This is a genomic window from Mesorhizobium sp. M0848, assembly GCF_040319805.1.
GTDB lineage: Bacteria > Pseudomonadota > Alphaproteobacteria > Rhizobiales > Rhizobiaceae > Mesorhizobium.
This window is the reverse complement of the sequence record NZ_JAMYOM010000001.1, coordinates 1-221259: the sequence shown is the minus strand read 5'-3', so window position 1 is coordinate 221259 and position 221259 is coordinate 1. Positions and strand designations below refer to the sequence as shown.

Below are 221259 nucleotides of genomic sequence, written 5' to 3'. Positions count from 1 at the left end.
GGACATCGCCAAGGAGAGCCTGCCCGACACCTTCTTCCTCGACTATTCCGGTCAATCGCGGCAGGAAAAAGAACAGGGCAACACCATCCTGATCGCTTTCGCGGCCGCCGTGGTCGTCATCTATCTGGTGCTGGCGGCGCAGTTTGAAAGCTTCCGCGACCCGCTGATCATCATGATGGCGGTGCCGCTGTCGATCTTCGGCGCGATCGTGCCGCTCAATCTGGGCCTCGGGACGCTCAACATCTACACGCAGGTCGGCCTGATCACACTGATCGGTCTGATAACTAAGCACGGCATCCTGCTGGTCGAGTTCGCCAACCAGCAGCGTGAAAAACATGGCATGCGGCGGCGCGACGCCATCATCGCCTCGGCCAAGGTGCGCCTGCGGCCGATCCTGATGACGACAGCGGCGATGGCGCTCGGCGTGGTGCCGCTGATCACGTCCAGCGGCGCTGGTGCCGCGGCCCGCTATTCGATGGGCCTGGTCATCTTCACCGGCATCCTGGTCGGAACCCTGTTCACGCTCTTCGTCGTGCCCATGTTCTACACCTTCATCGCCAGCAAGGATCTGCCTCATTTGGCGGAGAAGCCGGACCCCAAGCTGATGCCGGCACTGCCGAGCTAGGGCGGTCGAGGGAGTCCCGCCCGGAAATGTGCAGGACAAATCGATGGAAGCAAAAGAAAAGAGGCCGGGAATCTCCCGGCCTCTTTCTTTTGGCTGGGCTCGATACCCGGTTCGAGCTGTGCTCGATACCGCAGCGTTTTCCAGCGGGAGCCTCGAGGCGCGACAGCATGCTGACACGCCACCGTTTCCAGCCTGCTACTTGACGATGACGATGCTGGTGTTGGTCGCCCCGAAGGTTTCGACGAGCTGGTAGAAATCAGCGGCGTTGTCGGGGTGCAGCCGCACGCAGCCATGCGACGCCGGCTGGCCGAGGCGCTTGATCGCATAGGTCGCGTGCACCGCATAGCCGCCGCTGAAGAAGACCGAGTGCGGCATCGGGGCGTTGTCGTATTTCTTCGAGTACCACATTTCATGCATGCGGGTCGGCTTGAACGAGCCGGTCGGCGTCACATGGGCCCGGTCGCCGGTGGAGACTTTCCAGGCGAAGGTCGGCCGGCCGTCGACGGAGACTTCCATGATCTGCTGCGAAAGCGAAACGCGCGCCACGATCTTGTTGGCGGCGTGCGCCGCACCCGAGCCAGCGCCGAGCAGCAGTGCTGCACCAGTCAAGGCAGCGGCGGTGATGTTGATGAGCTTGGCGGAAATGGCGGTATGCATGATGAAGTCCCCTCTCTCTCTGCCGGTTAGGCCGGCTCCAATTCGATGGCCGCTTATCCCAACCTCATGTTTCGAGGAGATTTCGCAAAATGCTCACTTCTGTTTCGAATCTGTTTCCACTGGTTAACAAACGCCTCCTTCTAAGCCTGGCTAGAACAGGCTCGGCAGGCCCGCCCAGCCAAGACCAAGAGTCGGGAACATGAGTATCCGCCCCCAAACGAAAGTGCGAATCGGCGTCATGTGAAAGAACAGCCGTCGGCATCGAAACCAACTTGCAACAAAGCGCGGCTCCTAGCGGCATGATCCGGATACGGGCCGCGAGCAAAGTTGACGCAACGAAAACAGCCGGTAACGAACATGGGAACGAAATCGAACGCGCTGTCCTGGCTTCTCAGGATCAGCATCGCGGCAGCGGTCATCGGCGGCGTCGGCACGGTTGCCGGCACCCCGCTGACAAGCCTCGGCGCGATGACATCAGGCGAGATTTCGACGCTGCATGCCGCACTGTTTTTCGCCACGGTCTGGATTGTTTCCAGCCTGCGCATCGCCCGGCTCAAGGCCCTCTGGCGGGTCGGCCTTAGGCTGACGGGTTTGCGCGGCGCCTCCGGCAACTTGCTGCCGAGAGGACCGAAGGCCCGCGCCGCGACGGGGGGCTCCGTGGGCGGCGCGGGCACTTCGGGGGTATCCTGAAGCGACCCGCAACAGGTTCATTTCTAGGGAATTGGCATTTTTGGGGAACTGCGACGATGAAAACGAAATTCGCTGCTTCGGTGCTGTCCGCACTGCTTTACGCCCAAGGCCTGCTCGGCTTTGCCGGTCTTGCCACCATGCTTCTCAGGGACCGCGCCCATGCAAGCGAACTCACCATGGGCAGTGACATGCCGGTGGGGCCATCGCTTCTGCTGGTACGCTGAGTATCAGGAGCATCGGGCCCAGAGATGGAAAATCCGATGCCCGAAAAAAGGGATTGCGCCAGTACCCGGCAGTCAGTCGGCGAATTGCCGCGGCGGATCGAACCGATAGCCGGCTCCACGTATTGTGGTGATGGTGTCGGTGTCGAGCTTGCGGCGCAGCCGCACGATGCGCGAATCGATCGAACGATCGAAGGCGTCGGCGTTTTCGGCCGGTGCCGCGGCGATGATGTCGTCACGCGTCAGCACCTTGCGCGGACTGGCCAGGAACAACCTGAGCAGCGCCACCTGGCCGGGCGAAAGCTGTTCCTCGGAGCCGGAGCGATGCATGACCATGGCCGATCTCAGATCGACGGTCGCGTTCTCCAGCACGATCAGTTCCTGGGTGCCCCTGCCGCGACGCGAAAGCAGGCCGCCGACACGGGCGGCCAGTTCACGGACATTGAGCGGGCTCTCGACGACGTCGGCCGCACCAAGCTCCAGCGCCAGCACCTTGTCGACAAGATCGGCCGGCCGGCAGATGAGGATAAAATCCGGTCCGCCCTCGCCGCCTCCTCCTTGGCCGCCATAACGTCTGAGCAGGTCCCGCCCCTCCGCCTGGCTGAGGCTGTCGCCGACGACGACGACGTCGATGCCCTTTCCCGACAGCAGCGATTCGGCCTCCCAGGGCTGACGTGCCTGATGCACATCGTGGCCGCGCCGCTCGAGATGGTCGGCGAGTTCGGTCGCCACCACTTCGGCTACCGAAACGAGCGCAATAACGGATCGTGCGGCCATCTTTTCCAACCGTTCCCTGGCAACCCGGATATGAGTGCTGGACATGATGTTTATACCCAATCTACTTTCCACTGAAAGTGGGAGCGAAAGCATCGTGCGGGCAAGAATTGTCATCGTCGAGGATGAGCCCGACCTCAGGGACGCGGTCGCAGAATATCTTGGCGCATCCGGCTATGACGTGGCCACCGCTGAAAGTGCTGCCGCGGCGCGCAGCCTCGTTGAAACGCAATCGTTTCATCTCGCCATTCTCGACATCGCCATGCCCGGCGAGGACGGCCTCTCGCTCGGCCGCTGGCTGCGTTCGAAACTGCCGATCGGCATCATCTATGCGACCGCGGCCGGCACCGCGCTCGACCGCATCGTCGGGCTGGAACTCGGTGCCGACGACTACATCGTCAAGCCCTACGAATTGCGCGAAGTGCTGGCCAGGGTGCGCAGCGTGTTGCGCCGGGTTCCCCAGCCGAAGGAGCTCCAGGACAACAAGGCCGGGACGGATCGCCGTTCCGTTGCCTTCGGCCCCTTTCAGGCCGATCTCGACGGCAGACTGCTCACCGGCGCCAATGGCGCGGTGATCGACATGGCCAAGAGCGAGTTCGACGTGCTGGAGATTTTCCTCACCCGCGCCAACCGGCTGCTGACGCGCGCCGCTATCTCCGAGGCGATCGGTTTCACTGAAGATCCGGAATCGTCACGCGCGGTCGACATTCGCATCATGCGGCTACGCAAAAAGATCGAGGCCGATCCCGCCAATCCGAAATTCCTGCGCACGGTGCGCGGCGAGGGCTATATCTTCTCGCTGCCGGCCGGCGACGGGAACTGAGCTCCGAGCCAGAAGGATTCGGTTGCTCGCCAGCCGAAATTGGCACGACTCCGAATTGGCGCGACTCCGGAATGACGGCACAAGATGATCGCTGAAGCAGCAAGCACCGATATGCAAGGGTTCAGGCAGGGCGCGGCGATGGCGGCCGTGCGCGTCGTTCGCCGGCTTCGCGAGGCCGGCGACTGGCAGCGCGAGATGGACGGCATACTGGAAACGCTCTGCCGGGCCATGGATTGCCAGCGCGGGATCCTGTTTCGCTTGCGCGAACTGTCCGGCCAGGGCTTCGCCCAATCCGTCGCCGCCTATTGGATCGACCCTCTTTTTGGCGGCGAACTGGCATCGCCGACCGTCATCATGCAATCGATCGTCAATTCGGACCCGCTGCTGGAGCGGCTGGCCGAGGACGAACGGCAAGGCAAGATCTTCGCCGGCCATACGCGCGACCTCGAAGGCTTCCTGAGGACCGATTTCGAGAAGCAGGACATTAAATCGTTCCTCTCGGTGTCGGTCTTCGCGCATGGCCATCTCTGGGGCACGCTGGCGGTCAATGACTGCGTCAGCGAGCGTGCATGGACCGACGAGGAAGAGGCGACGCTGCACATCATCGCCCTGGCTATCGGCGACGCCATCGAGCGCTCGCCCTCCGACGCCCACGCCAGCGAGGTCATTCGCCGCACCATGCTGCAGGCCTCGCTCGACGCCATCGTCGTCATCGACGAGACCGGCTCGATCATCGAATTCAATCCGGCCGCCGAGAAGATGTTCGGCTTCCAGCGCAGCGACATCCTCGGCAAGGACCTGCTCGATACGATCGTGCCTATCTACTACCGCAAGGGCTATGCTTCGGGGGCCGAATACATGTCCGGCCGCGGCGCGCCGATGGTCGGCCAACGGCTCGAGACGGTGACCCAGAATGCCGCCGGCGAAGTGTTCCCGATCGAGCTGACGGCGACCGAGATGCGGGTTGCCGACCGCCGCCTGATCTTCGGCTCCATCCGCGACCTGCGCGACAAATTGCGCGCCGAGGAGGAGATCGGCCGGCAGCGCGAGAAGCTGCACCAGAACGAGAAGATGGCGGCGATGGGTTCGTTGCTGGCCGGCGTCTCGCACGAGCTCAACAATCCCCTGGCAGTGGTTGTGGCGCAATCGACGCTGCTGCACGAATTCGCTTCCGATCCGCAGACCAAGGTGCGCGCCGAGAAGGTGCGCGCCGCGGCCGAGCGCTGCGGCCGGATCGTCAAGAGCTTCCTGTCGATGGTCCGCCTCCATCCGGCGGCACAGGCCGAGACCGACCTCAACCAAGTGATCCGGTCGGCACTCGAAGTGACCGCTTATGGTGCGCGCTCAAGCGGCATCGTCATCGACACCGATTTCGCCGCCGGCCCGCTGCTGGCCATGGCCGACGCCGACCACGTGACGCAGGTGGCGGCCAATTTCCTCATCAACAGCCAGCACGCCTTGGCCGGCATTGCCGGCGACCGGCTGATCAAGGTGCGGACGTTCCGCAGCGACCGCGGTCATCCCTGCTTCTCGGTCGAGGACAATGGGCCCGGCGTGCCGGAAGCGATCCGCGGCCGCATCTTCGAATCCTATTTCACCACCAAACCGGTCGGTGTCGGCACCGGCATCGGCCTGTCGATCTCGAAATCGATCATCGAGCGGCACAATGGCAATGTCTGGTTCGAGGAAGTGCTCCCGAGAGGCGCGCGCTTCGTCGTCCAGCTGCCGGCCATCGTGGCCGGCCTCGCCACCGCCGGCGAGAACCAGCCGCGATCGAGCGGCCTGCGCCATGCCTTGATCATCGACGACGAGCCGGATGTCGCCGGCTCGCTCTCCGACATTCTCGAACTGATGGGCATCAAGTCACGGATCGTTCCTGTCTGGGAAACGGGCGCCGCCACTTTGAGCGGCCACATGCCGCCGGACATCGTCTTTTCGGACCTGCGCATGCCCGGCGTTAGCGGCATATCGATCTATCGCGAGTTGCTCACCGAAAAGCCTGATCTGGCACGGCGTTTCGTGCTGGTCACAGGCGACCTGATCGGTGCGAAAGCCGAAATCGAGGCGCTGCCGGCACAGCAGCGGCCGCAGATCCTGGAAAAGCCGTTCAGCACTTTGGATGTGCGCAGTGTGCTGTCCGCCATTGCCGAACAGGCGGCCCTGAAAGGATAAAAAAAGGCCCCGGGGGCGGGGGCCGAAGAAGAGCGCGCTGGAGGGAGCGCTCGGGGAGTCCAGAGCATGATCCCAAAGCGGGAACGGTTTCGGATCATGCTTCGACAAATCAGAAAATATTCGGCGCATCGGCCAAGGGTGCGGCATTGGCGATCATGCGGATGGCGCGGCTCTTGTGTGTTCCGGACTGTTCGGCGATGGCGCGCAGGCAATCGATACTCTCGGCACCCCATGCCTGGCCCTTGCAGGCGAAGTCGGTCACCGGCACCGGCAGACGCGCGGTCCTGGTCGTCGTCTGCGCGCCGTCGATGAGATTGGACGGCGGATTCAACGAAGCGAAGGCCGGCCCGATTGTCGGCGTGAACGCCATGCCGACGAAGGCGCAAGCAGCCAGCACCATGAACATCGCCATGGGGTGGTCGCTGGCCCGCTGGCGCAGCGCCAGTTTCGGACGGCGGTCATTGCGCTCTGGAGCCTGAAAGCGGCTCTCGCCGCGGATCGTCTGGATTTTCGCATGCATTGCGTTCCCCTTCGCTGAGTTTCTTTTGGCGGTGAAATGAACTTATCCGCACTTTGTAACGGCGATGAGGTGGCGAAGGACTGGCACTGTAACGAATTCGAAACAGCATTTCGGGCGAAGTCGGGCAAAATCGGGCATGGCTTCGACGGCGCTCGGGCTCGAGGCGCAACCTGACCGATCTTGCCAAACAGTTTTTCGAAAGACCAGGCTCAGGCCGGAGCTTGAAGCTCGGCAATGATCTTGTGCGCGGCGATACGCCCGGCAATGATAGCGCCCTCGACATACCCCGGAAACGACGGCGAGAGTTCTGAACAGGCGAGATACACCGGGGGTGCGCCGGCAAGGATCGTTCGCTCGGCATCTCTTGCTGTCACGTCGACAACAAGATCGCTGTACGCGCCGCCGCTCCAGCGATCTCCTACCCAGTCACGCAAACTAAAATCGATGACGTCGCCGGCACTCGGGCCAAGGGCTGCCTCCAACCGGCCGGTCACCTCCGCACGCAGTTCCGGCTCGCCGAGGTCGCGCCAGCGCAGCGCGAGCGGCCCGCCGACGAACACGACGAGCGCGGCATGCTCCACATCCTTGCCGGCGTCGCAGGCAAACAGTCCCGGCGGATCGAGCCACATCACCATGCCGTTCAAATCCCCCCCGCGCCAAAACGGTTTGGCATAGCGCACCAGGATCTTGATAGCCGCGCCGCTTTTCCAGGCTCCGAGCGCCCGCCCCAGTCCGGCTGGCAAGGCGGGGGCAAAGGCGAGCTCCGTCACCGTCGCCGGCGGGACGGCAACCAGAACCGTGCACGCCTCGATGGCACCTCCGGCCGAAACGACAAGAACACCTTGCGAACTGTGCTCGATGCGCGTGACCGGCTCATTGAGCCGCAGCCGATCGCCAAGGTCGCGGGCCAGATCGTCGGCCAGCGAATGCATGGTTTCACGCACGAAATATTGCAGCTCTGGCACCTCGTTGGTGACGCGTCGGTCATTGTCGATCAGATACCAGAGAGGAATCTGATCCAGCGCCATGCACCAGAGACCTTCGATCATCGAACGGAAGACGGCCCTGGCATCGGCCGAATCGCGCTGGCGGGCAAGCCAGTCGGCAACGGTCAGCCCGGCAATCGAGACATCGTCCGGATCGATCCCGTTCATGCGCTCGCGGATTGCCATTGCCGCGTCATAGATCCGCTCTGCTCGTTGTACGGACATCGTCGGCTGGGTGATGAAATCGCCATCGACGTAGGTTTCAACCAGCGTCTTGCCGCGCGCCTCGATCAGCGCCATCAATTCCGGCATGTCCTCGCACAGGAACTGGCCGCCACTATCGATCCGTTCGCCAAGTCCGTTCAGTCGGGACTCGACGCGTCCGCCCACGCGGTCGCGTGCTTCGAGCAGGATGAAATCGATGTCGGCCTTCTGCATCTCGAGCGCCGCCGACAGGCCCGTGAAACCCGCACCGACGATGACGACATCGGTTCGCTCGAATTCCCCGCCCTCATCCGTGAAGGTCTTCAGCATCCACCCAATCGCATCCGGCTTCCACAGACGAAGTATGTCCTTGTCGACATATGCCGGCGGGCCGCACACGCCATGCCGCAGGCTTGTCTCTAACCTATCGTTTTCTCGAGCATATTGAGCCAGTTGCGATAGGCGATTTTTTCGATCAGTGCGCGGCCGAAACCGCGTGCCGCCAATGCATCGATCAGCTTCGGCAGGCCGGCGACATCGCCGATGACGGCCGGGATCATGGCGCCGTCGAAATCGGAGCCAAGACCAACGCCGTCCTCACCCAGCGCCTGCAGCAGCGAATCGATATGCCGCACCATGATGTCGAGACTTGTGTCGGCATTCATGCGACCGTCCTCGCGCAGGAAGCCGGTTGCGAAGTTCAGCCCGACCATGCCGCCGGTTTCGCGGATCGCGCCGAGTTGCCAGTCGGTCAAGTTGCGCGAATGGCCGCAGATCGCGTGCACGTTGGAATGGGTCGCGACCAGCGGCGCATCGCTGAGCGCCGCGACATCGCGAAAGCCCTTCTCGTTGAGATGCGAGAGATCGATCATGATCTTCAACTGGTTGCAGGCCTTGACCAGCGCCTTGCCGGCATCGGTCAGGCCGGGTCCGGTGTCGGGCGAGGACGGGAAGCGGAACGGCACGCCGTGGCCGAAGGCGTTCGGACGGCTCCAGACGATGCCGAGCGAGCGCAGGCCGGCTTCATGCAGCACGTCGAGCATGGTGAGCTCGGGATCGATCGCCTCGACCCCTTCGATGTGGAACACCGCTGCGATCGAACCTTGCGCCATGGCATTGCGCACATCGCCGGCGCTACGGCAGACGGTGAGCGCTCCGGCCCGTTCCAGCCTGAACAGGATCGAGGCCATGGCGATCGTCGAGGTCAGCGCCTCATTGCGCGGAACCTCGGGCGGCAGCGGTTCGGCGACGCTCGGCGCCAGGGGCACGGCGCCGCGCCCGGATTTCTCGACAGGCGGCGGAAAGATGGCGAACATGCCCCCGGCGAAGCCGCCGGCTTTCGCGCGTGGCAGGTCGATATGGCCGCCCGATTTCCCCTCGATGAACAGTTTTTCGACGTCCGTGTCTTTCGACTGATAGAGTCTGAGCAACGTGTCGTTGTGGCCGTCGAAGACGGGAACGAGATCGGTTTCGGTCATTGGGGGATCATTCGGTTCGTTTGTCGGCGCGGCGGCTAGGATATATCCTATCTACTTAGGCAGGATGCGCCACCCGCGCAAATGCCAAAGCCGCCCCGGCAGGATGGCAGCCGCTTGCCGCGCCGTTTCCAAGCAACGAAATCCCTACCGCTTCAGCACGTCGGCCCATTCCTGATGGCGGCGGAACTGGGCGTTGGCGAACGGGCAGAGCGGGATGATCTTCTTGCCTGCCGCACGCGCATCCTCGACGGCGCGGGTGACGAGCCGAAGCCCGGCACCCTGGCCGCGAAAGACGTCCGGCACTTCGGTGTGGTCGATGATGATCTGGTGCTCACCGATCTTGGTGAAGGTCATCTCGGCCTCGGCGCCATCGGGTCCACGCAGGACATAGCGGCCCTTGGAACCGCGATCCTCAAGTTCGATCTCAGGCAGTTGTTCAGGCATCGCTATGCTCCTTGGGCAGCATCGGCAAAGAACCGCCGTGCCGCCTCGATCTCGTTTGGCCGCACCTCGTGCCCGCCATCGTGCCATTCCACTGTGACATCGGCGCCGTCGGCACGCAAATAGGCCTCGAGCCGCGTGGTCAGGTTCGGCGGACAGATCGGGTCGCGCTTGCCGGCGGTCATCAGGATATGGCGGCCGGCGAGGCTGCCCTTGACCTGCGGCTCGAACGGGATCAGCGGATGCATCAGCACCGACGCGTCGAACAGCGCTGGAATCGCGAACACCACGGAGGCCAGGACATTGGCGCCGTTGGAATAGCCGAGACCCAGCACGGATGACGGCTTCGCTGCTTCGACATGGGCCTTGACGAAGCCCGCCATCTTATCCGTCGCCCGCGCCAGATCGTCCATATCGTAGACGCCCTCGCCGGTGCGGCGAAAGAAGCGCGCGGCACCCTGTTCCAACACATCACCGCGCGGCGAGATGATGGTTGCCTGGGGCGCGAGATCGCGCCCCAGCGACAGAAACTGGTTCTCATCGCCTCCAGTGCCATGGAAGACGAACAGCAATGGGCCGCCCGGCGAACCGGGCAGCAGCTTGTGGATGTAAGCGTCCTTACTCATGACCTCAGCCTTCCAGTCTCGGCAGATTCTGTTCAAGATAGGGCCGCAGGTGCTGGTGCTGTGTCGGCAGCTTCAGCGCTTCGCCCAGATGAGCGGTATCCTCGTCGCGATCGAAACCCGGCTCGTTGGTGGCGACTTCGAACAGCACGCCACCCGGTGTGCGGAAGTAGATCGCCCAGAAGTAGTCGCGATCGATCACCGGCGTCACCCCATAGCCGGTGTCCATCAACGCCTTGCGCACCTCGAGCTGCCTGGCGCGGTTCTCGACCGCGAAGGCGACGTGATGGACGGAGCCGGCACCGAGATCGGCGAAGGCCGTGCTCGGCAACGATTCGATGTCGATAATATCGGCGCCGTTGCCGTTCTTCACCGCCAGCCGCCTGAGATTGCCGGACTTGTCGACTTCCTCATAGCCCATGAACTTCAGCAGCTCCTCAGTGGCGCCGCCATCCTTCAGCCTGAGCGATACCGAATGGAAACCGCGGATCGCCTGGTCGACCGGAACACCGCCTTTCGCCCAGGGCGCTCTGCCGTCGCCCTTGCCCTCGACCAGCGCGAAGCCGTCACCATCCGGTCCGGCAAAAGCCAGGCGCTTCTCGCCGAAGGTCTCTTCGCGCGAGAGGCCGGTGACGCCCTCATCGGCAAAACGTTTTTCCCAATAGGCAAGCGTGCCTTCCGGCACCGAGTAGACGGTGGTTCCGACTTCGCCGACGCCATGCCGGCCCTTGCCGATGTCGGGGAAAGGGAAATAGGTCATCACCGAACCCGGCGTGCCGGTCTCATTGCCATAATAGAGATGATAGACGTCGGGCGCGTCGAAATTGACAGTCTTCTTGACCCGGCGCTGGCCGAGTTTCCTGGTGAAGAAATCGTTGTTCTGGCGGGCATCCCTGGCCATCGACGTGACGTGATGCAGGCCCTTGATCTGGTCGAGCATTGTCTTGCTCCTTCCCTTGGTACTTGTGCGGCCCTCGCCGCTGTCCATGCCAATATGAGGACCAGAGCAGTTTACGCAAAGGCGGCAAACACAGAATGGACTGTGTCGCAAAAGTGAACGATGGAACAGAGTTCGTTCACCAATTGGCTCGCAGAGTCGGGCTTGCGCCGTGGCCAGAATTCGTTTCCATGAACGGCATTCGACATTCCGGGACAAAGGTATCGTGAGTGACTGGAAAAGCCAGGCGGCCCAACATTCTCCTGATCACATGCGATCAGTGGCGTGGCGATTGTCTGTCCGCAGCCGGTCATCCGGTCGTGCAGACGCCGAATGCCGACGCTTTGGCCGCGGAGGGTGTGCTGTTCAAGCGGCACTATGGCGGCGCGGCGCCCTGCTCGCCCGCCCGCGCCTGCCTCTACACCGGTCTCTACCAGATGAACAACCGCGTCTGCCGCAACGGCACGCCGCTCGACGCCCGCCACGGCAACATCGCGCTCTCGGCTCGCGCTCTGGGCTATGATCCGACGCTGTTCGGCTACACCGACGTCTCGCTCGATCCGCGCCTGCTGGCCCCGGGCGATCCGCGGCTGCAAAGCTATGAAGGCGTGCTGCCCGGCTTTACGGTGCGCCAGTTGCTGCCGGAGCACCAGAAGCAATGGCTATCCTGGCTGGAGCTGCAAGGTGTCGACGCCAGCGCCGGGTCCCCCGACATCCACCGTCCGCTGGCCGACGGCGTGGCCGGGACCACCATCAGCAACGCGCCGCCCGTCTACTGCGGGCAACAAACCCCGGCGGCCTTCCTGACCGGCGAATTCACGCGTTGGCTTGGCGAACAGGAGCACGCCACGCCGTGGTTCGCGCATCTTTCCTTCATCAGCCCGCACCCGCCCTTCATTGTGCCGGAGCCCTACAATACAATGTACGATCCGGCTGACGGCGCGGCCTTCCGGCGCGCGGCAAGCTGGCAAGAAGAGGCGGGAAACCATCCCTACCTTGCCTATGATCTCGGCCGGCAGAAACAGATAAAATTCCGCCCAGACGCCAGAGGCAAGGTGCTCGACTGGAGCGAAGACGATTTTCGCCGCATCCGCGCGATCTATTACGGCATGATTTCCGAGGTCGACGCGCAGCTCGGTCGCGTCTGGCAAGCGGTTAAGGCCGCAGGCGCGTGGGACGACACCATCATCCTTCTGACCTCGGACCATGCCGAGATGATGGGCGACCATTTCATGCTGGGCAAGGGCGGCTATTTCGACGGCAGCTATCACATTCCGCTGATCATTCGCGATCCGCGCCACGGCAAGGCGGCCGGCGGCAGTGTCGACAGCTTCACCGAAGCGGTCGACATTTTGCCGACGCTTCTCGACCTGCTCGGCGAAAAGCCCGCGCCGCATCTCGACGGCGCCTCGCTGAAGCCGTTCCTGAGCGGAGAAACCCCTGCGGCGTGGCGCGATGCCGCGCATTGGGAGTTTGACTTCCGCTCGATTGCCGCGGGCGAGGCCGAAAACCATTTCGGCATCGCCGCACGCCAATGCAACCTCGCCGTTATCCGCACGGAAAATTTCAAGTATGTGCATTTCGGCGGCAACCTGCCGCCGCTGCTGTTCGATCTGGAAAACGATCCGGGCGAGCTGGACAATCTCGCGGCTGACCCCAGTCATCTCACCGTGCGCCTGGAATTCGCCGAACGGCTGCTCGCCTGGCGGGCCGAACATCTCGACCAGTCGTTGGCACTGGCCGAATTGACCGAGAACGGCCTAGTCGGCCATGCCGCTGGCCTGCCACCTGGCCACACATAAATAAAGCCCGCGCTGTTGCCAGCGCGGGCTTCATTTGGCTGAACAGAATTACCTTACGATCATGCGCTGCTGATCGCGCTGTTCGGCATAGCTGCCCTTGTCATAGGCGGTTTGAGCCTCGAGCTGTTCCTTGGTGAAGGTCGTGTACAGGTATTTGTTGCCGTCCTTGTCGGTCATGAATTTGAGATTATCCATGCCGACCGCGACTTCCTTCTCGCCAATGCCGAGGAAGCCGCCGACGTCGACGATCACCGCGTCGGCCTTCTTGTCGGGCGCAAGCACGACATCGCCGATCTCGCCGACCCTGGCGTCGTTGGCGCCGTAGACAGTCGTGCCCTTCAGGTCATCGGCACGAATCTCGCCGACCGGCATCTCGGTCAACGTCGACTTGTCGATGGCGGCAGTCTGTGTCTGGTCGGGAGCCGAGGCGTCAGGGGTCGTCGCTGCCGGAGCTTCGGCGGTCTTGTCTGCCGGAGCGACAGCAGGAGCCGTGGTGTCAGAGGGTACAGCTGCCGGAGCGGTGGCCGCAGGCTCATTGGAAGCCGTCGTTGCCGGCGCCGGATCATAGGCCTTGCGGTCGAAATCCGGCTGCGCCTGCAGCTCTTCCTTGGTGGTCTGGGCGACCAGCCAGCGGTCGCCATTCTTCTCGGCCCACTGCGCCTTGGAGAAGTCATAGGTGACGTTCTTGGCGCCGAGACCAAGGAAACCACCAACGCCGATGACAAGGGCCTCGGCCTTGCCTTCCCTGGTCAGCACGATGTCGTTGACGTCGCCGATATTCTGCGCGTCGTCGCCGGTGCCGTTATAGACATTTTCACCGATGATGTTGGTGGCAAGGTTACCATCCGCGCGCTTCACCGGTTCCGCCGGTGCGGCGTTCATGTCGGCCGGCTTTTGTGCCGTATCCGTCGTAGCGGGTGCCGTCGGTGCTGTCGCGTCGGTCGATGCGGCAGGCGCCGGGGTCGGCGCGTAGGGCTTGCTGTCGAATTCTGCCTGTGCCGTCAGCTCGTCCTTGGTCGTCTGGGCTACCAGCCAGCGGTCGCCATTCTTTTCGGCCCACTGCAGCTTACCGTAGTCGAAGGCGACGCTCTTGGCGCCGACGCCCAGAAAACCGCCGACGTCGATGACAACGGATTTCGCCTGCCCATCCTTGTCGAAGACGACGTCGCTGACCTTGCCGATGTTCTCGGCGTCATCGCCGGTGCCGTTGTAGACGGACTCACCGATGATGTTGGTGACGATGCTGCCCTCTGCGCGGACCGTCGCGACGCTTGACTCCTGAACGGCTGGACTCTGCGCCGGCGCTGGGGTCGTCGCACTCTGCGCATGAGCTGCGGTGGCGATCAGCGTTGCGAGTGCGGTGGTGGCTAAAAGATTGCGGATCATGATAGTCTCTCCTCGTGCCTGATCTCATGCGCCGCGTGTTCGTTGGAAAATCGGACGCGGCATCTACAGGTTCACAACGTTGTGACCAGTCTGTTGTTCCGACAAAACCGCTGTCGTCGGGGAAACGAAACCACAGAAATGATCGCGCCGCCGGGCAGCCACCCCGTGGCAAGGGAACCTTTCCGTCGCCGCCGCGTTTCAGCCATAGGCTGGGTGTCCGGCCGCTTTTGGCTGACACGGTGGAGCGGGGCATGAAATTCGCAGCGGTGCTGAACCGGGATGGCGGCACTTTGCGTACCACCGACCTCGCCGCTTTCTCCGACAGGATGCATCAGACGCTGGAGACGGCCGGTCACTCGCTCAGCATCGAGATCGTCGCCGGCAAGGACGTGGTGGAAACGCTCGACAGCGCGGCTTCGCGTCGCTCGGTCGATATCGTGCTGGCGGGTGGCGGCGACGGGACTATTTCCGCCGCAGCCGCCCGGCTGATGGGCACGAAGAAGGCGCTTGCCATATTGCCGGCCGGCACCATGAACCTGTTCGCACGCGGACTGGGCATCCCGCAGTCGCTCGACGGCGCGCTGAAATCCTTCGCCGACGGCGAAATCATAGCGGTCGACGTGGCGACGGCCAATGGCCAGCCTTTCGTGCACCAGTTCTCGATCGGCATGCATGCGAAGATGGTGCAACTGCGCCAGAAGATGGAATTCGGTTCGCGGTGGGGAAAGATCCGCGCCTCGGCCAAGGCGGCTTGGGCGACGATCAACAATCCACCTGCGATGAATGTGACGCTCAGCATCGGCGATGCCGAAATGGCGGCACGCATCACCGGCATCGGCATCACCAACAATTTGTTCGGTGAAGGCCATTTGCCCTACGCCGACAATCCGGCGGGCGGCGTGCTTGGCGTCTACGTTACGGTGGCGAAGCAGCGCGCCGAGCTGGTCAAGTTCTTCTTCAACATGGCGCGCGGCAAATGGCGCGACAACGAACATGTCGAAATTCACCAGACGAACAGAACGGTGCTGAAAATCCATTCGAGCAGCCGCAAGTTTCGCGCCGTCATGGACGGCGAATTGGTCAGACTTGACCGTGAAACGGTAATCGAAATCCAGCCTGGTGCGCTGAATGTACTGGTGCCGGCTAGCGCGGCTCAATCGAGAGCCGCCTGATGCGGTGCGTTGCGACGAACAAACCGGCTTTAACCAGCAGGAGCCTGCTCGGTGGTGTTCGGCGGTGTGGGGACGTGCTGTTCGTCGCTGGTTGGCGCCTTGATCAACACACCATAGATCTCGGCAATGCCCCACGCGGCAAACACCAAAAGCAATGCGGCGATCAGGATTCGAAATCCATGCCAGCCCCATCGCCCCTGCCGCGCCTTGTTTTCTGGAATGATCTTGGCCATGCTCGATCCCTGTCTCATACTGCACCAACTGGCGCGCTCGGCAAATCATGGTCGGGTAACGGTTCCTCGCTAGGATGGTTCCGGAAATGCGCCCTGGCCTTGCACCAGCGCAAGCATGGGGCGGCGAAGACCGGGACGAGGCAATTAGGGTGACTGGCAAGACGCAAACAACACCCGATCTGCCGGCCGAAGTTGCGCGCGCAGTCAAGGATGTTGACCGGCTCGCTGTGCTGCACGGGTTGGAGATGCTGGATACGGCGCCCGACCCCGATTTCGACCGGGTCAGCAGCCTTGCCGCGGCGGTGATGCAGGCGCCGATGGCCCTGGTCACACTCGTCGACCTCGAACGGCAGTGGTTCAAATCCTGCTTCGGCCTGGACGAGACCGAAACGGCGGCCGACGTCTCGTTTTGCGCCCATGCGATTTCCGCCGGCGACGAGCCCATGGTGGTCGTGGATGCAACGACGGACCCCCGTTTCAAGACCAACCGGCTGGTCACCGGAAAACATCATGTCCGCTTCTATGCCGGCGCGCCGATGATCGTGGCAGGTGCCCGCATCGGTACTCTGTGCGTGCTCGACCGCGAGCCGCATGGTTTTCCATCCCGCGCCGAGCTCGACCAGTTGAAGGCGCTCGCCAGCCTCGCCGCCAGCCTGTTCACCCTCAAGGATGCAACCCGCAGCGGCGCGATCGCCGAGGCCGCACTGGTGCGCGAGGAAAAACGACGCGCCATCGCACTCGATGCGGCGTCGCTCGCCAGTTGGGCATGGGACATCCGCACCGACATCATCGAATGCGACACATTGATGTCGGAGCTGTTCAGCCTGCCCCGCTCCAACCGGCTGCGCGCACGTGACATCCTCGCCGCCATCGATCCGCGTGACGTCTACCAGACCGAAACCCGCTTTCGCGACGCCCTGACCGGCAGCGACGACTATTTCGGCGAATACCGGGTGAAGGGCTTTCATCCGCCGCGCTGGCTCGCCACGCGCGGCCGTGTGATCGAGCGTGACGGCGACGGCAAGCCGACGTTGATCTTCGGCGTCAACTACGACATCTCCGAGCGCAAGCTCGGCGACGAACGGCAACGGCTGCTGCTGCGTGAGCTCAACCATCGCGTCAAGAACACTTTGGCGACCGTCCAGGCGCTGGCAACCCAGACCGTGCGCCACGCCCACCAGCCAAGCCAGTTCCTCGAGGCCTTCGGCGCCAGGCTTCAGGCCTTGGGCATCGCCCACAATCTGTTGTCGGACCGCGAGTGGCGTGGCATCGGCATCAGTGAACTCGTCCAAATCGAGGTCAAACCTTTCGAAACGGCCGAGCAGCCGCGCATGACGATCTCCGGCGACGACCTGCTGCTGTCGCCCGACCAGGCCATCGGGCTTGGCCTGATCCTGCATGAACTCGCCAGCAACGCGCTGAAATATGGCTCGCTGTCGGTGCCGTCAGGCAGGGTCGACCTCGGCTGGAGGACGCAAGGCAGGAGGGATGCCCGGCGTCTTGTGCTGACCTGGCGCGAAAGCGGCGGCCCGCAAGTCGCTCCGCCGGATCGGCACGGCTTCGGCTCGATCCTCATTCGCCGCAGCCTGGCCAAGGTCATTTCCAGCGAAGTGACCCATGAATTCCGGCCGGAAGGCGTGTTTGCCGAAATATCGATGCCCCTCGAAGAGCTGTCGAAGTGACCTCCCAACAGCTCTACTTCCGCTCGCTCTCATCCGGATCGTCGGATTTCACGTTCTCGCGGTAGATGGCGTAGGCCGCGAGTGCCACGGCCGGCCCCAGAATGACGCCGAGACCGCCTTTTCCCTTAAGCAGGCTCGGCAGCACGGCGAGTGCGGCGGTGATGCCGATCGCCTTCATGTCGGCATTGCGGCGCCGCGCCCGGCGCCGGGCGCGCGAGCCTGCCGATATCCGGTAGACCAGCAGGACAACCCCGGCAAGCACCAGAAAACCGACGCCGAACCCCAGTGCCGCGGCAAGCGGCCCATAGCGCATCGCCGTCCAGATATAGGCGGCCCCGACAAGAAAGCCGAGACCGCAAAGTGCGGCGGCCATGGCGATCACATAGACGATTGCCGCCGTGCGCGCCCGGTATATGGCGGCCACGGTCTCCCCCGAGGCGAGACCCGAGATCAGGGTTGCCAGCATTCCCATCCGAAGCGCGACTAGCGACGCGCGATGAGCGCGAAAAGGAAGCCGACGCCGGCGGCGATCGCCAGTGACGTCACCGGCTTTTCGCGTACACTTGCCATCATCTGCGCTTCGATGTCCTTGGCATTGCTGCGCAGGCTATCAAAGGCTGCTTCGCCCTGCGCACGCAACTGCTCGACCCCTTCCGTGGCTGCGCGGCGCGCGGTGCCGTAACCATGCTCGCCGGTCTTGGCCAGTTGTTTGGTGAGCTTGTCGATGTCGGCCTTCAACTGCCTGATGTCGGCTTCCAGGTCCGCATTTGCACGGGCGTCGTTTGCGGTCTTTCCTGCGGCAGTGGCCATGGCTTAACTCCTTGTGATTGCTTGGTTTCAAACGCGCTGCCCGCCTCAAGGTTCCGGCATTGGGGACAAAGTAGCCGAAAACGCATCGGCGCGCACCCGGTCCGTCGGCTCCCGCAAAAGACGCTTCCTCAGATTAATGGCCGGCGCGCTTCACCCAGCCCTTCCCAGCCGGCGAGCCGCTTGAGGCCTTCATTGTCGGAGACCACGCAGCCGCCGTCGCGCCAGACGATCAGCTTGCGATCCATCAGCTTGCGGATCGTCTTGTTGGTGTGAACCAGCGACAGGCCGAGCGTATCGGCAATGTGCTGCTGCGTGATCGGTATCTGGACAGTTTGGCTGCCATTCAGTCCAACGACCTTGGCGCGGCTGCCGATGAAGGCGATGAGATAGGCAGCGCGCTCGATCGCACTGCGGCGCCCGAGGCTGAGCAGGTTCTCGTCCAGCATCCGCTCTTCACGCGATGCGATCCAGGTGATGTCATAGGCCAGCCCGGGATGATTGCGGTACAGCTCATGCAGATATTCGCGCTCGAAAACACACAGCAGCATCGGCGACAGTGCCTCCACGGAATGCTGCATCTCGCCCATCACACTGCCTTGCAGGCCGATCAGATCGCCGGGCATGAGATAGTTGAGGATTTGGCGGCGGCCGTCCCGCAACAACTTGTAGCGAAACGCCCAGCCGGAGAGCACGGTGTAGAGATGGGCGCTATGGCTTCCCTCCACCAGCACCGTGCCACCCTTTTCGACTGCGAGTTCGCCCTTCTTGAATTTGCTGATGAAGGCCAGTTCCTGTTTTTCGAAATCGCGGAAAATCGGCAACGGCCGCAATGGGCAGTTCTCGCAAGGATATTGGCTATTGTTCTGGACTGACATTTCGACCCCCTTCGAAAGCCCGCTCTTGGAGGAGCGCGTTTCCCGTTGCAAGGATTGAGATTCCGCCCGCTTGCCACATGTCTTTTTTAAATGACAGCAAGCGAATTAGCGATCATGACTCCGGCGTTTCAAGGAGTCTTTGCCTGTGCCCACATTGCTTGACGGATTGCGGATTCTGGTCCTGGAGGACGAATTTCTGATCGCCATGGATGTCGAGCAGCTTTGCCGCGACCATGGCGCCGATGAGGTGGTGATCGCCCGTGACCTGACCGAGGTCGATGGCCGCGAGGTCGCCACGCGATTCGATGCAGCCATTGTCGACTTGATGCTGGGCGGTGTCTCGACGATCGATTTCGCCTCCGGCCTGCGCGCGGCAGGCATACCTTTCGTGTTTGCGTCGGGCTATTCGGATGCAGAGGAGATCAAGGCATCGTTTCCGGGCGTCAGGCTGATCGGCAAACCCTATTCGGGTGAAGACCTCGTGCAAGCGGTCGCCGCGGCCTGCGGACGCGCTTGAGACACGATCGCGGTCAGCTTGCCGGCGAGCTCGTTACCTGGGCCGAAATTGCGTCCGGACCATACTCGTCCTCGCCTGATATTTTCAGGATCTCCTGCAAGCGCGTACGGGCTCGGCTGACGCGGCTCTTGATCGTCCCCACCGCGCAACCGCAGATCTCGGCGGCCTCCTCGTAGGAGAAACCAGACGCGCCGATGAGGATGATGGCTTCGCGTTGGTCCTCCGGCAATTGTTCCAGCGCCCCACGAAAATCCTTCAGGTCAAGCTGGCCGTGCTGAGCCGGATGAACGGCAAGCCTGGCCGTCATGATACCGTCGCTGTCCTGCACTTCGCGCCCGCGCTTGCGCATCTGCGAATAGAACTCGTTGCGCAGGATGGTGAAAAGCCAGGCCTTGAGGTTGGTGCCGGGCTGGAAGCTCTCATGCTTGTCCCAAGCCTTGACGAGCGTTTCCTGGACGAGGTCGTCGGCTTTATCGGCATTTTGAGTCAGCGACACGGCGAACGCGCGCAGACTTGGGATTGCCCCAAGCAGATCGGTCTTGAAGCCTTGGGAGACCGCGGCCATGCCTCAGTCCTTCTTCTGTGCGGGTTCAGCCTGTTCCAGCTGGCTAAGCAACTGGGAAAAGCGATCCGGCACATCGTCGGAGACCAGCGCGTCGTAATATTGTTTGAGTTTGCGTCCGATTTCGGAGTTCGGTCCAAGAGCATCACCAGAACCGTTCCGGCGCCTGCTCTCGGCGCCAGCCAGAATATCTTTCGTCATATCCTTCATTTTGCCCTTGTATTCCCAGCGCTCAAGCCGCTCTTATCATACTCAACACAACGCAAGCGGCGCCCTCGTCTGGTTGCCCATCCCGACCACAAACGCCACTCCCCGGCTTTTGTTCCGTCGAGGCGGAACTTTTTCAAAAAATCCGCGTTAACGTCAGGGCTTGCAGTCAGCTTGACCTATGCAATCACGTCATTCTGAGGGAGACGTCTTACCATGAGCTTATCCGCCACCATCGCACCACATCTGCCCTTCCTGCGCCGCTTCTCGCGGGCTGTTTCCGGGTCGCAAGAGAGTGGTGATGCGCTGGTAGCCGCGATGCTCGAGGCCATCATCGCCGATATCGAGATATTTCCCGAAGCATCGAGCGACCGCATCGCGCTGTACAAGGTTTTCGCCAAGCTGTTCACATCCGTCGCCATCCGCGTCCCGCAGGAGCAGGCGCAATCGGCGTGGGAACAGCGCACCGCCGCCAATCTGAATGCGATCGCGCCGCGGCCTCGTCAGGCCTTTCTGCTCGTGGCTGTCGAAGGCTTCAGCGAGGACGAAGCGGCTGAGATCCTCGACGTCGGCGACCAGGAGTTTTCAGAGCTGCTTGCCCAGGCGAGCAACGAGATATCCCGTCAGGTGGCAACCGACGTTCTGATCATCGAGGATGAACCACTGATCGCCATGGATATCGAAGAAATGGTAGAGAGCCTCGGGCACCGCGTCGTTGGAACGGCGCGCACCCATGCCGAGGCAGTGATGATGTTCGGCAAGACACGGCCGAAGATGGTGCTGGCCGACATCCAGCTTGCCGACGGCAGTTCCGGCATCGAGGCCGTGAACGAGATCCTGTCATCGACGTCGGTGCCGGTCATCTTCATCACCGCCTTCCCCGAGCGCCTCTTGACTGGCGAACGGCCGGAACCGGCCTTTCTGGTCACCAAGCCGTTCAATCCCGACATGGTCAAGGCGCTGATCAGCCAGGCACTGTTCTTTGACCGCCAGGCGAAAGCCGCCGCATAGTCGTGAATTGGGGAAGTGGTAATCGTGCCGCCTGATGCACGCGGGCGGCGACGGTGAAATTCCTGCGCGCTTCCTGCTTGAACGATTTGCAAGCTCGGTCTTTTTCGGCAAAGGGTGGGAACAAACCGCAGCCACCCACGTTTTTATCGCACCATTCGAAGGAGATGCATCATGCTTTACTGGGCGCTCGTATTTCTCGTCGTTGCGATCATCGCCGGCGCGCTTGGTTTCGGCGGCATCGCCGGTACATCTGCCGGCATAGCGCAGATATTGTTTTTCATCTTCCTCGCTTTCCTGGTCATTTCGCTTCTTGCGGGCCTGTTCAAACGGGCTTCATAACAACGAACGGCCGAACACTGGAAGCCGCACCCCTCAAACGGTTTCCAGCCACCGCCGGGCGGTGTCCTAAAGGACGCCGTCCGGCGGACCGTTTTTTGGCGGCGGGTTCGGGAAACCTGTTTGGAACCCATTCACCGGTGAGCCGTTCAGCCTGAATTGGGTGGACAGTTTGGCCGATGGGTTCCAGGACCGGAAACAGGAAGGACGACGTGCAAAGCGATGAAGTCATCGCCCTCCATCCTGCCGAAAGCGGCATGCAGCTCGGCCGCGCCCTTCTTCACGCGTTGCACAATGCCGGCATTTCCGTTCTCTACCAGGATCGCGAGATGAAAACCGTATGGGCGCGCAACATGCGTGCGCCCTGGGTTTCGGACACCACCGACAGCATCGGTATTCTGCCGGAGGCGCAGGCCGACCGCATCGGCGCGGCCAAGCGCGACGTCATTGCATCCGGCAACCCCCAACGTCTCGAGATCAGCGTTCCCGTCGAGGATGGCAGCCGCTGGTTTGAGGTCTGGATCGATGCCGACCACGGCGACGGCGGCACGGTGCAAGGCGTCGTCACCACAATGGTCGAGACGACCGAGCAAAAGCGCCGCGAGCAGACCCTGACGACGCTGTTGCGGGAGGTAAGCCATCGCTCCAAAAACCTGCTGGCGATCATCCAGAGCATAGCCACCCAGACCGGTCGCTACTCCGACAGCATCGGCGATTTCCTGACACGCTTTCGCGGCCGGCTGCAATCGCTGGCTTCGTCCCAAGATCTCGTGACCTCTTCCAACTGGCGGGGTGCAGCACTTCGCGAACTCGTATCGGGCCAGGTGGGCCGCTACGGCGGCGATCCGGTTCGCAGCCTGAGATTTCAGGGGGCAAACCCCTATCTCAATCCCAACGCTGCCCTGCATATCGGCCTTGCGATGCATGAACTCGCCGTCAATTCGGTGAGCTATGGCGCCCTGTCGCGGCCCGATGGATTCGTCGATGTTACAGCTAACCTGACCGCCGCCGACACGGGAACCTCCCTGTCCCTGACATGGGCCGAGGCAATCGGAGCCAGTGATGTTAGGCGTAGCGAGAAGCGCTTCGGCAGCGTCGCACTCGAACGGGTCGTGCCGACGTCGCTGAACGGAACGGCGACGCTCGAAATCGCGGCTGGCCGTCTCGAGTACCGCCTTGTCGTTCCGCACGGCAATTTCGAGACGGATTGAGCGACCCGAGCTTCCTTAACCAGCTGTTCACCATAAAAGCAGATGCTGTTTTTCCCAGATACCGCTGGAACTTGTTGCATCACCGAACATTTCCGCAGCAGGATTGCAGCATGGTGCGGGAGGAATGCCTTGACGGTTGCCGACATGAACAGACTGGAGCAGGCCGCCCGGATTTCCATGGGCGAGTTTGAGGACTCCGAGGCATCCGCGCCACCGCTGGCCCCTGTTCCCAATGGGGCCTTGCGCCTTGTCGCGCTGGGCCTGCTGGCCGTGATCGCGGTGGTCGCCCTGTACCAATTGGTCTGAGGCCAGCTCGTTTCGGCCGGTGACAGAATCGATTGTCGCCCTCTTACTTCCCTGCCCGGCCCAGCGAGCCAGGAACTTTGGCGAATGTAGACCGTTACTATGGCGAGAGGACTTCCCGCCATGGAACATATCGCTGCATTGCTGCTGGTCATCGGTTGCTCGAACACCATGGCCGACTGCCGTGAACTCCAGGTGCCCAGAAGCGTTTTCGCGAGCGCCGAGCAATGCTTGGCCGAACGCCCGTTCGCCTTGGGCGACGTGCAAGGGCAGGCTGACAACATCGTCGCCAAATGCCTTGCCGTCGATCCGGCGCTTGAAGACGACTATGATAAGATCGTCTGGAATGTGCGCGCCGATGGTACGCTTGACGCGTCTTTGGCAATTTCCAGCCTCGTAATGGCGTCGAACGCGGCACGCCCAGAAAAAGACTATCTTCACCAACAATAGATTGCAGCAGCAAAGGCCGTCATTTCATGCTAAATGGCAGCTGGAGCTTTACCAAGTGAGGACAAAAAGTGAGGAGTGACTCTATGCGGAAGATGATTATTGCACTGGTTGCGGTGGTTGCCGTCAGCGGCTGCACCTCGACCGAGCAGGACGTGGTTGGCGGCGGCTTGATCGGCGCCGGTGTCGGCGGCTTGGTCGGCGGCGGCAAGGGCGCGCTGATCGGCGCGGCCGTTGGTGCCGGTTCCGGCCTGCTGGTGCGCAACCTGCGCAACGGCTATTGTCAATATCGCGATCATCGCGGCCGGATCTACACGGCTCGCTGCAACTAATTCGGCGATAATCGAAACGTGGATCCGGAGGCCGGTCCGCTGGCCTTCGGATTTTTCATGTCTGGACGCTTGATCCTTTTCGGGTGAAGGTCGCGCTCAGTTGGCGAGTGGAATTTTGATTTCAACGTTCAGCCCATTGGCCTGGTAATCGCGTTTGATCGTACCGCGCAGCTCCCGCGTCACGTTGAGATCGATCAGCTTGGTGCCGAATCCGGTCTTGGCTGGCGCTTCGAGTTTCGTCTGCCCGTTTTCGCGCCAATTGAGAGCCAGCGTCCTGTCGCGCCCGCGCCCTTCGACCGACCAGTCCACTTTCAGCGCGCCGACGGAATTGCCGGCTTCGCCGTATTTCAGCGCATTCGTCGCCAGTTCGTGGAAGGTCAGGCCGAGCGCTTGCGTCGTGGTTTCGTCGAGCAGCACCTGCGGCCCTGACAGCAGCCCCTCGGGCAGCTCCTTGCCGAACACCTGGCCGAGTTCGATGCGCAGGAGATCGCCAAGATCGGCCTTCTGCCAGCGCGAGCGCGTCAGCATGTCCTGGGACGCCGCCATCGCCTGCAGCCTGGCCGAGAAGGATGCGGAAAACTCGTTGACGTCGGTAGCCCGCGATGCCGTCTGGCGCGCGATAGCCAGCACCCTGGTGATCGAATTCTTGATGCGATGCTTCATCTCCTGCAGCATCAGGTCTTTTTCGATCAGGCTCTTTTCCGTCGTTTCGTGCAACCGCGACGCTGCCTCATAGGCCCGCTCCTGATAGCGCGCCACCAGCGCGATGGCGCCCGCCAACAACAGGCCGAACAGCCCCAGCATCACCGGAATGGCGCGCGACGACGGCTGCGAGAAGGCGCTTGTCGGCCGGAACAGGACAGTCCATGGCCGTCCGGCGACGATGATCTTTCGGGTGACCAGCAGCCTGTCGCCGAAAGTCGACGCCGGCGGCGTCTCCGACCGGAACAGCAGATTATCGCCGTTCACGGCACCATCGCCATCATAGATTTCGGTGTTGACCGGCAGCAGCGGCGACCGGCTGAGCGCGGTCTGGAACAGATCGCGAGCCCGAAAGGCCGCATAGAGAAAACCGGCCGTCGAGGATCTCGAAGCATTGATGACGTCGGGAGCGGTTTCGACATTGAGCCGCACGAAAACGAAGAAGCCGGTGAACGTCTGCGCGGCGCCCGTGTCCTGGCCCAGCTGCACCAACCCGCTGGCGTGCTGCTGGTCGTCGGACATCGTCTTTTCGATCGCCACACGCCGCACCGGTTCGCTGAACATGTCGTAGCCGATGCCGGCTTGGTTGGATGGATCCAGCGGTTCGAACAGCACGATAGGGGTACGCCAGGATTGCGTGGTATCCGGGTAGATTGGATGACTGACGCCATAATCGTGCAGCATATCGCGTTCGACCGTCGCCTCGTCGCCCGCCTTTGCCAGCCTGAGGAAACCGATGCCGCGCAAGCCGGCGAAATTCTTGTCGACATCGAGCGCGTTGAAGAACGCCTTGAACTCATTGCGAGAAATATCGCCATTGCGGGCGTCGAACAGGGCCTGCGTCGAGCGCAGCAGCGACAGATGCAGGTCGATGCGGCTCTCGATCCGGTTGAGCGCATCGTCGGCAGTCGCCTCGAACTTGATGCGCGCGGCTTCCTGCGTGGCGAAATAAGCAAAACCTGCCATCACCATGCTGATCAGCGCGACGGCGATAAAGGCGATGATCGGAAAAAGCTTCTTCAACGGATCGTGCGGTCCCTGAGCGATGTCGGACCTTTATGGGCAAGTCGCCGTGCCAACACAATGCCAAGGCCAAGCCATCCTTACGGCTGGCATATCACGTGTCCGGCAACCGCGATCTGGCTCGATCTCAGGCCGCTATCTTCAGCGCGCCCGGTCCGGGAATGGCGCCCGGCGGGCATTTGCCCAGAATGATCATCCCCAGCACCTCGTCCTGGGTGACATCAGTGGTGCGGGCGGTGCCGACGACCTGGCCATTCTTCATGACGCAGACCCGGTCGGCAAGCTCGAACACATCGTGGATGTCGTGGCTGATCAGGAAGATGCCGATGCCGTCGGACTTGAGCTGCTTGACCAGTTCGCCGACCTGCGCCGTTTCCTGCGGACCAAGCGCCGCCGTCGGCTCGTCCATGATCAGGATGCGCGCATTGAACAGGATTGCACGCGCGATCGCCACCGATTGCCGCTGGCCGCCCGACAGCTTGATCACCGGCTCCTTGAAGCGCTGGAAGCGGGGATTGAGCCGACCCATCACCTTGCGCGCCTCGGCCTCCATGGCAACGTCGTCGAGCGTGCCCCAGGCGGTCATCAGCTCCCGGCCGAGGAACAGATTGGCGGCGGCGTCGACATTGTCGGCCAATGCCAGCGTCTGGTAGATCGTCTCGATGCCGTATTTCTTGGCGTCGCGTGGATTGGAGATCGATGCCTCCTCGCCGTTGACGAAGATCTGGCCCGAATCGCGTTTGTAGGCGCCGGACAGGATCTTGATCAATGTCGACTTGCCGGCGCCATTGTGGCCGAGCAACGCCACGACCTCGCCGGGGAAAAGATCGATCGAGGCGTCGTCGACGGCGCGGATGCCGCCAAACGCGATCGAGATGTTCCTCATGTCGATCAGCGCGGTGGCTGCAGGAGCAGTCTTGTCAGTCATGGCATGCCCTCCTAGACGCGCTTGCGATAGACGGTGTCGAGCCACACGGCGATGACCAGTACGGCCCCGACGACGATGCTCTGCAGCGGCGAGTCGACGCCGAGCAGCACCATGCCGGACTGCAGCGACTGCATCAGCAGGGCGCCGAGCATGGCGCCGATGATCGTTCCCGATCCGCCGGCAAGCGACGTGCCGCCGATCACGGCGGCTGCAATGACGAGCAGCTCGTCGAGCGTTCCAAGCACGTTGGTGGCCGAGTTCTGCCGGGCCGAGGAGATCGCCGCGGCGATCGTGGCCAGCACGCCCATGATCATGAACACCTTCATGGTGATCCAGCGCGTGTTGATGCCGGCGAGATTGGCCGCCTCGGGATTGCCGCCGATGGCGAAGACATAGCGGCCGAAACGGGTGCGGTTGGTGATGAAGGTCATGACCAGCCCGACGGCGACCGCCATCAGCACCGGTATGGCGATACCGTGGGCGATGAACAGGCCGCCTTCGGGAACGGTGATGTTGTTGGCGGCCGCATATCTGTTCACGATGCCGATCGGCCAGGGATAGGAATTGGCGAGCCAGACCGCGCCCATGATGGCGCCGCAGGTGACGACTCCGAGCAGCGTCTCGGCCCAGATCGGACGTAGCGGAAACCGGAAACGCTTGCGCTGTACCCGCCCGTTGAACAGCCCAAACACCACGGCGAGGCAGGCGACAATCCCGACGACCCAGCTCCAGGTCGCGCCGATCGATCCCGCCGGCCCGCCGCCCATCAGCTGAAAAGTGGCGTCAAGCGGCGCCACGGTCTGGCCTGACGTGACCCACCAGGCCGCACCGCGCCAGACCAGCAGGCCACCCAGCGTCACGATAAAGGCGGGCACTTCGAGATAGGCGATGACGAAGCCTTGAAAGGCGCCGATCAGCAGGCCGAGCGCCAGGCCGATGACCAGCGCCAGGACCCAGATCCACGGATTGCCGAGTTCGAGCCCGACAAAGCGCACCAGGAAATGCACCTGGGCAAATCCCATTACCATGCCGATCAGGCCCTCGGCGGAACCGACCGACAGGTCGATGTTGCGCATGACGATGACCAGCACCATGCCGCAGGCCATGATGGCAACTGCGGATGTCTGCACCGACAGGTTCCACAGATTGCGCGGCGTGAGAAAGGTGCGGCTGTCGAAATCGAGCGGGTTGACGCCCAGGCGCAGGCTGGAAATGACATGCAGCCCAATCCAGATGACCAGCAGCGCACCGATCATGCCGAGCATGCGGGTGTCGATCTCGGTCGCCTTCAGGAACCGGGCGACGGCCCCGAGTTCCGACGCGCGCGCCGTATCGGCCTGTGGGTTGGACGTCGTATCGGTCATAATTTCCTCCCACCGACTGGCCGTCTGACGCGCATGCCGGAGCCCAGCCTAGAAGCTATCCGCATGATGCGGAAACACAAAAGTTTTTGAGAAAACGCCGCGGCTTTTGGGCCGCGGCGTTCAGATATTTCGAAATGGTCCGGATCAGTTACATGCCGCGACGGTGCCGGCGGCAACGCCCGTGCAGACTTCTTCCTTCTTGATCCAGCCAGCGTCGATGACGAGGTTGAGATTGTCCTTGGTGATGGCAATCGGGGTCAGGAACAGCGACTTGACGGTGTTGCCGCCCGGCGTCGTGAAGTTCTTGGCGCCGGCAATGTCGCCGGTCTTCTTGCCGTCTGCGAGCTGCGAAGCGATCTCGGCGGCGGTCTTGCCGAGCTCACGCGCGTCCTTCCACACCGAAACGGTCTGCGTGCCGAGCGCGATACGGTTCAGCGCGGCGTGGTCGCCGTCCTGACCCGAGACCGGCACAGTGCCGGCAAGGCCCTGCGCCGTCAGCGCCGCGACGACGCCACCGGCGGTGCCGTCATTGGCCGCGACCACCGCGTCGACCTTGTTGTCGTTGGCGGTCAGGAACTGTTCCATGTTCTTCTGGGCGTTGGCGGGCAGCCAGCCATCCGTGTAGGCTTCGCCGACATTCTTGATCTTGCCGCTGTCGATGGCTTCCTTGAGCACTTCCATCGAGCCCGAGAACAGGAAGTCGGCATTGGGATCGGCACCGGAGCCCTTGATGAAGACGTAGTTGCCTTCCGGCTTGACCTTGAACACTTCGCGGGCCTGCATGCGGCCGACTTCCTTGTTGTCGAAGGTCAGATAGAAGACGTCCTTGTTTTCGATCAACCGGTCATAGCCGACGACCGGGATGCCTTCGTCCAGCGCTTTCTGCACCGCAGGGCCGATGGCCGAGGCGTCCTGCGCCAGGATGATCAGCGAATTGGCGCCCTGCGAAATCAGGCTTTCGACATCGGTGAGCTGCTTGCCGGGATTGGACTGTGCATCGGCGGAGATGTACTTGTCGCCGGCGGCCTCGATCGCCGTCTTCATGGCGGCCTCGTCGGTCTTCCAACGCTCTTCCTGGAAATTGGACCATGAAACGCCGACGACCTTGTCCTTCGCCTGCGCGACCGACGCGAGTGTCAGCGACATGGCGGCACCCGCCAGGATGGCGGCCGTGAATCTTTTCATATTATCCTCCCTGCGCCGCGTATGGCGCGACCAAACTGACCCGAGGGCCGGCACAGAGGCTCTATTTTTTCGAGCCTCGAAAAAATACTGGGCCAACGCCCGAACGCTGTCAACATCGATTCTGATGGATTTTGATGTCATTTCGAGTTTTTTTCGAGTCTCGGAATAAATAAATGACAGGGCGTGCAGCTTCTGCCAGTATTTATCCGCGTCACCGACAGCGTTCCAGGGCAGGAAGAACCGCGGCGACCGGGAGGATTGAAAAAGCATGTCGGTCGGAATCCGCCACGACGATCTGCGCCGCCGCAACCGCGCCATGGTGATCGCGGCGGTGCGCCGCGCCGGACATCCGTCGCGAACCGAGATTGCCGCGACCACAAGCCTCAGCCATTCGACCATCTCGGCGATTTCCTCCGACTTGATCGTCGAAGGCATCCTGACCGAAAGCAAGCCGAGCGAGGCCGGCTCGCTCAAACGCGGCCGGCCGCAGGTCGGCCTCAGTCTCAATCCGGAAGCGGCCGCGGTAATGACCGTAGTGCTGTCGCTGAACTTCCTCTCCGTCGCCGTCATCGACTATGCCGGCCAGGTAGTATCCGAGGAACAGCGCCGGCTGGACACGCTGACGATGTCGCGCGAGTCGCTGATCGGTGAATGCGCGGCAATCGTGCGCCGCCGCCTGGCAGATCCCGACCTGGACGTGCGCAGCATCGCCCGCATCGCACTGGCCATCCAGGGCATCACCGACACCCGTGCCCGCGCCATGCTGTGGTCGCCGATCACGCCGCACACCGACATCGCCTTCGCTGACATATTCGAAGACGAGTTCGGCATCCCCGCCATAATGGAGAATGACTGCAACATGATGGCGGTGGCGCTGCGCTGGCGCGACCCCGATCGTTACCGCGACGATTTCATCGCTATCCTTTTGTCGCACGGCATCGGCATGGGACTGGTGCTGAAGGGCGAATTGTTCACCGGCACCCATTCTTCGGGCGGCGAATTCGGCCACATAATCCATCGGCCGAACGGCGCGCTCTGCCGCTGCGGACGGCGCGGCTGCGTCGAAGCCTATGCGGGCAATTACGCCATCTGGCGCAACGCCAGGCAGATGGGCGAGGATGCAGAACCCGTCGCCGATGTCAGCGACGCCGACATGCGCGCGCTGGCGACCGCGGCCCGTGAAAGGGATGGACCCGAACGGGAAGCCTATCGCAAGGCCGGCGAAGCGCTCGGCTACGGTCTCGGCAGCCTGTTCGCGCTGATCGATCCGGCGCCCGTCGCCATGGTCGGCGTCAGCGCCGCCGCCTTCGACCTGATAGAGCCGGCACTGCGCGAGGCGATTGCCCAGACCGCCGGCGGCCAGCACTCAAAATCGATTTCCTTCGACACAGAGCCGAACGAACTGCCGCTGATCCGCGAAGGCTGCGCCATGCGGGCGCTGATCTTCGTCGATCAGGAGATTTTTGCGCCGGGCGTGCAGGCGAGAGGGAGCGCCGGAAAGAGCGTGGCGTGAGGACCAGGGTCAAAATTGCGCGGTCCGCAACATCTACCGCTCCGTGAAAGCGCGCGCGAAGGAATCGCGCATCGGACGTACGAGATACTCGAAGAAAGTCCGTTCGCCGGTGCTGATGAACGCTTCTACCGGCATTCCAGGGTAAAGCTGCTCCGCTTTTACGCCGGGCGGCAAGTCGGTGGCAATCTTCAGCTTGGCGCGGAAATAGGGTTCATGCGTAGCCTGATCGATGAGCCGATCTGCGGAAACCTGTGTCACCATGGCTGAAATCTCAGGGGTGAGCCGCATGTTCAACGCTGATAGTCGCAGTTTTGCCGGCTGGCCGACACGAACCTGGTCAATGTCTTTCGGCGGCAGCCGTGCATCGACGATCAAGCCCGATGCCGTAGGCAGAATCTCCATGATCTTCTCGCCGGGGGCAATCACGCTGCCCCTGGAATTGTAGGTGGACGATACCACGATGCCCGCCGCCGGCGCCTTGATCGTCGTCCGCCGCAGCACTGCCTCGGATGCCCGCATCTGTTCGTCAATGTCAGCCAGCGAAGAACGTACCTCGTCGAGCTTCGTCAGGGCTTCCTCCACGCGTTGCGTGGTCAGGCGCTCTATCTGCTCCTGCGCTTCGACGATCTGGGTGTTGGCCGATGCAAGATTTGCCTCCAGCGCCCCTGCCTGCCCGACGAGATCTGCCTCGCTACGCAAAAGCTGCGAATATTCGGTGCGATTGGTGAGGCCCTTGTCCAAAAGGCTGGTCTTGATGCCCAGTTCTTTCTTCACGACTTCGGCCTGTTGCTGAATGGCCTGTTTCTGGGCCTGCAACCCGACAACAGACTGGCGATGCATGGCAACCCGTTGCCTGAGGATCGATTGTTCGGATCGAAATCGGGCGAGCCTGGCGTTGAATTCCTTCCGCTGTTCCTGAACCAGGACCTCGAAATTGTGCTGGAACGGTGCTGGCGCAGCCTCTGTGATTGGCGCAAGCCGATCCAACCCGTCGCGTTCCGCCTCCAGCCGCGAGGCGCTGGCCTTCAACGCGATCGACTGTCTCGTCAGCCGGTTGAGTTCGGCTTGCGCGGCTGTTCGATCCAGCAGGATCAGTTCCTGGGCCTGTTGCACGCGATCACCCTCATGGACGAGCAACTCTTGGATGATGCCGCCCTCGGGATGCTGGATGAGGATGTTCCCGCCTGTCGCCGAGATTTTGCCTTGCGTGATGACCGCGCCGGACAACGGTGCACTGACCGCCCAATAGCCAAAGCAACCCACCAATATCGCCATTGCCGCGTATCCGGTGACTGCCACCCGGCGAATGTCGGTGCGTGCTGTGCCTTCCCGGACGAGGCTCTGTGCTGTCATCTTCTACGATCCAAAGCGGACACTATGAGGGGTGCCGCGGTTCGTCGTTGCAAAAGACCCTGTCACCGCCATGCTGCGCTGTGGGGCAAGGCCGATGCCGGCGATCGGCTGCCGCATCACGTCGGCGCTTGGACCGAAGGCTTCGATCACTCCGCTGCGTAGAAGCATCACGCGGTCGCAGGCTGCGGCGACCGAAGGGCGGTGCGTTATCACGATTGTCGTAACGCCCGCCGCTTTCGCGGCGGCAAGCACTTCTTCGAGCGCGGCTTCGCCGCTGCCGTCGAGATGGGTACTGGGCTCATCCAGAACGAGAACATGCGGATTGCCGTAAAAAGCGCGCGCCAGCCCGATCCTTTGGCGTTCGCCGCCCGACAGTATTCTGTCCGACGAACCTATTCTGGTCTGATAGCCGTCTCGCTGCTCCAGTATCAGCTCATGCGCCCGGGCATTCTTTGCTGCCTCGACGATCGAGGCGTCATTCGCATCGGGTTCAAAGCGGGCGACATTTTCCGCGATCGATCCGGGAAAGAGCTCCACCTCCTGAGCGAGATATCCGATATGCCGGCCAAGCTGCTTCTCGTCCCAGGTTCTGAGATCGGCGCCATCAATCCTGACGCAGCCGCTGGTTGCCTGAATCGCACCGACAAGCAATCTTGCCAGGGTGGACTTGCCGGCTCCGCTCGGACCTATTATCGCCACCGCTTCGCCTGCGCCGATGCGGAAGTTCAGTCTTTTGATGATGGGTTCGGTGCCTGGCGTGGCGTTCGGCGCGACAAAGATGAGGCCCTGCACGACAATTTCGCCGGACGGGTCCGGCAAGGTCAGTTTTTGCGCATGTGCCGGATGGGCGGAAAGCGCCTTGTCCAAACGCTTCCACGATCGTCTGGCGTCGACGATCTGCCGCCATGACCCGATCAGTTGGTCGAGCGGCTGCAGCGCACGGGACGACACCAGGGAAGACGCGAAGATCATGCCGGCCGTCATCTTCCCTTGCAGCACGAGCCATGCTCCGACACCCAGTATTGCCAGCTGAAGCATCATGCGTACGGCTCGCGACGTTCCACTGAAAATCGCGTTGGCCATCGACGAACGGTCATGCAGGACTAGCGCCTCCGCCACGTGCCTTCCCCACACTCGCGCGGCGTTTTGGATCATGCCCATGGCGCGCAGCGTCTCTGCATTCCGGGCAAAGGCCTGCTCCGACAGGCTGGCAACAGCCGAGCGTTCCGCCGACAAGGCATCATTCCTGCCGATGGCAAACTGATTTGCCACGACCATCGCAAGCAACAGCCCAGATCCCGCCAGCGTAAGCCAGAACAGCATAGGGTGGATGAGGTACAGCAGGGCGAGGAAGAACGGAGCAAACGGCAGGTCGAACAAGACCGCCGCGCCGCGTGACCTGATGAAGGCGCATACCGAGGCAAGGTCGCGCAGTGGAGACAGGGCCGCTCCCGCAGCGTACTTAGCCTCCAGCGAGACGGCGAATGTCCTCGCGCCCAGTCTGTTGTCGACAATGGCTGCAACGCGCTGCGTGTAAACGGAGCGGACCGCATCAAGGAGACCGAGAAAGGCGAGTGCGAGAACCGCGATAGCAGAGAGGTAAAGAAGCGTCTCGACGCTGGAGGAAGGCAGGACGCGGTCATAGACCTGCAAGAGATAAAGGGGGATCACCAATAGCAGGATGTTGATGAGGAACGAAAAAACGCCGACATCGGCGAGGGCGCGCCTCAAGACTGCCCGCAGATCAGACCGTGCAATCATTCCCGCGCTCCTAACGGCTCATGGCCCCAACATTAGGGCGTCGCTTAGACCGAATGGTCGCCGGCGATGTCCAAGGGGTGGTGCTGCAGGTCGTCCAGCGTATAGGCGCGGATGTAGTCGATCTTCATCTCCGCTGGCGTAGCCAGATGGTCAGGAGGCTGGCCGGCAATGCCGCCCACCGCGAGATTGGCCAGCATATACATGGGATCGTGCATGTCGGCCGGCGTCGCTGCTTGAGCGACCTTTACACCATCATAGGTCCAGACAAGCTCATCCTTCGTCCAGAGTAGGCCATAGGTGTGGAAACCGTCGGTATCCGCAACGTTCACCGTTGACGAAACCTTCGTGTGCGCTCCCGTCTCATTGGAATGCGCCGTCATGTAGAGCGTGTTCGGGTCCTGGCCACGCGTTTCGACAACGTCCAGCTCCGGCGGCCACGAGCCGTCCTCCGGAAGCAGCCAGAACGCCGGCCAGGCTCCGGCTGTTTCAGGGAGATCCGCCCGCATTTCGAAATAGCCGTAGGTTTGCGAGAAGGTGTCGTGGGTCGTCAGGATCCCCGAGGTGTATTCGTAGTTGTTGATCAGAGGCTTGATGTCCTCCGGCGCCTGCGCGGCGGTGATGGTGAGGACGCCGTTCTCAACGCTGAACGGATGGACCGAACTCGTCGGGCCATAATTGGCGTCGATATACCACTGCAACTCACCATTGCTGCTCAACGTGCTGCCGTTCGGCGCTCCCCACCAGAAATTGGAATTCCAGGTGCCGTCCTGCCCGTCCCGAAGGCTCAGCGTGTTGAAATCGTCGGAGAAGGACAGCGTCATTGCGGACTTGTCGATCGGAAGTTCGAACTGGGTGGGCTGCAACTTGTCGATGGTCGTATTCTTGAACACCAGGATCTCGTCGGATCCGAGGTTCAGCATCACGTTCGATTCCACCTGGACCATCTGTGAACGGACGGCATCGAACGAAGTGAAGTCGTAACCGTCAAGGCGGACCGCATCGGTCGCACCGAAATCGAAGATAAGATCACTTCCATTACCTTTGGAAATGGCGAAAGTATCGGCGCCATCACCGCCGATCAGGACATCATTTCCCTTGCCGCCATCCAGCGTCTGGTGACCCGACCCGCCCTTGATGATGTTGTCCAACGCATTTCCGAACGCAAATCGATTGGCGCCGGTAACGACGAGGTTCTCGAAATTGTCGGGGAGCTTGTAGCTCATCCATGTGTCGATCGTGTCGATCCCTGCCCCAGGATCCTCGACCACCTTATTGTTGGTGGAATAGAGATGATAGTAGTCGTCGCCGGCGCCACCGTAGATCGTGACATTGACGCCGGTATCTCCCCAGAAGGAGTCGTTGCCGGAGGTGCCATGCAGTTCCGGTCCAGACCCGGTGGCCGAGAACCAATGAGTGGAAGCGCCGGTGTAGGCAAGAGGGATGCCCTTGGCGTTTAAGACCGTGCTCATCAGAAATCCTTCCTCATGGTGTCCGACCTGGTCAAAGGTCCGGCGACCGCTTCCAAGCAACGCTGCAAAGAACGAGATCGTTCCACGGAATCGTCATTAGATCCGAGATCGCATTGAACAATCGACGGACAAGCGATGAATAAAGAGGAGAGGACTCGCAATAATTTGAAGTAAATTTATTAAAATTGTATATTTCTGCAGAATGCGCGTCATTCGACGAACGTATATCTAAATTAACTCAAATGCATTCTTGCGTGGCTTTCTGGTTGGAGTCTGCGGGAAAGATGGCGACCTATCAAGTAATTCGCCGTGCCTCTTGGCCAGCCGGGGCCCAATAGAGAGTTTGGGAGATCGAGGGACGCGAGAAGCTGCCTGTCGCTTTGGCCCAAATGCAGTCATTCGAAACCTGATGAGGATGACCGCTCCTGGCGTCACGTGCTCGCTCCCCATTGATGAGACGAGTGCAACATTCCACCGGCTGTTGGCGACCGCGTGCTAATCGAGTTTTCCCGATCTATCGGGACGAAACAGCACCTAGTCTTCCCTGATCGCGTAGCCCGCCCCGCGGATCGTGCGGATGACGTCCGGCATCCGGCCATTGTTGACCGCCTTGCGCAGCCGGCCGACATGCACGTCGACCGTGCGCTCGTCGATGTAGATCGTTTCGCCCCAGACATTGTCGAGCAGCTGGCTGCGCGAGAACACGCGGCCTGGATGGCGCATCATGAATTCGAGCAGGCGGAACTCGGTCGGCCCGAGCCGGATCTCGCTCTTCTTGCGATAGACCCGGTGCGACTCGCGATCGAGCACGATGTCGCCGACCTTTAGCACGCTGGACAGCACTTCCGGCTTGGCCCGGCGCAGCAGCGCCTTGACCCTGGCCATGAACTCCGGCGTCGAGAAGGGCTTGACCAGATAGTCGTCGGCGCCGGTCGACAGGCCGCGCACGCGGTCGCTTTCCTCGCCTCGCGCGGTCAGCATGATGATCGGCAGCCGCTCGGTCTCGGGACGCATTCGCAGGCGCCGGCAGAGTTCGATACCGGAAACCGCAGGCACCATCCAGTCGAGCACCAGAAGATCGGGAACGTTCTCCTGCAGCCGGATTTCGGCCTCGTCGCCGCGCGTCACCACCTCGACCTGGTAACCTTCGGATTCAAGATTGTAGCGGAGCAGCACGCCTAGCGGCTCCTCATCCTCCACCACCATGATGCGTGGTGCGATCATCGGCTGGTCACCCCTGTTATGCCGCTGGCGCGGACATTGCCGTCTCGTCCTGCTTCGGACGATTGGCTGGCAGCTGCGTGCCGGTCAAAACATAGTAGGCATTTTCGGCGATGTTGGTCACGTGGTCGCCGATCCGCTCGAGGTTCTTGGCGCAGAACAACAGGTGCGTGCACGCCGTGATGTTGCGGGGATCTTCCATCATGTAGGTCAGCAGCTCACGGAACACCGAGGTGTATTTGACGTCGATGCGTTCGTCATTGTTTCTGAGCGTGGCAAGCGCTGCCGGGTCGGCGGCGGCATACTCGTCGACGACCCCCTGCACCTGGATCAGCACCAGTTGCGCCATCGCGTCGATCGAATGCGAAAGGTCGTGCGGCGTGACACTCAGCCCGACAGTGCCGACGCGCTTGGCGATGTTCTTGGCAAGGTCGCCGATGCGCTCAAGGTCGCCGGCCATGCGGATCGAACCGACCACCGCACGCAGATCGTTGGCCATTGGCTGGCGCTTGGCGATCAGCGTGATGGCGCGATCGTCCAGCTCGCGCTGGCGTGCATCCATGATGGCATCATCGGAAACCACGCGCTGCGCCAGCGCATTGTCCGAATTGAGCAAAGCCCTGGTCGAGCCACTGACCATCGAGCAGGCGAGATCGCCCATGTCGCGGATCAGCTGGCTGATCTGCTCCAGATCCTCATCGAAAGATGCGACGGTATGTTCACCCATGATCTTCGTCCCTCGTATGCCTGAGCTCAGCCGAACCGGCCGGTGATGTAGTCCTGGGTGCGTTTGTCGTCGGGGGTGGTGAACATCTTGTCGGTGGCGCCCTCCTCGACCAGATAGCCTAGATGGAACATCGCGGTGCGCTGCGACACGCGTGCTGCCTGCTGCATCGAATGGGTGACGATGACGATGGTATAGTTCTGACGCAGTTCGTCGATCAGTTCCTCGACGCGAGCAGTGGCGATCGGGTCGAGCGCCGAACACGGTTCGTCCATCAGGATCACCTCGGGTGACACGGCGATGGCGCGTGCAATGCACAGACGCTGCTGCTGGCCACCGGAAAGACCCGTGCCAGGTTCTTGCAAACGGTCCTTGACCTCGTTCCAGATCGCCGCCTTCTTCAGGCTCGACTCTACGATCTGATCCATGTCGGCCTTGCGCTTGGCCAATCCGTGGATGCGCGGACCATAGGCAACGTTCTCGTAGATCGATTTGGGGAACGGATTGGGTTTCTGGAACACCATGCCGACGCGCGCCCTGAGTTCGACGACATCGATGTTCTTGTCGTAGATGTCTTCTTCGTCGAGCGTTATCTTGCCGGTTACCCGTGCTGAATCGATGGTGTCGTTCATGCGGTTGAGGCAGCGCAGGAAGGTGGACTTGCCGCAGCCGGAGGGGCCGATCAGCGCCGTCACCTGGTTCAGGCGGACGTCGAGATCGACGTCGAACAGCGCCTGCTTCTCGCCATAGAACACGCCGACCTTGTCGCCGCGCATTTTGATTACTTCGTTCGACTTCATCTTGTCGCCCACTGCGTTTTCAAGGGACTGTTCGGTCATGATGTTCATACCAAGATGCCTTTTTTCTACCAGCGCCGCTCGAACCGACGCCGAAGCACGATCGCGGTGATGTTCATGGCCATGAGGAAGACGAGCAGGATGATGATGGCGCCCGACATGCGCTCGACGAAGGCGCGTTCGGCCTCGTTCGCCCACATATAGATCTGCACCGGCAGCGCGGTGGCCGGATCGAAAGGCGTCGTCGGTGGATCGGCGACGAAGGCGACCATGCCGATCAGCAGCAGAGGCGCGGTTTCGCCGAGCGCACGCGCCAGACCGATGATGGTGCCGGTGAGGATGCCGGGCGCGGCAAGCGGCAGGATGTGCTGGAACACCATCTGCATCTTGGAGGCGCCAAGACCGAGAGCCGCCGAGCGGATCGACGGCGGCACCGCGGCAAGTGCGGCGCGCGTGGCGATGATGATCGTCGGCAGCGTCATCAGTGTCAGCACCAGGCCGCCGACGAAAGCGGCGGAGCGCGGCATGCCCAGGAAATTGATGAACACCGCGAGGCCGAGCAAGCCGAAGACGATTGACGGCACCGCGGCCAGATTGTTGATGTTGACCTCGATAAGGTCGGTGAAACGGTTCTTCTTGGCGAACTCCTCCAGATAGATGGAGGCGGCGACGCCGATCGGCAGCGCCAGGAGCAACACGATCACCATCATATAGAACGAGCCGATGATCGCCACGCCCATGCCCGAGGTTTCCGGGCGGCTGGAGGCGCCGTAGGTGAACAGGCCGCTGTTGAAGTGCTCGGCCATCGCGCCCTCGGCCTTGAGCTTGTTCATCCAGGTGATCTGCTGGTCCGAGACCTTGCGTCGCGCTTCCTTGATGCTGAGGTCGATCTGACCCTTGAAAGCCGAGTCGAGATTGGCGGCGGCGAGGATGTTGACGTCGCGCGTCGTGCCGATCACGGACGGATCGGCGGCAACGATGTCGCGCAACTGGACGCGGGCGCCTTCCGACAGGAAGCCCTTGAGCTGCTTGATCGCCGGCTTGTCGTCGGGATTGATGCCGAGCTTGGCCACCAGCGCGTTTTCGGCGAGCTTGGGATAATTCGCCTTGATCAGAACGCTCGGATCGGTTGCGCGCTTGCCGGAAGGATCGATCACCTTCTCGTCGAACGAGATCGGCAGTGATACCGTCGTCTGCCAGAAGGCGGTGTAGCCTTTCGAGACGATGGTGATCAGCATGATTGCCAGGAACGCCAGGCCTACGGAAATCGCCACGACGCCATAGATGCGGAATCGGCGCTCGGCAGCGTAACGGGCCTTCAGGCCGATGTCGCGGCGCGGATGGGCCGCCGCCCTGACCATCGTATCCATGGAAATGTCGGTCATTCGTACTGCTCCCGATATTTGCGCACGATGTAGAGCGCGACGATGTTCATCACCAACGTCAGCGCGAACAGCGTCAGGCCGAGCGCGAAGGCGACCAGCGTCTGCGGCGAATTGAACTCGAGGTCGCCGGTGAGCTGGTTGACGATCTTGACGGTGATGGTCGTCATCGCCTCGAACGGGTTGATGGTGAGGTTAGCGGCGACGCCCGCCGCCAGCACGACAATCATCGTTTCGCCGATGGCGCGCGAGGCAGTCAGCAGGATGGCGCCGACGATGCCGGGCAGTGCAGCCGGCAGGATCACCCGCTTGATCGTCTCGGAGCGGGTCGCGCCGAGGCCAAGCGACCCGTCGCGCATGGCGCGCGGCACCGCGGTTATGATGTCGTCCGAAAGAGAGGACACGACCGGGATCAGCATGACGCCCATGACCAGGCCGGCGGTGAAGATGCTCTGGCCCTGGATGAAGGGCGAACCGCCGGTCAGTGCCGCGGACAGATCGCGCAGGAATGGCCCAAGCGTGACGACGGCGAAGATGCCATAGACGATGGTCGGTATGCCGGCCAGCAGTTCAAGCGCCGGCTTGACCACCGAGCGCACCCTGGGCGTTGCATATTCGGCCATGTAGACAGCCGACATCAGCCCCACCGGCACCGCAACCAGCAGTGCGACGGCGGCGATGTAGAGCGTGCCCGCAAGAAGCGGGATCAGGCCGAACTGGCCCTGGCTGCCGCCCGAACCGGCAGCGGAAAAACGCGGATCCCAGACGGTGCCGAAGAAGAACCTCATCGGCGAGACGCTTTCGAAGAAGGTGATCGTCTGGAACAGCATCGAAAGCACGATGCCGATGGTGGTCAGGATAGCGATGGTGGAGGCGGCAAGCAGCCCCCACAGCATCAGCCTCTCGACATTGTTGCGTGCCCTGGCGCGCGGCTCGATCTGCCTGAGCGCATAGAAGGCGCCGGCGATCGAGGAAACGAGAATGACAATGGCGCCGAACAGGCCGAGCCGGTCCTGGACCTTGTTCGCCTCGACGGCGATCGGGATCATGTAATCCTGCGTGTCGCTCGCCAGTGCCACACCCTTGGCGGCGAGGAGCGGCTGCAGCTCGGCAAAGCTGGCAGGCATTGCGGCCAGTGTGCCTGCATCGAGTTTGCGCAGGCCCCTGGCGAGGCTCTTTACCAGGCTGACATCCAGTGCCTCACTGGCAACCTTGCTGTCGACGGTGCGCTCGGGCAAGGCAGCGTGAATGTGTCGGTCCAGATAGATGGAAGACCCGACGGTCCAGACGGCAAGCAGCAAAAGAGCAGGCAGAACGGCGAGCAGGAAGGCCCACCAGCCATGATAGTGGGCGCGCGAATGCGGCTTGACCTTGCCATTGTCCTGGGCCGCGGCACGTTGCCGGCCGATGAAAAAGGCAACCAGGCCGACGGCAACGACGATGGCCAGTACGAGCAAGGACGACATGGACCCACCCCAAGAGAAATTCTTACGCAGCCGCCATTGCGGCCTGCGATGAAACCGGGGCGCGGGATTGGCCCGCACCCCGGTGCGGCAGCTGATTACATCGACTTTCCGGCGGCGAAAGCGTCACGCTGGGCCTGACGCTCGGCATCCGGAGCAGCAACGAGGCCGTATTCGGCGAGCGGGCTTTCCGGGCCAACCATCTGGTCGTCAAGGAAGAACTCGACATATTCCTTGAGGCCGGGAACGACGCCCAGATGCGCCTTCTTGACGTAGAAGAACAGCGGGCGCGAGACGGGATACTTGCCGCTGGCGATCGTCTCGGTCGAAGGCACGATGCCTTCCACGGTGGCGACCTTCAGCTTGTCGGCATTGTTTTCATAGAAGGCGAGGCCAAACACGCCGACGCCGGTCTTGTTGGAGTCGATGCGGGCGAGCGTCTCGGTATAGTCGCCATCGATGTCGACGGCCTTGCCGTCCTTGCGGATGGCGATGCAGGTTTTGCCGATTTCCTTGTCGTCGGCAATGCCGGCAGCCTTGAGAGCAGCCTTGTCACAGCCGGCATCGAGGAGCTTGGTCTCGAACACTTCGCGCGTGCCGTGCTTTTCGCCCGGAATGTAGGCGGCGATGTCCCAGTCGGGCAGCTTCGGATTGACCTGGCTCCACTTGGTGTTCGGATTGTCGACCAGCTTGCCGTCGACGACCAGCTTGGCCGCGAGCGCCTTGTAGATGTCGGCGGGAACCAGCGCCCAATCCGGGCCCTTGATGTCGGTGGCGAAGACGATGCCGTCATAGCCGATCCGGACTTCCTGGACTTCTTTCACGCCGGCGTCGGCGCAGGACTTGAGTTCGTCCGCCTTGATCGGACGCGACGAGTTGGCGATGTCGATTGTGTCTTCGCCGACGCCCTTGCAGAATTCCTTGATGCCCGCGCCGCTGCCGCCGGATTCGACGACCGGGGTCTTGAAGTTGGTGAATGTTTCGCCGAACTGCTCGGCGACAATCTTGGCATAAGGTAACACGGTCGATGACCCGGCGACCTGGATCTGGTCGCGCGCAGCGGCGAAGCCGGACGTCGCGGCGAGCGCAAGCGCAGCGGCCGACGCCGTATAGAGGAATTTCTTCATGTGGCCTGCTCCTGTTCGGAAGATGGTCTCTCGGCGCTCGTCAGTCGGCACCCGCTGAGGCCAATAGCCTTCGATTATAACAGTCGCATGACAGTTTGATGTCACCCCGGTAACGCGTCATCGGGATGAGCAGAATGCCGCCTGGCCGGCACTCCCGACGCAGCCCGGCTTTGTCACCGGAATCAGGGACTTGCTCGATTCGGTCGAGGCTGGCCGGCGATTTGGAGATCAGCCGGCCTTTATGAAGAAAAGCCGGACGGGAGCGCGTTGCTCTCAGCCAGACGGTGTCGTGGCCGGGCCATCGCCGAAAACAGGTCCGTTGGGGTAGGTTGACGCTGTCTCATGCCGGCGGTCGCTGCTCCCGCCCGTAACTGGGAAGAGCGGAATTCGTATGTCGCCATTGTCTCGGCTGGATGCCGCCTTTCATATGGTGCGATCGCACCATAGTCTTGGCCGCTGACAGGGGCGCGAATCTTCGCCGTATTCCCGGCACTCGGGCAGAGCCGGCCTTATCCGGCGTTGCGCTGCGCCTGCCGGCTGGCGCCGACCCAGCGCTCGACCTTCTCGAGCAACGCCCGGGGACTGATCGGCTTGGGCAGATAGTCGTCCATGCCTGCCTCCAGGCAGCGCTCGCGGTCGCCCTTCAGCGCATGCGCGGTGACGCCGACGATCGGCACATGCGTGCCGGTTTCTTCCTCCAGCCGGCGAATGGCGGCGGTTGCTTCGAGACCGTTCATCTCCGGCATGGAGACATCCATCAGGATCATGCACGGGTTGAGCCGGCCAAAGGCGTCGAGCGCCTTGCGGCCATTGCCGACGATCTCGAAACCATAACCGGTCTCGCCGAGGATCTGGGTGAACACCATCTGGTTCACCTCATTGTCCTCGGCCACCAGGATATCCAGCCTGTCGCCGCCAGCCGCCACCGGTGGCCGGGGGCGAATCGAAGGCGGCTGCAGCAGCGCCCGCTGTTCGGACGGTGCCGAGGGCTGCGGCCGCGCAACATTGCCTGGAGTGGCGTCGGCCGCGAGCGGCTGCGTGTCGCCAGTATTGTGGCGATGCCGCTGGATGGTGGCGACCAGCGTTTCCAGCAGCACCGAAGAGCGCGCCGGCTTGATCAGCTGGGCATCGATGCCGAGATCGCGATAGCTGGTGTTGGCGAGCGACTGGTCGACCGAGGTCAGCATGATGATCGGCGTGCCGGCAAGACCGGCGGTGTTGCGCACGATCCGCGCCATTTCGGCGCCGCTCATTTCAGGCATCTGGTAGTCGAGCACGACGCAGTCGACCGGCACGCCATAGGCCGCGGCGGCGATCAGCACCTTGAGGCCTTCGGCGCCGCTTTCGGCCGCGCAGGAATCGAACGTCCACGATGTCATCTGTTCGGTCAGGATGGCCCGATTGACGGCATTGTCGTCGACGATCAGCACACGCGCACCGGTCACGTCGATCGGCATGATGCGCTGTCCGTTCTGCTGTCCGGCCCTCGGCAGCGTCACCGAGAACCAGAAAGTCGAGCCCTTGCCTTCCGCACTTTCGACCCCGATATCGCCGCCCATCAGCTCGACGAGCCGCGAGGTGATGGCGAGGCCGAGACCGGTCCCCTCGTGTCGCCTCGTCGAAGAGGTGTCGACCTGGCTGAATTTCTCGAACACCAGTTTCAGTTTTTCCTCGGGGATACCGATACCGGTATCGGTGACCGAGATCGTCAGCTTCGTTCCGGTTGGAACGCTCTCGCCGGTGACGTCGACCAGCACATGGCCTTCATCGGTGAATTTCACCGCGTTGCCGAGCAGGTTGGTGACGATCTGCCTGATACGGCCGACATCGCCGACGAACAGGCTCTCGAGCCGAGGCTCGACACGAACGATCAGCTCGAGATCCTTCTCCTTGGCCCGTGTGGACACCAGCGTCGCCACGTCCTCGATCGCCTCGGCCAGATTGAAGGGCGCCGGATCGAGCACCAGCTGACCGGCATCGATCTTGGAGAAGTCCAGGATGTCGTTGATGATGGTGAGCAGCGCATTGCCCGATTTCACGATGATGTCGGTAAACGTCTTCTGCTTCGGGTCGAGGTCCGATTTGGCCAGCAGTTCGGCCATGCCGAGCACGCCGTTCATCGGCGTGCGGATCTCGTGGCTCATATTGGCGAGGAATTCCGACTTGGCGCGGTCGGCGAGCACGGCGCGCTGACGCGCCTCGCGCAGTTCGGCCTCTCGCATCTTCAGCTCGGTTATGTCGGTGGTCGAGCCGATCAAATAGAGCGAGCCATCGGAGGCGATCATCGCGCCCTTGCGGGCGAATTGATGCCTGACGCTGCCGTCGGCCAACGTCACCGTCTCTTCGACCTCCTGGGTTTCGCCGGTGCGCAGCACGGCGAGGTCGCCATTGACGAAAGCCTCGCCATCCGGCCCGAAAATCTCGATGTCGGTCTTGCCGATAGCCTCTTCCTTGCGGAAGCCCGTGAGATCGCACCAGCCCTTGTTGACATAGAACTGCCGGAGATCGGAGCGCTTGGCGTAGATCGATACCGGCACGTTGTCGATCAGGCTGCGGAACACCTCGTTCTCGCGCATGCTTTCTTCCAGCGCACGCTCGCGCGCCTTGACGTCGGTGATGTCGGTGCTCGAACCGACCAGATGCACCGACCCGTCCAGCGTCACCAGGCGGCTCTTGCGCGTCATCAACTGCCGAACCGTACCGTCGCGATGGGTGACGGGTTCCTCGACCTCCTTGACGGCGCCCGTCACGACGACTTGCGTGTCGTCATGGCTGTAGCCATCGGCGTCCTGCGCACCGAACAACTGCCGGTCGGTGCGGCCGATGACATCCTCCTTGGCCAAGCCGGTGATCGCGCACCAGGCCTTGTTGACGAATTCGATGCTCAGGTCCTGCGCCTTGATGAAGGCGGCCACCGGCAACTCGTCCATCACGTGCCGGAACAGGTCGATCTGGCGCATCGAATCGCGCAATGCCGCCTCGCGGCTCTTGATCTCGGAGATGTCGACGCGAACACCGATGAAGGTGCCATCATCGGTCCGCATGTCGTAGACCTGGTACCAGCGGCCGTCGGGGTTATGACGCTCGTAGCAGGAATTGGGCAAGCGGTAGCGGGCGAGGATCGCATCCAGCCAGCGGTCATGGTCGCTGTCGTAGAGCTGGTCGACTTGTGGATCGCCGCTGTTGCGGAAATAGCCGTTCGCATGGCCCAGAACGAGTGCCTCGCGGAATGTGCAGCCGGGCTGCCATGCCGGCTTCAAGGCCGGCAGCGTATCCTGGATCTTGCGGTTGGCGAACACGAACCTGTCGTCGCTATCGTAGATGATCACGGCGGCCGGCAAGGATTCCAGAACGCTGGCGAGATGCTTGCGCGCATCCTGCGCCTCGGTCTCGCGGCGCTTCATGTCGGAAATGTCGAACAGGAAGCCGGCAACATAGTCGCGGCCGCTGGCCATGCCGACGCGGCTCTTCCTCACGATGCGCGATCGGCTGGCGCCATCGACCTCGAAATTCTCTTCCACTTCGTACGGCCGCCCGGTCGCAAGGACCTCACCTTCGCTCTGCTCGAAAAGCGCGACAGCGTTCGCCGGGAGGAAATCGCCGCCGGGCTTGCCGAGCATGGCTTGCGGCGTCTGGCCAAACAGAGCGGCGAACGCCTCGTTGACGAAGACGAAGCGCAGATGGTCGTCCTTGACGAAGATCGGATCCTTGACGGCGTTGATCACCGCCTCCGCCAGCCGCGCCTTCTCCAGCGCGTCGGCAAGTTCGGCCTCCCGGTCCTTCATGTCGGTGACGTCGACATAGGAGATCAGCCGCTTGCCGCCGGCCAGCGGCGCCATCGACGAGATCAGGGTGCGGCCGTCATTGCGCGGGAACTGCCGCGAGGCGGCGATCCCGGCCCTGATTTCCGCCTCGCGCTCTGCCACATGCCGCTGCCATGATGCATCGTCGGCACCAAACGGATCGATGTCGCGGCTGGCGTCCATCAGATCGCGGAAGCTGCAGCCGATCTCGGCGCGCCGGGCGTCGATCTGCCAGAAATCATAGAAAGCACGGTTGATGATCTCCGCGCGCATATTGGCGTCGAGGACGAGGACACCGATCGGCATCTGGTCGACCATGGTGCGGAGACTGGCGAAGGTCTCTGCGATCTTGGCATTGGCGCTTTTGATCTCCGCATCGCGCTGCTTGATCTCGGTAACCTCATAATAGGTCAGCAGCCGCCTGCCCCCGGACAACGCCGTCACCGAGAACATCATCGTCCTGCCGTTGGCATGGACAAATTCGCGCGGCGCGACGGATCCGGCGCGAATCTCGTCGAGGCGGGTGGCGAGGTAGCGCTGCCATTGCTGTTCGTCGATGTCGCCATAGATGCCGCTGCGGCGGTTGAGCTCCATCAACAGGCTGAACGGAGCGCCGACGCTAACAGCGCCGTCCGGAATCCTCGAGAGGTCGCGATAGGCCTTGTTGATGATCAGCGTGTCGAGCCTGGCATCGAGAAGCACGACGCCCATATGCATGGCGTCCATGGTCCGCTCGAGGTCGGCCAGATGCTGGTCGGGCTCGCCGTAGGCCGATGGTCCCGGCCCCGGATCTTTGAAGGCGCCCGCCAGTGCCGTGACGTTGCGGCCGATGCCGCGATAACCGGCAAATCTTCCTTCGTCGTCGAACTTCGGAAAGCCTGACGTCAAGACCCAGCGACAGTCGGCGTTGCCACCCTTGAGTTCGTAGACGAAGTCGCGAAAAGGCCGGTGCGCCTGCAGATCCTCCAGATGCGCGGCGCCACTGCGATCGCCGTTAAGGACCTGGTTGAGGAAGTCGAAGCGGAACCGGCCGAGCACGTTTGCCGGATCGGTGCCAGTGGCTGCCTGGTAGTTTTGCGAAAGCCAGGAGAAGCGCAGTTCGGCGTCGGTCTCCCAGATCCAGTCGGAACCGGCTTCAACGAGTTGGCGAAGCGCATCGTTCGAATCCATGCAAGAGGCGGACGATGATGCATCATCGCCATGCGCAGTGGATCTGCGAGGCTCGCGCTTGCCGCGCGCGCCGATTGTTTCGTTCGCTTCCGCCATGCCGTCCCCACCCCGAAAACCAAGGCCGAACCCTCCTCCGCGGTTCGTCGGCGGAATGTGCCCGAGAAGCATTAAGGATCCGCTAACCTTAACGGTTGGTTAGACAGGATTGGGCGGCAGGGTCTGCTTCATCCGCCCGGTTGTCGGCAGGGTCGAACCCGCTATATAAGCAACGGCAGGGGTATTGCTGATGCTTGGACGGATTGTGCCTTTTTTTCATGGGGCTGGCGCTGCTTTTCGGCGGCGGTTGCTCTCGCAGTTATGACGGCACGGTCGTCATCCCGAGACCGCTCGATGTCCGGCGCATCTGGGATCGGCCGCCACCGAATGTCGACTACGGCCAATCCGAGGTCGAAAACGGCGCTTTTCCGGTGGCGCCGCAGCCACCCCGGCGTTTTTCCGAGCGCAAGGTCAGCCATGCCGCACCGAGACGGCACCAGACGAGGTTGCCTGCGTCGGCGTCCCTATCGGCGCCGGCGAAGCCGCTGACCTGCAGGAACGTCAGCGAGCCCGGCAAGAGAGCTCGCATGGTCTGTGATTAGATTGGAGCGGGTCTCTAAAAGCGGGATTCGATCAAACAAAACGCGATCCGCGGATAGCTCGGTTACCCGGCCTTCACAGGGAAGCAGCGCCTTTTTTCGGCTCCTTCGCTCCGAGCTTGTCGAGTGCAAGACGAACCTGACGCAGATCTTCCTGCCAACCGTCATCGTCGTCCATTGGACCCTCCGAGGCAGCCCGCTGCAACCCACGCGCCTCGGATTCGATCTCGCGCAGTTCGGCGATTTTCTGTTCGGTGGTCAGCGAGTCGTCCTCGACGATCTCCAGCACCCGCATTTCCCTGAACGTAGCCACGGCGTTCCTCCCGGCTGATGTCGATCACAACGCCGTGAGTGCCCCTCTGTTCCAGAGGGATCGCGCAACCGCATCGCAGCACGCACGCCGCCACCGGTGATCGCCGATCGGGGAAGACCGGCGATCATTCGGCCGGGAAAAATGCCGGGCCGACCACGCGCACCGGCCGCTCGCCGGCCTCGATCGAAAGGTGCTGGGCCGCACCTGGGGCTTCGGCATCGATCCCGGCGACGGCCGCAACCGTGCCGAGATCCGGCTTCGCCGTCGGCAGCGGAATAATGGCGTTGCGCATGTTGGCGGGCGTCACAGTCCTGGCTCGCAGTTCGGTGACCCGCTGGTAGTAGCGCTTGACGTCGCATGCCTTGAAATTCGCATCATCGCGATATCTGAAGGCTGCCGGCAGCTCGGTATAGGGTTTGCGCGTGTCGAGCGCGGTCATCTGGTCGGTTTCGAGGCTGGCGTCGCTCAACGTGTAGAGGTCGACGCTGGGGTCATCGCAGATGTAACGGCATTGATCGACCGTCTCCTTAAGATCGCCGCTGGCGGCGAATTGCGACTTTGGCGCCGGGAAGAAATACCCGTCCGACAGACGCACGCAAAACAGCATCGCATTGCCGGCGAACGTGGTGCTCGCCGATTGGGTGCTGGGCGCGGCGCGGACAGGCCGTTGCTTTGCCGAAGGCGCACAGCCAAGCGCGACGAGGCGCGCCTGCAGGCCCGCTGTGTCGCGGCCCGAATTCCCAGCGGCAGCGATCCGGCGCTGCACATCCGAGCGGCTCCTGGCGAGATCGGCGCAGGCGTTGAAGAGACCACCAAGCGAACTTTTCGCCGTGCACTGGCGCTGTCTCTCGATAGTCTGGATGGCTGCAAGTTGCCGGCGCAACTGGGCAAGCTCCGGGCTCGCCCCGCCGCTGCGGCCAGCCGAAAGCAACTGGCTTCTGATCGCGCCGCAGCTGTCCGCGTAGGACGAAAGCGTACCGAACAAAACTGCCGCCAGCGAAATAAATGCGATCACCATGGAAGGCCAGAAACGGATCATCGGGACAACTTGGTCCTTGTTGCGGAGAACCTGGAATCTAGAGCCCATGACTTCAGCAAGCTTCAGCTACATGAGTAATTTCTAATAATCTAAAGAGTTTCAACCTGAAGGACCTATTGTCTATTGTACTACGTCACCTCATGTAAATTCGATATTACATTTTTATTTCAAGATTGAGACGAACCTCGAAAGAAAGCGCAAGCCTGACCATGGCCGAGGATTTGCAACGCAACGGACCGAGATCAATGCGCCATTATCGCCATGCGTTCGAAACCTTTGCCGGGCCTTCCGCGTTGAAGGACCAAAGGGAGATTGCGGATGTCGATCCACTTCACCGTCTCGGACCTGACAAGAAACCTGTTTCACTCGCTGGGGCTGGACCAGCGCGCGCCAAGGCCACTCAATCCCGAGCAGAGCCTGTTGCTGGAATGCTATCTGGCCGGCCAGGTTCCTGAATCAGCCTGGAGCGACTACGTCTTCGAGACGCCCGATCTTGCCCGGTATGCCGAGGCAAGGCGCAGTCACCACTGAGCGGCAGCGCCTATTTTGGAGAAGCGAATTGCAATGTGAACACGTTGCCGGCGATCCCTTGCGCCAGCTTCGCTGAGAAGGTCAGGGGCAGACAATTCTGCAAGGCGGTTGTTGCGGCGTCGACAAACAATTTCTTCGCCTTGGCATCGCCTTGATGGCTGTCGGCCTCGGTGGGCCGATTAGCGTGCCGTCCCGCTTGAAGCTGAAGCTCAAGGTGACGCTGGCGGTTCCGGCATCCGCCGGCGGTGTCCAGCATGCCTGAATGGCGGTGCCGACATCGTTCATTGTGTTCAGTTCAGCCGCATTTGAAGGATGAACAGCACTCGCCAGCATCACACCCACAACCGCAACCCGCTTCGCAACGCTTTTCATCGCCAGCCCTCATTTCGCGCCTGACCGACCATCCATGCCGGACTGCCGAAATGGATGGTAGGGCCAACGCCGGCGATGACAATATCTCTCCGCAAAAGTTGACGCCAGAAAAGCGACAGCGGCCGAGGCTTGCGTGGCCTGATCGCTGCTCGATCGCGCCCGGCGATAGAGCAATTCCAGGAAAAGTGTGAAACGGTTTTCCCGGGGAAAGCGCATGGCGCTTCCCTTGGGAATTGCGTTGAACAAAGAGACCGCGTGCGAAAGCAAAAAGGCCGGCATTGCGCCGACCTTTCCCATCGCTACGACGTTCTGCGCCAGTACATCCGTGGTCGCGGGCCGAAAGCGAATTGCCCCGCAGTAGACAGGGCTTTGGTTAACGCATCCTTAACCTCAGGCCTTGGCCTGCGACTTCACATGCGCGATATAGCCGCGCACGTCGCCGGCCGGCTCGCTATAGGCCTTGCCGAGCGTCTTCTCGATCGCCGCCACATAGTCCTTCGCCCATCGGGGCAGGGAATAGTCGACGACGGCCAGGAATTCGAGCGTCGCCGCCAGCCGGATATCGGCGATCGAAGGATGCTTGCCGCCGATGAACGGCTTGCCGTCCCTGAAGAAGCTGTGGAAGACCTCCAGCGGCTCGGCGATCGCGGCCATCGCCGCCTTCTGGGCCTCCGACTTCCTGTCGGGGTGCGCGTCGCTGTGGCCGACCTCGCCGGCATAATGAGGGAAGCCGAGCGCCGGATAGGTGGCGCGCGCCACATAGGGGTAGAGCGTACCGATCAGGTAGAACATGGCACTGTCGACCATCGCCCGCTTGGCCGGCGCCTTCGGATAGAATTTCTCCAGCCCGTGCTTGTTGGCGAGATACTGCATGATGGCGCAGCTTTCCCACAACACGCCTCTGGGGAGGCCCTTGTCCTCGATCATCGGTGTCAAATGGGCGGGATTTCGCGCCATGAACTCCGGCGAACGGGTGTGGCCCCAGGCATCGGTCTCGGCATGGTCGAAACCGGCCGCGCGCGCAAACACCCGCACGGTCATGTTGTTGACGCTGGGCTTCAGCATGCTGAGCTTCAGCGCCGGCTTCTTGGCCGGCTTGGCCTTGGCCCTGGGCGCGGCTTTTGCCGTCGCCTTGGCGGCCGCCTTGGCTTTTGGCTTTGCCGCAGCTTTCGCCGCCGGCTTGGCGGCAGCTTTGGCCGCGGATTTCCCGGCAGTCTTCGTCGCTGTCTTGGCCATCTTATTCCTCCCTCTGGTCTGTTCAGTATGGGTTCTTCGCTGCCCGGTCCTCCGACAAGGTTGCGCGGGAACGCTCGACAAGCGCCTGGATCGCATCGGCGAGATGCACTTCGGCGATGTTGTAGTCGCCGCGCACGACCCGCAGCCTGTGCGCTTCCATCAGCACATCGGCATGGGTGAAGCCCGCTGGCGGTTCGAAGCGGTAGGACGCCAACTCGACCAGCAGGCCGAGCGGATCCTCGAAATAGATCGAATCCATGAAACCGCGATCCTTCACGCCGCTGTGCTTGATGCCGCGCTCGTCAAGCCGGGCGACCGCCTGCAGGAAGGTGACGCGCGACACCGAAAAGGCAATGTGGTGGACACAGCCCGGATCGGTCGGCGTGCGCCGCTTCTCTGGTGTGCGGCTCTCGTCGGTGAAGATGGTGACCAGCCGGCCGTCGCCAGGATCGAAATAGAGGTGGCTTTCCCTCGGCTTGTCGAGATTGGGCTGTTCGAAGATGAACGGCATGCCGAGCACGCCTTCCCAGAAATCGATAGAGGTCTGGCGCCCGGCGCCGACCAGCGTGATGTGATGGACGCCCTGCGATTGCAGCTTCTGCATTGGCCTTCCTCCCCACGGCATCAACTGGCCGTCCGGGCAGCGCGGCGTTCTGCGCGCCGCTGGAGCCGTATCTCAGGATCCGTGACGTGATGCTAATGCAAACAGCCTCGCGGCGCCAGAAGCGACGACGCGGCGACGCAACGGGAAAAAGCCGACTGATTGAGAGCGCCGTCCGCACTCCCGATGCCCGACATCGGAAGCACGTACGCGCTACGCTCTTGGAGGCTGAGATCGACGAATCCGGCCAGTGGCGACCGAATTGATGTACCGACTTACGAGCCGCTGCTGTTGACCGTAGTGCCGACGTTCGTGAATATCCCGTTGAGCGAATTGCCAAGCGCCCCGGCGCCGGTGATGATTGCCAGCGCGATAAGAGCCGCGATCAAGCCATACTCGATCGCGGTCGCGCCAGGCTCGTCCCAAGCGAAACGATAGGCTATTTTCTGCATCTCAACCTCCTGCGGATACTAAAGCGACAACTAATATATCGCCGTGAGCTGCGGGGCGTTAAGGTTCTCGGTTTCGGGTCCGTTAACATTTGCCAGACGACTGAAATGAAGGCCGGAGTGGTTGGTGCCACTGGGATCTTCAAGATTGCGGCTACCTGTGCAGAGCGGGTTTTCCGAACGCCGCAGTATCGACGGTCGCCGACTTCAGAAACGAAATCGACGGCATCCTGTAATTTGTCGGAAAACTTGGTACGCCCAAGGGGAATCGAACCCCTGTTCCCGCCGTGAGAGGGCGGTGTCCTGACCGCTAGACGATGGGCGCGTTCAAGAACCGGCGATATAGGCTGAGCGCTGGGAAAAAGCAACTGGGGTTAGGCCGCTTTCCCTTGCCGAGGAAAAGCCGGCCGTCAGCCTATCGTTTCGGCTCGATCAGATCCCAGAGATTGCCATGCAGATCGGCGAAAACAGCCACCGTGCCATAGGGCTCGAAGCGCGGTGCTTCGCGGAATTCGACGCCCTTCTCCAGCATCGCCGCGTGGTCGCGGGCGAAGTCGTCGGTTTCCAGGAACAGGAAGACACGCCCGCCGGTCTGGTTGCCGATGCTTTTGCTCTGTGCCTCGTCGGAAGCCTCGGCCAGAAGCAGCCTGGCGCCCTGCCCGCTGGCCGGCGCCACTGTGACCCAGCGCTTGCCGCCGCCGAGATCGACATTTTCGACGAGCAGGAACCCCAGCCTCTCGACATACCAGGCGATCGCCTCGTCATAGTTGGCGACGACCAGGGCGACCGTGGCGACGCGACGATGCTCGGCGAACCCGCTCATCCCTGAGGCTTGCTCATTGGCCTGCTGCCGTTCATCGTTGCAGCTCGGTCACTTGTTGCGGATCGCAAAGCGGCTGATCAGGCGTCGCTCCGTGATGTCGTAGACGAAGATCGTGCGGCTGCCGTCGGCAAGCTCGGCGTCGATCGAGACCCGATTGCCGGACAGCGACTGGCTGACCACCTTGGCCCCGACCGGCAGCACGATGTCGCCGCTGACCGGTTCGCCTGCGGGTGTCTGGATATCGCCGGCCAGCGGCGGGTTCGCCGGCGGTGCATTGCGCGCTTTGTAGACAAGGGCGCCGATCACCACCATAAGGGCGAGGAACAGCAGGCCTAGATTGATCCCGACGAAGCGGACGAGTTTCCTGCGCACCTTTTCGACCTCGGGGTCGAGCGGCTTTTCCTGGTCTTCCTCGGCAATTGGGGTGGCCATGACAAACAATCCGGAACGGTTTTTCAATGAGCGCTCATAGCGAAGAGGCCCCTGAATTGATAGAGCACCAATTCATGCAGCCCACTGTGCTGGTGGCGGGCGCGGATGCGGCCGGCCTGCGCCTCGATCAGTGGCTTGCGGCGAGCCTCGGTCCGGACATGTCGCGCAGCCGCGTGCAGATGCTGATCAGGCAGGGCGCGGTCTCGGTCGACGGCAAGCCGATCGACGAGACCAAGCGCAAGATGACGCCGGGCGAAAGCGTGTCGGTTACCATGCCGGAGCCGGAGCCGGCGGAGCCGCAGGGCGAGAACATCGCACTCCATGTGCTCTATGAGGACGAAGAGCTGATCGTCATCAACAAGCCGGCCGGGCTTGTCGTTCATCCCGGTGCCGGCAACTGGACCGGCACGCTGGTCAACGCGCTGATCCATCATTGCGGCGACAGTCTTTCAGGTATCGGCGGCGTGCGCCGGCCAGGCATCGTCCACCGCCTCGACAAGGAGACCAGCGGCGTCATGGTCGTCGCCAAGACCGACCGCGCCCACAAGTCGCTGTCCGAAGCCTTCGCCGATCACGGCCTGACCGGCGATCTCGAACGTGCCTATCTGGCGCTGGTCTGGGGGATACCGCAGAGGCCGGCCGGAAGGGTCGACGCGCCGCTCGGCCGCGCCGCCGACCGGGTGCGCCGTGCCGTGGTGCCGGAAGGACGCGACGACGCCCGCCATGCGGTCACCCACTTCGCCGTGCAGGAGCGTTTCGGCGAGAGCCAAAAGGAGTTCGCCACGGCCAGCTTGGTCGAATGCCGGCTGGAGACCGGCCGCACCCACCAGATCCGGGTCCACATGGCACATATCGGCCATCCGGTGATCGGCGACCCCGATTATGGCCAGGCCTTCCGCACCAAGGGCAACCGGCTGCCCGAACCCTTGAAAAGTCAGGTCAAGGCATTTCCCCGGCAAGCTTTGCATGCCTGGCTCCTTGCATTTCGCCACCCCACTACCCATCTAACGATGAGGTTCGAGGCGCCGTTACCGAGGGGCATGGAGGAACTCGTCAGCGGCTTCCGCAAGCTCTGAACTCGCCATCAAAAAACCTGACTGACATTGTTCACTTCATCGTGACACACTGTTTCGTGTTGAACAAATGCCTGTCTTTTCTGGTTTTGTTCCTGTATAAGATCTGATGTCGCGGGCGAGCCTTTTGGTGCTCGCGTCACATGCCCGCCGCGTTTCGGGGGCATCACTCCAATCGAGAGGGGGCGCTATCATGGCCCAGTCACTACCCAGCATTGTTTCCGGCGAAGGCGGCCTCAGCCGCTACCTGGAAGAAATCCGCCGCTTTCCCATGCTGCAGCCGCAGGAAGAGTACATGCTCGCCAAGCGTTACGCCGAGCATGAAGACACCTCCGCTGCGCACAAGCTCGTCACCAGCCACCTCAGACTCGTCGCCAAGATCGCCATGGGCTATCGCGGCTATGGCCTGCCGATTGGTGAAGTGATCTCGGAAGGCAATGTCGGCCTGATGCAGGCCGTCAAGAAATTCGAACCCGAGCGTGGCTTCCGCCTCGCGACCTATGCCATGTGGTGGATCAAGGCCTCGATCCAGGAGTACATCCTGCGCTCGTGGAGCCTGGTCAAGATGGGCACGACCGCCAATCAGAAGCGCCTGTTCTTCAACCTGCGCAAGGTGAAGGGCAAGATCCAGGCGCTGGACGACGGCGACTTGAAGCCCGACCAGATCGCCGAGATCGCCACCAGGCTGAACGTTTCCGAAGCCGAGGTGGTGTCGATGAACCGCCGCCTGTCGGGCGACGCCTCGCTCAATGCCCCGATCCGGGCGAGCGAAGGTGAGTCCGGCGAGTGGCAGGACTGGCTGGTCGACGACCACGAAAGCCAGGAAGAGATGCTGATCGAGCAGGACGAGCTGGAAAACCGGCGCGGCATGCTGTCGGGCGCTCTTGCCGTGCTTAACGAGCGCGAGCGGCGCATCTTCGAGGCCCGTCGCCTCGCCGAGGAGCCGCTGACGCTGGAAGAGCTGTCGTCCGAGTTCGACATCAGCCGCGAGCGCGTGCGCCAGATCGAGGTGCGCGCCTTCGAGAAGGTGCAGGATGCGGTCAAGGCCGCCGCCAAGCGCCAGATCCAGGCGCTGCGCACCATCGAGGCACAGCCGGCGGCGTAAGGTTAGCTTCGGTTACAAAAATCAAAGCGGCGTCAGGAAACTGGCGCCGCCTTTTTTGTAGCGGACTGCAATGGTGGTTGGCGAAAGCGAAGGCGACATCCGATCTCCCCCCTTGCGGGGGAGATGTCCGGCAGGACAGAGGGGGGTGTGAAGGATCGCTACTTTCGGCGTCAGTCACCCAACCGAAAGACTAAAGGCACAACCACAATTAGCTGACAGGTTGGCGGGACAGCACCCCCTCTGCCCTGCCGGGCATCTCCCCCGCAAGGGGGAGATTGGCAACTTCGCCAACAGCCCCTCAAAGCCCATCCAGCGGAAACTTCAGGTACCGCCGGCCATTGGCTTCGGGTTCGGGCAGCCTTCCGCCATTCATGTTGACCTGCAGCGCATGCAGGATCAGCCTTGGCATCGGCAGCATCCTGTCGCGCGCCTCGCGCAGGGCGATAAACTCGACCTCGCTGCGGGCAGCGGCGAGATGGATGTTGGTCGCCTTCTGTATGGCGACCGTGCTCTCCCACAAAGGCTCGCGGCCGCCGGCCTGATAGTCATGGCCGACGAACACCCGCGTCTCGTCCGGCAACGCCAGAATGTCCTGGATCGAGCGCCAGAGCCGCGCGGCACTGCCGCCGGGAAAGTCCGTCCTCGCTGTGCCGCTGTCGGGCATGAACAGCGTGTCGTGGACGAAGGCGGCATCGCCGATCACATAGGTGACCGAGGCCAGCGTATGGCCAGGCGAGAACAGCACCTTGACCGGAAGCGTGCCGACCTTGAAGGTTTCGCCTTCACCAAACAGCCTGTCCCACTGCGAACCGTCGGCGGGAAAATCCGGCCAGTTGTAGATCGCTTTCCACAAATTCTGAACGTCGACGACCCTGTCGCCGATCGCCGTCGGCGCGCCGGTCTTCTCCCTCAGATAGTGTGCCGCCGAGAAATGGTCGGCGTGCGGGTGCGTGTCGAGGATCCATTCGACGCTCAGTCCCTGCTCGCTGATGAAGTCGAGCAGGACATCGGCATTCGTCGTTGCCGTAGCACCGGATTTCTCGTCGAAATCAAGGATCGGATCGATGATGGCGCATCGCTTCGCCGCCTGGTCGGCGACGACATACTGGATGGCCCCGGTCGGCTTGTCATAGAAGCCGCTGACCTGCGGCTTGGCCAAAGCTACGTCCAATTCCGGCTTCCCCAAGTCTCGGTCGCCAGGAATGATTTGCTCTGACGACACCCGAGAGGAGCATGGTTGTCCGCTCGGGCGCGGCAGTCAAGTATCACTTGGCTCGCAAGGGCGGGAAGGCCAAAGATCGCTCCGAAGCGCCTGGGATCAGGCCGATGGCTGCTTGGTCTTCCGCAGATAGGGCAAAATGGTCTCGTAGGCGCCGAAGCGCTTGATCGCGTCTTCGTTGGAGACAGCAGCGGTGATGATGACGTCCTCGCCCTGCTTCCAATTCGCCGGTGTCGCCACCTGGTGCTTGGCGGTAAGCTGCATGGAATCGACCGCGCGCAGGATCTCGTCGAAGTTGCGGCCCGTGGTCATCGGGTAGGTCAGCACCAGCTTGATCTTCTTGTCCGGTCCGATGACATAGACCGAGCGCACCGTGGCATTGTCGGCCGGCGTGCGGCCTTCCGACGTCTCGCCGGCACCGCCCGGCAGCATGTCGTAGAGCTTGGCGACCTTGAGGTCCTTGTCGCCGATCAGCGGGTAGTTCACCGAATGACCGGTCGCCGTCTTGATGTCGTCCTGCCACTTGCCGTGGCTTTCGACCGGATCGACCGAAATGCCGAGGATCTTGACGTTGCGCTTCTTGAACTCGCCTTCGAGCCCGGCCATCGTGCCAAGCTCGGTCGTGCAAACCGGCGTGAAATTCTTGGGGTGACTGAACAGGATCGCCCATCCGTCACCGATCCAGTCGTGGAATTTGATCGTCCCTTGCGTGGTCTCGGCGGTAAAATCCGGCGCAATGTCGTTGATACGAAGGCTCATGGCAAATCTCCCCTACAACAGATTCCGTCGGGAGCGAGGGCCACGGCAAACCATGCCGCCATCAAGGCATCCACGCTCCGGCGTCGCCGCATCTTAGCGCAAAAATCGTGACCGCGAGATAATATGAAACTCTTGTCGGCGGCAGAGCGAGCATTTTCATGCTGCCGGTCAAGCCAAAAGCACAGGAAAGCCTTTTGGTTGAGCGAAGTGCCGCGCCGCTTCAGGTCTTGTTGACCGCGAGCGTCGCCGTCAGATCTTCCATGCGCTGCGCCAGCGCGCCAAGCGCGTTGGTCAGCACGCTGTCGTTCTTGTCGGCCTTGGTCAGCGCATCGTCGCGCGTCTTGCGCAAGGTCAGCACTTCGCTTTCCATGCCCTTGACGCGTTTCTGCAGCTCCGAGAGTTCGTCCATCACCATGATGCCGGCCATCACGGTCAGCCGCTGGTCGCCGATCTCGCCAAAGGAATCCTTCAGATGCGAGACATAGCGGTCGAAACGTTCGGCAAGGTCGATCAGATGGTCTTCCTGACCTTCGTCGCAGGCCATCCGATACTGTTTGCCGTCGATGGAAACCGTGACTTGAGCCATGAGCTGTCCAGCCCCCTACCTGTCCAACACAGCGCGGATGGTTTCCATGGCGGTCACCAGCCGTCGCGAGACTTCCTTGTTGGCATCTTCCAGCCGTTCGGCGCGCGCTTCGGAATTATCGAGTTCCTGCGCCAGCCGCGAGCGGTCGGCATTCATCCGCTGCACCTCGGCCTCGGCTTCGGAGTAGTCGCGTTCATGCTCGAGCTTGGCCGCGACGGCGTTTTCCAGCCCCTCGATGGCCTTGCCCAGCCTCGCGATGACTTCCTTGAGTGTGGCTTCCCCGGTCATGGCCTTCGTCCTGTGCCCTGCCCATCACCGAATCGTTCACGTTCAGAACGCGTTATCCCTGAAACATTAGGCACCGGGTGAAGGCAACGTCAACAAAGCTCTCGCGACTGTCCCCCGCTAACGCTAATGTAGGTCCGCCGCCGGCATCACAAGACCGGCAAATGTGCACCCGATTTGTTGACTAAAAGCCCGCGCCTGCTATGTGTCGCGCACCCTTTTCAAGGGCTCTCCCAAGCCCCCAAACCCCCACTTCTGGAGGAACCATGACGTCGCGTGAACAACATGACCGGATGGCCAATGCGATCCGCTTTCTCTCCATGGACGCCGTCGAGAAGGCAAATTCCGGCCATCCAGGCCTGCCCATGGGCTGCGCCGATATCGCTACGGTGCTGTTCACGCGCTTCCTGAAATATGATCCCAAGGCCCCGCACTGGGCCGACCGCGACCGTTTCATCCTGTCGGCCGGCCATGGCTCAATGCTGCTCTATTCGCTGCTGCATCTGACCGGCTACGAAGACATGACCCTCGACCAGATCAAGCACTTCCGTCAGTTGGGCTCGAAGACCGCCGGCCATCCCGAATATGGCCATGCCGCCGGCATAGAGACGACGACGGGCCCGCTCGGCCAGGGTCTCGCCAATTCGGTCGGCTTCGCGCTCGGCGAGCGCATCATGAACGCCGCCTTCGGCAACGATCTCGTCGATCATTACACCTATGTGCTGGCCGGCGACGGCTGCCTGATGGAAGGTGTTTCCCAGGAAGCCATCGCGCTTGCCGGCCATCTCAAGCTCAACAAGCTGATCGTCTTCTGGGACAACAACGACATCTCGATCGACGGCCCGGTCTCGCTGTCCGACAACACCGATCAGGTCGCCCGCTTCCGGGCCTCCGGCTGGAATGCCAGCCACATCGACGGCACCGATCCGGAAGCCATCGCTTATGCCATCGAAGCTGCCCGCCATTCCGACAAGCCGACGATGATCGCCTGCAAGACGACCATCGGCTTCGGCGCGCCAACGAAGGCTGGCACCAACAAGGCGCACGGCTCCCCCCTGGGCGCCGACGAAATCGCCGGCGCGCGCAAGTTCTTCAACTGGGATTCGCCGCCCTTCGAGATTCCAGCCGACATCCTCGACGCCTGGCGCACCGCCGGCAAGGCCGGCGTCAAGGCGCGTACAGACTGGGAAGGCCGCCTGGCCAAGGCCGATGCCAAGCTGAAGGCCGAGTTCGAGCGCCGCATCAGCGGCAAGCTGCCGTCCAATTTCGACGCCGTCATCGCTGATTACAAGAAGAAGCTGTCGGCCGACAAGCCGAAGGTCGCCACCCGCAAGTCTTCCGAGATGGCGCTGGAAGTCATCAACGGCGCCGTGCCCGAGACCATCGGCGGCTCCGCCGACCTGACCGGCTCCAACAACACCAAGACCAGCCAGACCAAGAACATCACGTCGGACGACTATGGCCAGCGCTATGTCCACTACGGCATCCGCGAGCATGGCATGGCGGCTGCGATCAACGGCCTGACGCTGCATGGCGGCCTCATCGCCTATGGCGGCACCTTCATGTGCTTCTCCGACTATGCCCGGCCGTCGATGCGGCTGGCCTCACTGATGGGCATCCGCTCCATCTTCGTCATGACCCATGATTCCATCGGTCTGGGCGAAGACGGCCCGACCCACCAGCCGGTCGAGCATCTGGCCGCATTGCGCGCCATTCCCAACCACAATGTCTTCCGCCCGGCCGACGCGGTCGAAACCGCTGAATGCTGGCAGATCGCCCTCGAGTCGGAAAAGACGCCGTCGACGCTGGCGCTGACACGCCAGAACCTGCCGACGGTACGCAACGAATTCGTTGCTGAGAATCTCAGCAGCCAGGGCGCCTACGAGCTGGCAGCCGCCAGCGGTGAAGCGGCGGTGACGATCTTCGCCACCGGCTCCGAGGTCGAGATCGCGCTCGGCGCCCGCGACCTGCTGGAAAAGCACGGCCATCCCACCCGCGTCGTCTCGGTGCCCTGCTTCGAACTGTTCGACCAGCAGAGCGACGACTACCGCAAGAAAACGATCGGCAACGCGCCAATCAAGATGGCGATCGAAGCCGGCATCCGCCAGGGCTGGGATCATCTGATCGGCTCCGACGGCATCTTCGTCGGCATGACCGGCTTTGGCGCCTCAGGCACCATTGAGCAGCTCTATCCGCATTTCGGCATCACCGCCGAAGCCGCGGCCAAGGCGGCGGAAACCCGCCTGCATGCCAAGTAGGTTCAAGGTTCGGCGAAATCGCGTAAGGCGGCCTCGCCGGGCTGGACCAACTTAATCGATTTAAATCCACGTCGCTGCGGCTGGATTCTTTCCGCTTCCGCCGCTATGAAACTGCGGACCCATCGTCTGCCCTCCAACTCCCAGGGAGAGAATAATGACCGTCAGAGTTGCCATCAACGGATTCGGCCGCATCGGCCGCAACATCCTGCGCGCCATCCATGAATCCGGCCGCAAGGATATCGACGTCGTCGCCGTCAACGACCTCGGCCCGGTCGAGACCAACGCGCATCTCTTGCGCTACGACAGCGTGCATGGCCGCTTCCCGCATGAAGTCTCGGTTTCCGGCGACCAGATCACCGTCGGCAAGGAGACGTTCAAGGTCACCGCGATCAAGGATCCGACGCAGCTGCCGTGGAAGGAACTGGGCATCGACATCGCGCTCGAATGCACCGGCATCTTCACCGCCCGCGACAAGGCAGCCGCACACCTGACCGCCGGCGCCAAGCGCGTCATCGTTTCGGCCCCGGCCGAAGGCGCCGACCTCACCGTGGTCTACGGCATCAACCACGACCAGTTGACGAAGGACCATATCGTCATCTCGAATGCCTCTTGCACCACCAACTGCCTGGCGCCGCTGGCAGCCGTGCTGCACGAGACGGTCGGCATCGAAAAGGGCATGATGACGACGATCCATTCCTACACCGGCGACCAGCCGACGCTGGACACCATGCACAAGGATCTCTACCGCGCCCGCGCCGCTGCCCTGTCGCAGATCCCGACCTCGACCGGTGCCGCCAAGGCGATCGGACTGGTGCTGCCCGACCTCAAGGGCAAGCTCGACGGCATCTCGATCCGCGTGCCGACCCCGAACGTCTCGGTCGTCGATTTCAAGTTCATCGCCAAGCGGTCGACCACGGTGCAGGAGATCAACGAAGCGGTGATCGCCGCCTCCAACGGCAAGCTCAAGGGCATTCTCGGAGTCACCCATCACCCGAACGTGTCGATCGACTTCAACCACGATCCGCGCTCCTCGATCATGGCGCTCGACCAGACCAAGGTGATGGACGGCAACTTCGTGTCGGTGCTGTCCTGGTACGACAATGAATGGGGTTTCTCCAACCGCATGGGCGACACATCGGTCGCCTTCGGCAAGACCATCGCCTGATCACAAAACTCTCTTTTCGAGACTTGGAACGCCCGGCTTTGCCCGGGCGTTTTTCATGAGCGCAGCTTGCGCCTTTCCAAATTGTGTCCTGGACGCCAAAACATCCAAAAATCAGCGGCATAGGCCAAAAAGCCACCCTGCCGCCTTGCACTGGTCACGTCTTCGCCCCACTCTCTCGCAAAGCAGGAGACAGACGAATTTGAGGGGCTGATTTCAGGATGGAGCATGCGATCTATCTCGTCACGCTGGTCGGCACAGCGCTTGTCGTCGCCGCCGCGTTTTCGAGCCTGATCGCCTTCCGCTTCGGCGCCCCTCTTCTGCTCCTGTTTCTCTGCATTGGCCTCGCCACCGGCACTGATGGTCTCGGCATCCAGTTCGACAACGCCCGCATCGCTTATTTTGCCGGCTCACTGGCGCTGGCGGTCATCCTGTTCGATTCCGGTTTCGGCACGCCGCTCAACGCCTTGCGGCAGGCAGCCGGCCCGGCGTTGTCGCTGGCGACCTTCGGCGTAATTCTGACCACCGGCCTGTTCGGCGCCGCCGCCCATTATCTGCTCGATCTCACCTGGCTGGAATCCTTCCTGCTCGGGGCTGCCGTCGCCTCCACAGATGCGGCGGCCGTGTTCTTCCTGTTGCGAGCCGGCGAGATCAATCTGCGCGAACGCGTGCGCTCGACGCTGGAGGTGGAATCCGGCACCAACGACCCGATCGCCATCTTCCTGACCATTACGCTGGTAGAGATCATCGCCGCCCACGCCAACCCCGAGACCAATGTTCTGGTCACCAGCCTGTTTCTCGGCTTCCTCCTCAATATGGGCCTCGGTGCAATCGTAGGCGTGCTGGGCGGTCTCGCCATCGTGCGCCTCGTCGACCGGCTCAATCTCGACCACGGCCTGCTGCCGATCTTCGTGCTGACCTTGTCGCTGATGGTGTTTGCAGCAGCCGGCGCCATTGGCGGCTCAGGCTTCCTGGCGGTGTATATCGCCGGCCTTATCGCCGGCAATTCCGACATCCGAGCCGTCACCATCCTCAAGCGTTTCCAGGACGGCATGTCGTGGCTGGCGCAGATCATCATGTTCCTCATCCTCGGCCTGTTCGCGACGCCGTCGCAGTTTCCGGCGATCATGGTGCCGGCGGTGCTGCTCGGCCTATTCCTGATGTTCGTGGCGCGGCCAGTCGCCGTCTGGCTCTGCCTGATCCCGTTCCGTCTGCCGCGCCCCGAAGTCGCCTTCATCTCGTGGGTCGGCCTGCGCGGCGCGGTGTCGATCCTGCTCGCCATCACCCCGCTGCTCGGCGGGCTGGAAAACGGCCGTGTCATCTTCAACAGCGCCTTCATCATCGTGCTCGTGTCGCTGGTCATCCAGGGCTGGACGGTCGGACCGCTGGCGCGCCGCCTCGGCCTGATCGTACCGGCACGGCTCGGACCGCTGGACAAGGTCGAGCTGGAACTGCCGGGCTCGGCCCATCACGAGCTTCTCGCCTATCGCGTCGCACACGGCAGCCCGGTGGCGCGCGGCGAGCGCATCCCGCGCTGGGCACGGCCCTCGCTGGTGCTGCGCGACGGCCGCTCGATGCGCTTCCAGGACATGGGCCGGCTCGCCGCCGGCGACCAGGTCTATATTTTCGTGCCGGACCGCTATCCGCGCCTGCTCGACAAGCTGTTCGCGAGCCGTGCCGTGGTCGATCCCGAGGATGCCGATTTCTTCGGTGCCTTCGCGGTCGACCCCGCGCGCTCCGCCGCTGAACTGGAAGCGGCCTATACGCCGGGCCTGACCGAAGCGGAGCAAAAGCTCACCGTTGGCGCGCTGGTCACGGCGCGGCTCGGCGGCCATGCCGAATATGCCGACCGCGTCCTGCTCGGCCCGATAGAACTGATCGTCCGCGACGTCGACGACAAGGGCAAGATCATAGGCCTCGGTCTGTCTTTCGAGCCGACCGCGCCGGTGGCGCGGGTGCCGGTCTTCCTCAGCGCCGGCGAAATCGGCGACCGTCTTTCCGCCTTCATCCGCAACTGGCGCAAGCCGACCGAGACGCAGGAGACCGAGGCGCGGGCGGACGAAAAGCCGGCCCCGGAGCCGGCGCCGGAAAAGGCAGCAACCGAAAGCTGACAAAACCGCTATTGAGCGCTGCCATTCATCCGCCCTGCCGGCGCAAGATCGTACCCAGTTCAAAATTTCGGTTCGAGCGCGCCCTAAGCCTTGCATCGTCACCGATGCGGGGTATGGTCCCCCGGTTTTTCGCGAAAGGAACCCGCATGGCCGCCTTCAAGACACTCGACGATATCGGCAACATCAGCGGCAAGCGCGTGCTGGTGCGCGTCGACCTCAACGTGCCTGTCACTGAGGGCAAAGTCACCGATGCCACCCGCATCGAACGCATCGCACCGACTGTCGCCGAGCTATCGGCCAAGGGCGCCAAGGTCATCCTGCTCGCCCATTTCGGCCGGCCCAAGGATGGCCCCTCGCCCGAATTCTCGCTGGAGCCTATCGCCAGGGCGACAGCCGACGTGCTCGGCCGTCCCGTCGGTTTCGCCTCGGATTGCGTCGGCGACACGGCCGGAAGCGCTGTCGCCGCCATGAACAAGGGCGACGTGCTGCTGCTCGAAAACACCCGCTTCTACAAGGCCGAGGAGAAGAACGAGCCGGCCTTCACGGAAAAACTCGCCGCCAATGGCGATATCTTCGTCAACGACGCCTTCTCGGCCGCGCACCGCGCGCATTCTTCGACGGAGGGGCTGGCGCATCTGTTGCCGGCTTTTGCCGGCCGCACCATGCAAGCCGAGCTTGAGGCGCTGGAGAAGGGCTTGGGAAAACCGGTTCGTCCGGTCGTCGCCATTGTCGGCGGCGCCAAGGTCTCGACCAAGATCGATCTGTTGATGAACCTGGTGAAGAAGGTTGATGCCCTCGTCATCGGTGGCGGGATGGCCAACACCTTTCTTGCCGCGCGTGGCACCAATGTCGGCAAATCGCTGTGCGAGCATGATCTCGCCGCGACCGCCAAGCAGATCATGATCGAGGCGGCCGAGGCCGGCTGCGCCATCATCCTGCCGGTCGACGGCGTCGTCGCCAGGGAGTTCAAGGCGGGCGCGGCCTGCGAGACCGTCGCTATATCGGATGTGCCGGCCGACGGCATGATCCTCGATGTCGGCGCCAAAACCGTGACGGCCATCGGCGAATGGATCGACCGCGCCGCGACACTGGTCTGGAACGGCCCGCTCGGCGCCTTCGAGATCGCGCCCTTCGATCATGCGACGGTGGCAGCTGCCAAGCACGCGGCGTCGCGCACCAAGGCCGGCAAGCTGGTCTCGGTCGCCGGCGGTGGCGATACGGTGGCGGCGCTCAACCATGCCGGCGTCGCCGACGACTTCACCTATGTCTCGACCGCCGGCGGCGCTTTCCTGGAATGGATGGAAGGCAAGCCGCTGCCCGGCGTCGACGTCTTGAAGCGCTGAGGCTCCGAGGCGATCAACACTCGGAGAGCGAACAAGGCCGCCCGAGGCTTTCAATCGATTCGAGCTTTCCGATGCCATTCCTTTGGCGGTAGACTTCCGTTAAGCGCGGAACAACCGTTCAGGAGAAGCCACAATGAGCGAACGTCTCGAAGACATTGCCGCCGCAATCGTCGCCGATGGCAAGGGCCTGCTGGCCGCCGACGAAAGTTCCGGCACCATCAAGAAGCGCTTCGACGTCATTGGCGTCGAATCGACCGCCGACAGCCGCCGCGATTACCGCGAGATGATGTTCCGCACCAGGGAGGCAATGACCCGCTACATCTCCGGCGTCATCCTCTATGACGAGACGATCCGCCAGAAGGCCGCCGACGGCACGCCGCTGGTCGACATCATCAAGGCGGCCGGCGCCATCCCCGGCATCAAGGTCGATGCAGGCGCCAAGCCGCTGGCCAGGTTTCCCGGCGACACCATCACCGAAGGCCTCGATGGCCTGCGCGAGCGCCTTGCCGACTACTACAAGCTCGGCGCCCGCTTCGCCAAATGGCGCGCGGTGATCGACATCGATGTCGCCAAAGGCGTGCCTTCGGGGACCTCGATCGGCTCCAACGCCCATGCGCTCGCCCGCTATGCCGCTCTTTGCCAGGAAGCCGGCATCGTGCCGATCGTCGAACCGGAGGTGCTGATGGATGGCGCCCACGACATCGACACATGCTACGAGATCTCGAAAGCAACGCTGATCAAACTTTATGACGAACTCTACGCGGCGCGCGTCGTGCTGGAAGGTACTATCCTGAAACCGAACATGGTGCTGGCCGGCAGGAAATCAGGCAAGGTGAGTGGCCCTGAAGAAGTCGCGGAAAAGACTATAAAGCTGTTCCGCGAAACCGTACCGGCAGCCGTGCCGGGCATCGCCTTCCTGTCCGGCGGCCAGGAGGACGAGGAGGCGACCGCCAACCTCAACGCCATCAACGCCATCGGGCCGCACCCGTGGAAGCTGACCTTCTCCTATGGTCGCGCGCTGCAGGCCGCGCCACAGAAAGCCTGGAGCGGCAAGGCCTCGAACGTCGCCGCCGGTCAGGCCGCCTTCACCCATCGAGCCCACATGAACCATCTGGCAGCGCTCGGAAAATGGAAGGCGAGCCTGGAACAGGCCGCCTGACCACAGTCCTTTCTTCCTCCTTCGAACCCGGGCCGATGCGCCCGGGTTTTTTGTTTGTGACTTGCCGAGCTTGGGGCGGAGCCTCTCCGTCCTTATTTCCTCTCGGGCGATGTCGGGTTGTGCTCATCCCGAACGTCCTTGGAATGACACTTCAGGGAGCGGTTCATGCATCGAAACAAGGTCGTTTCGCGCGAAGACTGGTTCCAGGCGCACAAGGCGCATCTGGAGCGCGAGAAGGAACTGACGCGGCTCCGCGAGCGGATCGCGGCTGAGCGACGTGAATTGCCCTGGCTGAAGATCCGGAAGGACTATGTCTTCGAGACCGGGCAAGGGCCGAAGAGACTGGCCGACCTGTTTGCCGGCAGCAGCCAGCTGATCGTCTATCACTTCATGTTCGGGCCGGGCTGCGTCAATCATTGCGAGGGCTGCTCATTCCTTGCCGACCATATCGACGGCGCCAATCAGCATCTGCGGCATCACGACGTGTCGCTGGTCGTGGTTTCGCGCGCTCCACTGGCGGAACTTCTGCCTTACAAGCAGCGCATGGGCTGGAAGTTCGATTGGGTGTCGTCCTATGCCTCGGATTTCAACTTCGACATGCAGGTCTCCTTCACCGACAAGCAGATCGCCGCCGGCGACACCACCTACAATTTCGAAACCCGTCCACGGACATCGAAGGAGCTTCCCGGCACCAGCGTTTTCTACCGGGACGAGACCGGCGACATCTTCCTCACCTTCATGTCGCGCGCCCGCGGCGGCGAGGCGCAGATCGGCGCCTACGACTATCTCGACATGACGCCGAAGGGCCGCAACGAGAACGGCCCCTATCACGGACTGATGGATTGGGTGCGGCTGCACGATGAATATCAGGGCAAGCAAGCGGGGCAGGCGAGTTGCTGCGATTGAAGAGCGTTCCCGTCGACCAAAACATGCGCTAAGGCTGCCGCTGATCGTTTTACGGTACTGCTATGCGCTTCCCGGCCCTACTCACCTGGCTCGCCTTCCCGGTCTATATTTGGCAAGGCCTCGGCGTGCGACGCCGCACCACGCGCATGCTGCCGGCGCAAGGGCCGGTCATGCACGAAATACCAGGCAAGGCGCCGGCGATCTCGCTTCTGGTGCTGGGCGATTCCTCCGCCGCGTCGGTCGGCATCGGCAATTCGGAAGACGGGCTTGCCGCGCAACTCGCCGTGCTGATTTCACAAAGCACAGGCCGCGCCGTGCGCTGGCGGGCGGCCGGCTTCAATTCGGCAACGTCGGGCCAGATCCGCGACCATGTCCTGCCCAATCTGTCGGCCGATCCGTGGACGCATATCGTGCTGGCCATCGGCACCAACGACGCCAAGAATTTTCACTCCGTGCCGCGCTTCAAGAAGGAGTTCGGTGGCCTGCTCTACGGCCTGCGCGCCAAATGGCCGGAAGCACGCGTGGTATGGTCGCCGGTGCTGGAGTTCACCCGGGCGCCGGCCATGCCGCCGCTGCTCGGAAAAATTCTTGAGATTCGCGCCACCGACATGAACCGGATGGGCGAACGCCTTTGCCTGGAGCGCGGCGCGGTGCCGGCGCCGCGCCTGCCGATCACCAATCCGGAAGCCGGCTTTGCCTCGGACGGCTTTCACGCCTCGGAAGCAGGCTACCGGGCTTGGGCCGAGCATCTGGTTGGCCCGGTGCTTGGCAATGGGGCACCGACGACAAGTGCCGTCCTACGTCAAATGCCCGAGCACGGCCGCCAGTGAAATCGCGGCCATGGCGAGCAGTGCCAGCTTCCAGAAATCGCCGCGTCGCTTGAGGCCTGGCCAGCCGAGCGGCTTGATCAGTTGAATGACCATGAAACCGACGATGACAAGGGCGAGGAATTTCGTCATGCCGCCTTTGACCAGCAACGCGCCCGGCTGTCAAAGCACGTCGTTCATTGCCTGAGAAAGAACGACGCCGCGATCCTAGGTCGGAACGCGGCGCCCGTCTGCAACTGGGAAAACGATCTACTTCAGCGGCTTGAGGCCAGCCTCGATCGAAGCCCGCTTCGGTTCGAGGAATGGCGGCAAGGCGAGGCTTTCCCCCAGTGTTTCCAGCGGCTCGTCGGCGGTGAACCCCGGCCCGTCGGTTGCGATCTCGAACAGGATGCCATTCGGCTCGCGGAAGTAGAGCGAACGGAAATAATAGCGCTCGACCTCGCCGCTCGACGGCAGCCGGAACTCGGCCAGCCGCGCCGTCCATTGATGCAGCGTCTCCTGGTCCGGCGCCCTGAAGGCGACATGGTGAACCGCACCCGCGCCTTGCCGCGCCGGCGCCAGTCCCGGCTGCACCAGGACATGCAACTCCGCCGCCGGCCCGCCCTCTCCCATTTCGAAGACGTGAACCTGCCCCTCCGGCGAGACATAGTCGCGCGCCTTGCGCATGTTCATCACTTTGGTCACCACCGCTTCGGTGTTGGTGATGTCGGGAACGCTGATGACGATCGGCCCGAGCCCGCGTATCTGGTGCTCGGCCGGTACCGGGCTTTGCGCCCAGGGATGGCTGTCGCCCTTGCCGCCATCGCTGACCAGGCGCAGACGCTGGCCCTCGGGATCTTCGAAGTCCAACGACGCATAACCGCCGATGTCGGCGACCTCACCTGTTGCCAGTCCTTCATCGGTCAAGTGTTGCTTCCACCAGGCAAGGCTCTCCTGGCTGCCGACCCTGAGGCTGGTCCGCACGATGGCGTGCGTGCCGCGCCGCTCACGGCCGACCGGCCAGTCGAAGAAGGTAAGGTCGGTGCCCGGCGTCGCTTCGCCGTCGGCATAGAAGAGGTGGTAGGCCGAGGTGTCGTCCTGGTTTACGGTCTTCTTGACCAGCCGCAGACCCAGCACCTTGGTGTAGAAATGAAGATTGCCAGGCGCATTGGCGGTGATGGCGGTCAGATGGTGGATACCTGTCAGTTGCAAGCTCATCGTCGTCTCCCTGCTGTTGGGGAAGAATTTTCTCCCTTCATATCAGACCTGCGGTCACCTCGCTGAAGGCCTCGTATTCCGACAGTCCGTCGCCGGACGCTGAACAGCGGCGCCGAAAACAACGTCGTCGCCATGAACAATCGGACGTCGCAAACCTGCCTTGAGGCACCCCTCGATGCGGCGAGAAGCGATGCCTTGCCTGCGGCGCGCACACCGGCCGCAACTATTGTCTCGCGCCCTGACATCCTCCTGACAGACTGCTGTCAGGAGGGGTATGCGATAGTGCCTCTACACAGAGAGAGGAGACTTAGCCATGAACGGTTACACCATTCTGCGCGGCATGCAGCACTATGTCGGCAAGATCCGGACGATGCGCAACGAGATCCGCACCCAGCGGTTCATGAACTCGCTGCCGGCGGACATTCGCAAGGATATCGGCTGGCCCGACATGTACGCGGACCGTGGCCCTCGCGGCAATTGAAGCCAATTTTTCGACCCGGCGATTGGATGTGGGCGCGTCAACGCCCAGATAACAAGCAGGGCAACAGGTCGACACGCGGAGCGCGCTTATGCCCGAACAAAAGACAATCGGTTTCCTTTTTATCGAAGGCTTCGCTGACTGGGAGTATGGGCTGCTGGCGGCCTCGGCGGTTGAATGGTTCGGCGCCCGTGCCGTGTCGCTGACGCCTGATGGCAAGCAGGTGACGGGCATTGGCGGCTTTCGGCTGATCCCTGATCGCGCAACAGGCGCCGGCGAGAATGCCGATCTCGATGCCATTGCCGTCATTGGTTCCGACCAGTGGACGGGCAAGGCACCGCCTGATGTAGGCGACCTGCTTGCCGCCATTGCATCGCGCGGCGGCGTGGTCGGCGGCATCTGCGCCGGCACGCTGGCGCTGGCCCGAGCCGGCCTTTTCGAGAAGGCCAGGCATACCAGCAATGGCCGCGAGTGGATCAAGGGTCATGAAGCCGGTTATGCCGGTGCCGAGAACTACGAGGATGTGCCGCATGCCGTGGCCGACGGCAACATCGTTTCCGCACCGGGCTCGGCACCAGGCACCTTCGCACTCGCCTTTCTGAAGGCGCTCTACCCCGAAAAAGGCAGCGATCTCGCACAGATGCGGATGCTGTTCGCCAAGGAGTATGCTGAAGCCTCCTGACAGTATGCTGTCAGGAGGGGCGTGCAATGGTGCCAGCTTCGGACACCGCGCATTGGCGTCAAAGGACGATCGATGAAGAGTTGGAACGACAGACTGAGCACACCAGGCATCAACGGCGTGAGGCCGACGCCGCGCACGATGGCCGATGTCGTCGAAGGCCAGCCTATGCTGGTGCCGACGGCGCGCCAGGTGGATGATTTCATCCGCTCGATTCCCGAAGGCGTCGAGATGGATGTGCGTGCGCTGCGTACAGCACTTGCCATCGAGCATGGCGCCGAAGTGACATGCCCGGTCACCATAGGCTATCATCTGCGCACTGTTGCCGAAGCCGCCAACGAGGACCTCCAGCGCGGTATGACGCTGAGTGACGTGGCACCGTTCTGGCGCGTGCTCGATGCGAAAACACCGACGACGAAGAAACTGTCCTTCGGCGCGGAGTTCGTCGCCGCGCAGCGCAAGCGCGAAGGGCTGAAGCCATGATACATGCCGCCCAAAAGTGTTCTGCGGTTTTGGGATAGCGGCATGCGCGAAAACACGATGCATGCCACCCAGAGGTGGACCGGTTTCGGGCGACATGCATAGAGACAACGCCGAGGGACCATACGATGCGCCGCGCCGACAGGCTCTTCCAGATCGTGCAGCATCTGCGCGGTGGCCGACTGGTCACTGCCCAGAAGCTCGGCACGTGGCTCGAAGTTTCCGAGCGAACCATCTATCGCGACATTGCCGATTTGCAGTCGACCGGAGTGCCGATCGACGGCGAGGCCGGCGTTGGCTATATGATGAGGGAGGGTTTCGACCTTCCGCCGCTGATGTTCACGCGTGACGAGATCGTCGCGCTGGTCGCCGGCGCCCGCATGGTGCGCGCCTTTGGCGGTGCCGCCATGGCGAGGGCCGCCGACGAGGCGCTGGTCAAGATCGGCGCCGTATTGCCCGATGCCGAGAAAGACCGCATCGCCCGCACTGAGATCCACACACCGATGTGGGTGGTCAGCGACGCTGCTCGCGAGGCGATTGACCTGATCGAGCGCGCGGTCGAAAAACGGCAGGTGCTGACCATCGACTATTCCGACGAGGCCGGCCGCGGCACCGCCCGCGATATCCGCCCGCTCGGCCTGTGGTTTTGGGGCAAGGTGTGGACGCTGGTCGCCTGGTGCGAGATGCGCGACGATTTTCGCGCCTTCCGCATCGATCGCATCGCCTCCGTGGTCATCGCTGGCCGCATCTTCAAGCCCGAGCGCGGCAAGCAGCTTGCCGACTTCTACCGCGCGGTGGAGCGCAGCGAAGATTATGGCATGGCGCCGGATCGCGCGGCGCGCAGCTGAGTTGTTGACCCAATAAAAAGCCCGCTCGAAGCGGGCTTTTATTAGAATGTCAGACAACCTCACTCGTCGTCGTCATTGTCCGTGTTCTTCGACTTCAAGGCCGAAAGCTTGGCGAACACGGCGTTGGCGTCGAGTTCGGCATCCTCGTCCTTGGGCTTCTCGGGAGCCGGCACCAGCCGCTCGGTCAAGGCCGCCGGCAGCAGCGTGTCGCCGACCGGCTGCGCCTGTTCGCGGCCGCGCGAGGCGCGATTGACTTCCATGTCGAGGTCGATCTGCGAGGCGAGGCCCAACGTGACAGGATCCATCGGCTGCAGATTGGCCGAATTCCAGTGCTTGCGCTCACGGATCTGTTCGATCGTCGACTTGGTGGTGCCGACGAGGCGCGAGATCTGCGCGTCCTTGAGCTCGGGATGGTTGCGCACCAGCCACAGAATCGCGTTCGGCCGGTCCTGGCGCTTCGACAGCGGCGTGTAGCGCGGCCCCTTGCGCTTGGATTCGGGCACCCGGACCTTGGGGTCCGAAAGCTTCAGGCGCTGGTTCGGGTCCTTCTCGGCACGGGCGATCTCGTCGCGGGTCAGCTGTCCGGTCATGATCGGGTCCATGCCCTTGATGCCTTGCGCCGATTCACCGTCGGCGATTGCCTTGACCTCGAGCGGGTGCAGCCCGCAGAACTGCGCGATCTGCTCGAAGGAAAGTGCGGTATTGTCGACCAGCCAGACAGCGGTCGCCTTGGGCATCAGCAGCGTATTGGCCATTTTACAAATCCTTCTCGTTCGCCCGCGTTCCCGCGCGGGCGGTGGTTTAGAGCCACCAAAATGGGAAATTCGCGGTCTGTATAACCGCTCTCGGGTCGTTTCGCAACGTTTTTGGAGCCAAGACCGCACCGCGTGCGCTGCGCGCTCCCAAGACCGTCAGATCGCCCGGAGCGCGGCCGTCCCTTGTTCGACGGATGGCGCAAAAAATCGCGCGTCGGCTTTCCGGCCTGTCGGTATCGGCCCGACAGCTCCACCTTACCCGAGGTCGAATGCCTCGAAACGGTAGCGGCCCAGTTGTCATCCAGGTTCAGTAGAACGGCGAATATGGCTCCAGCCCCGCTCGCGTGAAGATGGAAATGGGGTGATCAATTCGCGCGACAACGCCGGCCCCCAAGTTGATGCCCGTTCCGTCGCAAACACTAAAGATTTTCGACCGCGTTCCGATCAGCACATGGACCGGTTTTCCTGCCTGGACGGGGTATGTACTGTTGTGAATGAAAAGGACCCCGCTCGCTTGTAGCGTGTCGTGCGCATTGCCGTTGCTGCTCGAAATTTCGACGTAGTCGCGACCTGCGAATGAATTGTTCGTCCAGATGCCGACAACCCCTTCCACCGAGAGCCAACCATTCGCCCAGCCGTCCGCATCGCGCGGATGGTATTGTCTGAACAGGCGATAGGTTACGCGGTCCGATAGCCAGAAAACCGTTACGTAGCCGTCCATGTCCGGCACATAGGTGAACCAGATGCCGGTCTCGCTCGTGGCGCGCAGGCCATCAGAATCGTATGGGTCCAGATTGTTGGCACTGACGAAATCCATAGAGAGCGGTACCGGATCGGTCACGGCATGATCGTAGAGTTGGGTGAGCGTCCACCGTCCATTGTAGTTGAACCACTTGTCGAAGTAGGTTTCTCGATCGACCCCGCAGAGGCGCGGCTGGCGGCCTCCCTTGCGCAAGGGCGGCCGTTGAAGGTCAACCTCAGATTGCTGTCGAGCGCATGCGGTTGATGGCCCCAAAAAGACAAAACCCGCCGGACGGGGTCCAGCGGGCTCGGAACCGGCGACGGCAAAACCGTCAGCTCCGGCTCTTGCTTCTACGGCAAGGTCCGCTCCTTAGAGCAATTCCGGGAAAAGCGTGAAACGGTTTTCCGTCCGGAGTCGCATCGGCAGGAGCTAGAGCGGTTCAGCGTTTCCGTGAAACGGTGAGCCACCCTACAGCGAACCATGCTCGAATTCAGATGGCCCTGCGGGCGATCTTTTCGATGTCGGCGCGGTTGATGCCGAGATCGCTGAGTTGACGTGCGTTGAGACGGTTCAGTTCGCGGACGGTCTCGGTGTACATACGCCAGTTACGGAAAGCGCGGATCGGGTTCATGGTAGTCCTCCAAAATGATGTTCGTTTCGATGGTGCTCAAATAGGCGTCATCGATGAGGACTTGAATGGCTGATTTTGCATAGCAATGATGCAAATGCTGCATTGCAGCATTAAGCTTCTGTTCATCTTGTAGGCAGCCACGGGCGCGGACCTCGCTCGGCCGGCCTGCAGGCCGGCCGAGTATCGATACGGCCTAGCCGACGTCGAGCACGATCTTGCCGATATGTTCGCCGTCTTCCATCCGCTCATGCGCCCGCCATGCTTCGCTGAGCGGGAAGATCATGTCCATGACAGGAGCAACCTTGCGCGTGCCGAGCAACGGCCACACCTGCGCTTCCAGCGCCGCCGCGATCGCCGCCTTGAACTCGACGGTGCGTGGCCTCAGCGTCGACCCGGTGTGGGTAAGCCGCTTGACCATGATCTTCGAAAAATCCGCGCTTGCGACAGCACCGGCCTGCACGGCGATCTGGACGATCCGGCCCTCAACCGCAGCAGCCTCGTAGTTGCGCCCCACATAGTCGCCGCCGACCATGTCGAGGATGACATTGGCGCCCTTGCCCCCCGTCGCCTCCTTGACTGCGGCGACGAAATCCTCCTCGCGATAGTTGATCGCCCGGTCTGCGCCGAGCTTCAGGCAGGCGTCGCATTTCTCCTTGCTGCCCGCGGTGGTGATGACATAGGCGCCAAAGGCCGAGGCAAGCTGGATTGCTGTCGTGCCGATGCCGGACGAGCCGCCATGGACGAGCAGCGTCTCGCCTTTCTTGAGGGCGCCACGCTCGAACACATTGTGCCAGACGGTGAAGTAATTCTCCGGCACTGCCGCGGCTTCGGTATGGGTGAAGCCGGCGGGCAACGGCAGCACGCTGCCGGCATGGACCTTGACATATTCGGCATAGCCGCCGCCGGGCGTCAGTGCACAGACGCGGTCGCCAATGCGCCAGCGTGATATGTCGTCGCCAAGGGCCGCCACTTCACCCGACGCCTCGAGGCCCGGCAGGTCGGATGCGCCGGGTGGTGGCGGATAGGCGCCTTTGCGCTGCTGGACGTCGGGCCGGTTGACGCCGGCGGCATGCACCTTGATCAGGATCTCGCCGGGCCCGGGCTGCGGCACGTCGCGTGTTTCCGGCTTCAGCACCCGAGGGCCACCCGGCTCCGAGATCGCGATGGCCGTCATCCTTGCCGGAATTTTCTGTCCGCTCGCCATGAGATTTCCCGTCTTTCCTCGCCGTTATCCGATCGGCTGTTTGCATCGACGCCCCTGCCCTATGTATGCTGATTGCCAAATCAGGCAAATGGCCAATCTGGTCTTGGCGGAGGAGGAGCGACGATGGCGATCTTCGACGACGAACCCAAGAAGAAGGCGCGCCCGCACGAGATCGGGCAGGACCTGTCACTGCTTTCCGTCAGCGACTTGACCGAGCGGATCGGCATCCTGCGCGACGAAATCGCCCGCCTGGAAGCCGAACTCAAGGCCAAGGACACCACCAAATCCGCGGCCGAAGCACTGTTCCGCCGCGGATAGCCGCGCGGGCGCAAAGCCCGCCGCCGAAAAGCCCGAATGCGACTGTCTTCAGACCCAGCGTCCCCGCCAAACCTGAGCCGGATCAAACAATGTTCGCAACCTACAGACCGATCCTCTCGCTGCTTCGCGGCACCGCTTTCCTGCTGGCGGCATCTGGATTGCATGGGCTGCTCTTGCCCCTGCGCGGTCAACTGGAAGGTTTCTCGACCGCATCGCTCGGCCTGATGGGCACGGCGTGGGCCGGCGGCTTCGTCACTGGCTGCTTCTTCGCACCGCGCATCGTGCGCCGCGCAGGCCACGTGCGCGCATTTGGCGCCTTTGCCGCATCCGGCGCCATCGTGGCGCTGCTCACCGGGTTGATCATCAACGAATATGTCTGGATCCTGCTGCGCGCCTTCACAGGCTTCACCATGGCCGGTGCCTTCATGGTCATCGAAAGCTGGCTGAACGAGAAGGCCACCAACGAGAACCGCGGGACCGTCTTCGGCCTCTACATGATGGTCACTTATGCCTCGATCATGGGCGGGCAGATGATCGTCGCCGGCGGCGACGTGAAATCGGCGTCGCTGTTCATGATCACCGGCATCCTGTTTTGCCTGTCGCTCATTCCGACCGCGGTCTCGAGCGCCTCCCACCCCAAGCCGCTGCAGGATGTCTCGCTCGACGTCAAAGGCCTTTATGCCAATTCGCCGGTTTCGGCGGTCGCCTGCGTGTTGATCGGCATCGCCAACGGGGCCTGGGGCACGCTTGGCGCGGTCTACGGCGCCCGTATCGGCATCTCCACGGCCGAGATCGCCCTGATGATGAGCCTTGTGGTCGTTGCCGGTGCCGCCATGCAGCTTCCCGCCGGGCGCATGTCCGACAAGACCGACCGGCGTTTCGTGCTGGCGGGCGCTGCTTTCGGCGCGGCCTTGTTCGCGCTCCTGATCTTCCTGTTCGAGCCACGCTCCGGCGTCTTCGTCATCGTCTTCACCGCAGCCTATGGCGCCTTCGCCTACACGCTCTATTCGATCGCCGTGGCGCATGCCAACGACCACGCGCGCTCGGAGGATTTCGTCAAGGTGTCGGGCGGCCTGCTGCTGCTCTACGGCTTCGGCACGATGATCGGACCCTTGCTGGCCGCCGCCCTGATGGGCTGGATGCGCCCGGAAGGCCTGTTCCTGGCGACCGCCTTCGCGCATCTTTGCCTGGCGGGCTATACGCTGCTGCGCATCAGCCGCCGCGCTCCGGTGCCGATCGGCGATCGTGACGCCTTCAAGACGCAGCCGGCCGACCGTTCGGTGACACCGGAAGCATTGCGGCTTGATCCCAGAAGAAAAGCAGAAGCAGACGGTTGAGATTCGAAAGGCTTTGCCGCACTAATACAGGCATGATGTTTTCCGACGCCTTCATGGCGATTGCCGATCCCAACCGGCGCCATCTTCTGGAAGAACTTCGCCGCGGCCCGAAAACCGTCACCGAACTGGCCGCCGGCTTGCCGGTGTCGCGCCCAGCCGTTTCGCAGCATCTGAAAGTGCTGCTCGATGCCGGCCTGGTCCACGCCAAGCCGGAAGGAACAAGGCGCGTCTATACGGTGAGCGGCACCGGCTTCCTCAAACTCAACATCTGGCTCGATCAGTTCTGGGAAGCCTGAGCTTCTCAGTGTCATTGCCAGCGGCTCGGTCAGTTGACCGACCGTATCGGCGAGCGTCTGGGGCGAGATCGTGCAGCATCCCGATCAGCCATTATTGTAGGGGAAGAACTTGAAGTAGGGCTGCGCCTCCTCGATCACCCGGGCGAAAGCCGGCCGGTGCACCAGCCGGTCGTGATAGCGCTTCACGGCCGGGTATTTGTCGCCGAACGGCTCGACCTTGTTGGCATAGAACAGCGCCGGGGACGCCGCGCAATCGGCCATGGTGAAGGTGTCGCCCATCGCCCAGATCTTCGACTGCATGTCTTGTTCGATGATGGCGTAGGAATTGCGCAACTGGTCGCGGGCCTGCTCGACGCCGAACGGGTCGGTCTTGTCCTGTGGCCGCAACCGGTCGCCGACGATCTTCTGCATCGGCTCCTGCACATAAAAATCATAGAAGCGATCGGCCTGGCGGACGGCCAGCGCCAAGTCGATGTCGGCGGGAACGAGGTCGATCGGCCCCGGATAATGCGCGGCCAGATATTCGACAACGATGGTCGATTCCAGCACCGTGCGGTCGCGCGCATCGTCGCGCAGCGCCGGCATCTTGCCGGCCGGCGAAATCTTCAGGAAGGCCCCGCGCGATTCAGCATCGCCAAGATCGACGATGACTGGCGTGAACGGCGTCACGTTCTCATACAGCGCGATCAACGGCTTCCAGCAGAAAGAGGCCAACGGATGGAAATGAAGCGTCAGGGACATTTTTTGCTTATCTGTTTCGTGGTTCATCGATGGCCGGTGCCGTGCTGCTCATCAAGGGTCAGACACTGCGGCAAGCATGGCCCGTCAAGGCCCGCTTGCCGCTTCAAGCGACATGGGCCTGGGCGACGATGCCTGCGACAATCACCTCCCAGTCGTCCGGGTGCAGCTCGTGGCCGCCGCCTCCGAACCGGAGAATTTTCGCGCCGGTGACCGCCTCGGCCAGCGCCTCGCCATGTTCGACCGGAAAGATCGGATCAGCCGTGCCATGGATGACCAGCAGCGGCGCCGCGATCTCGTGCAGGCGGCCCTTCCAGGCGTCGCCGCCCTTGAGCATGAAATGGTTGGTCGCGCTCAGGAAGCCGCCGGAGCGGTCGTGATCCTGCTCGACAAAGGCACGCATCCGGGCCTCGTCGAATGGATGTGCGATGCTGGCGATCGCCCGCGCATCCCTGACGGTGAAATCGATCACCTGGCCACGGTCCGACCAATCGACTTTGGCGCCCTCGGCCGAATGCTCGATATAGGCATCGCTCGTCTGCGGAAGGTGCGAAGTGTCGGTTCCCACGGGCGAGCTGCTGATGACGGTCAGCGATGCGACACGGGACGGGTGTTTCAACGCCACAAGCTGCGCGATCATGCCGCCCATCGACATGCCGACGACATTCGCCTTGCCGATGCCGTGGTCGTCGAGAACGCGCATTGCATCGTCGGCCATATCATCGAACGTGTAGGGCGGCTCTCCCGGCTTGTATTTGGTCGAACGGCCGGTGTCGCGATTGTCATAGCGGATCACGAACAGGTCGGCACCGGCCAGTTTCCGGCAGAACGCCTCCGGCCACCACAGCATCGAAGCCATCGCTCCCATGATCAGCAACAGCGGCGGGTTCGCCGGATCGCCAAAGGTTTCGGATATGATTTCGGGGCGTTCGGTCGTCGTCACGGTGCGGCCTCCTCTCCTGCAATACCGATTGCATTCTGCAATCGGTTGCACGATAATAAAACCGATACGATAATGCAACCGGTTTTGGAGAAAAATCTCATGAGCATGGATCGCCGGTCCGGGTGTCCGATCAGCCTGTCGCTGGAAGTCTTCGGCGATCGCTGGAGCCTGATCATCCTTCGCGACATGATCTTCGGCGGCAGGCGTCATTTTCGCGAGCTGCTCAACGGATCGATGGAAGGCATCGCCTCCAACATCCTCGCCGACCGGCTGAAGCGGCTGATGGAGCTGGGCATGCTGACCAAAGCCGACGACCCCTCGCACAAGCAGAAGGCGATCTACAGCCTGACCGAAATGGCGATCACGCTGGTGCCGATCCTGGCCCATCTCGGCGCCTGGGGCCGCGTCTGGCTGCCGGTCAGCGAAGAACTGTCGATCCGCGCCGAACTTCTGGAAAAGGGCGGACAGCCGATGTGGGACAAATTCATGGACGAGTTGCGCCATGAACATCTCGGCATGCCGCTCGATACTGCAGCGGGTCCTTCTGTCCGCGCGACCTTGCAGGCCGCCTATGAGGCCGTGGTTGCCAGCAAGGCCCCCGCCGCCAGCACAGCCGCGTAATTAACTTATTTTCCCGTTTTGGGGCCGACTCTGCTAGAAGAGGCGGAAAATCACAATTTACGGGATTGGATAAGGTCTTGGTTGAAAACTCTCGGGATGCTGCCCGCGCGCGCGCCGACCTGCGTTTCAAGAAGCAGGAAGAGGCGGCAACCGTCCGCCAGAAGGCGATGGCCGAATACGTCGCCGAGAGCGACGCCCGCCAGGCCAAGACCAACAAGCTGCGGGCGCTGCGTCTCGCCAAGGAAGCCGAAGACCTAGCCAATGCGCCGGCGGCACCCGCCAAGAAGCCGGCCCGCGCCAAGAAAAAATAGCAGCCACCCCTTGAGCCATAAGCGCTAATGCCTGTCCTGATGGTATCGGTGAAAGCTGCTTCCATCCCGCCCCTTCACGCGAAGCAATTTCAACCGAAACGGGGATGTTATCTCGCCCGTCGACGGTCGATGATCGACGCGTTTTCAAACAGGAGACTGCCATGACCGCACTGCCGCTCGAAAAAGCCAGGCAAATCATCGATGCCGCCTTTGCCAAGGGCGCCGATCTCAAGCTCAAGCCGCTCGGCGTTTCGGTGCTTGATGCCGGCGGGCATCTGGTCGCCTTCCAGCGCCAGGACGGCGCCTCGTTCCTGCGCCCGCAAATGTCGGCCGGCAAGGCCTACGGTGCGCTCGCCATCGGCATGGGCTCACGCAAAGTCGAGGCCTTCGCCAAGGAGCGTCCGCATCTCGTCGCCGGCATCTCGGACGTCTCGGGCGGACGCGTGCTGCCGGTGGTCGGCGGCGTGCTGATCCGCGATAAGGCCGGAGCCATCATCGGCGCCGTCGGCATCTCAGGCGACACGTCGGACAATGACGAAGCCGCGGCCATCGCCGGCATCGAGGCCGCCGGCTTCACCGCCGATCCGGGCTGAATCCTCTCCACTTTGGTCATCGCTTGGCGAAGTAGGAGCGAAGCTCCGTCGCGGAGGCCCTGGGATGACGAAGCGATGCGCGTTTCTGCCAATCGCTTCGCTGAGGAACTAATTCAGATTGATGTCTCGGCTGGCCGATCGCATCGACACCGCGAATCCGGCCAGCACATCGAACAGCGCGATGACCATCAGCGTGAAGAAGACGGAATGGGCGGCGCCCTTCACCAGCAGGAACTCGACCAGGAAGGCCACGAACACCAGCGTCGACAGAAGATGGTCCATGATCGAGGCGTTGGTCGTGCGCACCGACTTCGCCATTTCGAGGAACAGGAAGACCAGCCCGATCAGTATCATCAGGTCGCCCAGCGTCATCGAGAACACGCCGCCCGACATCATGCTGAAGGAGAAGACCTCGCTCGCCCACGGATCGTCACCGCTGCCGAAAATTCCCAGCAGTCCGAGGTTGTAGAGCACGAAAGGCACGATCAGCAGCGGAATGGCACCGAACATCTGGCGTCTCCATGTGGGGGCGATCCTTTGTAGAATGCGCCATAGCCACGTCGTCAAGATGTTTCGCCATCGGCGCTGAACACGGTCGAAGACCGCACGCAACAACCATGTCAGCCGATTGCCGGCCGAAGGATTTGCAACGTCGGCGGTGCACGCCTGCGCTGCCGGCCCGCCCAAACGCAAAAGGACCAGCCACCGGCCGGTCCTTTTGGAAATTCAAACCTTTGAAAAAGCTGGTCTCAACTTTCCTTGGGGGTCAACACCTGGCGACCGCGATACATGCCGGTCTTCAGGTCGATATGGTGCGGACGGCGCATTTCGCCGGAATTCTTGTCCTCGACATAGGTCGGGGCCTTGAGGGCGTCGGCCGAGCGGCGCATGCCGCGCTTGGACGGAGAGGTTTTTCGTTTCGGAACGGCCATGGATATGCTCCACTACATGGTCAAAAAGCCCCGCCCGCCCTCGTGAAAGGGCCATGTCGGGGCCGGAATCTGAGAAAGTCGGGTGCCTATACACGCCCTGTGCCGTTTTGGCCAGCACTGGCGCGAATTTTTTTGGATCGGCTAGCGGAGGCAACCGACATAGGCGCCGGAGCGGCCGGCGCGCCGCTCGATCAGATTGGCGAGCCGCCTCAAGCCAGGCCCGGGTTTGGCCGGATTGCGGGCAATCGGATTTGGCAAGGAGACCGCAAGCAAGGCGGCCTGCCGTCGCGACAGCTGTTTTGCCGAAACGCCGAAATGGTGCTGTGCCGCAGCCTCGATGCCGTAGATGCCCGGCCCCCACTCGGCGATGTTGAGGTAGATTTCCATAATGCGCCGTTTCGACATCACCGCATCGAAATAGACGGCCAGCGGCAATTCGACCACCTTGCGCACCGAGCCCAGCGGCCGCGACCAGAGAAACAGGTTCTTGACCGTCTGCATGGTGATGGTCGAGGCGCCGCGCGTTGCTTCGCCGGCCAGCGCATCGTCGACGACGCCCCGCAATTCGCCGAGATCGACGCCACGATGAAAGCAGAACTGCCCGTCCTCCGACATGATGACGGAATTGGCCAGCACCGGCGACACGTCGTCGATCGACACCCAGCGGCGGTCGTAACCGGAGAACGTCGCCAGGTCCTTCAGCATCAGCGTCGAGACAGGATGCACGAAGAATGGCAGGTACAGAAACGTCAGCACGACCGGAATCAAAGCCAGCACCGCGGCCACGACGATGCCGCGCCGGACCCAGCGCTTGAGACCACGGCGGTTTACGCCCCGCGATCTCGTCGCCATGTCCAGTCTTTCGGTTTCATGATCGACGATCGGTTCCGCCAAGCCGCCCAACCCGTGCTTCTCCCTGCCCCGGCATAATGGCGCTTGGCTTCTTGCGCAACGTCTGAGTGTCGGCTACCGGTCCGGGCCATGACGAATGACGACCAAATGGCGTTCGAAATGGCGCTGATCAGACGGGCAGCCGCCGTCGAGGTGCTGCTGCGGCGGCTGCTCGACGACCGTGCGCTTTCGGGCGAGATCGCGCGGCCTGAGCGTTTGATGGCGGCGATGCGGCACGGCGTGCTGAACGGCGGCAAGCGCCTGCGCCCTTTCCTGGTCATGGAAAGTGCCGCCCTTTTTTCCGCCGATGGCGAGGCGGCATTGCGCGTCGCCGCAGCCCTTGAATGCGTGCATTGCTATTCGCTGATACACGACGATCTGCCCGCCATGGACGACGACGATCTGCGCCGTGGCCAGCCGACCGTGCACAGAGCCTTCGACGAAGCGACCGCTATCCTGGCCGGCGACGCCTTGCTGACGCTGGCCTTCGACATCATTGCTGGCGAGGCGACCGCCCTGCCGGCGGAACGGCGGGTAGCCCTGGTGCTGGCGCTTGCCCGTGCGGCCGGAGCCGGTGGCATGGTCGGCGGCCAGAAGCTCGACCTCGAAGCCGAACAGGCGCCGCCGGACGAGACCGGCATCATCCGGCTGCAGGCGATGAAGACCGGCGCGCTGATCCGTTTCGCTTGCGAGGCAGGCGCACTCATTGCCGGTGCACCAGCCGATGACCGCGAGCGGCTGGCCGAATTCGGCTCGGCGATCGGTCTTGCCTTCCAGCTTGCCGACGACCTGCTCGATTTGACCGCCGATGCCAGCCAGATGGGCAAGGCGACCGGCAAGGACGCCGCCGCCGGCAAGGCGACGCTGGTGGCCTTGCATGGTGCGAATTGGGCACGCGGCCAGCTTCACGGCCTCGTCGAACAGGCCCATGCACTGCTTGAGCCCTATGGCGACGATGCCCAATTGCTGAAGGAAGCGGCGACGTTCGTGGCGGCGCGTAACAGCTGAGGTTGTGCCAGCCGGAACATCGAGCTGATCGACGCACGCACGTCCCCGCCGGCCGGTTCTGAAATAGAGCTTGAGCGGAAGCCTGCCGAGGCAGAGGATCGACATCGCTTTGCCACCGCACGGCAAGCACGCGGTGCGGATAGAGTTGGAGGGATGCCATGTCGACCACCGACAAGCTGTTCACCGGTTCCATTCCCGAAGTCTACGACCGGGCGATGGTGCCGCTGATCTTCGAGCCCTATGCGCAGGATCTGGCGGAGAGAGTGTCGAAGCTCGGGCCGCAATCGGTGCTCGAAGTGGCGGCGGGCACCGGTGTGGTGACGCGTGCGCTGGCAGCAAGATTGCCGGCGCAAACACGCATCGTGGCCACCGACCTTAACCAGCCGATGCTCGACCACGCGCGCACGCGGATGTCGGACGATCCTCGTATCATCTGGCAGCAGGCCGACGCCCAGGCACTGCCCTTCGAGGACGCCCGGTTCGACGCCGTGGTCTGCCAATTTGGCGCGATGTTCTTCCCCGATCGGGTGGGCGCCTACGGGCAAGCGCGGCGGATGATGCGGCCGGGCGGGCATTTCCTGTTCAACGTCTGGGGTGCCATCGAAGACAACGAGTTCGCCGAGGAAGTGACGCGGGCACTCGGCCATTTCTTTCCGGCCGATCCGCCTCGCTTCATGGCAAGGACGCCGCATGGCTATCACGATGCGGACGTCATCCGCGCCGACCTTCATGCCGCCGGCTTCCGTGACATCACCATAGAGCCGCTGGATGCCGTCAGCGCCGCTTCCTCGCCATATGAGGCGGCCGCGGCCTATTGCCAGGGCACGCCCCTGCGGGCCGAGATCGAGGCGCGCGGTGGCTCGCTGGAGGAGGCGACGCGATACGTGGCGAATGCCCTTGGGAAACGGTTCGGGGAAGGTCCGGTGAGTGGCCGCATCCGCGCCCTCGTCGTGGAAGCGGCCTAGGCGTGCTGTCCATCCGGCGGCTCGCACGGCCTGCCTACCCGCACGAACGAAATTTTAATGTAAATGAAGCGTAATCCCGGCCATTAAAATGGTGCGTATGTGTTGGGGTTGCGCATGCCTGAATATTCGTCCTTCATCCGGTCGGTCCGGATCCGCTATATTTCAGGGTTGCTGATCTTCGCGCTGGCTTCCGCCGGCATCGTGATTGCGCTTGACCGCGTCAATTCCTTTCGCCGCGACATCGATGCGCTGAGCAGCAATCTCGTCATCTTCACCCGCGACCTGCGCAACGCGACCAGCTTTGCCGAGACGACCGGCACAGCCTGGCGGGCGGAGACACGCGATGCCCTGACCACATCGGCGCGCGGCCATTCGGAGCGTCTGACCGGCGAGATCGAGACGCTGACCGCCCAGCTTGCGGCGATCAAGCCGCGGCTGTCGATCAAGACCGTCAACGAACTCCAGTCCGCTTCCGTCAACGGCGATCTGTTCTGGTCGCCGCGCGACATGGTGCGCAATTTTAACCTGATGTCGGTGGCGCAGAAGGTCGACGAGTGGAGCTATCGCGAAATCCGCAACCAGAACGACCTGTTTGCCCAGCCTATGCTGGTTCGCGTCCGCACCGCCATGGATGATGAGCGCCACCTGGCCGATGCCTCAAGCGACAGACTGCTGCTGTGGGCGAGCGGCATCCTGTTCGCGGCACTTGCCATCGTCGCCTTCTGGATCTTCCGCCCGATGGAAGTGGCAATCCGCCGCGCCTTTGCCGAATCCGCCGAATCCCTGTTCAAGGCCGAGGCCGCCGACCGCGCCAAATCGGAATTCCTGGCCAATATGAGCCACGAAATCCGCACGCCGATGAACGGCGTGCTCGGCATGGCCGAACTGCTGGCGAAGACCGATCTGACCCCGCGCCAAAAGACCTTCACGGACGTCATCGTCAAATCCGGCAACGCGTTGCTCACCATCATCAACGACATCCTCGATTTCTCCAAGATCAATGCCGGCCAGCTCACCCTCGACCCTGCTCCCTTTCGCCTTTCCGAGGCGGTCGAGGATGTGGCGACGCTGGTCTCGGCGCGCGTCGCCGAAAAGAACCTCGAACTGATCGTGCGTGTCGACCCGCGCCTGCCGGCCCATGTCGTCGGCGACGCCGGCCGGTTCCGGCAGATCATCACCAACCTGCTTGGCAATGCCGTGAAGTTCACCGAAAAGGGTCATGTGCTGATCGATGTCGGCGGCGAAATCGTCAACGACGTGGTCCAGCTCAAGGTCCGCGTCGAAGACACCGGCATCGGCATACCGGCCGAGAAACTGCAGAATGTATTCGAGAAATTCGCGCAGGTGGACGGCTCGTCCACCCGCCGTCATGAGGGCACGGGGCTGGGCCTCGCCATCGCCGCCCGCCTCGTCGACCTGATGGCAGGCAAGATCGGTGTCGAGAGCGAGATCGGCCGCGGCTCGGTGTTCTGGTTCGCGGTGCCGCTGGCCGCGCATCAGGCGGCGGCGCGCGACGAGATCGTGCCGGTCGACGTCACCGGCGCGCGCGTGCTGGTCATCGACGACAATCCGGTCAACCGCGAAATCCTGCTCGAGCAGCTCAGAAGCTGGAGCTTCGATTGCGCCGCCGCCGAAAGCGGCGCGGTTGGGCTTGCTTTCCTCGACCGCGCCTTTCAATTGGGCGCCGCCGTCGACTGCATCATCCTCGACTACCAAATGCCGGGCATGAACGGCGCCGACGTCGCCAGAGCCATTGCTTCCGACAGCCGGCTGTCCTCCATCCCGGTGGTGTTGCTGACCTCGGTCGACCAGGTCGATTTCGGCAAGATGATCATCGACTACGGCATTGCAGCACACCTGACCAAGCCGGCGCGCTCCGCGGTGCTGCTCGGCACGGTCATCTCGGTGATCCAGAAGGCCCGCTCGCAGGTCGGCAAGGCGCGGTTCGTCCGCGAACCGATCGTGCAAGCTCCCCCGGCGGCGCCGCCCGCCTTCACCGTCATCCGCGGCCCGGCAATGCCGGTCGCGGCAGCGCCGGAATCGACAACCGCGCCGAACGGACCGATCGACATCCTCATTGCCGAGGACAATGACGTGAACCAGCTGGTGTTCGGCCAAATCCTCAACGGGTTGGGCTTGAGCTACCGCATCGCCGGCAATGGCCGCACGGCGGTCGAGATGTACCGGGCGCTGCGCCCCAAGCTGATCCTGATGGATGTCTCGATGCCCGAAATGAACGGCTATGAGGCGACCCGCGCCATCCGGGCGATGGAGGTCTCGACGGGCGCCCACATCCCGATCATCGGCGTCACCGCGCACGCGCTGAAGGGTGATCGCGACAAGTGCATCGAATCAGGCATGGACGACTATCTGCCGAAGCCAGTTTCGCCCGACCGCCTGGGCACCAAGATCGGCACCTGGCTCAGCGAAACGGTGGTGGCGAAGACCGCCTAGGCTGCATCCATGGGATGCGTCAGACGGCTGCTGCCTCCAGACGATAGCGGCGCATCCAGTCGAGGCTTGTCGCGTCAGCAAGCTTTGCAACGCCGGGGCTTACATCCTCCTCGTCAGGCGCTCGGACCCTCAGGGCTTCGCAGATGCCTAGCAATGTCGCGGCCGGATTGCCTGAAAGGCGCTCATAGCCGACACGCAGCGGGGATATGCCTTGCTCTGCGAACCAAATGTTCCAGGCCGCGTCATAGGTCTCGAGTTCCGTGACCTCTCGTTTGATCCGCTCGAAATCATATTGAGGCTCTTTCGGCGGCGCGACCCTTTCGATCTCGGTGCCGTCGGGAGCGATATGCCAAAGACCGGTCTGCTCTGCCTTGATCAGGGAGACAGCCTGCGCGAGCTTGTCCTCCCGCGAGAGGTGTATGTAGAGAACATTGCCGAATGCTCTTTCGAACCGCGCTCTGTCCGACGGCAGTTTCGGGAAAATCCGGTCGAGGATCGTCGAAAGCTCATCCAGATTTTCGCGCATCAAGCGAAGGCCGAAGAGGCCGGTTCCACCCTTGCCCGCAGCGATCGCCGCGTTGAGATAGGCGACATTGAAGTCGAGCTCACTCATCGTGTCGCGATCGGGCAGCTTCCACTCTTCAGCCCACTCCAGCACATCCTGCCGCCGATAGAATGAGTGCGGATCGCCAGTCGTCTTCGTGGATGCCAGAAGCTTGCACAGCAGCGTGCTTCCGGTCCTCGGCGTGCCGCAGATAATGTATCCATCGAACATGTTGAGACCCATGCTGCTCGTCAAAGACAGGGCCGCCGCCCAGTAAAGATGGCGGCCGCTATAGCTGAAATCTTTGCTGGATGCGACGTTCCGGCTGTCGCTTATAAATGCCTTTCTCAGACAGAACATCGCGCCGGCAGCGGCCAAATTACCGGTTGCGCACCACCACGCACGCCCCACCGACACTTTGCAATTTCTGGCAAATAACGTTGGCATCGGCGCGGCGGTCGACACCGATCCTGACCGCGTAGATGCCGCGCCGGCCGATCGGCGTGCGCACCCGGCTGACCACCGGATCATGCCCGTTGAGCAGGGCCGGGAACCGGCTCCTTACCCTGAGCCACTGGTTGATCGCGGCACTGCGGCGAAAATTGCCGGCCACCTGGATGCCCCATGGCTTTATGTTGATCGAAGCCATGGCCACCGTCCGCGACATGATCACCGGCAGTTTTCGGCAAGCGACGGCAAAATCCGTCTTTGCGTCGAGCGGCTCGACTTTTCCAGCATAGGCCCGGTCCGTGAACTTGTCGGCTGGTTCGCCCATGATGTCTAAGACATAGCTTTCGGTCTCCATTGGCAGGAACCCCCCGGAGCTGAGCCAGCGCGACACCCGGCTCTCGCCGGCATTGTAGGCGGCGGCGGCCAGGCCGAGATTGCCGTAGCCGGTTTTCATTTCGGCGAGATATCTAGCCGAAGCCGGAATCGCCTGGTTGATGTCGAAGGAATTGGCAAGCCCGCGCATCTTGGCGGTGCCCGGCATGAACTGGGCAATGCCTTCGGCGCCGACCGGACTGACGGCGTTGGGATCGAAACGGCTTTCCTTCCAGATCAGCCGGGCGAAGAAATCCCTGGACAGGCCGTTCTGGTCGGCATGCGCCTGGATCAGATTGCAGACTTTGTCGATCAGCCGCTGCTTAGCGGATTGCGGCGGATCGGCCTGCACAAGGGCCGACCAGGTCAGCCCGTACAGCAGGATCAGCGTCGCCCATAGGAAACGCTGCATTTGACTTACTCTGCCGCGGCCTTGCCGCCGCGACCGAACCGCTGTTCGATATAGTCGGCGACCATTTTCTCGAAATCCGCGGCGATCGACGGCCCGCGCAGCGTCGCCGCCTTCTTGCCGTCGACGAAGACAGGCGCGGTCGGCGTCTCGCCGGTGCCGGGCAGCGAAATGCCGATGTCGGCATGCTTGGACTCGCCCGGGCCGTTGACGATGCAACCCATCACCGCGACCTTGAGGTTCTCGACGCCGGGATATTTGTCGCGCCACACCGGCATATTCTTCCTGAGATCCGCCTGGATGTTCTGGGCAAGTTCCTGGAACACGGTCGAGGTCGTGCGGCCGCAGCCGGGGCAAGCGGCGACGATCGGCACGAACTGCCTGAACCCCATGGTCTGCAGCAATTCCTGCGACACCTGCACCTCGCGCGTGCGGTCGCCATTCGGCTCCGGTGTCAGCGAGATGCGGATGGTGTCGCCGATGCCTTGCTGGAGCAGGATGCCCATGGCGGCCGACGAAGCGACGATGCCCTTCGAGCCCATGCCGGCTTCGGTCAGGCCGAGATGCAGCGCGTGGTTGGAGCGGGTGGCGAGCTCGGTATAGACGGCGATCAGGTCCTGCACGCCGCTGACCTTGGCCGACAGGATGATTTTCTCGCGGCCAAGGCCGATCTCTTCCGCCATCTCGGCCGACAGGATCGCCGACTGCACGATCGCCTCGCGCATCACCTCCTGGGCCGTCAGCGGGAAACCCTTGTCCTGGTTGTCGTCCATCAGCCGGGTCAAAAGCTCCTGGTCGAGCGAGCCCCAGTTGACACCGATGCGTACCGGCTTGTCATGCTTGATCGCCATCTCGACGATATCGGCGAACTGGCGGTCCTTCTTGTCCTTGAAGCCGACATTGCCCGGATTGATGCGGTATTTGGCCAGCGCCTCGGCGCAGGCCGGATGATCGGCCAAAAGCTTGTGGCCGATATAGTGGAAATCGCCGACCAGCGGCACGTGGATACCCAGCCGCTGAAGCCGCTCATGAATGCGCGGCACGGCGGCGGCGCTCTCGTCGCGATCGACGGTGATGCGCACGATCTCCGACCCGGCCCGGTGCAGGGCTGCGACCTGCGCAACGGTCTGGTCGATATCGGCCGTGTCGGTGTTGGTCATCGATTGGACGACGACAGGCGCGCCGCCGCCGACGATCACGCCGCCGACATCGACGCCGACCGACGTACGGCGGGGAAAAGGAGAGGAAAAATATCCGGTCATGCCGGCAGCCTTTTGTCTCTGGAGCATCTTGTGTCCTGCATGGACGCACAACGACGCCCCGGGCCGATGCGCTGAGGTCCGGGCATGAGGTGGAGGAGCAAAGATGGCTTGTCAATGGCGACAGGTCGCCACTGGCCGGAATCGGTCCGCCACCAGAGGCCAGGAAACAATCGATGATCTGGCGAAACGGGCGACGGCCGAAGCGGAAATTGAGCCTGTGCAAGTCCAGCTTCGGCTGACAGACCGGTGCTGGAAATCAAAACCCTCCACACCGGCGGCGTGGTGCCGCCGGGAAAAGAGGCCGCGGATATTGGGCGGCTATGTCAGGAGGGTATCAATGCGTGGTCGGTTTGCCTCTTAGTTTTTCAATCTCGTCCTTGAGTGCCAGCTTGCGTCGCTTGAGATTCACGATTTCGAGGTCGTCGACCGATGGATGATTCATCGCGTCATCGATTTCACGTTCGATGTCGCCGTGTTTCCGCTGCAACTCATCAAGATGGGATGCAAGAGACATGATTGGTTCTCCCTTTCATGGTTTTCCTCGATTGCAACCGTCACGGCGCGTCCACCGCAGGTTCGCTTCTGTGACGGCACGGTGACAGTGTGTCACCTTCCGCGGGCGATGTCGAATGATCCGTGGTAGCATTCCACGACACTGTGAAATGTGATATGGGCTGCACGCCGGTGACAAAACACCCGGCCCCGCCCAATCAGGCCCAGCTTTGGGCGCCGCAGACGTGCAGACGGTAGAGAATGTCCGATCAGGAACAGGCCGATATTCGCCTCGAAATTTCCCGCCTGAAGCAGGAACACGCCGATTTCGATGCCGCCATCAACGCGATGATCGCCATGGCCTGCGATCCGCTGCAGATCCAGCGCATGAAGAAGAAGAAGCTGTTCCTCAAGGATCGGCTGATGGCACTGGAAGACAAGATCATTCCCGACATCATTGCGTGAGTTGGCATTCGCTCGCCCGCGCGCTACCCGGCGATCGAAAGCTTTGCGGCACGATCACGCAGCAGGCCGATGAGTTCGCCGGTCCGCTCCTCGGACGTATCGATGGGGACCACCAGGCACATCGTCGCCTCGACCTTGCCCGGCGCTGAAAACACCGGTGCGGCAAGGCACTTCGTATAGGCATCGACAAGGCCCGAAGTGACGCAATGGCCGGTGACCTGCGCTTTTGCTATGTCGGCGACGAAATCGTCAAGCCGCAGTTTGCGCCCGTCGGGCAGCACGAGATCGTCGTTTGACACCATGTCTTCGATCTCAGCCTTCTCCAGCCCCGCCAGAAGCAGCCGCCCCGAGGCTGTCCAGGGCAGCGGTATCTGCAAGCCGGTGGCGGAACTGATGCGGAACGGTCTGGTGCCGGGACTCGCATGGACGATCGTATAGCGGCCGCTCTGCAGCATGCACAGTTCGGAAGTCTCGCCGGTCTCGCGCGACAGATTGTCGACCTCCTGGCGCCCCCGCCTCAACAGGTCGTTGCCCCGCACATAGTCCATTCCGTAGAGATAGAGCTTCTTGCCGAAATAGACGCGATTGCCGTCGCCTTCCATTTCCAGCAGTCCCGCATCGACCAGCGACCGCACCAGCGTATAGGTCGTCGAGCGGGGCGCGTTCACGCCCTTGGCAAGGTCGCCAATGCCGATCGCGCGCTGGGTCGTGTGAAGAAACTCCAGAATCTCGAGCACCCGGTTGAGCCCCTTTTCACGGGAGCCCGAAATCTTCTCGCCGGCTGAAAGTGCCGAGGTATTGCCATCTTGCATTGTTGATTCCCGGTGTTAGTATCTGTCCTGTACAGGATACATGCGTCTCTTGTAAGAGACAATCGCTTCGACGTCACTGACGCGTGTATTGCCTGTGCAAGGGGAACACAAACGAAAGGAGGTCGCCGTGAACGACACATCCGGAAGACGTGATTTTCTGAAATTGGGAATGGCGGGACTGGCCGCGGCCGGCGTCGTGGGTGCGGCGGTAACCGTCGATGCCCAAAAGGCCGCTGCCCAGGCAGCACCCGACAGCCTGCTGCGCACCGTGCTCGATCGCGGCAAGCTGATCGTCGGCACCGGCAGCACCAATGCGCCGTGGCACTTCGAGAACGATGCCGGCGAACTCGTCGGCATGGACATCACCATGGGGCGCATTCTTGCCAAGGGCCTTTTCGACGATCCGACCAAGGTCGAGTTCGTGATGCAGGATCCGGCACAGCGCATCCCCAACGTCACCACCAACAAGGTCGACATCACCATTCAGTTCATGACGATGAGCGCCCAGCGCTCGCAGCTGGTCAATTTTTCCCGGCCTTACTACGTCGAGGGCGTCGCCCTGCTGAGCCTTCCGACCGCCGAGAACAAGACCTTCGACAAGCTGCTTGCCGGCGGCTCGGCGACACGCGTCTCCATCCTGCAGAATGTCGATGCCGAGGCGCAGGTGCATTCGGTGCTGCCCGAGTGCCAGGTTATGCAGATCGATACCCAGGCCAACGTGCTGCAGGCACTGGAATCGAAACGCGTCGACGCCGCTGCCGTCGATCTGTCCACGGTGCGCTGGCTCGCCTCGCGCAATCCGGACAGATATTTCGACGCCGGCAAGAGCTGGCTGAGCATGCTTTATGGCGCGGCACTCCGGCAAGGCGACCTTGACTGGCTGACCTTCGTCAACTCGACCTTCACCATCGCCATGTTCGGCCACGAAAACGCACTCTACGATGCCGCCTTCAAGGACTTTTTCGGACAGGAGCCGCCGGCGCGCCATCCCGGCTTCCCAGCCATCTGACCTGCCGGGGGGGGGGGGGGGGGGGGGGGGCGGGCCCCCCCCCCCCTACGCCATCCGGAAACGTCGGACGATGGCCGTAAATCCGCCGCGACCTCGAATGCCGCCTCTCAACACCTTGCGCGCCTTTGAAGCTGCCGCTCGCCAGGAGAGCTTTGCCAAGGCCGCCGATGAACTTGGCGTTACCCCGGCGGCCGTATCGTATCAGGTCAAGGCGCTGGAGGCGTGGCTGGGCTCGTCGCTGTTCGTGCGCCATGCCCAGGGGCTGCATCTGACCGAGGCTGGGCGCGCGGCGCTGCCGGCCTTCTCCACGGCGTTCGACTCCATGGGCCTTGCCGTCCAGGAACTGCGCATCTGGGCGCCAAGGCCGCAGGTGAGCATTGCCGCGCTGCCGTCGATTGCCCAGCTGTGGCTGGCTCCGTGTCTGCCGGCGCTTCGCGCTGCGCTTCCCGCCCTTCGCCCGTCCATCCATGCGCTGGAGGAGCCGCCGGATTTCAGGCGTGAACCCTTTGACCTCGCAATCTTCTTGACCAGGCACGCACCAGGGGGCAGCCGCGCGTTCAAGCTCTGCGACGACGTGATCTTTCCGGTCTGCGCGCCGGCGCTCGCCAGGCAGCTGAAAACGCCGGCTGATCTGTCATCGCAGCTTCTGCTTTGGGACACGACCTGGACCGGCGACTGGAGCCTGTGGTTCGAGGCTGCCGGGCTGAAAGGTCCGTCGATCGAGTCCGGTTCCGAATTCTCGCTCTACAGCATGGCGCTGCAGGCGGCCGTCGACGGCGCCGGCGTTCTGATGGGGCATGAGGCTCTGGTCGCGCGCGCTATCGCCGCCGGTTCGCTCGTGGCGCCGTTCCCGCAGCGCGTTCCGACCGGCCTCAGCCTCTCTATCCTGGCGCCGGACCGCCCGCCCGCCCAGGCAGCGCAGATGATCGAGTGGCTGCTTGCACAGGGCTGAGCGATCCGGGACTGACGCTTGGAACAACCGGCGGCAAAGCGATCGCTTCGCCGCCGGTTCCAAACCATCATGGCGTCACGTCGAGACGGCCTTTCATGTTGGGGTGAAAGCGGCAGAAATAGTCGACCGGTCCCGCGGCCTTCAATGTCAGGCTTGCGGATTTCTTCGGCGGGATCATCACTTCCCAGCCGCCTTTCACGGTGGCCGTGTGGGCGAACACATCCTTGTTCACCCACTCGATCGTGTCGCCGACCTTGGCCTCGACGGTGGCTGGCGAGAACACCAGCCTGTCGATGATGACCTGGATGGTTTCTGCTCGCGCCGGAACGGTACCGACGGCCAGCGCCAACGCAATCCACAGATGGCGTTTCGGCATGCTCCGGGCCCTTACTTGAGCATGCCGGCGACGTGCTCGGCGTGCTGCTCATGGCCCTGGAAAATCTTCAGGCCGGTTTCCAGCAGGCTCTTCAGTTCGGCATTCTGCGCCGACGGGATCAAAAGGGTTTCGAGCGCGCCGTTGACCTGCTTGTGGTAGGCGACCTCATTGTCGACATAGGCCTTGTCGAAGGCAGCGCCGTCGAGTTTGGCAAGCTTGGCCCGCTCCTCCGCCGCAGCTTTGGTCAGCGCCTGGCTGGTGGCGTTGTCTTCCGGCGTGACCTTGAGCTTCTTCACCAGGTCGAGCGCCTGAACATTTACAGCCTCGTGATCCCGGACCATGTCCTTGGCGAAATCGACAACCTCCTTGTTCTTCGATTTCTCGATCGCCAGCTTGGCCGCTTCGACGTCGATGACCCCGGCCGTGTAGGCGATGTGGGCGATCTGCGGATCGGTTGGCTTGTCGGCGGCTTGTGCGAATGGGGCAGTGCCAAGCAGCAACAGGGCGGCGAGCGCGGCAGTGTGTCGGATAGACATGGCATCTCCTTCGTCCGGACGCTGAAATCGCGCCGGACTGTGTTTTTCGGTTGACGTTCATTGGATGCTGGTCAGCGGCAAACGTTCCCGCTGAAATGAACTGAAATCCGGTGAGGGTCAGCTTTCCAGCCCGAGCCGCCGCATCACGGCGCTGGTCAGTCGTTCGCAACGCCGGCCCGCGAAGGGGAAGGCATCGAGCAGCACCGGTCCGATCTGGTCGTCCAGCGCCTTGCGCACGAGGGCGCGCGCGCGGTGCAGCCTCGTCTTGACGGTTTGCGGCCGCACGCCGAGGAGATCGGCGGTCTCCTCGATGCTCAGCCCCTCGATCACCCGCGCCACGAACACCGTCCGGTAGACGTCGGGAAGGCTGTCGGTGGCCTGTTCGACCAGTTGGAGGATCTGCCTTTGCGCCATCGTCCGTTCCGGATCGTCGCTGGGGTTGAGAGGGAACCGGATGATCTCGGCTTGCGGATTTTCCGGCAGTGCCACCGTTCTGCGCCTGTTGCGCAGGCGGCCAAGCGCCTCGTTGATGACGATGCGCGACAGCCATGTGGCGAGCGAGGAGTCGCCGCGAAACGCATCGAGATGGGCGAAAGCCTTGACGTAGGCCTCCTGCACGATGTCCTCGGCCTCGCTGTCATTGCGCACGACGCCGCGCGCGATCCGGTAGAGCCGCTGATTGTGTGTCTTGATGATGGTGCGGAAGGCATCGCCGTCGCGCGCCAAGGCGCGGCGCACAAGCTGCATCTCGCCTGGCACAGCGGAAGGCACGGCCGTCAAGACAGCAGGCATGGCCAGTTTCCTCAACCCAATCTCCGGACCGGACCTCGATTGAGAGATTGGACGCTGTCGCCGGCAAAAGGTTCCCGAAGACTTTTCGCGGGGCCTGGCGGCGGTACCCTACCGCGCGAGTGAAGGCTTGTCAGGCAGCCTGCAGGCGCGCCGTGGCCGCCAACAGATCGGTCTGGGTGATCAGCCCGAGAATCCGTTTGTCGTCGTCGACGATGATGACCGCATGGCTGCGGCCGTCGGTGAGCACCGGCAGCAGACCCATGGCGGCAAAACCTGCGGCGGCTGTTGCCGCGGGTGATATGACGGATCCGACTGTCCCGGAGGCCTGGGTGAGTTCGCGCAACCCCACGGTGCCTGCCAGCCTGGCTTCCGCATTGACGACCGGCAGGGTCCGGATGTTGTGGTCAAGCAGCAATTGGCGCGCTGCCTCGGTGGAGGTGTGAGTATCGACCGAGATCACATCGCGCGACATGATGTCCTCGCACAGAAGCGTCTTGTGCGCGCGCACCATCGCCTGCAATTCGACCTGCCGCAGCAGCCGGTCGAGATCGTTGCGATCGATATCGAACGTCTCGTCGAGTGCGCCAAGCGCGGCATCGATGTCTTCGGACCGGAAGCCCACGCGCAGCTGCGCCGGCGGATCGCCGGTGCCGTGGCTGTTCGCCGGCGCTGCAACCGGTACATGCGGATAATTGCGCCGGGCCAGCCTGTGGAAGCCGTAGCCGAGCGCCACCAGCAGGATCGAGTTCAGCGCCACCGGCACGAATGGAAACAGGAAGCCGGCGCTGATGACGGCAGGCCCTCCCAGCACCGCGGTCAGCGCGGCCGCTCCGCCCGGCGGATGCAGGCAGCGCGTGAACGACATGGCGGCGATGGCCAGTGCCACCGCGATGCCGCTGGCAAGGGCGGTTTCGTGGATGAAATGCGCCACGATCACGCCGACCAGCGCCGATATCGTGTTGCCGCCGATGATTGACCATGGCTGTGCCAGCGGACTGGCGGGCACGGCGAACAGGAGCACCGCCGACGCCCCCATCGGCGCCACCAGCAGCGGCACATGCGGGCCGTTGCCGAGCACAAGGCTGGCGATCACGCCGGTGAGTGCAATGCCGATCGTTGCGCCGATACAGGCTACGAGACGCTCACGCAGCGTCGCGCCGGCAAGAATGGGAACAAAAAGGCGGAAAGCCATGGGGTCGAAAACTCTGCCGGTATTCCAGGGGACGTCGAAAATGTGCTGATTGCACCGCAATGACGCGGCATCGTTGAATTTGAAAGCCAAACTGATCCGCGAAATCGCAATTTTAGGGAATAGAATTCCGCTAGTGCATGTCGCCCAAAAGTGACCTCGGTTTTGGGAGAACGACATGCACAAAAACAAAACCTGAAGCGGGTCGCCTGAAAATCTTCAGGCGCGACACGCTTTAGGCCGCTGCTGCGGCGGTCAGGCCGCGCGAAATATCGGCCTTCAGGTCGTCGACATCCTCGAGGCCGATCTGCAGGCGGATCAACGGACCCTCATAGGGGGCTTTTGCAACGGCGCGGTCGCCGAGCCAGACCGGTACGGCAAGGCTCTCATAGCCGCCCCAGGAATAACCGAGGCCGAAGATCCGCAGCGCGTCGAGGAAGGCGTGCTGCTGCTTCTGGCCGCCACCGGCAAGAACGATGGAAAAGATGCCGCTCGAGCCGGAAAAGTCGCGCTTCCACAGAGCGTGATCCGGATGGCTGGGCAGGGCCGGGTGGAGCACGCGCGCCACGCCCTTCTGGCCCTCGAGCCAGGAGGCGATGGCAAGCGTACTGCGCTGATGGTGTTCGAGGCGCACGCCCATGCTGCGCAGGCCACGCAGCACCTGGTAGACGTCGTCGGGCCCGGCGCAACAGCCAAGCGTGCAGAAGCTTTCGTAGAGGTGCGTCCAGCAACTCTCATTGGCCGACACCGTGCCAAGCAGCACGTCGGAATGGCCGGCCGGGTATTTGGTCGCGGCATGGATAGATATGTCGACACCGTGGTCGAGCGGGCGGAAATAGAGTGGCGTCGCCCAGGTGTTGTCCATCATGACGATGGCGCCCGCGGCGTGCGCCGCCTTGACGATGGCCGGGATGTCCTGCACCTCGAACGTGTTGGAGGCCGGCGATTCCGTGAACACCACCTTGGTGTTGGGCTTGATCAACGCCGCGATGCCGGCGCCGACATCGGGGGCGTAATACTCGACCTCGACGCCCAGCCGCTTCAGCATCGTGTCGGCGAAATTGCGGGTTGGATGATAGACGGTATCGACGATCAGCAGATGGTCGCCGGCCGAGACGAAGGCGAGCAGCGGCACCGTCACCGCCGCAAGGCCCGACGGCACCAGGATCGTGCCTGCCGAGCCTTCCAGCGCGTCTATGGCATGGGCAAGCGCATCGGTCGTCGGTGTGCCGCGCGTGCCGTAAGTGTATTTCTGGGTTCGCGCCGCCATCGAAGCCGCGTCGCGGAAAAGCACGGTCGAAGCATGCACCACCGGCGGATTGACGAAGCCGAAATAGTCGTGCGGATTGTTGCCCGAATGGGCAAGCCGCGTGTTGATGCCCATCCCGCCGTGCTCGCTGCCGTCTTTCGCCATCTGCGTCGCCTTGTTTGATAAGCCGCTAGCCATAGTGCGGCGCTATGGACCGTGCAACAGCCACCGCCCGCCAGGAGGCGGACTTCGAATATGCCAATTCGTCGCGGCAAAAACAGCGATGCGGGGACGGAGTATTAAACGAAAAACCCGCCTGTGCGGCGGGTTATCGGCGCAAACCAGCACCATGGACGAATATGTACCATAGCTGAGGGCAGGGAGTCAAGAAAAAATTCCTATCAAGAAAAGCGACAGGCACAAAAGCTACCGGCACAAAAAGCTGCTGCCGCCGCCGAACTGGTTGTCGTCAGGTCTTTTGTTGACCTGTGTTCGGAGCCCTTGTCCCCGCCGATCGGTCTATTGTGGGCGGCGGTGAATGGTATATGATTGTCGGCTAATATTAATCGCCGGATTGCTTCGATCAGATGCTGCCGGCTGGTTGCTGCCGGTTGACTTCTGGTCCTCCACGATCCGGATCGCGCTCACGAAGCGTGAGCGCGGCAAGGGAGGAATGCCATGCCGGACGTCAAATGGGCCATGAAGGCGAGCGAATTCATCAACTGCAACTGCGCCTATGGCTGCCCGTGCCAGTTCAACGCCATGCCGACATACGGATTCTGCCAGGCAGTCGCCGGCATGGAAATCGAGAGCGGCCATCACGGCGACACCAAGCTCGACGGGTTGCGGTTCGTCGGGATTTTCAGCTGGCCCGGCGCCATACACCAGGGCGGGGGCGAAGCCGCGGTGGTCATCGACGAGAGGGCGACGGAAGCCCAACGTGGCGCGCTGCTTCGCATATTGGGCGGTCTGGACACCGAGCCAGGTGCAACGATATTTCAGGTCTTTTCGACCACGCTGGAGAAATTCCACGATCCGATCTTCGCGCCGATCGAATTCAAGATCGACGTCGACGCGCGAACCAGTCAGCTGCATGTCGAGGGTATAACCGACGGTCGCGGCGAGCCGATCCGGAATCCGGTCACCGGCGCCGCGCACCAGGCGCGCATCGACTTGCCGCACGGCTTCGAATACGCGATCGCCGAGGTCGGGCGCGGCTGGACCAAGGCGACGGGCCCGATCAAGTTCGAGCTGGCCGATACGCACAGCCATTTCGCCAATCTGCATCTCACGCAGAGCGGCATCGTGCATTGACCTGATCCAATGGGCGATACGGCCCTCGAGGCGGTGCTGAGGCGCGATCGCGCGGTCGTGACGGTCGCGCTCGTCGTGATTGCCGTGCTCGCCTGGGCCTATGTGCTGTGGCTCGCCGCCACCATGGTCATGCCCGGCTCCCCTTTGCCGGACGGCGGAGGCGACGACATGGCCGGCATGGATATGGGCGGCATGGATATGGGCGCCGCCATGGCGCCCGGCTTCCGGGCCTGGGCGATGGGCGATTTCGCTTTCACCTTCACGATGTGGGCAGTGATGATGGTTGGCATGATGACGCCTTCGGTCGCGCCGATGTTGCTGCTCTATGCCGGTGTCGGCCGCAAGGCGCGGGCGGATGGCCGGCCCATCGCTTCGACGGGATGGTTTTTTGCCGGCTATCTCGCCGTCTGGGTCGTCTTCAGCCTCCTGGCGACCGGTGCGCAATGGCTTCTCGCCCGTGTAGCCTTGCTCGATCCCTTGATGGCGACCGTCAGCGCGATCCTCGGCGGCCTCGTCCTGATCGCCGCCGGTCTCTATCAATGGACGCCGATGAAGGGCGTCTGCCTGCGCCAATGTCAGGCACCGATCGCGTTCCTGGCCAGCCATGGCGGATTCCGTTCCGCTCCGCTCGGCGCGCTTCGGCTCGGCATGGATCACGGCGCTTATTGCTTGGGGTGTTGCTGGGCGCTGATGGCTCTGTTGTTCGTCGGTGGCGTCATGAACGTGCTGTGGATCGCCGGCATCGCCATCCTTGTTCTGCTGGAGAAGACGGTGCCGACCGGGCAGCTGATTCCGCGCGTTTCAGGCGCGTTGATGGCCGCCGTCGGGACCTGGATCGTCTTTCAAGCCTTTTGAGAGCAGTCTTCGTCGGCGGTCTGTATTGGTATGCAGCCGTCAGTAAATCGTCAGATGACAATCTTGGAACCTGGTAGTTCGTCGCACGGGGAGGTCAACAACGACGAGGTATTGCCCGGGATGGATTTCGCTGCCGCAGCCCGTATTGGCCCGGCGTTGGCGTTGCATGAGATTTGCCGCCTTTATTAGCCCTGCTGGCTAAATCGCGGGCGTGTTTGTCTGTAAATCGGGCATTTGCGGCAATCGGTTTTCAAACTCTTTGGGTTTCGGTCATTTTCCTTGACCTCACAGGAATTATCGCCTTCGATGACATTTGTGAACGGGAGGCGGCGCGTCGGTTACGATGCGGGGTTCCGGGATGGGCCGGGATGGGAGCCGCGTTCACACGGGAGAAAAAATCAGGATTTACTCCTGAAAAACAGAGAAAAGGGTCTGTGGGTCATGAAACATATTGCTATCGGCATTCTAGGCGCCGCCACGCTTGGATTGATGGCGTCCGCCGCGTCGGCGGCCACGCTCGACACCGTCAAGGCGAAGGGCTTCATCCAGTGCGGCGTCTCCACCGGCCTGGCCGGCTTTTCGGCGCCGGACGACAAGGGTGACTGGCAAGGCATCGATGCGGATTTCTGCCGCGCTGTCGCGGCCGCCGTCTTTGGTGACGGCTCCAAGGTCAAGTTCACGCCGCTCAGCGCCAAGGAGCGGTTCACCGCGCTGCAGTCGGGCGAGATCGACATCCTCTCGCGCAACACCACCTGGACCATCAACCGCGATACGGCGCTTGGCCTGAATTTCATCGGCGTCACCTACTATGACGGCCAGGGTTTCATGATCAACGCCAAGAAGCTGCCGGGCGTCAATTCGGCATTGCAGCTTTCGGGCGCCGCCGTCTGCGTGCAGAGCGGCACCACCACCGAGCTGAACCTCGCCGACTACTTCAAGGCCAACAAGATGGAGTACAATCCCGTCGTCTTCGAAAAGCTGGAAGAGGTCAACGCCGCCTATGATGCCGGCCGCTGCGACGTCTACACCACCGATCAGTCGGGCCTCTATGGCATCCGCCTGACGCTGGGAGCGCCGGCCGACCATGTCGTGCTGCCCGAGATCATCTCCAAGGAGCCGCTCGGACCGGCCGTTCGCCAGGGCGACGACCAGTGGTACCACATCGTCAAGTGGACCTATTTCGCGCTGCTGCAGGCTGAAGAGCTCGGCATCACCAAGGCCAATGTCGATGAGATGAAGAACTCGGCCAGCCCCGAGATCAAGCGCGTGCTCGGCCAGGAAGCCGATACCAAGATCGGTACCGATCTCGGCGTCTCCAATGACTGGGTGGTCAACATCGTCAAGGCAGTCGGCAATTATGGCGAAATGTTCGAGCGCAATGTCGGCTCGGGCAGCCCGCTGAAGATCGCGCGCGGCATCAACGCGCTGTGGACCAAAGGCGGCCTGCAATACGCGCCGCCGATCCGCTGATCGAAATGTGATCCGGGAGGCAGATCATCTGCCTCCCGGTTTCTCTTTCCAGGGGACGGTCGAATGGCATCGCAGGACGTACTTCGCGAGGAGCCCAGCCGCGGTTCCTTCATCAACGATCCGAAAATCCGGGGCATATTCTTCCAGGTGCTGGTCGTCGTGCTGCTGGTGGCGGGCGTCTGGTGGATTGCCCACAACGTCATCGACAACCTGACGCGGCTGCGCATCGCTTCAGGCTTCGGCTTCCTCAAGGGCCGCGCCGGCTTCGACATCAGCGAGAGCGCGATCGCCTATTCATCGGATTCGACCTATGGCCGCGCGATTCTGGTCGGCCTCATCAATACCTTGATCGTCGCCATCGTCGGCATCATCACCGCGACAATCATTGGCTTCGTCATCGGCATCGGCCGGCTCTCGCAGAACTGGCTGATCAGGAAGATCTGCACGGTCTATGTCGAGGTTTTCCGCAACATCCCGCCGCTGCTGGTCATCTTCTTCTGGTATTCCGGCGTGCTGGCCGTGCTGCCGGCGCCACGCGACAGCATCGGTTTGCCGTTCGGCTCCTTCCTCAACCAGCGCGGTTTCTATTTTCCACGCGCCGTGTGGGGCGACGGCTCATGGCTGATCTTCGTCGCCCTGCTCGTCGGCATCGCCATGGCGTGGTTCGTCGCGCGCAGGGCGCGGCAACGGCAGATGGCGACCGGCCAGCAATTTCCAGTGTTTTGGACGTCCACCGCGCTGATCGTCGGGCTTCCGCTGCTCGCCTATGCGCTGAGCGGCTTTCCCCTGAGCTTCGACTACCCGAAGCAGTCGACTTTCAACCTGGCCGGCGGCTTTCAGGTCCGGCCGGAGTTCCTGTCGCTTTATCTGGCGCTGTCCTGCTATACCGCCGCCTTCATCGCCGAGATCGTGCGCGCCGGCATCAGGGGTGTCAGCGCGGGCCAGACGGAAGCCGCCGGTGCGTTGGGCTTGCGGTCCGGATCGATCCTGCGGCTGGTCGTCGTGCCGCAGGCCATGCGCATCGTCATTCCGCCGCTGACCAGCCAGTATCTCAACCTGACCAAGAACTCGTCGCTGGCTATCGCCATCGGCTATCCGGACCTGACGGCGACCGCCGGGACGGTGCTAAACCAGACCGGCCAGGCCGTCGAAGGCGTGGTGATCATGATGGTGATCTATCTGGCCATCAGCCTCCTGACCTCGCTTGTGATGAACTGGTTCAACGCCAAGATGGCGCTGGTGGAGAGGTGAGGTAAGGACATGCAAGAACATGATATGTCCTGGGTGCGAACCGAAATGGTGCTGGCGCAGCCGGCGCCCGCCAGCGTCACCGGCCTCGGCGCATGGGTGCGCAAGAACCTGATCGCTTCTGCCGGCGACACCATTTTGACCATCGTCGGCATCGCCCTGGTGGCGATGATCCTGCCGCAAATCATCAATTGGGCGTTCATCAACGCCGTGTGGACCGGACCGGACCGGACCGTATGCGCCACGGTGGCGCAAGGCGGCATCCAGCCGGATGGCTGGACCGGCGCCTGCTGGGCTTTCGTCAACGCCAAATTCGGCCAGTTCATGGTCGGACGCTATCCCATCGAGGAGCGCTGGCGGCCGATTTTGGTCGCCATACTGTTCGTGGCACTGCTGGTGCCGATGCTTATCCCGAAAGTGCCGCGCAAAGGGCTGAATGCGGTTCTGCTGTTCTTCGTGCTGCCGGTCGTCTCCTTCGTCCTGCTGGTCGGCGGCATGTTCGGCCTGCCGCATGTCGAGACCTCGCTGTGGGGCGGGCTCTTGGTAACGCTCAGCCTGTCTTTCGTCGGCATTGCCGTGTCGCTGCCGCTCGGCATCGTGCTGGCGCTCGGCCGCCGTTCCAAGATGCCGATCATCAAGACGCTGTGCGTCGTCTTCATCGAGACGGTGCGCGGCATCCCGCTGATCACCGTGCTGTTCTTTGCCAGCGTCATGCTGCCGCTGTTCCTGCCGGAGGGTGTCTCGTTCGACAAGTTCCTGCGCGCTTTGATCGGTGTGTCGCTGTTTGCCGCCGCCTATATGGCCGAAGTGGTGCGCGGCGGCCTGCAGGCGATTCCCAAGGGCCAGTATGAAGGTGCCGATTCGCTCGGTCTCGGCTATTGGCAGAAAATGTATTTCATCGTCATGCCGCAGGCGCTGAAACTGGTCATTCCGGGCATCGTCAACACCTTCATCGGCATGTTCAAGGACACCAGTCTGGTCATCATCATTTCGATGTTCGACCTGCTCGGCATCGTCAAACAGAATTTTTCCGATGCAAACTGGGCAACCGCGCAGACGGCGAGGTCCGGCCTGATCTTCGCGGCCTTCGTCTTCTGGCTGTTCTGCTTCGGCATGTCGCGCTATTCAATGTACACCGAACGCCGGCTCGACACCGGCCACAAACGTTAAACAAAAGAACAAGGGGACCCCCTGTCATGGCCACCGAAAATGCCGTCAGCGCCGAAGAGATCAAGGTCAACGCCGCCAAGATGCAGATTTCCACCACCGATGTCGCCATCGACATCATCGCCATGCACAAATGGTATGGCGAGTTCCATGTGCTGAAGGACATCAACCTGAAAGTGATGCGCGGCGAGCGCATCGTCATCTGCGGCCCCTCCGGCTCCGGCAAATCGACGATGATCCGCTGCATCAATCGCCTGGAGGAGCACCAGAAGGGCAAGATCATTGTCGACGGCAAGGAATTGACCAACGATCTCAAGAAGATCGACGAGGTGCGCCGCGAGGTCGGCATGGTGTTCCAGCACTTCAACCTGTTTCCGCATCTGACCATCCTGGAGAACTGCACGCTGGCGCCGATCTGGGTGCGCAAGACGCCGAAGAAGCAGGCCGAGGAAATCGCCATGCATTTCCTCAAGCGCGTCAAGATTCCGGAACAGGCCAACAAATATCCCGGCCAGCTTTCCGGCGGCCAGCAGCAGCGTGTGGCGATTGCCCGCTCGCTGTGCATGAACCCGCGCATCATGCTGTTCGATGAGCCGACCTCGGCGCTCGATCCGGAGATGATCAAGGAAGTGCTGGAGACGATGGTTGGTCTTGCCGAGGAAGGCATGACCATGCTGTGCGTCACCCACGAGATGGGCTTCGCCCGCAAGGTCGCCAACCGGGTGATCTTCATGGACCAGGGCCAGATCGTCGAGCAGAACACGCCGGCCGAGTTCTTCGACCACCCGCGCCACGAGCGCACGAAGCTGTTCCTGTCGCAGATCCTGCACTAGGCCTCGACGGCCACGAAGAGCCCGGCTGAAACACTGCCGGGCTCTTTTGCGTATGGGATAACAGGCGGGCGTTCGTGTCGCGCCGGAGCGCGTTTGCAGGGCCGCCTTTCATGAAAAGACTGGGACATTTTCTAGGTCTTCTGTTGGTTGTCGTCGCACTCGCCGTGACGACGGGCACCTTCGTGCCACGGCCGCTGTGGCCGGCGGCCGCCGCCATGCCCGCGGCGACGCGCCACATCCTGGTGCTGAACAATCCGATACACACCGATATCGCCATCCCGGTCGATGACGCCGTGCGCCGGCGTTTCCATTTCCTGGTCGACGCGGGCATACCGGCCGACAGGCCGGAGGTCCGCTACATCGTCTTCGGCTGGGGCGGCCGCGCCTTCTACCTGGAGACGCCGACATGGTCCGAGCTGAAGGCGGTGCCGGTGATGAAGGCACTGACACTCGACGCCTCGGTCATGCATGTCGATGTCGCCGGTGACATCGTCGAACCGCGCCCTGATATCGCGGGGTTCGACATCACTGAGGATCGGTTCACGGCGTTGCTCGATTTCATCGATGCGAGTTTCCAGCGGGGACCGGAAGGCCCGATCCTCGTTCCGGACGCAGCCTATTCGAGGTTCGACGGCTTCTACGAAGCCAATGGCCATTTCAACGCACTGGTCGGCTGCAACACCTGGACGGCGGCGGCCTTGCGCATCGCCGGCCTGCGCACCGGCTGGTGGAACCCGCTGCCTGTATCGCTCGGCCTGTCGATGCGGCTGTATAATTAGCGTGAGCATTCCGCGAATTGGCGTCGCGTTCCTTCACACCCCCCTCTGTCCGGCAGGACAGAGGGGGTGCTGTCCCACCAACCGATTGTGCTTGTACGCTCAGCGTCGAATGATCTTCTGAGCCTGCCACCCATAGAGCCAGTCCAGATCCGCCGCGAGTTTTTCCGACGAGCGCACCTTCAGGAACACATTGCGCGCAATCGCCACTGGACCCACGGCATGCCAGGCCAGCCGGTTGACAGCGCCGCGTCGGGCGACCTGCGCGACACGCGGCCGCCGTGACTGCTCCCAGACGGCAAGCGCGGCCAGAGGATCGGCGGGGAAGTCGGCGATGATATCGGCAAGCGTCGCAGCATCCTCGATCGCCATGGCCGCACCTTGCGCCGCGAACGGGGTCATCGCATGCGCGGCATCGCCGATCAGCGCGATGCCGTTCGGTGTTGTCCAGGGCTGTTGCGGGTCGACTGTGTGGATCGGCCATGCGGTCCACGGACCGGCCTGCTCGACCAGACGGGCAAGTTCTGCCGAGGTGCCGCGCAGGGCTCGGGCCACGATCCCGGCGTCGGCGTTGCCGGACCAGCCCTCGGCGATGCGTTCGCCCTTGGTGAAGGCGGCGAGGTTGAAGGCCGCACCCTTGCTGACGGGATAGGCGACCATGTGGAAGCCGGGATGCAGGAAGGTGGTGACGCAGTCCTTGGCGCCGATGGCTGCAAAGGTTTGCCCGGCGGCGCTGTCAACCGCGACGGTGGCGCGCCAGGCCAGTTCGCCGGAGAAATGGTTCCTTGGCGAAGCCGACCCCTTGGCCGAATCGACAAGTGCGCGCACCGACGACCAGACGCCATCGGCCCCAACCAGCAGGAAACCCTCCGCCTCGATGGTCTTGCCGCCGATCTCGGCCGTCGCGGTGATGCCATCCGGGCCGGTGTCAACGTCGCCGATGCGGGCGCCGGTGGTGAGATGGATATCCGGCATCTCGGCAACGCGCGCGGTCAGTGCGCTCTGCAGATCGGCCCTGTGCGCGACGAGATAGGGTGCCTGCCAGCGCGTTTCGGCGGCTTGCCCCAGCGGCACGCGCGCCAGTTCGCGCAAAGTCGTGGCCTCCTTCAACACCACGGCTTCCGGCCGCACCGCCGCCGGCAGCAGCCGGTCGAGCACGCCAAGCTGGCGAAGGATGCGGGTCGCGTTTGGAGAGAGCTGAATGCCGGCGCCGGTAGCTTCCAGGCGCTGCGCCTGTTCGAACACCCGAACAGGGTAGCCGCGTTCGGCGAACGCAAGGGCTGCGGTCAATCCGGCGACGCCCGCCCCGGCGATGACAATTTGCCGGGATCGCGTGTCGGTCATCGCGCTTGTCGCGAAGGACTCAGGCGGCCTGGTCGATATAGATGCAGCCGGCCGGCAACGTCTCGGTCGCCTTCAGCTTCGGCGAATAGCGGTAGAGCGTCGAGCAATAGGGGCAGACTTTTTCGTTGTCGTCGCCCATGTCCAGAAACACATGCGGGTGGTCGAAAGGCGGATTGGCGCCCGTGCACATGAATTCCTTCACGCCGATGTCGATTGCCTGAAAGCCCGCATCGTTCTGAAAATGGGGAATGGAACCGCCTGCCATCGTCGTCTCCTTAACGCAGTCTCGTCTGCATCTGGATCATATCAGGCCTCTTTGCAAGTTCGATGAAATGAAACTGTCGCAAAAGCCTGTCAGAGGATAAGTTAAGCCGGTTAACCCATGAACCGAAAACCGAGTTCGGTTTCCGGGGGGACCATGGGTCGCTATAAAGACGGCTAACCGGCTGACGGTACGGGAAGAGCGGGAATCATGAACGAACTGAAGCCGGTGCAGAGTGAATTCGTGAACGTCGAGGTGGCTCGCCCGGAGGGCGGCAACCCGGACCGGTTTGTCAACCGCGAGTTTTCCTGGCTGCAGTTCAACCGGCGCGTTCTCGAGGAATCGCTGAACCTCAATCATCCGCTGCTGGAGCGCGTTCGCTTCCTGTCGATCTCGGCCGCCAATCTCGACGAGTTCTTCATGGTCCGCGTCGCCGGTCTTGCCGGCCAGGTGCGCGAGGGCATCACGCTGAAGAGCCCTGACGGGCGCACCCCCGAACAGCAGCTCGAACAACTGCTGCGCGAGGTCGAGCGGCTGCAGGAAGACCAGCAGAAGAGCCTTTCGGCGCTGACCGTGCTGCTCAACAAGGAAGGCATCGAGAGCATCACCCGCGATGCGCTGACCAAGGACGAGAAAATCTGGCTGGAAGACCATTTCCAGGAACAGGTTTTCCCGGTGCTCACCCCGCTGTCGATCGATCCGGCGCACCCGTTCCCGTTCATTCCCAATCTCGGCTTCTCGATGGCGCTGCAATTGCGCCATCGCAAGAATGGCGAGGAGATGAGCGCGCTGCTGCGCCTGCCGGTGGCGCTGAAGCGCTTCATCCGTCTGCCGGACCGCAAGCATCATGTCCGCTTCATCCCGCTGGAAGAGGCGGTCGGCCTCTATATCGGCAAGCTCTTCCCCGGCTACGAGGTCAAGGGCTCCGGCACGTTCCGCATCATTCGCGACAGCGATATCGAGGTCGAGGAGGAGTCCGAGGATCTGGTTCGCCTGTTCGAAACGGCGCTGAAGCGGCGGCGGCGCGGTTCGGTGATCCGCATCGAATTCGACAGGCTGATGCCTGGCGAATTGCGCGACTTCGTCGCCGGCGAGCTTGGCGTGTCGTCGAGCCGCATCAGCGTGCTCACCGGGCCGCTGGCGCTCAGCCAGATTTCCGAGATCGTCGCCGTCCCTCGCGACGACCTGAAATTCATGCCCTACAATCCGCGTTTTCCCGAGCGTATCCGCGAGCATGGCGGCGATTGTTTCGCCGCCATCCGCGAGAAGGACATCGTCGTCCATCACCCCTACGAATCGTTTGACGTCGTGGTGCAGTTCCTGCGCCAGGCGATGGCCGATCCGGAAGTGGTGGCGATCAAGCAGACGCTTTACCGCACCTCCAATGACAGCCCGATCGTGCGTGCGCTGGTCGACGCGGCCGAGGCCGGCAAGTCGGTCACCGCGCTGGTCGAGCTCAAGGCGCGCTTCGACGAAGAAGCCAACATTCGCTGGGCGCGCGACCTGGAGCGTGCCGGCGTGCAGGTCGTGTTCGGCTTTCTCGAGCTGAAAACCCATTCGAAAATGTCGCTGGTGGTGCGGCGCGAGGACGGCAAGCTGCGCAACTACGTGCACCTCGGCACCGGCAACTACCATCCGGTAACGGCGCGCATCTACACCGACCTGTCCTTCTTCACCACCGATCCGACGATTGCCCGCGATGTCGCCCAGCTGTTCAATTTCATCACCGGCTATGCCGAGCCGACGGATGAAATGCGGTTGGCGATCTCGCCGTTCACGCTGAGAAGTCGCATCCTGAAGCACATTGCCGACGAGATTGCCTACGCGGTGCAGGGGAAACCGGCGCGCATCTGGATGAAGATGAACGCACTCGTCGATCCGATCATTATCGACGCGCTCTACGATGCCAGCCGCGCCGGCGTCGAGGTCGACCTGGTCGTGCGCGGCATCTGCTGCCTAAGGCCGCAGGTTCCGGGCCTGTCGGAAAACATCCGCGTAAAATCGATCGTCGGCCGCTTTCTCGAGCACAGCCGCATCTATTGCTTCGGCAACGGTCACGGCCTGCCGTCGGACGAGGCGATCGTCTACATCTCCTCGGCCGATCTGATGCCGCGCAATCTCGACCGCCGCGTCGAAACCATGGTGCCGATCACCAATCCAACTGTGCACGAACAGATCCTTGGCCAGATCATGCTGGGCAACATCATGGACAATCAGCAAAGTTTCGACGTATTGGCTGATGGAACCTCCCGGCGCGTCGTGCTGGAGGAGGGCGAGGAACCGTTCAACGCGCAGGAATATTTCATGACCAATCCGAGCCTGTCGGGACGGGGTGACGCGCTGAAGTCGCATGCGCCCAAGCGCATTGCGCAGTTCAAGCGCCGCAAGAAGAACGCAGCAGCGTCCGGCTGATGCTGTCTGATTCCCAGGGCCGGTTGCAGGACCGCCGACCGCTGTCCATCATCGACATCGGATCGAATTCGATCCGTCTCGTCGTCTATGAGGGGCTGGCGCGTTCGCCGACCATGCTGTTCAACGAAAAGATGCTGGCCGGTCTCGGCCGCGGCATCGTGTCGACCGGCAAGCTCGACCCCGAGGCGGTGACGCGCTCGATGGAGGAGTTCCGCCGCTTTCGCGCGCTTTCCGACCAGGCCGGCGCCGAGCATATGTATGTGCTGGCCACCGCCGCGGCCCGCGAGGCGGTCAACGGCCCCGATTTCATCCACCGCGCCGAGGATGTGCTGAAGACCGAGATCCGTGTCATCAGCGGCCGTCAGGAAGCCTATTATTCCGCGCTCGGCGTCATTTCCGGCTTCCACCCGGCCAATGGCATCGCCGGCGATCTGGGCGGCGGCAGCCTCGAGCTGGTCGACGTCAGCGGCGAAGCGATCGGTGACGGCATCACGCTGCCGCTGGGCGGTCTGCGCCTGCAGGACATGGCGAAGAACTCGCTGGCTCAGGCGGCGAAGATCGCGCGTGACGAACTGGCGAAGGCCAAGCTGTTGAAAGGCGGGCAGGGCAGGCCCTTCTACGCCGTCGGTGGCACCTGGCGAAATCTCGCCCGGCTGCACATGGAAATGACCAACTATCCGCTTGGCGTCATGCACCATTACGAGATATCGGCCGAAAGCGCGGCGAATTTCCTCAAGCAGGTGGCCAAGGCCGAGATCGAGAAGGTCAAGGGCATCGAAGGCGTTTCCAAGAACCGCCGTTCGCTGCTGCCTTATGGCGCCGTCGTGCTGCAGGAGATCATGGCGGCGATGCAGCCGTCGAAGATCATCGTTTCGGCTCTGGGTGTACGCGAAGGCTTTCTCTATTCGCTGCTCGACGAGGCGGAGCAGAAGGCCGATCCGCTGATTTCGGCCTCGGAGGAACTCGCCCGCCTGCGCTCACGCTCCGTCGCCCATGCGCATGAGCTCGTCGACTGGACCGCCAAAACCTTTGCCGCCTTCGGCATCGACGAGACCGAGGACGAGGCGCGCTACCGCCACGCGGCCGCGTTGCTGGCCGACATCGGTTGGCGCGCGCATCCCGAATATCGCGGCAAGCAATCGCTCAACATCATTGCGCATGCGTCCTTCTTCGGCGTCGACCATCCCGGCCGTGCCTTCCTGGCAATGGCCAACGCCTATCGTCACGACGGCATCTTCAACGAAGCCATCGCCCCCGAGATCAAGGCGCTGGCGTCGCCGCGTTATCTGGAGCGGGCGCGCGTGCTCGCCGCGATGATGCGCGTCGTCTACCTGCTGACGGCGTCGATGCCCGGCATCATGCCCAGGCTGAAATGGGAACAGCGCGCCAACGGCGTGCTGGCGCTGGTCCTGCCGGCATCGCTGGCCGATCTCTATGGCGAGCGGCCGGCCGGGCGCCTGGCGCAACTGGCAAGGATAACCAACCGCCGGCTGGTGCTGGCCGTCGAGGGTGGGCCCAGTGGGTCGGTGAAATAGGCGCTGCCTATAGCAGACCGTGTCCTATCTGACTTTAAGCGGGATATTAGACCTGCCCGGTTGTGCTCACTCGTCGGCGGCTTCGCGTTTGTGGACCGGCTTCCCCCAATCCGTCGCTGCTTCGCAGCGCCACCTTTCCCCCCTCCGGAGGGAAAGGAAGGGAGCCTCGTTGGAAGAGCGTTGGCGGCAACAGGCTCGCGCCCTTCCTCTACCCCGTCGATCGGGGGAGAGGTGGCTCGGCGAAGCCGAGACGGAGTGGGGGTCGACCTGAGCGCAACTACGCAAAGATATTAAACCGCATTGCGCTTATCCGCCGACCATGCGCCGGCGCCAGCCATCGCCAGCGCAACGAACCCGCCTGCTATCGCAATGTCCTTCATCAGCATCTGCTGGTGCAGGAAGGCGAGCATCGCGTCGCCGCCGCCCTGGCCATAGTGGCCGATGAAACCGGCGGCAATGCAGAAGGCGGCGAGCAGCAGCGCCGCGATCCGGGTCTGGAAACCGACCAGGATGAGCAGCCCGGCGATCAGTTCGAACAGTCCCGTGCCCCAGGCGGCAAGTGCCGGCAGCGGCAGGCCGAGGCTGGCGAAATAGCCTGTCGTGCCCGCAATGTCGCTCAATGCCTGGAAACCGGAAGGCACGAACAGGGCGGCGAGCAGCAACCGGGAGAGCAGGAGCAGCGCGTCGCGGGGCATGTTCACCTCCGTTGTTGGCCGCCGGCCGGCCTCGTTCCGATAGCCTCGATCCTATCAGAAAACTCCGGCCGACAGATCGGCGGGCATGTACCAACAACGAAAAAGCGGCGCGAAAATTCCGCGCCGCTCTTTCGTTCGGCTATTGCCAGTTTTTGGCTCAGCCGCGCTTGGCGTCAATCGAATAGGCACCAGCGCCCGAGGAAGCCAGCACGAGGAAGCCGCCAGCGATGGCGAGGTTCTTGAGAAACTGGATCATCTGCATCTGGTCAGCCCAACCGGTGTGGGCGACCAAGCCGGTAGCGACCGTGAAGATCGCCAGCACCCAGGCGACAATCCGGGTCTTGAAGCCGACGAGGATGGCGAGGCCGCCGAGAAGCTCGATCAGGCCGACGACAATGGCCGTTACGGTCGGCAAGGGCAGGCCGAGGCTGCCGAAATAGCCGGCCGTGCCGGTGATGGCGGTCAGCTTGCCGAAGCCTGAAAGCAGGAAGATGACGGCAAGCAGGACGCGGCCGAGGAGAATGGTGGTCGAGGCATTGGATGCGCCGGAACCGGCGACTGAAGTGTTGATGGACATGGTGGCTCTCCGGGATGGGTTGATACCGGGGAGATAGAGCAAGCCGACTGTTCACCAAAGCCACCAGACTGGCGACACATTGTTCACAGTACTTACGTTTCCGTGATCGGGCGGCCCGCGCAAAATTTGCTTCGGGTCAGGTTGCGACGGGAGTAAATTCTCCCGCGCGGAATACTGGGCTTTTGGCTGACGCAATTCCGGACGGAAAACCACAAGACATTTTTCCCGGAATTGCCTACCCCGGATGCGTCATGTCCTCCGGCCGCACCAGCCGGTCGTAATCGGCTTCGCTGACCAGCCCGGTGGCAAGCGCTTCCTCGCGCAGCGTGGTGCCCTTCTTGTGCGCGGTCTTGGCGATCTTGGCGGCATTGTCGTATCCGATGGTCGGCGCCAGTGCCGTCACCAGCATCAGCGAGCGGTCGAGTGCCGCCTTGATGTTGTCTTCGCGCGCCTCGATGCCGACGACGCAATTGTCGGTGAAGGAGACCGAGGCGTCGGAGAGTAGTTGCACCGACTGAAGGAAATTGTAGGCCATCAGCGGGTTGTAGACGTTGAGTTCGAAATGGCCCTGGCTGCCGGCGAAGGTGAGTGCTGCATTGTTGCCGAACACCTGCACGCAGACCTGCGTCAGCGCCTCGCACTGGGTCGGATTGACCTTGCCCGGCATGATCGACGAGCCCGGTTCGTTTTCCGGCAACGACAGTTCGCCGAGGCCCGAACGCGGGCCGGAACCGAGGAAACGGATGTCGTTGGCGATCTTGAACAGCGCTGCGGCCGCCGCGTTGATGGCACCATGCGAGAACACCATGGAATCATGGGCCGCCAGCGCCTCGAACTTGTTCGGCGCGGTGACGAAGGCAATGCCGGTGATGGTGGCGATGCGATCCGCCACCCTTTCGGCGAAGCCGACCGGCGCGTTGAGGCCGGTGCCGACGGCGGTGCCGCCCTGCGCCAGTTCCTGCAGGCCGGGCAGCGTCAGCTCGATGCGCTTAATCGACGAGGCGACCTGCGCGGCATAGCCCGAAAATTCCTGGCCAAGCGTGAGGGGGGTGGCATCCTGCGTGTGCGTGCGGCCGATCTTGATGATGTGATTGAACTCTCTGCTCTTGGCGGCGAGCGCCTTGTGCAGGTGCTTCAGCGCCGGCAACAGCTCGTGCACGATGCGTTCGGCGCAGGCGATGTGCATGGCCGTCGGATAGGTGTCGTTCGACGACTGGCTCATATTGACGTGGTCGTTGGGATGCACCGGCTTCTTGGAGCCCATGACGCCGCCCAGCATCTCGATCGCCCGGTTGGAGATCACCTCATTGGCGTTCATGTTGGACTGCGTGCCCGAGCCGGTCTGCCAGACCACGAGCGGGAAATGGTCGTCGAGCTTGCCGTCGATGACCTCTTGTGCCGCCTCGACAATCGTCTTGCCGATCGCCGGGTCGAGCCGCTGAAGGTCCATATTGGCTTCGGCCGCGGCCCGCTTGACGATGCCCAGCGCGCGCACGATCGATGCCGGCTGCTTTTCCCAGCCGATCTTGAAATTGCCGAGCGAACGCTGCGCCTGCGCGCCCCAATAGCGGTCGGCGGCGACTTCGATCGGGCCGAACGTGTCGGTTTCGGTTCTGGTCTTTGCAGCGGTCACGGGTCTCTCCTTGTCGAAGTCGGCAACGGCGTATCGCGTTGCACAAACGGCTTCAAGCGGAGATTGCGGGCGGCGAGGATGCAAATCGGTTGAAGGTGCGGCGCTTCTCGCCTTCTCCCCTTGTGGGAGAAGGTGGATCGGCGCGCAGCGCCGAGACGGTTGAGGGGTGGGTGACGGAGTGCCGTCGGCGCCAAGCTGGAACACCCTCATCCGACCTCTTCGCGGCCACCTTCTCCCACAAGTGGAGAAGGGAAAGAATGCGCGGTTTCGGCCTCTCACCCTAGCGGCGGACCGACAATGTCGATGCCGTTTTCTGCGCAGAGCTGCACCAGTGCCGCGATGATTTCCGGTGTTGGTTGCATCTGCGGCGGCACCTCCGGCTGTTCGGCGGGACGGCTCGCCTGACGCAGCATCGTCTCGAAATCCGAACCGCGCGTGATGGTGAGCGTACGCGCGCCTTCGCGCGATTCGACCCGGTAGGTGTGCGGCAGGCCTTTCGGCGCAATGACGGTTTCGCCGGCTTCAGCAATGCGTTCGTGGCCGTCGATCTGAAAGCGCAGTCTCCCGTCCAGGATGTGAAACACTTCGTCCTCCCTGCGATGCACATGCAGGGGCGGGGAGTCGCCATAGGGCATGCGATGCTCGACGACGCAGGTGCCGTCCTCTCCTGCCGCCGACGAGACGTGGATCGCGACAAGCGTGTTGTTGAACCAGAAGAGTTCCTTGCCTGTGATCGTGCCGGGGGTCATTGTCATGGCCGTCTGATCCTCCTGTTGCCTGTGCCTGCTGGGCCGATGACGATCTAGCCAGGGATATGCCGACAACGGAAATCGAATGATCGTATGGGGCGAATTGATGCGATGAATTTGAACGCGCTCGACCTCAATCTCATCAGGGTGTTCGACGCCCTTCTGCGGGAGAGAAGCGTTACGCGTGCCGGCGAGCAGATCGGCCTCAGCCAGCCTGCCGTCAGCGCTGCGCTCAATCGCTTGCGGCATCTCCTCAACGACCAGCTGTTCGTGCGACGGGGCAATGACATGATGCCGACGCCACGCGCCGAGAGCATGGCCGAGCCGTTACGCGTGGCGCTTCGTGAAATCGAACGCGTCTTCCACTCGGCCAAGGCGTTCGATCCGGTGGAACTGGAGCGAACCTTCACGTTCATGGGTGCGGATTTCTTTTCCATGATGCTGATGCCAACTTTAGCGGCGCGCATCGCGGGTGCCGCGCCGCGCGCGTCGCTAAGGTTTCTCGACAGCGCGCGCGGCGACGTCTCGCGGCTGCTCCAGGACGATGAAATCGACGTAGCGCTCGAGCGTCCGCTGGAGGTCTCCGACTGGGTCTCAAGCACGCCTCTGTTCCATTCACCATTCGCCATCATCGCCGCGAGCGACAACGCTGCGATCAGGCAGGCGGGGATCATGGAAGGCGAGCTTCTACCGATCGACCTCTTCTGCGAACTGCCCCATATTCTTCGTTCTATCGATGGCTCGATGTCGGGGTCCACCGACGAGGCGCTCCGCAAGATCGGACGAACGCGCCGTGTAAGCCTGACCCTGCCGCACTTTCAGGCTGTCGCATTGGCCGTGGCAACCGGAAACCACCTCTCGGCGGTTCCCAGGCAGTTCGCGGTTTGGGCGGCCAAGACCATGCCGCTCGTCATCTTCGAACCGCCACTTCCCATTGCTGTTCCTGAAATCAGGATGTACTGGCACGCGCGCCACGACGACGAGCCACCCCATCGCTGGGTTCGCGATCAGATCCTGGAGGCGGTAGGCGCACTCGGATTTGTGGAAAGCGGCGCCGCCGAAAATGCCGACGCCTGGCGTGGCGCCCGGACGGATCACCCCGCCGTATAGCCGCCGTCCACGGAAAAAATGCCACCGCTGGTCCAGGCGGCCTCTTCGCTGGCCAGATAGACCGCGATGCCGGCGAGGTCGTCGGGGCGGCCGATTCTGCCGAGCGGATAGCTGCGCTCGACATAGGCCCTCAGCTCCGCCTTTGCCTCGGCCGGCAAATTGTCGACGGTCTTGCGCCGCATGGCGGTGTCGACCGTGCCCGGCGCGATGGCGTTGACGCGGATGCCGCGCGGGCCGAGTTCGAAGGCCAGCGATTTGGTCAGCGAGTTCAACGCGCCCTTCGACAGCGAATAGAGGCTCGACGGCCGCTTCGGGATCATCTTGTTGGCGAAATAGGACGAGATGTTGATCACCGATGCGCCGGCCGCCAGATGCGGCAGCAGGCCCTGTGTGAGGAAGAACACAGCAGTGACATTCAGCGCGAAGGATTGCTGGAACTGCGCCTCGCTGACGGTTTCGAACGGCACCAGGAAAGCCACTCCGGCATTGTTGACGAGAATATCGAGAGGCCGGCCGGAATTTTTCACCTGCTCGACGACGGCTGCGATGCCGGCCGATGTGGCAAGATCGGCCGACAGCGTCTCGATATTGCCGCCGAGCTGCTTGCGGGCGGCGTCGAGCTTCTTGGTGTCGCGGCCGACGATCAGCACGTCCGCGCCCTCGCGCAAAAAGGCTTCTGCGATCGCCAGGCCGATACCGTCCGACCCACCAGTGACCAGCGCGCGCTTGTTGTGAAGTCTCATTCGACGCTCCAAGGCTGCTCTGGCCGCCGCGAGAGCACCGCATATCAGCGGGCGAGGTCAAGCGGCCAGCCTATCCGGTAGTGGGTCAGTTTGAAATCTGTCTCGCCTGAACGTGGCTCAGCAGTGAGACGACATATCGTTCCATATCAAGCCTGCGAGCGGTTCCAAGTACACTTGCCCAGGTATCCTGCGGACCGGCGCCAGAGGCGATCATGGCCGGTGCGTTGTGAAATGAATCCGCGAGCATACGAGCTCTGGATAGATCATCGGTCGCGCGAATTTCGACGAGGACGATGCAAAGAACCCTCAGGATATTTTCATTCGTGATGGGTTGAGGATCAATCAGTTGAGACACCTTTCTTTCGGTACGCCCCCGAGCCGCTGGCTTTTCGGCTTCCTTCGCCTCGATCAGCGCAACGATATCGCTAATCTCCCAAAGCTTGCCAGTCACGCCGGCGGCCATCGCGGGCGTCATGCGCATGAAGCATGAATGCGGACAAAGTTGTAATACATGAAGTGCAGGGCAACGGCGTTGGCGTGAGCTTCCACTGCCGTTGGTCAGGCGCGTGAAGCGGTGCATATGCATCCGCATAGTCCGGTTTTGGCGTTCGGCAAATGACGTGCTGACGTGCTTGATGTCTGGATTACCTTCGATCCACTCTTTCCGCGCACCAGTGCATTCGGCGGGGCTATGCACTCGATTGTCATACGCCGTCCCATACTTTTCTGTAAGCATATAGGAGTTCACGGCGGGTCACGACAACGGCATTCGCGGCATCAAATTTCAAACTGACCCACTACCGCCTATCCCACGGTATGAACTTCGGTGACGGGCTCCCGCATGGCCAGCCGGCCCGCGACATAGTTCTTGACCTGACGGACCGCCTGTTCCCGCGAGACGCTGCCTGGCTGCAGGCCGAGCCGCAGCCAAAGCCCGTCGATCAGCGCGGTGACGCCAAGCGCGATGTCGTCGGCATCTCCAGGCGAGGCGAGGCCGTGCAGGCCCGACAACAGGTTCGAGCGCATGCGCGCATGGATCACCCGCTGGATACGGGCCATCTTCTCGTCGCGCGGCACCTCGGCGCAGAGCGAAAGCCAGGCATGACACAGAGGCGGCTGGAACAGATGCTCCTCGAAATTGCCCTCGATCACGGCATCCATGCGCTCCATCGGCGTCTGCGCCCGGCGAAGCCGCGCGATCACCGCCTGGCACAGGACGGCGTTTGCCTCGCGCATCGCGTGCTCGAACAATTCCTGCTTGTTGCGGAAATAGTGCAGCACGATGCCCTTGGAGGCACCGGCCTGCGCCGCCACCTTTTCCAGGGTCGCACCGGCAATGCCTTCGCGCTCCAGCACCGCGAAGGCCGCCTGCCGCAGCTCCTTGCGGCGGATCTCACTGAGACGCTTGAGTTTCACGGGATCGGTCCATGCATCGCGAATCCACGTTGACATTTCCGTCCGCTCAGATCAAGAATTGACCCATGGGACAATAAAAAGACCAATTGGTCAATTTGACGACAATGAGGAGAACCGAAATGTTGCGCATCCTTGCAAACGGCGTCTGTTTGGCCGCCCTCATGTTGGCCTCTCATGCGGCTCAGGCGGCCGAGGGCCAAGAGTGCAGGACGATCCGCATGGCCGAACCCGGCTGGAACGACCTTGCCTTCACCACCGGGGTCGCCAACGTCCTGTTGGAGGCGCTCGGCTATCAGCCGCAAAGCCAGGTGCTCGGCATCAACGTCATCTACGAGGGCATGAAGAACAGGGACCTCGACCTGTTCCTGGGCTACTGGGATCCGGCCATGGTCACCTATTACGAGCCCTACAAGAAGGACGGCTCTGTCGAGAATGTGCGCGTCAATCTCGTGGGCGCCAAATACACCTTCGCCGTCCCGACTTACGCTTGGGATGCCGGCGTCAAGGACATTTCCGACCTGCACAAATTCGCCGACAAGTTCGGCAAGAAAATGTACGGCATCGAGCCCGGTTCAAACCAGTTGATGATGGACGCCGTCGCCGATCCGGCCTTTGGCCTGGACGGCTGGCAGGTGGTCGAGTCCAGCGAAGCCGGCATGCTGTCGGAGGTCGGCTACGAGATCAAGGAAAAGCAGTTCATCGTCTTTCAGGGCTGGGCGCCGCATCCGATGAACACGATGTACGACTTCAAATATCTGACCGGCGGCGACAAGTTCTTCGGCCCGAATTTCGGTGCCGCGACGGTAACGACGCAGGTGCGCAAGGGCTATCTTGAGCAGTGCCCGAACGTCGCGCAATTCCTCGGGAATCTCGTCTTCGACATCGATTTCGAAAATGTCGGCATGGGTTATCTGATCAATGACGGCATGAAGCCGGAGGACGGTGCGCTGAAGGCAATCATGGCGAACAAAAGCCGCCTCGACGCCTGGCTCGCCGGCGTCACCACTTTTGACGGCAAGCCGGGCCTCGCCGCAGTCAAGGAAAAGCTCGGCCTGTGAGAGCGGCCGCGCTTGATGACTTGCCGAAGCAGGATGTGATGGCGGAGCAGGGCGCCTGGGCCAGCCGCAAGCAGTTCGTCACTGTCGGCGATCTCGACATCGCCTATGTCGAGATATCGGGCGCCGAGCCGGCACTTCTGTTGGTGCACGGCTTCACCGACACCAGCCGCAGTTTTTCGCTTCTGGCGCCATATCTGGCCGGCCGTCGTCTGATCATGCCGGATCTGCGCGGCCACGGCGCCTCGCAGGCTGGCAAGAACTGCGGCATCGCCGATCTTGCCGATGATATCGCCGGGCTGATCCAGAGTTTACAACTCGACCGACCGGTCGTCGTCGGCCATTCGCTGGGCGCCATGGTGGCTGTCGCTTTGGCTGCGGGGCACAAGGAGTTGATCGGCGGGCTGGTGGTCCTGGCCGGCACGTTGAAGCCCGATTTCGCGCCGGGTCATCCGCTGGTGGTGAGCGTCGAGGCCCTGCGAGATCCGATATCGCCGACCGATCCGTTCTATGCCTGGTGGCATGCCTGTCGTCCCGACGTGCCCGCAGCCTTTCTCACCGGCTTGGCGCAAGAGGCCTCGGCGATGCCGACCCCGCGCTGGCGCGCGATTCTCGAGGAAATCCGCCGCGCCGACCTGACCGATGCTGCGCGGGCCGTGCAGGCCCGGACGCTGATCATCGCCGGCGCGTGCGACCCGCTGTTCGGCGAGGCGCACCAGCAGGCGTTGCAATCCGCTCTTGCAGAAGCCGTCTTCGTTCGGGCCGAGAGCTGTGGCCACAACCCGCATTGGGAAGATCCAGGCCTCGTCGCCAAGGCCATCATCGAGGCGTTTGAAGTCTGATGCATGTCGCCCAAAAGTGCCCCCGGTTTTGGGAGAACGACATGCACAAAAAAGGCCTATTCCTAAAGCGCGTCGACGCGCTTTAGGAATAGCGCCCGACCAATGATTGCGATGTCGGCGACAGCCGCAAAGTCTCCGTTGGTTTGGTCAGGCCGAGCTGCGCGGCCTGCCAAAAATCCTGCCATGCCGGAGAAGCGGCGAGGGCGGCCCGGTGGCGGGCATGCGCCTCGGTGCCGGCAAAACCCGTGACGCTGATGAAGACGTTTTCATCAGCCCGTACCGGCAGGCGCGGAAAACTGTTTTCGGCATGCTCGGTAACGAAAGCGGCGAGCAGACGTGCGTCGGCCGTCATCAGGCACGCCGTCTCAGTCTCGAAGCGAGTGGCGAAATCAGCCTCTGTGCCGGGCTGCAAGTGATGAATCTCGATGACAACGATGCCGGTCAGCGGTTTGTTTGGAATGGGCTTTTCGTCATCGGCCAGGCTTGGCCGCTGCGCGCCCGCCAGGTCGAAGCCGGCGCCCGGCCACGCCGGCTTGAGCAGCAGCACATCGTCGGAATCGATCATCGTCGCATTGGCCGCATGGCTGTTCGCCGCCCAGACCGGCCCGCCATAAAAAGCGGCGAGAGCATTTTTCCGCGCATCCATGCCGTCGAAGCCGCGTATCCAGACGAACATGTCCGGGCGGTCGAGGTCCCGGAACTGGCCGATGACGGTCATGCCGGCGTCCTCCTGGCCCTCGATCAGCCTGCTGTCGAAGATGTCGATGAGCGTGTCGCGCCGGCCGGGCTTCAGTGTGTATTGCCGAAGCTCGACGACAGGCGAGGCGAGCGCTGAGGGTTTCGTCGCGACGTTCTGGGGCAGGTTCATCCGACATTCTCCAAAACAGGGTGATCGTCCTGTTTTGTAAAACAGACCGGTTGTCCTGTTTTGTCAACATGCTAAAGTTCGGCAATGTCAGCAGAGATGACCGTCCAGCCAAAACCGCGCCCGGGAAAACGCATCAACGACCCTGAAGGCATGCGCAAGAAAGTGCTCGATGTCGCCGAGGACGCGTTCCAGGCGCGCGGCTATCACGCCTCCAGCATCGGCGATCTGATGGCGGCGGCTGATGTCAGCGGCGGAGCGCTGCATCACCATTTCCCGACCAAGAAGGCGCTGGCGCTGGCTGTGATCGACGAGCGTGTGGCGGCAGCGGTCGAAGAGACATGGATCGCGCCGGTGCTGGCGGCGGCGTCAGTGCGCGAGGGCGTGCGCTCGGTGTTCGAGGCCGTGGCGGCGGAACTGGAGCAGCAGGGGTTCGTGCGCGGCTGCCCGCTCAACAATCTGGCGCACGAACTGTCGCTTGCCGATCCCGATTTCCGCCTTGCCCTTGCCGGTATCTTTGGCGGGTGGCGGCAGGCGATTGCCGACAAGGTGCGTGCCGACCAGCAGGCGGGCAAGGACGAGGGCACGGACCCCGAACGCTTCGCCGCGCTGACGGTCGCCGCCTATTCCGGGGCGATGTCGATGGCCAAGACGGCGCAGGATGCCGGTGTGCTGCGGGATTGCCTGGCAGGGTTGGAGCGCAGCGCGCCGTCGCAGGGCGGCTTGGTTGCCAGGCGACGCAACAGGATACTGCCACGGCCGAGAATTATTTGATGTCGGCGGGACAGCACCCCCCTCTGGCCTGCCGGCCATCTCCCCCGCAAGGAGGGAGATCTGCAGCATCGGCGCTCGCTCGTACCTTCACCGGTGGAGATTGGCGAAAGCCGGTGTGACAGCCAATCTCCCCCCTTGCGGGGGAGATGTCCGGGAGGACAGAGGGGGGTGTGCAGGATCGCGACGCAGCCACTTCTCTCGACCTTGCGGCTTCGCTCTGGCTGACACGAGGGGGAAGCGAAGAAGCCTGGGCTCTTACCTACTCGGCCAGCGGCTTGATCGTCTCGTAGCCGTTGACGGATTCCGAACTGGTGCCTTCATCGTAGCGCCGCGCGAGCGCGGCTTGCAGATCGGGAGCATAGAGCGCGGTGAATGAATCCAGCGTCTCGCCGGCACCGTTCTTGAAGGTCTCCTTGACCGCCAGGACATTGTATTTGCAATCGCCCAGACGGAATGTTTCCTTGCCCTTGACGATCAGGCTCAGCGTCTTGGTGCCCTTCGGCGGCTGGTTCAGCGACAGCTCGACGAACTCTATCGTGGCCTTTGCCCCCGCCTTCAGCGGGAACAGCTTGCGCAGATCGGAAAACGGGATCATCGCCTGGCGGCCGGTGTCGCTGTCGCGAAACACCTCGATCAGGCCGGCGAACAGATATTGGGTCTGGGGCGATTGCGATTCGTAGGTGTTGGCAACCGACATCATCCCGCCGGCCACGGGCCGAAATTCGCTCTGGATGCCGGGTCTCGCCAGAACGAAACCCTTCCTGGCGGACTTGGCATCGACGCAACCGGCGGCATGCGCTTGCGCAAGCGAGACATGCCAGACCCGTGGCGTCATGTCGATGATGGCGCAGAGGCGCTGGACGACCGGCTGCTGTCCATGCTGAATCAGCAGATGATGAATCGCCGTTCGACGGGATCGCTTTCCCGACGCAACTTCCTGGTACAGGCTGCAGGATTTGCCGCGGCCGGCGCCTTGCCGCGGCCGGCCTTAGGCCAGACCGGGCAACGCGTCCAGTCGATCGACGCCACCTTCCTGTTCATCGCCGATGTCCATGCCTGCCGCATGGCGAGCGGCTTGAGCCCCAACTGCCTGCAAGAAGGCAAGACCGACGCCGCGCTGCTGCGCAACGTGGCGGTGCTGAATGCGCTTGGCGACAAGGACTGGCCGGCCGAGATCAATGGCGTCGCCACCGGCCTGCGTTCGGCCGGCAAGATAGGCGCGCCGCTCGGCCTTGTCGTCGGCGGCGACATCACCGACGATGGCGGCGGCCAGATCACCCAGCCGAGCGAGGGCACCCAACTGCTCCAGTTCAGCCAGCGCTACAGCCAAGGCGTCGGTCCGGATCGCGTGCACATGCCGGTTTATGTCGGGCTCGGCAACCATGATCTCGACCAGAACGGGCCGCCGCACCATGTCGACTGGTACCGGCGCGAACTGCGCGACTATGTCGAGGTCAACCATCGCGCCGGCGTGTTCTTCAAGCCGCCAGTGCCGGCCACCGACTATGATGTCGACACCGACTGCTACTCCTGGGACTGGGGCGGCCTGCATCTGATCCAGACGCATCGTTTCGCCGGCGATACCGGCCACGGTGCCGAGAGCAGCCTGCCATGGCTGAAGCAGGACCTGGCGACCTATGCGGCGGACGGCCGCCCGGTCGTCCTGTTCCAGCATTATGGCTGGGACACTTTCTCGGTGGAACGCTGGGATGCCGCCAGGAGCCACTTTGATGATGACGGCACCGGTGCGCCGCATTGGTGGAGCGAGGCCGACCGGCAGGCGCTGCTGGCGGCGCTCAAGGGCTACAATGTCGTCGGCATTTTCCATGGCCACCAGCACGAAACGCCGCTGATCTATCGCAGGGACGGGATCGACCTGTTCAAGCCGAAGGCTGCCTATATGGGCGGTTTCGCCCTGGCCAGGGTGACCAGCAACGGCATGGACGTGGTGCTGGGCGAGGCGATCGGCGATAATGGCGAGGTCGTGTTCACCAATGCTTTCAGCAAGGGCTGGAGCACCTGAAAAAGGCGGCCTTCGCGACCGCCTTTCCCTCGATAACAACGCGTTCCTCGATGCGGATCAGAGCGCCTTCCTGACCTTGTCCTTGACGTCGCCATAGGCCTTCTGCACCTTGCCGGCGATCCTGTCGGCCGTGCCTTCGGCCTGGGTCTGCCGGTTGCCGGTTGCCTTGCCGGCGGCTTCCTTGACCGAGCCCTTGACCTGCTTGGCCACGCCCGCGACCTGATCCTTGTTCACCATTTTTGCGCATCTCCCGGGATTTTGAATTCGAAGGAATTCATTGCGGTAGCTAACGAGCCGATGTCGGTTAGGTTCCAGGCGTCGCCCGATCGGCAGATCAGGTCGCGCGGCCGCCGCCTGGGGCAAGGTCGGTGGGCTAGGCTGTGAACACGCGTTGGCAATGGGATTTTGGAGGCCGTGCGTGCGGGGAGAAAAATGGCAGAATTTACGCTCTATATTGGCAACAAGTGTTTCTCCTCATGGTCGCTGCGGCCATGGGTGGCGATGAGGCATCTGGAGATCCCGTTCGAGGAAGGTTTCGTACGGCTGCGCACGCCTGAAACTTTTGCCAATCTGGCAAAAGTGTCGCCGACCGGTCAGGTGCCGGTGCTGAATCACAACGGCAAGATCGTCTGGGAAACCCTTGCCATCCTTGAATATCTCGCCGACCTGTTTCCCGAGAAAAAGCTCTGGCCCGCCGATATCGACGCCCGTGCGCTGGCGCGTTCGGCCGCGACCGAGATGCATTCCGGCTTTCGCGAGGTTCGCTATGGCTGGCCGATGAATTTGCGTCGGCCGAAGGGCCACAAGCCGCTTGACGCCGAGGGCGAGGCGCAACGCGCCCGCATCGAGGCGCTGTGGCGCGAGTGCCGGGAAAAATACGGCAAGGGCGGCCCGTTCCTGTTCGGCCACTTCACCGTGGCTGATGCCATGTATGCGCCTGTCGTCACCCGTTTCGATACCTATGGCGGCACGCTGGCGCAGGATACGCGCGCCTATGTCGATGCCGTGCTGGCAACGCCGGCGATGCGCCACTGGTATGCCGAGGCGGCCAGGGAGACGTGGCCGGAACCCGGCCCGGACGAATAGGATCCAAACGAAAACGCCCCTCGCACCTTTTATCGTGCGGGGGGCGTCTTTGCCATCAACTGTTATTCGATTGCTCTCATGAACTGCTGATGACACCGAATAAATGCGCGTCTGCGCAGATGGTTCCTGGATGCCGGAAAACTTTTTTCAAGTTGGCGCAAGCGCGCTGTTTGGGGTCCGATTTGCCGTCATGTCAGGTGTTTTGGCCAGGTGGTTTGGGAGAATTCCGCAGCTGTGGCTTTATGCAAATTTGACAGCGCCCCAAAAGAAGCCTATAAGCAAATCGTCGATATTTGTTTGACTGACTTTTGTTATCCGCGCTTTCGAGCGCGCCTTTGACGAACTTCCCACATCAAAAATCGGGACAAACGACGTTGTGCATCCGCATGGCGTCGAACGAATATTTGCCATGGAAAGGGTTCGTCATGAGCACCGGCACAGTTAAATGGTTCAACGCCACCAAAGGTTTTGGTTTTATTCAGCCTGACGACGGCTCGGCCGACGTTTTTGTCCACATCTCGGCCGTAGAGCGCGCCGGCATGCGCGACATCGTCGAGGGCCAGAAGCTCGGCTACGAGATGGTCCGCGACAACAAGTCGGGCAAGATGTCCGCCGACCAGTTGAAGGCGGCCTGAAAAACGAATTCAGCTCTCCCGGTGACCACGGATGTACTGGCACCGGTGAGTGGCGAATTCGGGCGCATGGCCGCGGAGACCTGAGTTTCCACGGCATATCATGTGCATAAGCAGGGCGTTCCCGTGCACCCCCGGTGCATCCTTTTGGATGTCGTCTGGTTGCGCGACGCTCTCATGGAAGGTCAGGCGGTGCCTGGCCTTTTTCATTTTGCGCGCCTTACCGCCGAAAGTGCGCTGCGCGCCGGCCTGGACGTGCTAAGGGACGCTCCAGCAATTTGAATTCGCCGCGCGTATTGCTTTGTGCGTGATCCTGACCGAAGACCCGGTCTCGCTCCATCGGCACAGGCTCCTGACAGGAGAAAGATTTGACCACCAGTTCAAAGACAACCGTCGATCAGGCCGTGTCCCTGTTCAGCAAGACGCAAACCCAGTCGATGTCGCTCAACCGCATCAATTCCGAGCGCGACGCCGTCAGCGAGGCACGCGAAGCCAAGACCGCGCGGCTGCGCGAATTGCGCCTGGAGAAGGAGGCCGACGAGATGGCCGCCGCCGCCGCGCTAGCCGCTTTGCCGAAGCGGGCCGGAAGACGCTGATGGCCACCAAACGCGTACCGCCAACACCGATCGCCGCCGATGCAACCATTGCCGATATGGTCGAAGGCCTCGACAAGCCGGTCGAATTCGTACGGCGTGTGCTGGAAAAGCTCGAACGCTGCAAGCGTGCCCACGGCGATGCCCAGGTGCGCGTCGGCGTGCGCGGCCGCGCCGAATGCCCGAATTACCTGATCGAATATGTCCGTGAAGACGCCAAAACCCATGAGCGGGTGACTTATCAGGACGCGGCCTACAGCGGCAGCACGCATCGCGAGCTGGCGGCCCATCACATCGAGGCGGTGAAAAACTGGTCGCCCGAGGAAATGAACATCACGGCCGTTTCGGCGCTGATCGGCCGCCTGCGCAATCCGCGCGCCCCATCATCGCGCTTCGCCGACGAGGACTGACATGGCCATAAAATTCTCCTCCAAGGATCAGCCGGCAGCCTCGGGTGCCGCGGCAAAACCGGCCAAGCCGGTTGCCGCGCCGAAGGCCGGCGACGCCATCGAGGCCGCGACCGATCTGTTCAAGTCGCCGGCGGATTCGCCGAAGGGCAAGACGGCTAAGAAGAAATAGCGCCTTGCCGCAAGACGCCGATCGCAACCCCGCCGCGCCAGGGCTGTCCGCCCTGGTGGCGAGCGTTTTGTCGTCGCAACAGGGCACCTTCGATTGCCAAAGCTGCGGTGCCTGCTGCTCCTATTCGGCCGAGTGGCCGCGCTTTTCCACCGAGGATGACGCGCAGCTCGACCGTATCCCGGAAAAATATGTCGCATCTGACCTGTCAGGCATGCGCTGCGAGGGCGTGCGCTGCTCGGCGCTGTCCGGCGAGATCGGCAAGTCGACCGCTTGCGGCATCTACGACGTCCGGCCAGACGTCTGTCGCGCCTGCATGCCCGGCGACGAGGAGTGTCTGATGGCACGCCGAGCGCTCGGATTGCCGGTGTAGCCAAGCTCCGATCACCTCCGCTTGTGCGCCGACCCGCAGCCCGATACGTTCCTGGCCGGGTCGGGTGCCGGAGGAACCATCGTGAGCATCGAATTTCTGTTGACGTCGCTGATCGTCGTGGCTTCGCCCGGCACCGGCGTTCTCTACACGCTGAGCGCCGGCCTTTCGCGCGGCGCGCGGGCCAGCGTCATCGCCGCCTTCGGCTGCACGCTCGGCATCATCCCACACATGGCCGCCGCCATCACCGGCCTTGCGGCGCTGCTGCACACCAGCGCGCTTGCCTTCGAGACGCTGAAATATCTCGGCGTCGCCTACCTCCTCTACATGGCCTGGAACACGCTGAAGGAAAATGGCGGCCTCAGCGTCGAGCAGGATGTGACGCCGCGCTCGGCCGGCAAGGTGATTGCCACCGGCATCCTCGTCAACGTGCTCAATCCGAAACTGTCGATCTTCTTCTTCGCTTTCCTGCCGCAATTCGTCAGCACCACCGAGCCCAATGCGCTGTCGAAGATGCTGGAACTGAGTTCCGTCTTCATGCTTTTGACCTTCGTGGTTTTCGTCGGCTACGGCATCTTCGCCGCCTCGATCCGCAGCCACGTCGTCTCGCGGCCAATGGTGTTGACCTGGATGCGCCGGACCTTCGCCGGCGCCTTCGTCATGCTCGGCGCGAAGCTGGCGCTGGCCGATCGGTAGCGCCACGGGGAGCGGTTCAGTCTCGCTGATCCGCTCCTCTTTGTTGCGCTATTCCGGGCGAAAAGCCGTTATGCGCTTTCGGGGAATTGCTCGGGCACGCTACCCCTTCACATAGCCCATCGCTTCGACGATCCGCCCGCCGGCCACGCGCATGAGGTTGACGCCGCGCAGCGAATTGCCGTCGGTCATGAAATAGCGCCAGCGGATCGTTGCCCGGTCGCCGGCAACGAAGGTTTCCTCGATATCGAAGCGCGTGCCGGCCTGGGTTGCTATCGCCGCCCAAAGCCCGACGCACGCCGCTTGACCGGCATAACGGGCGCCGTCCGGCGCTGGCACGGTGTTCTCGATCACGCAATCCTCAGCCACCAGCTCGGCGAGTGCCGAAGGATCATGGCGTTGGAATACGTCGTTGTAGCGCCGCATGATCTCGGCCGTCTGCTGGGACAGGTCGTACGCGGCTGCGTCCATGACAAGCTCCTGTGTCATCTTCTTTCTCCTGGCTTCATTGGCCTTTGGTGGCTTCGACGAGTGTTGCCTTGAGGGTGATCTGGGACACGCCGGCAAGGGCCCGCGAGACGAGGCAGCCCGCCTTGGCGGACTGTGCAAGGCGCTCGAATTCATCTTCGGCAAGTCCCGCGACCTCTGCCTCGGTTTCGAGTTCGATGCGGGTGATCGTCGGACCGGCAGCGGTTGCGCCAAGATGCACCTTGGCGACGGTGCTGATGCTTGTCGGAACATGATTGGCGTTGCCCAGTATGGCGCTCAGCGCCATCGAGAAGCAGCCTGCATGCGCTGCGGCGATCAGTTCCTCCGGATTGGTGCCCGGACCGTTCTCGAAACGCGACGGGAAGGAATAGGCGCCTTCGAAGACGCCGCTGCCGAGCCGCAACCGTCCCGAACCTTCCTTCAGCGTCCCCTGCCATTTGGCCGAGGCTTCACGAATTGTCATTGTCGTTCTCCCTTCGCATGGCATTCCTCAGGAATATATAGACTGATCTACATATTATGTAGACCGATTGTCATATTCTGCGCAAGGCCTATAATGATTCCTGCTGACAGAGGTTGACATGGCCAACGACACCCGCACCCGCATACTCGAGACGACTGGGCTGCTGCTCAGGCAGCGCGGCTATCACGGCACCTCGCTCAACGACATATTGAGCGCCAGCGGCGCACCGCGGGGCTCGCTCTATTTTCATTTTCCCGGCGGCAAGGACCAACTGGTCATCGAGGTGACGCGCGCTAGCGTTGCCGACGTGACGGAGAGGCTGGGCGAAGCGCTGGCTGCCGAAAAGAATCCGGCGGTGGCCGTCCATCATATCTACCAGTCGGTGGGGCGCATGCTGGAAGACAACCAGTTTTCGCTCGGCTGTCCGGTCGCGCCTGTCGTGCTGGACTCGCCCACCGACGTGCCGGAACTGGCGGAGTTGTGCCGCTCGGCCTTCGAACAGTGGATAGGCCTGCTGCGGGACGCCTTCGTCAGGGCGGGGGTGCCCGAGCGCCGCGCGCATGCATTGGCACTGCTGGTCGAATCGTCGCTGGAAGGACTGATGGTGATCGCCCGCGCCACCCGCGACCGCGCTCCGATACAGGCCGTGGCCGATGAAGTGGCGGCGCTGATCGAAGCCGCGGTGCTTGCCGGCGAGGTAAAGCAACGCGCGGATGCCGCCGTCTGAGAGGCCACGACGACCGCTGCGCAAAACAAAAAGGGCGGCATCTCTGCCGCCCTTTCCGTATCTGAAGGCTGATAGGGCTGGATTAGAAATCCATACCGCCCATACCGCCCATGCCGCCGCCCATGCCGCCAGGCATGCCGCCGCCGCCAGCCGACTCCTTCTTCGGAGCCTCCGCGATCATGGCTTCGGTGGTGACCAGCAGGCCGGCGACCGAGGCCGCGTCCTGGAGAGCCGTACGGACAACCTTGACCGGATCGACGATACCCATGGCGATCATGTCGCCATATTCGCCGGTCTGGGCGTTGTAGCCGAAGGTCAAGCCCTTGTTCTCAAGGATCTTGCCGGCAACGATCGATGCTTCCGCACCGGCGTTGGCCGCGATCTGGCGGGCCGGAGCCTGCAGCGCACGACGAACGATGTTGATGCCGGCGGCCTGGTCGGCGTTGACGCCGGTGGCCTTGATGTTGGCCGAAGCGCGCAGCAGGGCTACGCCACCACCAGCAACGATGCCTTCTTCGACGGCCGCGCGGGTCGCGTTGAGGGCGTCATCGACGCGATCCTTCTTTTCCTTGACCTCGACTTCCGTCGCGCCGCCGACGCGGATCACCGCAACGCCGCCGGCGAGCTTCGCCAGACGTTCCTGCAGCTTCTCCTTGTCGTAGTCCGAAGTGGTCTCTTCGATCTGCTGCTTGATCTGGGCGACGCGGCCCTGGATCTCGGCCTTCTTGCCGGCGCCGTCGACGATGGTGGTGTTCTCCTTGGAGATCGACACCTTCTTGGCGCGGCCGAGCATGTTGAGGCCGACGTTCTCGAGCTTGATGCCGAGGTCTTCCGAGATGACCTGGCCACCGGTGAGGATGGCGATGTCTTCCAGCATGGCCTTGCGGCGATCACCGAAGCCCGGCGCCTTGACGGCGGCGATCTTCAGGCCGCCACGCAGCTTGTTGACGACCAGCGTGGCCAAAGCCTCGCCTTCGACGTCTTCCGAGATGATGAGCAGCGGCTTCGAGGTCTGCACGACGGCTTCGAGAACCGGCAGCATGGCCTGGAGGTTGGACAGCTTCTTCTCGTGCAGGAGGATGTAGACGTCCTCGAGCTCGGCAACCATCTTGTCGGCGTTGGTGACGAAGTAGGGCGAGAGGTAGCCGCGGTCGAACTGCATGCCTTCGACGACTTCGAGTTCGGTCTCGGCGGTCTTGGCTTCTTCAACCGTGATGACGCCTTCGTTGCCGACCTTCTGCATCGCTTCCGCGATCATCTTGCCGACCGACTCGTCGCCATTGGCCGAGATCGTGCCGACCTGGGCGACTTCCTCGGAGGTCTTGATCTTCTTGGCAGCCTTGCCGAGAGCCGCGACGACTTCGGTCACGGCCAGATCGATGCCGCGCTTCAGGTCCATCGGGTTCATGCCGGCGGCAACGGCCTTGTGGCCTTCCTGGACGATCGACTGTGCCAGAACGGTCGCGGTCGTGGTGCCGTCGCCGGCGATGTCGTTGGTCTTCGAAGCAACTTCGCGGACCATCTGCGCGCCCATGTTCTCGAACTTGTCTTCAAGCTCGATTTCCTTGGCGACGGTGACGCCGTCCTTGGTGATGCGCGGGGCGCCGAACGACTTGTCGATGACGACGTTGCGGCCCTTGGGGCCGAGCGTGACCTTCACCGCGTCGGCGAGGATGTTGACGCCGCGCAGCATGCGCTCGCGGGCATCACGGGAGAATTTTACGTCTTTGGCAGCCATTTTTAGCTCCTGGCAGGGGCTTTGATCGAGCCCGGGAATTCAGTTGACGGGGAAAGGCCTGATATCAGCCGATGATGCCCATGATGTCGGATTCCTTCATGATCAGAAGGTCTTCGCCATTGAGCTTGACTTCGGTGCCCGACCACTTGCCGAACAGGATGCGGTCGCCGGCCTTGACGTCCAGCGGGACCAGCTTGCCAGCTTCGTCACGAGCGCCGGAGCCGACAGCGATGATCTCGCCTTCCTGCGGCTTTTCCTTTGCCGTGTCGGGGATGATGATCCCGCCAGCGGTCTTGGATTCGGATTCGACCCGGCGAACGACCACGCGGTCATGAAGCGGGCGGAACTTCGACTTTGCCATTTTTTCTTCCTCGATGAGAACGGTGAGAAACAGTTCCTCCATCCGGCGGCGCCGGACATATGAGTTAGCACTCACCAATGGAGAGTGCTAACGTGGCGCTGAAATAGGCTGACGGCTTTTGAGAGTCAAGGTGCGCGAAGGCCGCGATGCGAGCGAAATTTTTCTCATGCTGCCGCACGATTTAACAAAGCCTGGGTTGCGCCTGCCCCGGCTCGAGCGCCGTCCTGCTATCTTCAGTGTCTTGGCGCCCGCAGCACCAACAGCGGGCATCGCTCGGCGAGCCCATAGCTCCCGGTCAAAGCGATGCGAACATCACCAAAGAACGCTTCCGCCTCGCTCGCCAATGCAGTCGCCGGCGCGAAGGTGTAGATGGCCGGCGAGTTCCGATAGACATCGATGGTGCCGATGGTGGGCAGGTCCCAGCCCGTGCGAGCCGAAAGCTCTTTGCGGTCAGGAAACAGTGCATCGAACCTTTCCGCGATCGTCCTGACCGGAATGGCATGGTCGGGCGCGTCGCCCGTCGCGGTCATTGCGACGCGCCATTTGAGTTCGTGGAAGGTCGAGACACCGCCCGACAGTGCAAGCGCCCGCACCGCCGCCGGATCGTCCGGTGTTTCGGGACCGGCAAAGAGACGCAGTCCCGCTCGGCCGCCGGTGCGCAGTACGCCGGCGATCGCCGCAAATAGCGCCCGGCGCGCGGTTGAAAGGCCGAGCGCCGACAGGCAGCCATCGCCGATCACCGCATCTATGCTTGCGTCCGACACCGGCAAGTCGAGCCAGTCGCCGTTGATTGCCTTTCGCAACGCGGTGTCGCCTGGCCAGATACCGGCGATCATGTCGGAGGATTCGTCGACGGCCATCATCGTCGTCCCGAGCCCGGCGAGTTCCGGCGTCACGCCGAGCAGAATGACGTGCGCCTTCGAAAGGTCGAGCTCACGCTCATAGGCCTCAACCGCTTCCGCTGGCGGCCGCAACGGTGACCCGAGCAACTGCCAGTGCCCTCGAATGGCATTCCAATGGTCGGTCATCCACACCCCCAAGCCGGCATTGTATTTGCAGGCATAATGGAGGACGCTGATGAAGCCAAGCTCGGGGGGCGCATGACACGCATCGCGGTTATTACGCATGAGTTCGACAGGTTCGAACGCCGGCGTGGCCTGCTGTTTCGCCGCCGGAGCTCCTATATGCTTTTCGGTTTGCTGGAGGAACTGAAGCGACGCGGTCATTCCGTCCGCATAATCCCCGGAACGTCGGCAAAGCCGGAGGCCGACATCGCGGTGCTGCACGTCGATGCGACTGTGACGCCCCCCGAATATGTCGAATACGCACGCGCTTTTCCCTTTTGCCTGAACATCGGAGCCGCCGACATCTCCAAGCGACGCGTCAGTGGCGCGGTGATCGGCAAGGAGGACGACTGGCAAGGACCGGTCATCGTCAAGAGCAATCTCAACAATCTCGGGATGCGGGAGCAAGCGCTCAACCGGCGATCGCTGCGAGCCGGGAAGCCGAAGCCGTTTCCCGGCGTCGAGCTCATCGAGGGTTATCGCGTCTATGCATCCCTTTCGGATGTTGCGCCGGAGGTCTTCGACCGCAGCGATCTCGTCGTCGAAAAATTCATTCCCGAGCCGGAGGCGGACGGCTTTGGAGCCCGCTTCTGGATATTCTGCGGCGAGCGCGAGCGCTGCACCCGCCATGTCTCGCCGCAGAGCCTCGTCAAGGGAGACGACACGATCCGCCGTGAGCCGGTTCCGGTTCCCGACGAGCTTCGCACGTTGCGGCGCCGGCTTGGCTTTGACTACGGAAAGTTCGATTTCGTCATGCATGAGGGCAGGGCGGTGCTGCTTGATGCCAACAAGACGCCCGGTGGCGCCCGCAATCTTTCTGCGTTTCTCGCTGCCGGCAATGCCAATCTTGCCGAAGGCTTCGAAGCCCTAGTCCGCCAGGTCGCATAGCGGGCGTTCTGATGCTTGCGATGCCCGACACCTCTCATTCGCGGCAGCTTGCTGACGATCGCCGCGGCTACAAAAACAGCCGCAGGTGCGTGTGAATGATAGACCGGTAATCCTCGATGGTCTGGCGGCTTTCCGCTTCACCCTCGGCGAGCGCCAGGCGCACCACGCCGCCGGCGAGCTGGAAGATCAGCAGGACCATGCGTTCGAACTGCTCGCGCCTCTCGGGCTCGAGCAAGGCGATGACGTGGTCGCAGAACATTTTGGCTTGGCGTCGGGTTTCGGCGATGTCGAGGTTTTTGAGCGCCTTGTCGGCCTGGATGGCGTTCTGCAGATCCTGGATGGCCGGATCGCCGGCGACACGGCTGAGATAATCATCGAGCAGCCGGTCAGCGGCCACGATCACGTCGTTCGCCTCGCGGATTTCGGCGATGATCGTCGTCAGCCGTGCCCGGCTGACCTCTGAAAACCGCTCATAGAGCATCGCCAGGATCGCCGATTTGTTGGGAAAATAGTGGTAGACGGTGGCGATCGGCCCGCCCGCCAGCATGCCGACCTCCTTCATGGTGACGGCGTCGATACCCTTTTCCCCGATCAGCCGCATGGTCGTCGACAGGATCGCGTCGATGCGCTCGCGGCTGCGTTCCTGCTTGGGCCTGCGCCTCGGCTCGGTCGCCATTCTCTTCACTTCCGTCATGCACCGATCTTTCGCACGATTTTCAAATTCCGGTTGACAAGAAATATGATCAAGTATCAGTTTCTGAAATACTGACAGGTTGTCAGCTTTTTTGCCGCACGGCAAGGACGTTGGGAGGCGCCTTTGGCTTCGACAGATACCGGCCATGCAGGCAGTGGCGACTGGCTGGTCGGCAATCCGACCGGCTGGCAGCTCGCCTCGGCCCTGTGGATCGGTTCGGTCGGCCTGCTCATCCTAGGCCTGCAGCCGGTGCTGCTCGGGGCCCTTTACACCGAGGGTCATGTCAGCGGCGATGAACTGGCGCTGGTCGCCACCGCCGAGATGATCGCCATTGCCGTCGGTTCGGCTGTCGTGGCGATGCTGCTTTCGGCGCACCACATGCGCTGGAAAAGTGCCGTCCTTCTGCTGCTGCTGGCGCTGGCCAATGTGTGGACGGCCTATGCCGCAACCGCCAACACGCTGATCGCGGCCCGCGCCCTGGCCGGGCTCGCCGAGGGCGGTCTGGTCGCCATCGCCACCGAACTGATCGCCCGCTCGCGGCGCGCCGAGCGCATCGGCGGCTATTTCGTCACCATGCAGACGCTGGCGCAATGCGCGCTTGCCCTGCTGCTGGCGCTTTATGTCATTCCGGCCGCCGGGTCGGCGGGCGGCTTCATCGTTCTTGCCGTCGTCTGCGTCGTGTCGCTGGCGGTCGCCTTCACCGTACCCGGTGACTATGCCGACCTGCCCAAGGAAGAGAATTTGGCCAATGTGCTGACTGTTCCCTCGATGACCGCGCTGTTGTCGGTCTTCTGCTACTTCATGTTCTTCGGCGCGGTCTGGGCTTTTCTGGAGCCGCTAGGCGCGCAATACGGCATCGATGGCCGCACCGTTGGCCTGATCGTCTCGGCCAGCCTCGCGGTGCAGGTCCTGGGGGCGATGACGGCGACCGCGTTCGAGGCGCGCATCGATTATCGCCTTGCCATCGCGGCGATCGGCGTCGTCGCGCTTGTCAGTTCCCTGGTTCTTGCCAGTAGCCCCGGCCTGACGACGTTCTGGGTCGCTGCCCTGGCCATGGGCTTTATCCTGCTGTTCATCGTGCCCTACCAGATCCGTCTGGCGATTACCGCCGACGAGACACGCACCACCGTGCTGCTGGTGCCGGCAGCCCAGCTTTTCGGCCTGGCGATCGGGCCGATCGCGGCGTCGCTGCTCATCGATGGCAAGGATTTCCGGCCGGTGCCGGAATTCGCCGCCGCCAGCGCGATGGCGAGCGTGGCGCTGCTCGGTCTGTTCGTCCTTGTGTCGCGTCGCCGTCGTGCGGTTGCCTGAGCGGGGAGGTGGCATGTCAAACATTTGGAGCAACTGGTCGGGCTTTGTAAGCGCCGAGCCCAAGCTGATCGCCAGCCCCGGCGATGCCGGTGAGCTCGGTGATCTCGTCCGGACCGCGCCTGGCCCGGTGCGCGTCGCCGGCGCCGGTCATTCCTTCACGCCGCTGGTGAAATCGCAGGGCACGATCCTGTCCCTGGAGAGGCTGGAAGGGCTGGTCTCGCACGATGCGCAAAAACATCAGGCGCGGGTGCGGGCAGGAACCCGGCTCGGCGCGCTGATGGGCATCCTGCAAGGTATTGGCCAGGGCCTGCCCAACATGGGCGATATCGACCGCCAGGCGATCGGCGGCGCGCTGGGCACCGCCACGCACGGCTCGGGACCGACGCTCGGCGCCTATCACACGCAGCTGGAGACGGTGCAGATCGTCGACGGGCTTGGCAAGGTCCGCGACTTCAAGCAGGCAGGGGATCAGGACATGATCCATGCCATCGGTGTCGCGCTCGGCGCTTTCGGCGTGCTCACCGAAGTGACGCTGAACAACATCGCGACCTACCGGTTGCGCCGCCGCAAATGGGTGCTGCCGATCACCGAGATGCTGCGCGATTTCGAGGCAATGATGGCCGCGCATCGCTCGGCCGAATTCTACTACATTCCGTTTTCCGGCTATGCGCAGTTCATCGCCAGCGATTTCAGCGACGCCGCACCCACCACACGGCCGCCGGAAGAGGACGAGGCGGGTTTGAGGACACTGCGCAGGCTGCGCACCTCACTTGCCTGGCTGCCATCGCTGCGTGGCCGTCTGATCCTGGGCGCCATCGCCAAATTGCCGGCCGAGGACTACGTGCAGGACTGGCTCAACGTCTATGCCAGCGACCGGCAGACCAAGTTCAACGAGATGGAATATCATTTGCCGTTCGAGGAAGGGCCGAAGGCGCTGGCCGAGATCATCGAGCTGACCGAGAAGCGTTTTCCCGAGGTCTATTTCCCGATGGAGGTGCGCACCGTTGCGCCCGACGAATTCTGGCTGTCGCCATTCTACAGGAGGCCGACCTGCTCGATCGCCATCCACCATGACGCGGCGAACGATCCGCTGCCATTCATGCGGGCGGCCGAACCTATCTTCCGCAGATATGGCGGCAGGCCGCATTGGGGCAAGATGCACAGCCTCAAGGCCGCGGAGCTGAAAAAGCTCTACCCGCGCTGGGACGACGCCATGGCGGTGCGCCGCGACATCGATCCGCAAAACCGCTTTGTCTCACCCTACATGGCCGGCCTGTTCGGCATCGAGCCCAGTCCTTTTGGCATCGAACGATGAGCGCCTATTTTTACGCCCTGTCGGACGCACTGAAGAGCGCCGGTATCTTCCAGCCCTGTCTGGTGCTCGATCTCGACCGACTGGACCGCAATATCGCCCTGGTGAAAGACAGGCTCGACCCCGGCCTTGCTGTGCGGTTGGTCGACAAATCGCTCGCCTGCCTGCCGCTGCTTGTGCATATCGGCAAGGCGCTCGGCAGTGAGCGCTTCATGACCTTTCACCCGCCGATCAGCGAGGCGGTGCTGAAGGCGTTCCCGGATGCCGATCTGCTCTATGGCAAGCCGATGCCGATCGGTGCGGCAAGGGCTGCGCTGGTGAAGGGTAATGTTGACTGGTCGCGTGTCTGCTGGCTGATCGACAGCGAGGAGAGACTGGCGGAATATGGCGCCCTCGCTGGCGAACTCGGCATCGGCCTGCGCATCGCTTTCGAGATCGATGTCGGGCTGCATCGCGGCGGGTTCGCCAATCCTGAGGCCTTGTCGAAGGCGTTGAGCGCGTTGCCGGCCCGGCTGCATTGCGAAGGCGTCATGGCCTACGAGGCGCATGCGCCGCTCATTCCCGGCCTTTTCGGCGGACCGGCAAAGGCATTGGCCGAGGCGTCGGCGCAGGCCTCGGCGTTCGTCGCCTGTCTCGGCGCCGACCAGCGCCGTATCCTGAACATCGGCGGCAGCAAGACCGCGCTGCTTCATCATGGCGGCATGGCCAACGAGGTTTCGATGGGCTCGGCCTTTGTGCTGCCCAGTGATTTCGATACGCCAGGCCTCGACGGCTTCCAGCCGGCGGCCTTCATCGGCACGCCGATCCTGAAAATGGTCGAGCCGATGCTGCCTGGCCCGCCGGCCGTCACCCGCCTGCTGCAGGCGCTCGGCCGCTTCCCGCGCAAGGGCTGCTATCTCTATGGCGGCAAGTGGATGGCCGAGCCCGTCTTCCCCGAAGGCATGAAGGCGAATGGGCTGCTCGGCCTGTCCTCCAACCAGCAATTCATGGGCTTGCCCGCCGACGCGACCGTAAAACCCGGCGACTACGCGTTTCTAAGGCCGACGCAGAGCGAAGCCGTGCTGCAGCAGTTCGGGTCGATCGCGGTGTTTTCCGGCGGCGGGATAGTCGATCGCTGGCCGGCGCTGCCGATGGCCTGACCGACTACGCCTTCACCGGTATCCAGATCTCCAGCCCGCCATTGCCGCTGCGTGGGTCGAACTCAGGGCCGTAGCGTTCGAATTCCGGCGCATCCGATATCTCGTGGCCGGAAGCCGGCAGCCATTTGTTCCAGATCGTATTGACCGTGCGGCGGATGGTCGAGATGTGTTCGCGGTGGGCAAAGACCGCATATTTCTGCGCCGGCACCCGCGCCCGGCTGAATTCCTTGGGCAGGTCGGAAAAATCAGACACTTCGACGCCAGCGATGTAGTCGAAATTGCCGGCATCGTCGCCGTTGACGCAGACGCCATAGGCGACATCGCCGGTCTCGCCCGGAATGTTGCCGATATAGGGGCCGAAGCGCTGCCATTGCATCGGAATGGCGGCGCTGGTTTCGCAGCTGTAGCGTTCGCCGAGGCCGGCGATCAGGAACGGCCGGCTGGTCTCGAAACGCGGTGGTTCGAGATTGGTGAGGAAGGACTGGTCCATCAGGATCGGCTCCACGAGGTCGAGCTTGTCGAGTGTGCCTTGCGCGCGCACCAGTTCCGGCGTGGTGCCGAACTGATCGCGGAAGGCACGGGTGAACGCCTCATGCGAGTTGTAGCCGGCGTCGAGCGCGACGGAGAGAATGTCGGGCGCCCCGCCGGCCAGCTTGCGCGCCGCCTCGGTGAGCCGGCGTGAGCGCATGTAGCCCATCACCGAGCGGCCCGTGGCAGCGCCGAAAGCCCGCGTCACATGAAAACGCGACACGCCGCTGCTTTGCGCGATATCGTCAAGCGAGATCGCCTCCGGCAGATGACTTTCGACGAACCACAGCGCTTTCTCGGTCGGGTTCATTTTGCTCCTCGCATTGGCCAGATCATCCTGCCGTTTCCTGGCGCGGCCAGTTTGATCGAAATTGCGCATCCCGCGCAATCGAACCGATCCCGTCACAGTCGCACACCGATATGGCGCAGCGGTCGAGCGCCCCTTGCCGCCGACGAGCCAATTCGGCAGGCTTCGCTTGACAGCGCCAGGCGGCATCCTCTAAACACGTAATGTTATTACATATCGAAAGCGTGAAATGCCTGTTTCCCCTAGCCGGCCCACCACTCCGTCCGAGAAATCCATTGCGAAGCGATTGGGGGAAATCTACGCTGAAGCGGTGATGGTCCCCGAGTCGAAAGGCGAGGGGTGAAAAGGGAACACGGTGAGATCCCCAGGGGTCGAGGCCGTGGCTGCCCCCGCAACTGTAAGCGGCGAGCAAAATCCGTGAATGCCACTGGCCGGCAAGGCTGGGAAGGCAGGATGGCGCAACGACCCGCGAGCCAGGAGACCTGCCATCACTGAGTTGACCGGACGGGGTGTGCCGGGAGGAAACGCGAATCCCGGTCTTGTCGGCCGCTTCGCCAGCTTCCTTCCGTCGCCAGTTTTGGAAAGTGACGGAAAGTTGGACGGCTCTATCGATCATCGCATCATCGTGTGCACGCTTTGCCATCCCGGCAATCTGGCGGGCAGCCGATGACCGTAGCGCTTCTCGAAGCACATGACCTCTGCGCCATGGCCAATGGGCGGGATCTGGTCCAGGCGGTCAGCTTCTCGGTGGCCGCTGGCGATCGCCTAGCCATCATCGGTCCCAACGGCGCGGGCAAGACGACGCTGCTGCGCATGCTGTCGGGCATGCTGCGGCCGAGCTCCGGCGAGGTGAACCTCGGCGGGCGCCGGCTGGGCGGGATTTCCGCCGCCGAGCGGGCGCTGCATATCGCCGTTGTCGGCCAGACCGACCAGCCCGATCCGCGGCTGGCGGTGATCGACTATGTCGAGCTGGGCCGGGTCCCGCACGCTCGGCTACGGCGCAGGAGCGAGGAGCGTGACATTGTCGTCGATGCGCTGCGCCGGACCGGCCTGCTGCCGCTGCTTGGCCGCACCATCGGCTCGCTGTCGGGCGGCGAGCGCCAGCGCGCCCAACTGGCCCGCGCCATCGCCCAGCAGCCAAAGATCCTGTTCCTCGACGAGCCGACCAACCATCTCGACCCGCGCGCCCGCGGCGAACTGCTCGACCTCGTGGCAGGCTTCGAGATGACGGTGATCGCGGTGCTGCACGATCTGGCGCTGGTGGCACCGTTCGCCACCAGGGTGGCGGTGATGAACCATGCCCGTCTGCAAGCGCTCGCCGCACCGCGCGAAGCGCTGACCCAAAAGCTGATTCGCGAAATTTTCGGCATCGATGTGCTGCGTCTGCGCCATCCGACCGAAGACCGCGAACTGACGGTGTTCGATGTTCCGAACCGTGCCGCGCCGCCATCCTGATTGAAGCCGTCCCATATCGATCATCCCGTCCACAGGAGCAAACCCTTGAAACGCCTTGCTTTTTCGCTTGCCTTCTCGCTGCTGGCCTCGACAGCCCTGGCCTTCCCGGTAACTGTCGACAGCTGCGGCAAGCCGCTGACCTTCGATGCGCCGCCGAAGCGCGCCGTCATCCAGGATCTCAACATGGCCGAGATGGCTTTCGCGCTGAAACTGCAGCCGTCGATCGTCGGCCTGACCGGCATCACCGGATGGTACAAGGTGGGTCCTGAGTTCAAGGCCGAGCAGGGTTCGATCCCGGAACTGGCGCCGAAATATCCGACGCTCGAAAACCTCGTCGCGGTCGAGCCCGATTTTTTCTTCGCCGGCTGGTATTATGGCATGAAGCCGGGTGGTGAAGTGACGCCCGACACGCTTGCTCCGCACGGCATCAAGACGCTGGTGCTGACGGAAAGCTGCGTCCATCTCGACAAGAGCCGCCCCGCCGCCTCGATGGACCTACTCTATGGCGACGTCGAGAAACTGGGCAAGATCTTCGGCAAGGAGGCCGAAGCTGAGAAGCTTGTCTCCGGCTGGAAGACGCGGCTCGCCGAGATCACCGCCAAGGTCGGCGACGCCAAGGGAACGCGGGTCTTCCTCTATGATTCCGGCGAGGACAAGCCGTTCACCGCAGGCAAATTCGCCATCCCCAGCGCCATGATATCAGCCGCCGGCGGCGACAACATCATGGCCGACATGGATACCAGCTGGGGCAACACGGACTGGGAAACGGTGGCGTCGCGCAATCCGCAATTCCTCATCCTGCTCGATTACCAGGATGGCGGTGGCTACAGGAAACTGCTCGATTTCCTGAAGGCGCATCCGGCGATGAAGGAGACGGACGCGGTCAAGAACGAGCGCTTCGTCGCCCTGCGCTATGCCGAACTGACGCCGGGCCCGGCCAACATCGAAGCGATCGACAAGATCGCCAAGGCCATGCATCCGGAAGCGTTTTGATGCCTGTGGCCCAAAAGTGCGCAGCGGTTTTGGGGCAACGACATGCATGAACAAAAGATCCTGGAAGTGCGTCGCACGCGTCCTGACAGACACGACGCATTTCCAGGCTTGCGCCATACGGCATTTGCACTGGCCATGCTGGCGGGGGCGGCGGCGATCGCCGCTCTCGCTCTGCTGTCGATCGCCTACGGCTCGACGCTGATCCCGCTGACCGATGTTGTTGCCGCGCTTGGCCGCGCAGTCGGCTTCAGCGGGCACGACGTGGCCGGGCCGGTCGGCAAGATCGTCGTCGACCTGCGGCTGCCGCGCACGATCCTGGCCATCTGCGTCGGGGCCGGTCTCGGCGTCGTCGGTGCGCTGCTGCAGACGGTGACCCGCAACGACCTTGCCGACCCGTTCCTGTTCGGCCTGTCGTCGGGCGCCGCCGCGGGTGCGGTTTCCGTCATCACCGTCTTCGGCGACAGTTTCGGCATCTGGACATTGCCGGTCGCGGCCTTCACCGGCGGCATATTGGCTGCCGGCGTCGTGCTGCTGCTGGTTGCGCGGGTGAGGGGGCAAGGCCCGGAGCGGCTGATCCTTGCCGGCCTTGCCGTGTCCTTCATGTTCACCGCCTTGACCAACTATCTTGTCTTTGCCGGCGACCAGCGCGCCGCCCACTCCGTGCTGTTCTGGACCATGGGCGGCCTTGGCCTGGCGCGCTGGGATAATATCTGGCTGGGCGCGCTGGGAGCAGGCACCATTCTGGCTTACGCGCTGTGGAACCACCGCCGGCTCGATGCTTTCCTGGCCGGCGAAAACGCCGCCGAAAGCCTGGGCGTGCCGGTGGCGCGGATGCGAAGGATGACCTTTCTCGTCGCCGCCTTCTCGACGGCTATCCTTGTCTCGGTCGCTGGCGTCATCGGCTTCGTCGGGCTGATGATTCCGCATCTGTCACGGCCGCTGGCGGGCCCCTTGCACCTGCGCCTGGTCGCCAGCTGTGCCGTGTTTGGCGCGGTGCTTTTGCTGGCCAGCGACCTTCTGGCCCGAACGCTGCTGCCGCCGCAGGAACTGCCGATCGGCATCATCACCAGCTCGGTCGGCGCGTTCTTCGTCGTCACCATGCTGATCCGCAACCGGCTTTTAGTGCGGCCTGGGTCAGGGCCGCGATTACTCTCCCGAAATGCCCAGTTGCACCCGTTGCTTTGGGCGCTTCGACTGGAACAGGGCAAGCAAAAAAACGCCGGCCTGAACGACGACGATCGTCGGGCCGGTGGCTGCGTCGATGTGATAGCTGAGGATCGTTCCCACGACGCTCGACCCGATGGCGGCCGCGGCAGCAATGGCGAGCATGCGCTCAAAGCTCTTCGTCAAAAGAAAGCCGATCGCTCCCGGCGCGATCAGCATGGCGATGACAAGGATGATCCCGACAGCCTTCAGCGAGGCCACGATGGTCAACGCGAGCAGCGTCAGCAGCCCGAAATGCAGCAGGTTGACGGGCAGGCCGATCGCGCGCGCATGGGCCGGATCGAAACAATAAAGCAGCAGATCCTTGCGTTTTGCCAGAACGATGAGGATCGCCGGCACGACGATGACCGCCGCCTCGATCACGTCGCGCCACTGGACGCCGAGCATGTTGCCGAACAGGATATGATTGAGATGCTGGTCGGTCTCGACTTTGACGAACAGCACCAGGCCAAACGCGAACATGCCTGAGAAGACGATGCCCATGACTGCGTCCTCCTTGATCCGGCTGTGCTGCTTGAGGTAGCCCGTCGCCAGCGCGCAGCCAAGTCCTGCCACGAAGGCGCCGAAGGCAAGCGGGATCCCGGCGATATAGGCGAGCACGATACCCGGAAGCACGGCATGCGAAACGGCGTCGCCCATCAGCGACCAGCCCTTCAGGACGAGATAGCAGGACAACACTGCGCAAATGGCGCCGACCAGAACGGCGACGGCGAGACCGCGACGCATGAATTCGTGACTGAGCGGTTCGGCGATCCAGGACCAGATCGTCATCATGACGCGACCTGCGATGCGGCACGTGCCGCCCGGCGTGCGGCGAGCCGCCCATGTTTGGGTGCGAAGACGAAGGCAGTCAGAAAGACCACGGTCTGCAGCACCACGATCAGTCCGCCAGTCGCGCCATCGAGAAAGAAGCTGAGATAGGCGCCAACCGCGCTCGTCGCCGCGCCGATCGCCATCGCGAGCAGGATCATGACGCCGAACCGATCGGTAAGCAGGTAGGCGGTGGCGCCAGGCGTTACCACCATCGCGATCACGAGGATCGCGCCGACGGTCTGGAGCGCGGCGACGATGCAGGCGCTGAGCAGCACGAAGAACAGGACCCGCAGCCGCCACGGATTCAGGCCGACGCCGCGCGCATGGTTCTCGTCGAAGAACACCAGCATCATATCCTTCCATCGAAGCCCCAGTACAGCCAGCGAAACCGCTGCGATGAGGATGACCTGGGTTACATCCTCGTCGGAGATTGCGAGGATGTTGCCGAGTACGATGGACTGGATGTTTACGGAGGTCGGACTGATCGACGCAATCAGCAGCCCGCCAGCGAACAGCGTTGTAAAGACAAGGCCGATCACGGCGTCCTCGCGAAGTTGCGTCACGCGCCGCACCAAGGTGATGCCGAGTGCGGCGATGAGGCCGGAGGCGAATGCGCCGGCGGCATAGGGAAGGGCCAGCATGTAGGCGGCCGCAACGCCCGGCACCACCGAGTGGGCAAGCGCGTCGCCCATCAGGGCCCAGCCCTTTAGTATGAGATAGCAGGACAGGAACGCGCAGACCATGCCGACCAGGCGCTGACCCAGATGGCCTTGGCCATGTAGTTGTAGGTGAAGGGTTCCAGCAGGATGTCGATCACGGGGCTGGCGATCCGCTGTCGGGCTTCATCATCTTCTCTTGATCCCGCTCGCCGTAAAGCACCAGAGGACGCTCGTCATCGGTCAGCACGGTCAGGTGGCGAGCGTCGGGGTCGTTATGAAGATCGGCGCCGCCGAGGCGCAGATGCCTCAGCACGCCGCCAAAAGCTTTCGCAAGATTGGCTTGCGTAAACGTTGTCTCTGTTGGTCCGAAGGCCAGCACCGTCTTGTTGAAGATGACGACATGGTCGCAGAAATTGACGATGCTGCCGAGATTGTGCGTCGACACCAACATCAGCTTGCCGTCGTCGCGCATCGACCGAAGGAGATCGATGATCGCTGCTTCGGTCTGCACGTCGACGCCGGTGAACGGCTCGTCGAGCAGGATGATTTCGCCGCCCTGCGCCAGAGCGCGCGCCAGGAACACACGCTTCTTCTGGCCGCCGCTCAGTTCGCCGATCTGGCGCTTGCGAAAATCGGTCATGCCGACCCGTTCCAGTGCCGCGTCGACCGCCATGCGATCGGCTCTGCCTGGGATACGCAGAAAATTCATGTGGCCGTAGCGGCCCATCATGACGACATCTTCCACCAGCACCGGAAAGTTCCAGTCGACATCCTCGCTCTGCGGCACATACGCGACTAGGCCGCGCTTCAGCGCTGCGTGGACGGGCAATCCGGCGATAAGCACTGTTCCTGTCGACGGCGTCAGGAAGCCCATCAGCGCCTTGAACAGCGTCGATTTGCCGGAGCCGTTGACGCCGACCAGCGCGCAGATGGTGGAGGCGCCGAGCCTGAAAGAGGCGGAGTGTACGGCCGTGACCCCGCTTGAATAGCTGACGGTGACGTCGTCCACGTCGATGGAGGCAACGACCCGGCCGCTACCGGTCGATGTTCGATCATGGCTGCTGTCCGGAGCGAGCGCGGCGCGAACCCCGGTCACCCGCCGAACCCCTGGACGATCGTCTCGACGGTGGTTTCGAGAAGCTTCAGATAGGTCGGAACCGGGCCGTCTTCCTCGCTCAGCGAATCGACGTAGAGAACGCCTCCATAAGTGGCTCCGGTTTCGCGCGCGACTTGCTTGGCCGCCTTGTCGGAAATGGTGCTTTCGCTGAACACCACCGGAATCTTGTTCTCGCGCACCAGGTCGATCAGCTTGCGCGCCTGTTGCGGGGTGCCTTGCTGGTCGGCGTTGATCGGCCACAGATAGGCTTCGCGCAGATCGAAGTCGCGTGCCAGGTAGCTGAAAGCGCCTTCGCTTGTAACCAGCCAGCGTTGGTCCGTTGGGATCGCCGACAGGCGCTTGCGCATGGGCTCGTCGATTGCCTTGATCTTTTCCGAATAGGCGGCGGCATTGGCGGCATAGACCTGGGCGTTTGCCGGATCCGCCTTGGACAGCGCCTTGCGGATGTTCTCGACATAGATGAGGGCGTTCTTCGGCGACATCCACGCATGCGGGTTGGGCTTGCCTTCGTAAGGCCCCTCCTTGATCCCCATCGGCTCTATGCCCTCCGTGACGACGGCACTCGGCACGTTCTTCACGTTGTCGAAGAATTTCTCGAACCAGCGTTCGAGGTTCATGCCGTTCCAGAGCACGAGGTCGGCCGATTGCGCCTTCACCACGTCGAGCGGCGTCGGCTGATAGTCGTGGATTTCAGCGCCGGGCTTGGTCACCGACTCTACGATTGCCGCGGTCCCGGCTACGTTTTGCGCGATATCCTGGATGATCGTGAACGTCGTCACGACGCGCAGAACCTTCCCTGCCGCAGGCCGGGTCTCCTGTGCCATGACCGGAACAAGGCTCGCCATCGTCGCAAAACCGATGGCCACAAAGCCGCCAAGCGCCCGCAGCATCGTCCTGCGGGTTGGGGAAGCAGAAACAGTCATCGGATGCCTTTCGACTGGAGTTGATCGTCGCCCATGCGCTAGTCACGTCATGCTAATGCAAGTGATTTGCATCTAATATTGCAGTTGCAACTGATTTGCAAGTAGCTAATTGCAGTCGCGTGGCAACGCGGCTAAGTATGACGGATGAAAGCGGACAACGACCTTTTCGAGCGATTCCGGAGCAATTTGAAAGCCGCAGGTGTCCGGATGACCGAACAACGCAAGGTGATCTTGCGGCTGCTGGCGGATGCGCACGACCATCCGGACGCGAACGAATTGTATTCTCGTGCCCACCAGATCGACGGCAGCATTTCCTTGTCGACCGTCTACCGGACGTTGCGGCTCCTAGAGGAGAAAGGCGCCATCCAGCGTCATGCCTTCGACGAGGGCCGCGCCCGGTTCGAAAACGCGGACCGTGAACATCACGACCATCTCATCGACCTCGACACCGGTCAGGTGATCGAGTTCCGTTCCGACAAAATCGAGAAACTGCAGGCCGAGATAGCGTCGGAGCTTGGCTTCGAGATCGTCCGCCACAAGCTGGAACTGTATGTCAGGAAACGCGCTAAATAGCGGGGTTTCTGGTCGTCACCATGCTCATCCGCAACCGCTTTGAGCGCGGCAACAGATCGCCGGATCACACGGTCCAGAAATAGCGCACGATGTGGAAGAACACAGGGGCGGCGAAGACCAGGCTGTCGGTGCGGTCCATCATGCCGCCATGGCCTTCGATCAGATGGCCCCAGTCCTTGACGCCCTGGTCGCGCTTGATGGCCGAGGCGACCAGCCCGCCGAGGAATCCCATCGAGCAGGCGACGAAGGCTACGCCTGCCGCCTGCAGCGGCGAAAAGGGGGTGACGAACGACAACAATGCGCCGAGCAAGCTCGCCGACACCAGTCCGCCGATCAGGCCTTCCCAGGTTTTCGATGGTGAGACGTTCGGCGAAAAACGGTGTTTTCCAAACAGCTTGCCGAAGATGTACTGCAGCACGTCGCTGCCTTGCACGACGATGATCAGGTAGGCGATCAGCAGCAGGGTGCGGCCTTCGAATCCCGGCACCTCGAGTGTCAGCAGAGCAGGGACATGGCTGACGCAATAGACCGAGATCATCACCGCCCATTGCTGCGCGGCGATCCGCTCGAGGAAGCGTTCGGTGTCGCCATGCAGCGCCGTGATGGCCGGCATCAGCAGGAAGCAATAGACCGGAATGAAGATGACGAAGAGCCCGTACCAGGCGGTCCACACCAGCCAGTATTGAAACGGTATGATGATGCCGAACATGCCGAGCAGCACCCAATGGTCGCTGCGGCGCGTATGCGTCAGCGTCACGAATTCGCGCAGCGCGGCGAAGGAGATCAGAGCGAACAGGATGGTCATCCCGTAACGGCCGAAGAAGAAGGCGACCGTCATCAGCGCCACCATCACCCACCAGGCGTTGATGCGCTGGGTCAGATTGACCAGCGTCGAACTGAGCGGCTTCGGCGCCCGCGCCGAAAGGATGGTGGCGACGATGCTGGCGGTGGTCAAAACCGCCAGCAGGCCGATGATCAGGATGGAGATTTCGTGGCGCATCAATCGTCTCGCTCGGGACGCGGGTTGAGCGCCAGAAGCGTGGCGTGGGCGCGTTCGAGGAAGGCGCGGCGTTCTTCTCCCGGACCGATCGCCACCGGCGCGCCGAAGACGACGCGGCACAGCAGCGGCACCGGCAGGAACTGGCCCTTGGGCAGCACGCGCGACATGTTCTCGATCCAGCACGGGATCAGCTCGACCTCAGGCCGCGCCGTCGACAGATTGTAGAGCCCGGAGCGGAATGCCAGCAGCGGCTCTTCGGTCATGTTGCGTGTGCCTTCGGGAAACAGGATCAGCGAGTGCCCCTGGTCGAGAACCGACAGCATGATCTCGATCGGATTTTCCTCAGGTCTCGTCCACTGCCGGTTGATGAGCACCGACGACAGCATATCCTGCGCGATGAAGCGGCGCAGCCGCGACTTCCCCCAATATTCGCCTGCGGCAACAGCATGGGTGATCGCGCGCTCCCTTTCGCTGAGGCAGGCCGACAAAAGGATGAAGTCGCCATGGCTGGTGTGGTTGGCGAAATAGATGCGCTGGCGGTCGGAGGGCAGGCTGCCGTTCCAGATCGGCCGCACCCCGGTTACCATCCGGGCCAGCGCCGACAGGCCGACGGAGGTTACAGTCTGCAGCAAGGTGAAGGTCTTGAGCGAAAGCCTGTTCATCGCGGCGCCCAAAACCCTGCCGCCAGAAGTGCTGCGGCAAACAGAGCCAGGGCGGCACGCTGCTTGAACAGCAGACGACGCGTGCCGGCCATGCGGTCATCAAGCGAACGTGTCGCGGACGGGGCCGTTTTCAGGCGCATGCGCGCCAGCATGTCGTCCACTGCGGCACCGCCGGAAGCTTCGTCGTCATGGCTGGCCATGATCCGGAACAGCAGCGCGTCAAACGCCAGCAGTGTCGACAGCATCAGCACCGCCACCGCGCTCGCGGCGGTGATCGACAAAGCAATGGCCGCGGGCAAGTTTTCGAAAGCGCCGCGCGTCGAGGCAGCCAGCGGCGCAAGGACATTCGCGGCGACCACAATCGCAGCCGGCCACGCTGCCTGCCGCATCAGCATGCCAGCGAAGCGATGGGTGCGGTCCTGATAGGCATTGCCGGTCATGACGCCGCCGGATCCGTGGCTTCTGCAAGATGAACCGGCCGGCCGAGGGCCGCGAGCATCTCGCGGGCGAGCGTCGACGTTTTGGCCCTGCCGGTCGCCACCAGCCATTCGGCCACGACGCCGGCGCTGCGCTGGAAGCCGAGCGCGCAGCACACCAGCACGGTGCCGTCGCGGCGCGCACTCTCCAGCGCGCCGGCTGCCTGTTGCCGTATCGCCACTGGGGGCGGCAACAGGTCGACCATCGGAAAGCTGATCCAGCGGCAATCGGCTGCCGCCGGTCTTTCAAGTTCGGCGGCAAGGTCGATGACCGTGCCGAAGCCGTTGGCCTCGCGTGCCGTAGGAAAGCGCCCGAGAAAGACGCCATCGGCAATCGCCACCTGGGGAGCAAGTTTGCGCGTCCAGGCCCATATGTTTGCCCTGGCGCCGAGACGGTAAGGCAAGAGCAGGACACGGCTTGCAAGCGTGATGCTGCCATCGGCGGATTTCTGGAACACTTTTTCGCCTGCCCCTGCATAGGCGAGGGCGACGATGGCCAGCGCCAGCGCCGGCCAAAGCAGGAAGAGGGCGACAGCACAAACGAATGCCCCGAGCGCGGCGCCCGCCAGCGCAAGGACGGCGCCCAGCGCATAGAACAGCGCCAGCCGCCGCACTTTCGCATCGTTGGTTAGCCGGAAGCCTGAAAACGGCAAGTCGCCGCTGCGCGGAAACAGCCACAACGCAAAGAACCCGAGCAGCGCGCCGGTCGGGATGTCGAGGAAATGATGCTGCCAGGTCGTCAGCACCGAGGCGCCGATCAGGAAGCACCAGCCGTGCCAGAGCGCCAGGAGAAGGCCACCGAGCCGACGGCGCCAATGATCCCAGATGATCACCAGAAGGGCGATGTGCAGCGAGGGCGCCTGGTTGAACGGCTTGTCGAAACCGCCGAGCACGGCAAACAGGAAGCCGGGCAGGCCGGTCGTCGCCGGCCGCACGAATGTCGCGGTCAGCGGGAACAGGATGAAGCAGGCAACGGCGACGATCTGCGCGGTGAGATAACGCCCGGCCAGGCGGTCCACCCCTTGCCTGTCGTTGTTGAGCAGCAGCGACAGGCCGTAGAACAGGTTGATCGACCAATAGGGCACGATGGTCCAGGCGACGAACGGGATGCCGTGCTCCCACGAGAACACGATGCTGCCGACCTCGTCGCGCCGCGAGGCCAGCCAGTTGGCGAAGCCGTAGCTGAGATAGAAGAACGGCGCCAGGAAGGCCAGCCAGAGCGCCGCCCTGACGACCACCCGTCCATAAGGCTCGGCGCGCGCGGTGGGTGCAGGCGATGAGACCATGCTGTTCAGCGGCGCCGCGCGACCGAGACGGTGAAGATGCCCCATTGGTCGATGCGCTGGTCGAGCTTTTCGAAACCGGCGGCTTCGACGAGCTGGTCCATCTCGCCTTGCGTGCGACGCCGCATGACCCAGGCCTCGCCGCCGCGATGCGAGGTCAGGCTGCGGGCGATCATCTCGAGCTGCGGGTGCCAGGGCTGGTTAGTGTAGAGCAAAAGGCTTCCCGGCTGCATGGCGCGGGCGAGCCCACCGAGCGAGCGGGCGATCATCGCATTGTCCGAGAACAGCTCGTAAAGGCCGGAAACGATGGCGAGGTCGGGCGCTGGATCGGCGCCGGCGAGCATGTCGGCATCGAAAGCGTCCGCACGCTGGAACGAGACATCAGCCGGCAATTGCCGCTCAGCGATCAGCTTGCGGCCAAGCTGGACGTTGAGGTCGGAATAATCCTGCAGGCGAACGCTCGCTGGCTGGTCGGGGCTCTTCGCGATGGCATCGAGAACATAGCGGCCATGGCCGGCGGCGATGTCGAGAATGTGCGCCGGCCGACCTGCGGCCTTGAGCGTCGCCAGGCAAGAGCCGATGAGCTCTTCGAGATGCAGCTTGCGCTGGCGGATGCCGCGCCAGCCGATGGCTTCCAGGAAGACGCGGTCGACGACGCGGCCAAGGGGCGTAAGCCCGCGCGCGTCGTTCTCGTAGACGTAATCCAATGTCGAGCCGGAATCGAAGCCGGTGGCGATGCCGGTCTTCATACCTTGCGAGACCCAGGCACCCATGCGGATGGAGGCGCGGCTGAATGCCCAATAGAGGCCCTTGGGCGACATCAGAGCGAGCGGCGAGGCAAGCCGGTCGGCCTCGTCGCGGGTGTAGCCGGCGATGTCCGCCTGCTTCAGGTCGACCGGCGCGTCCGGTGCCGCGAATTGCCTGGCGAGGAACGGCCGGATCAGCTCGAGGGCCTGCGCCCGGTCGCGTTCGCCCAGCGTGTCGTGAAAGAAGCCCGGCAGCACATGGCGTTCCTTGGTGCGGCTGCCGAGATTGACGAAGAACTCGTGCTGCGGGCCGTGGCGCACCACCCAGTCGCTGCCCGAGAGCAGAAGCTGGGTCGGCACGCTGATGGCGCGGGCGTCAGCGACGATGCGCGCGGCATGCTGGTAGAGTTCGACCAGGATGTTGGAAGCGATCGGCCGCGTGATCAGCGGATCGCTCTCGAAGGAGGCGATGCGCACGGGATCATGGGTCAGGAATTTCGCCTTGACGTAGGAATTGACGAAAAAGCGGCCCTTGATCTTCTGCCAGAGTGCGATGCCTTCCTTGGCGAAGGGCACGTAGAGTTTCACCGAGAAGGCCGGTGAGGCCAGCACCATGGCGCGCAACTTCGGCGCATAGTCATGCACCCAGGCGGCGGCAAGCACAGCGCCGAAGGATTGCGCGATCAGCGCGATATCCCCAGTGGCGAAGCCATCCCTGGCGGCAATCTCGCGCATGAAGCAGTCGATGTCGCGCACCAGGGCCGAGAAGGAAGGGGCATAGCCGCGCTCGCCGGACGAACGGCCATTGCCGCGGGCATCCCAGGCATAGAAGGCGTGGTCCGGCATCCGCAATTCGTCGACGAGATGGGCCATGCGGCCGCCATGCTCGTGGCCGCGATGGAACAGCACCACCGCGCCTTTGGCATCGGCCGAAGCCGCAGGCCAGAATCGGTAGAAGATCTCCGCCCCGTCATGGCTGCGGAAGACCCGCTCCTGCGCTTGCCGCGCAAAGCTTTGCGTGGCCGCGGCGGCGATCGGTTCGTGCATCATGGTCTTTCCCTCTGGCGGCATGGCGAGCCTCGATGCTCAGCTGGCGCTGCCAATAAGGCCGGCGCGTATCCGGTTTATGGCGGTCAGCAGCGAAAGCGTTGCCATGGCCGGAAACACAAACGGTGCTATCGATGCCGGCCAGAGCCCGGCGGCGCACAGCACGGCGACCACACCGAGCGCCAGCGCTCTGTCGCTCTTGCCGAATGGCCCGGCATAGTTGCGTCCGATCTTGGCGGCGATGCCGAGCACGCCGGCGAATTCGGTCAGCACGGCCGATATCGCGAAGGCGACGACGCCCCATGCGCCAAATTCCGGAAAGACGGCAAAAGGAAGAATCAGTGCGAGGTCCGAAACGACGTCGCACAACTCGTTCAGATACATGCCGAGCGTCGACGCCTGCCCATGTTCCCGTGCCAGCATGCCATCCACGGCATTCAGCGCCATGCGCACGAACATCACCACGGGGATAAGCAACAGCAGCCAGCGCCATTCGTGCAGGATCGCGATGGCCGCGCCGGCGGTTATCGACATCACGGCCGCCAGGATGGTTATGCTGTTTGCGGTGACCCCGATTGCCGCCAGCCGATTGACCAGCGGCCGCAGCCGTCCCTGGAAGGCCGGCTTGAGAGCGTAGAGCGTCGGCATTTTCGTGATCCCCCGATCCTGACCAACGGCTGTACATCAATATGTCAGACCCGACCAGCATGACGTGGCGGAGCGGCGAAGCCGGCTGGCATGGCGACAGGCGCTCACCAATCGGTAACCATGCCTGCATCGCATGACTGTCGTGCATATCTGCCGGCTTCTTATGCAACGCGGCATCTTGAATAGTGAGCACGCTTATTATATATCCCGCTCATGGTTTCCGATGGCATCGACAGATTGGGCTTCTTGATTCACGACGTGCAGCGCCTGATGCGCAAGCGCTTCGAGGCGAGGGCCAGTGGCTTGGGGCTTTCTTCGGCGCAATGGCGGCTTCTGGTCCGCGTTGCCAAGGAAGACGGCGTCGCGCAGGCACGGCTGGCCGAACTTCTCGAAATCGAGCCGATCAGCGTTTCGCGCCTGGTCGACCGCATGGAGGAGGGAGGCTGGATCGAGCGTCGTGCCGACGCCGCCGATCGTCGCGTCCGCATGATCTTCCTGACGCCCAAGGCGAGCGACGCCTACGCCGTGATCAAGAGCATTGCCGGGGAAGTCTATGAGGAATCGCTGGTCGGCGTGAAGCCGGAAGCCCGTCGCGTCCTCGTCGAAGGGCTCGAGGCGATGGTCCGCAACCTGACCGACGACGAGACGCCGTCCATTGAAAAAGTGAAGAATACAGAAGGCGCAGCAGCATGAACGCGGTAGCCAAGATAGACAAGAACACGACCGAACTGGAGATGGAAGCGCCGGCGCAGCCGGCCGCGGCCCCGGTGGCGGTTGCTCCCCCAGTGCAGCCGGCCCCGGCGCCGGTGAAGAAAAAGCGCCGGCTGGGCCGCTTCCTGCTGATGGTCGCGCTGCCCGCGGCACTCGCTGTCGGGGGCGGCTACGTCTGGGTCACCGGCGGCCGCTACCAGGAGACCGAGAACGCCAACCTGCAGCAGGCCAAGGTGTCGATCGCTTCCGACACGGCAGGCCGCATCGTCAAGGTCGACATCTTCGATAACCAGCTGGTCAAACAGGGTGACGAGCTGTTTGCCATCGACCCCGAGCCATACCGGATCGCGCTGGCGCAGGCCGACGCGGCGGTGGCGGGCGCGCGTCTCAATGTCGAGCAGCTGCGCGCGGCCTATGGCCAGTCGATGGCTCAGCAGAAGTCCGATGCCAGCCAGGTCGTCTTCGCCCAGTCGCAGTTCGACCGCGCCGCCGATCTTGCCCAGAAGGGCATCAACGCCAAATCGTCGCTGGACGAGGCCAAGAACGATCTCGACAAGGCCAAGCAGCAGCTGGCCGTTGCCGAGCAAGGCATCATCAGCGCCAAGGCAGCCCTTGGCGGCAATCCCGACATCGAGACCGACAAGCACCCGACCGTGATGGCCGCGCTCGCCGCGCGCGACAAGGCGGCCTACGACCTGGCGCAGACCACGGTCAAGGCGCCGGCGGACGGCATCGTCAGCCAGGCCTCGTCGTTCAAGGTCGGCCAGTATGTCGGTTCCGGCACGCCGCTGTTTTCGCTGGTCGAGACCGGCGACACCTGGATCGATGCCAATTTCAAGGAAACGCAGCTCACCCACATGAAGCCCGGCCAGAAGGCCGAGATCGTGGTCGACACCTATCCAGGGCGCACCTTCGAGGCGACGGTCAAGGCGATCGGCGCCGGCACGGGAGCCGAGTTCTCGCTGCTGCCAGCCCAGAATGCCACCGGCAACTGGGTCAAGGTCACGCAGCGCATCCCGGTTCGTCTCGAATTGACCGATGCGGACGCCAAGATGGCGTTGCGCACCGGCATGAGCGCCACCGTTACCGTCGACACCGGCGTGGCGCGTGGCCTGCCTTCGATCTTCGGTCACGCCACGGCTGGCGAGGCCGCGCAGTAACGTCAGAATGCCGCAGGACCAGCGGCGGAGGTGAATAGCAGGATTGGTCTGATGGGAGGAGCTGGAGGATCAGCGTTTGGGCGCGCCGCGTAGCGGCCTGGCCGAAATCTGAAATCTCCGACGCGGACCCGTCGGTCCTCATGTTTCCGGGCGGCAGGCATCCGCTCATCAGAGACTTTCAGTCGATGTAACCCCCACATCGACAATCGCGTCCCACCGCGACGAGGGTCTCTCAACGGAAGGCGTTGCCGCCCGGAAACCCCTTGTACACGTTTTTGTTACCTGCTGGAAGTTTCATGCCATGAGCACGCCCGAACCCTTCAAAGAAGTGCCGCATCGCGGCCTGATCACGGTCGCGCTCATGCTGGCGACGATCATGCAGGCGCTCGACACGACGATCGCCAACGTCGCGCTGCCGACCATGACCGGCGATCTCGGCGCCTCACCCGACAACATCAACTGGGTGCTGACCTCCTACATCGTTGCCGCCGCCATCATGACGCCGGTCACCGGCTGGCTGGCCGATCGCTTCGGCCGCAAGGAACTGTTCCTGGGGGCGGTTGTCGGTTTCACCGTGTTTTCGATGCTGTGCGGTATCGCCTGGAGCCTGGAGAGCATAGTGTTCTTCCGGCTGATGCAAGGCGTGTTCGGCGCCGCCATCGTGCCACTGTCGCAAACCTTCCTGCTCGACATCAACCCCAGGGAGCGCCACGGCCAGGCAATGGCCATCTGGGGCGCTGGCATCATGCTGGGGCCAATCCTGGGTCCGACGCTCGGCGGCTGGCTGACCGAAAATTTCAACTGGCGCTGGGTGTTCTTCATCAACCTGCCGGTCGGCATCATCGCCTTCCTCGGTATGGCCGCCTATCTGCCGGCGGTTGCCCGGCGAGTGCGCAGCTTCGATTTCTTCGGCTTCGCCATGTTATCGCTCGGTGTCGGTGCGCTGCAGTTGCTGCTTGACCGCGGCGGCGAGGTCGACTGGTTTTCCTCGGTCGAGATCTGGATCGAGCTTGCTCTTTCGATCACCGGATTCTGGGTGTTCATCATCCACACGCTGACGGCGGAACGTCCTTTCATCGATCCCAAGATCTTCCTCGACCGCAATTTCGTGACCGGGCTGGCATTCATCTTCGTCATGGGCGTGCTGATCCTGGCCTCGATGTCGCTGCTGCCGCCGATGCTGTCGACCATCTTCGGCTATCCGACCGTCACCATCGGTGTCGTGTTGGGGCCGCGCGGTGTCGGCACCATGATTTCGATGCTTGTCGTCGGGCGGCTCATGAGCAGGATCGACGCCAGGATTCTTGTCGTCATCGGCTTTCTGCTCACGGCGCAATCGCTCTACACCATGTCCAGCTTCACGCCACAGATGGACAATTGGCTGATCCTCAGCTCCGGCGTCATCCAGGGCCTGGGGATGGGAATGGTGTTCGTGCCGCTGTCGACCGTCGCCTTCGCCACGCTTGACGTGCGCTTCCGCACCGATGCCACGGCTTTGTTCAGCCTGGTGCGCAATCTTGGCTCATCCATCGGCGTGTCGGTCGTGACGGTTCTGATGGTGCGCAACACGCAGGTCAACCACACCGAGCTTTCGGCCTTCATCAACCCGTTCAATCCGAATCTGTGGGCGGTCTCTCCAGCCGCCGCGAGCGGCGATCCTATGGCGCTCTCACAGGTCGATCGCATGGTCAATCTCCAGGCGATGATGATCTCCTACGTCAACGACTTCAAAATGCTCATGGTGATGACGCTGCTTGCCATTCCGTTTGTTTTCCTGCTGCGCAAGCCGAAGCAGGCGCCTGCCGGCGGCGCGCCGGCAGCGCATATGGACTAGCTTTCCATCCTATTTTCCGAGCACCAGGCTCCAGTAACGGAGCTTGCTGTCGCCGCCGTCGCGCACATAGGCAAGGCCGAAGCGGGTGAAGCGCGGGTCGAGCATGTTGCGGCGATGGCCGGGCGAATGCACCCAGATGTCGAACAGCTTCTCAAGATCGAAACGGCCCTCGGCGATGTTCTCCGCCGCGGCACCGGAAATTCGATTGTCCCTGACGCGCGAGGCGAAATCCTTGCCCCAGCCGGTGGTGTGGCTCATGCGGCGGCGCTGCGCCATGTAGCCGGCCTGCTGCAGGGCGGCCTGTTCGAGCTGCCGGTCGGGGACCATCGGCGCCAGCCCGGCCGAGGCGCGGATACTGGCCAGCGTGCCGGTGGCGGAGGAGGAGACCCCGGCGCCTTCGCCGGTTGGCAGTGAAACAGTGCTGCAGGCGGCGAGTCCCGCTAGGGCGGCGAGGCCGGTCAACACCATGCGCCTGTTCAGATTCGGCATCGGGTAGGTTTCGATTTTCGCTATGGTCATGCCCCTGAGATAACGTCGATCATGGCTTTTGCCGGGCAGGGCGGCGAAAATCGAAGATGTTAGGCGGCAGTATCGAGATCTGCGTCCGAGGAACCGCGCATCCGGTCGTCTTCCGTATGCACCCACCACGAGCCCAGCGCGTCGATGAGCGGTACAAGCTTGCGGCCAGGCGCCGTGAGGTCATAGTCGACCCGCAGCGGATAGCCCGAGCGGGCCGTTCGCCTCACGATACCGGCGTCCTCGAGCTTGCGCAGTTCCAGAGCCAGAATGCGGTGCGACACGGTGGGGTTGTCGCGTCTCAGGTCACTGAACCGCTTGGTGCCGTCCTTCAGATAATAGAGCAGCAGTGTGGGCCAGCGACCGCTGAGCACGCGCATGGTCTCTTCGATCGGGCAGCGTGAGACGACGTCTTTCATGGGCGGATCCTGGTTACAGAATTGTGCGTAATTTACATGGGACGATCAGCGTTTAGGGTCAAGTTTCGCTGCGCGGCGTGATCCCCTCAATCACGGAAGAAAACAAATGGAACCTATCCTGCTTTATGGCTTCCCGGCGGGAAGCTCGATGGGGCTCGTCGCTGCCTTCGAACGCATCGGGCAACCCTATCGCCTGTGCCGCGTCGACATGCTCACCGAGATGAAAAACGATGCCTATGCCAACATCAACGGCCGTCAGGAAACGCCGGTGCTGATCACCGACGACGGCCGGGTGCTCACCGAGACAATGGCCATCGCCGCATGGCTCGAAGCCCGCGACACGCAGCGCCGCATCAGCTTCGAACCGCGCACGCCGCAAGCCGACCGCATGCACCAGTTGATGGCCTTCGTGAACACCGGCTTCACCGCCGCCTTCAGCCCGCTCTGGGTGGCATTGGAAATGGCGGCGGATGAACCCGCGCTGAAGGCGACCTTGCGGGAGTTCGGCCGCAAGGCCGTTGCGGAACGTCATGATCGGCTCGAGGCGATGATCGCCGATACGGATTTCCTGGTCGGCGACCGGCTGACGCTGGCCGATACCACGCTGATCGGCGTGGCGCGCTGGGCGGAGTTTCACCAGGCGATCGACGGCGCTGCCTATCCCAAGCTGGCCGGATTGCGCCTTCGCATCGAAGCCGATCCGGCCGTGCGTTATGCCCTGGCTGTCGAGGATGGCGAAGAGCCAGCCGGTTCTGGCGCCTGCCTTGGCCACGTCCCGCTGACTGAGGTGATCGATCGCTTCGCTGCACCGGCGCAATCGTAGCGATACTCCATCTTCAACCAGGATGTGACTTTGTGAGAGGCACTGATCTGCCGGAGTGCGGTCGCCGCACTCCGGCATTGTTAAACGCGACCGCCATTTTTCTCAACGCGACCGCTTGCGCCGCCGGACATCGGGTCGTTTCTCATTTCACCAGAGTGATCATCCGATCGGCATACATTGTGCGATTTCCAAGCGCCGCCGCGCAATCCGACTTGACGGACGAGTTTCCGGTCATCTGTATCGTATTGCCGACAAGCCTGAGACAGTTGCCCTGGGCGCTCATATCAGAGTTGCCGGCGTAGGAAATGGGCGCGTCCGGCGCGTAGATAAAACCGCTGATCACGGAATTTGCGCCGCCATTCAATGTCAGAGCAGACGTGTTGCCGTGATCCTGAAAAATGGTGATACCGGCATAAGGGCCGCTGGTGGGCGGGGAAAGGTTCACCTTCTCATTGGCATTTATGTAGATCTGAGCGCTTTCCATGAGGAATATGGTCACGCCCTGGCCAGTCAGGCTGCCGTTTCCCCCTGGCTTTATGGTGGTGCCGCGCATGATGTAGACGCCCGGATCGAGCGTGATGTTTCCCGACAATGTCTTGTCGCAATAAGTGCCTGGCGACAGCGTGTAGGTTTTGCCGTTCGGGACCGGCAAACACAATGTGTAAGGGGGAGGAACGACGTCGGCCAGCGGATCAAAGGATGCGTACCGATGTTCGTGCGGCGTTCCGCAGGCGAGACTGGCGCTGGGTGGCAACAGCCCGCTGGTGCCGCCGACAGTTGAGACACAGCCCGCTGAAACCAGGGCGGAGCCGCCCCTGTTCACGGAATCGGGGGCGTCCGAGTTCGCCGCGATCACACAATTGTCCATCGAGACGTTGGTCGAGCCCTGCAGGTTCACGGCGGCGGACGCATGCGGATCGAGCGCCAGCACGCAGGCCTGCGCGCCAGGTTTTATCTTGACCGAGGCCGAGCGGTAGGCCTGCCAGGGGGCCGAGGCGCTGATGAAGCTTGGGCGGCTTATGCTGGACGACAGCGAGATAAAGTAGGCGCTTGGGCTGCCGCTTGCCGTTGCCGCGAAAGCGGAGACGCTGCCCAGATATTCCTGCTGGTCGGCCACGCTCATATTGGCGGCGAAGAATTGCAGCCCAAGCTGCTGGACATCGCCGGCCGCCATATCGGGAGAGAACTTCGTGCCGATGGCGAGCCCCGCCGCGTCAAGCGAGTTCTGTAGTTGCGAGGCGTCATGGCTCGTGCCGATCAGATCAACGGCGCCGGCCAAACCAATCATTATCGGCAGCATCCCGATGGCGGTCGTTATGGCAAAGTTGCCACGCTCCGAAGACCAAAAGCCTTTCAATGCGAACATAGTTCCTCGCCGAACTTCGTAAAGCTCAGGTGATACGCCAAAGATCCCTACGAGCAATTTAAGTAAATGCTAAAATGCGTAAATGCTAAAATGCAGCACAATGATTGGTCAAAATGAAGGACCGCCAAGGTACGCCATATGAGAGGCCATACGGAGAGTTGAACACTACGAGGAGTTGCTCCCCAGGCAATTGACGCGGCGACAATCGCCGCCAACTCTGCTATCGTGCCTCTCGTTCTTGAAGTGGCAGCTCTGGCGGCCATCCTGGCGGTGACCGCCCCGACACACGGGAGGAAGGTTATGGCCGGCTTTCATGTCATGGCGGACGCACGTGGAATGCATGTGCAGCCAACGGTGCGCCGCATCACCACGTCGGACCTTTGGGATGCGCTGCGCCTCGGCGTCGAGGATTTCTGGGCAAAACCTTCGCACTATGTGTTCCTGTGCTTGATCTATCCCATCGTCGGCCTGATCCTGACGCAGTGGACGTCCGGGGCCAACGCCATCCAGCTCATCTATCCCCTGATGTCGGGTTTCGCGCTGGTCGGGCCCTTTGCGGCGCTCGGCCTTTACGAGATCAGCCGCCGGCGCGAACTCGGCATGAACACCTCCTGGCGGCACGCGTTTGATGTGCGGCGCTCGTCCGCGGTTCCGTCGATCGCCGTCATCGGGATCATGCTGGTGGCGCTGTTCCTGTTATGGCTCTACACCGCGCAATCGATCTACACCGGCCTGTTCGGCGACCAGCCGCCGGCCTCGATCGGTGGCTTCATCCGCGACGTGCTGACCACCAGCAAGGGCTGGACGCTGATCCTTGCCGGCAATGCCGCGGGCTTTGTCTTTGCCGTAATCGTGCTGGCCACCACCGTGGTTGCCTTCCCGCTGCTGCTCGACCGTGACGTCGGCGCCGTTTCGGCGATCGAGACCTCGGCCCGGGCGGTAATGGCCAACCCGCTGCAGATGGCGCTGTGGGGCTTGCTGGTCGCCGTGCTTCTGGTGATCGGTTCCATCCCGCTGTTTGCCGGGCTAGCCGTCGTCATGCCGGTGCTCGGCCATGCCACCTGGCATCTCTACCGCAAGGTGGTCGAGCCCGAGCGGGCGCAGCAGACAAGGCGGCCGATGTAGGGTGCGCTGTCGCTAACTTCTTGCAATCACTCAACGACGATAGGCCGTTCAGCGATTGAGCTGGGAAACATCACCGCCCCAAAACGCGGCGCGCGGTCTTGACCGGGCGCTTTCCAGGAAGGCGACAATGATTGGATGCGGGTGCTGCTTTGTCGACGTCAGCTGCGGCACGAAGAGCGTGGCAAGGTAGAATGGGTGGGATGGCAGCAGGAGGACGCGAGCCTCGCCATTCGAATCCCTGCCGACAATGTGAAAGCCGCCGGCGTCCAGTTCTTTCTGGTAGGCTGGATTGATGCCGAAGTTGCAATAGTAGCGCTCTTTCGTGTTCGTTTGTCCATAAATCCGCGCTGCCCGGCTCCCTCGCGTCAGAAATACGTCCATGGTTTGCCCAACGAGTGAACAGGTCAGCTGTGTGACGAACAGGGTGGAAGCATAGGGATCGTATTCCGCATGCTCGGCGTCCTGGAAACCCAGCACGTTGCGGGCATATTCGACGACCATATGCTGGCAACCGCCGCAGGTTCCCAAAGCAGGAATTTCGTTTTCCCTGGCATGCCGGATGGCATTCAGAGCGCCATTCATGCTCCTGTACGGGCTGCCTGGAGCGATCCAGATCGCATCAAAAGGTGCCAGCTTGTCGCTGACCCCGGTGATCAGTTCTTCGGTCGAAATCCACTGGTGTTCGTACTGGATACCGAGCGTGGACCCGGCATGATCCAGCGCTTCGTCCATCTTGGCGTGTGGTTCGAAAGATGGCGTGTATTCACCGATCAGCGCCAATGCGAGTCGTTGTGTCATGAGAGCTCCTATGAATTGAAGTGAGCTTCCAGATGCGTTATCGGAGATGCATAAGTAAAATGCATTCGGATGATATCTATCATGACTATCACTAATATCACTCTCGCTCAGCTGCGGGTCCTGACCATGATTGTCGAAGACGCGAGCTTTTCGACGGCCGCTACGCGGATCGGCATGACGCAGTCGGGCGCAAGCCAGGCGATGAGAAGCCTTGAAGGCGTTCTTGGAGTGAAGCTTCTGGTTCGCGGCAAGAACGGGGTGTTTCCGACGGAAATTGGACAAGCAGTGCTTCAGGATGCGCGAGAGGCCGTTCTGGCCATCGAGCGAATCCAGCAAAGGAGCGCCGCAGCTTCAGGCGCTCAGACCGGGCGGTTGCGCATTGGAAGCGTGGCAAGCGCGGTAGAGCGTTTGCTGCCGCAAATACTTGCCCGCTTCCAGCGGCTTTTCCCCGGCGTCGAACTGGTTTTGCTGGAAGGAACCGATCATGAGGTTCTGGAATGGGTTGAAACAGCAGTCGTTGACGTCGGCCTGACCTCCGAACAATCAGCCGAAACTGTCGGGGATGTAGTCCTGGAGGATGATTTCGTCTTTCTTGCTGCTTGCGACCACCCGCTAGCAGCGACGGCGCGCGTCAAATTGTGCGACCTGGCCGACGAGAATTTCATCATGTCGGGCTCTGGTTGCGAGCCGGTCATCCGTCAGCTCTTCGCATCCGTGAACATCTCGCCTAAGGTTGTCCTTACGGTTCGCGATACGGCTGCCCTGGTGGAAATGGTGTCGCAGGGGATCGGTGTGACACTGATGCCTGAGCTTTCCACTCCGGAAGGAGACGCTCGCGTGTGTCGAATTCCCATTGTTCCTTGTGTTCAGAGGCGGCTGCTCGTTGTCAGTCTTGCAAGGGCCAATCGTTCGCCAGCCGCGGAGAAATTCGTGCAGCTGCTGGCGCCCTGACGTTTCTAGCTCAGCTCGCGATCATCGTCCAAGGCGAATTCAGCGCTGCGCCTCTGTCGCCATCTTCAGCGCAAGTGCCGCCAGCACGGTGCCCATCATCCAGCGCTGGATGACCAGCCACAAAGGCCGTCCGGCGAGAAAGGTGGCGATCGAGCCGGCCGTCACCGCGATGACGGCATTGACGCTGAGACTGATCGAAATCTGCGTCGCGCCGAGCACCAGTAGCTGCGACAGGACGTGGCCTTTGCCGGGGCTGATGAACTGCGGCAACAGCGACAGATAGAGCACGGCCACCTTCGGATTGAGCAGATTCGTCATCAGGCCCATGGCGAAAAGCTTGCGCGGCCTGTCCCTCGGCAATTCGCGCACTTCGAACGGCGAGCGTCCGCCCGGCTTCACCGCCTGCCAGGCCAGCCACAGGAGATAGAGCACGCCGGCAAAGCGCAGCGCGTCATAGGCGTAGGGCACGGCGAGCAGCAGCGCGGTGATGCCGAACGCCGCCGCCAGCACATAGAAGACAAAGCCGAGTGCCACGCCGCCAAGCGAGATGAGCCCCGCCTTCGGCCCCTGCGACAGGGAACGCGAGATCAGATAGATCATGTTGGGGCCAGGCGTCAGCACCATGCCGAGGCAGACCAGCGCGAAGGCGAGATGATTGGCCGTTTCGGGCATCTGTTCTTCCCCAGCGCGCCGCGAATGGATGCACGATCCGGCAGGCGGCCAACATGTGCCTGTCCCGGCAGGCGCGCGCAAGTGCATGGCGGCGCCAGCCGTTGTTCCAGCTAGCCGCCGGTGCCTACGGATCAGCCGACGACGCGCAGGTTCGACACTTCGTTGCCGATTTCCTTGAAATCGTTCGACAAGCTGGCGCCGGTGGCGTTCCAGAACAGTTTTGCCGGCTTGCTCGCGTCCGTTGGATCCTTGCGGAAGCGCGAGTTCGACGAGCAGGATTTCAGCGCCTCGATCGCCTGCTGGTCGGCGATTTTAGTCGTCGACAGATCGAGCGCCACAGTCATCACCATGATGTTGGCTGCCTTGGCGTTGTTGCAAAGCGTCGCCATCTGCTCGTTGAGCGCGTTGGTATAATTGCCGTTAGAATAATCGAATTGGCCAATGGTGCTCGATGTGCCCATGAACAGGCGGCCCACCGACGTGCCGTTGTAGCCGGGTTTGAGATAGCCGAAGGACGCATAGGTCGACTTCGAATCGGCGGGGTCGGAATAGCCGAGCGAGGAAGGCGTGTAGTAGGTGTTGGCGCCGTCGGTCAGCACGATCACGACCTTGTCGTTGCCCCTCTCGGTTTCCGGGCGTCCTTGCGTGAAGGGCTCGCCGCTCGAAACCACGCGCCATCCCCAGGCGATGCCTTCGGGAACATTGGTGCCGCCATCGGGCTTCATCAGGTCGATCGCGGCCTTGATCGCCGTGAGCCCAGTGGCAACGCTGACATCGGTCAGCGGCGTGATCGGGTTGGTGGAGCAGCTGTAGTTCGGCCCGTTGCCGGCGGCCAGCGCCGGCGCATTGATCGGCCGCGGCTGGAAATATTTGGCCATGTTGCGCAACCGGGATTGGCCGGTGCTGCTTGTCGGGTCGTCATTCCACCAGCTGTTGATAGCGCCATAGGCCGTCGGCGCGGCCTCATCCGGATCCTGAGTGATCTTCCAATGGTTGCCGGGTTCGTCAGGGGCGAACATCGGCACGAACATCGTCGCCGGATCGCCAATCCCTATGCCGGTGTTCGCAGAGCCGCCGGAAGGCGCCGCGTCGTTGACATTGTAGGGATAGGGCCTGGCCTCGACGCAACCCTGCCAACTGGCGAACGGGCCATAGGAATCGATGTAGTCGTATTCGTCGTGGTCGCGTTTGCAGGTGTTGTTCGAGTTGTATTCGTCGCAAACCACGCGCTTGCTGTTGGTGACACGCTCATGGTTGGTGACGACCTTCATGTCTCGGTAGAGCGAAAACCGGGTCAGCATCTGGCCTTCGCCGGTACCCCATCCGGTGCCGCGCTTGTACCAGATACCGTTGGTCTGCTGGGCGTATTTGTCGACCGCGTTCAGCGTCGACCAGTCGAAATTCTCGTTCGATACCGGCGACAGTCCTTCGGTGTCCATCCAGGACGCGTTACCGTTGCCGGGTCCGACATTGACCGAGGCGGCAAACGGCACGAGGCCGAACTGCACCGGCCTGTCGACCTGCTTGATCATCGCCGCCTGCTGGGCCAGCGTGTCGACCAGCTGTTTGGCCGCGGTCTTGAGAAGGTCGATCCGCGTTTGCCCCGAGCCCGTTCCGGTCTTGGTCATCGACCCGGAATTGTCGAGCACCAGGGCGACTTCAAGAGTGTTCTTCAGCCGCACTTCCGAGGAGACGTTGAAGCTGATCTTCTGGTTGGCGTCGGTTTCGGATTTGCCGACGAGCTGACCGAAGACCGGATAGAAATAGGGCTTGTAGTCAAGCCGCGCGCTCATCTTGAGCAAGCCCCCGCCGGCGGTGTTGCTTGGCAAGGTGACGCTGAGCGTCGTGTTGGCAGGGTTGATCTTGTTGAGGTTGGCATTGAAGAAATCGAGCGCATAGGCTCTCAACTGGTCGTCGGTAGCACCTTCCGTCAGCCGGCGCGCCGTGGCGAAGTTTGCGGCATCGAGCGCATTCGAAACCGCCTGTTTTTCGCGGCTCATCTCGGTGAAGTCGACGGCCATCGCCAGGGCGCCCATGAGCGGAACCATCGCGACGACGGTCATAAGAGCATAGTTGCCGCGTTGGTCGCGGCAGAACTGACGCCAAAGTCCATGCATGTCTTGCAGCGGCCCCCGCCGGCGGATTCTCGATCAATGCCAGCTTTCCACAAAACGCTGAAGGCCGTGTTTGGGAAATCGCTCGATTGCCGGGGCAGCGCTTCACCAACCGCTAACCAATCGTGCCTGGCGAAAGCTGATGACAGGCCGGGGCGGTTCGGCTAATCCGAACCGGCTGCGGCGAACCGTCGGTCGCGGCGATCGCAACGATCATGACTGAAGGAAACGGCATGGCGGATTCGCCTGAAATCATCAGCTCGCTCGAAGACGTGTCGAAGGCCTATTCGGCAATCCTGTGCGACGTCTGGGGCGTGGTGCACAATGGTGAAACGCATTTCCCGGCGGCGGCCTCGGCATTGGCAAGGGCTCGAGAGGCGAAAATCCCCGTCGTCCTCATCACCAATTCGCCGCGCAGAAGTGCCGATGTCGTGGCGCAGATGAACGCGATCGGTGTTCCACCGTCAGCCTACGACCGGGTGGTTACCTCAGGCGACGTGACGCGGGATCTGATCGCCGAAGGGCCGCGCAAGATTTTCCATATCGGCGCCGACCGGGACTTCACCCTCTATGAAGGTCTCGACGTCGAGCTTGTCGAGGAGTTCGAGGCGTCCGGCATCGTCTGCACCGGCCTGTTCGACGACGAGGTCGAAAACCCCGAGGATTACACGGAGCTCCTGCGGCGGCTGCGCGCCCGGAACCTGCCTTTCATCTGCGCAAATCCCGACATCGTGGTCGAGCGCGGCGAACGCATCATATGGTGTGCCGGCGCGCTGGCGCGTGACTACGCCCAGCTCGGCGGCCGCACATTGATCGCTGGAAAACCTTACGCGCCGATCTACAATCTCGCGATGAAAGAGGTCGCCGAGATTCTTGGCCAGCCGGTCGAGCGCGGCCAGGTGCTGGCCATCGGCGACGGCATGATGACCGATGTGAAGGGCGCCGCCGACAATGGCTTCGATGTTCTTTATGTCTCCGGCGGCATCCATGCCCGCGACTATGGCGATGCCCTGTACCCGGACCCGGCAAGACTGGCGGCGTTCCTGGAAAAGCATGGCTATGGTCCGGTGGCCGTCATTCCCAGACTTCGGTAGGTGACGATGGCAGCCTTCCAACGCATCCTGGCAACCGCGCCGCTTCCCGCCGACCTGCGCGGCGGCGTGGTGGCGATCGGCAATTTCGATGGCGTCCATCGCGGCCATCAGGCGGTGCTCGAGCGGGCCTCTGCCGAGGCCGGACGGCGTGGAGTGCCGGCCCTGGTGCTGACATTCGAACCGCATCCGCGCAAGATCTTCAGGCCTGATATCCCGTTGTTCGTGCTGACGCCGCCGCCGATGAAGGCGAGGCTCCTGTCGCTGCTGGGCTTTGCCGCGCTGGTCGAACAGCCGTTCACGCGCGACTTCGCCTCGCTGTCGGCGGAAGCGTTCGTGACGGATGTGCTGGAAACGAACCTTGGCATTACCCACGCCGTGACCGGGTTCGATTTCCACTTCGGCAAGGATCGTCAAGGCGGCCCGGCCTACCTGATGGCGGCCGGCGAACGTCATGGCTTCGGCGTCACGCTCGTCGACGCCTTCCGGGACGAGGGCGCCGAGGTGGTGTCGTCCAGCCGCATCCGCGGATTGCTGGGCGAGGGCGAGGTGGCTGAAGCCGCCGGTCTGCTCGGCTACCGCTTCACCGTCGAAAGCGAGGTGGTCGGCGGACAGCAGCTTGGCCGCACCCTTGGCTTTCCAACCGCGAATATGAGGCTGTCGGCTGAAGCCGCACTCAAGGAGGGCATCTATGCCGTCCGCTTCCGCCGCGCCGACGGCACGCTTCACGACGGCGTCGCCAGCTTCGGCCGTCGCCCGACGGTCGACGACAATGGCGCGCCGCTGCTTGAAACCTTCGTCTTCGACTTCTCCGAAGACCTCTATGGCGAGGTCTGTCAGGTTTCCTTCTTCGGTTTCCTGCGCCCGGAGGTGAAGTTCGAAGGGCTCGATGCGCTGGTCGCGCAGATGAAGCGCGATGAAGCCGAGGCACGCGCGCTGCTTGCCGGCGTCAAGCCGCTCTCCGATCTCGACGCGGCCATGGCTTTTTGAGTCCAGGCGTGATCCCGGCTATTTTTTCAGCGCGAGGCCGACGGCGATAAAGGTCCAGCCCTGGAAGATCAGATCGATCGCAAGGAACAGACCGAGCACCCACAGGCTGTTGAACGGCCAGCCCATGGCGATGATCAGACCTGCAAGGGCGCTGATGACACCGGCGGCGACGATCCAGCCCCAGCCGCGTTCCGGCCGATGGCTGTAGCCGACCCAGGCCCTGAGCACCCCTGACGCGACCAGCGCGATCGCCAGCAGGAACGTCAGCACCGCCGAGGCAAGCAACGGATTGCCGAAAGCGAAGAAGCCGGCAACGGCGTACAGCAGTCCGCTGAGCAGCCAGTAGAAGAAGCGGCTCCAGGTCTTGACGCCGAACGCATGCACGATCTCGATGATGCCCGCCATCAGCATCAGCCATCCCACGACGTAGACGGAAGCCACCGTGGCGACGAACAGATTGGCAAAGGCAATGCCGCCGAAGATGAGCAGCAGCACACCGAGCGCGACAAACCATCCCCATTTTGTCCGTGTCTGTTCGATCGCGATTTTCAAGGCGTCGCCATGCAGGGTCATTGTCGCGGTCTCCATCGAGGGCTGCGGAATACTGCGAATGGAAGGTAATCCGGGCGCGGGCCAACGTCCAGTCGATGACCGGCAGCCGGATCGCGGCAAAGCGCGAGCGTATGTCTCGGGTTTAAATCAAATTTTACCAAACGGCCGTCAAAGCTGTCGTCGGTAACCGTGTGTGTTGTGTTAGTGGAGTGGCCATGAGTCCGGTCGGAAGAATCTCTCTGGTGTTGGCCGCTGCGATGCTGGGTGGCGCGGGCGTTGCCAATGCGGGCGAGGGCAGCTGGCTGTCCGGCGACTGGTATCTGACCGTTGGCGCCACTGGCATGGTGGCGCCGAATTTCGAGGGCGGCAAGAAGTACCTGCTCAGCGCCTCGCCGATCATTTCGCTGGGCAAGGCCGGACCTGCCGCCCGCTTTGTCTCGCGCAACGACAACATCTCGCTGGCGCTGGTCGATGATGGCGGTGTCCGCGCCGGCCTGACCGGCAAGTTCCTGTTTTCCCGCGACGATGACAACGCCGATGAGCTGAAGGGCCTCGATCCGGTGCGCTGGGGCGGCGAAGTCGGCGGCTTCTTCGAATTCTATCCGACGGACTGGCTGCGCGCCCGCGCCGAGCTGCGCCACGGCATTCGCGCCCACAACGGCTTTGTCGCCGACATCGCCGCCGACGCCTTTTACGACGTGACGCCGACCGTCAGGATTTCGGGAGGACCGCGTGTTTCCTTCGCCTCAGGCAACTATTTCGACGCCTATTATGGCGTCAACGCGCAGGAAGCGGTGGCCTCGGGCTTGAGCGAATACCATCCCGGTGGCGGGTTGAAATCGACCGGCCTCGGCGGCGCTATCACCTGGAAGGTGACCGAGCCGATGACTGCCAGCCTGTTTGGCGAATATTCGCGCCTGATGGGACCGGCGGCCGATTCCAGCCTGGTCAAGGAGCGTGGCGACCGCAACCAGTTTATGATTGGCGTGTCGACCACCTACCGCTTCGATTTCACGATGTAGGTGAATCGAACGAGAGACGCTTTATTCCTGCGTCTATCTCCGCTAAAAGCCCACCAATGACGAGCTTTTCGCGCCTTCGCGTGCTGACGATACGAATTACCGGCCCGGTGTTCCGGGCGGCCTGAGGGTCGCCGGAACCGCCGGGAATTCTGCGCGCGGCCTCTCGCGCTTTTTCCAGATCATCAGGCATGTCGCCCAAAAGTGGCCCCGGTTTTGGGAAAACGACATGCGCAAAAGTATAGTTCAACGCCCGAGCTCTTTTGCCGCCGGGCAATGCACATGGCAGACCAATGACCGATACAACTGAAACGATCGACTATTCCAAGACGCTTTACCTGCCGCGGACGGATTTCCCGATGCGTGCCGGCTTGCCGGAGAAGGAGCCGCTGCTGGTCAAGCGCTGGCAGGACATGGACCTCTACCGCAAGCTGCGCGAGAGCGCTGCCGGCCGCACGAAATACGTGCTGCATGACGGCCCGCCCTACGCCAACGGCAACATCCATATCGGCCATGCGCTGAACAAGATCCTCAAGGACGTCATCACCCGCTCGTTCCAGATGCGCGGTTACGACTCGAACTATGTGCCCGGCTGGGACTGTCACGGCCTGCCGATCGAATGGAAGATCGAGGAGCAGTACCGCGCCAAGGGCAAGAACAAGGACGAGGTGCCGGTCAACGAATTCCGCAAGGAATGCCGTGAGTTCGCCGCAGGTTGGATCACGGTGCAGGGGGCCGAGTTCCAGCGCCTCGGCGTCATCGGCGACTTCGAGAATCCCTATACGACGATGGCTTTCCATGCCGAGTCGCGGATCGCCGGCGAGCTTTTGAAATTCGCCATGTCGGGCCAGCTCTACCGCGGCTCCAAGCCGGTGATGTGGAGCGTGGTCGAGCGTACGGCGCTGGCCGAGGCCGAGATCGAGTACCACGACTATGAGAGCGACACGATCTGGGTGAAGTTTCCGATCCAGTCTGCTGATGGGGATACGATTTTACACGTCGAGGACGAAGGTGGTGAGCGAACTGGCAGGAAAATTGTCGTAAAGCCGCCGCACAGTTTGTCCCATGCTTCAGTTGTCATCTGGACGACAACGCCTTGGACGATCCCGGGTAACCGGGCGGTAGCCTATTCGCCACGCATTGCCTACGGACTTTACGAGATCGTGGCAGCCGAAAATGACTTTGGCCCTCAGCCCGGTGAGAAGCTGGTCTTTGCCGACGCGCTTGCCGATGAAAGCGCAGCCAAAGCCAAGGTGAATTTTAAGCGACTTCGCACCGTGACAAGCGAGGAACTTGCCAACGTAACGTTAGATCATCCGTTTTTTGCGTTAAACGGAGGGTATCATTTCGATGTGCCCATGCTCGTCGGCGACCATGTCACCGACGATGCCGGCACCGGCTTCGTCCACACCGCGCCCGGTCACGGCCGCGAGGACTTTGACGCCTGGATGGACGCGGCGGTGGATCTGCGCGCACGCGGCATCGATCCCGCCATCCCGTTCACCGTCGACGATGGCGGCTTCTTCACCAAGGACGCGCCGGGGTTCGGCCCCGACCGCGAGGGTGGACCGGCACGCGTCATCGATGACAATGGCAAGAAGGGCAACGCCAACCAGGCCGTCATCGACGAGTTGATCAAACGCAACGCGCTGTTCGCGCGTGGCCGGCTGAAGCACAGCTACCCTCACTCCTGGCGGTCCAAGAAACCGATCATCTTCCGCAACACGCCGCAATGGTTCGTCTACATGGACAAGGACCTCGGCGATGGCTCGACGTTGCGCAGCCGGGCGCTCAAGGCCATCGACGACACCCGCTTCGTGCCCGCCGCAGGCCAGAACCGCATCCGCGCCATGATCGAGGAGCGCCCGGACTGGGTGCTGTCGCGCCAGCGCGCCTGGGGCGTGCCGATCGCCGTGTTCGCCGATGCCGACGGCAATGTGCTGAAGGACGAGGCGGTCAACCAGCGCATCATGGACGCCTTCGAGCAGGAAGGCGCCGACGCCTGGTTCGCGGCTGATGCCAAGGAGCGTTTCCTTGGCAATCACGACGCTTCGAAGTGGAAGCAGGTGATGGACATCCTCGACGTCTGGTTCGATTCGGGCTCGACGCATGCCTTCACGCTGGAGGATCGTCCTGACCTGAAATGGCCAGCCGACGTCTATCTCGAAGGCTCCGACCAGCATCGCGGCTGGTTCCATTCGTCGCTGCTGGAGAGCTGCGGCACCAGGGGCAGGGCGCCTTACGACACCGTCGTCACCCATGGCTTCACCATGGACGAGGATGGCCGCAAGATGTCGAAGTCGCTCGGCAACACCGTCGTGCCGCAGGACGTCATCAAGCAGTCGGGCGCCGACATACTGCGTCTGTGGGTGGTGACGACCGACTACTGGGAGGACCAGCGGCTCGGCAAGAACGTGCTGCAGACCAACATCGACGCCTACCGCAAGCTGCGCAACACCATCCGCTGGATGCTGGGTACGCTTGCCCATGACGATGGCGAAGAGGTGCCGATGGAGAAAATGCCGGAGCTGGAGCGGCTGATGCTGCACCGGCTGGCCGAGCTCGATGAGGTCGTGCGTTCGGGCTACGACGCCTTTGAATTCAAGCGCATCACCCGCATGCTGCTCGATTTCATGGTGGTCGAGCTGTCGGCGTTCTATTTCGACATCCGCAAGGATGCGCTCTACTGCGACGCGCCGTCGAGCCTGAAGCGCAAGGCTTCGGTGCAGGTGGTGCGCCATCTCTTCGATTGCCTGGTGAAATGGCTGGCGCCGATGCTGCCTTTCACCACGGAGGAGGCCTGGCTTGACCGTCATCCCGACGCCGTCTCGGTGCATCTCGACCAGTTCCCGCAAATCCCGGCGGACTGGAAGAACGAGGCGCTGGCGGAAAAGTGGCGCCAGGTGCGGCAAGTGCGGCGCGTCGTCACCGGCGCGCTGGAGATCGCGCGCGCCCAGAAGGTGATCGGATCGTCGCTGGAAGCGGTGCCGGTCGTCACAATCAACGACGCAGCGCTCGAAGCGGCGATTTCAGATGTCGACATGGCCGAGATGGCGATCACCAGCGATCTGGTCATCGCTCATGGCGAGGCACCGGCTGGTGCCTTCGCGATCGACGACGTCAAGGGTGTCGCCGTGGTGGTCGAGAAGGCCGAGGATCGTGGCCTGTTAAAATGTGCACGCTCCTGGCGCTACACCGCCGATGTCGGCCAGGATCCGGAATTCCCGGATGTTTCGGCTAGGGATGCGGCGGTGCTGCATGAATTGAAGACGCTTGGCCGACTTTAACGGTTAGTCGGCTGGATCGGTGCACAAATGCCACGCCGGGCGGGCGAAAACCGCCCGCGCGTTGCCCTTAACGAGTGGTTGAGGTAAACACGCGAAACTCCGGAAGACAAATTGTCGCCGGATTTCCGTCGCAAGTGCTTGGACGATGGGGACCGGCCACAAGGCCGGCGGCAATCGAGAGGCTGTCTAGAGTGGGACTTTTTGGCATGACCGAGAGATATAACGCGCGCTTGGCGCTGCTGGCGCCGCTTGTCGCGTCGGGCCTCGCTTTGTCCGGCTGCATGGGCTCTCCGACCTACGGCACCGACAAGACCGCCGGCGAACAGCTGGCCGGCGATATTTCAGGTGCCTTTTCATTCGCGCCGAAGCGCAAGGAACAGATCGACTACAAGCCGCGTCCGACGCTTGTGAAGCCGGCGCCAGGCCAGAAGGAAGCGCTGCCGGCCCCGCAGGACAGCATCGAGACGGCGAGCGCCGAATGGCCCGAATCGCCCGAGCAGCGCCGCGCCCGCCTGCGCGCCGACGCCACCGCCCATCAGAACGACCCGGCTTACCAGTCGGAGATCGTCGACGACGTGCAGACCGATCCGGCCTCGGTGAAGAGGGCAATGGCGGAATCAGGCTCGAGCCACCCGCCGGCATGGACACCGGCCGATTCCGACAAGGGTCGCGCCGCCGAGATCCAGCGCCGCCTTGCCGACAGCAAGCAGGGCGATCCGAACACCCGCAAATATCTGAGCGAGCCTCCAGTGCAGTATCGTGTCGCGGCCGGCACGGCGCCGCAGAACGAGCTTGGCGAGGACGAGTACAAGAAGGAACGCCGTCTCAAGAAAGAGGCGGAAGGCAAGAAGGGCAGCGGCTGGTTCGACTGGATGCCGTCCCTGTAAAAACCGCTTCTTTCTTATTTCTTGCCGAAGGGCGCCCGGCTCAGCCGCGCCGTTCCCGGAAAAATCCTTTGAGCAACAAGGCCGCCTCGGTCTCGCCCATGCCTGGATAGATGTCGGGCCTGTGGTGGCAGGTTGGCGATGCGAAGAAGCGCACGCCATTGACCACCGCGCCGCCCTTGTCGTCGGCGGCACCGAAATAAAGCCGGCGCAGCCGGGCGAAGGAAATTGCGCCGGCGCACATGGCGCAAGGTTCCAGCGTCACATAGAGATCATGGCCGGTCAGCCGCTCGGCCGACAGTTTGCGGCAAGCTTCGCGGATGACCAGCATCTCGGCATGCGCGGTCGGGTCGGCAAGTTCGCGTGTGCGGTTGCCGGCGCTGGCGACAACACCAGCGCCATTGGCGATGACGGCGCCGACCGGCACTTCGCCTCGCAAGGCGGCAGCCTCGGCCTCCTTCAGCGCCAGCGCCATGAAATCGGGCCGCTTCACGCGATTTCCACTCTGATTATCTCCTCGCCACCTGACGGTGATCCTGTTATGGAGCGCAGGACCTCGAAAATCGGGACTCGGTTTTCGAAAATGATCATGCGCCACATCAAAAGTGCTACAGCGTTCGTTGCGCGCCCGAAAGGATGCGCCACGCTGTAGCAGCGCAAACGGATAAAGGCCACATGGACGACAACGACAAGAAATTCCGACCCAGGAAGGGTCCGGCCAAGAGTGGGCCGAAAGCCGCGGGACCGCGCAGCCGTGATGGCGCCGCCGGCAAGGGCGGCAAGCCGTCCTTTGGCGCCAAGAAGCCTTACGCACCGCGTGGCGATCGGCCGATGGCCGCCGATGGCGAGCGGCCGAAGCGCGATTTCAAGGGCGGCGACAAGCCTTTCAGCAAAGGCCCGCGACCCGAAGGGAAGCCTTTTGAGAAGCGCGAAGGGCCGCGCAAGCCCTACGCACCGCGCGGCGACCGCCCGATGGCCGCCGAAGGCGAGCGCAAGCCCTATGAAAAGCGCGAGGGGCCGCGCAAGCCTTATGCGCCCCGTGGAGATCGCCCGGTGGCCGCCGAAGGCGAGCGCAAGCCCTATGAAAAGCGCGAGGGGCCGCGCAAGCCTTATGCGCCCCGTGGAGATCGCCCGGTGGCCGCCGAAGGCGAGCGCAAGCCCTATGAAAAGCGCGAGGGGCCGCGCAAGCCTTATACCCCCCGTGGCGATCGCCCGGCTGCGGCGGCAGCGGGCGGCGAAAAGCGTTTCGACCGTCCCAAGCGTGATTTCAGTGACCGCGCGCCGCGCGACGCCGGCGATCGCCCGAAGCGTGACTTCGCCGACCGCCCCAAGCGCGATTTCAGCGACCGCCCCAAGCGCGACTTTGGCGATCGGCCGCAAGGCGCATCGGGTGGCAGCTTCAAGCCACGCCCGCGTCCCGCCGAGGGCGCGGAAGAGGCAGGCGAGCGCATCGCCAAGCGGCTGGCGCGCGCCGGCCTGGCCTCGCGCCGCGATGCCGAGGAGCTGATCGCCGCCGGCCGCGTCAAGGTCAATGGCCGCGCCCTGACTTCACCGGCCTTCAACGTCATGCCTGATGACATCATCCATCTCGACGGCATGGAAATCCCGCCGATCGAGCGCACCCGGCTGTTCCTGTTCCACAAGCCGGCCGGCGTCGTCACCACCAACCGCGATCCCGAGGGCCGCAAGACCGTCTTCGACGTGCTGCCGGCTGAATTGCCGCGGCTGATGACCATCGGCCGGCTCGACATCAACACCGAAGGCCTGCTGCTGCTCACCAATGATGGCGGCCTCTCGCGCGTGCTCGAACTGCCGGCCACCGGCTGGCTGCGCCGCTACCGCGTGCGCGTCCACGGCAAGGTCGAGGAAAGCGCGCTTGCCGGCCTGCGTGAAGGCATTGCCGTCGACGGCGTGTTCTACGGTGCCATCGAAGCGACGCTCGACCGTGAGCAAGGCACCAATGCCTGGCTGACGATCGGTCTGCGCGAGGGCAAGAACCGCGAAGTCAGGAACATTCTGGGTTCGCTCGGCCTCGACGTGACGCGGCTGATCCGCATCTCCTACGGGCCGTTCCAGCTCGATGACCTCGCCGAGGGCCATGTGCTGGAGATCAAGGGGCGCGTGCTGCGTGACCAACTCGGCGAGCGCCTGGTCGAGGAATCCGGCGCCAATTTCGACGCCGATGTCACCAAGCCGTTTTCCAACAAGCCGGTGCGGCGCACCGAAGTTCGCGAGCCGGAGCCGGAGCGGCCGAAATTCACCCGTGACGGTGAGCGCCGCCCGATCGGGGAGGGCGGTCTGATCAAGAACCGCAAACGCCGCGAAGGCAGCCGCGACGAGGCTCTGGGCAAACTGTCGACAAGTCCCGACAGAAGCGCGGAGAAGAGTTTTGGCGAACGCGGCCCGCGTCCCGAACGCAGCTTCGGCGACAAGCCGCGCGGCAATTTTGGCGACAAACCGCGCGGTGGCTTCGGTGACAAGCCACGCGGCGGTTTCGGCGACAAGCCTCGGGGTGGTGGCAAAAAGTCCGAGCGCGAGCAGCGGCCGATCGAGCCGCCCGGCCAGCGCAAGGCCAATGTCTGGATGGCACCGGGCGCGCGGCCGATCGGCAAGGGCAGGGCCGACGCAGACGCAGCCAAGGCCGCTGAAGCCAAGGCGCGAAAGGCATCGTTCAAGCCGACCTATGGCAAACCGGCCGGTGCCAAGCCGTTCGGCAAGCCGAGAGGCGAACGTCCGGGCGGGGCCGGCGGCGGTGAGCGTCCGCGCAATGGTCCCCGAGGCCCCAAAGCGAGATGAGAATCGTCGGTGGTGAGTTTCGCGGGCGTCCGCTGGCGACGCCCCGTTCGAGCGCCATCCGTCCGACGACCGATCGCACCCGCGAGGCGGTCTTCAACGTGCTGGCGCATCGCTTTGCCGCGCAGTTGGACGGTGCGCGCGTGCTCGACCTGTTCGCCGGCACCGGTGCGCTGGGGCTTGAGGCGCTGTCGCGCGGTGCCTCCTATGGCGTCTTCATCGAGGAATCGGCCGAAGGCCGTGGCCTGATCCGCGACAATGTCGAGGCCTTCGGCCTGACCGGCCGCACCAAGATCTTCCGCCGCGATGCCACCGGCCTTGGCGAAGCGGGCACGCTGGCGCCGTTCGGCCTCGTCTTTGCCGACCCGCCCTATGGCAAGGGTCTTGGCGAGCGCGCCTTGCAGTCGGCGAAAGCCGGCGGCTGGCTTCGCCCCGGCGCGCTGTGCGTGGTCGAAGAGGCGGCAGTGGCGCCGTTCGAGCCGGGCCCCGGCTTTTCCGTGCTGGACGAGCGCAACTATGGCGAGACCGTCATCCGCTTTATCGAGGCGGCCTGATACGCCTCGTATCCTTGGCCGTGCATCCATGGGCCGGCCTCTTTGCCGCCGCCTTTGCCGGCAACATGACCAACAATTCACTTTGCTTGTCGCCAGCACCTTGCCTATCGTCCGCCAAAGCAATTCCAGGAAAAGTGTGAAGCGGTTTTCCGCCCGGAATTGCGACAAGACAAAGAGATGGAGCGGTTCAACGTTTCCGTGAAACGATGAACCGCTCTACGAAACCGGAGCCATCGATGACATCCAGGATTGAATGGCTGCGCGGAACGCTGTTGGCGACCTCTTTGGCTTTTGTCATGACCAGCCCGGTGCTGGCCGAGAGCCCCGTCTTGCCCAACACGGTTCCGGCCGAGTTCAAGGTCACGGATTTCCTGCTCGACAACGGCATGGAGGTGGTCGTCATTCCCGACCACCGTGCGCCGATCGTCACCCACATGGTCTGGTACAAGATCGGCAGCGCCGACGAGCCGCCCGGCAAATCCGGCATTGCGCATTTCTTCGAACATCTGATGTTCAAGGCGACGACCAACCATGCGGCCGGCGAGTTCGACCGCGCCATCTCCGATATCGGCGGCTCCAACAACGCCTTCACCTCTTACGACTACACCGCCTTCCACGAAACGGTGGCGGCGTCGGCGCTCGAACTGATGATGAGCTTCGAGGCCGATCGCATGCGCAATCTCATTCTCACCGACGATGTGATCAAGACCGAGCGCGATGTCATCCTCGAGGAGCGCCGCTCGCGCATCGACAACAGCCCCGAGGCCGTGCTGGACGAGGAAGTCGATGCGACGCTGTGGCAGAACCAGCCCTATCGCATCCCGGTCATCGGTTGGATGCAGGAGATGCAGCAGCTGAACCGCGCCGACGCTGTCGCCTTCTATGACAAATATTACCGGCCCAACAACGCGGTGCTGATCGTCGCCGGCGATGTCGAACCGGACACGGTGCGGGCGCTGGCCGAAAAGACCTATGGCAAGGTGGCGCGCGGCCCCGATCTGCCGCCGCGCATTCGTCCGGTCGAGCCGGAGCAGAACACCAAGCGCACGGTGACGCTCGCCGATGCCCGCGTCAGCGTGCCGAGCTTTTCCACCCAATGGGTGGTGCCGTCCTATCACACCGGCAAGCCGGGCGAGGCGGAAGCGCTCGACCTCTTGGCGGAGATCCTTGGCGGCGGCAATCGCAGCCGGCTCTACCAGGCGCTCGTCGTCCAGCAAGGTATCGCATCCAGCGCCGGCGCCTTTTTCCAGGGCACCATGCTCGACGACACCAACTTCACCGTCTATGGCGCGCCGCGCGGCGATGCCAAGATTTCCGACATCGAAGCGGCGGTCGATGCCGAAGTGGTGCGCATCGTCAAGGATGGCGTCACGCCATCGGAGCTGGAGAAGGCCAAGGACCGCTATGTCAGGTCGATGATTTTTGCCCGCGACAAGCAGGATTCCATGGCCAACATCTACGGGTCGACGCTGGCCACCGGCGGCAATGTGCAGGACGTCCAGCAATGGACGGACCGCATCCGCAAGGTCACGACAGATGAGGTCAAGGCCGTCGCCGCGCGCTACCTAGTGCTCGCCCGGTCGACCACCGGCTATCTCTTGCCGCAGCAACAGGCGGGGAATTGATTTGATGAGCACGAACGCGGTACGCGCACCCCTCACCACCCTCTTCCTCTCCGTCCTCTTCCTCATCCTGCCGGCACTCACCGCGCGGGCCATGGAGATCCAGTCCGTCACCTCGCCGAAGGGCATCACCGCCTGGCTGGTCGAGGACTATTCCGTGCCGGTCGTCGCCATCCGCTTCGTCTTCGGCGGCGGCTCGACGCAGGATCCGGTCGGCAAGGAAGGGCTGGCCAACCTGATGACCGGCCTGTTCGACGAAGGCGCCGGCCCGCTCGACAGTGAAGACTTCCAGATCAAGCTCGACGATGCCGGCGCCGAAATGAGCTTCGACGAGAGCCGCGACGGCATCTACGGCTCCATGCGCATGCTGGCCGAGCAGCGTGACCAGGCGTTCGACCTGTTGCGGCTGGCGGTCAACGAGCCGCGCTTCGACCAGCTGCCGATCGACCGCATTCGCTCCCAGATCCTGTCCGGCATCATCGCCGGCGAGAATGATCCCGACACGGTGGCGCAGAACAAATGGGCGCGTGCCCTCTATGGCGATCATCCCTATTCCCGCTCCGACCAGGGCACCAAGGAAAGCATCGCCACCATCACGCCGGATGATCTCAAAGCCCTGCACAAAGCGGTGTTCGCGCGCGGCGGCCTGCGTGTCGCAGTGGTCGGCGCCATCGACGCGGAGACGCTGAAGAAGAAGCTCGACATGGTGTTCGGCGACCTGCCGCAAAACCAGGCGCTGAGGCCGGTGGCCGATATCGACCCGAAGCTGGCGCAGCATATCGAGGTTGACTACGACCTGCCGCAGACCTCCCTGCAGCTCGCTTTTCCCGGCGTGAAGCGCAAGGCGGCGGATTTCTTCCCCGCCGTGCTGATGAACGAGATCCTTGGCGGCGGCACCTTCACCTCACGCCTGTTCCAGGAAGTGCGCGAGAAGCGCGGGCTGGCCTACAGCGTCAACTCCTCGCTGATCAACCAGGACCACGCCAGCGCGCTGATCGTCAGCACCGGCACCCGCTCCGACCGCGCGGCCGAGACGCTGGGCATCGTCCGTGACGTGGTCAAGCGACTGGCCGAAGAAGGCCCGACCGAAGCGGAGCTGGCGGCGACCAAGAAATACATGATCGGCGCCTACGCCATCAACAATCTGGACTCGTCCAGCGCCATCGCCTCGACGCTGGTCGAACTGCAACTCGACGATCTCGGTATCGACTACATGCAGCGCCGCGCCGGCTACATCAACGCGGTGACGCTCGACCAGGTCAAGGCGGCGGCGAAGAAGCTGCTGACCGCCGAGCCGACCATCATGGTGATCGGGCCGAAACTGGCCGGAGCCGGCAAGGGATGAGCCCGACCTTCGGCATCGCCTTCGGCGGCGGCGGCGCGCGCGGGCTGGCGCATATCCATGTCATCGAGGCGCTGGACGAGCTGGGCATCAAGCCGGTGGCGATTGCCGGCTCGTCGATCGGCGCCATCATGGGCGCCGGTATGGCCGCCGGCATGACCGGCAAGGAGATCCACGACTACGCCCGCTCGATTCTTGGCCGCCGCGCCGAGGTGGCGAGCCGCATGTGGCGGGCGCGGCCGGGCACCATCGCCGAAGCCATGCAGGTCCGCGTCAGCCAGTTCAACGTCGAGCGCATCCTGAAAGCCTTTCTGCCCGAGGCCATTCCCGAAACCTTCGCCGAGCTGAAAATCCCGCTCAAGGTGACGGCGACCGACTATTTCGGCCACAAGCTCGCTGTCTTCGATGACGGCGAACTGCACTCGGCGCTGGCGGCGTCGGCGGCAATCCCCGCCGTGTTCCGCCCGGTGATGCGCGACGGCAGGCTGCTGATCGATGGCGGCATCTACAACCCGGTGCCGTTCGACCTGATCGAAAACGATGCCGACATCATTATCGGCGTCGACGTGGTCGGCGCGCCGGAAGAAGCCGACCGCAAGCAGCCGACCTCCGTCGACCTGATGTTCGGCGCCACGCAGCTGATGATGCAGTCGATCATCGCCAACAAGCTGAAGCAATGCCGCCCCGACATCCTGGTCCGCCCGGCAGTCTCGAGATACCGCGTCCTCGACTTCCTGAAGATCGACGCCTTGATGAACGAGACGGTGGATATCAAGGACGAGCTGAAGCGGCAGGTGGAGAGGGTGCTGGAGGCGAGGAGCGCCGCCGCCGTTAAAGGGAGGCGAGGAAAGCAGGTCGGGTGAGGATGCATCTTCCCGACGCGATCTGAAAGGCTCCAACCGATTTACGATTTCGCCACCGGCACATACTCCAGCGCCACAACACCGTTGCTGAACGGCGTCGCCGAAATCAGTTCGAGCGACACCGCCGCGCCGCCTGGGAACAGTGGCTTGCCCTGGCCGACGGTGCCGGGGTAGCTGAGCAGCCTGACGCGGTCGACCAGGCCATGGCGCAGCAATTCCTGCGCAACGCTCAGGCTGCCATGCACATAGATGTTGCCGCCGCTGCCTTGCTTCAGCGTCCTGACCGCATCCGGCAGCGGTCCCTTCGGCAATTCGGCCGGCTTCCAGTCGAGCGCCTTCAGGCTGGTCGAAGCGACATATTTCGGCAGCGCGTTGAACCGGTCGGCAAAATCTCCGGTTTCCGTTGGCCAGGAGCCGGCAAAGATCTCATAGGTCGTGCGCCCCAAAAGCATGGCGCCGCTGTCGGCAAGCTCGTCCTCCTTGAACCTGTTCATTTCGTCGTTCCAGGTCACGCTGGGCAGCTTCTCGACCTCGGCAATGCCATCGACGCTGATGAATTCGGTGACGATAAGTTTTCGCATGGCGTTCTCCTTCTTTGGTCAAAGGACGGAATGCGCAGGCCTTTTACGACACGTTCCATGAAATATATTGCTGCGCTTCGTTGCAGTGTGGCGCTTTCAGCGCGAGGCTGCGAAAGACCGATGCCATGGGGAAGTGCGACCGGCCTGGACTAAACGCCAAAATTCGGATTTTGATGCCACATCTGAAGTAATTATTCCCAAGAACGCATTGCAGGAAGATCCATGGGATTCGGGGTTTTCATTCATCGCTCGGATTCGCGTTACAACGATCGCCCCGCAGAGCAATACCAGTTTCCTCGCCCGTATCTGCGCCGCGTTGAAGCGTGTGTCGGCAAGTGGATTATCTACTACGAGCCCAGCAAGGTAAACGATACACGGGGCTATTACGCTGTAGCGAAAGTCCAGCAGATCAAACCCGATCCTGTAACGCCCGAGATGTACCTCGCGCTGATTGAGCCCGGAACTTACCTCGATTTCGTCAATCCTGTTCCATTTAGCAGATCTGATGGTCTCGTCGAACGAGGCCTGCTCAATGATGAGGGACGGATTTCTGGCCGCGCCCAATCTGCCGTCCGCGCACTTAGCCCAAGTGACTTCAACCGGATCATCGATCTGGGCCTGGATACGAATAAGTTGTTGCTGCCGCGCATTGATGAGGTCGGCATATCTGCCGGCTTTCAGGATGAGCAGGCGCCATTCGAATTCGAGCAGAGTCGTGATCGCGTAAGCTACATCGGATCGCGAATCGTGCGAGACCGCATTTTCCGTCGAGTCGTCTTACGTGCCTATGACGAGCGCTGCGCGATCACAGGTCTCAAGCTGATAAATGGCGGAGGCCGGGCAGAGGTTTCTGCTGCGCATATTCGACCGGTCGAGGCGAACGGGCCTGATGTCGTCAACAATGGGATCGCACTGTCCGGCACTGCGCATTGGATGTTCGACCGTGGATTGATCAGCCTGTCGGACGATTTTGAAATCCTGATCTCCAGGCAGGTCAATGACTTAGACAGTGTGCAGGGCTTTATAAACAAGACGCGGCGCGCGCTTCCGCCTCGCCGACAGCTCGAACGCCCGCATCCTCATTTCTTGCAATGGCACCGCGAGCACTGTTTCAAGCAATAAGCGGTGTCTCGAAGCTGCCCCCCGTCTATGGAAAGGCATTGCTTGCAGGCCGTTGGTCGTTTGGGCGGGAAGGACCCCCTCAGTCCTTAGCCCGCTCCACATAAGCCCCATCGGCCGTCATCACCACCACGCGGGTGCCCGGTGCGATGTGCGGCGGCACCAGGGTGCGCACGCCGTTGGACAGCACGGCGGGCTTGTAGGAGGACGAGGCCGTCTGGCCCTTGGTCGTCGGCTCGGTTTCCACCACTTCGAAGGTGGCGCGCTGCGGCAGCACCAGGGAAATGGCGATGCCGTTGAACTGTGACACCTGCACGGCCATGCCTTCCAGCAGGTAAGGCGCCATGTCGCCGACCACGGCTTCCGACACCGCCACCTGGTCGTAGCTTTCCGGGTTCATGAAATGAAAGCCTTCGCCGTCGCGATAGAGGAAGGTGTGCTCGCGCTCTTCCACATAGGCGCGCTCCACCTGTTCGGTGGTGCGGTAGCGCTCCGAAACCTTCACCCCGTCGCCGATGCGGCGCATGTCGAGCTGCGTCACCGGCGTGCCCTTGCCTGGGTGGATGTTTTCGGCAAAGAGGATCACATAAAGCTTGCCGTCCCTGTCGACGACATTGCCTTTGCGGAGCGAACTGGCGATGACTTTCACCACGGTTTTAAATCCTGCAAGAAGAGTTGACTGGCGTTTGCCGGCTTGTGCGGCGCTGGGTGGGGGCCTACCGCATCTTGGCCGCCGCCGCCAGCCCCATTCCACCATGATCTGAGCCCCATGACCGAAGCTTCGCCCTGGTGGACGCCGCATGTCCATGCCGACCGCCGCCCGCGGCTGATGCTGCGCAACGGCATCGCCGCCGGCCTGCGCGACTGGTTCGCCGCCCATGATTTCGTCGAGGTGCAGACGGCGGCCCTGCAGGTCTCACCCGGCAACGAGGCGCATCTGGCGGCTTTCGCCACCGAAGCGGTCGGGCCGGACGGTGCAAGGGCGCCGCTCTATCTCCACACCTCGCCGGAATTCGCCTGCAAGAAGCTGCTCGCCGCCGGTGAAACCAGAATTTTCAGCTTCGGTCCGGTCTACCGCAACCGTGAGCGCGGCCCCTTGCACCATCCCGAATTCACCATGCTGGAATGGTATCGGGTGGGTGAGGCCTATGAAAGCCTGATGCAGGATTGCGCCGCCTTCTTGGCGCTGGCCGCGACAAGGGCAGGGGCTACTCTTTTCTCGTTTCGGGGCCGCGACTGCGATCCGTTTGCCGAGCCGGAACGGCTGACGGTGGGGGAGGCCTTCACTCGCTACGCCGGCATCGATCTGCTGGCAACGGTCGCCGCCGCCGGCAGCACCGATCGCGACGCGCTGTACGCCGCCTTGATCCGGGCCGGCATGCGTACCGCGCCCGACGACAGCTGGGCCGACCTGTTCAGCCGGGTGATGGTGGAAAAAATCGAGCCGTTGCTCGGGCAGGGCCGCGCGACCATCCTGTGCGAATATCCGCTGGCCGAAGCGGCACTGGCGCGGCCGAGTCCGCGCGACCCACGCGTGGCGGAGCGCTTCGAGCTCTATTGCTGCGGCGTCGAACTCGCCAACGGCTTTGGCGAGCTGACCGACGCCGACGAGCAGCGCCGGCGCTTCGTCATCGAGATGGATGAGAAAGAGCGCATCTATGGCGAGCGCTATCCGCTGGACGAGGATTTCCTCGCCGCCCTTGCCATCATGCCGCCGGCCAGCGGCATCGCGCTCGGCTTCGACCGGCTGGCGATGCTGGCAACCGGCGCGCAAAAGATCGAGGACGTGATCTGGACGCCTGTTGCCTGAGGCGCGGAAAGATCTGGCCTATTCGATTCCAGGGATCAAGACTGGACCGTGACCCCGAACCAAGAGACCACATGATCGGTACGGGATTTCAAGGTCAATCGGGAAGATCCACAGTGGCTGCTTCTGAAACGGTCGAAATCGCCATTGTCGGCGCCGGAGTTGTCGGGCTGGCGACGGCACTTCGCCTTGTCGCGGACGGCCGCGAAGTTCTGCTCATCGATCCGAACGAGCCGGGCTCCGGCGCGTCGTTCGGCAATGCCGGGACGATCGCCGAATATGCCTGCATGCCGGTCGGCACTCCTGCGGTGCTGCGGGCGTTGCCAAAGCTGCTGCTTGATCCCGACAGCCCGTTTTCGCTGCGCTGGCCGGCGCTGCTGCAGCTGGCGCCATGGCTCGTTCGGTTCATGCGGCAATCGCTGCCGGCGGCCACCCGGGCCAATGCGCTGGCGCTCGCCGGACTGCTGGCCGACGCCCTCCCGGCCTGGGAGGAAATGGCCGGGGAGGCCGATCTGGACGATCTGCTGCGCCGCAATGGCTGTCTTTACCTCTATCGCCGCGAGAGCGATTTTGCCGTTGGCGCCGGCGGCCGGGCAATGCGCGCTGGGTTTGGCATCCACCAAGAGGTGCTGACTCCCGAAGAGGTAGCGGCACTTGAGCCGGGCCTGCCGGCGACAGCAGCGCATGGCGTGTATTTTCCCGACTCGATCAATGTCACCGATCCGGCAATGGTGATGCGGCGGTTGCTGGGCGCGGTAAGTGCTCGTGGTGCGTCGGTGAAGCAGGCTGAGATCACCGGGCTGCAGGTCGGAGCTGACGGTGTCCAGCTCAGCGGCCCCGGCGTTCGCATCAAGGCTGGCACGGTGGTGATCGCCGCCGGTGCACGGTCACGCGCACTGGCCGCGCAGGCCGGTGACAGGATTCCGCTCGAGACAGAGCGCGGCTATCATCTGGAATTCCAGACCGACGCGCCGCTGCTCAACCGGCCTGTCTGTCCCGTCGATCTTGGTTTCTACCTGACGCCGATGGCCGGCCGCTTGCGGGTCGCCGGCACCGTCGAACTCGGCGGCCTGGTCGCGCCGCCAAATCCGCGCCGGCTGGCGCTGCTTGACCGTGGCGCCAGGCAAATTTTTCCCGGGCTCGGCTCGCCTGCCTCGCAATGGCTCGGCTTCCGGCCGTCCCTGCCGGATTCCAGGCCGGTAATCGGCGCTTCGCGCGGCAGCTCCCGCGTAATTCATGCTTTCGGGCACGGCCATCTCGGCCTGACGCTGGCTCCGATCACCGCGCGGCTGGTCGCCGACTTGATCGGCGGACGCGGCGATCCGGCGCGGCTCGCACCTTTCGCGGCGGGCCGTTTCGGCCGTAGATCGACCGATGTCATCGATCTGAGCTAGTGCGCGAAAACCTGCTCCAGAGAGCGAAAGCCCTTGAATTCCAGGGCATTGCCCGAGGGGTCGCGGATGAACAGCGTCGCCTGTTCGCCGGGCTCGCCCTTGAAACGGACCATCGGCCGTTCCAGCCAGTCGATGTCGTCGCGCGCCTCCAGCCGCGTTGCCAGACGCTGCCAGTCGTCCATCAGCAGCACGGCGCCGAAATGCGGGATTGGCACGACAATGCCGTCGACCTTGCCGTCATTGGAGGCCTGTGCGGCCTGCGGCCGCAGATGCGCCGACATCTGGTGGCCGTAAAGGTCGAAATCGACCCAGGTCGCTGACGACCGGCCGATCGCGCAGCCCAGCACCTCGCCATAGAAAACGCGGGTTTCATCGAGATCACGGACCGGGAAGGCGAGATGGAAAGGCGTCATCGAAATGCTCCGTGCAGGCTGCGAACCGATTTTGCGTCACAGGGTTGGCGATTTGAACCGTCCACCCTGCATTTTGATTGAAGCCTATGCCATTGCACAAGCCGGACCGGAACAATAGATGGGTGGGCAACGGCCGCACACCGGCCGCATCAGCAGGATTTCAGGCATGACCGATATATCAGACGCAGCAAAATTGACCGACCGCGTCGCGGCCCTGGTCGAGGCTGCCAAAAAGGCCGGCGCCGATGCCGCCGACGCGGTGGCCGTGCGCGGCCGCTCGACTGGGGTGTCGGTGCGTCTCGGCAAGGTCGAGGCTACCGAAGCCTCCGAGAGCGAGGATGTCGCGCTGCGCGTTTTCGTCGGCGGCCGCGTGGCGAGTGTCTCGGCGACCGCGGCGTCCGACCCGAAAACACTGGCCGAGCGCGCTGTGGCGATGGCGAAAGTGTCGCCGCAGGATCCTTATCAGGGGCTGGCCGACCCGGCATTGCTGGCCAAACAGACGCGCGATCTCGATCTGTTCGACGCCACCGAAGTGTCGGCAGACCAGTTGAAGGAAGCCGCATTGGCGGCGGAAGCGGCAGCGCTTGCCGTCAAGGGCGTGACCAATTCGGCCGGCGCCAGCGCCGGTGCGGGGCTGGGTGGTCTGGTGCTGGCCACCTCGCACGGCTTCCTCGGCCACTATGTCGGCTCGCGGTTCTCGCGCTCGGCCAGCGTCATCGCCGGCGAGGGCACCGGCATGGAGCGCGACTATGAATTCTCCTCGCGCCAGCATTTTGCCGATCTCGATGCGCCCGAGGACATCGGCCGCAAGGCCGGCGAACGCGCCGTGCGCCGCATCGGCGCGCGCAAGGCGGCGACCGGGCCGGTCGACGTGGTATTCGACCCGCGCGTCGCGCGCGGCATAGCCGGCCATCTGGCCGGCGCCATCAACGGCGCCTCGGTGGCGCGCAAGACGTCCTTCCTGCGCGACATGATGGGCAAGCAGGTGGCCGCCTCCGCCATCACCGTCACCGACGAGCCGCTCCGGCTGCGTGGCCAGGCCTCGCGGCCGTTCGACGGTGAAGGCGTCGAGGGCGAAAAGCTGTTGATGGTCGAGAAGGGCGTGCTCAACCACTGGTTCCTGTCGACCTCGGCTGCAAGGGAACTGGGCCTCGTCACCAACGGCCGCGGCGCGCGCGGCGGCTCTTCCGTGACACCATCCTCCACCAATCTCGCCATCGAACCGGGCGAGCGGTCGCCGGAAGAGCTGATCAAATCGCTCAAGACCGGCTTCTACGTCACCGAAGTGTTCGGCCAGGGCGTCGACATGATCACTGGCGAATACAGCCGTGGCGCTTCCGGTTTTTGGATCGAGAATGGCGAGCTTGCCTATCCGGTCGCCGAGGTCACCATCGCCTCGAACCTGAAGACGATGTTCCTCAACATGGTGCCGGCCGATGACCTCGACCGCAATTTCGGCACCGCCGCGCCGACGCTCCTGATCGAAGGCATGACCCTTGCCGGAGCATGACCTGACCATAGCCGGGGCCATCTCCGGCGCCTCTGGGGACTTGCCGCTGCTGCGCGATGCCGCCCGCGAGGCGGGGGTCATCGCCATGCGCTACTTCGGCAACAGCCCACAAGTCTGGATGAAGGGCGGCACATCGCCGGTCAGCGAGGCCGACCATGCCGCCGACGCCTATCTGCGCGAAACATTGCTGGCGGCGCGGCCGGATTATGGTTGGCTGTCGGAAGAAACAGTTGACGATCCGGTCCGGCTTTCGGCACGCCGCACCTTCGTCGTCGACCCGATCGACGGCACACGCGGTTTTCTGGAAGGCCAGCGCACCTGGTGCGTCAGCGTCGCCGTCGTCGAGCGTGGCCGTACGCTGGCCGGCGTGCTGGAATGCCCGGCGATGGAGGAGACCTATTGGGCGCTGCCCGGCCAGGGCGCCTTCCGCAACGGCAAGCGCATTGCGGTTCGCAAGCTGCCGGACACGGCCGAGATCTCCGGGTTGAAGCAGTTGACCGACCTGATGCCGGCCGAATGGCAGGCGCGCCTGAAGCGGGCGCCCTACAGCCCTTCGCTCGCCTATCGGCTGGCCATGATCGCCAATGGCTCGCTGGATGCGACTTTCGTCAAGCCGAATGCGCATGACTGGGATATTGCGGCGGCCGACCTCATCCTGCGCGAGGCCGGCGGCCAGCTGCTCGACCAGCATGGCCACGCTCCGCTCTATGCCGGCGAGGTGACTCGTCACGGCGCACTTGCTGCCGGCAGCGGTGAATTGCTGGCCGTGCTCGCCGGCGTCATCGCCGGTCTGGACGCGTGAAAGCGTTTTCCCGGGCGAGATGAATTCATCTCGCCCTAAAGGTTCCAAAGTCGGCGGCTTTGGTCTAGACCTGTCACAAACTCACGATATGTGAAGGACCGACATGGCCGCGGAAGACGGAAAGAAACAGCTTTTGCATCTGGTGTTCGGTGGCGAACTGAAGAAGCTTGGCGGCACCGATTTCCGCGATCTCGACGGGCTCGACATCGTCGGCATCTATCCCGACTATCAATCCGCGCACACGGCATGGAAAGCCAAGGCGCAAGCCAGCGTGGACAACGCCCACATGCGTTATTTCGTCGTTCATCTGCACCGGCTGCTGGACCCCGACAACAAGGCTGCCGGTTGACTTCGATGGAGCATGACCTGGCGAAAGGGCCAGCAAGCGATGCCGCGCCCACGGGCAGGGGACGCAGCCGCACGACCAAGGCCTTCTGGCGCAAGATTCGCCAACCGCTGGCGCAGTCGCGATTCGTCAAGAACGCCATCGCCAGCCTGTTCGCCCAGTTCGTCCGCTTCGTGCGCCTCACTAATCGCGTCGTGGAGGGCTCGGCGCGGTTTTCGGGCGGCGCCTATACCGAGTTCGAGCCTGGCATCATAGCCCTGTGGCACGGCCAGCATCTGCTGACGCCGGCCTACTACCCCAAGCGCAAGCCGCTGGTCGCCATGGTCTCACGAAGCGCCGATGCCGAGCTCAACGCGCTGATGCTGGAAAAATTCGGCATCGAGGCGGTGCGCGGGTCGGGCGGGCGGGAAAATGCCAGGCATCTCGACAAGGGTGGGGCAAAAGCGCTTATCGCCCTGAAAAAGTCGCTCGCCGTCGGCAAGAACGTCGCCATGATCGCAGATATTCCGCACGGCACGCCGCGAGACGCAGGGCTTGGCATCGTTCTCCTGGCCCGCCTCTCGGGCCGGCCGCTTGTACCCGTCGCCATCACCACCAGCCGCCGCAAGGTGCTGGAGAAGAGCTGGGACAAGACCACCATCAACCTGCCGTTCGGCCGTTCGTCGATCGTCATCGGCCAGCCGATCTTCGTGGCGGCCGGCGCCGATGACGCCGAAATGGAGCGCAAGCGCCAGGAAGTGACGACCGCGCTCAATGCCGCGACTGCCGAGGCCTACCGTCTCGTGGATGCTCCGCGATGAGCGGCCGCTGGGCACGGGCCATGCTGTCGGCTTACCGGTTCGCGGGTGCGGCAGCCTATCCGCTGGTCGGGCCCTATGTTGCCTGGCGCACCTCGCGCGGCAAGGAAGACCGCTACCGCCGCCGCGAGCGCTATGGCGTCGCCGGCCGCGCGCGCCCCGACGGGCCGGTGATCTGGATCCATGCCGCGAGCGTCGGTGAGACCATAGCCGTCGTGCCGCTGGTCGAAAGCATTCTCGACTACGGCGTCAACATCGTGCTGACGACCGGCACGGTCACCTCGGCGCAGGTCGCCGACGAGCGGCTCGGTGATCGGATCATCCATCAATACGTACCGCTCGACCTGAAGCCGGCGGTCAGCCGGTTCCTTGATCACTGGCAGCCGGATCTGGCGATCATCGCCGAATCCGAGATCTGGCCGATGACCATCCTCGAGCTCGGCGCGCGCCGCGTGCCGCAGGTGCTGGTCAATGGCAGGCTGTCCGACCGCTCGTTCAAATCGTGGAAGAAACGGGCCAACATCGCCGAGGCGTTGTTCGAGAACCTGGCTCACGTCGTGGCGCAGTCGGATGTCGATGGCGAGCGGTTTCTGGCGCTCGGCGCGCGGCCGGTCACCGTGTCGGGCAATCTCAAGGTCGATACCTCGCCGCCGCCCGTCGACGAACGGGCGCTGGCGACGCTGCGGCGGCAGATAGGCACGCGCCCGACCTGGGCGGCGATCTCGACCCATGACGGCGAGGAAGTGGTCGCGGCTGAAGTCCACGCGACGCTGCACAAGCGCCACCATGGCCTTCTGACGATCGTCGTTCCGCGTCATCCCGATCGCGGCGAGGCCCTTGCGGCGCAGATTTCCGGCTTGGGCCTGAAGGTCGCGCGGCGCAGCAAGGGCGACAGGATCGCCGCCGACACGGATATATTGCTCGGCGACACGATCGGCGAGATGGGGCTCTATCTCCGGCTGACAGAAATCGCCTTCGTCGGCCGCTCGCTGACCTCCGAGGGTGGCCAGAACCCGCTGGAGCCGGCCATGCTCGACACGGCGGTTCTCGCCGGGCGCAATGTTCAGAATTTTCGCGAGGCCTACCAGCGTCTCCTCGACAGCGGCGGCGCCAAGCTGGTGCGCGATCGCGACATGCTGGCCGGCGCCGTCAATTTCCTCCTGACCAACGAAGTGGCGCGCCACGAGATGATGGCGGCGGGTGTAGCGACCGTCGACGAGATGCGCGGCGCGCTGGCGCGCACGCTGAAATCGCTTGAGCCCTACATCCAGCCGCTGGTCGTCAAGTCGCGCCTGAAGGGCGCGAACGGGCGCTAGCGTGGCCTCCGAAGCACCACCATTCTGGTGGGAAGAGCCGGACTGGCGGGTCTTGGCGCTGTCGCCGCTATCGGCCATCTATGCCGCCGCCGCCGGCCGCGGCATGCGGCGGGCCAAGCGCGAGAAGATCGAAGCACCCGTTCTGTGCATCGGCAATTTCACGGTTGGCGGCACCGGCAAGACACCGGTGGCCATCGCGCTCGCCGAAAAGGCCAAGCGCATGCATCTGAAACCCGGTTTTCTGTCGCGCGGCCATGGCGGCTCCTTCGCCGAGCCGCATGTCGTCGATATCCATCACGACAGCGCCAGGCATGTCGGCGACGAGCCGCTCCTGTTGGCCGAACACGCGCCGGTGGCGGTGACGCCGAATCGTGCCGCCGGAGCCCGGCTGCTGCTGGAACGGAATGGCTGCGATTTCCTGATCATGGATGATGGCTTCCAGAGCGCCCGCATCCACATCGACTATGCGCTGGTCGTCGTCGATGCGCGCTATGGGATCGGCAATGGCCGCGTCATTCCGGGCGGTCCGCTCAGGGCCAAAATCGTCGACCAGCTGGTCTTCACCAGCGGGCTGTTGAAAATGGGCGAGGGCATCGCCGCCGACAACGTGGTCCGCCAGGCGGCACGCGCCGGCCGGCCAATCTTCGAGGCCCATACAGAGCCAAGCAGCAAGGCAGGGCTTGCCGGCAAGCGGTTCCTCGCCTTCGCCGGTATAGGCCATCCCGAGAAATTCTTCGACACGGTGCGCGAAGCCGGCGGCGAACTGGCGTTGACGCGGCCGTTTCCGGACCATCATTTCTATGCCGAGGACGAACTTGCCGAGTTGGCGGCGACCGCGCACGCCGAAGGGCTGGTGCTCATCACCACCGCCAAGGACGCCGCCCGGCTGCGCCACGGCGCCTCACAGGACTTCCTCGACCGGCTCGAGGTGCTCGAGATCGACACGGTCTTCGAACTCGACCACGTTCCCGAGCGCATCATCGACGAGACGCTCGATGCCTGGCGCCAGCGCAAGCTGAAGGGCTAAAGCAATTCCAGGAAAAGTGTGAAACGGTTTTCCTGGGAAAAAGCGCATAGCGCTTTCCCTTGGGAATTGCGTCAAACAAAGAGCTGGAGCGGTTCGCCGTTCCGTGAAACGGGGAACTGCTCTAACCGCGCTTACGCAGCTCCGGATGCATCTCGATTTCGCGGCGCAGCGAGGCGGTGGCGCTGATGTAGGGCTCCTGCCTGGCGACGCTCCAGTATTTCAACTCGTCGAGCGGAATGCTTTCGCCTGTCACCGCGCAACGCACGAACGCGCCGGGACTGGTAACCTGGAAGTCGCCATCCAGATAGCGGATGCGGGCTTCCTTGCCGCCGGGGCCTTCGAAACGGTTCATCATGCGGGGACGCCAGGGTTCATGAGGATTTCATCGCCATAAATTCCCGGCGAGGTCAAGCATGCGACAAGCCTGAGACAATGCTGAACGCTTATTGTGAGGCGGAAAAATGGTGTTGGCAGGCCGCAATGGACATTTCCTCCACTCGTCTTCCCGCCTTGCTCAGGGAAGTGATGACGCCGCAGGTAGTGCCCTCGGGGCAGGCTGATCCAGTCATGACGGCACTGGTCAAGGCGCTGGTCCAGCCGCCGGCGCCGTCTCTGCTCGCACAACAGACAGCGCCAGCGCTGTTGACTTTGCCGGCCGCGCCGATGGCCGTCAAATCGCAGCAGATCGCATCGGCTGGCATCGTCGATGCCTATCTTGCCCAACTTGAGACGGGCGAAGAGGCGGCGTTGGCAACGATCGCGGCGAGAAAGGCAGAACCCGAAGCCGAAACGCTGCGAGCCTTCTTGCCGCCTTCGACAACGGCCAATGACAATGCCCCTGCCAAGGTTGCGGGGCTGTCATTGCTGTCGCTTATCCCGCCGCAGGCTCCAGTCCCGCGCAACGCTGCCGCCCTGGGTACATTGGCGGGCAGGCACAGGCCGGCCAATCAATCCCATGGTGCGGTGCCGAACCCTGAGCAGTTGCTGGTGAAAATTGGCTTTGTTTCGATAATGGCCGGTTTTCTGGGAGCCGTGATCCTCGGGTTCGTTCTGTTGTTGCTTCGCTGAGCTTCGAATCGGCCGGTTCTCGATATATGTCCGAGAGGCCTATCGCTCGGCTTCGATAAACGCCTCGATCTTGTCCGGAGCCAGCCCGGCCTCTGCCGCGATGCGGCGGGCGAGGTCGGCGGCTGCGGCACGCGGCCGCCCGATCGGCCGGTCAAGCCAGTAGGACACCGGATTGAGCGCGGTGCGCTCATCGACGGGAGTGATGCGGCCCGATTGCAATTGATGCCCGGTCAGGGGTGGGCGTGCCAGCGCGATGCCCAGCCCATAGGCGGCGGCGTCGAGCACCAGATTGTAGTCCTCGAAGCGGCGGTCCTGCGGGCGCGGGCGATAATCCATGCCTTGCGCGGCAAACCAGGCGCGCCAGGCAGACGCGTCGGAATCGTTGATCAGCGGATATTTGAGCAGCCGGGCCGGGTCGCCGCGGCCGATCTCGCGGGCAAGCCCGGGTGACGCGACGGGGAAGACATGTTCCTCGAAAAGCTGCACCGAGACGCGGCCCGGAATGCCGCCGCGTCCACAGCGGATGGAGAGATCGATGCCCTCATCGGCAAGGTCGGCCTGGCGGATGTCGACATCGAGCACGATGCGCAGCTTCGAGGGATTGTTCTCCAGAGCCGCCATGCGCGGCATCAGCCACAGTCCGCTGACCGAGGGGATCGAGGTCAGTCGCACCACGGCGGTGCCACGCGGCTCGACCCAGCGGTCGGAATGGGTCGATATCAGCGCAAAGGCTTCCGCCGTGCGCAGATGCAGCCGGTTCCCCTCGATCGTCAGCGAGACGCCGCGCGCACCACGGTCGAAGACTTTCAATCCCAGCCAGTCCTCGAGCTTGGCGATCTGCCGGCTGACGGCGCCATGGGTGATGTTGAGCTTTTCGGCGGCCGCCGAAAAGCTGCCTGTCCGCGCCGCCGCATCGAAGGCGCGGAGCGTCTCGAGCGGCACCATTGTGTCCGAGCTGTGATCCATAGTCACAGGTGATCCTCGATTTGGTCGTTTGTCAACCGGCCTGAAATGGCGTTTTCTGCCTCTCAGGACCGAAGAATGCGAGGGCAGTGAGATGAGCGCGATGACGGGCACGTTGAATTCGACACAGCGGATGGACACCACGGCAGCCATTGCTGTCGCGCTGACGGTGGTCGGCTGGGCTTCTGCCTTTCCCGCCATCCGAGCCGGTCTCGCCGCCTTCGGGCCGCTGGAATTGGGTGCATTGCGCTTTGCCATCGCCGCGGTGCCGGCGGCGATCTTCCTGGCCGTCAAGCGCCCGGCGCTGCCCAGGCTCGACGAAGTGTGGCGCTTGGTCTTCGGCGGCGCCATCTTCGTCGCGCTCTACACCGTCATGCTCAATTTCGGCGAACTGACCGTCTCGGCCGGTGCCGCCGGCTTCATCATCAATGTCAGCCCGATCTTCACCGCCATCATGGCGATGGTCCTGCTGGGCGAGCGCTTTTCGGGCATGGCCTGGGCCGGCACGGTGATTTCCTTCGCCGGCATAGGCGTCATCGCCATGGCCGACGGGCATGGCCTGTCATTTAACACCGGTGCTCTTCTGGTGCTTGGCTCGGCCTTGTGCTCGGCCGTCAACACCATCGTCCAGAAGCCGCTGTTTGCCCGCCATCATCCGTTGACCATTTCGGCTTCGAACATGGTGCTCGGCGCACTATGCCTGGCGCCCTTCCTGCCGTCGGCCTTTTCGCAGGCGGCGGTTGCCGACACGGCAGGCCTCGGCGCCGTCATCTTTCTCGGCATCGTGCCCAGCCTCATCGCCTATGCCGCCTGGGCGACCGCGCTGTCGCGTCTGCCCGCCGCACGTGCCTCCAACTTCCTCTATCTGGTCTCGCCGATGTCCGCGCTGATCGGCTTCTTCTGGCTGGGCGAAGTCCCCACGCTGCTCGGCATAATCGGGGGCGCGCTGGCCCTGGGCGGTGTCATCGTGGTGAATTTGAAGAGATGAATATTGCCGTCCGTCCGCTTCCCTCATTCGGAACGATCCCTCGGTCAAAGGCGTTTAGCCGGTGTTTATTCGACGGAGGTCCGAATGCCGGGTGCAACGACGCACCGACGCATCCAACTGGATGATCTATCCATTTTCTATCGCGAGGCAGGGCCGCCAGAAGCACCTGTCTTGCTCTTGCCGCACGGCTATCCCTGCTCTTCGTTCCAATTCCGCCGACTGATGCCGGCGCTCGCCGACCGCTGGCGAACGATTGCATTCGACTGGCCGGGCTTCGGATACAGTGGCACACCAGATCCGGCCGCCTTTGGCTATGATTTCGACGCCTATTCCGACGTGCTTTCCAAACTTGCCGGTGAATTCGGTCTCGAACGCTACGCCTTGTGGCTGCATGATTATGGCTCGCAGATAGGACTCCGGCATGCGATCTCGCACCCGGAGCGGATCAGCGCCCTGATCATCCAGAACGGCGACATCTACGAAGACGTGCTTGGACCCAAATACGCCACGATCAAGGCTTGGTGGACCGACAAGTCGCCCGACAAGCACCGTCCGCTCGAGGCCGCCGTGAGCGAGGACGGGTTCCGGGGCGAGTTCATCGGGGAAGTGGCTGACGACGTTGCAATCCGCGTGCCGCCCGATCTCTGGAGCCTTCACTGGCCATTGATGAACACGCCGGTTCGTCGGCAGATCGCCGTCGGTCTGATGGAGAAGCTGGAAGCCAATCTCAATTGGTTTCCGCGTTACCAGGCTTATTTGCGTGAACACCACCCGCCCACGCTGATCGTTTGGGGGCCAGAGGACGGCTATATGCCCGCGGCGTCGGCGCAGGCCTATAATCGCGATCTGCCCGATGCGGAACTGCATCTGATCGAGGGGGCGGGTCACTGGCTGCTCGAGACACATTTCGACGACGCGCTGCCGCTGGTCCGCGATTTCCTGGCTCGTGTTCACGGCTGATCTCACCCGGCGTCGCTTGCTGCGCTCAGTTGTTGTCCCCTGTCTGAAGGAGAACCTCATGCCGACCAAACCGACCATCGCGCGCATCTGGCGCGGTCGCACCCGCCGCGACGTCGCCGACGCCTATGAGCCATACCTGCGTGCCGAGGGTATTCCGCCCCTCGAGAAGACGGCGCTTGGCGTCCAATTGCTGCGCGAAGACCGCGATGCCGAGACGTGGTTCACAACCATCTCGTATTGGGCCGACATGCAAGCGATGACGGCCTTTACCAGAGGCGAACCGACCAAAGTCCATCATCTGGACCGCGATGCCGAGTTCCTGATCGAGCTGCCGGAGCGGATCGACATCCACCGGATACTTGTCGATCGTCAGGGACTGCGCTGAGCGGCGAATCTGGTGGTTCGCAATCTCGCCTTCTTCGCGGTGATGTCGCTGATCTGGGGGCTGACCTGGGCGGCGATCAAGCTCGGTCTCAATGACGTGCCTCCGCTACTGCTGGCGGCGGCGCGCTATTTGCTGACCGCCGCGCTTCTGGCAACAGCGGTGCGTGGAGCCGGCGCGGCATTCGCCCACGGGCGAACGGGGCGGACGGTGGTCTCGGCATTGCTGGTCAATACCGGCACCTACGGTCTGCTTTTCTGGGGAATGCAGCACGTGCCCTCGGGATTGTCGGGGCTGGTCAACCTGGCGCTGATCCCGATCCTGCTGTTCGCGATTGCCGCATTCACCGGCGAGGAGCGACCGACCTGGCGCCACGCTTCCGCGCTCGCTATCGGCAGCATCGGGCTGGTTGGGCTGTTCTGGACGCGGCTTGGCGCGGGAAGCGGTTCGAGCGGCATCGGGCTCGCTGCGATCGTCGTTGCGACCGCCTGTTATTGCTTCGGCAGCGTGGTTTCGCGCCCGCTGGTGGGCGCGGTCAAACCACTGGCGCTGACAATGGTCCAGGCTGCGATCGGCGGTGTTGCACTGCTTGCGCTGTCGCTCGTGCTGGAGCCGATCTCGGGTGAGACGCTCGAGGCGCTGCACACGCCGGCCGCCATCGGCAGTCTGCTGTTCCTGTCGCTGTTTGGCACGATCGTCGCCTATACGCTCTATCTCGTGCTGATGCGTGATTGGGGCACCGTCCGTGCCGGGCTCTACGCCTTCGTTTCGCCGATCGTCGCTTTAGCGGCCGGAGCCTGGCTCTTCGGCGAGGCGGTCGGCTGGGCTGAAATCGCCGGTGCGATCCTCCTGCTGGCGGCGGCTGCGATCGCGCTGCTCGGGCCGCCAGGCGAAAATCGCGGGTGACCGCATTGTCGGCCGATCTCCTTGGCTTGCCGGTCTCAAGTGGTGAAGCGATGGCCCGCAATCCGTCCGCAGCTATCGCCGCCCGAAAAGCCGTTCGATATCCGCCAGCTTAAGTTCGATGTAGGTCGGGCGACCGTGATTGCAGGTGCCCGAGCCGGGCGTCGCCTCCATCTGCCGCAGCAGGGCATTCATCTCCTCGGCCTTGAGCAGGCGGCCGGAGCGCACAGAGCCGTGGCAGGCCATGGTCGCGGCTATTTTGTCCAGCCGCTCCTTCAGCGTGTCGACCGTGTCGTTGTCGGCGATCTCGTCGGCGAGGTCGCGCACCAATTGCCCGACATTGGTCTCGCCCAGCATCGACGGCGTCTCGCGCACCGCGACGGCGCCGGGGCCGAAGCGCTCGATGCCGAGACCGAAGCGGGCCAGCGTTTCCGAATGCAGCGCAAGCCGCTCGGCATCCTCCTCCGGCAGGTCGATGATCTCGGGCAGAAGCAGCATCTGCGAGGGCACCGGGCGCGAGTGCAGCGCATTCTTCAGCGCCTCGTAGACCAGCCGTTCATGCGCCGCATGCTGGTCGACGATGATGAGCGAATCCCTGGTCTGGGCGACGATGTAGTTCTCATGCACCTGGGCGCGCGCCGCGCCCAGCACCGCGCCGAGCAGCGTCTCGGCCGCTTCATCCTGCCCTGCGCGTGCATCGGCGCTATGCTGCGGACCGGCATCGAAAGCCGCTTGCTCGTTTTCATGCAAGCCGCGCTGCTGGAAGCCCGCACCCTCGAAACCCATATCGAGCGGCCGCTGCGACGACCGGGCGGGATCGAAGCCGGACGGACCCGAGGCGCGGTAGGCCGCGTCGTAGCTGCGGTGGCCGTTTGCCGCTCCACCGTGGCCGTAGGATGCGGCCCCTGGCCGGAACGCCGCCATCATGCCGGCGGCCCCCGTGGTGGCGGCGCGGACGCCGGCATCGGCCAGTGCCTGTCGGATTGCCCCGACGATCAGTCCGCGCACAAGGCCGGGATCGCGGAAGCGCACATCGGCCTTGGCTGGATGAACATTGACGTCGACGATGGCCGGGTCGAGCGTCAGGAACAGCACCGTCACCGCATGGCGGTCGCGCGGCAGGACGTCGGCGTAGGCACCGCGTATGGCGCCGGCGATCAGTTTGTCGCGCACCGGGCGGCCGTTCACATAGGCATATTGCTGCAGCGCGTTGGCGCGGGTGAAGGACGGGATCGACACGTGGCCGGTCAGATGCACGCCTTCGCGCATCGCGTCGAGGGCAATAGAATTGTCCGGAAAGTCGGCGCCCATCACCTGGGCGACACGGCGCAGGCTGCCTTCCGCGCTGTCATCCGCCGCCGGCAATTCCAGCGTCGAGCGGTCCGAGCCGGCCAGCGTGAAGCGCACGGCGGGGAAGGCGATGGCGATGCGCTTGACCACATCGCTGGTGGCCGAGCTTTCGGCGCGCTCGCCCTTCATGAACTTTAATCGGGCCGGCGTTGCGAAGAACAGGTCGCGCACCTCGACCGTGGTGCCGCGATTGGCCGCCGCCGGCCTGACAGGCAGGACGCGGCCACCCTCGATGCCGATCTCGGCGGCGCTGTCACTTGCTGCCGTGCGCGAGCGGATCGAAAGTCGCGACACCGAGCCGATCGACGGCAGCGCTTCGCCGCGGAAGCCCAGCGAGCGGATGTCGTTGATATCCTCGGTGAGCTTGGAGGTGCAGTGTCGTGCGATCGCCAGCGCCAGCTCCCGTTCGGGAATGCCGGAGCCGTCATCGGTGACGCGGATCAGGTTCAGCCCACCGCCGGCTGTGACGATCTCGACGCGCGAAGCACCGGCATCGAGCGCATTCTCGACCAGTTCCTTGACCACGCTCGCCGGACGCTCGATGACTTCGCCGGCGGCGATCTGGTTGATCATCGTTTCGGAAAGCTGGCGGATGGGCATGGCGCCACTATAGGCGGATTCGACGCCGATGAGAAAGCATTCGATGTCGGCGGAATAGCGATGATGCTGGCAGGACAGCACCCCCCTCTGGCCTGCCGGCCATCTCCCCCGCAAGGAGGGAGATCGGATGTCGCCACGGCTTTCGCCAATCTGCAGCGCTGCAGGAAGGGTGGCGAGGCTGGAACTGCCAATCTCCCCACTTGCGGGGGAGATGTCCGGCAGGACAGAGGGGGGTGCTGTCCCGCCGACTTCCAAGGGACAGGGAGGCACTGCCCCTCACGCCTGAGCCGCCAGCCAGTCTCGCACCTTGCGGGCGTTGTCGCTGAGTTCCCGGTTCTTCGGCCAGACGACATAGAACGCCTTGCCGGTCTTCAGCACATGATCCGTCACCGGCACCAGCAAGCCCGACGCCAGCAACCGCTCGGCGAGGTGCCGCCAGCCGAGCGCGATGCCTTGGCCTTCCATGACGCCCTGAATCACCAGGCCGTAATCGTTGATGCGCAGGCCGCGCGCGGTATCGCTGAGATTGGCGCCCGCCGACTGGAACCATTCGTCCCAGCTGGCCGCCTCGCGATACGGCTCCTCCAGATGGATGAGGCGGTGCGTGGCCAGTTCGGCAGCGGATTTGGGCAGGCCGAACTTTGCCGCATAGCTGGTGCCGGCGACGGGAAATATCTCCTCGTCAGCCAGCGGCAACGAGTGATAGTCCGGCCAGTCCCGCGGCGCGCCGCCGCGCACGCCGAGCGGAATGCCTTCGGCGATGATGTCGAGGTCGCGGTCGGCGGTCTGGATACGCAGGTCGATGCCCGGCAGTTCGTCGCGGAACTGCTGCAGCCGCGGCATCATCCAGAACGAACCGAACGCGGTCGAGGCGGCCAGCGTGACATGACCGCCGGTCGCCTGCAGGCGTAGATCCTCCGCCGATTTGCGGATATGCGAAAGCCCAAGCGAGACATCGGCATGGAAGCGCTCGCCGGCCTCGGTCAGGAGAACCTGGCGGTGGCGGCGCTGGAACAGCTTGGCGCCAAGCTGCTCTTCCAGCCCGCGCACGGCATAGGAGACGGCGGCCTGCGTCATGCCGAGCTCGCGGCCGGCGGCGGTGAAGCTCGAAAGCCGCCCGGCCGCCTCGAAGACGATCAGGCTGCCGGCCGAGGGCAGGAGGTGGCGCAGGCTTCGCATAAGCTGAGCTTATACAAGAGATCAGGATTTTCCAGCGTCACATCACCATTTTGTCGCGCTAGGCTCCTTCATGAGTGGAATGGAGTTGCCATGAACGCACCGGCCCCTGAAGTGACCGAACATGCCAACCGCCGCAGTGGCGGCCGCCTGGGGCGCAAGGCGCTGCGCGGAGCCCCCGTAACGTCGTTCCCGACCCTGGTCCGCCAGATCCCCGTCTACCAGATGGTCCCCGATGAGGCGGTCGAGCTGATCCACGAGGAGTCGCTCCTGATCCTCGAAGAGGTGGGATGCGAATTCCGCGACGACGAGGCTATCGCGCTGTGGAAGGCGGCGGGCGCGGATGTCTCGGAAACTCGTGTGCGGATCGACCGGGCCCTGCTGATGGAGCTGGTATCGAAGGTCCCGTCGGAGTTCACGCTCAATGCGAGGAATCCGCAGCGTACGGTGCGGGTGGGCGGCAACAATACCATCTTCGTGCCGATGTATGGCGCGCCTTATGTTCGCGATCTCGACAACAACAGGCGCTACGGCACGCTGGCCGACCTCAACAATTTCCACAAGCTCGCCTACATGGCGCCGGCGCTGCATTCATCGAGTTCGGTCATTTGCGAGCCGATGGAAATCGCGGTACCGAAGCGTCACCTCCACATCATCCATTCCGCGCTTAAGCATTCCGACAAGCCGTTCATGGGCATCGTCACGTCCAAGGAGCGGGCGGAAGACACGATGGCGATGGCAGGCATCGTGTTCGGCGAGGATTACGTCCGCGACAATCCGGTCCTGGTGTCGATCACCAACTGCAATTCGCCGCTGGTGTGGGACGCCACCATGCTGGACGCGATGAAGGTCTATGCGCGAAGCAACCAGCCGCTGATCCTCGCACCCTTCGCACTGTGCGGCGCCTCGACTTCGGCGTCCGCCGTGGGCGCGGTTGCGCAGGTCAATGCGGAAGCGCTGGCGGGCGTCGCCTTCACGCAACTGCTGCGCCCAGGGTCGCCGCAGATCTACGGGCAGTTCATGGTCACGGTGGACATGAAGACCGGCGCTCCGATGGGCGGCACGCCCGAGGCGGCGCAGATGATGTATCTGATGGGAGCCTTGGCGCGGAAATACCGGCTGCCGTGGCGCACGTCCGGCTTTCATGTCGGGTCGAAGCTCAACGACGCCCAGGCGGGTTACGAGGCGAACATGCTGATGCATGCCGCCATCCTCGCCGGCGCCAACTACATCTGGCACTCCGCGGGATGGCTCGAGGCCGGCCTGACCTGCGGCTATTCGAAATTCGCCACCGACTGCGAACAGCTCATCGGCTGGTACAAATATGCCGGCGGTCTGCCGTTCGACGATTTCAAGGAAGCCATGGCGGCCATCCGCGAGGTGGGACCGCAGGGCCATTTCCTCGGCACCCAGCATACGCTCGAACATTTCGAATCCGCCTTCTTCATGCCCTCGATCATGGACTTCAATTCGTTCGAACAGTGGAAGGCGGAAGGGGCGAAGGACCACGACACGCGCGGCCGCGAGAAGGCGCGCAACATGCTGGCGGATTACGAGGAGCCGAAGCTCGATGAAGGCATCGCCGATGGCCTGATGGATTTCATCGCGCGGCGCGAGGAGAGGCTGCCGGACAGCGTCAGTTGACGCGAAGAACCAAGATCAAGGGAACCAGACGGGAGGAAAAAATGGCATTCTTCAGAAGCAGTGGCGATCGCGTGCCGAGCGCTATCGAGGCAATGGCGGTCGAAGCACGCGCGGGTCGTGTCGACCGGCGCGAGTTCCTGGCGCTGGCAAGCGCCTTCGGCGCATCGACGGCGCTTGCCTATGGCATGATCGGTCTTGCCGTGCCGGATCGGGCCTTGGCCGAAGAGCCGAAGAAAGGCGGAACGCTGCGCGTCTCGATGTCGGTGAAGGGACAGAAGGATCCGCGCACTTACGACTGGGTGGAACTGGCGAACATTTCGCGTTGCTGGCTGGAGCCGCTTGTCCGCTATACCAGGCAGTTCACCTTCGAGCCGGTTCTGCTCGAAAGCTGGGATATCAATGACGACGCCACCGAATATGTGCTGCATGTGCGCAAGGGCATCACATGGAACAACGGCGATGCCTTCAACGCCGATGACGTCGCTCACAATCTGACGCGCTGGTGCGAGAAGAATGTCGCCGGCAATTCCATGGCCGCCCGTGTCGGCGCGCTGATCGACACAAAGACCGGCAAGGCCAGGGATGGTGCGATCACCAAGGTCGACGACAACACGGTCAAGCTGAAGCTAAGCGAACCAGACATTTCACTGATCCCGAATTTCACCGACTATCCGGCGCTCGTCGTCCATCGCAGCTTCGATGCCGATGGTGCCGATCCGATCAAGAAGCCGATCGGCACGGGACCGTTCGAACTGGTCTCCTACGATGTCGGCCAGAAGGCGGTCGTCAAGCGTCGTGAGAATGGCAAATGGTGGGGTGGTGAAGCGCCGCTCGACAGCGTCGAGTTCATCGACTACGGCACCGATTTCAACGCCACCGTTAACGCGTTCGAATCGGGTGAGATCGACCTCAATTTCGAGTCGCCCGCCGACTTCATCGACATTCTCGACAAGATGGATCTGGTGAAATCGGAGGTGGCGACGGCGACGACGCTGGTTGCGCGCACCAACATTACCCACAAGCCCTATGACGACAAGCGGGTGCGCAACGCCCTGCAAATGGCCGTCGACAACAATGCGGTCCTCCAACTTGGTTACGCCGGGCGAGGCACCCCTGGTGAAAACCACCACGTTGCCCCGATCCATCCGGAATACTATCCGCTGCCCAAGAAGACACGCGACGCCGCCGGCGCCAAGAAGCTGATGGCGGAAGCCGGACAGGCTGACTTCGAGCATGAGCTGATCACCATCGAGGACGATTGGCAGAAGAATACCGGCGACGCCATTGCCGGCCAGCTGCGCGATGCCGGGATCAAGGTGAAGCGCACGGTGCTGCCGGGTTCGACCTTCTGGAACGACTGGACGAAATATCCCTATTCGATGACGATCTGGTACATGCGCCCGCTTGGCGTCCAGGTGCTGGCGCTCGGCTATCGCACCGGCGAGGCCTGGAATGAATCGGCATATTCCAACCCCGATTTCGACGCCAAGCTCAAGCAGGCGCTATCGCTCATCGACGTGGAGAAACGACGCGAGGTCATGAAGGATGTCGAGCAGATCCTGCAGGATTCGGGCGTCATTATTCAGCCGTTCTGGCAGAAGCTCTACAGCCACCAGAACAAGAAGGTGAAGAACTATGGTGTCCACCAGACATTCGAGATGGACCTTCAGAACGTCTGGCTGGACGGCTGAAACAAGGCGCTGCAGGACTTCATGAGCCGCAAAAAAGCCGATATGCAGGATACGTGGTATTGATAGGCTCAAGCCATCAAAAGCCGGAGATTCTGCATGAGACTGACAGTGCTCGTTGCCGCCCTTTCGATAGCCCTGCCGGCCGCCGCCGTCGCCGGACCGGCGTCCGATGCGGTGAAGTTCTTCTATGTCCCGGCGGTCAAGTTCGAGGCCGACGAACAATATCGGGACCGGTTCACCGAACCGGTGACGAAACTGTTCGAGTTGAACGACCAGGCAACGAAGAAGAACCCGGACCAGGTCGCCTGCATCGATTTCGATCCTGGTCTCGACGCCCAGGATTTCGATCAGAAAACCGTCTCGAAAACGCTGAAACTGTCTGAGAAGCTGGATGGCGATAACGCACAGGTCACGGTATCCTTCAGCCTGTTCTCCGAGGGCGATGATTCCAAACGTGAAATGCTCTGGTCGCTCAAGAAGATCGACGGCAAGTGGAAGATATCGGACATCGCTTCCAAGACCAGCGACTGGACGCTCAGTGCGCTGGAATGCATGGCCGGCCAGACGCCGGAGTGAAGCGATGGCCCATCGCCGGTTGCTGGCCCTGTCGGGTGTGTGTCTGCTGGCGGCTCTGAGCGGCGCCGCCGCGCAAAGCCTGTTGGGTGCGCCGCCGGCTGACGCCGCGCCGGGCGACAGCGGGGCTCCGCCCGCAAATGCACCCGGAACCGGAGTGGAACCGGCAACGCCGCCTGTTGGATGGTCGCCAGCCGAAGCCGCGCCGGCCGCACCGATCCAGCCGGGCTCGCCGACCGCTGTGGTGCGGCCGTTTTACGATCAGGTCGGGCTGGAGATCGATCCAGCCGAGCGAAGCCATTTCATCGACCCGGCCAAAACCGTGCTCGACAAGAGCGACGCCTTGCGCAAATCCGGGCAGGGCGAGTGCCTCGACCCCAACATGGCGCTCGATAATGCCGATTACGACAAGGCCGAGATCGACAAGAGCCTGAAGACGCTCGAGGCGATCAACGGCGACCAGGCCAAGGTCATCGTCGCCTTCGTCATATCGGGCAACCCGCACCGGCTGGAATGGAAATTCAAGAGGGTCGACGGCGACTGGAAGATATCGGACCTGCTGTCGGTGACCGGCGAATGGGCACTCAGCCAATATCAGTGCGAATGATGGGCGAGCTCAACCCCGCCCGCGATAGGGCGCCACCCCGGTGTCGGGCAGCCAGGCGCCTTCGGGCGGAGCGCCCGTTTGCCAGAACACATCGATCGGAATGCCGCCGCGTGGATACCAATAGCCGCCTATGCGCAACCACAGCGGCTTGGTTGCCGCCACGATGCGGCGGCCGATCATGACGGTGCAGTCTTCATGGAAGGCGCCATGGTTGCGAAACGAGGTCATGAACAGCTTGAGCGACTTCGATTCCACCAGAGCCGCATCGGGTGCGTAGTCGATGACGATATGGGCGAAGTCCGGCTGGCCGGTGACGGGGCACAGCGAGGTGAATTCCGGACAGGTGAAGCGCACGATCGCCGGCGGTCCGTCACCACGCGAAAACGGTACGGTCTCCAGGACCGCTGCTTCGGGGCTTTGTGGCGTCTCGACGTGCGCGCCGAGCTGGGTGAGAGTTTTGGTGTCGATCATGGGCGCAATCCTTGTCGCATGCGCCCGGAGTGCGTGCGGGACGACATGCTTGAAAACGAATTTTGCCGCTCATTAGCACAATTTGAAACCGCAGGAAGACGATGACCAGCAACGATCCGCTTCTCCAGCCCTACCAGCTCAAACATTTGACGCTGAAGAACCGGGTCATGTCGACCAGCCATGAGCCGGCCTATTCCGAGGACGGCATGCCGAAACAGCGCTACCGGCTCTACCATGCAGAGAAGGCCAAGGGCGGCATGGCGCTGACCATGACCGCCGGCTCGGCGATCGTCTCGCGCGACAGCCCGGCCGCCTTCGGCAATCTGCATGTCTATGACGACAGGATCGTGCCGTGGCTGGCCGAGCTCGCCGACGCCTGCCACGAGCACGACTGCAAGGTGATGATCCAGATCACCCATCTCGGCCGCCGTACCGGCTGGAACAAGGCCGACTGGCTGCCGGTGCTCTCGGCCTCGCCGGTGCGTGAGCCGGCGCATCGCGCATTCCCGAAGACGATCGAGGACTGGGACATCGAGCGCATCGTCGCCGACTATGCTTCAGCCGCCCAGCGCTGCGAGGCCGCCGGCCTCGACGGCATCGAGTTCGAATCCTACGGCCATCTGATGGACGGCTTCTGGTCGCCGGCCACCAATCATCGCGACGACGAATTCGGCGGCTCGCTGGACAATCGCCTGCGCTTCACCAACATGGTGCTCGATGCCGTGCGGGCAGCTGTCGGCGACAAATTCGTCGTCGGCATCCGCATGGTCGCCGACGAAGATTTCGAAAAAGGCCTGTCGAAGGCGGAGGGGATCGAAATCGCCAGGCGGCTGGCGGGCTCCGGCAAGGTCGATTTCCTCAACATCATTCGTGGCTCGATCGAGAGCGATGCGGCGCTGACCAAGGTCATCCCGGTAACCGGCATGCGCTCTTCGCCGCATCTTGATTTCGCCGGAGAGGTGAGGGCGGCGACGAAATTCCCGACCTTCCACGCGGCGCGCATATCCGACGTGGCCACCGCACGCCACGCCATCGCCACCGGCAAGCTCGACATGGTCGGCATGACCCGCGCCCATATCGCCGATCCGCACATCATCAAAAAGGTGATGGAGGGGCGCGAGCATGAGATCCGCCCGTGCGTGGGCGCCACCTATTGTCTCGACCGCATCTATGAGGGCGGCGAAGCGCTTTGCGTCCACAATGCCGCGACCGGCCGCGAGGCCGAAATCCCGCATATCATCGTCAAGACCGAAGGACCGAAGCAGAAAATCGTGGTCGTCGGAGCCGGCGCCGGCGGGCTGGAGGTTGCGCGGGTCGCGGCCGAGCGCGGCCACAAGGTGATGGTGCTTGAAGCATCGAGCCAGGCCGGCGGCCAGGTGCGATTGGCGACGCAGAACCCGCGCCGCAAGGAACTGATCGGTATCATCGACTGGCGGCTGGCTGAACTCGACCGGCTCGGCGTCGAGATCCGCTACGACACTTGGGCGGAAAAAGACGATGTCCTGGCGCTGTCGCCCGATGTGGTGGTGGTCGCTACCGGCGGCCTGCCGCAGAACCCGCCGCTGACGGCCGGCGACAACCTTGTCACCTCGAGTTGGGACATCATGGCCAGCAGCGTCAAGCCGGCCGAAAATGTGCTGCTCTATGACGACAATGGCGGCCATCAGGGCATGGGCGCCGCCGAACTGATCGCCAATGCCGGCTCGAAACTCGAGCTTGTATCGCCGGAGCGTTTCTTTGCCCCGGAAATGGGCGGCATGAACCATGTGCCCTATATCAGGGCCTTTCAGGAAAAGGGCGTCACCATCACCATCAACACGCGGCTGCGTTCGGTGCGGCGCGAGGGCAATCAACTGATCGCAGAGCTGGCTTCGGATTTCGCCGATGGCTGGCGCGGCGAGCGCAGGGTCGACCAGGTGGTGGTCGAGCACGGTACGCTGCCGCTCGATGATCTCTACCTATCGCTAAAGCCTCTGTCGAAGAATGGCGGTGCGGTCGACTACGAACGGCTGGTGAGTGGTGGCGACATCTTTCCCAAGCGCAATCCAGAAGGCGGCTTCGTGCTGTTCCGCATCGGCGACGCGGTCGCCTCGCGCAACATCCACGCCGCCATCTATGACGGCATCAGGTTCGGCTTGCGTATCTGAAATTAGCTATTGCGAGGATCGGTGGCGCGCGGTCGGACCTGCGTACGAGAGCCCGTATACTTCGGTCTGGCCGCGCGCCCGCACGTCATTGGCTCGTCGCCAGACAACGTACGATTCTGTGAGCTTGTGCTGCGTGGGCGGCGCTCAAAACATTCTGGCCGTGGCCATGCACAGCACGGTCAGCACCAGCAGCCCCCCTGCGATGCGCTCGCCTCTTGTCATCTTCGCGCGCAACTGGCTTTCCGTTGCCGCATCGGCACCGGCAAGCTGCCTGCTGGCTGAGCCCACCAGCGCGCCTTGCACGCCGGCGGCGATCAGGGCCGTCACGATGCCCAGCGCCAGCACCTTCTCCATCGAGCCGAAAACGCCCTCGTGAAAGAAATACCAGAGCAGTATGCCGGTCAGGAAAACCAGACTGGCAGCGCCCATTTGCGGCCGGAAGAACCGTTCCGCCCGGATGTCCGGGTCACGGCCGACCGCGATCGTCGTACCCGCCCAGAATACACCTGCCATGACATGAAGGCCGATAACGACGATGTAGACATATTGCATAACCGGATTTCCTCTTTAGCCCGCCATCTCTCGGTAATTAGATATCAAATGGTTAGATGTCAATGTATAAGTCGCGCCAGTTCCATCCGTGCATGACACCGTCTAGTGTCCTGCAATGACACCCTTCGAACGCCCGCCAGTCGGCATGAATCTCGGACGAACCGCCAAGCTGGTTGCCCAGGCCTTCGACGCTGCCCTGGTCGAGGCCGGTGGCACGCTGCCGGTCTGGCTCACGCTGCTGTCGGTCAAGTCGAGCAAGCTTGCCAATCAGCGTGAACTCGCCGGCATGATCGGCATCCAAGGCGCGACGTTGACCCACCATCTCAACGCGATGGAGGCGCAGGGCCTGCTGACGCGCCGCCGTGATCCCATCAACCGCCGGGTTCATCTGGTCGAACTGACCGCGGCCGGAGAAGCGATGTTCGAGACATTGCGTAAGGCCGCGCTTTCCTTTGACAAGCGGCTGCGGGTCGGACTGTCCGACGAGCGGCTGGCGGAGTTCGCGCAGGTGCTGGCCGTGTTGCGGGCGAATGTGGGATGATCTTGGTGGGATCGACAGGCCTTGTTTGATCCGAGTTGCTCTGCTATATGACCACTCTAGTCATTTTGGAGCAAGCTATGCGCGAGATTCAGTTGAAGGATGCCAAGGCAACACTTTCAGCGGTGGTCGATCAAGCCGTCGCCGGGACGCCTGCCGTCATCACCCGTCACGGGCGCAAGCAGGCTGTCATTCTGTCTTTCGAAGACTATGAAAGGCTTTCGCGCGTGCCAAGTTTTGGACAATTGTTGGCGGCCTTCCCTGGTGACCTTGGCGATATTCCGCCTCGTTCCCGCAAACCGGCTCGCAAGGTTGCGTTGTAACGCGGTCGATGTTTCTGCTGGATACCAATATCATCTCGGCAATGGCGCCGTCCAAGAAAGCGGATCGGCATGCATTGGCGACTTGGCTCGACCAGGCGAGCAACCATCTGTTCCTGTCCGTTGTCACCGCATCCGAAGTTGCCGCTGGAATAGCGAAGGCCGAACGTGAGGGTGCGACAACAAAGGCGAACTCGCTGCGCGGCTGGTGGCAAGCGGTTCAGCACCTTTATGGAGAAAGAGTGCTTCCCTTCGATTTGCGCGCCGCGCATGCTGCGGGACTAATCCTGGATCGGGCGAGGGCGCACCGGCCTGGATTTGAAGACATAGCGATTGCTGCCACAGCCGAGGTCCATGGTTTAACGATACTGACGGACAACGAGCGTCATTTCGCGCCACTTGGTGTGCCAATGCTCAATCCGCTGAAGAGCTTGCCGTCTTTGCCGGCTCAGTCGTCGTAGCCCTGGATTGTCCCAAAAGTGTAATGGCGCAGCTTCAGCGCGGCGATCAAATTGGTCAGCTTCGTCTTGCCGTCGAACGCGTTCTGGAACATCTCGTCATGCATCAGCAGGATCAGCTTGCCGGGTTTGACGAAGCGGCCATAGCCGAACAGGTGATCGATCTCGCTGACCAGATGATCGACGCTCTGCACCGGCTCGCCATTGTCCTTGTGGACCCATTCATGGTCCCAGCCGTAGAGATAGAAGCCTGAGGCCGCGACAAACTCGTAATCGGGCTCTTCACGCCCCTCCTGGGCGAGGCCAAGCGAAGTGTCGTTCTTCGACATGGAGGGCAGCCTGAACACGTCGCGCCCCGGCAGTCTTGCATGCACCACGGGCTTCAAGCCGAGCACCGCATTCGCCCTTACCATGTCGGCGACGACACCCTCGGTGTTGCCGTAGAAATGCCGGTAGTGATTGTAGGCATGGCTGTAGCTGTGGTTGCCGAGCGTCACCAGGGGAAGCTGCCTGGCGCGCTGGACGAGCGCTCTGTTGGCGGCGCTCGCCTGCGCATGCATGCCGACCATGAACATTGTCGCCGGAACCTGTTCGGCTTCCAGCACATCGAGGATGTTGCTTGTGCCGTTCAGCGGCCCATCGTCGAAGGTAAGATAGATTATGCGATCGGCCCCTTGGGCGGGGACCGCAAAAATCAAAAGCGCCGCCAGGACAAACCGAAACGGTGTCATCGGCCCCGATACCCGGTTGCGATCCGACAAAGCCGCCATCTTCACACACGGTTGTCAAGGCAGCCCGGCCGTACCTATGCCAGGCTTCCTTGCAGCACCGTCAGCTTGGCCTTCTTGGGCATGCGGGCGGTCAGCCATTCCAGCGCCTTGTCGTGCGGCATCGGGAAGGCGATGGAGTAGCCCTGCACCTGGTCGCAGCCGATCGCCATCAGCGAATTGAGCTCGGCCTCGGTTTCGGCGCCCTCTGCGACGATCGAGATGCCAAGGCCACGCGCCAGCTCGGTGATGGCGCGGACGATCTTCGAGTTGTCGCCATTCTCATGGATGTTCTGGACGAAGCGGCGATCGATCTTCAGCCGGTCGATCTCGTTCGGGTTGACATGGCTGAGCGAAGCATAGCCGGTGCCGAAATCATCGAGTTCAAGATGGACGCCGGCTGCCCGGATGTGCCGCAGCTTGGCCGCGATGCCTGTCTTTTCGTCGTCGAGGATGACGGATTCGACGATTTCCAGCGACAGTTTCTGCGGCGGCAGCCCCGCCTTTTCCAGCGTCTCGAACAAGAACGCATCGAAATCGTGCTCGCGCAGCTCGGTGCCGGAAACATTGACGGCAAGCCGTCCGAAGGCAATGCCGGCGCGATTCCATTCGGCCGCCTCGTTGATCGCCTTGGTGATGACGATGCGGCCGATCTCGGGCATGAAGCCGCATTTCTCGGCGACCGGAATGAACTCGCCGGGCGGGATCATGCCGCGCTCCGCATGGTTCCAGCGCACCAGCGCCTCGATGCCGCTGATCGTGCCGTTGGTCAGCGAGACCTGCGGCTGGAAATAGACCTGGAACGCCCGCTCCGCGATGGCGACCTTGATGTCGTGCTCGAGCTGCTTGCGATAGTCGAGTTCGCGGCGCAGCTCCTCGGAGAAGAAGGAGAAGTTGCCGCCGCCAAGCTTCTTGGCGGAGTAAAGCGCCAGATCGGCGTGGACCAGCAAATCCCCAGCATTGTCGGCGTCGATCGGATAGACCGCGATGCCGGCGCTGGCGCCTGGGAGAATGGTCGTGCCCTGGAAGACGATCGGCTCGTTGATGTGTGCCAGGATGCGCCGCGCCAGCATATTGATGTCTTCGGTGCCGCCGGCGCCGCCGAGGATCATGACGAACTCGTCGCCGCCCAGGCGCACGCACAGATCCGACGCCCGGCAGGAATCGCGCATGCGCTGTGCCGTGACGACCAGCACATAGTCGCCGGCGGCGTGGCCGAGCGTATCGTTGATCTGCTTGAATCGGTCGAGATCGAGCTGGACGACGGCAAGGCGTTCGCGACGCCGGTGCGTGCCCTTGATCAGCGTGTCGAAATGATCGGTCAGGAACGTGCGGTTGTGCAGGCCAGTGAGGCCGTCATGCACCGCGATGAAGGCCATGGAATTGCGCGCGTCGATCAATTCATGTGTCTTGCGCAGGATGGCGTTCGACATCGGCCTGAAGATGAACAGCGCCACCAGTATGATGACGCCGATTGTGGCGTAGAACAGCGTGCGGTGGAGAGCGAGCAGCTTCTCGGAGCGGTCGTCGGCGTCGGCAGTGATGCGCTGGCCAAGCGCGGCATAGCCCGACAAGGTCGCATTGGCGACAGAGGCGTCGAGATTGACGCGTTCGCCGCCGCCCTTGTAACCGCCATTGCCGCTGAATTGCGATTCATAGGCCGAGATCAGGCGGTCGCCATTGGCGATCAGCCCGACCGAGAAATAGTCGAGGTGGAAGGGCTTGGCGAAAAGCACGCTTTCGATCGACTTCGGGTCAAGCTTGGCCGGCGATTGCGGATCGGCTCCCGTCTGATCGAGCAGCAGATCATAGTTCGTCTCGAACTCCGCCGTTGCCTGCTTGAGCGCGCTGACCAGCGCCGGTTGCTTGTCGCGTGAACCGGCACCCGTTGCGCTGGCAAGGAAGACGATGCGCTGCGACAGCGTCTTTTGCGTGCTGACGATGTCGAGCAAGGTGTGGTTGTGCTGCTGGGTGGCCATCATCTGCTGCAGCAGGATGAAGGAGGCTATCACCATGGCCGCAATGATCAGCAGGGCCAGCCAATAGCCAGCCTTGATCAGCAGTATGAGCTTGCCTGAAACGGTTTGCACCGGCTGCTGCGACATTTTCGGGGGCGGCCCTCTCGCCTACGGATTGTTGCCAAAAGATTCTTGTATGAGCACCATTGAACTGCAAACGTTAACAGGACCGGAAATCGACGGCTGCCCGGCAAGGGGCAGCTGTCGAAAGATCGCGAAATGGTTATCGGCTCGTTTAGCGCCATACCGGCATTTGAGCGGTCGTCGGCCAGAACCCTTTGTCGTGGTGTCGTTCCTGGGCCGCATGATGATCGACACCGGGACCGCATCGTGCTGCTTGCCACCGGTCGGTCGTTTTTGCGATGGATTTTTCGCGCGGACGAGACGACAGTCAGCCCACATCAAACGAGGCCGACCATGACCGCAGCATTCCTCTCCCACATCGACAGCGAGCTCGCGGAGCTCAAATCGGCAGGCCTCTACAAGTCGGAGCGGGTGATCACTTCGACGCAGTCGGCCGAGATCGAGGTCGGCGGCGACAAGGTGCTGAATTTCTGTGCCAACAACTATCTCGGCCTCGCCGACAGCGCCGATTTGCGTGCGGCGGCCAGCCAGGCGCTCGACCGCTATGGCTACGGCATGGCATCGGTGCGCTTTATCTGCGGTACGCAGGAAGAGCACAAGCAGCTCGAATCCACGATTTCCTGTTTCCTCGGCATGGAAGACACCATCCTCTACGGCTCCTGTTTCGATGCCAATGGCGGCCTGTTCGAGCCGCTGCTGGGCGAGGAAGACGCCATTATCTCGGATGCCTTGAATCATGCCTCGATCATCGATGGCGTGCGGCTGTCGAAGGCCAAACGTTTCCGCTACGCCAACAACGATATGGCCGATCTCGAGGCGCGACTGAAAGAAGCCCGGGACTGCCGCTTCCGGTTGATCGCCACCGACGGCGTGTTTTCGATGGATGGCATCATCGCCAATCTCAGGGGTGTCTGCGACCTCGCCGAGAAATACGACGCCATGGTGATGGTCGACGACAGCCATGCCGTCGGCTTCGTCGGCCAGAACGGCCGCGGCTCGGCCGAGCATTGCGGCGTCGAGGGCAGGGTCGATATCATCACCGGGACGCTCGGCAAGGCACTCGGCGGCGCGTCCGGCGGTTACACCTCGGGCAAGAGGCAGGTGGTCGACTGGCTGCGCCAGCGCTCACGGCCCTATCTCTTCTCCAACACGCTGATGCCGGCGATCGCCGGCGCTTCGATCAAAGTGTTCGAGTTGATCAAAGACGGCGATGGGCTGCGCGACAAACTCTACGACAATGCGGCGCGCTTCCGGTCGCAGATGGGCAAACTCGGCTTCACGCTGGCCGGAGCCGATCATCCGATCATTCCGGTGATGCTGGGTGATGCCAGCCTGGCGCAGGAGATGGCGGCGCGCATGCTGAAGCGCGGCATCTACGTCATCGGCTTTTCCTTCCCGGTGGTGCCGAAAGGGCAAGCCCGCATCCGCACGCAGATGTCGGCGGCCCATTCCAGCGCGGATATCGATCGGGCAGTGGAAGCGTTTGCCGCCGTCGGGCGCGAACTCGGGGTCATTTCCTGAAAGGCCGGAATCGAAAAGCGATTCCGGATCAAGAGATTCAAGGGACAAAAGCATGTCGAACATGATGAAGGCGCTGGTGAAGGCCAAGGCCGAACCGGGCATCTGGATGGAAGAGGTGCCGGTACCGGAGATCGGTCCCAACGACGTGCTGATCAAGATCAAGAAGACGGCGATCTGCGGCACCGACGTGCATATCTACAATTGGGACCAGTGGGCGCAAAAGACGGTGCCGGTGCCGATGGTGACCGGCCATGAATTCGTCGGCACCGTTGCCGATTTCGGCGCCGCGGTCACCGAATACAAGGTTGGCCAGCGCGTGTCGGGCGAAGGCCACATCGTCTGCGGTCATTGCCGCAACTGTCGCGCGGGCAGGGGGCATCTGTGCCGCAACACGCTCGGCGTCGGCGTCAACCGTCCCGGCGCTTTCGGCGAGTATCTGGCAATCCCGCAGCACAATGTCGTGCCGATCCCCGACGATGTGCCGGACGAGATCGCCGCCATCTTCGATCCCCTGGGCAACGCCGTCCACACGGCACTGTCCTTCGATCTGGTCGGCGAGGATGTGCTTGTCACCGGCGCCGGGCCGATCGGCATCATGGGCGCGCTCGTCGCGCAATGCGTCGGCGCGCGCAAAGTGGTCATCACCGACATCAACCCGGTGCGGCTGGCGCTGGCCAAGAAACTCGGCGTCCAGCATGTCGTCGACGCCTCGAAGGAAAAGCTGCGCGACGTCATGCCGGTGCTCGGCATGACCGAGGGGTTCGACGTCGGCCTCGAAATGTCGGGCGCTGCCCCCGCTTTCCGCGATATGATCGACACCATGAACAATGGCGGCAAGATCGCCATTCTGGGCATCGCGCCGACCGGCTTCGAGATCGACTGGAACAAGGTCATCTTCAAGATGCTGCATCTCAAGGGCATCTATGGCCGCGAGATGTTCGAAACCTGGTACAAGATGATCGCGCTTGTGCAGGGCCCGTTGGATGTCTCCGGCCTCATCACGCACCGCATCGGCATCGACGACTTTCAAGCCGGCTTCGATGCGATGCGCAGCGGCAGTTCCGGCAAGGTGGTGATGGACTGGTAGATGCCGCCCTACCGCAGGATTCTGTTTTTCATCAGCCATTTCACGGAGCGGGGCCACGCGTGGTTCGCACCCATGCGAAGATCGGTAAACCCCTCCGAAACATGTCTCCCGGTTTCGGCGTCAAGGATGCGAATGAACATAGTATGTTCTGTTCGGTTGACGCGCGTTACGACGCCAAGCAAGGCAAGCGACGCGCCGTGCTCCTTGGCAATCGGGCCTTCACAACCAGCGCAGTTGCGCAATCCGTGCGGCGCAGCAGCCTGTGTATCCCTCGCCGGCACATCAATTACTGTAAAACGCCCAGACTGGGAGAGCATGTCCCTCGCAACTTGTGCCGATTCCGACAGATAGCGCCTGTCATATTCATCCGGGGGAATTATTCCCGCCCCGGCGCTCTTATCCTCCAATTCGAAAGGGAACACTTCGATCGACATCGGCTTTGTCTGCTGGGCCTGCGCAAATGTGCAGGTGCCTACAAGCAGCGTCACCAGGACACTTAATGTGCGAATGCTCATCGTAGTCCTCCCGTCGGTGTGATGGGCATTATACGCGGCCTGACAACGCAAATCACGATCAAATCGAAGGCAATGCTATGCTTTGGCTGTGGTGGGAGCTCCCACGCAGTCTCGCTCGAACTCCGTCGTCCAGAGTGATTGGCTTGATCTTGGACTAGCTAGGGACCAGGCATTGGTCTCCAATGCAGCCAGTCCGCTGGTGATCGCCGCGCGCTCTTCAGCACTTAATCTTGCCAGCAAATCCCGTTCGAACGCCTTCGCCAGCGGCACCATCTCGCGATAGGCGGCAAGCCCCGTTCCGGTCAGCGTCAGATGTTCGATACGGCGGTCTTTTTCGTCCGGTTTTCGCGTCAGCCAGCGACGCCGTTCGAGTTCGGCGACAGCGCGCGAAACCTTTGTCTTGTGCATGGCCGACTGTTCGCCCAACGCCGTCGCCGTCATCGTGCCACGCTGTCCGAGCCCGGCCAGCGTGCGCCATTCGGGACGCGTGAGGCCGTGACGATCCTTGTATATCCTCGAGAATTCCCGGCTGACGGCCTCGGCAAGCCGGTGGAGCCGGTAGGGCAGGAAATTTTCCAGATTGAGAATTTCAGGCGCGTCGGACGCTTCGCTCTTGATCACCATTTTTCAAAGCCGCCATTGATGGTTACATTTTCAATGGTTACAAATGAAACCAGTTTGGTCAATGGATATCCATTTCGGGAGGAAGCAATGGCCTTTTCCTATATGCCGGGCTTCGGCAACGACTTCGAAACCGAGACGCTGCCCGGTTCGCTGCCGCAAGGACGGAATTCGCCGCAGCGGCCGGCCTACGGTCTTTACGCCGAGCAGCTTTCGGGCTCGCCCTTCACCGCGCCGCGCGGCACCAATGAGCGCTCCTGGCTGTATCGCATCCGACCGAGCGTCAAGCACACTGGGCGTTTCAAGGCGGCCAGCTATCCCTTGTGGAAGACCGCTCCCAATGTCGGCGATCATGAACTGGCGCTTGGCCAGTATCGCTGGAATCCGGTGCCGATGCCGAAGGAGCCGACCGATTTTATCAAGGGCATGCGCAGCATCACCACATCAGGCGACGTGCTCGGTCAGGCGGGCATGGCAGCGCATGTCTATGTCGCCAACACCTCGATGGTCGACGACCATTTCTTCAACGCCGACGGTGAATTGCTGGTCGTGCCGCAGGTCGGCGCCTTGCGCTTGGTCACCGAGATGGGCGTCATAGAGCTTCGGCCCGGCGAGATTGCCGTGCTGCCACGCGGTCTGGTCTTCAAGGTCGAGCTGGGCGACAAGGAAGTGCGCGGCTATGTCTGCGAGAACTACGGCGCCAAGCTGACGCTGCCCGACCGTGGCCCGATCGGCGCCAATTGCCTGGCCAATCCGCGCGATTTCAAGACGCCTTGCGCCTGGTTCGAGGAGAAGGAAACGCCGTGCCGGCTGACGGTGAAATGGTGCGGCAATTTCCATGTCACCGAGATCGGCCATTCGCCGCTGGACGTCGTTGCCTGGCACGGCAATTACGCGCCCTACAAATATGATCTGGCGACCTTTTCGCCGGTCGGAGCGCTGCTGTTCGACCATCCCGACCCGTCCATCTTCACGGTGCTGACCGCACCGAGCGGCGAGGAGGGCACGGCCAATATCGACTTCGTCATCTTCCCGCCGCGCTGGCTGGTGGCCGAAGATACCTTCCGGCCGCCCTGGTACCACCGCAACATCATGAGCGAGTTCATGGGCCTGATCCATGGCCAGTACGACGCCAAGGAAGAAGGCTTTGTGCCCGGCGGCATCAGCCTGCACAATCTGATGCTGGCCCATGGGCCGGATGCGCCTGGCTTCGAAAAGGCCTCGCGCGCGGACCTGAAACCGGTCAAGCTCGACAACACCATGGCGTTCATGTTCGAGACCCGATACCCGCAGATGCTGACCCGCTACGGCGCGGAATTCGAAACCCGGCAGGACAACTACATCGATTGCTGGGCGGACCTCAAGAAGCGTTTCAACGGCACGCCCGAGGGCGACTGGTCTTGAGCACCGAGCCAATGCCGGATCGGTTGGTGCTTTTGGGCTCGAAGGGTGGCCCGGCATTGCGGCCGGGTGGTCCATGGCCGAGCTCGTCGGTGCTGCGGATGGGCGGCCGCTGCATCGTCGTCGATTGCGGCCTTGGCGTCACGCGGGGTCTCGTCGATGCCGGCATCAGCCTGAAATCGCTCGACCTGATCTTCATCACCCATCTGCATTCCGATCACGTGCTGGAACTGGGGCCGCTGATCCACACCGCCTGGACGGCGGGTCTGGCGGCGCCGGTCCACGTGTTCGGTCCGCCCGGCACGGATCATTATTGGCAGCGCTTTTGCCAGGCGATGGACTTCGACATCGAAATCCGCGTCGTCGACGAGGGCCGGCCGGATATTCGAGACCTGGTTTCGATCGTCGAATTCGGCGAAGGCCAGGTGCTCGAGCAGGGCGGCTTGACGGTTTCGGCGCTGCGCGTCGAGCATCCGCCGGTGACCGACTGTTTTGCCCTGCGCTTCGAACACGGCGGGAAAAGCGTGGTGTTCTCCGCTGACACGGCCTTCTTTCCGCCGCTCGCCGAATTCGCCCGGAGTGCGGATATCCTCGTCCATGAAGCCATGCTGGAGGAAGGCATCGAGCGGCTGGTGGCCAGGACCGGCAATGGCGCGCGGCTGAAAGAGCATCTGCTTGCCAGCCACAGCTTTGCCGAAGAGGCCGGCAGCATCGCCAGCGATGCCGGGGTGAAGAGACTGGTGCTCAATCACCTCATTCCAGCCGACGATCCCGGGATCGGCGAGGCCGACTGGACTGACGCTGTCAGGAAAACATGGGCCGGCGACTTGACGATCGCCCGCGACGGCCTTGTTGTGGAGTTAAGCAGCGAGAAAGCTGCACAAGGAGAGGAAACTGCATGAAGCTTGCCACATTGAAGGACGGGACGCGCGACGGAAAACTCGTCGTCGTCTCGCGCGACTTGACACGCTTCACCGACGCCTCGTTCCTGGTGCGCACGCTGCAGGCGGCGCTCGACGACTGGCGCCGCATCGCCCCGCATCTCGCGACAATAGCGGAATCGCTTGAGAACAATGCGGTGCCGGCGGAGCGCTTCCACGAGCATGACGCCCACTCGCCGCTGCCGCGCGCCTATCAATGGACCGACGGCTCGGCTTACGTGAATCATGTCGAACTGGTGCGCAAAGCGCGCGGCGCCGAGATGCCGGCAAGCTTCTGGACCGACCCGCTGATCTACCAGGGCGGCTCGGACGCCTTCATTCCGCCACGTGACCCGATCCGCATGGCTGACGAAGGCTTCGGCATCGACATGGAGGGCGAGGTCGCCGTCATTGTCGACGACGTGCCGATGGGCGCCACTCTCGAAGAAGCGCGCGCTGCGATCCGGCTGGTCATGCTGGTCAATGACGTCACGCTGCGCGCGCTCACCGGACCGGAACTGGCGAAGGGGTTTGGTTTTTTCCAGTCAAAGCCGTCCTCGGCGTTTTCGCCGGTCGCGGTGACGCCGGACGAACTGGGTGACGCCTGGGACGGCGGCAAGGTCAGCCTGCCGCTGCTTGCCGATCTCAACGGCAAGCCGTTCGGCCGCGCCAATGCCGGTGTCGACATGACCTTCGACTTTCCGGCGCTGATCGTTCACGCGGCAAGGACACGGCCATTAGCCGCCGGCACGATCATCGGTTCCGGCACCGTCTCCAACAAGCTCGACGGCGGGCCGGGCAAGCCTGTCTCGGCCGGCGGCGCCGGCTATTCCTGCATCGCCGAATTGCGCATGATCGAGACCATTGTGTCAGGCGAACCCAAAACGCCGTTCCTGCGCTTCGGCGACACGGTGCGCATCGAGATGAAGAACAAGACCGGGCATTCGATATTCGGCGCCATCGAGCAGAAGGTCGAGAAATACGAGAGGTAAGGGCATGACCGGGGTCTATCTGCTGGCCGGTGTCTGGGCACTCGCTATACTGGCGGTCTTCATCCAGGCGATCCGGCTGAGTTACCGCATCGAGGCGCGCTCGCCTGACCTGACCAACCGCGGCGGCTTTCCGCGCAAGGCGATGATGTTCCACACCATCACCAACATGAAAGTCGCGCGGGATGAGGAGACGCAAGCCATGCGTCGGCGCATGAACGGGCTGCTGCTGATCGTTCTTGCCGGATTCGCGATCATGGGGGCAGGCTTGCATCTGGTGCGGGCAGGGGGATGATCTCGTGAACCTGCTCGACCATCTGCGCCGTATGGCCGGCAACAATCTGTGGTCGAACGACCGGCTCTACCGCGCGGTGCTGTCCCTCCAGCCCGGTGAGTTCGAGGCCGAACGCACCAGCTTCTTTCCGTCGATCAAGGCAACGCTCAACCACATCCTTGCGGTCGATCTTCTCTATCTCGATTTTCTCGAAGAGGGTGGTCTCGGTGCTGCCGCCCATGACGACTTCGTGCCCCTCGACGAGCCGGCGGCGTTGTTTGCCGCGCAGGTCGCAGCCGACCGGCGGCTGATCGCCTTTTGCGATAGGCTGTCGGCCGACGATCTCGATCGCCGCGTCATCACCGACCGGCGCGAGGACGGCATGATCCCCGAGCGCATCGGCGATATCCTCGCCCATGTCTTTCTGCACGACATCCATCACCGCGGCCAGGTGCACGCAATGCTTTCGGGCACGTCGGTCAAGCCGCCGCAATTGGACGAGTTCTTGCTCGATTATGATTTGAAGCTGAGACAAGTGGAGGTTGAGCGGCTGGGTTTGTGAGACCAATTGCTTGGCCGATCATGCCACAGCGACACCGTAACGGGCGAAATGCGGGTCGGATGTCAAGATGGTCAGGTTCTCTACTTGCGCCTGCGCGATCAGCAGTCTGTCGAATGGATCACCATGATGGTGGGGTAGGCTGCTGACGGCGTTCGCATGCTGCAAAGTGACGGCAAGTGGCTGAAATTGCATTCTGGGAAGCAGCGTTGGCAGATCGTCCGGCGCGTTGAGTTTTCCGATTGAGCGTTTGATGGCAATTTCCCAGACGCTTGCCGCGCTCGCGAACACCACCGCTTCCGAAGCCAAGATAGCGCGGTGGTGCTGGCTGAGACGTGGATCGTCTGAAATCGACCACAGGATGATATGCGTGTCGGCGAGAAACGGGCCGACCGTCATTTCACGTACTCGTCCCATTCGGGACCGAGTTCATCAAAATCGTCCGCAATCCAAATCTTGCCCTTCAAGGCGCCAATACGCGGCAGTGGTTCGGCCGCTGCCGGCGGTACGATGCGCGCGGCCACCTTGCCGTGGCGTGTGAGAACGATCTCCTCGCCGGCTTCCGCGCGGCTGACGAGTTCCGACAATTTGGCCTTGGCCTCGGCGATGGAAACATTCATAGCGCGATCCTTATGACCATAATTTAGGTCATAATTGGTCGCGCCGCAAGAAGCCCGGTTCGAATCTACTACTCCGCAGCCTGAACCTTGATCACCCCGCGCTTGATCTGGTCCTGCTCGATGGATTCGAACAGCGCGCGGAAGTTGCCCTCGCCAAAACCTTCGTCGCCCTTGCGCTGGATGAACTCGAAAAAGATCGGGCCGATCACGGTCTTCGAAAAGATCTGCAGCAGGATCTTGGTCGTGCCGCCGTCGACGACGCCTTCGCCGTCGATCAGGATACCGTGCTTCTTCATCCGCTCGATCGGTTCGTCATGGCCATTCACGCGGTCATACGACATGTCGTAGTAGGTCTCCGGAGGGCCGGGCATGAACTTCAGGCCGTTCTCGGCCAACCTGTCGGTGGCGGCGTAGATCTCGTCGGTGCCGACAGCGATGTGCTGGATGCCCTCGCCATTGTACTTCTTCAGGTATTCGGCGATCTGGCTGGTCTCGTCCTTGGACTCGTTGAGCGGAATGCGGATCTTGCCGCAGGGCGAGGTGATGGCGCGGCTGACCAGGCCGGTGATCTTGCCGTCGATGTCGAAGAAATGGATCTGCTTGAAGCCGAACAGATTGCGGTAGAAATCCCACCATGTGTCCATCTGGCCGCGGTAGACATTGTGGGTCAGGTGATCGAGATAGTAGAAGCCGACGCCTTGCGGCCGCGGGTCGCGCTCGCCCAGCCATTCGAACTCGGCATTATAGGCCGAACCCTTCTTGCCGTAGGTCTCGATGAAATAGAGCAGCGAGCCGCCAATGCCGATGATTGCCGGCACGTCGAGCGCCTTGTCGGCGCCTTCGTAAGGCGTGGCACCCTTGGCAACGGCGTGATCGAAAGCGTGTTTGGCATCGACAACCCGCCAGGCCATCGAGGCAGCACAAGGCCCATGCTTGTCGACGAACTTCATCGCGTGCGAGCCAGGCTCGGCATTGACGACATAGTTGATGTCGCCCTGCCGCCAGATGGTGATGTCTTTCGTGCGGTGCTTGGCCACCGCAACATAGCCCATACGGGTGAACAGCTCAGCGAGCTTCTGCGGCTCCGGATGCGCGAATTCGACAAACTCGAAGCCGTCGGTGCCGGCCGGGTTGTCCTTGCTGATCTTGGCGGGCGGGGCGTCGTGCGGGAAGGGACCCATCATATTCCTCCGAAAGCTGGCCTGGTCTGAAAAGGCCATTTGACACGATCATAACGCGGAGGAGGCGCACGGTGCTTGCATTCAAACGCTTGAAATGATGATGTCATGCGTGAAGCGTGCATGATAAGAGAAAAAGCCATGGATGAGACGCGGATTGATCAGTTCGACCGCAAGATAATGGCGCTTTTGCAGGGCGATGCGCGGCTGACCAACAACGATCTTTCGGAGCGGGTGAACCTGTCGGCGTCGCAATGCTCGCGCCGCCGCCAGCGGCTCGAGGAGGATGGCTTTATCAAGGGCTATCGGGCGGTGCTCGACCGCGACAAACTCGGTTTTTCGCTGGTCAACGTCATCTCGGTCACACTCGCCACGCACAATCACGACAATGCGCGGCGCTTCGGTGAACTGGTGGCGCGGCTGCCCGAGGTGCAGGAAGCGCACGCGCTGACCGGCGAGATGGATTATATATTGAAAGTGGTGACGCCCGATTTGAAGTCGCTGTCGGAATTCGTCAACGGCGTGCTCTTGCCGCACGAATCCGTGCAGCATGTGAAGACGGCGATCGTGCTGGAAACGCTGAAGGAGACGGGTGCGTTACCGATTTAGGCAGAACGGATTTCAGTTGATACGTCGGAGGGGCAGCACCCCCCTCTGTCCTGCCGGACATCTCCCCCGCAAGGGGGGAGATTGGATGTCGCGAATCCCTTCGCCAATCGCCAACGTTGCAGGAAGAGCTTTGGCGGCGAAGCTGCCGATCTCCCCCCTGTTTGGACCGGAGACATCGCGAACAGGTGTGCGAGGACATCGCGAACAGTTTTGTCACTTATCGTCTGCAGAGGTTGAGGTCGA

230 protein-coding genes, 1 tRNA gene, 4 pseudogenes and 1 riboswitch (1 of these 236 only partly in view) are annotated in these 221259 nt (G+C 62.8%); of the genes and pseudogenes, 118 read left to right on the top strand and 117 right to left on the bottom strand.

The genetic code is table 11. The features are described 5' to 3' along the window. Positions 1-625 carry the end of an efflux RND transporter permease subunit gene (locus NKH95_RS01175; protein WP_352772779.1) on the top strand. It extends 2459 nt beyond the left edge of the window, so only the last 625 of its 3084 coding nucleotides appear in the window; its start codon lies beyond the left edge, outside the window; it ends in the stop codon at positions 623-625. A 195-nt stretch (positions 626-820) separates the two neighbouring features. On the opposite strand, the gene NKH95_RS01170 is transcribed toward NKH95_RS01175, so the two are convergent. Next, positions 821-1282, bottom strand: coding sequence for a L,D-transpeptidase (locus NKH95_RS01170; RefSeq protein ID WP_023811018.1), 462 nt, complete (start codon positions 1280-1282; stop codon positions 821-823). A gap of 357 nt (positions 1283-1639) precedes the next feature. Between NKH95_RS01170 and NKH95_RS01165 the strand changes: the two genes are divergently transcribed. Beyond that, on the top strand, positions 1640-1972 hold the full coding sequence (locus NKH95_RS01165; RefSeq protein ID WP_023811017.1) for a hypothetical protein: 333 nt from the start codon (positions 1640-1642) through the stop codon (positions 1970-1972). A gap of 56 nt (positions 1973-2028) precedes the next feature. After that, the gene (locus NKH95_RS01160; RefSeq protein WP_023811016.1) at positions 2029-2196 is read left to right on the top strand and encodes a hypothetical protein; all 168 of its coding nucleotides are present in this window, start codon (positions 2029-2031) and stop codon (positions 2194-2196) included. Positions 2197-2268: 72 nt separating this feature from the next. Here the strand turns inward: NKH95_RS01160 and NKH95_RS01155 are convergent, their stop codons facing one another. Further along, on the bottom strand, positions 2269-2970 hold the full coding sequence (locus NKH95_RS01155) for a response regulator transcription factor (protein WP_127271440.1): 702 nt from the start codon (positions 2968-2970) through the stop codon (positions 2269-2271). A 46-nt stretch (positions 2971-3016) separates the two neighbouring features. Here NKH95_RS01155 and NKH95_RS01150 point away from each other — a divergent pair, with 46 nt between their 5' ends. Together NKH95_RS01150 and NKH95_RS01145 are read left to right on the top strand one after the other, a co-directional pair. Continuing rightward, positions 3017-3790, top strand: coding sequence for a response regulator (locus NKH95_RS01150; protein WP_352890855.1), 774 nt, complete (start codon positions 3017-3019; stop codon positions 3788-3790). A gap of 84 nt (positions 3791-3874) precedes the next feature. Further along, entirely contained in the window at positions 3875-5962 is a 2088-nt protein-coding gene (locus tag NKH95_RS01145) for an ATP-binding protein (RefSeq protein ID WP_352890623.1), read from the top strand. Between the two features lie 109 nt (positions 5963-6071). Here the strand turns inward: NKH95_RS01145 and NKH95_RS01140 are convergent, their stop codons facing one another. The 6 genes from NKH95_RS01140 to NKH95_RS01115 form a co-directional block, all read right to left on the bottom strand. After that, complete coding sequence (locus tag NKH95_RS01140; RefSeq protein ID WP_352890621.1) at positions 6072-6482, bottom strand: hypothetical protein; 411 nt, start codon at positions 6480-6482, stop codon at positions 6072-6074. Between the two features lie 209 nt (positions 6483-6691). Further along, positions 6692-8002 (bottom strand): flavin monoamine oxidase family protein, encoded by a 1311-nt coding sequence (locus NKH95_RS01135; RefSeq protein WP_352890619.1) that lies wholly within the window; start codon positions 8000-8002, stop codon positions 6692-6694. A gap of 89 nt (positions 8003-8091) precedes the next feature. After that, on the bottom strand, positions 8092-9150 hold the full coding sequence (locus tag NKH95_RS01130; protein WP_352629279.1) for a dipeptidase: 1059 nt from the start codon (positions 9148-9150) through the stop codon (positions 8092-8094). 144 nt (positions 9151-9294) lie between these two features. After that, the gene (locus tag NKH95_RS01125) at positions 9295-9594 is read right to left on the bottom strand and encodes a GNAT family N-acetyltransferase (protein ID WP_023811010.1); all 300 of its coding nucleotides are present in this window, start codon (positions 9592-9594) and stop codon (positions 9295-9297) included. Positions 9595-9596: 2 nt separating this feature from the next. After that, positions 9597-10217, bottom strand: coding sequence for an alpha/beta hydrolase (locus NKH95_RS01120; protein ID WP_352629274.1), 621 nt, complete (start codon positions 10215-10217; stop codon positions 9597-9599). A gap of 4 nt (positions 10218-10221) precedes the next feature. Next, on the bottom strand, positions 10222-11154 hold the full coding sequence (locus NKH95_RS01115; protein ID WP_352629272.1) for a VOC family protein: 933 nt from the start codon (positions 11152-11154) through the stop codon (positions 10222-10224). 227 nt (positions 11155-11381) lie between these two features. Between NKH95_RS01115 and NKH95_RS01110 the strand changes: the two genes are divergently transcribed. After that, positions 11382-12953, top strand: a complete 1572-nt coding sequence (locus tag NKH95_RS01110; protein WP_352890615.1) for an alkaline phosphatase family protein — start codon at positions 11382-11384, stop codon at positions 12951-12953. A gap of 48 nt (positions 12954-13001) precedes the next feature. Here the strand turns inward: NKH95_RS01110 and NKH95_RS01105 are convergent, their stop codons facing one another. Beyond that, on the bottom strand, positions 13002-14339 hold the full coding sequence (locus NKH95_RS01105) for a PRC-barrel domain-containing protein (protein WP_352890613.1): 1338 nt from the start codon (positions 14337-14339) through the stop codon (positions 13002-13004). A gap of 251 nt (positions 14340-14590) precedes the next feature. Between NKH95_RS01105 and NKH95_RS01100 the strand changes: the two genes are divergently transcribed. Further along, positions 14591-15511 carry a diacylglycerol/lipid kinase family protein gene (locus tag NKH95_RS01100; RefSeq protein ID WP_352611795.1) on the top strand — a complete coding sequence of 307 codons (921 nt, stop codon included), beginning with the start codon at positions 14591-14593 and terminating at the stop codon, positions 15509-15511. A 29-nt stretch (positions 15512-15540) separates the two neighbouring features. On the opposite strand, the gene NKH95_RS01095 is transcribed toward NKH95_RS01100, so the two are convergent. Next, positions 15541-15744 (bottom strand): hypothetical protein, encoded by a 204-nt coding sequence (locus NKH95_RS01095; protein WP_352611794.1) that lies wholly within the window; start codon positions 15742-15744, stop codon positions 15541-15543. 149 nt (positions 15745-15893) lie between these two features. Here NKH95_RS01095 and NKH95_RS01090 point away from each other — a divergent pair, with 149 nt between their 5' ends. Continuing rightward, on the top strand, positions 15894-17426 hold the full coding sequence (locus NKH95_RS01090; protein WP_352866926.1) for a sensor histidine kinase: 1533 nt from the start codon (positions 15894-15896) through the stop codon (positions 17424-17426). Positions 17427-17439: 13 nt separating this feature from the next. Here NKH95_RS01090 and NKH95_RS01085 read toward each other — a convergent pair whose 3' ends face one another. The 3 genes from NKH95_RS01085 to NKH95_RS01075 form a co-directional block, all read right to left on the bottom strand. Next, complete coding sequence (locus NKH95_RS01085; protein WP_352442049.1) at positions 17440-17898, bottom strand: hypothetical protein; 459 nt, start codon at positions 17896-17898, stop codon at positions 17440-17442. A gap of 11 nt (positions 17899-17909) precedes the next feature. After that, the gene (locus NKH95_RS01080; RefSeq protein WP_023811001.1) at positions 17910-18236 is read right to left on the bottom strand and encodes an ElaB/YgaM/YqjD family protein; all 327 of its coding nucleotides are present in this window, start codon (positions 18234-18236) and stop codon (positions 17910-17912) included. 128 nt (positions 18237-18364) lie between these two features. After that, entirely contained in the window at positions 18365-19111 is a 747-nt protein-coding gene (locus NKH95_RS01075; protein ID WP_352890610.1) for a Crp/Fnr family transcriptional regulator, read from the bottom strand. Positions 19112-19316: 205 nt separating this feature from the next. On the opposite strand from NKH95_RS01075, the gene NKH95_RS01070 reads away from it, so the two are divergent. Continuing rightward, positions 19317-19628 (top strand): response regulator, encoded by a 312-nt coding sequence (locus NKH95_RS01070; protein WP_050592687.1) that lies wholly within the window; start codon positions 19317-19319, stop codon positions 19626-19628. Positions 19629-19641: 13 nt separating this feature from the next. On the opposite strand, the gene NKH95_RS01065 is transcribed toward NKH95_RS01070, so the two are convergent. After that, entirely contained in the window at positions 19642-20193 is a 552-nt protein-coding gene (locus NKH95_RS01065; protein WP_013529285.1) for an RNA polymerase sigma factor, read from the bottom strand. Positions 20194-20196: 3 nt separating this feature from the next. After that, positions 20197-20400, bottom strand: coding sequence for a NepR family anti-sigma factor (locus NKH95_RS01060; protein WP_023810998.1), 204 nt, complete (start codon positions 20398-20400; stop codon positions 20197-20199). Between the two features lie 213 nt (positions 20401-20613). On the opposite strand from NKH95_RS01060, the gene NKH95_RS01055 reads away from it, so the two are divergent. The 6 genes from NKH95_RS01055 (at position 20614) to NKH95_RS01030 (ending at position 24037) form a co-directional block, all read left to right on the top strand. Next, positions 20614-21408, top strand: a complete 795-nt coding sequence (locus tag NKH95_RS01055; protein ID WP_023810997.1) for a response regulator — start codon at positions 20614-20616, stop codon at positions 21406-21408. A gap of 171 nt (positions 21409-21579) precedes the next feature. Next, positions 21580-21747, top strand: a complete 168-nt coding sequence (locus NKH95_RS01050; RefSeq protein ID WP_013529282.1) for a DUF1328 domain-containing protein — start codon at positions 21580-21582, stop codon at positions 21745-21747. Positions 21748-21923: 176 nt separating this feature from the next. Continuing rightward, positions 21924-22955, top strand: a complete 1032-nt coding sequence (locus NKH95_RS01045) for a sensor histidine kinase (RefSeq protein ID WP_164893021.1) — start codon at positions 21924-21926, stop codon at positions 22953-22955. A gap of 129 nt (positions 22956-23084) precedes the next feature. Beyond that, entirely contained in the window at positions 23085-23261 is a 177-nt protein-coding gene (locus NKH95_RS01040; protein WP_127295168.1) for a hypothetical protein, read from the top strand. Between the two features lie 120 nt (positions 23262-23381). Beyond that, entirely contained in the window at positions 23382-23708 is a 327-nt protein-coding gene (locus NKH95_RS01035) for a hypothetical protein (protein WP_352890607.1), read from the top strand. Between the two features lie 83 nt (positions 23709-23791). Beyond that, on the top strand, positions 23792-24037 hold the full coding sequence (locus NKH95_RS01030) for a YMGG-like glycine zipper-containing protein (protein WP_023810994.1): 246 nt from the start codon (positions 23792-23794) through the stop codon (positions 24035-24037). 96 nt (positions 24038-24133) lie between these two features. On the opposite strand, the gene NKH95_RS01025 is transcribed toward NKH95_RS01030, so the two are convergent. The 4 genes from NKH95_RS01025 to xylF all read right to left on the bottom strand — a co-directional run bounded on the left by NKH95_RS01025 (position 24134) and on the right by xylF (position 29239). Then, positions 24134-25762, bottom strand: a complete 1629-nt coding sequence (locus NKH95_RS01025; RefSeq protein ID WP_352677409.1) for a CHASE domain-containing protein — start codon at positions 25760-25762, stop codon at positions 24134-24136. Positions 25763-25889: 127 nt separating this feature from the next. Beyond that, positions 25890-26690: an ATP-binding cassette domain-containing protein gene (locus tag NKH95_RS01020; RefSeq protein WP_013529276.1), complete on the bottom strand. Its 801-nt coding sequence runs from the start codon at positions 26688-26690 to the stop codon at positions 25890-25892. An 11-nt stretch (positions 26691-26701) separates the two neighbouring features. After that, entirely contained in the window at positions 26702-28054 is a 1353-nt protein-coding gene (locus tag NKH95_RS01015) for a sugar ABC transporter permease (RefSeq protein WP_224698718.1), read from the bottom strand. A gap of 144 nt (positions 28055-28198) precedes the next feature. Further along, positions 28199-29239 (bottom strand): D-xylose ABC transporter substrate-binding protein, encoded by a 1041-nt coding sequence (xylF, locus tag NKH95_RS01010; RefSeq protein ID WP_352890604.1) that lies wholly within the window; start codon positions 29237-29239, stop codon positions 28199-28201. A gap of 268 nt (positions 29240-29507) precedes the next feature. Here xylF and NKH95_RS01005 point away from each other — a divergent pair, with 268 nt between their 5' ends. Further along, positions 29508-30752, top strand: coding sequence for an ROK family protein (locus NKH95_RS01005; RefSeq protein WP_352890602.1), 1245 nt, complete (start codon positions 29508-29510; stop codon positions 30750-30752). Positions 30753-30785: 33 nt separating this feature from the next. On the opposite strand, the gene NKH95_RS01000 is transcribed toward NKH95_RS01005, so the two are convergent. From NKH95_RS01000 to NKH95_RS00940, 13 genes are all read right to left on the bottom strand, one after another. Beyond that, entirely contained in the window at positions 30786-32105 is a 1320-nt protein-coding gene (locus tag NKH95_RS01000) for an HlyD family type I secretion periplasmic adaptor subunit (RefSeq protein ID WP_352890599.1), read from the bottom strand. Positions 32106-32108: 3 nt separating this feature from the next. Then, the gene (locus NKH95_RS00995; protein WP_352890597.1) at positions 32109-33866 is read right to left on the bottom strand and encodes a type I secretion system permease/ATPase; all 1758 of its coding nucleotides are present in this window, start codon (positions 33864-33866) and stop codon (positions 32109-32111) included. A 44-nt stretch (positions 33867-33910) separates the two neighbouring features. Continuing rightward, positions 33911-35335 (bottom strand): endo-1,3-1,4-beta-glycanase EglC, encoded by a 1425-nt coding sequence (gene eglC, locus NKH95_RS00990; RefSeq protein WP_023810986.1) that lies wholly within the window; start codon positions 35333-35335, stop codon positions 33911-33913. Between the two features lie 534 nt (positions 35336-35869). After that, on the bottom strand, positions 35870-36559 hold the full coding sequence (gene phoB / locus NKH95_RS00985; protein ID WP_010911896.1) for a phosphate regulon transcriptional regulator PhoB: 690 nt from the start codon (positions 36557-36559) through the stop codon (positions 35870-35872). A gap of 16 nt (positions 36560-36575) precedes the next feature. Further along, positions 36576-37283 (bottom strand): phosphate signaling complex protein PhoU, encoded by a 708-nt coding sequence (phoU, locus tag NKH95_RS00980; RefSeq protein WP_023810985.1) that lies wholly within the window; start codon positions 37281-37283, stop codon positions 36576-36578. Between the two features lie 26 nt (positions 37284-37309). Then, complete coding sequence (pstB, locus tag NKH95_RS00975; RefSeq protein WP_013529271.1) at positions 37310-38128, bottom strand: phosphate ABC transporter ATP-binding protein PstB; 819 nt, start codon at positions 38126-38128, stop codon at positions 37310-37312. A gap of 17 nt (positions 38129-38145) precedes the next feature. Next, positions 38146-39462, bottom strand: a complete 1317-nt coding sequence (gene pstA, locus NKH95_RS00970; protein WP_352890595.1) for a phosphate ABC transporter permease PstA — start codon at positions 39460-39462, stop codon at positions 38146-38148. Further along, entirely contained in the window at positions 39459-40925 is a 1467-nt protein-coding gene (gene pstC, locus NKH95_RS00965) for a phosphate ABC transporter permease subunit PstC (protein WP_023810983.1), read from the bottom strand. Before pstC ends, pstA begins: the two co-directional genes overlap by 4 nt. A 95-nt stretch (positions 40926-41020) precedes the next feature. Further along, positions 41021-42049, bottom strand: coding sequence for a PstS family phosphate ABC transporter substrate-binding protein (locus tag NKH95_RS00960; RefSeq protein WP_023810982.1), 1029 nt, complete (start codon positions 42047-42049; stop codon positions 41021-41023). Between the two features lie 509 nt (positions 42050-42558). After that, complete coding sequence (locus tag NKH95_RS00955; protein ID WP_352722438.1) at positions 42559-47118, bottom strand: PAS domain-containing protein; 4560 nt, start codon at positions 47116-47118, stop codon at positions 42559-42561. A gap of 334 nt (positions 47119-47452) precedes the next feature. Next, positions 47453-47647 carry a hypothetical protein gene (locus NKH95_RS00950; RefSeq protein WP_352890592.1) on the bottom strand — a complete coding sequence of 65 codons (195 nt, stop codon included), beginning with the start codon at positions 47645-47647 and terminating at the stop codon, positions 47453-47455. A gap of 86 nt (positions 47648-47733) precedes the next feature. Beyond that, complete coding sequence (locus tag NKH95_RS00945) at positions 47734-47970, bottom strand: hypothetical protein (RefSeq protein WP_013529265.1); 237 nt, start codon at positions 47968-47970, stop codon at positions 47734-47736. Between the two features lie 124 nt (positions 47971-48094). Continuing rightward, complete coding sequence (locus NKH95_RS00940; protein WP_352733856.1) at positions 48095-49009, bottom strand: DUF2865 domain-containing protein; 915 nt, start codon at positions 49007-49009, stop codon at positions 48095-48097. 318 nt (positions 49010-49327) lie between these two features. On the opposite strand from NKH95_RS00940, the gene NKH95_RS00935 reads away from it, so the two are divergent. Beyond that, positions 49328-49540 carry a hypothetical protein gene (locus NKH95_RS00935; RefSeq protein ID WP_352611784.1) on the top strand — a complete coding sequence of 71 codons (213 nt, stop codon included), beginning with the start codon at positions 49328-49330 and terminating at the stop codon, positions 49538-49540. Between the two features lie 10 nt (positions 49541-49550). Here NKH95_RS00935 and tolA read toward each other — a convergent pair. The 7 genes and pseudogenes from tolA to NKH95_RS00900 form a co-directional block, all read right to left on the bottom strand. Then, positions 49551-49912 (bottom strand): annotated as a pseudogene (tolA, locus tag NKH95_RS00930) (cell envelope integrity protein TolA). Positions 49913-50302: 390 nt separating this feature from the next. After that, the gene (locus NKH95_RS00925) at positions 50303-51148 is read right to left on the bottom strand and encodes a glutathione S-transferase family protein (protein WP_128305016.1); all 846 of its coding nucleotides are present in this window, start codon (positions 51146-51148) and stop codon (positions 50303-50305) included. 22 nt (positions 51149-51170) lie between these two features. Then, positions 51171-51752, bottom strand: a complete 582-nt coding sequence (locus NKH95_RS00920; protein ID WP_352866947.1) for a VOC family protein — start codon at positions 51750-51752, stop codon at positions 51171-51173. Positions 51753-52024: 272 nt separating this feature from the next. Then, positions 52025-52201 (bottom strand): Flp family type IVb pilin, encoded by a 177-nt coding sequence (locus tag NKH95_RS00915; RefSeq protein ID WP_023810975.1) that lies wholly within the window; start codon positions 52199-52201, stop codon positions 52025-52027. Between the two features lie 247 nt (positions 52202-52448). Beyond that, positions 52449-52523 (bottom strand) — tRNA-Glu (locus NKH95_RS00910). 90 nt (positions 52524-52613) lie between these two features. Beyond that, positions 52614-53021: a VOC family protein gene (locus NKH95_RS00905; protein WP_352890589.1), complete on the bottom strand. Its 408-nt coding sequence runs from the start codon at positions 53019-53021 to the stop codon at positions 52614-52616. A gap of 48 nt (positions 53022-53069) precedes the next feature. Then, positions 53070-53453: a fimbrial protein gene (locus NKH95_RS00900; RefSeq protein ID WP_352890587.1), complete on the bottom strand. Its 384-nt coding sequence runs from the start codon at positions 53451-53453 to the stop codon at positions 53070-53072. Between the two features lie 26 nt (positions 53454-53479). Here NKH95_RS00900 and NKH95_RS00895 point away from each other — a divergent pair, with 26 nt between their 5' ends. Together NKH95_RS00895 and rpoH are read left to right on the top strand one after the other, a co-directional pair. Further along, positions 53480-54529: an RluA family pseudouridine synthase gene (locus tag NKH95_RS00895; protein WP_352890585.1), complete on the top strand. Its 1050-nt coding sequence runs from the start codon at positions 53480-53482 to the stop codon at positions 54527-54529. 190 nt (positions 54530-54719) lie between these two features. Next, positions 54720-55631, top strand: a complete 912-nt coding sequence (gene rpoH / locus NKH95_RS00890; RefSeq protein WP_352611781.1) for an RNA polymerase sigma factor RpoH — start codon at positions 54720-54722, stop codon at positions 55629-55631. 298 nt (positions 55632-55929) lie between these two features. On the opposite strand, the gene NKH95_RS00885 is transcribed toward rpoH, so the two are convergent. The 4 genes from NKH95_RS00885 to NKH95_RS00870 all read right to left on the bottom strand — a co-directional run bounded on the left by NKH95_RS00885 (position 55930) and on the right by NKH95_RS00870 (position 58483). Next, complete coding sequence (locus tag NKH95_RS00885) at positions 55930-56802, bottom strand: MBL fold metallo-hydrolase (RefSeq protein ID WP_352750517.1); 873 nt, start codon at positions 56800-56802, stop codon at positions 55930-55932. A gap of 147 nt (positions 56803-56949) precedes the next feature. Next, a complete protein-coding gene (locus tag NKH95_RS00880) occupies positions 56950-57609 on the bottom strand; it encodes a peroxiredoxin (RefSeq protein ID WP_352890583.1) in 660 nt (219 codons plus the stop codon). A 220-nt stretch (positions 57610-57829) separates the two neighbouring features. Then, a complete protein-coding gene (locus NKH95_RS00875; protein WP_023757415.1) occupies positions 57830-58195 on the bottom strand; it encodes a cell division protein ZapA in 366 nt (121 codons plus the stop codon). Between the two features lie 15 nt (positions 58196-58210). Further along, positions 58211-58483, bottom strand: coding sequence for a DUF4164 domain-containing protein (locus NKH95_RS00870; protein ID WP_013529251.1), 273 nt, complete (start codon positions 58481-58483; stop codon positions 58211-58213). A gap of 263 nt (positions 58484-58746) precedes the next feature. On the opposite strand from NKH95_RS00870, the gene tkt reads away from it, so the two are divergent. The 7 genes from tkt to NKH95_RS00835 all read left to right on the top strand — a co-directional run bounded on the left by tkt (position 58747) and on the right by NKH95_RS00835 (position 68249). Then, on the top strand, positions 58747-60738 hold the full coding sequence (tkt, locus tag NKH95_RS00865; protein WP_352890581.1) for a transketolase: 1992 nt from the start codon (positions 58747-58749) through the stop codon (positions 60736-60738). Between the two features lie 154 nt (positions 60739-60892). Continuing rightward, on the top strand, positions 60893-61903 hold the full coding sequence (gene gap, locus NKH95_RS00860) for a type I glyceraldehyde-3-phosphate dehydrogenase (RefSeq protein WP_013529249.1): 1011 nt from the start codon (positions 60893-60895) through the stop codon (positions 61901-61903). Between the two features lie 218 nt (positions 61904-62121). After that, entirely contained in the window at positions 62122-64011 is a 1890-nt protein-coding gene (locus tag NKH95_RS00855; protein WP_352890579.1) for a potassium/proton antiporter, read from the top strand. Between the two features lie 146 nt (positions 64012-64157). After that, entirely contained in the window at positions 64158-65354 is a 1197-nt protein-coding gene (locus NKH95_RS00850) for a phosphoglycerate kinase (RefSeq protein WP_352890577.1), read from the top strand. A gap of 133 nt (positions 65355-65487) precedes the next feature. Then, positions 65488-66513, top strand: coding sequence for a class I fructose-bisphosphate aldolase (locus tag NKH95_RS00845; RefSeq protein ID WP_352890572.1), 1026 nt, complete (start codon positions 65488-65490; stop codon positions 66511-66513). Positions 66514-66678: 165 nt separating this feature from the next. Next, entirely contained in the window at positions 66679-67419 is a 741-nt protein-coding gene (locus NKH95_RS00840; protein WP_128305877.1) for a DUF899 domain-containing protein, read from the top strand. Between the two features lie 62 nt (positions 67420-67481). Further along, the gene (locus NKH95_RS00835; RefSeq protein ID WP_352442022.1) at positions 67482-68249 is read left to right on the top strand and encodes an SGNH/GDSL hydrolase family protein; all 768 of its coding nucleotides are present in this window, start codon (positions 67482-67484) and stop codon (positions 68247-68249) included. On the opposite strand, the gene NKH95_RS00830 is transcribed toward NKH95_RS00835, so the two are convergent. Then, positions 68217-68378, bottom strand: coding sequence for a hypothetical protein (locus NKH95_RS00830; RefSeq protein ID WP_023810961.1), 162 nt, complete (start codon positions 68376-68378; stop codon positions 68217-68219). The genes NKH95_RS00835 and NKH95_RS00830 overlap by 33 nt on opposite strands. 117 nt (positions 68379-68495) lie before the next feature. Then, on the bottom strand, positions 68496-69443 hold the full coding sequence (locus tag NKH95_RS00825; protein WP_352890570.1) for a ring-cleaving dioxygenase: 948 nt from the start codon (positions 69441-69443) through the stop codon (positions 68496-68498). Positions 69444-69756: 313 nt separating this feature from the next. On the opposite strand from NKH95_RS00825, the gene NKH95_RS00820 reads away from it, so the two are divergent. The 4 genes from NKH95_RS00820 to NKH95_RS00805 all read left to right on the top strand — a co-directional run bounded on the left by NKH95_RS00820 (position 69757) and on the right by NKH95_RS00805 (position 71928). Further along, the gene (locus NKH95_RS00820) at positions 69757-69924 is read left to right on the top strand and encodes a hypothetical protein (RefSeq protein WP_013529241.1); all 168 of its coding nucleotides are present in this window, start codon (positions 69757-69759) and stop codon (positions 69922-69924) included. Between the two features lie 88 nt (positions 69925-70012). Then, the gene (locus tag NKH95_RS00815) at positions 70013-70603 is read left to right on the top strand and encodes a DJ-1/PfpI family protein (protein ID WP_352890568.1); all 591 of its coding nucleotides are present in this window, start codon (positions 70013-70015) and stop codon (positions 70601-70603) included. A 72-nt stretch (positions 70604-70675) separates the two neighbouring features. Next, positions 70676-71083 carry a hypothetical protein gene (locus tag NKH95_RS00810; protein ID WP_352677391.1) on the top strand — a complete coding sequence of 136 codons (408 nt, stop codon included), beginning with the start codon at positions 70676-70678 and terminating at the stop codon, positions 71081-71083. 125 nt (positions 71084-71208) lie between these two features. Further along, positions 71209-71928 (top strand): helix-turn-helix transcriptional regulator, encoded by a 720-nt coding sequence (locus tag NKH95_RS00805; RefSeq protein ID WP_013529238.1) that lies wholly within the window; start codon positions 71209-71211, stop codon positions 71926-71928. A 59-nt stretch (positions 71929-71987) separates the two neighbouring features. Here NKH95_RS00805 and NKH95_RS00800 read toward each other — a convergent pair whose 3' ends face one another. The 4 genes from NKH95_RS00800 to NKH95_RS00785 form a co-directional block, all read right to left on the bottom strand. Continuing rightward, positions 71988-72683 carry a DUF1013 domain-containing protein gene (locus tag NKH95_RS00800; protein ID WP_023810957.1) on the bottom strand — a complete coding sequence of 232 codons (696 nt, stop codon included), beginning with the start codon at positions 72681-72683 and terminating at the stop codon, positions 71988-71990. A gap of 307 nt (positions 72684-72990) precedes the next feature. Further along, on the bottom strand, positions 72991-73638 hold the full coding sequence (locus tag NKH95_RS00795) for a hypothetical protein (protein ID WP_023810956.1): 648 nt from the start codon (positions 73636-73638) through the stop codon (positions 72991-72993). A 277-nt stretch (positions 73639-73915) separates the two neighbouring features. Continuing rightward, the gene (locus tag NKH95_RS00790; RefSeq protein ID WP_013529236.1) at positions 73916-74056 is read right to left on the bottom strand and encodes a DUF1127 domain-containing protein; all 141 of its coding nucleotides are present in this window, start codon (positions 74054-74056) and stop codon (positions 73916-73918) included. A 193-nt stretch (positions 74057-74249) separates the two neighbouring features. Then, positions 74250-75260, bottom strand: coding sequence for an NAD(P)H-quinone oxidoreductase (locus NKH95_RS00785; RefSeq protein ID WP_032909131.1), 1011 nt, complete (start codon positions 75258-75260; stop codon positions 74250-74252). A gap of 123 nt (positions 75261-75383) precedes the next feature. Here NKH95_RS00785 and NKH95_RS00780 point away from each other — a divergent pair, with 123 nt between their 5' ends. The 3 genes from NKH95_RS00780 to NKH95_RS00770 all read left to right on the top strand — a co-directional run bounded on the left by NKH95_RS00780 (position 75384) and on the right by NKH95_RS00770 (position 77211). Next, a complete protein-coding gene (locus NKH95_RS00780) occupies positions 75384-75578 on the top strand; it encodes a DUF1192 domain-containing protein (RefSeq protein ID WP_023810953.1) in 195 nt (64 codons plus the stop codon). Positions 75579-75667: 89 nt separating this feature from the next. Continuing rightward, complete coding sequence (locus NKH95_RS00775) at positions 75668-76915, top strand: MFS transporter (RefSeq protein ID WP_023810952.1); 1248 nt, start codon at positions 75668-75670, stop codon at positions 76913-76915. 32 nt (positions 76916-76947) lie between these two features. Continuing rightward, positions 76948-77211, top strand: coding sequence for an ArsR/SmtB family transcription factor (locus NKH95_RS00770; RefSeq protein WP_013529232.1), 264 nt, complete (start codon positions 76948-76950; stop codon positions 77209-77211). A gap of 84 nt (positions 77212-77295) precedes the next feature. Here NKH95_RS00770 and NKH95_RS00765 read toward each other — a convergent pair whose 3' ends face one another. Both NKH95_RS00765 and NKH95_RS00760 read right to left on the bottom strand, forming a co-directional pair. Beyond that, complete coding sequence (locus tag NKH95_RS00765) at positions 77296-77952, bottom strand: glutathione S-transferase family protein (protein WP_023810951.1); 657 nt, start codon at positions 77950-77952, stop codon at positions 77296-77298. 103 nt (positions 77953-78055) lie between these two features. After that, positions 78056-78892: an alpha/beta fold hydrolase gene (locus NKH95_RS00760; RefSeq protein ID WP_023810950.1), complete on the bottom strand. Its 837-nt coding sequence runs from the start codon at positions 78890-78892 to the stop codon at positions 78056-78058. 99 nt (positions 78893-78991) lie between these two features. Here NKH95_RS00760 and NKH95_RS00755 point away from each other — a divergent pair, with 99 nt between their 5' ends. The 3 genes from NKH95_RS00755 (at position 78992) to NKH95_RS00745 (ending at position 80417) form a co-directional block, all read left to right on the top strand. Then, a complete protein-coding gene (locus NKH95_RS00755) occupies positions 78992-79513 on the top strand; it encodes a winged helix-turn-helix transcriptional regulator (protein WP_352890566.1) in 522 nt (173 codons plus the stop codon). Between the two features lie 77 nt (positions 79514-79590). Beyond that, on the top strand, positions 79591-79824 hold the full coding sequence (locus tag NKH95_RS00750) for a hypothetical protein (protein WP_023810948.1): 234 nt from the start codon (positions 79591-79593) through the stop codon (positions 79822-79824). 161 nt (positions 79825-79985) lie between these two features. Further along, complete coding sequence (locus NKH95_RS00745) at positions 79986-80417, top strand: GlcG/HbpS family heme-binding protein (protein ID WP_023810947.1); 432 nt, start codon at positions 79986-79988, stop codon at positions 80415-80417. 108 nt (positions 80418-80525) lie between these two features. Here the strand turns inward: NKH95_RS00745 and NKH95_RS00740 are convergent, their stop codons facing one another. From NKH95_RS00740 to NKH95_RS00730, 3 genes are all read right to left on the bottom strand, one after another. Beyond that, entirely contained in the window at positions 80526-80927 is a 402-nt protein-coding gene (locus tag NKH95_RS00740; RefSeq protein WP_023810946.1) for a hypothetical protein, read from the bottom strand. Positions 80928-81166: 239 nt separating this feature from the next. Beyond that, positions 81167-81349, bottom strand: coding sequence for a 50S ribosomal protein L32 (gene rpmF, locus NKH95_RS00735; protein WP_008834724.1), 183 nt, complete (start codon positions 81347-81349; stop codon positions 81167-81169). A 141-nt stretch (positions 81350-81490) separates the two neighbouring features. Then, complete coding sequence (locus tag NKH95_RS00730) at positions 81491-82252, bottom strand: transglycosylase domain-containing protein (RefSeq protein WP_031213164.1); 762 nt, start codon at positions 82250-82252, stop codon at positions 81491-81493. Between the two features lie 78 nt (positions 82253-82330). Here NKH95_RS00730 and NKH95_RS00725 point away from each other — a divergent pair, with 78 nt between their 5' ends. The 3 genes from NKH95_RS00725 (at position 82331) to NKH95_RS00715 (ending at position 86667) form a co-directional block, all read left to right on the top strand. Further along, positions 82331-83248, top strand: coding sequence for a polyprenyl synthetase family protein (locus NKH95_RS00725; RefSeq protein WP_352442020.1), 918 nt, complete (start codon positions 82331-82333; stop codon positions 83246-83248). A 158-nt stretch (positions 83249-83406) separates the two neighbouring features. After that, entirely contained in the window at positions 83407-84213 is an 807-nt protein-coding gene (locus tag NKH95_RS00720) for a class I SAM-dependent methyltransferase (RefSeq protein ID WP_023810943.1), read from the top strand. A 114-nt stretch (positions 84214-84327) separates the two neighbouring features. Beyond that, positions 84328-86667, top strand: coding sequence for a response regulator (locus NKH95_RS00715; protein WP_352442019.1), 2340 nt, complete (start codon positions 84328-84330; stop codon positions 86665-86667). A gap of 19 nt (positions 86668-86686) precedes the next feature. On the opposite strand, the gene NKH95_RS00710 is transcribed toward NKH95_RS00715, so the two are convergent. The 4 genes from NKH95_RS00710 to NKH95_RS00695 form a co-directional block, all read right to left on the bottom strand. Beyond that, positions 86687-87589, bottom strand: coding sequence for a Stf0 family sulfotransferase (locus tag NKH95_RS00710; protein ID WP_245273206.1), 903 nt, complete (start codon positions 87587-87589; stop codon positions 86687-86689). A gap of 1 nt (position 87590) precedes the next feature. After that, positions 87591-88445 carry a lytic transglycosylase domain-containing protein gene (locus tag NKH95_RS00705; protein WP_023810941.1) on the bottom strand — a complete coding sequence of 285 codons (855 nt, stop codon included), beginning with the start codon at positions 88443-88445 and terminating at the stop codon, positions 87591-87593. Positions 88446-88450: 5 nt separating this feature from the next. After that, positions 88451-89704 carry a flavodoxin-dependent (E)-4-hydroxy-3-methylbut-2-enyl-diphosphate synthase gene (gene ispG, locus NKH95_RS00700; protein WP_023810940.1) on the bottom strand — a complete coding sequence of 418 codons (1254 nt, stop codon included), beginning with the start codon at positions 89702-89704 and terminating at the stop codon, positions 88451-88453. A 334-nt stretch (positions 89705-90038) separates the two neighbouring features. Next, the gene (locus tag NKH95_RS00695) at positions 90039-90218 is read right to left on the bottom strand and encodes a YdcH family protein (protein WP_013529217.1); all 180 of its coding nucleotides are present in this window, start codon (positions 90216-90218) and stop codon (positions 90039-90041) included. A gap of 239 nt (positions 90219-90457) precedes the next feature. Between NKH95_RS00695 and NKH95_RS00690 the strand changes: the two genes are divergently transcribed. Further along, positions 90458-90661, top strand: a complete 204-nt coding sequence (locus tag NKH95_RS00690; RefSeq protein WP_352890564.1) for a YdcH family protein — start codon at positions 90458-90460, stop codon at positions 90659-90661. A gap of 23 nt (positions 90662-90684) precedes the next feature. Here the strand turns inward: NKH95_RS00690 and NKH95_RS00685 are convergent, their stop codons facing one another. Continuing rightward, on the bottom strand, positions 90685-91473 hold the full coding sequence (locus NKH95_RS00685; protein ID WP_352442017.1) for an IclR family transcriptional regulator: 789 nt from the start codon (positions 91471-91473) through the stop codon (positions 90685-90687). Positions 91474-91600: 127 nt separating this feature from the next. Here NKH95_RS00685 and NKH95_RS00680 point away from each other — a divergent pair, with 127 nt between their 5' ends. Next, on the top strand, positions 91601-92482 hold the full coding sequence (locus NKH95_RS00680) for a transporter substrate-binding protein (RefSeq protein WP_128305966.1): 882 nt from the start codon (positions 91601-91603) through the stop codon (positions 92480-92482). A gap of 97 nt (positions 92483-92579) precedes the next feature. Further along, positions 92580-93434 (top strand): LysR substrate-binding domain-containing protein, encoded by an 855-nt coding sequence (locus tag NKH95_RS00675; protein ID WP_023814111.1) that lies wholly within the window; start codon positions 92580-92582, stop codon positions 93432-93434. A gap of 67 nt (positions 93435-93501) precedes the next feature. On the opposite strand, the gene NKH95_RS00670 is transcribed toward NKH95_RS00675, so the two are convergent. From NKH95_RS00670 to NKH95_RS00650, 5 genes are all read right to left on the bottom strand, one after another. Continuing rightward, positions 93502-93810, bottom strand: coding sequence for a cupredoxin domain-containing protein (locus tag NKH95_RS00670; protein ID WP_023814112.1), 309 nt, complete (start codon positions 93808-93810; stop codon positions 93502-93504). A gap of 11 nt (positions 93811-93821) precedes the next feature. Beyond that, positions 93822-94346: a DUF4142 domain-containing protein gene (locus NKH95_RS00665; protein WP_023814113.1), complete on the bottom strand. Its 525-nt coding sequence runs from the start codon at positions 94344-94346 to the stop codon at positions 93822-93824. A 117-nt stretch (positions 94347-94463) separates the two neighbouring features. After that, on the bottom strand, positions 94464-95138 hold the full coding sequence (locus NKH95_RS00660) for an RNA polymerase sigma factor (RefSeq protein WP_023814114.1): 675 nt from the start codon (positions 95136-95138) through the stop codon (positions 94464-94466). A 130-nt stretch (positions 95139-95268) separates the two neighbouring features. Beyond that, positions 95269-96330 carry an HPP family protein gene (locus NKH95_RS00655; RefSeq protein ID WP_023814115.1) on the bottom strand — a complete coding sequence of 354 codons (1062 nt, stop codon included), beginning with the start codon at positions 96328-96330 and terminating at the stop codon, positions 95269-95271. A 232-nt stretch (positions 96331-96562) separates the two neighbouring features. Then, positions 96563-97741 carry a cystathionine beta-lyase gene (locus NKH95_RS00650; protein ID WP_352752945.1) on the bottom strand — a complete coding sequence of 393 codons (1179 nt, stop codon included), beginning with the start codon at positions 97739-97741 and terminating at the stop codon, positions 96563-96565. A gap of 513 nt (positions 97742-98254) precedes the next feature. On the opposite strand from NKH95_RS00650, the gene NKH95_RS00645 reads away from it, so the two are divergent. The 7 genes from NKH95_RS00645 (at position 98255) to NKH95_RS00615 (ending at position 105242) form a co-directional block, all read left to right on the top strand. Beyond that, positions 98255-98890, top strand: a complete 636-nt coding sequence (locus NKH95_RS00645; protein WP_023814117.1) for a DUF1326 domain-containing protein — start codon at positions 98255-98257, stop codon at positions 98888-98890. Between the two features lie 9 nt (positions 98891-98899). Further along, positions 98900-99745: a DUF2182 domain-containing protein gene (locus NKH95_RS00640; RefSeq protein WP_352752947.1), complete on the top strand. Its 846-nt coding sequence runs from the start codon at positions 98900-98902 to the stop codon at positions 99743-99745. 441 nt (positions 99746-100186) lie between these two features. Continuing rightward, positions 100187-101215: an amino acid ABC transporter substrate-binding protein gene (locus NKH95_RS00635; protein ID WP_023814120.1), complete on the top strand. Its 1029-nt coding sequence runs from the start codon at positions 100187-100189 to the stop codon at positions 101213-101215. A gap of 63 nt (positions 101216-101278) precedes the next feature. Beyond that, positions 101279-102466 (top strand): amino acid ABC transporter permease, encoded by a 1188-nt coding sequence (locus NKH95_RS00630; protein ID WP_128305379.1) that lies wholly within the window; start codon positions 101279-101281, stop codon positions 102464-102466. Positions 102467-102475: 9 nt separating this feature from the next. After that, the gene (locus NKH95_RS00625) at positions 102476-103633 is read left to right on the top strand and encodes an amino acid ABC transporter permease (RefSeq protein ID WP_127289116.1); all 1158 of its coding nucleotides are present in this window, start codon (positions 102476-102478) and stop codon (positions 103631-103633) included. Positions 103634-103713: 80 nt separating this feature from the next. Next, entirely contained in the window at positions 103714-104463 is a 750-nt protein-coding gene (locus tag NKH95_RS00620) for an amino acid ABC transporter ATP-binding protein (RefSeq protein WP_031213892.1), read from the top strand. 110 nt (positions 104464-104573) lie between these two features. Then, positions 104574-105242 (top strand): TIGR02117 family protein, encoded by a 669-nt coding sequence (locus NKH95_RS00615; protein ID WP_352890561.1) that lies wholly within the window; start codon positions 104574-104576, stop codon positions 105240-105242. Between the two features lie 99 nt (positions 105243-105341). Here the strand turns inward: NKH95_RS00615 and NKH95_RS00610 are convergent, their stop codons facing one another. Together NKH95_RS00610 and NKH95_RS00605 are read right to left on the bottom strand one after the other, a co-directional pair. Continuing rightward, positions 105342-106583 carry an FAD-dependent monooxygenase gene (locus NKH95_RS00610; RefSeq protein ID WP_352890559.1) on the bottom strand — a complete coding sequence of 414 codons (1242 nt, stop codon included), beginning with the start codon at positions 106581-106583 and terminating at the stop codon, positions 105342-105344. Between the two features lie 19 nt (positions 106584-106602). Further along, a complete protein-coding gene (locus NKH95_RS00605; RefSeq protein ID WP_224696089.1) occupies positions 106603-106848 on the bottom strand; it encodes a zinc-finger domain-containing protein in 246 nt (81 codons plus the stop codon). A 207-nt stretch (positions 106849-107055) separates the two neighbouring features. Here NKH95_RS00605 and NKH95_RS00600 point away from each other — a divergent pair, with 207 nt between their 5' ends. Both NKH95_RS00600 and ppx read left to right on the top strand, forming a co-directional pair. After that, positions 107056-109257, top strand: a complete 2202-nt coding sequence (locus tag NKH95_RS00600) for an RNA degradosome polyphosphate kinase (RefSeq protein ID WP_292139843.1) — start codon at positions 107056-107058, stop codon at positions 109255-109257. After that, positions 109257-110792, top strand: a complete 1536-nt coding sequence (ppx, locus tag NKH95_RS00595) for an exopolyphosphatase (protein ID WP_352611848.1) — start codon at positions 109257-109259, stop codon at positions 110790-110792. The genes NKH95_RS00600 and ppx overlap by 1 nt, the downstream gene beginning before the upstream one ends. Positions 110793-111082: 290 nt before the next feature. On the opposite strand, the gene NKH95_RS00590 is transcribed toward ppx, so the two are convergent. The 4 genes from NKH95_RS00590 to NKH95_RS00575 all read right to left on the bottom strand — a co-directional run bounded on the left by NKH95_RS00590 (position 111083) and on the right by NKH95_RS00575 (position 114446). After that, positions 111083-111487: a DoxX family protein gene (locus NKH95_RS00590; protein ID WP_352890556.1), complete on the bottom strand. Its 405-nt coding sequence runs from the start codon at positions 111485-111487 to the stop codon at positions 111083-111085. A gap of 157 nt (positions 111488-111644) precedes the next feature. Beyond that, a complete protein-coding gene (locus NKH95_RS00585) occupies positions 111645-112064 on the bottom strand; it encodes a DoxX family protein (protein WP_127289105.1) in 420 nt (139 codons plus the stop codon). Positions 112065-112299: 235 nt separating this feature from the next. After that, entirely contained in the window at positions 112300-113697 is a 1398-nt protein-coding gene (gene fumC / locus NKH95_RS00580) for a class II fumarate hydratase (RefSeq protein WP_352611846.1), read from the bottom strand. Positions 113698-113972: 275 nt separating this feature from the next. After that, positions 113973-114446: a cupin domain-containing protein gene (locus tag NKH95_RS00575; RefSeq protein ID WP_023814131.1), complete on the bottom strand. Its 474-nt coding sequence runs from the start codon at positions 114444-114446 to the stop codon at positions 113973-113975. A 111-nt stretch (positions 114447-114557) separates the two neighbouring features. Here NKH95_RS00575 and NKH95_RS00570 point away from each other — a divergent pair, with 111 nt between their 5' ends. After that, positions 114558-115556 carry a LysR family transcriptional regulator gene (locus NKH95_RS00570; RefSeq protein ID WP_352611845.1) on the top strand — a complete coding sequence of 333 codons (999 nt, stop codon included), beginning with the start codon at positions 114558-114560 and terminating at the stop codon, positions 115554-115556. On the opposite strand, the gene NKH95_RS00565 is transcribed toward NKH95_RS00570, so the two are convergent. The 3 genes and pseudogenes from NKH95_RS00565 to betI all read right to left on the bottom strand — a co-directional run bounded on the left by NKH95_RS00565 (position 115541) and on the right by betI (position 117751). Beyond that, positions 115541-116299: an SDR family NAD(P)-dependent oxidoreductase gene (locus NKH95_RS00565; RefSeq protein WP_352611844.1), complete on the bottom strand. Its 759-nt coding sequence runs from the start codon at positions 116297-116299 to the stop codon at positions 115541-115543. The two genes, NKH95_RS00570 and NKH95_RS00565, sit on opposite strands and share 16 nt — an antisense overlap. Before the next feature lie 385 nt (positions 116300-116684). Beyond that, positions 116685-117047, bottom strand: a pseudogene (locus NKH95_RS00560) (IS1 family transposase); the annotation flags it as partial. Between the two features lie 56 nt (positions 117048-117103). Further along, complete coding sequence (gene betI, locus NKH95_RS00555) at positions 117104-117751, bottom strand: choline-binding transcriptional repressor BetI (RefSeq protein ID WP_352611843.1); 648 nt, start codon at positions 117749-117751, stop codon at positions 117104-117106. A gap of 83 nt (positions 117752-117834) precedes the next feature. Between betI and choX the strand changes: the two genes are divergently transcribed. Further along, positions 117835-118773 carry a choline ABC transporter substrate-binding protein gene (gene choX / locus NKH95_RS00550; protein WP_352792817.1) on the top strand — a complete coding sequence of 313 codons (939 nt, stop codon included), beginning with the start codon at positions 117835-117837 and terminating at the stop codon, positions 118771-118773. Further along, positions 118770-119612 carry an alpha/beta fold hydrolase gene (locus NKH95_RS00545; protein WP_352890553.1) on the top strand — a complete coding sequence of 281 codons (843 nt, stop codon included), beginning with the start codon at positions 118770-118772 and terminating at the stop codon, positions 119610-119612. The genes choX and NKH95_RS00545 overlap by 4 nt, the downstream gene beginning before the upstream one ends. 82 nt (positions 119613-119694) lie before the next feature. Here the strand turns inward: NKH95_RS00545 and NKH95_RS00540 are convergent, their stop codons facing one another. Next, a complete protein-coding gene (locus NKH95_RS00540; RefSeq protein WP_352890551.1) occupies positions 119695-120480 on the bottom strand; it encodes an NIPSNAP family protein in 786 nt (261 codons plus the stop codon). 96 nt (positions 120481-120576) lie between these two features. On the opposite strand from NKH95_RS00540, the gene NKH95_RS00535 reads away from it, so the two are divergent. Continuing rightward, positions 120577-121251, top strand: coding sequence for a TetR/AcrR family transcriptional regulator (locus NKH95_RS00535; RefSeq protein ID WP_023814138.1), 675 nt, complete (start codon positions 120577-120579; stop codon positions 121249-121251). A 259-nt stretch (positions 121252-121510) separates the two neighbouring features. On the opposite strand, the gene NKH95_RS00530 is transcribed toward NKH95_RS00535, so the two are convergent. After that, positions 121511-122086, bottom strand: coding sequence for a hypothetical protein (locus tag NKH95_RS00530; protein WP_031213898.1), 576 nt, complete (start codon positions 122084-122086; stop codon positions 121511-121513). Positions 122087-122143: 57 nt separating this feature from the next. Here NKH95_RS00530 and NKH95_RS00525 point away from each other — a divergent pair, with 57 nt between their 5' ends. Next, positions 122144-123274: a metallophosphoesterase gene (locus NKH95_RS00525; protein ID WP_352442936.1), complete on the top strand. Its 1131-nt coding sequence runs from the start codon at positions 122144-122146 to the stop codon at positions 123272-123274. 57 nt (positions 123275-123331) lie between these two features. Here the strand turns inward: NKH95_RS00525 and NKH95_RS00520 are convergent, their stop codons facing one another. Then, entirely contained in the window at positions 123332-123511 is a 180-nt protein-coding gene (locus NKH95_RS00520; RefSeq protein ID WP_023814141.1) for a CsbD family protein, read from the bottom strand. A 195-nt stretch (positions 123512-123706) separates the two neighbouring features. Here NKH95_RS00520 and NKH95_RS00515 point away from each other — a divergent pair, with 195 nt between their 5' ends. The 7 genes from NKH95_RS00515 to NKH95_RS00485 all read left to right on the top strand — a co-directional run bounded on the left by NKH95_RS00515 (position 123707) and on the right by NKH95_RS00485 (position 127227). After that, positions 123707-124360, top strand: a complete 654-nt coding sequence (locus tag NKH95_RS00515) for a glutathione S-transferase family protein (protein ID WP_023814142.1) — start codon at positions 123707-123709, stop codon at positions 124358-124360. 425 nt (positions 124361-124785) lie between these two features. Further along, the gene (locus NKH95_RS00510; RefSeq protein ID WP_010915421.1) at positions 124786-124995 is read left to right on the top strand and encodes a cold-shock protein; all 210 of its coding nucleotides are present in this window, start codon (positions 124786-124788) and stop codon (positions 124993-124995) included. 365 nt (positions 124996-125360) lie between these two features. Beyond that, positions 125361-125588, top strand: coding sequence for a hypothetical protein (locus tag NKH95_RS00505; protein ID WP_013532399.1), 228 nt, complete (start codon positions 125361-125363; stop codon positions 125586-125588). Beyond that, the gene (locus NKH95_RS00500) at positions 125588-125995 is read left to right on the top strand and encodes a hypothetical protein (RefSeq protein WP_013532398.1); all 408 of its coding nucleotides are present in this window, start codon (positions 125588-125590) and stop codon (positions 125993-125995) included. The genes NKH95_RS00505 and NKH95_RS00500 overlap by 1 nt, the downstream gene beginning before the upstream one ends. Before the next feature lies 1 nt (position 125996). Continuing rightward, positions 125997-126164, top strand: coding sequence for a hypothetical protein (locus NKH95_RS00495; protein WP_023814145.1), 168 nt, complete (start codon positions 125997-125999; stop codon positions 126162-126164). Positions 126165-126168: 4 nt separating this feature from the next. Beyond that, entirely contained in the window at positions 126169-126534 is a 366-nt protein-coding gene (locus tag NKH95_RS00490) for a YkgJ family cysteine cluster protein (protein WP_023814146.1), read from the top strand. 81 nt (positions 126535-126615) lie between these two features. After that, positions 126616-127227 (top strand): LysE family translocator, encoded by a 612-nt coding sequence (locus NKH95_RS00485; RefSeq protein ID WP_352890549.1) that lies wholly within the window; start codon positions 126616-126618, stop codon positions 127225-127227. A 99-nt stretch (positions 127228-127326) separates the two neighbouring features. On the opposite strand, the gene NKH95_RS00480 is transcribed toward NKH95_RS00485, so the two are convergent. Then, positions 127327-127713: a nuclear transport factor 2 family protein gene (locus NKH95_RS00480; RefSeq protein ID WP_128306034.1), complete on the bottom strand. Its 387-nt coding sequence runs from the start codon at positions 127711-127713 to the stop codon at positions 127327-127329. Between the two features lie 16 nt (positions 127714-127729). Further along, the gene (locus NKH95_RS00475; RefSeq protein WP_352442934.1) at positions 127730-128176 is read right to left on the bottom strand and encodes an OsmC family protein; all 447 of its coding nucleotides are present in this window, start codon (positions 128174-128176) and stop codon (positions 127730-127732) included. 118 nt (positions 128177-128294) lie between these two features. On the opposite strand from NKH95_RS00475, the gene NKH95_RS00470 reads away from it, so the two are divergent. Next, the gene (locus NKH95_RS00470; protein ID WP_352442935.1) at positions 128295-128903 is read left to right on the top strand and encodes a TetR/AcrR family transcriptional regulator; all 609 of its coding nucleotides are present in this window, start codon (positions 128295-128297) and stop codon (positions 128901-128903) included. A gap of 82 nt (positions 128904-128985) precedes the next feature. Here the strand turns inward: NKH95_RS00470 and groL are convergent, their stop codons facing one another. From groL to NKH95_RS00455, 3 genes are all read right to left on the bottom strand, one after another. Beyond that, positions 128986-130641 (bottom strand): chaperonin GroEL, encoded by a 1656-nt coding sequence (groL, locus tag NKH95_RS00465; RefSeq protein WP_127289069.1) that lies wholly within the window; start codon positions 130639-130641, stop codon positions 128986-128988. A gap of 64 nt (positions 130642-130705) precedes the next feature. Continuing rightward, positions 130706-131002 (bottom strand): co-chaperone GroES, encoded by a 297-nt coding sequence (groES, locus tag NKH95_RS00460; RefSeq protein WP_006203049.1) that lies wholly within the window; start codon positions 131000-131002, stop codon positions 130706-130708. Positions 131003-131235: 233 nt separating this feature from the next. Further along, positions 131236-132030: a class I SAM-dependent methyltransferase gene (locus tag NKH95_RS00455; RefSeq protein WP_352890547.1), complete on the bottom strand. Its 795-nt coding sequence runs from the start codon at positions 132028-132030 to the stop codon at positions 131236-131238. 72 nt (positions 132031-132102) lie between these two features. Here NKH95_RS00455 and NKH95_RS00450 point away from each other — a divergent pair, with 72 nt between their 5' ends. After that, positions 132103-132954: an ATP-grasp domain-containing protein gene (locus NKH95_RS00450; protein WP_128304811.1), complete on the top strand. Its 852-nt coding sequence runs from the start codon at positions 132103-132105 to the stop codon at positions 132952-132954. 67 nt (positions 132955-133021) lie between these two features. On the opposite strand, the gene NKH95_RS00445 is transcribed toward NKH95_RS00450, so the two are convergent. Beyond that, positions 133022-133648, bottom strand: a complete 627-nt coding sequence (locus tag NKH95_RS00445; protein WP_352890544.1) for a TetR/AcrR family transcriptional regulator — start codon at positions 133646-133648, stop codon at positions 133022-133024. A gap of 123 nt (positions 133649-133771) precedes the next feature. Between NKH95_RS00445 and NKH95_RS00440 the strand changes: the two genes are divergently transcribed. The 3 genes from NKH95_RS00440 to NKH95_RS00430 are packed head-to-tail and all read left to right on the top strand — an operon-like array spanning position 133772 to position 137410. Next, positions 133772-134959 (top strand): MFS transporter, encoded by a 1188-nt coding sequence (locus NKH95_RS00440; RefSeq protein ID WP_352890542.1) that lies wholly within the window; start codon positions 133772-133774, stop codon positions 134957-134959. Between the two features lie 13 nt (positions 134960-134972). After that, entirely contained in the window at positions 134973-136274 is a 1302-nt protein-coding gene (locus tag NKH95_RS00435) for a D-arabinono-1,4-lactone oxidase (protein WP_352890540.1), read from the top strand. After that, positions 136271-137410, top strand: a complete 1140-nt coding sequence (locus NKH95_RS00430) for a DSD1 family PLP-dependent enzyme (protein WP_352890538.1) — start codon at positions 136271-136273, stop codon at positions 137408-137410. The genes NKH95_RS00435 and NKH95_RS00430 overlap by 4 nt, the downstream gene beginning before the upstream one ends. Before the next feature lie 4 nt (positions 137411-137414). Here the strand turns inward: NKH95_RS00430 and NKH95_RS00425 are convergent, their stop codons facing one another. Further along, on the bottom strand, positions 137415-138248 hold the full coding sequence (locus tag NKH95_RS00425; protein WP_352890536.1) for an AraC family transcriptional regulator: 834 nt from the start codon (positions 138246-138248) through the stop codon (positions 137415-137417). 294 nt (positions 138249-138542) lie between these two features. Beyond that, positions 138543-138749, top strand: a riboswitch (cobalamin riboswitch). Between the two features lie 162 nt (positions 138750-138911). On the opposite strand from NKH95_RS00425, the gene NKH95_RS00420 reads away from it, so the two are divergent. From NKH95_RS00420 to NKH95_RS00410, 3 genes and pseudogenes are all read left to right on the top strand, one after another. Further along, positions 138912-139700: an ABC transporter ATP-binding protein gene (locus NKH95_RS00420; protein WP_352611833.1), complete on the top strand. Its 789-nt coding sequence runs from the start codon at positions 138912-138914 to the stop codon at positions 139698-139700. Between the two features lie 45 nt (positions 139701-139745). Further along, positions 139746-140693: an ABC transporter substrate-binding protein gene (locus NKH95_RS00415; protein WP_352611832.1), complete on the top strand. Its 948-nt coding sequence runs from the start codon at positions 139746-139748 to the stop codon at positions 140691-140693. A gap of 135 nt (positions 140694-140828) precedes the next feature. After that, positions 140829-141812: pseudogene (locus tag NKH95_RS00410) on the top strand (FecCD family ABC transporter permease); the annotation flags it as partial. Between the two features lie 27 nt (positions 141813-141839). On the opposite strand, the gene NKH95_RS00405 reads toward NKH95_RS00410, so the two are convergent. From NKH95_RS00405 to NKH95_RS00390, 4 genes and pseudogenes are all read right to left on the bottom strand, one after another. Next, positions 141840-142688 (bottom strand): metal ABC transporter permease, encoded by an 849-nt coding sequence (locus NKH95_RS00405; RefSeq protein WP_502895153.1) that lies wholly within the window; start codon positions 142686-142688, stop codon positions 141840-141842. After that, positions 142688-143547, bottom strand: a pseudogene (locus NKH95_RS00400) (metal ABC transporter permease). The gene NKH95_RS00405 and the pseudogene NKH95_RS00400 overlap by 1 nt, the downstream one beginning before the upstream one ends. Further along, on the bottom strand, positions 143544-144404 hold the full coding sequence (locus tag NKH95_RS00395) for a manganese/iron ABC transporter ATP-binding protein (protein ID WP_352890853.1): 861 nt from the start codon (positions 144402-144404) through the stop codon (positions 143544-143546). The pseudogene NKH95_RS00400 and the gene NKH95_RS00395 overlap by 4 nt, the downstream one beginning before the upstream one ends. Before the next feature lie 77 nt (positions 144405-144481). Continuing rightward, entirely contained in the window at positions 144482-145429 is a 948-nt protein-coding gene (locus NKH95_RS00390; protein WP_502895149.1) for a metal ABC transporter substrate-binding protein, read from the bottom strand. Positions 145430-145573: 144 nt separating this feature from the next. Between NKH95_RS00390 and NKH95_RS00385 the strand changes: the two genes are divergently transcribed. Next, positions 145574-146002: a Fur family transcriptional regulator gene (locus tag NKH95_RS00385; protein WP_023813521.1), complete on the top strand. Its 429-nt coding sequence runs from the start codon at positions 145574-145576 to the stop codon at positions 146000-146002. A 64-nt stretch (positions 146003-146066) separates the two neighbouring features. On the opposite strand, the gene NKH95_RS00380 is transcribed toward NKH95_RS00385, so the two are convergent. From NKH95_RS00380 to NKH95_RS00355, 6 genes are read right to left on the bottom strand one after another with little or no spacing between them, the layout of a single operon-like run. Continuing rightward, entirely contained in the window at positions 146067-147002 is a 936-nt protein-coding gene (locus NKH95_RS00380; RefSeq protein WP_128304800.1) for a phosphatidate cytidylyltransferase, read from the bottom strand. Then, on the bottom strand, positions 147002-147664 hold the full coding sequence (locus NKH95_RS00375) for a lysophospholipid acyltransferase family protein (protein WP_128304799.1): 663 nt from the start codon (positions 147662-147664) through the stop codon (positions 147002-147004). The genes NKH95_RS00380 and NKH95_RS00375 overlap by 1 nt, the downstream gene beginning before the upstream one ends. After that, positions 147661-148104, bottom strand: coding sequence for a hypothetical protein (locus NKH95_RS00370; RefSeq protein WP_352890532.1), 444 nt, complete (start codon positions 148102-148104; stop codon positions 147661-147663). Before NKH95_RS00370 ends, NKH95_RS00375 begins: the two co-directional genes overlap by 4 nt. Continuing rightward, positions 148101-149426, bottom strand: coding sequence for a phosphatase PAP2/dual specificity phosphatase family protein (locus tag NKH95_RS00365; protein WP_352890530.1), 1326 nt, complete (start codon positions 149424-149426; stop codon positions 148101-148103). Before NKH95_RS00365 ends, NKH95_RS00370 begins: the two co-directional genes overlap by 4 nt. A 5-nt stretch (positions 149427-149431) precedes the next feature. Continuing rightward, on the bottom strand, positions 149432-151216 hold the full coding sequence (locus NKH95_RS00360; RefSeq protein WP_502895152.1) for a bifunctional alpha/beta hydrolase/class I SAM-dependent methyltransferase: 1785 nt from the start codon (positions 151214-151216) through the stop codon (positions 149432-149434). 39 nt (positions 151217-151255) lie between these two features. Continuing rightward, entirely contained in the window at positions 151256-151864 is a 609-nt protein-coding gene (locus tag NKH95_RS00355; protein ID WP_023813526.1) for a CDP-alcohol phosphatidyltransferase family protein, read from the bottom strand. Positions 151865-152077: 213 nt separating this feature from the next. Between NKH95_RS00355 and NKH95_RS00350 the strand changes: the two genes are divergently transcribed. The 3 genes from NKH95_RS00350 to NKH95_RS00340 all read left to right on the top strand — a co-directional run bounded on the left by NKH95_RS00350 (position 152078) and on the right by NKH95_RS00340 (position 155569). Then, a complete protein-coding gene (locus tag NKH95_RS00350; RefSeq protein WP_023813527.1) occupies positions 152078-152557 on the top strand; it encodes a MarR family winged helix-turn-helix transcriptional regulator in 480 nt (159 codons plus the stop codon). Further along, positions 152554-153735, top strand: coding sequence for an HlyD family secretion protein (locus NKH95_RS00345; protein ID WP_352752972.1), 1182 nt, complete (start codon positions 152554-152556; stop codon positions 153733-153735). The genes NKH95_RS00350 and NKH95_RS00345 overlap by 4 nt, the downstream gene beginning before the upstream one ends. Before the next feature lie 301 nt (positions 153736-154036). Continuing rightward, complete coding sequence (locus NKH95_RS00340) at positions 154037-155569, top strand: DHA2 family efflux MFS transporter permease subunit (protein ID WP_023813528.1); 1533 nt, start codon at positions 154037-154039, stop codon at positions 155567-155569. Between the two features lie 9 nt (positions 155570-155578). Here the strand turns inward: NKH95_RS00340 and NKH95_RS00335 are convergent, their stop codons facing one another. Together NKH95_RS00335 and NKH95_RS00330 are read right to left on the bottom strand one after the other, a co-directional pair. Beyond that, positions 155579-156088 (bottom strand): CAP domain-containing protein, encoded by a 510-nt coding sequence (locus NKH95_RS00335; protein ID WP_023813529.1) that lies wholly within the window; start codon positions 156086-156088, stop codon positions 155579-155581. Positions 156089-156147: 59 nt separating this feature from the next. Further along, a complete protein-coding gene (locus tag NKH95_RS00330; RefSeq protein ID WP_352442472.1) occupies positions 156148-156504 on the bottom strand; it encodes a winged helix-turn-helix transcriptional regulator in 357 nt (118 codons plus the stop codon). Between the two features lie 106 nt (positions 156505-156610). Here NKH95_RS00330 and NKH95_RS00325 point away from each other — a divergent pair, with 106 nt between their 5' ends. Beyond that, the gene (locus tag NKH95_RS00325) at positions 156611-157327 is read left to right on the top strand and encodes a glutathione S-transferase family protein (protein ID WP_352890525.1); all 717 of its coding nucleotides are present in this window, start codon (positions 156611-156613) and stop codon (positions 157325-157327) included. A gap of 142 nt (positions 157328-157469) precedes the next feature. Here NKH95_RS00325 and NKH95_RS00320 read toward each other — a convergent pair whose 3' ends face one another. Next, positions 157470-158693 (bottom strand): TadE/TadG family type IV pilus assembly protein, encoded by a 1224-nt coding sequence (locus NKH95_RS00320; protein WP_352611823.1) that lies wholly within the window; start codon positions 158691-158693, stop codon positions 157470-157472. A gap of 300 nt (positions 158694-158993) precedes the next feature. Between NKH95_RS00320 and NKH95_RS00315 the strand changes: the two genes are divergently transcribed. Next, the gene (locus NKH95_RS00315) at positions 158994-159818 is read left to right on the top strand and encodes a DUF2189 domain-containing protein (protein ID WP_023813533.1); all 825 of its coding nucleotides are present in this window, start codon (positions 158994-158996) and stop codon (positions 159816-159818) included. 48 nt (positions 159819-159866) lie between these two features. On the opposite strand, the gene NKH95_RS00310 is transcribed toward NKH95_RS00315, so the two are convergent. Next, positions 159867-160616, bottom strand: coding sequence for a CTP synthase C-terminal region-related (seleno)protein (locus tag NKH95_RS00310; protein WP_023813534.1), 750 nt, complete (start codon positions 160614-160616; stop codon positions 159867-159869). A gap of 81 nt (positions 160617-160697) precedes the next feature. Between NKH95_RS00310 and NKH95_RS00305 the strand changes: the two genes are divergently transcribed. Further along, a complete protein-coding gene (locus NKH95_RS00305; protein ID WP_164892996.1) occupies positions 160698-161567 on the top strand; it encodes a LysR family transcriptional regulator in 870 nt (289 codons plus the stop codon). A 39-nt stretch (positions 161568-161606) separates the two neighbouring features. Here NKH95_RS00305 and NKH95_RS00300 read toward each other — a convergent pair whose 3' ends face one another. Both NKH95_RS00300 and NKH95_RS00295 read right to left on the bottom strand, forming a co-directional pair. Continuing rightward, complete coding sequence (locus NKH95_RS00300; RefSeq protein ID WP_023813536.1) at positions 161607-162239, bottom strand: LysE family translocator; 633 nt, start codon at positions 162237-162239, stop codon at positions 161607-161609. A 131-nt stretch (positions 162240-162370) separates the two neighbouring features. After that, positions 162371-164356 carry a TadE/TadG family type IV pilus assembly protein gene (locus NKH95_RS00295; RefSeq protein ID WP_352890522.1) on the bottom strand — a complete coding sequence of 662 codons (1986 nt, stop codon included), beginning with the start codon at positions 164354-164356 and terminating at the stop codon, positions 162371-162373. Positions 164357-164586: 230 nt separating this feature from the next. Between NKH95_RS00295 and NKH95_RS00290 the strand changes: the two genes are divergently transcribed. Both NKH95_RS00290 and NKH95_RS00285 read left to right on the top strand, forming a co-directional pair. Further along, positions 164587-165447 (top strand): TIGR01459 family HAD-type hydrolase, encoded by an 861-nt coding sequence (locus tag NKH95_RS00290; protein ID WP_023813538.1) that lies wholly within the window; start codon positions 164587-164589, stop codon positions 165445-165447. Between the two features lie 6 nt (positions 165448-165453). After that, positions 165454-166434, top strand: a complete 981-nt coding sequence (locus NKH95_RS00285) for a bifunctional riboflavin kinase/FAD synthetase (RefSeq protein WP_023813539.1) — start codon at positions 165454-165456, stop codon at positions 166432-166434. 18 nt (positions 166435-166452) lie between these two features. On the opposite strand, the gene NKH95_RS00280 is transcribed toward NKH95_RS00285, so the two are convergent. Next, a complete protein-coding gene (locus NKH95_RS00280; protein WP_352890520.1) occupies positions 166453-167007 on the bottom strand; it encodes an HdeD family acid-resistance protein in 555 nt (184 codons plus the stop codon). 194 nt (positions 167008-167201) lie between these two features. Between NKH95_RS00280 and NKH95_RS00275 the strand changes: the two genes are divergently transcribed. From NKH95_RS00275 to NKH95_RS00265, 3 genes are all read left to right on the top strand, one after another. Continuing rightward, on the top strand, positions 167202-168008 hold the full coding sequence (locus tag NKH95_RS00275) for a MipA/OmpV family protein (protein WP_023813541.1): 807 nt from the start codon (positions 167202-167204) through the stop codon (positions 168006-168008). A gap of 290 nt (positions 168009-168298) precedes the next feature. Beyond that, the gene (ileS, locus tag NKH95_RS00270) at positions 168299-171292 is read left to right on the top strand and encodes an isoleucine--tRNA ligase (RefSeq protein WP_023813542.1); all 2994 of its coding nucleotides are present in this window, start codon (positions 168299-168301) and stop codon (positions 171290-171292) included. Positions 171293-171498: 206 nt separating this feature from the next. Continuing rightward, complete coding sequence (locus NKH95_RS00265; RefSeq protein ID WP_023813543.1) at positions 171499-172179, top strand: hypothetical protein; 681 nt, start codon at positions 171499-171501, stop codon at positions 172177-172179. A 40-nt stretch (positions 172180-172219) separates the two neighbouring features. Here NKH95_RS00265 and NKH95_RS00260 read toward each other — a convergent pair whose 3' ends face one another. After that, positions 172220-172669, bottom strand: a complete 450-nt coding sequence (locus NKH95_RS00260) for a nucleoside deaminase (protein ID WP_023813544.1) — start codon at positions 172667-172669, stop codon at positions 172220-172222. A gap of 182 nt (positions 172670-172851) precedes the next feature. Here NKH95_RS00260 and NKH95_RS00255 point away from each other — a divergent pair, with 182 nt between their 5' ends. From NKH95_RS00255 to NKH95_RS00235, 5 genes are all read left to right on the top strand, one after another. After that, the gene (locus tag NKH95_RS00255; protein ID WP_352890518.1) at positions 172852-174972 is read left to right on the top strand and encodes a pseudouridine synthase; all 2121 of its coding nucleotides are present in this window, start codon (positions 172852-172854) and stop codon (positions 174970-174972) included. Further along, positions 174969-175523 carry a 16S rRNA (guanine(966)-N(2))-methyltransferase RsmD gene (gene rsmD, locus NKH95_RS00250; RefSeq protein ID WP_127266868.1) on the top strand — a complete coding sequence of 185 codons (555 nt, stop codon included), beginning with the start codon at positions 174969-174971 and terminating at the stop codon, positions 175521-175523. Before NKH95_RS00255 ends, rsmD begins: the two co-directional genes overlap by 4 nt. Before the next feature lie 236 nt (positions 175524-175759). Continuing rightward, positions 175760-177148, top strand: a complete 1389-nt coding sequence (locus tag NKH95_RS00245; protein WP_352890515.1) for a M16 family metallopeptidase — start codon at positions 175760-175762, stop codon at positions 177146-177148. A gap of 4 nt (positions 177149-177152) precedes the next feature. Then, a complete protein-coding gene (locus NKH95_RS00240; RefSeq protein WP_352890513.1) occupies positions 177153-178490 on the top strand; it encodes a M16 family metallopeptidase in 1338 nt (445 codons plus the stop codon). Further along, positions 178487-179350 carry a patatin-like phospholipase family protein gene (locus NKH95_RS00235; protein ID WP_352553913.1) on the top strand — a complete coding sequence of 288 codons (864 nt, stop codon included), beginning with the start codon at positions 178487-178489 and terminating at the stop codon, positions 179348-179350. Before NKH95_RS00240 ends, NKH95_RS00235 begins: the two co-directional genes overlap by 4 nt. A 41-nt stretch (positions 179351-179391) precedes the next feature. Here the strand turns inward: NKH95_RS00235 and NKH95_RS00230 are convergent, their stop codons facing one another. Next, positions 179392-179931, bottom strand: a complete 540-nt coding sequence (locus tag NKH95_RS00230; protein WP_352890511.1) for a dihydrofolate reductase family protein — start codon at positions 179929-179931, stop codon at positions 179392-179394. A gap of 222 nt (positions 179932-180153) precedes the next feature. Between NKH95_RS00230 and NKH95_RS00225 the strand changes: the two genes are divergently transcribed. Then, positions 180154-181053: an HNH endonuclease gene (locus NKH95_RS00225; RefSeq protein WP_352890509.1), complete on the top strand. Its 900-nt coding sequence runs from the start codon at positions 180154-180156 to the stop codon at positions 181051-181053. Positions 181054-181132: 79 nt separating this feature from the next. Here the strand turns inward: NKH95_RS00225 and efp are convergent, their stop codons facing one another. Further along, the gene (efp, locus tag NKH95_RS00220) at positions 181133-181702 is read right to left on the bottom strand and encodes an elongation factor P (RefSeq protein WP_128304774.1); all 570 of its coding nucleotides are present in this window, start codon (positions 181700-181702) and stop codon (positions 181133-181135) included. Between the two features lie 117 nt (positions 181703-181819). Here efp and epmA point away from each other — a divergent pair, with 117 nt between their 5' ends. Together epmA and NKH95_RS00210 are read left to right on the top strand one after the other, a co-directional pair. Continuing rightward, entirely contained in the window at positions 181820-182860 is a 1041-nt protein-coding gene (gene epmA / locus NKH95_RS00215; protein ID WP_352890506.1) for an EF-P lysine aminoacylase EpmA, read from the top strand. 113 nt (positions 182861-182973) lie between these two features. Further along, complete coding sequence (locus NKH95_RS00210) at positions 182974-184251, top strand: NAD(P)/FAD-dependent oxidoreductase (protein WP_352890504.1); 1278 nt, start codon at positions 182974-182976, stop codon at positions 184249-184251. Here the strand turns inward: NKH95_RS00210 and NKH95_RS00205 are convergent. After that, complete coding sequence (locus NKH95_RS00205) at positions 184248-184664, bottom strand: VOC family protein (protein WP_127288998.1); 417 nt, start codon at positions 184662-184664, stop codon at positions 184248-184250. The two genes, NKH95_RS00210 and NKH95_RS00205, sit on opposite strands and share 4 nt — an antisense overlap. A gap of 166 nt (positions 184665-184830) precedes the next feature. Between NKH95_RS00205 and NKH95_RS00200 the strand changes: the two genes are divergently transcribed. From NKH95_RS00200 to lpxK, 6 genes are all read left to right on the top strand, one after another. Then, entirely contained in the window at positions 184831-186174 is a 1344-nt protein-coding gene (locus NKH95_RS00200; protein WP_352679973.1) for a TldD/PmbA family protein, read from the top strand. After that, on the top strand, positions 186161-186976 hold the full coding sequence (locus NKH95_RS00195; protein ID WP_352868040.1) for a 3'(2'),5'-bisphosphate nucleotidase CysQ: 816 nt from the start codon (positions 186161-186163) through the stop codon (positions 186974-186976). Before NKH95_RS00200 ends, NKH95_RS00195 begins: the two co-directional genes overlap by 14 nt. A 103-nt stretch (positions 186977-187079) precedes the next feature. Next, positions 187080-187325, top strand: coding sequence for a DUF4170 domain-containing protein (locus NKH95_RS00190; RefSeq protein ID WP_056593794.1), 246 nt, complete (start codon positions 187080-187082; stop codon positions 187323-187325). A 5-nt stretch (positions 187326-187330) separates the two neighbouring features. Then, a complete protein-coding gene (locus NKH95_RS00185) occupies positions 187331-188122 on the top strand; it encodes a lysophospholipid acyltransferase family protein (protein WP_013532344.1) in 792 nt (263 codons plus the stop codon). Beyond that, positions 188119-189435: a lipid IV(A) 3-deoxy-D-manno-octulosonic acid transferase gene (waaA, locus tag NKH95_RS00180; protein WP_023813559.1), complete on the top strand. Its 1317-nt coding sequence runs from the start codon at positions 188119-188121 to the stop codon at positions 189433-189435. The genes NKH95_RS00185 and waaA overlap by 4 nt, the downstream gene beginning before the upstream one ends. Position 189436: 1 nt before the next feature. Beyond that, positions 189437-190462: a tetraacyldisaccharide 4'-kinase gene (gene lpxK, locus NKH95_RS00175; RefSeq protein WP_352890501.1), complete on the top strand. Its 1026-nt coding sequence runs from the start codon at positions 189437-189439 to the stop codon at positions 190460-190462. A gap of 121 nt (positions 190463-190583) precedes the next feature. On the opposite strand, the gene NKH95_RS00170 is transcribed toward lpxK, so the two are convergent. Then, a complete protein-coding gene (locus NKH95_RS00170; RefSeq protein ID WP_031213688.1) occupies positions 190584-190817 on the bottom strand; it encodes a DUF2093 domain-containing protein in 234 nt (77 codons plus the stop codon). 77 nt (positions 190818-190894) lie between these two features. Here NKH95_RS00170 and NKH95_RS00165 point away from each other — a divergent pair, with 77 nt between their 5' ends. Further along, on the top strand, positions 190895-191530 hold the full coding sequence (locus tag NKH95_RS00165) for a hypothetical protein (RefSeq protein ID WP_352442456.1): 636 nt from the start codon (positions 190895-190897) through the stop codon (positions 191528-191530). A 39-nt stretch (positions 191531-191569) separates the two neighbouring features. Here NKH95_RS00165 and NKH95_RS00160 read toward each other — a convergent pair whose 3' ends face one another. After that, entirely contained in the window at positions 191570-192496 is a 927-nt protein-coding gene (locus NKH95_RS00160; RefSeq protein ID WP_128305062.1) for a LysR family transcriptional regulator, read from the bottom strand. A gap of 91 nt (positions 192497-192587) precedes the next feature. Here NKH95_RS00160 and NKH95_RS00155 point away from each other — a divergent pair, with 91 nt between their 5' ends. The 4 genes from NKH95_RS00155 (at position 192588) to NKH95_RS00140 (ending at position 195729) form a co-directional block, all read left to right on the top strand. Next, entirely contained in the window at positions 192588-193481 is an 894-nt protein-coding gene (locus NKH95_RS00155) for a DMT family transporter (RefSeq protein WP_128305063.1), read from the top strand. 84 nt (positions 193482-193565) lie between these two features. Then, positions 193566-194441: an alpha/beta fold hydrolase gene (locus NKH95_RS00150; protein ID WP_352775904.1), complete on the top strand. Its 876-nt coding sequence runs from the start codon at positions 193566-193568 to the stop codon at positions 194439-194441. 58 nt (positions 194442-194499) lie between these two features. After that, the gene (locus NKH95_RS00145) at positions 194500-194826 is read left to right on the top strand and encodes an antibiotic biosynthesis monooxygenase family protein (protein WP_023813566.1); all 327 of its coding nucleotides are present in this window, start codon (positions 194500-194502) and stop codon (positions 194824-194826) included. 12 nt (positions 194827-194838) lie between these two features. Next, complete coding sequence (locus NKH95_RS00140; RefSeq protein WP_023813567.1) at positions 194839-195729, top strand: DMT family transporter; 891 nt, start codon at positions 194839-194841, stop codon at positions 195727-195729. Between the two features lie 72 nt (positions 195730-195801). On the opposite strand, the gene mutL is transcribed toward NKH95_RS00140, so the two are convergent. Both mutL and NKH95_RS00130 read right to left on the bottom strand, forming a co-directional pair. Then, the gene (mutL, locus tag NKH95_RS00135; protein WP_128305109.1) at positions 195802-197676 is read right to left on the bottom strand and encodes a DNA mismatch repair endonuclease MutL; all 1875 of its coding nucleotides are present in this window, start codon (positions 197674-197676) and stop codon (positions 195802-195804) included. A gap of 276 nt (positions 197677-197952) precedes the next feature. Next, on the bottom strand, positions 197953-198855 hold the full coding sequence (locus tag NKH95_RS00130; RefSeq protein WP_127288978.1) for a LysR substrate-binding domain-containing protein: 903 nt from the start codon (positions 198853-198855) through the stop codon (positions 197953-197955). A 90-nt stretch (positions 198856-198945) separates the two neighbouring features. On the opposite strand from NKH95_RS00130, the gene NKH95_RS00125 reads away from it, so the two are divergent. The 4 genes from NKH95_RS00125 to NKH95_RS00110 all read left to right on the top strand — a co-directional run bounded on the left by NKH95_RS00125 (position 198946) and on the right by NKH95_RS00110 (position 203367). Continuing rightward, a complete protein-coding gene (locus tag NKH95_RS00125) occupies positions 198946-200496 on the top strand; it encodes a trimethylamine methyltransferase family protein (protein ID WP_013532332.1) in 1551 nt (516 codons plus the stop codon). A 41-nt stretch (positions 200497-200537) separates the two neighbouring features. After that, a complete protein-coding gene (locus NKH95_RS00120) occupies positions 200538-202187 on the top strand; it encodes an ABC transporter substrate-binding protein (RefSeq protein ID WP_023813570.1) in 1650 nt (549 codons plus the stop codon). Positions 202188-202283: 96 nt separating this feature from the next. Then, positions 202284-202763 (top strand): DUF3828 domain-containing protein, encoded by a 480-nt coding sequence (locus NKH95_RS00115; RefSeq protein ID WP_023813571.1) that lies wholly within the window; start codon positions 202284-202286, stop codon positions 202761-202763. 4 nt (positions 202764-202767) lie between these two features. Further along, positions 202768-203367, top strand: coding sequence for a hypothetical protein (locus tag NKH95_RS00110; protein ID WP_352890498.1), 600 nt, complete (start codon positions 202768-202770; stop codon positions 203365-203367). A gap of 9 nt (positions 203368-203376) precedes the next feature. Here NKH95_RS00110 and queF read toward each other — a convergent pair whose 3' ends face one another. Beyond that, a complete protein-coding gene (queF, locus tag NKH95_RS00105) occupies positions 203377-203838 on the bottom strand; it encodes a preQ(1) synthase (RefSeq protein ID WP_010915503.1) in 462 nt (153 codons plus the stop codon). Between the two features lie 101 nt (positions 203839-203939). Here queF and NKH95_RS00100 point away from each other — a divergent pair, with 101 nt between their 5' ends. Continuing rightward, positions 203940-205985 carry an NADH:flavin oxidoreductase gene (locus NKH95_RS00100; protein WP_023813573.1) on the top strand — a complete coding sequence of 682 codons (2046 nt, stop codon included), beginning with the start codon at positions 203940-203942 and terminating at the stop codon, positions 205983-205985. Between the two features lie 144 nt (positions 205986-206129). On the opposite strand, the gene NKH95_RS00095 is transcribed toward NKH95_RS00100, so the two are convergent. Then, positions 206130-206537: a hypothetical protein gene (locus NKH95_RS00095; RefSeq protein ID WP_023813574.1), complete on the bottom strand. Its 408-nt coding sequence runs from the start codon at positions 206535-206537 to the stop codon at positions 206130-206132. 115 nt (positions 206538-206652) lie between these two features. On the opposite strand from NKH95_RS00095, the gene NKH95_RS00090 reads away from it, so the two are divergent. From NKH95_RS00090 to NKH95_RS00080, 3 genes are all read left to right on the top strand, one after another. Beyond that, entirely contained in the window at positions 206653-207078 is a 426-nt protein-coding gene (locus NKH95_RS00090) for a MarR family winged helix-turn-helix transcriptional regulator (protein WP_023813575.1), read from the top strand. A gap of 77 nt (positions 207079-207155) precedes the next feature. Then, complete coding sequence (locus tag NKH95_RS00085; protein WP_023813576.1) at positions 207156-207398, top strand: type II toxin-antitoxin system Phd/YefM family antitoxin; 243 nt, start codon at positions 207156-207158, stop codon at positions 207396-207398. 8 nt (positions 207399-207406) lie between these two features. Next, on the top strand, positions 207407-207856 hold the full coding sequence (locus NKH95_RS00080) for a type II toxin-antitoxin system VapC family toxin (RefSeq protein WP_023813577.1): 450 nt from the start codon (positions 207407-207409) through the stop codon (positions 207854-207856). On the opposite strand, the gene NKH95_RS00075 is transcribed toward NKH95_RS00080, so the two are convergent. Next, positions 207844-208584: a polysaccharide deacetylase family protein gene (locus tag NKH95_RS00075; RefSeq protein WP_023813578.1), complete on the bottom strand. Its 741-nt coding sequence runs from the start codon at positions 208582-208584 to the stop codon at positions 207844-207846. The two genes, NKH95_RS00080 and NKH95_RS00075, sit on opposite strands and share 13 nt — an antisense overlap. A 74-nt stretch (positions 208585-208658) precedes the next feature. Next, positions 208659-210725: a putative bifunctional diguanylate cyclase/phosphodiesterase gene (locus tag NKH95_RS00070; protein WP_023813579.1), complete on the bottom strand. Its 2067-nt coding sequence runs from the start codon at positions 210723-210725 to the stop codon at positions 208659-208661. A 330-nt stretch (positions 210726-211055) separates the two neighbouring features. On the opposite strand from NKH95_RS00070, the gene NKH95_RS00065 reads away from it, so the two are divergent. Both NKH95_RS00065 and tdh read left to right on the top strand, forming a co-directional pair. After that, complete coding sequence (locus tag NKH95_RS00065) at positions 211056-212243, top strand: glycine C-acetyltransferase (protein WP_023813580.1); 1188 nt, start codon at positions 211056-211058, stop codon at positions 212241-212243. 52 nt (positions 212244-212295) lie between these two features. Then, entirely contained in the window at positions 212296-213330 is a 1035-nt protein-coding gene (gene tdh, locus NKH95_RS00060; RefSeq protein ID WP_013533376.1) for an L-threonine 3-dehydrogenase, read from the top strand. A gap of 8 nt (positions 213331-213338) precedes the next feature. On the opposite strand, the gene NKH95_RS00055 is transcribed toward tdh, so the two are convergent. Both NKH95_RS00055 and NKH95_RS00050 read right to left on the bottom strand, forming a co-directional pair. Continuing rightward, positions 213339-213845 carry a DUF2380 domain-containing protein gene (locus NKH95_RS00055; RefSeq protein ID WP_023813581.1) on the bottom strand — a complete coding sequence of 169 codons (507 nt, stop codon included), beginning with the start codon at positions 213843-213845 and terminating at the stop codon, positions 213339-213341. 75 nt (positions 213846-213920) lie between these two features. After that, positions 213921-214469 (bottom strand): MarR family winged helix-turn-helix transcriptional regulator, encoded by a 549-nt coding sequence (locus tag NKH95_RS00050; RefSeq protein ID WP_023813582.1) that lies wholly within the window; start codon positions 214467-214469, stop codon positions 213921-213923. Between the two features lie 87 nt (positions 214470-214556). On the opposite strand from NKH95_RS00050, the gene hmgA reads away from it, so the two are divergent. From hmgA to NKH95_RS00025, 5 genes are read left to right on the top strand one after another with little or no spacing between them, the layout of a single operon-like run. Continuing rightward, positions 214557-215870 (top strand): homogentisate 1,2-dioxygenase, encoded by a 1314-nt coding sequence (gene hmgA / locus NKH95_RS00045; RefSeq protein ID WP_352890491.1) that lies wholly within the window; start codon positions 214557-214559, stop codon positions 215868-215870. An 11-nt stretch (positions 215871-215881) separates the two neighbouring features. Further along, entirely contained in the window at positions 215882-216769 is an 888-nt protein-coding gene (locus NKH95_RS00040; RefSeq protein WP_352775942.1) for an MBL fold metallo-hydrolase, read from the top strand. Beyond that, positions 216766-217779 (top strand): fumarylacetoacetate hydrolase family protein, encoded by a 1014-nt coding sequence (locus tag NKH95_RS00035; protein WP_352775895.1) that lies wholly within the window; start codon positions 216766-216768, stop codon positions 217777-217779. The genes NKH95_RS00040 and NKH95_RS00035 overlap by 4 nt, the downstream gene beginning before the upstream one ends. A 4-nt stretch (positions 217780-217783) precedes the next feature. Next, positions 217784-218071, top strand: coding sequence for a hypothetical protein (locus tag NKH95_RS00030; RefSeq protein WP_023813586.1), 288 nt, complete (start codon positions 217784-217786; stop codon positions 218069-218071). A gap of 4 nt (positions 218072-218075) precedes the next feature. Continuing rightward, positions 218076-218612, top strand: a complete 537-nt coding sequence (locus NKH95_RS00025) for a DinB family protein (protein WP_023813587.1) — start codon at positions 218076-218078, stop codon at positions 218610-218612. 18 nt (positions 218613-218630) lie between these two features. Here NKH95_RS00025 and NKH95_RS00020 read toward each other — a convergent pair whose 3' ends face one another. From NKH95_RS00020 to hppD, 3 genes are all read right to left on the bottom strand, one after another. Further along, on the bottom strand, positions 218631-219008 hold the full coding sequence (locus NKH95_RS00020; RefSeq protein WP_023813588.1) for a type II toxin-antitoxin system VapC family toxin: 378 nt from the start codon (positions 219006-219008) through the stop codon (positions 218631-218633). Continuing rightward, positions 219005-219229 carry a type II toxin-antitoxin system Phd/YefM family antitoxin gene (locus NKH95_RS00015; protein ID WP_023813589.1) on the bottom strand — a complete coding sequence of 75 codons (225 nt, stop codon included), beginning with the start codon at positions 219227-219229 and terminating at the stop codon, positions 219005-219007. Before NKH95_RS00015 ends, NKH95_RS00020 begins: the two co-directional genes overlap by 4 nt. Positions 219230-219297: 68 nt before the next feature. Then, entirely contained in the window at positions 219298-220410 is a 1113-nt protein-coding gene (gene hppD / locus NKH95_RS00010; RefSeq protein WP_352890849.1) for a 4-hydroxyphenylpyruvate dioxygenase, read from the bottom strand. Between the two features lie 138 nt (positions 220411-220548). Here hppD and NKH95_RS00005 point away from each other — a divergent pair, with 138 nt between their 5' ends. Next, positions 220549-221016: an Lrp/AsnC family transcriptional regulator gene (locus NKH95_RS00005; protein WP_023813591.1), complete on the top strand. Its 468-nt coding sequence runs from the start codon at positions 220549-220551 to the stop codon at positions 221014-221016. Positions 221017-221259: the final 243 nt, after the last annotated feature.

Coding starts and splice junctions, on each gene's coding strand:
- NKH95_RS01170 (WP_023811018.1), bottom strand. CDS start 1,282: ATGCATACCGCCATTTCCGCCAAGCTCATCAACATCACCGCCGCTGCC.
- NKH95_RS01165 (WP_023811017.1), top strand. CDS start 1,640: ATGGGAACGAAATCGAACGCGCTGTCCTGGCTTCTCAGGATCAGCATC.
- NKH95_RS01160 (WP_023811016.1), top strand. CDS start 2,029: ATGAAAACGAAATTCGCTGCTTCGGTGCTGTCCGCACTGCTTTACGCC.
- NKH95_RS01155 (WP_127271440.1), bottom strand. CDS start 2,970: ATGGCCGCACGATCCGTTATTGCGCTCGTTTCGGTAGCCGAAGTGGTG.
- NKH95_RS01150 (WP_352890855.1), top strand. CDS start 3,017: ATGTTTATACCCAATCTACTTTCCACTGAAAGTGGGAGCGAAAGCATC.
- NKH95_RS01145 (WP_352890623.1), top strand. CDS start 3,875: ATGATCGCTGAAGCAGCAAGCACCGATATGCAAGGGTTCAGGCAGGGC.
- NKH95_RS01140 (WP_352890621.1), bottom strand. CDS start 6,482: ATGCATGCGAAAATCCAGACGATCCGCGGCGAGAGCCGCTTTCAGGCT.
- NKH95_RS01135 (WP_352890619.1), bottom strand. CDS start 8,002: ATGCTGAAGACCTTCACGGATGAGGGCGGGGAATTCGAGCGAACCGAT.
- NKH95_RS01130 (WP_352629279.1), bottom strand. CDS start 9,150: ATGACCGAAACCGATCTCGTTCCCGTCTTCGACGGCCACAACGACACG.
- NKH95_RS01125 (WP_023811010.1), bottom strand. CDS start 9,594: ATGCCTGAACAACTGCCTGAGATCGAACTTGAGGATCGCGGTTCCAAG.
- NKH95_RS01120 (WP_352629274.1), bottom strand. CDS start 10,217: ATGAGTAAGGACGCTTACATCCACAAGCTGCTGCCCGGTTCGCCGGGC.
- NKH95_RS01115 (WP_352629272.1), bottom strand. CDS start 11,154: ATGCTCGACCAGATCAAGGGCCTGCATCACGTCACGTCGATGGCCAGG.
- NKH95_RS01105 (WP_352890613.1), bottom strand. CDS start 14,339: ATGATCCGCAATCTTTTAGCCACCACCGCACTCGCAACGCTGATCGCC.
- NKH95_RS01100 (WP_352611795.1), top strand. CDS start 14,591: ATGAAATTCGCAGCGGTGCTGAACCGGGATGGCGGCACTTTGCGTACC.
- NKH95_RS01095 (WP_352611794.1), bottom strand. CDS start 15,744: ATGGCCAAGATCATTCCAGAAAACAAGGCGCGGCAGGGGCGATGGGGC.
- NKH95_RS01085 (WP_352442049.1), bottom strand. CDS start 17,898: ATGGGAATGCTGGCAACCCTGATCTCGGGTCTCGCCTCGGGGGAGACC.
- NKH95_RS01080 (WP_023811001.1), bottom strand. CDS start 18,236: ATGGCCACTGCCGCAGGAAAGACCGCAAACGACGCCCGTGCAAATGCG.
- NKH95_RS01075 (WP_352890610.1), bottom strand. CDS start 19,111: ATGTCAGTCCAGAACAATAGCCAATATCCTTGCGAGAACTGCCCATTG.
- NKH95_RS01070 (WP_050592687.1), top strand. CDS start 19,317: ATGGATGTCGAGCAGCTTTGCCGCGACCATGGCGCCGATGAGGTGGTG.
- NKH95_RS01065 (WP_013529285.1), bottom strand. CDS start 20,193: ATGGCCGCGGTCTCCCAAGGCTTCAAGACCGATCTGCTTGGGGCAATC.
- NKH95_RS01060 (WP_023810998.1), bottom strand. CDS start 20,400: ATGAAGGATATGACGAAAGATATTCTGGCTGGCGCCGAGAGCAGGCGC.
- NKH95_RS01055 (WP_023810997.1), top strand. CDS start 20,614: ATGAGCTTATCCGCCACCATCGCACCACATCTGCCCTTCCTGCGCCGC.
- NKH95_RS01050 (WP_013529282.1), top strand. CDS start 21,580: ATGCTTTACTGGGCGCTCGTATTTCTCGTCGTTGCGATCATCGCCGGC.
- NKH95_RS01045 (WP_164893021.1), top strand. CDS start 21,924: ATGGGTTCCAGGACCGGAAACAGGAAGGACGACGTGCAAAGCGATGAA.
- NKH95_RS01035 (WP_352890607.1), top strand. CDS start 23,382: ATGGAACATATCGCTGCATTGCTGCTGGTCATCGGTTGCTCGAACACC.
- NKH95_RS01030 (WP_023810994.1), top strand. CDS start 23,792: ATGCGGAAGATGATTATTGCACTGGTTGCGGTGGTTGCCGTCAGCGGC.
- NKH95_RS01020 (WP_013529276.1), bottom strand. CDS start 26,690: ATGACTGACAAGACTGCTCCTGCAGCCACCGCGCTGATCGACATGAGG.
- NKH95_RS01015 (WP_224698718.1), bottom strand. CDS start 28,054: ATGACCGATACGACGTCCAACCCACAGGCCGATACGGCGCGCGCGTCG.
- xylF (WP_352890604.1), bottom strand. CDS start 29,239: ATGAAAAGATTCACGGCCGCCATCCTGGCGGGTGCCGCCATGTCGCTG.
- NKH95_RS01005 (WP_352890602.1), top strand. CDS start 29,508: ATGTCGGTCGGAATCCGCCACGACGATCTGCGCCGCCGCAACCGCGCC.
- NKH95_RS01000 (WP_352890599.1), bottom strand. CDS start 32,105: ATGACAGCACAGAGCCTCGTCCGGGAAGGCACAGCACGCACCGACATT.
- NKH95_RS00995 (WP_352890597.1), bottom strand. CDS start 33,866: ATGATTGCACGGTCTGATCTGCGGGCAGTCTTGAGGCGCGCCCTCGCC.
- eglC (WP_023810986.1), bottom strand. CDS start 35,335: ATGAGCACGGTCTTAAACGCCAAGGGCATCCCTCTTGCCTACACCGGC.
- phoB (WP_010911896.1), bottom strand. CDS start 36,559: ATGATCGCACCACGCATCATGGTGGTGGAGGATGAGGAGCCGCTAGGC.
- phoU (WP_023810985.1), bottom strand. CDS start 37,283: ATGGGTGAACATACCGTCGCATCTTTCGATGAGGATCTGGAGCAGATC.
- pstB (WP_013529271.1), bottom strand. CDS start 38,128: ATGAACATCATGACCGAACAGTCCCTTGAAAACGCAGTGGGCGACAAG.
- pstA (WP_352890595.1), bottom strand. CDS start 39,462: ATGACCGACATTTCCATGGATACGATGGTCAGGGCGGCGGCCCATCCG.
- pstC (WP_023810983.1), bottom strand. CDS start 40,925: ATGTCGTCCTTGCTCGTACTGGCCATCGTCGTTGCCGTCGGCCTGGTT.
- NKH95_RS00960 (WP_023810982.1), bottom strand. CDS start 42,049: ATGAAGAAATTCCTCTATACGGCGTCGGCCGCTGCGCTTGCGCTCGCC.
- NKH95_RS00955 (WP_352722438.1), bottom strand. CDS start 47,118: ATGGCGGAAGCGAACGAAACAATCGGCGCGCGCGGCAAGCGCGAGCCT.
- NKH95_RS00950 (WP_352890592.1), bottom strand. CDS start 47,647: ATGCGAGCTCTCTTGCCGGGCTCGCTGACGTTCCTGCAGGTCAGCGGC.
- NKH95_RS00940 (WP_352733856.1), bottom strand. CDS start 49,009: ATGATCCGTTTCTGGCCTTCCATGGTGATCGCATTTATTTCGCTGGCG.
- NKH95_RS00935 (WP_352611784.1), top strand. CDS start 49,328: ATGTCGATCCACTTCACCGTCTCGGACCTGACAAGAAACCTGTTTCAC.
- NKH95_RS00925 (WP_128305016.1), bottom strand. CDS start 51,148: ATGGCCAAGACAGCGACGAAGACTGCCGGGAAATCCGCGGCCAAAGCT.
- NKH95_RS00920 (WP_352866947.1), bottom strand. CDS start 51,752: ATGCAGAAGCTGCAATCGCAGGGCGTCCATCACATCACGCTGGTCGGC.
- NKH95_RS00915 (WP_023810975.1), bottom strand. CDS start 52,201: ATGCAGAAAATAGCCTATCGTTTCGCTTGGGACGAGCCTGGCGCGACC.
- NKH95_RS00905 (WP_352890589.1), bottom strand. CDS start 53,021: ATGAGCGGGTTCGCCGAGCATCGTCGCGTCGCCACGGTCGCCCTGGTC.
- NKH95_RS00900 (WP_352890587.1), bottom strand. CDS start 53,453: ATGGCCACCCCAATTGCCGAGGAAGACCAGGAAAAGCCGCTCGACCCC.
- NKH95_RS00895 (WP_352890585.1), top strand. CDS start 53,480: ATGAGCGCTCATAGCGAAGAGGCCCCTGAATTGATAGAGCACCAATTC.
- rpoH (WP_352611781.1), top strand. CDS start 54,720: ATGGCCCAGTCACTACCCAGCATTGTTTCCGGCGAAGGCGGCCTCAGC.
- NKH95_RS00880 (WP_352890583.1), bottom strand. CDS start 57,609: ATGAGCCTTCGTATCAACGACATTGCGCCGGATTTTACCGCCGAGACC.
- NKH95_RS00875 (WP_023757415.1), bottom strand. CDS start 58,195: ATGGCTCAAGTCACGGTTTCCATCGACGGCAAACAGTATCGGATGGCC.
- NKH95_RS00870 (WP_013529251.1), bottom strand. CDS start 58,483: ATGACCGGGGAAGCCACACTCAAGGAAGTCATCGCGAGGCTGGGCAAG.
- tkt (WP_352890581.1), top strand. CDS start 58,747: ATGACGTCGCGTGAACAACATGACCGGATGGCCAATGCGATCCGCTTT.
- gap (WP_013529249.1), top strand. CDS start 60,893: ATGACCGTCAGAGTTGCCATCAACGGATTCGGCCGCATCGGCCGCAAC.
- NKH95_RS00855 (WP_352890579.1), top strand. CDS start 62,122: ATGGAGCATGCGATCTATCTCGTCACGCTGGTCGGCACAGCGCTTGTC.
- NKH95_RS00850 (WP_352890577.1), top strand. CDS start 64,158: ATGGCCGCCTTCAAGACACTCGACGATATCGGCAACATCAGCGGCAAG.
- NKH95_RS00845 (WP_352890572.1), top strand. CDS start 65,488: ATGAGCGAACGTCTCGAAGACATTGCCGCCGCAATCGTCGCCGATGGC.
- NKH95_RS00840 (WP_128305877.1), top strand. CDS start 66,679: ATGCATCGAAACAAGGTCGTTTCGCGCGAAGACTGGTTCCAGGCGCAC.
- NKH95_RS00835 (WP_352442022.1), top strand. CDS start 67,482: ATGCGCTTCCCGGCCCTACTCACCTGGCTCGCCTTCCCGGTCTATATT.
- NKH95_RS00830 (WP_023810961.1), bottom strand. CDS start 68,378: ATGACGAAATTCCTCGCCCTTGTCATCGTCGGTTTCATGGTCATTCAA.
- NKH95_RS00825 (WP_352890570.1), bottom strand. CDS start 69,443: ATGAGCTTGCAACTGACAGGTATCCACCATCTGACCGCCATCACCGCC.
- NKH95_RS00820 (WP_013529241.1), top strand. CDS start 69,757: ATGAACGGTTACACCATTCTGCGCGGCATGCAGCACTATGTCGGCAAG.
- NKH95_RS00815 (WP_352890568.1), top strand. CDS start 70,013: ATGCCCGAACAAAAGACAATCGGTTTCCTTTTTATCGAAGGCTTCGCT.
- NKH95_RS00810 (WP_352677391.1), top strand. CDS start 70,676: ATGAAGAGTTGGAACGACAGACTGAGCACACCAGGCATCAACGGCGTG.
- NKH95_RS00805 (WP_013529238.1), top strand. CDS start 71,209: ATGCGCCGCGCCGACAGGCTCTTCCAGATCGTGCAGCATCTGCGCGGT.
- NKH95_RS00800 (WP_023810957.1), bottom strand. CDS start 72,683: ATGGCCAATACGCTGCTGATGCCCAAGGCGACCGCTGTCTGGCTGGTC.
- NKH95_RS00790 (WP_013529236.1), bottom strand. CDS start 74,056: ATGAACCCGATCCGCGCTTTCCGTAACTGGCGTATGTACACCGAGACC.
- NKH95_RS00785 (WP_032909131.1), bottom strand. CDS start 75,260: ATGGCGAGCGGACAGAAAATTCCGGCAAGGATGACGGCCATCGCGATC.
- NKH95_RS00780 (WP_023810953.1), top strand. CDS start 75,384: ATGGCGATCTTCGACGACGAACCCAAGAAGAAGGCGCGCCCGCACGAG.
- NKH95_RS00775 (WP_023810952.1), top strand. CDS start 75,668: ATGTTCGCAACCTACAGACCGATCCTCTCGCTGCTTCGCGGCACCGCT.
- NKH95_RS00770 (WP_013529232.1), top strand. CDS start 76,948: ATGATGTTTTCCGACGCCTTCATGGCGATTGCCGATCCCAACCGGCGC.
- NKH95_RS00765 (WP_023810951.1), bottom strand. CDS start 77,952: ATGTCCCTGACGCTTCATTTCCATCCGTTGGCCTCTTTCTGCTGGAAG.
- NKH95_RS00755 (WP_352890566.1), top strand. CDS start 78,992: ATGAGCATGGATCGCCGGTCCGGGTGTCCGATCAGCCTGTCGCTGGAA.
- NKH95_RS00745 (WP_023810947.1), top strand. CDS start 79,986: ATGACCGCACTGCCGCTCGAAAAAGCCAGGCAAATCATCGATGCCGCC.
- NKH95_RS00740 (WP_023810946.1), bottom strand. CDS start 80,927: ATGTTCGGTGCCATTCCGCTGCTGATCGTGCCTTTCGTGCTCTACAAC.
- rpmF (WP_008834724.1), bottom strand. CDS start 81,349: ATGGCCGTTCCGAAACGAAAAACCTCTCCGTCCAAGCGCGGCATGCGC.
- NKH95_RS00725 (WP_352442020.1), top strand. CDS start 82,331: ATGACGAATGACGACCAAATGGCGTTCGAAATGGCGCTGATCAGACGG.
- NKH95_RS00720 (WP_023810943.1), top strand. CDS start 83,407: ATGTCGACCACCGACAAGCTGTTCACCGGTTCCATTCCCGAAGTCTAC.
- NKH95_RS00715 (WP_352442019.1), top strand. CDS start 84,328: ATGCCTGAATATTCGTCCTTCATCCGGTCGGTCCGGATCCGCTATATT.
- NKH95_RS00705 (WP_023810941.1), bottom strand. CDS start 88,445: ATGCAGCGTTTCCTATGGGCGACGCTGATCCTGCTGTACGGGCTGACC.
- ispG (WP_023810940.1), bottom strand. CDS start 89,704: ATGACCGGATATTTTTCCTCTCCTTTTCCCCGCCGTACGTCGGTCGGC.
- NKH95_RS00695 (WP_013529217.1), bottom strand. CDS start 90,218: ATGTCTCTTGCATCCCATCTTGATGAGTTGCAGCGGAAACACGGCGAC.
- NKH95_RS00690 (WP_352890564.1), top strand. CDS start 90,458: ATGTCCGATCAGGAACAGGCCGATATTCGCCTCGAAATTTCCCGCCTG.
- NKH95_RS00685 (WP_352442017.1), bottom strand. CDS start 91,473: ATGCAAGATGGCAATACCTCGGCACTTTCAGCCGGCGAGAAGATTTCG.
- NKH95_RS00675 (WP_023814111.1), top strand. CDS start 92,580: ATGCCGCCTCTCAACACCTTGCGCGCCTTTGAAGCTGCCGCTCGCCAG.
- NKH95_RS00670 (WP_023814112.1), bottom strand. CDS start 93,810: ATGCCGAAACGCCATCTGTGGATTGCGTTGGCGCTGGCCGTCGGTACC.
- NKH95_RS00665 (WP_023814113.1), bottom strand. CDS start 94,346: ATGTCTATCCGACACACTGCCGCGCTCGCCGCCCTGTTGCTGCTTGGC.
- NKH95_RS00660 (WP_023814114.1), bottom strand. CDS start 95,138: ATGCCTGCTGTCTTGACGGCCGTGCCTTCCGCTGTGCCAGGCGAGATG.
- NKH95_RS00655 (WP_023814115.1), bottom strand. CDS start 96,330: ATGGCTTTCCGCCTTTTTGTTCCCATTCTTGCCGGCGCGACGCTGCGT.
- NKH95_RS00650 (WP_352752945.1), bottom strand. CDS start 97,741: ATGGCGAAAGACGGCAGCGAGCACGGCGGGATGGGCATCAACACGCGG.
- NKH95_RS00645 (WP_023814117.1), top strand. CDS start 98,255: ATGCCGGACGTCAAATGGGCCATGAAGGCGAGCGAATTCATCAACTGC.
- NKH95_RS00640 (WP_352752947.1), top strand. CDS start 98,900: ATGGGCGATACGGCCCTCGAGGCGGTGCTGAGGCGCGATCGCGCGGTC.
- NKH95_RS00635 (WP_023814120.1), top strand. CDS start 100,187: ATGAAACATATTGCTATCGGCATTCTAGGCGCCGCCACGCTTGGATTG.
- NKH95_RS00630 (WP_128305379.1), top strand. CDS start 101,279: ATGGCATCGCAGGACGTACTTCGCGAGGAGCCCAGCCGCGGTTCCTTC.
- NKH95_RS00625 (WP_127289116.1), top strand. CDS start 102,476: ATGCAAGAACATGATATGTCCTGGGTGCGAACCGAAATGGTGCTGGCG.
- NKH95_RS00620 (WP_031213892.1), top strand. CDS start 103,714: ATGCAGATTTCCACCACCGATGTCGCCATCGACATCATCGCCATGCAC.
- NKH95_RS00615 (WP_352890561.1), top strand. CDS start 104,574: ATGAAAAGACTGGGACATTTTCTAGGTCTTCTGTTGGTTGTCGTCGCA.
- NKH95_RS00610 (WP_352890559.1), bottom strand. CDS start 106,583: ATGACCGACACGCGATCCCGGCAAATTGTCATCGCCGGGGCGGGCGTC.
- NKH95_RS00605 (WP_224696089.1), bottom strand. CDS start 106,848: ATGGCAGGCGGTTCCATTCCCCATTTTCAGAACGATGCGGGCTTTCAG.
- NKH95_RS00600 (WP_292139843.1), top strand. CDS start 107,056: ATGAACGAACTGAAGCCGGTGCAGAGTGAATTCGTGAACGTCGAGGTG.
- ppx (WP_352611848.1), top strand. CDS start 109,257: ATGCTGTCTGATTCCCAGGGCCGGTTGCAGGACCGCCGACCGCTGTCC.
- NKH95_RS00590 (WP_352890556.1), bottom strand. CDS start 111,487: ATGCCCCGCGACGCGCTGCTCCTGCTCTCCCGGTTGCTGCTCGCCGCC.
- NKH95_RS00585 (WP_127289105.1), bottom strand. CDS start 112,064: ATGTCCATCAACACTTCAGTCGCCGGTTCCGGCGCATCCAATGCCTCG.
- NKH95_RS00575 (WP_023814131.1), bottom strand. CDS start 114,446: ATGACCCCCGGCACGATCACAGGCAAGGAACTCTTCTGGTTCAACAAC.
- NKH95_RS00570 (WP_352611845.1), top strand. CDS start 114,558: ATGAATTTGAACGCGCTCGACCTCAATCTCATCAGGGTGTTCGACGCC.
- NKH95_RS00565 (WP_352611844.1), bottom strand. CDS start 116,299: ATGAGACTTCACAACAAGCGCGCGCTGGTCACTGGTGGGTCGGACGGT.
- betI (WP_352611843.1), bottom strand. CDS start 117,751: ATGTCAACGTGGATTCGCGATGCATGGACCGATCCCGTGAAACTCAAG.
- choX (WP_352792817.1), top strand. CDS start 117,835: ATGTTGCGCATCCTTGCAAACGGCGTCTGTTTGGCCGCCCTCATGTTG.
- NKH95_RS00540 (WP_352890551.1), bottom strand. CDS start 120,480: ATGAACCTGCCCCAGAACGTCGCGACGAAACCCTCAGCGCTCGCCTCG.
- NKH95_RS00535 (WP_023814138.1), top strand. CDS start 120,577: ATGACCGTCCAGCCAAAACCGCGCCCGGGAAAACGCATCAACGACCCT.
- NKH95_RS00530 (WP_031213898.1), bottom strand. CDS start 122,086: ATGACGCCACGGGTCTGGCATGTCTCGCTTGCGCAAGCGCATGCCGCC.
- NKH95_RS00525 (WP_352442936.1), top strand. CDS start 122,144: ATGATGAATCGCCGTTCGACGGGATCGCTTTCCCGACGCAACTTCCTG.
- NKH95_RS00520 (WP_023814141.1), bottom strand. CDS start 123,511: ATGGTGAACAAGGATCAGGTCGCGGGCGTGGCCAAGCAGGTCAAGGGC.
- NKH95_RS00515 (WP_023814142.1), top strand. CDS start 123,707: ATGGCAGAATTTACGCTCTATATTGGCAACAAGTGTTTCTCCTCATGG.
- NKH95_RS00510 (WP_010915421.1), top strand. CDS start 124,786: ATGAGCACCGGCACAGTTAAATGGTTCAACGCCACCAAAGGTTTTGGT.
- NKH95_RS00500 (WP_013532398.1), top strand. CDS start 125,588: ATGGCCACCAAACGCGTACCGCCAACACCGATCGCCGCCGATGCAACC.
- NKH95_RS00495 (WP_023814145.1), top strand. CDS start 125,997: ATGGCCATAAAATTCTCCTCCAAGGATCAGCCGGCAGCCTCGGGTGCC.
- NKH95_RS00480 (WP_128306034.1), bottom strand. CDS start 127,713: ATGACACAGGAGCTTGTCATGGACGCAGCCGCGTACGACCTGTCCCAG.
- NKH95_RS00475 (WP_352442934.1), bottom strand. CDS start 128,176: ATGACAATTCGTGAAGCCTCGGCCAAATGGCAGGGGACGCTGAAGGAA.
- NKH95_RS00470 (WP_352442935.1), top strand. CDS start 128,295: ATGGCCAACGACACCCGCACCCGCATACTCGAGACGACTGGGCTGCTG.
- groL (WP_127289069.1), bottom strand. CDS start 130,641: ATGGCTGCCAAAGACGTAAAATTCTCCCGTGATGCCCGCGAGCGCATG.
- groES (WP_006203049.1), bottom strand. CDS start 131,002: ATGGCAAAGTCGAAGTTCCGCCCGCTTCATGACCGCGTGGTCGTTCGC.
- NKH95_RS00455 (WP_352890547.1), bottom strand. CDS start 132,030: ATGACCGACCATTGGAATGCCATTCGAGGGCACTGGCAGTTGCTCGGG.
- NKH95_RS00450 (WP_128304811.1), top strand. CDS start 132,103: ATGACACGCATCGCGGTTATTACGCATGAGTTCGACAGGTTCGAACGC.
- NKH95_RS00445 (WP_352890544.1), bottom strand. CDS start 133,648: ATGACGGAAGTGAAGAGAATGGCGACCGAGCCGAGGCGCAGGCCCAAG.
- NKH95_RS00435 (WP_352890540.1), top strand. CDS start 134,973: ATGTCAAACATTTGGAGCAACTGGTCGGGCTTTGTAAGCGCCGAGCCC.
- NKH95_RS00430 (WP_352890538.1), top strand. CDS start 136,271: ATGAGCGCCTATTTTTACGCCCTGTCGGACGCACTGAAGAGCGCCGGT.
- NKH95_RS00425 (WP_352890536.1), bottom strand. CDS start 138,248: ATGAACCCGACCGAGAAAGCGCTGTGGTTCGTCGAAAGTCATCTGCCG.
- NKH95_RS00420 (WP_352611833.1), top strand. CDS start 138,912: ATGACCGTAGCGCTTCTCGAAGCACATGACCTCTGCGCCATGGCCAAT.
- NKH95_RS00405 (WP_502895153.1), bottom strand. CDS start 142,688: ATGACGATCTGGTCCTGGATCGCCGAACCGCTCAGTCACGAATTCATG.
- NKH95_RS00390 (WP_502895149.1), bottom strand. CDS start 145,429: ATGACTGTTTCTGCTTCCCCAACCCGCAGGACGATGCTGCGGGCGCTT.
- NKH95_RS00385 (WP_023813521.1), top strand. CDS start 145,574: ATGAAAGCGGACAACGACCTTTTCGAGCGATTCCGGAGCAATTTGAAA.
- NKH95_RS00380 (WP_128304800.1), bottom strand. CDS start 147,002: ATGCGCCACGAAATCTCCATCCTGATCATCGGCCTGCTGGCGGTTTTG.
- NKH95_RS00375 (WP_128304799.1), bottom strand. CDS start 147,664: ATGAACAGGCTTTCGCTCAAGACCTTCACCTTGCTGCAGACTGTAACC.
- NKH95_RS00370 (WP_352890532.1), bottom strand. CDS start 148,104: ATGACCGGCAATGCCTATCAGGACCGCACCCATCGCTTCGCTGGCATG.
- NKH95_RS00365 (WP_352890530.1), bottom strand. CDS start 149,426: ATGGTCTCATCGCCTGCACCCACCGCGCGCGCCGAGCCTTATGGACGG.
- NKH95_RS00360 (WP_502895152.1), bottom strand. CDS start 151,216: ATGCACGAACCGATCGCCGCCGCGGCCACGCAAAGCTTTGCGCGGCAA.
- NKH95_RS00355 (WP_023813526.1), bottom strand. CDS start 151,864: ATGCCGACGCTCTACGCTCTCAAGCCGGCCTTCCAGGGACGGCTGCGG.
- NKH95_RS00350 (WP_023813527.1), top strand. CDS start 152,078: ATGGTTTCCGATGGCATCGACAGATTGGGCTTCTTGATTCACGACGTG.
- NKH95_RS00345 (WP_352752972.1), top strand. CDS start 152,554: ATGAACGCGGTAGCCAAGATAGACAAGAACACGACCGAACTGGAGATG.
- NKH95_RS00340 (WP_023813528.1), top strand. CDS start 154,037: ATGAGCACGCCCGAACCCTTCAAAGAAGTGCCGCATCGCGGCCTGATC.
- NKH95_RS00335 (WP_023813529.1), bottom strand. CDS start 156,088: ATGACCATAGCGAAAATCGAAACCTACCCGATGCCGAATCTGAACAGG.
- NKH95_RS00330 (WP_352442472.1), bottom strand. CDS start 156,504: ATGAAAGACGTCGTCTCACGCTGCCCGATCGAAGAGACCATGCGCGTG.
- NKH95_RS00325 (WP_352890525.1), top strand. CDS start 156,611: ATGGAACCTATCCTGCTTTATGGCTTCCCGGCGGGAAGCTCGATGGGG.
- NKH95_RS00320 (WP_352611823.1), bottom strand. CDS start 158,693: ATGTTCGCATTGAAAGGCTTTTGGTCTTCGGAGCGTGGCAACTTTGCC.
- NKH95_RS00315 (WP_023813533.1), top strand. CDS start 158,994: ATGGCCGGCTTTCATGTCATGGCGGACGCACGTGGAATGCATGTGCAG.
- NKH95_RS00310 (WP_023813534.1), bottom strand. CDS start 160,616: ATGACACAACGACTCGCATTGGCGCTGATCGGTGAATACACGCCATCT.
- NKH95_RS00305 (WP_164892996.1), top strand. CDS start 160,698: ATGACTATCACTAATATCACTCTCGCTCAGCTGCGGGTCCTGACCATG.
- NKH95_RS00300 (WP_023813536.1), bottom strand. CDS start 162,239: ATGCCCGAAACGGCCAATCATCTCGCCTTCGCGCTGGTCTGCCTCGGC.
- NKH95_RS00295 (WP_352890522.1), bottom strand. CDS start 164,356: ATGCATGGACTTTGGCGTCAGTTCTGCCGCGACCAACGCGGCAACTAT.
- NKH95_RS00290 (WP_023813538.1), top strand. CDS start 164,587: ATGGCGGATTCGCCTGAAATCATCAGCTCGCTCGAAGACGTGTCGAAG.
- NKH95_RS00285 (WP_023813539.1), top strand. CDS start 165,454: ATGGCAGCCTTCCAACGCATCCTGGCAACCGCGCCGCTTCCCGCCGAC.
- NKH95_RS00280 (WP_352890520.1), bottom strand. CDS start 167,007: ATGACCCTGCATGGCGACGCCTTGAAAATCGCGATCGAACAGACACGG.
- NKH95_RS00275 (WP_023813541.1), top strand. CDS start 167,202: ATGAGTCCGGTCGGAAGAATCTCTCTGGTGTTGGCCGCTGCGATGCTG.
- ileS (WP_023813542.1), top strand. CDS start 168,299: ATGACCGATACAACTGAAACGATCGACTATTCCAAGACGCTTTACCTG.
- NKH95_RS00265 (WP_023813543.1), top strand. CDS start 171,499: ATGACCGAGAGATATAACGCGCGCTTGGCGCTGCTGGCGCCGCTTGTC.
- NKH95_RS00255 (WP_352890518.1), top strand. CDS start 172,852: ATGGACGACAACGACAAGAAATTCCGACCCAGGAAGGGTCCGGCCAAG.
- rsmD (WP_127266868.1), top strand. CDS start 174,969: ATGAGAATCGTCGGTGGTGAGTTTCGCGGGCGTCCGCTGGCGACGCCC.
- NKH95_RS00245 (WP_352890515.1), top strand. CDS start 175,760: ATGACATCCAGGATTGAATGGCTGCGCGGAACGCTGTTGGCGACCTCT.
- NKH95_RS00240 (WP_352890513.1), top strand. CDS start 177,153: ATGAGCACGAACGCGGTACGCGCACCCCTCACCACCCTCTTCCTCTCC.
- NKH95_RS00235 (WP_352553913.1), top strand. CDS start 178,487: ATGAGCCCGACCTTCGGCATCGCCTTCGGCGGCGGCGGCGCGCGCGGG.
- NKH95_RS00230 (WP_352890511.1), bottom strand. CDS start 179,931: ATGCGAAAACTTATCGTCACCGAATTCATCAGCGTCGATGGCATTGCC.
- NKH95_RS00225 (WP_352890509.1), top strand. CDS start 180,154: ATGGGATTCGGGGTTTTCATTCATCGCTCGGATTCGCGTTACAACGAT.
- epmA (WP_352890506.1), top strand. CDS start 181,820: ATGACCGAAGCTTCGCCCTGGTGGACGCCGCATGTCCATGCCGACCGC.
- NKH95_RS00205 (WP_127288998.1), bottom strand. CDS start 184,664: ATGACGCCTTTCCATCTCGCCTTCCCGGTCCGTGATCTCGATGAAACC.
- NKH95_RS00200 (WP_352679973.1), top strand. CDS start 184,831: ATGACCGATATATCAGACGCAGCAAAATTGACCGACCGCGTCGCGGCC.
- NKH95_RS00190 (WP_056593794.1), top strand. CDS start 187,080: ATGGCCGCGGAAGACGGAAAGAAACAGCTTTTGCATCTGGTGTTCGGT.
- NKH95_RS00185 (WP_013532344.1), top strand. CDS start 187,331: ATGGAGCATGACCTGGCGAAAGGGCCAGCAAGCGATGCCGCGCCCACG.
- waaA (WP_023813559.1), top strand. CDS start 188,119: ATGAGCGGCCGCTGGGCACGGGCCATGCTGTCGGCTTACCGGTTCGCG.
- NKH95_RS00170 (WP_031213688.1), bottom strand. CDS start 190,817: ATGATGAACCGTTTCGAAGGCCCCGGCGGCAAGGAAGCCCGCATCCGC.
- NKH95_RS00165 (WP_352442456.1), top strand. CDS start 190,895: ATGCTGAACGCTTATTGTGAGGCGGAAAAATGGTGTTGGCAGGCCGCA.
- NKH95_RS00160 (WP_128305062.1), bottom strand. CDS start 192,496: ATGGATCACAGCTCGGACACAATGGTGCCGCTCGAGACGCTCCGCGCC.
- NKH95_RS00155 (WP_128305063.1), top strand. CDS start 192,588: ATGAGCGCGATGACGGGCACGTTGAATTCGACACAGCGGATGGACACC.
- NKH95_RS00150 (WP_352775904.1), top strand. CDS start 193,566: ATGCCGGGTGCAACGACGCACCGACGCATCCAACTGGATGATCTATCC.
- NKH95_RS00145 (WP_023813566.1), top strand. CDS start 194,500: ATGCCGACCAAACCGACCATCGCGCGCATCTGGCGCGGTCGCACCCGC.
- mutL (WP_128305109.1), bottom strand. CDS start 197,676: ATGCCCATCCGCCAGCTTTCCGAAACGATGATCAACCAGATCGCCGCC.
- NKH95_RS00130 (WP_127288978.1), bottom strand. CDS start 198,855: ATGCGAAGCCTGCGCCACCTCCTGCCCTCGGCCGGCAGCCTGATCGTC.
- NKH95_RS00125 (WP_013532332.1), top strand. CDS start 198,946: ATGAACGCACCGGCCCCTGAAGTGACCGAACATGCCAACCGCCGCAGT.
- NKH95_RS00120 (WP_023813570.1), top strand. CDS start 200,538: ATGGCATTCTTCAGAAGCAGTGGCGATCGCGTGCCGAGCGCTATCGAG.
- NKH95_RS00115 (WP_023813571.1), top strand. CDS start 202,284: ATGAGACTGACAGTGCTCGTTGCCGCCCTTTCGATAGCCCTGCCGGCC.
- NKH95_RS00110 (WP_352890498.1), top strand. CDS start 202,768: ATGGCCCATCGCCGGTTGCTGGCCCTGTCGGGTGTGTGTCTGCTGGCG.
- queF (WP_010915503.1), bottom strand. CDS start 203,838: ATGATCGACACCAAAACTCTCACCCAGCTCGGCGCGCACGTCGAGACG.
- NKH95_RS00100 (WP_023813573.1), top strand. CDS start 203,940: ATGACCAGCAACGATCCGCTTCTCCAGCCCTACCAGCTCAAACATTTG.
- NKH95_RS00095 (WP_023813574.1), bottom strand. CDS start 206,537: ATGCAATATGTCTACATCGTCGTTATCGGCCTTCATGTCATGGCAGGT.
- NKH95_RS00090 (WP_023813575.1), top strand. CDS start 206,653: ATGACACCCTTCGAACGCCCGCCAGTCGGCATGAATCTCGGACGAACC.
- NKH95_RS00085 (WP_023813576.1), top strand. CDS start 207,156: ATGCGCGAGATTCAGTTGAAGGATGCCAAGGCAACACTTTCAGCGGTG.
- NKH95_RS00080 (WP_023813577.1), top strand. CDS start 207,407: ATGTTTCTGCTGGATACCAATATCATCTCGGCAATGGCGCCGTCCAAG.
- NKH95_RS00075 (WP_023813578.1), bottom strand. CDS start 208,584: ATGACACCGTTTCGGTTTGTCCTGGCGGCGCTTTTGATTTTTGCGGTC.
- NKH95_RS00070 (WP_023813579.1), bottom strand. CDS start 210,725: ATGTCGCAGCAGCCGGTGCAAACCGTTTCAGGCAAGCTCATACTGCTG.
- NKH95_RS00065 (WP_023813580.1), top strand. CDS start 211,056: ATGACCGCAGCATTCCTCTCCCACATCGACAGCGAGCTCGCGGAGCTC.
- tdh (WP_013533376.1), top strand. CDS start 212,296: ATGTCGAACATGATGAAGGCGCTGGTGAAGGCCAAGGCCGAACCGGGC.
- NKH95_RS00055 (WP_023813581.1), bottom strand. CDS start 213,845: ATGAGCATTCGCACATTAAGTGTCCTGGTGACGCTGCTTGTAGGCACC.
- NKH95_RS00050 (WP_023813582.1), bottom strand. CDS start 214,469: ATGGTGATCAAGAGCGAAGCGTCCGACGCGCCTGAAATTCTCAATCTG.
- hmgA (WP_352890491.1), top strand. CDS start 214,557: ATGGCCTTTTCCTATATGCCGGGCTTCGGCAACGACTTCGAAACCGAG.
- NKH95_RS00040 (WP_352775942.1), top strand. CDS start 215,882: ATGCCGGATCGGTTGGTGCTTTTGGGCTCGAAGGGTGGCCCGGCATTG.
- NKH95_RS00035 (WP_352775895.1), top strand. CDS start 216,766: ATGAAGCTTGCCACATTGAAGGACGGGACGCGCGACGGAAAACTCGTC.
- NKH95_RS00030 (WP_023813586.1), top strand. CDS start 217,784: ATGACCGGGGTCTATCTGCTGGCCGGTGTCTGGGCACTCGCTATACTG.
- NKH95_RS00020 (WP_023813588.1), bottom strand. CDS start 219,008: ATGACGGTCGGCCCGTTTCTCGCCGACACGCATATCATCCTGTGGTCG.
- NKH95_RS00015 (WP_023813589.1), bottom strand. CDS start 219,229: ATGAATGTTTCCATCGCCGAGGCCAAGGCCAAATTGTCGGAACTCGTC.
- hppD (WP_352890849.1), bottom strand. CDS start 220,410: ATGGGTCCCTTCCCGCACGACGCCCCGCCCGCCAAGATCAGCAAGGAC.
- NKH95_RS00005 (WP_023813591.1), top strand. CDS start 220,549: ATGGATGAGACGCGGATTGATCAGTTCGACCGCAAGATAATGGCGCTT.